This is a genomic window from Mesobacillus maritimus, assembly GCF_023715205.1.
GTDB lineage: Bacteria > Bacillota > Bacilli > Bacillales > Cytobacillaceae > Mesobacillus_B > Mesobacillus_B maritimus_C.
Genome location: NZ_JAMBNR010000012.1, coordinates 1 through 175668, shown reverse-complemented (window position 1 = coordinate 175668; position 175668 = coordinate 1). Strand labels below are relative to the sequence as shown.

160 protein-coding genes, 3 rRNA genes, 2 pseudogenes and 2 riboswitches are annotated in these 175668 nt (G+C 39.1%); of the genes and pseudogenes, 56 read left to right on the top strand and 109 right to left on the bottom strand.

Going from position 1 to position 175668, the window contains the following annotated elements:
• The 4 genes from M3182_RS17785 to M3182_RS17770 all read right to left on the bottom strand — a co-directional run.
• Nucleotides 1-300, bottom strand: a 16S ribosomal RNA gene (locus M3182_RS17785); the annotation flags it as partial.
• 647 nt (nucleotides 301-947) lie between these two features.
• Nucleotides 948-1370 carry a DUF1801 domain-containing protein gene (locus tag M3182_RS17780; RefSeq protein ID WP_251437187.1) on the bottom strand — a complete coding sequence of 141 codons (423 nt, stop codon included), beginning with the start codon at nucleotides 1368-1370 and terminating at the stop codon, nucleotides 948-950.
• 309 nt (nucleotides 1371-1679) lie between these two features.
• A complete protein-coding gene (locus M3182_RS17775; RefSeq protein ID WP_251437185.1) occupies nucleotides 1680-2198 on the bottom strand; it encodes an ankyrin repeat domain-containing protein in 519 nt (172 codons plus the stop codon).
• Nucleotides 2199-2325: 127 nt separating this feature from the next.
• Nucleotides 2326-3564, bottom strand: coding sequence for a cytochrome P450 (locus tag M3182_RS17770; protein ID WP_251437183.1), 1239 nt, complete (start codon nucleotides 3562-3564; stop codon nucleotides 2326-2328).
• Between the two features lie 251 nt (nucleotides 3565-3815).
• On the opposite strand from M3182_RS17770, the gene M3182_RS17765 reads away from it, so the two are divergent.
• Both M3182_RS17765 and M3182_RS17760 read left to right on the top strand, forming a co-directional pair.
• The gene (locus M3182_RS17765; protein ID WP_251437175.1) at nucleotides 3816-4367 is read left to right on the top strand and encodes a PadR family transcriptional regulator; all 552 of its coding nucleotides are present in this window, start codon (nucleotides 3816-3818) and stop codon (nucleotides 4365-4367) included.
• A gap of 238 nt (nucleotides 4368-4605) precedes the next feature.
• On the top strand, nucleotides 4606-5004 hold the full coding sequence (locus M3182_RS17760; RefSeq protein ID WP_251437173.1) for a cytidine deaminase: 399 nt from the start codon (nucleotides 4606-4608) through the stop codon (nucleotides 5002-5004).
• A gap of 391 nt (nucleotides 5005-5395) precedes the next feature.
• Here the strand turns inward: M3182_RS17760 and queE are convergent, their stop codons facing one another.
• From queE to queC, 3 genes and pseudogenes are all read right to left on the bottom strand, one after another.
• Nucleotides 5396-6127 carry a 7-carboxy-7-deazaguanine synthase QueE gene (gene queE, locus M3182_RS17755; protein WP_251437171.1) on the bottom strand — a complete coding sequence of 244 codons (732 nt, stop codon included), beginning with the start codon at nucleotides 6125-6127 and terminating at the stop codon, nucleotides 5396-5398.
• Entirely contained in the window at nucleotides 6120-6596 is a 477-nt protein-coding gene (queD, locus tag M3182_RS17750) for a 6-carboxytetrahydropterin synthase QueD (RefSeq protein WP_251437169.1), read from the bottom strand. The genes queE and queD overlap by 8 nt, the downstream gene beginning before the upstream one ends.
• Before the next feature lie 2 nt (nucleotides 6597-6598).
• Nucleotides 6599-7270, bottom strand: a pseudogene (gene queC, locus M3182_RS17745) (7-cyano-7-deazaguanine synthase QueC); the annotation flags it as partial.
• Nucleotides 7271-7312: 42 nt separating this feature from the next.
• Nucleotides 7313-7356, bottom strand: a riboswitch (PreQ1 riboswitch).
• Between the two features lie 285 nt (nucleotides 7357-7641).
• Here queC and M3182_RS17740 point away from each other — a divergent pair.
• The gene (locus M3182_RS17740; RefSeq protein WP_251437192.1) at nucleotides 7642-8211 is read left to right on the top strand and encodes a peroxiredoxin; all 570 of its coding nucleotides are present in this window, start codon (nucleotides 7642-7644) and stop codon (nucleotides 8209-8211) included.
• A gap of 174 nt (nucleotides 8212-8385) precedes the next feature.
• Here M3182_RS17740 and fdhD (M3182_RS17735) read toward each other — a convergent pair whose 3' ends face one another.
• From fdhD (M3182_RS17735) to M3182_RS17710, 6 genes are all read right to left on the bottom strand, one after another.
• Entirely contained in the window at nucleotides 8386-9189 is an 804-nt protein-coding gene (gene fdhD / locus M3182_RS17735; RefSeq protein ID WP_251559301.1) for a formate dehydrogenase accessory sulfurtransferase FdhD, read from the bottom strand.
• Nucleotides 9190-9276: 87 nt separating this feature from the next.
• The gene (locus M3182_RS17730) at nucleotides 9277-9423 is read right to left on the bottom strand and encodes a hypothetical protein (RefSeq protein ID WP_251559299.1); all 147 of its coding nucleotides are present in this window, start codon (nucleotides 9421-9423) and stop codon (nucleotides 9277-9279) included.
• 20 nt (nucleotides 9424-9443) lie between these two features.
• Entirely contained in the window at nucleotides 9444-9656 is a 213-nt protein-coding gene (locus M3182_RS17725) for a heavy-metal-associated domain-containing protein (protein WP_251437156.1), read from the bottom strand.
• Nucleotides 9657-9671: 15 nt separating this feature from the next.
• Nucleotides 9672-10172, bottom strand: a complete 501-nt coding sequence (locus M3182_RS17720) for a helical membrane plugin domain-containing protein (protein WP_251437154.1) — start codon at nucleotides 10170-10172, stop codon at nucleotides 9672-9674.
• Nucleotides 10147-13128: a formate dehydrogenase subunit alpha gene (fdhF, locus tag M3182_RS17715; RefSeq protein ID WP_251559297.1), complete on the bottom strand. Its 2982-nt coding sequence runs from the start codon at nucleotides 13126-13128 to the stop codon at nucleotides 10147-10149. Before fdhF (M3182_RS17715) ends, M3182_RS17720 begins: the two co-directional genes overlap by 26 nt.
• Nucleotides 13129-13131: 3 nt before the next feature.
• A complete protein-coding gene (locus M3182_RS17710; protein WP_251559295.1) occupies nucleotides 13132-13965 on the bottom strand; it encodes a formate/nitrite transporter family protein in 834 nt (277 codons plus the stop codon).
• Nucleotides 13966-14115: 150 nt separating this feature from the next.
• Here M3182_RS17710 and M3182_RS17705 point away from each other — a divergent pair, with 150 nt between their 5' ends.
• Both M3182_RS17705 and M3182_RS17700 read left to right on the top strand, forming a co-directional pair.
• Nucleotides 14116-14334, top strand: coding sequence for a hypothetical protein (locus tag M3182_RS17705; RefSeq protein ID WP_251437148.1), 219 nt, complete (start codon nucleotides 14116-14118; stop codon nucleotides 14332-14334).
• A 284-nt stretch (nucleotides 14335-14618) separates the two neighbouring features.
• The gene (locus M3182_RS17700) at nucleotides 14619-14963 is read left to right on the top strand and encodes a hypothetical protein (RefSeq protein ID WP_251559294.1); all 345 of its coding nucleotides are present in this window, start codon (nucleotides 14619-14621) and stop codon (nucleotides 14961-14963) included.
• A 527-nt stretch (nucleotides 14964-15490) separates the two neighbouring features.
• Here the strand turns inward: M3182_RS17700 and M3182_RS17695 are convergent.
• Nucleotides 15491-15583: a YjcZ family sporulation protein gene (locus M3182_RS17695; RefSeq protein WP_251559292.1), complete on the bottom strand. Its 93-nt coding sequence runs from the start codon at nucleotides 15581-15583 to the stop codon at nucleotides 15491-15493.
• Between the two features lie 358 nt (nucleotides 15584-15941).
• Between M3182_RS17695 and M3182_RS17690 the strand changes: the two genes are divergently transcribed.
• Entirely contained in the window at nucleotides 15942-16157 is a 216-nt protein-coding gene (locus tag M3182_RS17690; protein ID WP_251559290.1) for a hypothetical protein, read from the top strand.
• A 279-nt stretch (nucleotides 16158-16436) separates the two neighbouring features.
• Here M3182_RS17690 and M3182_RS17685 read toward each other — a convergent pair whose 3' ends face one another.
• The 5 genes from M3182_RS17685 to M3182_RS17665 form a co-directional block, all read right to left on the bottom strand.
• Entirely contained in the window at nucleotides 16437-16805 is a 369-nt protein-coding gene (locus tag M3182_RS17685; protein ID WP_251559288.1) for a hypothetical protein, read from the bottom strand.
• A 405-nt stretch (nucleotides 16806-17210) separates the two neighbouring features.
• The gene (locus M3182_RS17680) at nucleotides 17211-17414 is read right to left on the bottom strand and encodes a hypothetical protein (protein ID WP_251437130.1); all 204 of its coding nucleotides are present in this window, start codon (nucleotides 17412-17414) and stop codon (nucleotides 17211-17213) included.
• 165 nt (nucleotides 17415-17579) lie between these two features.
• Nucleotides 17580-18380: a formate channel gene (locus M3182_RS17675; protein ID WP_251559287.1), complete on the bottom strand. Its 801-nt coding sequence runs from the start codon at nucleotides 18378-18380 to the stop codon at nucleotides 17580-17582.
• 314 nt (nucleotides 18381-18694) lie between these two features.
• Nucleotides 18695-19453, bottom strand: coding sequence for a formate dehydrogenase accessory sulfurtransferase FdhD (gene fdhD / locus M3182_RS17670; protein ID WP_432806719.1), 759 nt, complete (start codon nucleotides 19451-19453; stop codon nucleotides 18695-18697).
• Nucleotides 19454-19527: 74 nt separating this feature from the next.
• Nucleotides 19528-19875 (bottom strand): Na-translocating system protein MpsC family protein, encoded by a 348-nt coding sequence (locus tag M3182_RS17665; RefSeq protein ID WP_251559283.1) that lies wholly within the window; start codon nucleotides 19873-19875, stop codon nucleotides 19528-19530.
• Nucleotides 19876-20422: 547 nt separating this feature from the next.
• Here M3182_RS17665 and fdhF (M3182_RS17660) point away from each other — a divergent pair.
• Nucleotides 20423-23374, top strand: coding sequence for a formate dehydrogenase subunit alpha (gene fdhF / locus M3182_RS17660; RefSeq protein ID WP_432806718.1), 2952 nt, complete (start codon nucleotides 20423-20425; stop codon nucleotides 23372-23374).
• Between the two features lie 14 nt (nucleotides 23375-23388).
• Entirely contained in the window at nucleotides 23389-23871 is a 483-nt protein-coding gene (locus M3182_RS17655) for a helical membrane plugin domain-containing protein (protein ID WP_251559281.1), read from the top strand.
• 77 nt (nucleotides 23872-23948) lie between these two features.
• On the opposite strand, the gene M3182_RS17650 is transcribed toward M3182_RS17655, so the two are convergent.
• Both M3182_RS17650 and M3182_RS17645 read right to left on the bottom strand, forming a co-directional pair.
• Nucleotides 23949-25688, bottom strand: coding sequence for a sensor histidine kinase (locus M3182_RS17650; RefSeq protein WP_251559280.1), 1740 nt, complete (start codon nucleotides 25686-25688; stop codon nucleotides 23949-23951).
• Nucleotides 25685-26398 carry a response regulator transcription factor gene (locus M3182_RS17645; protein ID WP_251559278.1) on the bottom strand — a complete coding sequence of 238 codons (714 nt, stop codon included), beginning with the start codon at nucleotides 26396-26398 and terminating at the stop codon, nucleotides 25685-25687. The genes M3182_RS17650 and M3182_RS17645 overlap by 4 nt, the downstream gene beginning before the upstream one ends.
• A gap of 153 nt (nucleotides 26399-26551) precedes the next feature.
• Here M3182_RS17645 and M3182_RS17640 point away from each other — a divergent pair, with 153 nt between their 5' ends.
• A complete protein-coding gene (locus M3182_RS17640; protein ID WP_251559276.1) occupies nucleotides 26552-27751 on the top strand; it encodes a DUF418 domain-containing protein in 1200 nt (399 codons plus the stop codon).
• Between the two features lie 48 nt (nucleotides 27752-27799).
• Here M3182_RS17640 and M3182_RS17635 read toward each other — a convergent pair whose 3' ends face one another.
• Both M3182_RS17635 and M3182_RS17630 read right to left on the bottom strand, forming a co-directional pair.
• Entirely contained in the window at nucleotides 27800-28552 is a 753-nt protein-coding gene (locus M3182_RS17635) for an AAA family ATPase (RefSeq protein ID WP_251437116.1), read from the bottom strand.
• A 554-nt stretch (nucleotides 28553-29106) separates the two neighbouring features.
• The gene (locus tag M3182_RS17630; protein WP_251437107.1) at nucleotides 29107-29256 is read right to left on the bottom strand and encodes a hypothetical protein; all 150 of its coding nucleotides are present in this window, start codon (nucleotides 29254-29256) and stop codon (nucleotides 29107-29109) included.
• Nucleotides 29257-29714: 458 nt separating this feature from the next.
• Between M3182_RS17630 and M3182_RS17625 the strand changes: the two genes are divergently transcribed.
• From M3182_RS17625 to M3182_RS17615, 3 genes are all read left to right on the top strand, one after another.
• Nucleotides 29715-30947 (top strand): Zn-dependent hydrolase, encoded by a 1233-nt coding sequence (locus tag M3182_RS17625; protein ID WP_251559274.1) that lies wholly within the window; start codon nucleotides 29715-29717, stop codon nucleotides 30945-30947.
• A 508-nt stretch (nucleotides 30948-31455) separates the two neighbouring features.
• Nucleotides 31456-32583: an alanine dehydrogenase gene (gene ald, locus M3182_RS17620; protein ID WP_251559272.1), complete on the top strand. Its 1128-nt coding sequence runs from the start codon at nucleotides 31456-31458 to the stop codon at nucleotides 32581-32583.
• 487 nt (nucleotides 32584-33070) lie between these two features.
• Nucleotides 33071-33610, top strand: a complete 540-nt coding sequence (locus tag M3182_RS17615) for a hypothetical protein (protein WP_251559270.1) — start codon at nucleotides 33071-33073, stop codon at nucleotides 33608-33610.
• 62 nt (nucleotides 33611-33672) lie between these two features.
• On the opposite strand, the gene M3182_RS17610 is transcribed toward M3182_RS17615, so the two are convergent.
• The 8 genes from M3182_RS17610 to M3182_RS17575 form a co-directional block, all read right to left on the bottom strand.
• Nucleotides 33673-35022, bottom strand: coding sequence for an aminotransferase (locus M3182_RS17610; protein ID WP_251434930.1), 1350 nt, complete (start codon nucleotides 35020-35022; stop codon nucleotides 33673-33675).
• A 64-nt stretch (nucleotides 35023-35086) separates the two neighbouring features.
• Nucleotides 35087-36292 carry an NAD(P)-dependent malic enzyme gene (locus tag M3182_RS17605; RefSeq protein WP_251559269.1) on the bottom strand — a complete coding sequence of 402 codons (1206 nt, stop codon included), beginning with the start codon at nucleotides 36290-36292 and terminating at the stop codon, nucleotides 35087-35089.
• Between the two features lie 39 nt (nucleotides 36293-36331).
• A complete protein-coding gene (locus M3182_RS17600) occupies nucleotides 36332-36559 on the bottom strand; it encodes a hypothetical protein (protein WP_251434907.1) in 228 nt (75 codons plus the stop codon).
• Between the two features lie 34 nt (nucleotides 36560-36593).
• A complete protein-coding gene (locus M3182_RS17595; protein WP_251434904.1) occupies nucleotides 36594-38075 on the bottom strand; it encodes an NCS1 family transporter in 1482 nt (493 codons plus the stop codon).
• Nucleotides 38076-38255: 180 nt separating this feature from the next.
• The gene (gene hydA, locus M3182_RS17590) at nucleotides 38256-39671 is read right to left on the bottom strand and encodes a dihydropyrimidinase (protein WP_251434901.1); all 1416 of its coding nucleotides are present in this window, start codon (nucleotides 39669-39671) and stop codon (nucleotides 38256-38258) included.
• Nucleotides 39672-39702: 31 nt separating this feature from the next.
• The gene (preA, locus tag M3182_RS17585; RefSeq protein WP_251559267.1) at nucleotides 39703-40971 is read right to left on the bottom strand and encodes an NAD-dependent dihydropyrimidine dehydrogenase subunit PreA; all 1269 of its coding nucleotides are present in this window, start codon (nucleotides 40969-40971) and stop codon (nucleotides 39703-39705) included.
• A gap of 31 nt (nucleotides 40972-41002) precedes the next feature.
• A complete protein-coding gene (locus M3182_RS17580) occupies nucleotides 41003-42391 on the bottom strand; it encodes an NAD(P)-dependent oxidoreductase (RefSeq protein WP_251559265.1) in 1389 nt (462 codons plus the stop codon).
• 12 nt (nucleotides 42392-42403) lie between these two features.
• Nucleotides 42404-43885 carry an aldehyde dehydrogenase family protein gene (locus M3182_RS17575; protein ID WP_251434895.1) on the bottom strand — a complete coding sequence of 494 codons (1482 nt, stop codon included), beginning with the start codon at nucleotides 43883-43885 and terminating at the stop codon, nucleotides 42404-42406.
• Between the two features lie 322 nt (nucleotides 43886-44207).
• On the opposite strand from M3182_RS17575, the gene M3182_RS17570 reads away from it, so the two are divergent.
• Together M3182_RS17570 and M3182_RS17565 are read left to right on the top strand one after the other, a co-directional pair.
• A complete protein-coding gene (locus tag M3182_RS17570) occupies nucleotides 44208-44750 on the top strand; it encodes a hypothetical protein (protein WP_251559263.1) in 543 nt (180 codons plus the stop codon).
• Complete coding sequence (locus M3182_RS17565) at nucleotides 44747-45136, top strand: hypothetical protein (protein ID WP_251559261.1); 390 nt, start codon at nucleotides 44747-44749, stop codon at nucleotides 45134-45136. The genes M3182_RS17570 and M3182_RS17565 overlap by 4 nt, the downstream gene beginning before the upstream one ends.
• A gap of 39 nt (nucleotides 45137-45175) precedes the next feature.
• Here the strand turns inward: M3182_RS17565 and M3182_RS17560 are convergent, their stop codons facing one another.
• Nucleotides 45176-46366, bottom strand: coding sequence for a MalY/PatB family protein (locus M3182_RS17560; RefSeq protein WP_251434889.1), 1191 nt, complete (start codon nucleotides 46364-46366; stop codon nucleotides 45176-45178).
• Nucleotides 46367-47681: 1315 nt separating this feature from the next.
• On the opposite strand from M3182_RS17560, the gene M3182_RS17555 reads away from it, so the two are divergent.
• From M3182_RS17555 to M3182_RS17545, 3 genes are read left to right on the top strand one after another with little or no spacing between them, the layout of a single operon-like run.
• Nucleotides 47682-48965, top strand: a complete 1284-nt coding sequence (locus tag M3182_RS17555; protein WP_251559259.1) for a S1C family serine protease — start codon at nucleotides 47682-47684, stop codon at nucleotides 48963-48965.
• A 39-nt stretch (nucleotides 48966-49004) separates the two neighbouring features.
• Entirely contained in the window at nucleotides 49005-49529 is a 525-nt protein-coding gene (locus M3182_RS17550) for a hypothetical protein (RefSeq protein ID WP_251434884.1), read from the top strand.
• Nucleotides 49529-50197, top strand: a complete 669-nt coding sequence (locus tag M3182_RS17545; protein WP_251559257.1) for a PspA/IM30 family protein — start codon at nucleotides 49529-49531, stop codon at nucleotides 50195-50197. The genes M3182_RS17550 and M3182_RS17545 overlap by 1 nt, the downstream gene beginning before the upstream one ends.
• 253 nt (nucleotides 50198-50450) lie before the next feature.
• On the opposite strand, the gene M3182_RS17540 is transcribed toward M3182_RS17545, so the two are convergent.
• The 7 genes from M3182_RS17540 to M3182_RS17510 all read right to left on the bottom strand — a co-directional run bounded on the left by M3182_RS17540 (nucleotide 50451) and on the right by M3182_RS17510 (nucleotide 57836).
• Nucleotides 50451-51458 carry a MupG family TIM beta-alpha barrel fold protein gene (locus M3182_RS17540; RefSeq protein ID WP_251559255.1) on the bottom strand — a complete coding sequence of 336 codons (1008 nt, stop codon included), beginning with the start codon at nucleotides 51456-51458 and terminating at the stop codon, nucleotides 50451-50453.
• Nucleotides 51455-52816: a PTS transporter subunit EIIC gene (locus M3182_RS17535; protein WP_251434873.1), complete on the bottom strand. Its 1362-nt coding sequence runs from the start codon at nucleotides 52814-52816 to the stop codon at nucleotides 51455-51457. The genes M3182_RS17540 and M3182_RS17535 overlap by 4 nt, the downstream gene beginning before the upstream one ends.
• Before the next feature lie 41 nt (nucleotides 52817-52857).
• On the bottom strand, nucleotides 52858-53709 hold the full coding sequence (locus tag M3182_RS17530; protein WP_251434870.1) for a MurR/RpiR family transcriptional regulator: 852 nt from the start codon (nucleotides 53707-53709) through the stop codon (nucleotides 52858-52860).
• A 36-nt stretch (nucleotides 53710-53745) separates the two neighbouring features.
• Nucleotides 53746-54645 (bottom strand): N-acetylmuramic acid 6-phosphate etherase, encoded by a 900-nt coding sequence (murQ, locus tag M3182_RS17525; RefSeq protein ID WP_251434867.1) that lies wholly within the window; start codon nucleotides 54643-54645, stop codon nucleotides 53746-53748.
• A gap of 388 nt (nucleotides 54646-55033) precedes the next feature.
• Nucleotides 55034-55897 carry an HAD family hydrolase gene (locus M3182_RS17520; RefSeq protein WP_251559254.1) on the bottom strand — a complete coding sequence of 288 codons (864 nt, stop codon included), beginning with the start codon at nucleotides 55895-55897 and terminating at the stop codon, nucleotides 55034-55036.
• Between the two features lie 264 nt (nucleotides 55898-56161).
• Nucleotides 56162-57055 (bottom strand): sulfurtransferase, encoded by an 894-nt coding sequence (locus M3182_RS17515; RefSeq protein WP_251559252.1) that lies wholly within the window; start codon nucleotides 57053-57055, stop codon nucleotides 56162-56164.
• 394 nt (nucleotides 57056-57449) lie between these two features.
• Nucleotides 57450-57836 (bottom strand): C40 family peptidase, encoded by a 387-nt coding sequence (locus tag M3182_RS17510; protein WP_251434863.1) that lies wholly within the window; start codon nucleotides 57834-57836, stop codon nucleotides 57450-57452.
• Between the two features lie 397 nt (nucleotides 57837-58233).
• Between M3182_RS17510 and M3182_RS17505 the strand changes: the two genes are divergently transcribed.
• Nucleotides 58234-59052 carry an alpha/beta fold hydrolase gene (locus tag M3182_RS17505; protein ID WP_251559250.1) on the top strand — a complete coding sequence of 273 codons (819 nt, stop codon included), beginning with the start codon at nucleotides 58234-58236 and terminating at the stop codon, nucleotides 59050-59052.
• A gap of 5 nt (nucleotides 59053-59057) precedes the next feature.
• Nucleotides 59058-60248, top strand: coding sequence for a SpoIIE family protein phosphatase (locus tag M3182_RS17500; RefSeq protein WP_251434928.1), 1191 nt, complete (start codon nucleotides 59058-59060; stop codon nucleotides 60246-60248).
• Nucleotides 60249-60412: 164 nt separating this feature from the next.
• On the opposite strand, the gene M3182_RS17495 is transcribed toward M3182_RS17500, so the two are convergent.
• The 6 genes from M3182_RS17495 to proC all read right to left on the bottom strand — a co-directional run bounded on the left by M3182_RS17495 (nucleotide 60413) and on the right by proC (nucleotide 67801).
• The gene (locus tag M3182_RS17495; protein ID WP_251559248.1) at nucleotides 60413-62785 is read right to left on the bottom strand and encodes a YhgE/Pip domain-containing protein; all 2373 of its coding nucleotides are present in this window, start codon (nucleotides 62783-62785) and stop codon (nucleotides 60413-60415) included.
• A 135-nt stretch (nucleotides 62786-62920) separates the two neighbouring features.
• Nucleotides 62921-63493 (bottom strand): TetR/AcrR family transcriptional regulator, encoded by a 573-nt coding sequence (locus M3182_RS17490; protein WP_251434858.1) that lies wholly within the window; start codon nucleotides 63491-63493, stop codon nucleotides 62921-62923.
• A gap of 93 nt (nucleotides 63494-63586) precedes the next feature.
• Nucleotides 63587-64363 carry an NUDIX hydrolase gene (locus M3182_RS17485; protein ID WP_251559246.1) on the bottom strand — a complete coding sequence of 259 codons (777 nt, stop codon included), beginning with the start codon at nucleotides 64361-64363 and terminating at the stop codon, nucleotides 63587-63589.
• A gap of 146 nt (nucleotides 64364-64509) precedes the next feature.
• Entirely contained in the window at nucleotides 64510-65775 is a 1266-nt protein-coding gene (locus M3182_RS17480) for a glutamate-5-semialdehyde dehydrogenase (RefSeq protein ID WP_251559244.1), read from the bottom strand.
• A 19-nt stretch (nucleotides 65776-65794) separates the two neighbouring features.
• Nucleotides 65795-66913 (bottom strand): glutamate 5-kinase, encoded by a 1119-nt coding sequence (proB, locus tag M3182_RS17475; RefSeq protein ID WP_251434851.1) that lies wholly within the window; start codon nucleotides 66911-66913, stop codon nucleotides 65795-65797.
• A gap of 45 nt (nucleotides 66914-66958) precedes the next feature.
• Nucleotides 66959-67801 carry a pyrroline-5-carboxylate reductase gene (proC, locus tag M3182_RS17470; protein ID WP_251559242.1) on the bottom strand — a complete coding sequence of 281 codons (843 nt, stop codon included), beginning with the start codon at nucleotides 67799-67801 and terminating at the stop codon, nucleotides 66959-66961.
• 702 nt (nucleotides 67802-68503) lie between these two features.
• Here proC and M3182_RS17465 point away from each other — a divergent pair.
• From M3182_RS17465 to M3182_RS17455, 3 genes are all read left to right on the top strand, one after another.
• A complete protein-coding gene (locus M3182_RS17465; RefSeq protein WP_251434844.1) occupies nucleotides 68504-68698 on the top strand; it encodes an IDEAL domain-containing protein in 195 nt (64 codons plus the stop codon).
• A 131-nt stretch (nucleotides 68699-68829) separates the two neighbouring features.
• Complete coding sequence (locus M3182_RS17460) at nucleotides 68830-69837, top strand: DUF3231 family protein (protein WP_251434841.1); 1008 nt, start codon at nucleotides 68830-68832, stop codon at nucleotides 69835-69837.
• A gap of 130 nt (nucleotides 69838-69967) precedes the next feature.
• Entirely contained in the window at nucleotides 69968-70111 is a 144-nt protein-coding gene (locus M3182_RS17455) for a hypothetical protein (RefSeq protein WP_251434837.1), read from the top strand.
• A gap of 150 nt (nucleotides 70112-70261) precedes the next feature.
• Here the strand turns inward: M3182_RS17455 and M3182_RS17450 are convergent, their stop codons facing one another.
• Nucleotides 70262-71041, bottom strand: coding sequence for an alpha/beta fold hydrolase (locus tag M3182_RS17450; RefSeq protein ID WP_349775462.1), 780 nt, complete (start codon nucleotides 71039-71041; stop codon nucleotides 70262-70264).
• Between the two features lie 230 nt (nucleotides 71042-71271).
• Between M3182_RS17450 and M3182_RS17445 the strand changes: the two genes are divergently transcribed.
• Nucleotides 71272-72507: a benzoate/H(+) symporter BenE family transporter gene (locus M3182_RS17445; protein ID WP_251434834.1), complete on the top strand. Its 1236-nt coding sequence runs from the start codon at nucleotides 71272-71274 to the stop codon at nucleotides 72505-72507.
• Between the two features lie 93 nt (nucleotides 72508-72600).
• Here M3182_RS17445 and pdxR read toward each other — a convergent pair whose 3' ends face one another.
• The 6 genes from pdxR to M3182_RS17415 form a co-directional block, all read right to left on the bottom strand.
• Complete coding sequence (gene pdxR / locus M3182_RS17440; protein ID WP_251559240.1) at nucleotides 72601-74040, bottom strand: MocR-like pyridoxine biosynthesis transcription factor PdxR; 1440 nt, start codon at nucleotides 74038-74040, stop codon at nucleotides 72601-72603.
• A gap of 233 nt (nucleotides 74041-74273) precedes the next feature.
• The gene (locus M3182_RS17435) at nucleotides 74274-74468 is read right to left on the bottom strand and encodes a hypothetical protein (RefSeq protein ID WP_251434829.1); all 195 of its coding nucleotides are present in this window, start codon (nucleotides 74466-74468) and stop codon (nucleotides 74274-74276) included.
• A gap of 359 nt (nucleotides 74469-74827) precedes the next feature.
• Entirely contained in the window at nucleotides 74828-77194 is a 2367-nt protein-coding gene (locus M3182_RS17430) for a polyprenyl synthetase family protein (RefSeq protein WP_251559239.1), read from the bottom strand.
• 95 nt (nucleotides 77195-77289) lie between these two features.
• Nucleotides 77290-77490 (bottom strand): cold-shock protein, encoded by a 201-nt coding sequence (locus M3182_RS17425; protein WP_251434825.1) that lies wholly within the window; start codon nucleotides 77488-77490, stop codon nucleotides 77290-77292.
• A gap of 392 nt (nucleotides 77491-77882) precedes the next feature.
• Nucleotides 77883-78305 carry a hypothetical protein gene (locus M3182_RS17420; RefSeq protein WP_251559237.1) on the bottom strand — a complete coding sequence of 141 codons (423 nt, stop codon included), beginning with the start codon at nucleotides 78303-78305 and terminating at the stop codon, nucleotides 77883-77885.
• A 204-nt stretch (nucleotides 78306-78509) separates the two neighbouring features.
• The gene (locus tag M3182_RS17415; RefSeq protein ID WP_251434821.1) at nucleotides 78510-78833 is read right to left on the bottom strand and encodes a thioredoxin family protein; all 324 of its coding nucleotides are present in this window, start codon (nucleotides 78831-78833) and stop codon (nucleotides 78510-78512) included.
• Between the two features lie 325 nt (nucleotides 78834-79158).
• On the opposite strand from M3182_RS17415, the gene M3182_RS17410 reads away from it, so the two are divergent.
• The 3 genes from M3182_RS17410 to M3182_RS17400 all read left to right on the top strand — a co-directional run bounded on the left by M3182_RS17410 (nucleotide 79159) and on the right by M3182_RS17400 (nucleotide 82765).
• Nucleotides 79159-80199, top strand: coding sequence for a DUF5105 domain-containing protein (locus tag M3182_RS17410; RefSeq protein WP_251434819.1), 1041 nt, complete (start codon nucleotides 79159-79161; stop codon nucleotides 80197-80199).
• Between the two features lie 12 nt (nucleotides 80200-80211).
• Nucleotides 80212-81342 carry a TcaA second domain-containing protein gene (locus M3182_RS17405; RefSeq protein WP_251559235.1) on the top strand — a complete coding sequence of 377 codons (1131 nt, stop codon included), beginning with the start codon at nucleotides 80212-80214 and terminating at the stop codon, nucleotides 81340-81342.
• A 598-nt stretch (nucleotides 81343-81940) separates the two neighbouring features.
• Nucleotides 81941-82765, top strand: a complete 825-nt coding sequence (locus M3182_RS17400; RefSeq protein WP_432806628.1) for a DUF368 domain-containing protein — start codon at nucleotides 81941-81943, stop codon at nucleotides 82763-82765.
• Between the two features lie 191 nt (nucleotides 82766-82956).
• On the opposite strand, the pseudogene M3182_RS17395 reads toward M3182_RS17400, so the two are convergent.
• Nucleotides 82957-83718, bottom strand: a pseudogene (locus tag M3182_RS17395) (SDR family oxidoreductase).
• A gap of 200 nt (nucleotides 83719-83918) precedes the next feature.
• Between M3182_RS17395 and M3182_RS17390 the strand changes: the two are divergent.
• A complete protein-coding gene (locus M3182_RS17390) occupies nucleotides 83919-84269 on the top strand; it encodes a TetR-like C-terminal domain-containing protein (RefSeq protein WP_251434812.1) in 351 nt (116 codons plus the stop codon).
• 61 nt (nucleotides 84270-84330) lie between these two features.
• On the opposite strand, the gene M3182_RS17385 is transcribed toward M3182_RS17390, so the two are convergent.
• Together M3182_RS17385 and M3182_RS17380 are read right to left on the bottom strand one after the other, a co-directional pair.
• Nucleotides 84331-84855: a hypothetical protein gene (locus M3182_RS17385; RefSeq protein WP_251434809.1), complete on the bottom strand. Its 525-nt coding sequence runs from the start codon at nucleotides 84853-84855 to the stop codon at nucleotides 84331-84333.
• Between the two features lie 187 nt (nucleotides 84856-85042).
• Entirely contained in the window at nucleotides 85043-85870 is an 828-nt protein-coding gene (locus M3182_RS17380; protein ID WP_251434807.1) for a GNAT family N-acetyltransferase, read from the bottom strand.
• A 386-nt stretch (nucleotides 85871-86256) separates the two neighbouring features.
• On the opposite strand from M3182_RS17380, the gene M3182_RS17375 reads away from it, so the two are divergent.
• The 4 genes from M3182_RS17375 to M3182_RS17360 all read left to right on the top strand — a co-directional run bounded on the left by M3182_RS17375 (nucleotide 86257) and on the right by M3182_RS17360 (nucleotide 90761).
• Nucleotides 86257-87300 carry an acyltransferase gene (locus tag M3182_RS17375; RefSeq protein WP_251559233.1) on the top strand — a complete coding sequence of 348 codons (1044 nt, stop codon included), beginning with the start codon at nucleotides 86257-86259 and terminating at the stop codon, nucleotides 87298-87300.
• A gap of 707 nt (nucleotides 87301-88007) precedes the next feature.
• Nucleotides 88008-89246, top strand: coding sequence for a saccharopine dehydrogenase family protein (locus M3182_RS17370; RefSeq protein WP_251434803.1), 1239 nt, complete (start codon nucleotides 88008-88010; stop codon nucleotides 89244-89246).
• A 1-nt stretch (nucleotide 89247) separates the two neighbouring features.
• Nucleotides 89248-90375, top strand: a complete 1128-nt coding sequence (gene nspC / locus M3182_RS17365; protein WP_251434801.1) for a carboxynorspermidine decarboxylase — start codon at nucleotides 89248-89250, stop codon at nucleotides 90373-90375.
• 194 nt (nucleotides 90376-90569) lie between these two features.
• A complete protein-coding gene (locus tag M3182_RS17360) occupies nucleotides 90570-90761 on the top strand; it encodes a DUF2535 family protein (RefSeq protein WP_251559307.1) in 192 nt (63 codons plus the stop codon).
• Between the two features lie 54 nt (nucleotides 90762-90815).
• Here the strand turns inward: M3182_RS17360 and M3182_RS26225 are convergent, their stop codons facing one another.
• The gene (locus tag M3182_RS26225) at nucleotides 90816-90950 is read right to left on the bottom strand and encodes a hypothetical protein (RefSeq protein WP_285868615.1); all 135 of its coding nucleotides are present in this window, start codon (nucleotides 90948-90950) and stop codon (nucleotides 90816-90818) included.
• A 334-nt stretch (nucleotides 90951-91284) separates the two neighbouring features.
• Here M3182_RS26225 and M3182_RS17355 point away from each other — a divergent pair, with 334 nt between their 5' ends.
• Both M3182_RS17355 and M3182_RS17350 read left to right on the top strand, forming a co-directional pair.
• Complete coding sequence (locus M3182_RS17355; protein WP_251559231.1) at nucleotides 91285-92547, top strand: glycoside hydrolase family 18 protein; 1263 nt, start codon at nucleotides 91285-91287, stop codon at nucleotides 92545-92547.
• A gap of 277 nt (nucleotides 92548-92824) precedes the next feature.
• On the top strand, nucleotides 92825-94186 hold the full coding sequence (locus tag M3182_RS17350; RefSeq protein WP_251434798.1) for an MATE family efflux transporter: 1362 nt from the start codon (nucleotides 92825-92827) through the stop codon (nucleotides 94184-94186).
• 208 nt (nucleotides 94187-94394) lie between these two features.
• Here the strand turns inward: M3182_RS17350 and M3182_RS17345 are convergent, their stop codons facing one another.
• Nucleotides 94395-96218: a YhgE/Pip domain-containing protein gene (locus M3182_RS17345; RefSeq protein WP_251559229.1), complete on the bottom strand. Its 1824-nt coding sequence runs from the start codon at nucleotides 96216-96218 to the stop codon at nucleotides 94395-94397.
• 262 nt (nucleotides 96219-96480) lie between these two features.
• Nucleotides 96481-98448, bottom strand: coding sequence for an efflux RND transporter permease subunit (locus tag M3182_RS17340; protein ID WP_251559305.1), 1968 nt, complete (start codon nucleotides 98446-98448; stop codon nucleotides 96481-96483).
• Between the two features lie 257 nt (nucleotides 98449-98705).
• Here M3182_RS17340 and M3182_RS17335 point away from each other — a divergent pair, with 257 nt between their 5' ends.
• Nucleotides 98706-99281: a TetR/AcrR family transcriptional regulator gene (locus tag M3182_RS17335; RefSeq protein ID WP_251559227.1), complete on the top strand. Its 576-nt coding sequence runs from the start codon at nucleotides 98706-98708 to the stop codon at nucleotides 99279-99281.
• A 289-nt stretch (nucleotides 99282-99570) separates the two neighbouring features.
• Here the strand turns inward: M3182_RS17335 and M3182_RS17330 are convergent, their stop codons facing one another.
• The 7 genes from M3182_RS17330 to M3182_RS17300 all read right to left on the bottom strand — a co-directional run bounded on the left by M3182_RS17330 (nucleotide 99571) and on the right by M3182_RS17300 (nucleotide 107954).
• A complete protein-coding gene (locus M3182_RS17330; protein WP_251559225.1) occupies nucleotides 99571-100290 on the bottom strand; it encodes a 3-ketoacyl-ACP reductase in 720 nt (239 codons plus the stop codon).
• Between the two features lie 314 nt (nucleotides 100291-100604).
• The gene (locus M3182_RS17325; protein ID WP_251559224.1) at nucleotides 100605-101726 is read right to left on the bottom strand and encodes a Ger(x)C family spore germination protein; all 1122 of its coding nucleotides are present in this window, start codon (nucleotides 101724-101726) and stop codon (nucleotides 100605-100607) included.
• Complete coding sequence (locus tag M3182_RS17320) at nucleotides 101723-102820, bottom strand: GerAB/ArcD/ProY family transporter (RefSeq protein WP_251559222.1); 1098 nt, start codon at nucleotides 102818-102820, stop codon at nucleotides 101723-101725. Before M3182_RS17320 ends, M3182_RS17325 begins: the two co-directional genes overlap by 4 nt.
• Nucleotides 102817-104184 (bottom strand): spore germination protein, encoded by a 1368-nt coding sequence (locus tag M3182_RS17315; protein ID WP_251434779.1) that lies wholly within the window; start codon nucleotides 104182-104184, stop codon nucleotides 102817-102819. Before M3182_RS17315 ends, M3182_RS17320 begins: the two co-directional genes overlap by 4 nt.
• Nucleotides 104185-104986: 802 nt before the next feature.
• Entirely contained in the window at nucleotides 104987-105181 is a 195-nt protein-coding gene (locus M3182_RS17310; RefSeq protein WP_251434777.1) for a hypothetical protein, read from the bottom strand.
• A gap of 75 nt (nucleotides 105182-105256) precedes the next feature.
• Nucleotides 105257-106312: a threonine aldolase family protein gene (locus M3182_RS17305; protein WP_251559220.1), complete on the bottom strand. Its 1056-nt coding sequence runs from the start codon at nucleotides 106310-106312 to the stop codon at nucleotides 105257-105259.
• Between the two features lie 217 nt (nucleotides 106313-106529).
• Entirely contained in the window at nucleotides 106530-107954 is a 1425-nt protein-coding gene (locus M3182_RS17300; protein ID WP_251434770.1) for an amidase, read from the bottom strand.
• A gap of 218 nt (nucleotides 107955-108172) precedes the next feature.
• On the opposite strand from M3182_RS17300, the gene M3182_RS17295 reads away from it, so the two are divergent.
• The 3 genes from M3182_RS17295 to M3182_RS17285 are packed head-to-tail and all read left to right on the top strand — an operon-like array spanning nucleotide 108173 to nucleotide 111502.
• On the top strand, nucleotides 108173-109249 hold the full coding sequence (locus M3182_RS17295) for a glycosyltransferase (protein ID WP_251434766.1): 1077 nt from the start codon (nucleotides 108173-108175) through the stop codon (nucleotides 109247-109249).
• A complete protein-coding gene (locus tag M3182_RS17290) occupies nucleotides 109236-110498 on the top strand; it encodes a hypothetical protein (protein WP_251559218.1) in 1263 nt (420 codons plus the stop codon). Before M3182_RS17295 ends, M3182_RS17290 begins: the two co-directional genes overlap by 14 nt.
• Nucleotides 110495-111502: an NAD-dependent epimerase gene (locus M3182_RS17285; protein ID WP_251434761.1), complete on the top strand. Its 1008-nt coding sequence runs from the start codon at nucleotides 110495-110497 to the stop codon at nucleotides 111500-111502. The genes M3182_RS17290 and M3182_RS17285 overlap by 4 nt, the downstream gene beginning before the upstream one ends.
• 62 nt (nucleotides 111503-111564) lie before the next feature.
• Here M3182_RS17285 and M3182_RS17280 read toward each other — a convergent pair whose 3' ends face one another.
• Nucleotides 111565-112497, bottom strand: coding sequence for a 3-hydroxyacyl-CoA dehydrogenase family protein (locus M3182_RS17280; protein ID WP_251559216.1), 933 nt, complete (start codon nucleotides 112495-112497; stop codon nucleotides 111565-111567).
• Nucleotides 112498-112775: 278 nt separating this feature from the next.
• On the opposite strand from M3182_RS17280, the gene M3182_RS17275 reads away from it, so the two are divergent.
• The 3 genes from M3182_RS17275 (at nucleotide 112776) to ahpF (ending at nucleotide 115752) form a co-directional block, all read left to right on the top strand.
• On the top strand, nucleotides 112776-113333 hold the full coding sequence (locus M3182_RS17275; RefSeq protein WP_251559214.1) for a GNAT family N-acetyltransferase: 558 nt from the start codon (nucleotides 112776-112778) through the stop codon (nucleotides 113331-113333).
• Between the two features lie 311 nt (nucleotides 113334-113644).
• On the top strand, nucleotides 113645-114208 hold the full coding sequence (gene ahpC / locus M3182_RS17270) for an alkyl hydroperoxide reductase subunit C (RefSeq protein WP_251434753.1): 564 nt from the start codon (nucleotides 113645-113647) through the stop codon (nucleotides 114206-114208).
• A gap of 14 nt (nucleotides 114209-114222) precedes the next feature.
• Nucleotides 114223-115752 (top strand): alkyl hydroperoxide reductase subunit F, encoded by a 1530-nt coding sequence (gene ahpF, locus M3182_RS17265; protein WP_251434750.1) that lies wholly within the window; start codon nucleotides 114223-114225, stop codon nucleotides 115750-115752.
• A gap of 251 nt (nucleotides 115753-116003) precedes the next feature.
• Here the strand turns inward: ahpF and mqo are convergent, their stop codons facing one another.
• Entirely contained in the window at nucleotides 116004-117536 is a 1533-nt protein-coding gene (gene mqo / locus M3182_RS17260; protein ID WP_251434747.1) for a malate dehydrogenase (quinone), read from the bottom strand.
• A gap of 826 nt (nucleotides 117537-118362) precedes the next feature.
• Here mqo and M3182_RS17255 point away from each other — a divergent pair.
• On the top strand, nucleotides 118363-118803 hold the full coding sequence (locus tag M3182_RS17255; protein WP_251434744.1) for a YtoQ family protein: 441 nt from the start codon (nucleotides 118363-118365) through the stop codon (nucleotides 118801-118803).
• Nucleotides 118804-118931: 128 nt separating this feature from the next.
• On the opposite strand, the gene M3182_RS17250 is transcribed toward M3182_RS17255, so the two are convergent.
• Complete coding sequence (locus M3182_RS17250) at nucleotides 118932-120080, bottom strand: endo-1,4-beta-xylanase (protein ID WP_251559212.1); 1149 nt, start codon at nucleotides 120078-120080, stop codon at nucleotides 118932-118934.
• A 365-nt stretch (nucleotides 120081-120445) separates the two neighbouring features.
• Here M3182_RS17250 and M3182_RS17245 point away from each other — a divergent pair, with 365 nt between their 5' ends.
• The 5 genes from M3182_RS17245 (at nucleotide 120446) to M3182_RS17225 (ending at nucleotide 126243) form a co-directional block, all read left to right on the top strand.
• A complete protein-coding gene (locus tag M3182_RS17245; protein WP_251559210.1) occupies nucleotides 120446-122182 on the top strand; it encodes a sensor histidine kinase in 1737 nt (578 codons plus the stop codon).
• Nucleotides 122182-122967 (top strand): response regulator transcription factor, encoded by a 786-nt coding sequence (locus tag M3182_RS17240; protein ID WP_251559208.1) that lies wholly within the window; start codon nucleotides 122182-122184, stop codon nucleotides 122965-122967. Before M3182_RS17245 ends, M3182_RS17240 begins: the two co-directional genes overlap by 1 nt.
• 107 nt (nucleotides 122968-123074) lie before the next feature.
• A complete protein-coding gene (locus M3182_RS17235) occupies nucleotides 123075-124382 on the top strand; it encodes an extracellular solute-binding protein (protein ID WP_251559206.1) in 1308 nt (435 codons plus the stop codon).
• A gap of 72 nt (nucleotides 124383-124454) precedes the next feature.
• Nucleotides 124455-125333, top strand: a complete 879-nt coding sequence (locus M3182_RS17230; protein WP_251434730.1) for a carbohydrate ABC transporter permease — start codon at nucleotides 124455-124457, stop codon at nucleotides 125331-125333.
• A gap of 16 nt (nucleotides 125334-125349) precedes the next feature.
• A complete protein-coding gene (locus M3182_RS17225; protein ID WP_251434727.1) occupies nucleotides 125350-126243 on the top strand; it encodes a carbohydrate ABC transporter permease in 894 nt (297 codons plus the stop codon).
• An 848-nt stretch (nucleotides 126244-127091) separates the two neighbouring features.
• On the opposite strand, the gene M3182_RS17220 is transcribed toward M3182_RS17225, so the two are convergent.
• The 7 genes from M3182_RS17220 to xylA all read right to left on the bottom strand — a co-directional run bounded on the left by M3182_RS17220 (nucleotide 127092) and on the right by xylA (nucleotide 134718).
• Complete coding sequence (locus M3182_RS17220) at nucleotides 127092-127721, bottom strand: YesL family protein (RefSeq protein WP_251434725.1); 630 nt, start codon at nucleotides 127719-127721, stop codon at nucleotides 127092-127094.
• 155 nt (nucleotides 127722-127876) lie between these two features.
• On the bottom strand, nucleotides 127877-128485 hold the full coding sequence (locus M3182_RS17215; protein ID WP_251559204.1) for a polysaccharide deacetylase family protein: 609 nt from the start codon (nucleotides 128483-128485) through the stop codon (nucleotides 127877-127879).
• A gap of 100 nt (nucleotides 128486-128585) precedes the next feature.
• Nucleotides 128586-129569, bottom strand: coding sequence for an aldo/keto reductase (locus M3182_RS17210; protein WP_251559202.1), 984 nt, complete (start codon nucleotides 129567-129569; stop codon nucleotides 128586-128588).
• A gap of 21 nt (nucleotides 129570-129590) precedes the next feature.
• Entirely contained in the window at nucleotides 129591-130442 is an 852-nt protein-coding gene (locus M3182_RS17205; protein ID WP_251434717.1) for an MBL fold metallo-hydrolase, read from the bottom strand.
• Nucleotide 130443: 1 nt separating this feature from the next.
• On the bottom strand, nucleotides 130444-131484 hold the full coding sequence (locus M3182_RS17200) for an aldose epimerase family protein (protein ID WP_251559200.1): 1041 nt from the start codon (nucleotides 131482-131484) through the stop codon (nucleotides 130444-130446).
• A gap of 330 nt (nucleotides 131485-131814) precedes the next feature.
• A complete protein-coding gene (gene xylB, locus M3182_RS17195) occupies nucleotides 131815-133314 on the bottom strand; it encodes a xylulokinase (protein WP_251434713.1) in 1500 nt (499 codons plus the stop codon).
• Between the two features lie 87 nt (nucleotides 133315-133401).
• The gene (xylA, locus tag M3182_RS17190) at nucleotides 133402-134718 is read right to left on the bottom strand and encodes a xylose isomerase (protein WP_251434710.1); all 1317 of its coding nucleotides are present in this window, start codon (nucleotides 134716-134718) and stop codon (nucleotides 133402-133404) included.
• A 610-nt stretch (nucleotides 134719-135328) separates the two neighbouring features.
• On the opposite strand from xylA, the gene M3182_RS17185 reads away from it, so the two are divergent.
• Nucleotides 135329-136480 (top strand): ROK family transcriptional regulator, encoded by a 1152-nt coding sequence (locus M3182_RS17185; RefSeq protein ID WP_251434916.1) that lies wholly within the window; start codon nucleotides 135329-135331, stop codon nucleotides 136478-136480.
• A 232-nt stretch (nucleotides 136481-136712) separates the two neighbouring features.
• On the opposite strand, the gene M3182_RS17180 is transcribed toward M3182_RS17185, so the two are convergent.
• The 10 genes from M3182_RS17180 to M3182_RS17135 all read right to left on the bottom strand — a co-directional run bounded on the left by M3182_RS17180 (nucleotide 136713) and on the right by M3182_RS17135 (nucleotide 144489).
• The gene (locus M3182_RS17180) at nucleotides 136713-137726 is read right to left on the bottom strand and encodes a ThiF family adenylyltransferase (RefSeq protein ID WP_251559198.1); all 1014 of its coding nucleotides are present in this window, start codon (nucleotides 137724-137726) and stop codon (nucleotides 136713-136715) included.
• Nucleotides 137723-138490, bottom strand: a complete 768-nt coding sequence (locus M3182_RS17175) for a thiazole synthase (protein WP_251434704.1) — start codon at nucleotides 138488-138490, stop codon at nucleotides 137723-137725. Before M3182_RS17175 ends, M3182_RS17180 begins: the two co-directional genes overlap by 4 nt.
• Before the next feature lie 2 nt (nucleotides 138491-138492).
• Nucleotides 138493-138696, bottom strand: coding sequence for a sulfur carrier protein ThiS (gene thiS, locus M3182_RS17170; RefSeq protein ID WP_251434701.1), 204 nt, complete (start codon nucleotides 138694-138696; stop codon nucleotides 138493-138495).
• Nucleotides 138638-139297, bottom strand: coding sequence for a thiamine phosphate synthase (locus M3182_RS17165; protein ID WP_251434699.1), 660 nt, complete (start codon nucleotides 139295-139297; stop codon nucleotides 138638-138640). Before M3182_RS17165 ends, thiS begins: the two co-directional genes overlap by 59 nt.
• 131 nt (nucleotides 139298-139428) lie before the next feature.
• A riboswitch (TPP riboswitch) is annotated at nucleotides 139429-139538 on the bottom strand.
• A gap of 72 nt (nucleotides 139539-139610) precedes the next feature.
• On the bottom strand, nucleotides 139611-139883 hold the full coding sequence (locus M3182_RS17160; RefSeq protein WP_251559196.1) for a hypothetical protein: 273 nt from the start codon (nucleotides 139881-139883) through the stop codon (nucleotides 139611-139613).
• Between the two features lie 357 nt (nucleotides 139884-140240).
• On the bottom strand, nucleotides 140241-141194 hold the full coding sequence (locus tag M3182_RS17155; RefSeq protein ID WP_251559194.1) for a M20/M25/M40 family metallo-hydrolase: 954 nt from the start codon (nucleotides 141192-141194) through the stop codon (nucleotides 140241-140243).
• A 294-nt stretch (nucleotides 141195-141488) separates the two neighbouring features.
• Entirely contained in the window at nucleotides 141489-141965 is a 477-nt protein-coding gene (locus M3182_RS17150; protein ID WP_251559192.1) for a thioesterase family protein, read from the bottom strand.
• Nucleotides 141966-141992: 27 nt separating this feature from the next.
• Complete coding sequence (locus M3182_RS17145; RefSeq protein ID WP_251559190.1) at nucleotides 141993-142955, bottom strand: L-carnitine dehydrogenase; 963 nt, start codon at nucleotides 142953-142955, stop codon at nucleotides 141993-141995.
• Between the two features lie 2 nt (nucleotides 142956-142957).
• Complete coding sequence (locus M3182_RS17140; protein WP_251434689.1) at nucleotides 142958-143851, bottom strand: beta-keto acid cleavage family enzyme; 894 nt, start codon at nucleotides 143849-143851, stop codon at nucleotides 142958-142960.
• 101 nt (nucleotides 143852-143952) lie between these two features.
• Nucleotides 143953-144489 (bottom strand): GbsR/MarR family transcriptional regulator, encoded by a 537-nt coding sequence (locus tag M3182_RS17135; RefSeq protein WP_251434686.1) that lies wholly within the window; start codon nucleotides 144487-144489, stop codon nucleotides 143953-143955.
• A 292-nt stretch (nucleotides 144490-144781) separates the two neighbouring features.
• Between M3182_RS17135 and M3182_RS17130 the strand changes: the two genes are divergently transcribed.
• From M3182_RS17130 to M3182_RS17110, 5 genes are all read left to right on the top strand, one after another.
• On the top strand, nucleotides 144782-145912 hold the full coding sequence (locus M3182_RS17130; protein WP_251434684.1) for a betaine/proline/choline family ABC transporter ATP-binding protein: 1131 nt from the start codon (nucleotides 144782-144784) through the stop codon (nucleotides 145910-145912).
• A 16-nt stretch (nucleotides 145913-145928) separates the two neighbouring features.
• The gene (locus tag M3182_RS17125; protein WP_251434682.1) at nucleotides 145929-146582 is read left to right on the top strand and encodes an ABC transporter permease; all 654 of its coding nucleotides are present in this window, start codon (nucleotides 145929-145931) and stop codon (nucleotides 146580-146582) included.
• Between the two features lie 15 nt (nucleotides 146583-146597).
• Nucleotides 146598-147518, top strand: coding sequence for an osmoprotectant ABC transporter substrate-binding protein (locus M3182_RS17120; protein WP_251434679.1), 921 nt, complete (start codon nucleotides 146598-146600; stop codon nucleotides 147516-147518).
• Nucleotides 147519-147530: 12 nt separating this feature from the next.
• A complete protein-coding gene (locus M3182_RS17115) occupies nucleotides 147531-148211 on the top strand; it encodes an ABC transporter permease (protein ID WP_251434676.1) in 681 nt (226 codons plus the stop codon).
• A gap of 73 nt (nucleotides 148212-148284) precedes the next feature.
• Nucleotides 148285-150015 (top strand): CocE/NonD family hydrolase, encoded by a 1731-nt coding sequence (locus M3182_RS17110; RefSeq protein WP_251559188.1) that lies wholly within the window; start codon nucleotides 148285-148287, stop codon nucleotides 150013-150015.
• A gap of 186 nt (nucleotides 150016-150201) precedes the next feature.
• On the opposite strand, the gene M3182_RS17105 is transcribed toward M3182_RS17110, so the two are convergent.
• Nucleotides 150202-151188: a glycoside hydrolase family 43 protein gene (locus M3182_RS17105; RefSeq protein WP_251434671.1), complete on the bottom strand. Its 987-nt coding sequence runs from the start codon at nucleotides 151186-151188 to the stop codon at nucleotides 150202-150204.
• A 214-nt stretch (nucleotides 151189-151402) separates the two neighbouring features.
• Between M3182_RS17105 and M3182_RS17100 the strand changes: the two genes are divergently transcribed.
• Together M3182_RS17100 and M3182_RS17095 are read left to right on the top strand one after the other, a co-directional pair.
• Nucleotides 151403-152602 (top strand): CynX/NimT family MFS transporter, encoded by a 1200-nt coding sequence (locus tag M3182_RS17100; protein WP_251434668.1) that lies wholly within the window; start codon nucleotides 151403-151405, stop codon nucleotides 152600-152602.
• A gap of 261 nt (nucleotides 152603-152863) precedes the next feature.
• Nucleotides 152864-153733: a DUF6612 family protein gene (locus M3182_RS17095; protein ID WP_251434665.1), complete on the top strand. Its 870-nt coding sequence runs from the start codon at nucleotides 152864-152866 to the stop codon at nucleotides 153731-153733.
• Between the two features lie 231 nt (nucleotides 153734-153964).
• On the opposite strand, the gene M3182_RS17090 is transcribed toward M3182_RS17095, so the two are convergent.
• Nucleotides 153965-155398 (bottom strand): alkaline phosphatase, encoded by a 1434-nt coding sequence (locus M3182_RS17090; protein WP_251434663.1) that lies wholly within the window; start codon nucleotides 155396-155398, stop codon nucleotides 153965-153967.
• Between the two features lie 266 nt (nucleotides 155399-155664).
• On the opposite strand from M3182_RS17090, the gene M3182_RS17085 reads away from it, so the two are divergent.
• Nucleotides 155665-156561, top strand: coding sequence for a 3-hydroxyacyl-CoA dehydrogenase (locus tag M3182_RS17085; RefSeq protein WP_251559186.1), 897 nt, complete (start codon nucleotides 155665-155667; stop codon nucleotides 156559-156561).
• A 246-nt stretch (nucleotides 156562-156807) separates the two neighbouring features.
• On the opposite strand, the gene M3182_RS17080 is transcribed toward M3182_RS17085, so the two are convergent.
• From M3182_RS17080 to M3182_RS17040, 9 genes are all read right to left on the bottom strand, one after another.
• Complete coding sequence (locus M3182_RS17080) at nucleotides 156808-157305, bottom strand: GNAT family N-acetyltransferase (protein WP_251434656.1); 498 nt, start codon at nucleotides 157303-157305, stop codon at nucleotides 156808-156810.
• Between the two features lie 100 nt (nucleotides 157306-157405).
• Nucleotides 157406-157720 carry an MGMT family protein gene (locus M3182_RS17075; RefSeq protein WP_251559184.1) on the bottom strand — a complete coding sequence of 105 codons (315 nt, stop codon included), beginning with the start codon at nucleotides 157718-157720 and terminating at the stop codon, nucleotides 157406-157408.
• Between the two features lie 180 nt (nucleotides 157721-157900).
• On the bottom strand, nucleotides 157901-158155 hold the full coding sequence (locus M3182_RS17070) for a GlsB/YeaQ/YmgE family stress response membrane protein (protein WP_251434650.1): 255 nt from the start codon (nucleotides 158153-158155) through the stop codon (nucleotides 157901-157903).
• A gap of 95 nt (nucleotides 158156-158250) precedes the next feature.
• Nucleotides 158251-159138, bottom strand: a complete 888-nt coding sequence (locus tag M3182_RS17065; protein ID WP_251559182.1) for a mechanosensitive ion channel family protein — start codon at nucleotides 159136-159138, stop codon at nucleotides 158251-158253.
• A 331-nt stretch (nucleotides 159139-159469) separates the two neighbouring features.
• Nucleotides 159470-159904, bottom strand: a complete 435-nt coding sequence (locus M3182_RS17060) for a hypothetical protein (protein ID WP_251559179.1) — start codon at nucleotides 159902-159904, stop codon at nucleotides 159470-159472.
• A complete protein-coding gene (locus M3182_RS17055; RefSeq protein ID WP_251434641.1) occupies nucleotides 159901-160107 on the bottom strand; it encodes a helix-turn-helix transcriptional regulator in 207 nt (68 codons plus the stop codon). The genes M3182_RS17060 and M3182_RS17055 overlap by 4 nt, the downstream gene beginning before the upstream one ends.
• A gap of 164 nt (nucleotides 160108-160271) precedes the next feature.
• Nucleotides 160272-161456 carry a YecA family protein gene (locus M3182_RS17050; RefSeq protein WP_251434638.1) on the bottom strand — a complete coding sequence of 395 codons (1185 nt, stop codon included), beginning with the start codon at nucleotides 161454-161456 and terminating at the stop codon, nucleotides 160272-160274.
• 453 nt (nucleotides 161457-161909) lie between these two features.
• Nucleotides 161910-162095, bottom strand: a complete 186-nt coding sequence (locus M3182_RS17045) for a hypothetical protein (RefSeq protein WP_251437630.1) — start codon at nucleotides 162093-162095, stop codon at nucleotides 161910-161912.
• A 106-nt stretch (nucleotides 162096-162201) separates the two neighbouring features.
• Nucleotides 162202-162696 carry a GNAT family N-acetyltransferase gene (locus M3182_RS17040; protein ID WP_251437632.1) on the bottom strand — a complete coding sequence of 165 codons (495 nt, stop codon included), beginning with the start codon at nucleotides 162694-162696 and terminating at the stop codon, nucleotides 162202-162204.
• 110 nt (nucleotides 162697-162806) lie between these two features.
• Here M3182_RS17040 and M3182_RS17035 point away from each other — a divergent pair, with 110 nt between their 5' ends.
• Nucleotides 162807-163556: an NERD domain-containing protein gene (locus tag M3182_RS17035; RefSeq protein ID WP_251437634.1), complete on the top strand. Its 750-nt coding sequence runs from the start codon at nucleotides 162807-162809 to the stop codon at nucleotides 163554-163556.
• A 58-nt stretch (nucleotides 163557-163614) separates the two neighbouring features.
• Here M3182_RS17035 and M3182_RS17030 read toward each other — a convergent pair whose 3' ends face one another.
• The 13 genes from M3182_RS17030 to M3182_RS16970 all read right to left on the bottom strand — a co-directional run.
• Nucleotides 163615-164862, bottom strand: a complete 1248-nt coding sequence (locus M3182_RS17030) for a glutathionylspermidine synthase family protein (RefSeq protein ID WP_251437642.1) — start codon at nucleotides 164860-164862, stop codon at nucleotides 163615-163617.
• Nucleotides 164859-165320, bottom strand: coding sequence for an RNA helicase (locus M3182_RS17025; RefSeq protein ID WP_251437643.1), 462 nt, complete (start codon nucleotides 165318-165320; stop codon nucleotides 164859-164861). The genes M3182_RS17030 and M3182_RS17025 overlap by 4 nt, the downstream gene beginning before the upstream one ends.
• A 19-nt stretch (nucleotides 165321-165339) precedes the next feature.
• Nucleotides 165340-165726 (bottom strand): DUF350 domain-containing protein, encoded by a 387-nt coding sequence (locus tag M3182_RS17020; protein ID WP_251437669.1) that lies wholly within the window; start codon nucleotides 165724-165726, stop codon nucleotides 165340-165342.
• A gap of 37 nt (nucleotides 165727-165763) precedes the next feature.
• Nucleotides 165764-166117, bottom strand: coding sequence for an aminotransferase yhxA (locus tag M3182_RS17015; protein ID WP_251437645.1), 354 nt, complete (start codon nucleotides 166115-166117; stop codon nucleotides 165764-165766).
• A gap of 29 nt (nucleotides 166118-166146) precedes the next feature.
• Complete coding sequence (locus tag M3182_RS17010) at nucleotides 166147-166581, bottom strand: hypothetical protein (protein ID WP_251437647.1); 435 nt, start codon at nucleotides 166579-166581, stop codon at nucleotides 166147-166149.
• Nucleotides 166582-166965: 384 nt separating this feature from the next.
• Nucleotides 166966-168756 (bottom strand): ABC transporter ATP-binding protein, encoded by a 1791-nt coding sequence (locus M3182_RS17005; RefSeq protein WP_251559177.1) that lies wholly within the window; start codon nucleotides 168754-168756, stop codon nucleotides 166966-166968.
• Nucleotides 168753-170492 (bottom strand): ABC transporter ATP-binding protein, encoded by a 1740-nt coding sequence (locus tag M3182_RS17000; RefSeq protein ID WP_251559175.1) that lies wholly within the window; start codon nucleotides 170490-170492, stop codon nucleotides 168753-168755. The genes M3182_RS17005 and M3182_RS17000 overlap by 4 nt, the downstream gene beginning before the upstream one ends.
• 133 nt (nucleotides 170493-170625) lie before the next feature.
• Complete coding sequence (locus M3182_RS16995) at nucleotides 170626-172170, bottom strand: alpha/beta hydrolase (RefSeq protein ID WP_432806717.1); 1545 nt, start codon at nucleotides 172168-172170, stop codon at nucleotides 170626-170628.
• 156 nt (nucleotides 172171-172326) lie between these two features.
• The gene (locus M3182_RS16990; protein WP_251437653.1) at nucleotides 172327-172644 is read right to left on the bottom strand and encodes a hypothetical protein; all 318 of its coding nucleotides are present in this window, start codon (nucleotides 172642-172644) and stop codon (nucleotides 172327-172329) included.
• A gap of 386 nt (nucleotides 172645-173030) precedes the next feature.
• Entirely contained in the window at nucleotides 173031-173753 is a 723-nt protein-coding gene (locus M3182_RS16985) for an SIMPL domain-containing protein (RefSeq protein WP_251437660.1), read from the bottom strand.
• Between the two features lie 793 nt (nucleotides 173754-174546).
• On the bottom strand, nucleotides 174547-174888 hold the full coding sequence (locus tag M3182_RS16980) for a zinc ribbon domain-containing protein YjdM (RefSeq protein ID WP_251559173.1): 342 nt from the start codon (nucleotides 174886-174888) through the stop codon (nucleotides 174547-174549).
• A gap of 198 nt (nucleotides 174889-175086) precedes the next feature.
• A 5S ribosomal RNA gene (gene rrf / locus M3182_RS16975) occupies nucleotides 175087-175202 on the bottom strand.
• Between the two features lie 340 nt (nucleotides 175203-175542).
• Nucleotides 175543-175668, bottom strand: a 23S ribosomal RNA gene (locus M3182_RS16970); the annotation flags it as partial.

The window sequence follows — 175668 nt, the reverse complement described above, 5'->3', positions numbered from 1 at the left end:
GTCGGCTACGCATCGTGGCCTTGGTGAGCCGTTACCTCACCAACTAGCTAATGCGCCGCGGGCCCATCTGTAAGTGACAGCCGAAACCGTCTTTCAGCATTTCCTCATGAGAGGAAATGAATTATCCGGTATTAGCCCCGGTTTCCCGGAGTTATCCCAGTCTTACAGGCAGGTTGCCCACGTGTTACTCACCCGTCCGCCGCTAACCTCAGGGAGCAAGCTCCCATTGGTTCGCTCGACTTGCATGTATTAGGCACGCCGCCAGCGTTCGTCCTGAGCCAGGATCAAACTCTCCAATAAAGTAAGAGTGATTAGCTCATAATAAAAAACGTTGGCTCATGTTTTTCCATATTATAATAGAAGAAACACGATAAATATTGTTTGTTGACGCTTGTTTGTTTAGTTTTCAAAGAGCAATTATTTTCATTGTCGTTTTCAGCGACAAGAAATATCTTATAACATCTCAACCAATTCGTCAATACTTTTTTGAAAAAGTTTTTTTGTAACGTTGGCATGAATGTCATTACCTTCAACCGCTTCCAAAGCAGCCAAATTAGAATAACATCTATCACTCTTTGATTGCAAGAGTTTTTTTAAATTAAAGTAGAATTTCTTTCTCCATATATGAAAACCGATACTTTGCCAGATTATTTTTCTTATGTCGCATACAACACCCCTTGTTAAGTTGATTGATAGAAAACATCCTTTTTGTCAAAAAAATAACGAGAACAAATCAAATGTTTATATAAAAATCATTTTTGCTTATAGGTGAAGATTTTAGATGTTTAGTTCTCAAGTGTACATCCATTTTTATTCAATACAAAGACTGCAAGTAAAGATGTCGAGGGAAAAATAGATGATAATATAGGAACAATAATAAACCGCTAAACGCATAACCTTAGCGGTTTGTTTCTTATTCCTACCCTTTTTAGTCTATCACTTTCTTTTTATGATTCAGGATATGTTCTTTTTAAGAATGCAACCGATTGAATAATTAATTCCTTCAACACCTCGATGTCGATATCCGCAATTTTGTTAACATAAACGCAAGCCTTCCCTGAAGTGTGCTTACCAAATCTTTTTAACCACTGTTCGCGATTAGGGTCCCCGGTAGCAAAATACAAACTGATTTTCGCTTTTCTTGGCGAAAAGCCGACTAAAGGGGCATCGCCTTCATGTCCGGAAGCATACTTATAATGATAAGAACCGAATCCGATAATACTTGGGCCCCACATCTTCGCTTCAAATCCTGTTGTTTCTGTAAAAATGTCCAATAACTGATAAGCATCTGCTCTTTTTTTGGGACTGTCCACACTTTCAATAAATTCAATTACACTATTATCAGTTTCTTTCGTTTTTAATTCGTACAATTTTTAACCCTCCTAGTGTTTTTTTCACTATTCGTTTAATCCAGCATCTCCCTTCCCGGTAGATTCCAATCTAATATGAATCTTTTTTTCTATAAAGGGATAGAACCTTGCAAGGAATCTTGTGAGGGAATTACATAGAATTTTTACATAAAAATAAATACATCTTCACTGCCTGGCACAAGCCCACATACGTTTAAAAGCTAGATAAGAGGAGGTTTAAAATTTGACTTAATTCGAACATCTGCCCAGCTCACAAATAGAAGCCCATTTGTACGATCCATGAAAACGAACATGTAAATCTAGACCTATTTATGATTGAACACTTTGACGTAATGTCTTCTCCACTTGCTTATGCCCTTGCTCGATTGTGAGATCCAATGCCGTTTTTCCATCTGGTCCTTTTTGTTCAACTTGAGCTCCATACTGAAGTAACCTATGGATAATTTCCGTATTATCATCGTGGTACGCAGCCGTATGTAAACAAGAATGTCCGTTGCTATCCATAATTGTAGTCTTTGCTCCGTGTTCAAGTAAAAGTTCAATCACCTCTAAATTTCGCTCACCAGCAATCGCCGCATGCAGTGCTGTATTTGACGGGATAAAACTTAATTTCGAATGCGACAAAGCGTTCACATCCGCCCCAAATTTTAATAATATTTTCACTGACTCGGTCTGGCCAAAATGCGCTGCATATCCTAAAAGCGTAAGTCCAACATCATTTTCTTGATTGGCTAGATCAGCATTTTCTGTTAGTAACTTACTTAGATAAGCTTGATCATTTATTTGAGCTGCTAAAAATACTTCTTTGACCACTTCATTTTCATTCATCACATTTCTCCTTCTTCCTGGAACAACATTTCTATCTTTATTCCACACAGAAATTAAAATATCCTCTTAAACACCAGACAACAAAAAAGAACACCAGTATAATCTGATGTTCCCTCTTCCTCACCTTTTACTTATATACTTTCATTGACAATGAGGTTAGCGACTGCCCCGTGGCAGAAGCAGTTAAATTTTGTTCTAATTCATATCCTTTAATCGGTTCAATGCGAGAAAACCTTTTTATAAACGTTTCCAGCGCAATGTTCATTTCCAATCGAGCAAGAGGAGCACCCAAACAGAAATGCGGACCACTTCCAAATGTCAAATGCTTTTTATTATTCTTCCGATGAATATCTATGGTGTAAGGATTCTCAAACATGTTTCCATCCAGATTACATGCACTCATCCAAGCAATTACTACATCGCCCTTTTTCAACGGAACACCTAGCAAATCATTGTCTTGTTTTACTGTTCGATCCCGTCTAGAAGAATGGAAACGATAACGTAGCATTTCTTCGACAGCGTTGGGCACCAATTCAAGATTATTTCTAAGTTCACCATAGACAGAAGGATCATCATAAAGCAATCCATAAAATGAATTGGCAAGCGCGTGGCTTGTTGTTTCAACACCCGCCCCTAAAAGCAACATCGTAACCTGTACAATTTCTTCATCGGTAAATCGGTCCCCATCCACTTCAGCGCGGATTAAATCGGAGATGATATCATCGGAAAGATTGGTCCGTTTTTGAACAACAATTGGGTATAGATATTGAAAATACTCTCTCGCCGCTTTTTCTTTTTCCATCTCAATCTCTGCTAATCTGCTTTTATCGTAAGGTTGGAAAAGAATATCTACCCATTTTTTAAACTGATAGCGGTCTTGAAGTGGCACGCCAAATAAATCAGCAATGACAAAACATGGTAGCGGTCCAGCTAATGCTTCCACAATATTAACAGGTTCATCCACCTGAATTTCTTCTACTAAATCGAATGCAATCTGTTGAATCCGAGGTTCCCAAGTCTTCAAACTACGCGGCGTAAAAGCAGCCGACAACAATGATCGACTTTTTCGATGACGAGGCGGATCCAAATTGGTCAGGTTCAATGGAGATTCTTCTTTATCCATACTATTTTTGTGATTATCGCCAACAAAAATCGCTGTTCTCGTACCTTCACTCGAAAAGTACTCATAATTGCTCAACACTTGTTTCACATGTTCGTATTTAAACACATTCCATGTATCTGTTGCTTCATGATAATACACCGGATGATTCTCTAACATATGTTTGTACCATTCAATCGGGAAAAATTCTTCTGCACGTGACTGGAAGTTGGTGATTTCATTAATTGGGATGATTTCTTTCGTCATAAACGATTTAGCCTCCTCCACCATTTTAAAACTACAGCGTTTACTTACTCTTTCACTTTACTCTAATCAGAGTAGTTTTTATAGAGTAATTAGTAATAGGTAGACTCCCGTACCAACTAGTGAAAGAAAAGTTTTGTAGGTATTTATTCACCCATATTCAACCGCTGTTTTTTTAAAGGGAAGGAAGACGCAAAGGGATTATGGTAAAATTTAAACATTTAAAGGATTGATGTTAGAAAGGAGAGCTTCACTTGTCTCTATCATTATTTATACTTGGGAGTTTAGCAGAAGAAACGAGTCATCCATATAAATTAAAGAAAACTTTACTCGATGCGCTACCCATTCAAAATATGAGCGAGGGAAAATTTTACTATAATTTCGAATCCCTTCAGAAAAAAGGACTGATTAAACCCGTCGAAACGGTTCATAAAGAAAATCGGCCCAACAAAACGTTGTACATAATCACTGAGGCAGGACGAAAATTTCTTGAGGAAGAAATCTACAGAAGTTTTAAAAAGGGGGCTAAAGTTGAAGATTTGTATATCTCCATTTATATGGTGAAATATATCAACCCAGAAAAAGCAGCTATTTTCCTCGAAGATGCAATCAAAAAAGAAAAACAGAATTGGACCCACTATCGAGAAGTGAAGCATAACGAAGAAATGCAAAAACAATTCGCAACCCTTGATGAAAAACAGCAAAGAGCCGTTGAATTTATTAGTGACCACGCCTTTAACCGAGCCGATGATAATATCCGTTGGTTGGAAAAACTATTAACATTTTTAAAAGAAATCGATAAGTAGTAAAAAGTTCACGTAATCGGAACTAGACGGTAAGTAGCTAAACTTTGTCTCAGTCCGTACTTTTTTAATAAGGCCGCATTTTCGCTGATTCAGGGTCCTTTTTCCTATCAATTGGAAGAATTAACAATTTCGTTGTTGACAAACAATTTGTAAAATTATACATTAGAAGTCCTGCCAACTATGTTGGCGTATAGGGGACTGTGAAAGGTTCATTCTTATTTTGAAAGGGATGGATACGATGAATAAAGAGCACTTAATGGAAAGTGCACGTCAGATGAAAGCAAATGCTTACGTGCCTTATTCAAAATTCCCAGTGGGAGTGGCATTATTATTAAAAGATGGTACTGTTATTAATGGCGTAAACGTAGAAAATGTTTCCCTAGGTGCAACCAACTGTGCCGAAAGAACCGCTATTTTTACCGCCGTTGCAAACGGTTACCGTAAAGGTGATTTCCAAGCAATTGCGGTTGCAGGTGACACGGTCGATTACCTTCCACCATGCAGCATTTGCAGACAAGTTTTAGCTGAATTCTGCTTACCTGACATGCCTGTTTATTTAACAAACGAAAAGCAAGAGATCTTAGAATTGTCCCTAAAAGAGTTATTGCCATATGCATTTACAGATTTAGATATGTAAATAGAAGTCTAATCCAACTACGTATTCGTACATAGTTGATTATCGAGTTAGTAATAAGAGTCTGATTTAAAGGAACTTCTTTAAATCAGACTCTTTTCTTGAACATTTACTTCCCCTTATTCACGGTTTTTCACTTTTTTCCTTTCCTCACGGGCACGTAGACTTCCTCTATTTTACCGTCCCTATATTTTACCTTTAACACGCGGGTACATAGATTTCAATCTTATCATTCCGTCCTGCCCCCCCCTCCATCGGGCACCAAGATCTCTCAGTGAAAACTCTACCTCAAAAAATTGCCTTCCAATTCTCGCCCCAATTGGATGCACCCAACAAACAAAAAAGCAATGACACCCAAACCAAGGACATCACTGCTCTTTTTTTCACCAATCTTTTAAACTCCCCGCTTATTTCCCCATACATACGTATGCAATTGCGGCAATACTTTCACATCATTCAACTCAGCATCCATTGTAACTTGGTCGATCAACCACTCGTATTTACCAATCAAGTCGGACACTAATTTCGCATTATCTAAATTTCCCATATCCTCATTTCCAACCTGAAGATAAAACGGTACACCAGGATATCGCCGATAGACATCTTTCGCATATTCTAAATCGCGGTCATCAAACACCACAATTTTCAAACTGAACTGATGGTGAGGGTTCTCAGCTTGTTTCAAACGTTGAACGATCCCATCTAAAACCTCAAAATCCGTCGTCATCTTTGAACTCGGTGGTTTCGGCGACAAGGTGAGTTCATCAATTTCATAAAACCAATCTTGCCACTTGCTCCCTTGCGTCTCAAGGCCAATTTTCATTCCGTTCTCTTTTAGCAATTTAATCAGCTCATCTAAATTTTTCAACAGCGCCGGGTTCCCACCAGAAATCGTTACAAACGAGAACCGGTCTCCACCAACGTTTTTCAACTCTTGCCAAATCTCTTCCGCTTTCATCTGTTTCACCAAATGCTTGCCGCTGCCATCCCAAGTAAATGCAGAATCGCACCATGCACAAGAATAGTCACAGCCAGCAGTTCGGACAAACATCGTCTTCTGACCAATGACCATTCCTTCTCCTTGAATCGTTGGACCAAAGATTTCAATAACCGGGAGTTTACTCATGAACCATCCACTCCCTTCTCGCTTCCGCAAAACTTGTTGGTGTTTCATATAAGCGCACAAATTCCACTCGCGCTCCTTGAGTTTTTCTTGCTTCGGACTGCAACGCTGCTTCCATTTTTTCAAAGATCCAAACAACCATGTTTTCAGCAGTCGTGTTCATTGCTGGTAGCGTTTCATTTAAATATTTATGATCAAGGAAAATTTCAATCTCATTTTTCCAAATGGACTTAATATCACCAAAGTCAATCATTAAGCCACGCTCATCCACATAGCCACTAATCCCAAAAATAACTTTATAGGTGTGTCCGTGTAGATTTTTGCATTTTCCTTCATAGTCATGCAAATGATGAGCCGCATCAAACGTAAATTCCTTGCTGACCATCACGCGTTTATGATGGTATTTTAGTTGGTCACGCTGAATGTCCTCACCGATTTTCTGAAGCTTTTCCACAATCCGGAATCCGTACATGGTTACAGCCCCTTTCGCTCGTTCAAGTATTCATCAAGACCATTTTTACGTAACTTGCATGCCGGGCATTCGCCGCAACCGTCAGCAATTACACCATTATAGCAAGTGAGTGTTTTTTCACGAACAAACTCAAACGCTCCGAGTTCATCAGCTAGTTTCCAAGTTTCCGCTTTATTCAACCACATCAGCGGTGTATGAATGACAAATGGCTGATTCATTGATAGATTTAACGTGACATTCAGCGATTTAATAAACACATCGCGACAATCCGGATAGCCGCTAAAATCAGTTTCACACACCCCGGTGACAATATGCTTTGCCCCAATTTGGCTGGCTAACACACCCGCAAACGATAAAAATAAAAGATTGCGACCCGGAACAAACGTTGAAGGCAGTTCTCCATTCTCTCCGTCTTTCACTTCGATATCCTGACGAGTTAAAGCATTCGGAGCTAACTGATTTAATAGACTCATATCAAGGATATGATGCGGAATCCCTAGTTCTGCTATAATGTTTTTCGCACACTCAATCTCCGTTTTATGCCGTTGATTATAATCAAACGTCACCGCAGTAACTTCTGCAAATTGTTCCATCGCCCAAAAAAGACAAGTTGTGCTATCCTGTCCTCCGCTAAATACAACGATCGCTTTTTCATTTTTCATGTTGTCATTTCTCTCCTTTAAAAAGAAAACAGGACCACTAAGAAAGCAGTCCTGTTTTCCTTAGTTTTTTTAAGAGGGTAGCTAAGAACCTCTCCCGTTTCCCAAAAACGGATTATTTAATTGCAAACAAATCATATCATATTTTCAGCTTATCAGGGGAGATTTTTTCCACACCATCCAAATCCCTCTCCAATCATCCTTTATTTTAGGCTCTTTCCCAAATCCCAATCAACACTTTTAGGCATATAGTAACAGGGAGGAACGCATTTCCAGCAGCCCCAACTCCCCCATAAGAGCGGGACATCAATAATAGGCAATAATCGATTGTGAGGAGGATTGAATTGAACCAGAAACCAACAGCGGCACAAATTGCTGCTCATTCTATGCCCTTCATGGCAACAAGAGGGGACATTGCCCCAACCTTTTCAGCGGAAGCTTATGTTAATAATCAAATAAAAACGCTCAAATTAGAAGATTTTCTAGGAAAATGGACGGTTCTCTTTTTCTATTCCAGCGATTTTACTTTTGTTTGACCGACAGAATTGGCAGCAGTTGCTGCTCTTTACCCTCAGTTCAAACAACTAAATGCAGAAGTTTTAGCAATCAGTACAGATAGCGTCTACGCGCATAAAGTTTTTAAGGATATTTCCCCTTCTGTCCGGAACGTGCAATATCCATTAGTAAGTGACCGAAATCAACAAATTAGCCGTGCTTACCGTGTTTTTGACGAAACCGCTGGTGTAGCTTTGCGAGGAACTGTCATCATAGATCCTGAAGGAATCATTATTGCAAAACTCATTTATCCACGTGAAGTCGGCAGAAACACACATGAAATTTTGCGACTCCTCCAAGCCATCCAATATGGAAGGCAAACCGGATTAGGTGTACCAGCCAATTGGGTTCCAGGAATGACAGGAATCCAAAGGCGAACAGAAGACATTGGCAGAATTTAATTGCGAACAGTTACCTTTACACGTGCTGGTCATTTTTATAACCAGCACTTCCTTTTATGGACACCACTTCTGCAAAAAAAATCCAGGTGCCAGGCACCATCCATTTTTTTGGATGGTGCCTGGCACCTGGAAGATACTTGGAAAATACTTAGGAAAGGGATTGCATCTCCACTTTTAGAGGTTGGAGGCGTTTAAGATTCGATCTGGACAGGTGTAGACATTTAATGATTCATTGCGAATGAACCCAATGGTGGTAATTCCTAGTTCTTCGGCTAGTTCGAGTGCGAGTTCGGTTGGCGCTGATTTTGACAAAACAATTTCGCAGCCGATTTTAGCAACTTTCAAGAGAATCTCAGAAGAAATTCGGCCGCTAAACACAATGATTTTATCGCGAATCGAAAGCTGATTTTTCAAGCAATAACCATAAATTTTATCTAAAGCATTATGGCGGCCAATGTCCATTCTTGACAAAATCATTCCGTTGACATCACAGAGCGCGGCATTATGTACGCCGCCGGTCTGATGAAAAACCGTTGCTGCTTGTTGCATATCATTCATCAACCGAAACGAATCGTCTACAGAAAGCTTTACCTGAATGCCATCAATTTTCTTAGCAGTAAGCGCATCGCTGGCAAACACAAACCCCTGTCGATTCATTCCGCAGCAGGACGTTATATAGCGTTTACTTTGGATGTTTTGGTACAACGGATTCATTTTATTTGTTTTCACATGAACAAAGCCTTCTTTTTCCTGTACCCATATCTCTTGGATATCTTCAAACTTGCGAATAACACCTTCAGATGCTAGAAAACCAACCACCAAATCTTCAATGTATTCCGGTGTACATACCATTGTCACCAGTTCTTTTTCATTTAATTTTACAGTAACAGGATATTCAGTTACGATGTGATCCTCGGTCTCTTCGGCGCTCCCATTGCAAAATCGCAAGGTCCTCCGTTTTACCTCAATTGGTTTCACACCCATCTCTCCTTCAAACTAAAGAAGTGGCAGGAAGAAGAGCATAGCATTTTCAAAACAAAGCTTGATGCTCCTTCTCCCTTCCGTTTATTCAACAGAATTAAACGGATGAAAATGTCGGTCTTGTTGACAATTGTCACATACGTGAAGCAACCCCGTTTCCATCCTTATCTCGTCTTTTTCACTTTCATTCCATTCTTCTTGTAATCCACATACTTCACAAACCTTCATCATCCCACCTCTTTCAAACAATCTTATTGTTTAATCACGTTATAACCACAATCCCGGACTGCTTGTTCAAAATCCTGAAGTGAGGCAGCTTTTTCATCAAAGCTGAACAGAGCTTCCTGCGAGTGAACATTAACCTCCGCCTCGCGAACTCCCCACACTTCATTTAAGGCATGTAGCACCTTGTCTGCATCCTCTTGACTTCGCATGCCATCCAGCTTCATCATTCCTTTTTCCATTCTGCCACCTCCTTTCTAATGAACACCCTGTTGCGGGTCTTGGTTAAACGCTTCGCCCATTCCATGTAAAAATTCCATCATCGTCGACAATGACGCTTTAACATCTGGATCACGAAGACTTGTTCCGAGCTTCCACAAACTTTGATTTTCGCCATTTTTGACCACTTCCGCTGAACGTTCAAATCCTTGAGTAACTCCATTTAAAATCGATTGCAACTGTTCCGGATTAATGGAACCAATAAACTTTAGTGCGTTCATCCCATTCTTAATCGTATTATGCATGTTCGGTTGATTCAGCTGTTGAATCGCAATCGCTCCAATGTCCGTACGCTGCTCAAGCATTGCTTTTGCTGCATCTAAAACACCCATTTCATTAAGCCCTTTAATGATGTCTATTGTGGTAATCAGCGCATCTTTGTTTGCGGTTACTGCATTCATCAATTCGGTCACCGCTTGCATTTGTTCCTCAACAGGATTTGGAGTAGACTTGTTAATTTGCCTGATTGCCTTCGCCATATTCATCACCTTCCACATCAAACAATTCTGGTATTGGAGTAAAATCAGGTCGAGCCCATTTTTCCTCGACTTTTACGCTAAGCTGAGGAATCCGGTTTCCAAATCGGTAATTTACCTTTGGTAGTGGAGACTCACCTTTTTCTTCAAGAATCTCCATTTTGACACCCATTTCTTTGTAATTTGGCGTATGAGTGATTTTGTCGTGATAACTACTTGTCAAACGGTTTACAGCTTCATATTGATCACTGCTGTTCATCGTTAAGTAAATTTCATTCCCCTTTACACGATCCGTGACAATGACGCGCACTTTCACTTGACCATACGGAGAGGTTAAGCGTACCAACGAACCGTCTTCAAGTCCACGTTCTTTTGCCAACTCTTCTGAGACATCCAACCATGGATGTGGTACCTTATGCGTCAATCCTTCTGAACGATATGTCATATTTCCTTCATGGAAATGCTCAAGCAATCGACCATTGTTTAAATGCAAGTCGTACTCTTCTCCAGCCTCAAATGGTGGGGTCCAATCAACAGGATACAGACGAGCTTTGCCATCTGGGAAAAAGAAGCGATTGGTATATAAAAGCGGTGTATCTGTACCATCTTTATCCACAGGCCAGAGCAAGCTTTCCCAGTTTTCTAAGCGCTCGTAACTGACCCCTGCAAACACTGGAGCTAATGAGGCCGCTTCATCCATGATTTCACTTGGATGCTTGTAGTTCCAGTTCGCCCCTAAGTGATTCGCAAGCTCTTGGAAAATCATCCAATCTGGTTTTGAGTCCCCTAGTGGCTCAAGCACTTTGTAAAAGCGTTGAATCCGTCTCTCTGTATTGACAAACGTTCCGTCTTTTTCAAGGCTTGGTGCCGCAGGTAAAACAACATCCGCATATTGAGCCGTTCGTGAGAAAAAGACATCCTGAACGACAAAGAATTCAAGCTTTTCAAAGGCCGCTTCAACGTGGTTGGAGTTAGAATCAACAATTGCCATATCTTCTCCGAATAGATATAAAGCTTTTAATTTGCCATTATCGATTCCCTCAACCATTTGATGGTTATTCAAACCTGGCTTCTCTGGCAATGAAACGCCCCAGGCTTGTTCGTAACGTTCGCGAACTTGCTTATTTTGTACAGGCTCGTATCCCGGATACCAAGCAGGCATCGTTCCAAAATCACAAGCTCCTTGGACATTGTTGTGCCCACGTAATGGATAAGCTCCTGTACCAGGGCGTCCATAGTTTCCTGTGACAAGTAAAAGGTTTGAGATTGCGGTACTTCCATCGGTTCCACCTAAATGCTGGGTAATTCCCATAGCCCATAAAATACAAACCGATTTGGCTTCATGAATCATTTCTGCTAGTTGAATCAGCTCCGCACGGGTTAAACCTGTAATCTCTTCCGCGTACTCAAGTGTATATTTTTCAAGTGATTCTCTATATTTTCCGACATCATTTACACGTTTTTGTAAAAACTCCGTATCTTCCCAGCCTTGATCGAATATGTACTTGGTTACAGCATTTAACCATACTAAATCAGTACTTGGCTTAGGATGAACATGGAGGTTTGCTCGCTCAGCTAATTCATGTTTACGAATATCCGAAACAATTAATTTTTGACCATGAAGTTTATGCGCTCGCTTAATACGTGTTGCTAACACAGGATGTGATTCTGCTGGATTCGCGCCAATCACAATCACTAACTCCGACTGTTCAATATCACGCATTGATCCTGAGTCTGCTCCAATCCCGACCGTGCGCATTAAGCCAGATGAAGCGGGAGACTGACAATAGCGGGAACAGTTATCAATGTTGTTCGTCCCCATGATGGCTCGAGCAAACTTTTGGAAGATAAAGTTTTCTTCATTGGAACATTTTGAAGACGCAATATAGCCGATTGAATCAGGGCCATGTTCTTCTTTTATCCCACCGAGCTTCTCAGCAATCAAACCAAGCGCTTCATCCCAGGTTGCCTCAACAAATTCATCGTTACGGCGAATCAACGGTTTTGTTAACCGTTCTTCACTGTTAACAAAATCCCAGCCCCATTTTCCTTTCACACAAGTAGAAATTCCGTTAACTGGGGCATCCTCTGTTGGTTCAATTTTCAAGATTTCGCGGTCCTTCGTCCACACTTCAAAGCTACATCCAACGCCACAATACGTACAAACCGTTTTGGTGCGCTTGATACGCGATTTTCTCATCGCGGCTTCCACTTCTGAAATCGCAAATATTTCTTTGTAGCCCGGCTCCACTTCTTTCGTTAAATCAATCATCGGCTCAAGAACTTTTGGTGGAATCGATGTTAAGAATCCTGCTTCACCAAGCATGGATTTCTCCATTAACGCATTACATGGACAAACCGTTACACAATGACCGCATGAAACACAGGAAGACTGATCAATTGGTACATCATTGTCCCAAATGACACGAGGCGCTTCGCGTTTCCAATCAATCGTTAATGTTTCATTTACTTGCAAGTCCTGACATGCTTCCACACACCGACCGCATAAAATACACTGATCCGGTTCATAGCGGTAAAAAGGATGTGAGTTATCCGGTGGATAAGGCTTTGCCACAAATTCATATTTTTGATGTTCGATCTCTAAATGCTCGGCCGTATTATGAACCACACAGTTGCCGTTATTGTTATCGCACACGGTACAATACAGTTCATGATTTTTTAAAATCCGCGACATTGCTTCATATTGCGCATCTTTCACCGGTCGAGAAAGTGTATCCACTTTCATATCAGGTTCAGCTTTAGTTGTACAAGCTCTTACCATTTTACCGCCCACATTTACAAAGCACGTATCACATGTTTGGATTGAACCTAGATTCGGATGATAACAAATACTCGGAATAAAGTAATCTTGTGACTGAGCAACATCGAGAATCGTTTGCCCTGATTTTGCATCGTATTCTTTATCATTGATTTTAATCGAAAAAGTAGATTTCTCCATTTTCTACCTCCTCATTTTTTGTCTATTTTTTATTTCTAGCAGATTGCTGCCTTCTGCCGCCACAGGTTCGGCGTTGCCGATATACGCCACATAATAAGCAAAGGCGACAAATAAACCGCCACCGATCACATTCCCAAGAAAGACGGCAATGAAGTTTCCTAAATAATCAATCCAACTAAAATACCCAGCAAATATCGCAGCAGGAATCAAAAACATATTCGCTACAACGTGTTGAAAACCAATGGCCACAAAACCCATAATGGGAAACCAAATCGCAAGGATTTTCCCACCGATATCATCCGCGCCATAAGATAACCACACTGCAAGACCAACCATCCAGTTGCAACCAATTCCAGAGATGAGACTCGCCCAAAAGCCTTGTGCCAACTTTCCTTCAGCCATTGTCACCGTGCTGGCTAAATAAGGATATGTTTCTGTTAAGCCGATCACATGTCCAAAAAGAAAAGCAACAAAAATGCTTCCTAAAAAATTGCTAATCGTAATCCAAAACCAGTTTTTCAACAGCTTTTGTACGGTTATTTTCCTTGAAACCCAAGCGATAGTAACCGCCATCATATTTCCAGTTAGGAGTTCGCCTCCAGCGATTATCAATAAAATAAGACCCACAGGGAACACGGCCGCCCCTAAAAAAGTGTTAAACGTGCCCCATTCAGGAGGCAATCCTGCGACAATTCGGATATCCAGCAAAAATCCCATTGCAATAAAAGCACCACCTAAGAAACCGAGGACAAGCATCGTCACTAGTGGCAACGAAGCCTTACGTGCCCCTGCGTCAACCGCTAATTCGGCAATTCGTTGTGGTTGATGAAACCCCATTTTTTCTCCCTCCTTTGCTCTTGATGTTTTTAGAATTGCTTAAACCTATAAGAATCATGCATAAGACAATATTTTAAGAGAAGAAAGGTGTGTAACTGGAAGAGATGGGAAATGATAAGTAAGAGGAAAAACGAAGGAGGATACGTTTTTATGGACAAGGAAAAAATCTATCAACATGTTGAATCCATGATAACTTCATCTACAAAAAACCCAAAATATATGTCGGTCTCACCTGTCAAAATGGCTGATCTCTATGGAGCCGATCCAGCAGAAATCGAAAAAAACATCAACGAACTCGTCCAAGAAGGCCGCCTAGTCAAAACCAACCTACCCGAAATACCAAACTATGAAGTTTACATGCTCCCATAAAAAAGAGAAAAAGGAATAAGGTACCAATTTCTGGATGGTGCCTGGCACCTTACAAAATATGGATGGTGCCTGGCACCTGGAAATTTCACCCTGAAGACAAATATTTGACTATATACAAGGAAAGATCTAAAGACATCTCTACTCTTTTAATTCTATGTTCCTCCCCATTTTTTCCCTTTCTAAACAGTTTGTCTATACACTCGTAAGACAAGACTCATACGCTATTGTTGTATATGGTTTACAAACTGCTATCTTCTTGGCAGCAGAAAGGGGGAAAACAAGAGATGTCTAGTAAAGAAAAAGTGAATTCATTGGTAAAAACTCTGTCTGAGCAGGTACAAGCACAGGAGGACTATCTTAGAATGATGCAAAAACAATTGCAGCAACAACAAGAGAGCTTTAATCAGCTCCTCCAAAAAAGCACAGCGCAAGAATCACTATTAAGGAAGCTACTTGAACAAGTTGGAAACTTTAATCCAGCAGTAGTTGATTCGTTACCAGCAAATATGCCAGCCGCTCAAGCTCGAGATCCATTTTCAGATATCGTAAAAAGACTAGAACTTCAAAAGCTATTGAAAATCGCGATGTATGTTTCCGATCTATATACCGATGATGATGAAAGCAAATAAAGCTAGACCAATGATCTACCACAAACCCATCATTTATCCATCTATCTAAACCACCTTGTTTTTCCCATTAACATAAGGGAAAACACCAAAAAACACTGTTGATGATAACCCACAACAGTGTTTTTCCTTTCTAGCGCTTTTTCCAACTCCCCGATATTTAAAGGCAGAAGAACGGTTATCCATTTATTTTATTTCTCCCGATTATTGTTATTCTGTCCCCTTCTCCCCGCTCGTTATCAACGTTGCTCCCCCACTTTTCAATATCCTAAAACATAAGGATTATCACTCATGTATAATATCCCCATATAAATACTACTCTTCCTAATTACCGTCTTAAGGAGACCCAATCTAAAATTCCGCTAGAAAACAGTTTTTTTAAGTTTAGATAAGATTCACTGAAAAAAATTAGGTTTTAAAAAAAATAGCGTGAATTCTAATCTAAATAGAACCCACGCTTAAATCTGAAATACTTTTTAAGATTTCTTCATCCTGCGCGCCTCGTTGACAAAAAGCACTCTGCTGGATCCTTAAGCAGCATAGCTAGATCCAACAATAATTAGGAGAATAAACAAAACAACAATTAATACAAAACCGTTGCTGCCTCCACCATATCCTGACATATGCTTTCCCTCCTTTACTTTAGCTTCTCTATACTCTATTCAACCGAGAGCTCCCTGACTGGACAAGCAACTTAGATAAATGCGGATTTTGCTGGAAGATGATAAATCAATAAAAGTTACACAAACGTACAAGGTACCATCCAAATGAAACCATTCCACCACTCGAACGTATTTAAAGGTAAGTGAATTAGGGGGAAGTTTTATATGAACTAATGTGAATCCTACAACTCCTGCAAAACAGGGGTGTTATAGCGGTTATAAATTTTTTCTTAAAAGTAGTAATTTGGGGAGGAAATAAGCGGATATACCCTCTTGGTTCTGAATTATCGATTTACTATTTTATGGGGGGCATATGGAGATGAAAGAGAAATTTTATATATCGCTGGCAATCCTATCTATCATTGTTTTGTTCTTACATAAATTCGGGCCATTAGAAGGTCAAGCAAGCTTCATAGGGTGGCTCTTATTCACTACCCTTTGTATCGCAATACCGTTTGAGAAAAGACATTCAAAACTACAGTTGTTATTCGTTGGAAGTTTTTACCTTGTGTATGGCATTGGCATTTACTTGTAAGCTTTTTCGTAAAATTGTTGTTAAAATCCTAAACCCGATTTTAACGCAATAATAGCCAATTATAAGTTTAAATTAAGTTTGCACCCTTTTCTCATAAATGGAGCTTATAACCTAGCTCATTAAGTAGTATTTTTTTGCTTAAAAGCCAGAGAGTTTGAGAATAGAGCGATTTATAAAAGTTCATAGCGCGCTAGTGTCAACGCTAAAAAAGCGACGATTCAATAGATCAGTCGCTTTTCTCAATTCTATAAATAATGACCAAGCTATGGCAAGGTACCGTTACCTTTTCCGCAGATACTTTTCATTGATAATGAGAACCTTCCCGTTCTCGGAAATATCGTATTTCCGATTATTGAACCGGTACTTTTTATATAAAATATGCCCGATGATGTAGATCGGCAAAATCATAAACAGCAGAACAAAGATTTGCAGAAGCCAGTTAAATTCATTTCCAAAAATATAGATTGTTGTTACCCTGTGAACAATAAAAGCGGTCATCAGGACGATGATGACATTACAAATATGAAAAGCAACAACCTCTTTATCTTCCCGAAACATTCGTTCTAGTTCATATTTGAAATGTAACGTAACAAGAACGGATATCACAATGACAATAAGGGAAAACAAATATGTAAAAACCGTATACATTTTTCCTATCCCCCGCTCAAATCTAATCGACTATTCCATACCAAATGGTACCAAAACAAAGGATATGATAACCCTATCCAAAAATAGACCCTTGAACAACACCATCACTAGACAGCAGTCAACAAACCTACTCATTCATTAGCCAGAACAACTGTAAACGGCCAATCAATTGATCCACCACCGAATTCGTCCTCCAACACCACCTTGCATCCTATTCAACACACTTACCCTTACTATAAGAGTCCCTTCCGTTATTTGCAAACTTTCTGACAAAAACTATTTTGGACTGTTTTTTCAACACTGTCGCTAAAATTTTCCATCCCTTACCAGCGGAGCCTTTGAATTATAAAGTAAAACTTAAAGGGACGATGTATTTTCTCTATTCTATCAGTCGGCAGCATCCCCCTAGTTAAACGGACTTTCACCTTTATTTGTTACTAAAGTAAAATGCTGCTCTAGCTCACCTTCACTAACGGACACTCTGAGCGATAAATCTTTCGTTCTTAACACAAAATCCTTGATACCGATATATTCTGATTCAGCGATTAAATAAAAATGGGTTCCTTTATTGATCCCTCTAAAATGGTTTCTTAGCTTATATATCTTCATCGTTATCCTTTGCACTTTCCTAATCTTATAGAATAAGGATAAAGGTATGGTAAGAAAAGTTCAAAGTTTTTATAAGTCATTATTCAACAAAACCATTCATCTTTTCTCCATTCAAAACCATAAAAAAACAGCCCAATTTTAAAAATTGGACTGTCATAATACAATTTATGAAGCCTTACGTAGAACTTGAGCGTGGCTCGCTTTCTTCTGATAAACAATAAAATAGATTAAACCTACAAATCCGGCTCCTCCAACGACATTTCCTAAAAAGGTCGGAACCACATTTGCCAAGAACTCCATCCAAGTGACTTCTCCAGCAAAGATTGCCGCCGGAATAACGAACATATTGGCAACAACGTGCTGGAAGCCAATTGCAACGAATGCCATGATAGGGAACCAAATCCCCGCAATTTTCCCTGCAAAATCATCGGCACCAAATGCCAGCCAAATCGCTAGACACACGAGCCAGTTACAGCCGATTGCAGAGATAAATGTTTGCAAGAAACTTTCATCCACTTTCGAATGTGCAATGGCCACTGTCTTATCTAGGAATGGACCTGTTTCTGTTAATCCCACAACATGACCGAAGAAATACGCCACAAACAAAGCGCCAACCAGGTTAGCCAACGTGATCCAAACCCAGTTATGTAGTAAATCGCTGAGTTTAATTTTCTTTGCGTAAAACGCCATCGACACAGACATCATGTTTCCAGTTATCAATTCAGCACCAGCAAGTACGACTAAAATTAATCCTACTGGGAACACCGCCGCACCGAGAAAACTAGCTAAACTTCCCCATTCTGCTGGTAAATTCCCAATCACACGGATATCCAATAAAAACCCGAATGAAATAAACGCTCCCCCTAGAAACCCTAGCAACAAAAGTTGTGGAAACGGAAGTTTTGTCTTGGTTACCCCTGCTTCAATTGTTAATTCTGCAATTTTATTTGGCTTATGAAATGCCATATCCATCCCTCCATTTTTGACAAATGATCTTTATGGCTGGATTCAATCCACCCAATCAACTTGCGCCAACAAAAAAGGCAGCATCCATAAACCTTTTCCAAATCAAAAGGTTTGCTGGAATGCTGCCTAATCACTTTGCACTCGATACAAAGAAATCAACCATCATTGTATTAAAAACTTAAGAGCATCATAAAAAAGTAAATCAGCAGAGCTTGCTAGTTTGCCATTTTATGTTTTCACTATAGTTGTGTTGGAAACGGTTTTCATTTTAACGAAAAACGACTCATAGTGCAATACTTTTTTTAATACTAGCTTCATAGAGTTTGGAATGCCTCTTCAGCTGGAATCTCAATCCGTTCCGGACAGGTATAAACATTTAGCGAACCGTTGCGAATAAAACCGACAGTCGTGATTTTCAATTCTTCAGCCAGTTTCAAAGCAAGTTCCGTTGGCGCTGATTTTGTTAGCACTACTTCACAGCCAATTTTTGCCACTTTCAACAAAATTTCTGAAGATAACCGCCCACTGAATACAAGAACTTTATCGCGAATTGAAATATCATGTTTTAGACAATATCCGTAAATTTTATCCAAGGCATTATGGCGGCCAATATCCATTCGGCTTAACACGATTGACTGTCGATCGCAAAGTGCTGCATTATGTACCCCACCTGTTTGTTGGAAGGTTTCAGCAGAATCCTGCATTTCGCTCATTAACCGGAAGCAATCGTCAACTGAGATCCGAACTTTCATTGAAGTCATTTTCTTGGCGGTTAGCTTATCGTTGACAAACACGAACCCTTGACGACTCGCTCCGCAACAAGATGTGATGTATCGCTTATTTTGGAACTCTTGATAATACGGGTTCACTTTTTTAGTTTTCACGTGGACATAGCCATCTTTTTCTTGAACCCAGATTTCTTCAATATCTTCGTACTTGCGAATGACGCCTTCCGAAGCCAAATAGCCAATAACCATTTCTTCTATATGTTCCGGGGTACAAACCATTGTCACGAACTCTTCCCCGTTAATTTTAACGGTTACAGGATATTCAGTGACAATTACATCCTCCATTTGCTCTGTTTGACCGTTGCAAAAACGGAGGATTTCCCGGCTTACCTCTGTTGGTGCCATGATGATTCCTCCCTTTATTTTGTGATATCTCGGTCAAAAACAAATACCGAAACTGCGATATCTTCTTCTACCTTAATGTCATTAAATAAATGAATTAATTTTGCGCCAATTAATTCCTCCATCCCCTCTGGAGGACTTTGAGAGTAGATTTCTTGAATCATTCTAGTTCTGGCTGTATGAACCATTTCTTTGCCATCAACTGTGGCCGCAATAAACTTTTCCGTTGGCGTTAGGTTTCCATAGAGAGTGGCAATCGCCATATTCTCAACAAAAACGGTATGAATGCGTTCCGGCCCTTTTCCAAATGAATTTTTCCGTAGTTTTCGAATCATATCATTGAATTCGTGAACCAATTTTGACATGTTCCATCCCCCTGTTATCGTCAAACTATTGTTTGAAAATAAGGAATTTCCCTTACAAGTTTTAAATCATATCCTAAATTCGCAAGAAAAAAAAGCAAAAAAACTCACCCCAGATATTGGATTCCAAATTCGAGGTTGTTTATTTTTCAAGTAAACACTATAATAACAGTGTTAACCGTTGGAGTTAGAACAATGCCTGTTGTAGTTCCATCGATTGAGAACTTTTAAAAATTGGATTGGTCTTTTAGCAAGATGTGCTAATGAACTATTCCACCATGAACTCATTTCTTCCCCAGGGAGGATATGTCTTCATGGTGGTTTTTTTTATTTTTCGGCTTGGTTATAACTTAGTTGTTGATTTACGCTCCAGGCGCTTAACATTTGCGTGAGCAGTCCGGGAGCCTCCTTGGTGCTTTACTGGCCCGCGGAGTTTCCGATAACATGCATTCCCGCAATAGTCTTTGCGCCTTCCACTCTAATCAACAAGGTACAGATCGTACCAAGTCTATCTTCAAAGGGGGAAGCAAGACCCATGAGTTTAGTGGAAATGTTAGAGGCAATTGACAAGAAAACGATTCAAGTCATGATTGATGGGATTCCGTATTCAGCGGAAGAAGGCTCCACAATCATTCAAATTATTAACAAAAACAACATCGAGCATCCGCAAATTTGTTACATTCCTGATGTTGTGGATCCAATTCAAACCTGTGACACTTGTATCGTTGAAGCAGATGGAAAATTGGTTCGTTCCTGTTCAACGGTTGCAACTGATGGAATGAATATCCAGCTTAAATCAACAGATGCAAAAGCCGCACAAACTGAAGCAATGGATCGAATTCTAGAAAACCACCTACTTTACTGTACAGTTTGTGACAACAACAACGGAAACTGTAAAGTACATAACACAGCGGAAATGTTGGAAATTGAACATCAAAAATATCCTTACACACCAAAAGTCGATAAATCAGAAGTCGATATGTCTCACCCATTCTATCGTTATGATCCAAACCAGTGTATTGCATGTGGACAATGTGTTGAAGTATGTCAAAACCTTCAAGTAAACGAAACATTAACCATTGATTGGGAAGCACAGCGACCACGTGTGCTTTGGGATAAAGGCTCTTCGATTAACGATTCATCCTGTGTTGGCTGTGGACAGTGTGTGACCGTTTGTCCATGTAACGCTTTGCAGGAAAAGTCAATGCTTGGTCAAGCTGGTTTCATGACAGGATTAGATGATGGAATCATGACACCAATGATTGATTTAGTAAAAGAAGTAGAACCAGGTTACAGCGGCATTTTTGCTGTTTCTGAAGTGGAAGCAGCGATGCGCGAGACACGAATTGAAAAAACCAAGACTGTTTGTACGTTCTGTGGTGTTGGTTGTTCATTTGAAGTTTGGACAAAAGACCGCAAAATCTTGAAAGTTCAACCTTCTGAAGGACCAGTAAATGCTGTGTCCACTTGTGTAAAGGGAAAATTCGGTTGGGATTTTGTGAACTCTGAAGAACGCATCACGAAGCCATTGATTCGTAAAAATGGTATGTTCGTTGAATCTTCATGGGATGAAGCCCTTGATTTAGTTGCTAGCAAATTAGGTGGCATTAAAGAACAGCATGGCAAAGGTTCCGTTGGTTTTATTTCGTCTTCTAAAATTACAAACGAAGAAAACTACTTGATTCAAAAACTAGCACGTCAAGTCTTTGAAACAAATAACGTTGACAACTGTTCTCGTTATTGCCAATCACCTGCAACTGACGGATTGTTCCGTACAGTTGGAATGGGTGGCGATGCTGGTACAATTAAGGATATTGCGAAAGCAGGTCTTGTCATCATTGTTGGAGCAAACCCGGCTGAAGGTCATCCAGTTCTTGCGACTCGTGTAAAACGCGCTCACAAACTTCATGGTCAAAAACTAATCGTTGCCGACTTACGTAAAAATGAAATGGCTGAACGCTCTGATATCTTTATGAGTCCAAAACAAGGAACAGACCAAGTTTGGCTAATGGCTGTAACCAAATACATGATCGACCAAGGCTGGCATGATGAAAAATTCATCGAAGAGAATGTAAACTTCTTTGATGAATACAAAGAAGTGCTTGATAAATACACACTCGAATATGCTGAAAAAACAACTGGTATTTCCAAAGAAACACTCATCGAAGTCGCGGAAATGGTTCGTGATGCTGACGGTACATGTATCCTTTGGGGCATGGGTGTAACTCAAAACACAGGTGGTTCAGATACATCTGCAGCAATTTCAAACCTATTGCTAGCAACTGGAAACTATCGTCGTCCTGGCGCTGGTGCTTACCCACTTCGCGGACACAACAACGTGCAAGGTGCTTGTGATATGGCTACACTACCTGGCTGGCTCCCTGGTTATCAGCACATCACCGATGATGTGGCACGTGCAAAGTTTGAGAAAGCATACGGCGTAAAAATCGATAACAAACCAGGTCTAGATAACATCGAGATGTTAAAAGCAATTGAAGACGGCAAGATGAAAGCAATGTATCTAGTTGGAGAAGATATGGCGCTTGTCGACGCCAATGCAAACCATGTGGATGAAGTCCTTTCAAGCCTTGAATTCTTCGTGGTTCAAGATATCTTTATGTCTAGAACTGCTCAATACGCAGATGTCATTTTACCTGCGGCACCTTCACTTGAAAAAGAAGGAACATTTACAAACACTGAACGTCGAATCCAAAGATTATACCAAGCATTGCCTACACTTGGAGATTCAAAACCAGACTGGTGGATCACGCAAGAAATCGCAAAACGTCTTGGCGCGGACTGGAACTACAGCCACCCAAGTGAAATCTTTGCTGAAGTAGCAAGTCTTTCGCCAATGTTTAGCGGTGCAAACTATGATGTACTAGAAGGCTGGGGCAGCTTCTTATGGGGTAGCCTTGAAGGGGAAAGCACTCCACTTCTTTATGTGGATGGGTTCAACTTCCCTGATAAGAAAGCTCGCTTCGCGTTATCTGATTGGGTAGAACCTGCGGTGTTTCCTGATGAGTTCGATCTTCACATCAATAACGGCCGGATGCTTGAGCATTTCCATGAAGGAAACTTAACAAACAAATCACAAGGAATTCAGTCCAAAGTTCCTGAAATCTTTGTTGAAGTATCACCTGAACTTGCGAAAGAACGTGGCATCAACGACGGTTCGCTTGTCCGTCTAGTATCTCCATTTGGGGCGGTCAAACTCAACGCACTAATCACAGATCGCGTGAAAAAGAACGAACTTTATCTGCCAATGAACTCGACAGATAAAAATTCAGCGATCAACTTCTTAACAGGGCCTGCGATGGATACTCGTACCCATACGCCAGCCTATAAACAAACCAAAGTTCGAATGGAAGTTTTACGAGTGGATGGAGAAAACCCACTACCGAAAACAAACCATCGAAATAAAAAACGTCATCCTCAAAACGGGGTCGAGGTTCACCGCAAGTGGAACCGCCCTGGTTATGTACACTTAACAACAAACTGAGAGGAAGAAGAATAATGGCTGCACCAATTACAATGATTAAAAAACATGAGCCAACAAAGGAAGAACTGCAACAACAGAAGCTTGAAGATTTACAGTCACTTTTAGCTGAAAATGATGAAGCGGTAAATCAAATTCTAAAGATCGTTGGTGAATTGAACGATATGGGCGTGCTTGAGGCAGCAAACTCGATGCTACAAGCAAAAGAGCAAATCGCCAAAATTGCGCTTGGTCAAGTGACTCGCGAACCTGTTACCAATATGATCAACAACCTCATGGGTGCTGCAGGGGCGTTAACTAGTCTTGACCCTGAGACCACTACAAAATTAGTAAACAGTATAACTAGCGGTCTCGATGAAGGCAACAAACACTTAGAAAATCCGAAAAAAGTAGGGATTTTCGATTTAATGAAAGTATTGCAAGACCCAGACATTAACCGTGCCATTGGCTTTGGGATCCATTTCTTAAAAGGAATGGGCCAAGGACTAAAAGAAGATTAAAATATAACGCAGCGAAACATGTTTTCCATATGTTTCGCTGCGTTTCTTCTATTATTATATATACCAATCCCCTTCTTTTAAGACAGAGGAAAAATAATACCCACGATTGTCCCTTGATGATTTTCAGTTTCTACGAACATATCTCCGCGATGTAATTGAGCAATCCGCATCGCAATATTCATTCCTAGACCCGTTCCCTCAATTCTTTCATCTGTATTCGTTCCACGATAATACCTGGTAAATAAATGTTTTCTCGTTTCTTCATCCATCCCGACTCCATTGTCTGTTATCATAATTTTAAATTCGTTTCTACTATCTATTTTAGTCAAAATTACATCAATTGATGTCCCGGGAGGATTGTGTTTAATCGCATTATAAATCAAGTTATCAATCATTCTTTCAAACCATTTTTCATCAACAGAAAGATAATGAGAGTCCTCCAAGGGATGAAAGCTTATGAGATAATTGTTTTTCAAGGTTAAGTCTCCCGTGAATTTACTTAATGTTTTCCTTATCAAGTTATTGACGTCCATCCGCTTAAAGCTTGTAGGTGTTTCTTGATTTTTCAACTGAAAACTTAATGAAAAGTCCTCAATCAGACTTAACATATAATCACTTTTTTCACCTAATGTTTTCCCGATATCCACCAATTCCTCTTTCGTCCACTCATATTGTCCACTTTCAAGCAGCTTTCCATATCCTTGCATCGTTGATAACGGTGTTCGAAGATCATGGGAAATCCCTGTCATCCACTCTTCTCGATTTTCCTCTAACTCCTCACGCTCTTTTTTTGAGGCAGCAAGCTTGGCAGCCATTTCATAAAAAGCATGAAACACTTCATCATACAAGCGATACCTCAATTTTGTTTTTCCATTTTTCCGAAAGACTTGCTTGCGCTCGCGCTCTGTGAGTACCTCTTCATATTGTTCATTGCCCATCCGACTCAACCAATTGGTGAAAATAAACAGCGGATTTCCGTAACGAAAACCATTCCACACGGAAATGATGATTGTAATTAAAAGAACAATTAGTCCTGTGATTCCAAAGGCAATCGCTAGATCACGATAGCTATCAAAGGATCGATCTTTTTTATTTTCATTTGGTGTAGTAAGCACCCAAATCAAACCAGAATCTGAATCTTTATAGGTTGTTTTTTTAGTTGAATAGACATCCGGTTGTTCTTTTCTCCTAAATAAATCCAATGGCTTTTCTTGTTCAGGCGCCTCCCCTAGAGTTTGCTTTACGTTTTCATTCTGGTCATATAACGTTAATGAACCTTCTATCCTCTCAAGTTTTCTTTCCACCTCTGCTAGATGTTGGGCACCAATCCCCGTTTTTTTGCCATAATCTTGTACCAACTTTTGCAAAAAGGGCCTTTCATGATCGTAATGGCCAAGTACAAATAAAAAAGGAGACTCATAAAATGTCTCTAAATAAAAGGTTAAGGAGTAACCTTGTAGTTCATTTGTTTCCTGCATTTGCAGTAATTGAAATTGGCTATATTGCATGGGAATCTCTGTAGGCACATTTCCCGCCTCGACCACTTTCCCTTCTTCATTGATAATTTGAACCCATAAGTTATCTTCTGCTAATCCTTCATCCCAACCATCATTCATTTCTAAATGTTTAAAAGAATTCCCCGTTTCAATCGTAATACTCTCAAGTTTCGCCTCGTAGTAGTTATTTTCCGCTACATCATTTGTGTAATAAGCTATTACGATAAAAAGAGTCATTAAAATAACAATGACCATTAAAACTGCGATCGAGATAAATTGTAAAGAAAAGTGTAGAAATAATCTCCATCTTAACTTTTTCATCGTACATTTCCTTTAACTAATTTATATCCTAACCCTCGTACGGTTACTAAATATTTAGGTTGACTAGGATCTTCTTCAATTCTTTCTCGAATTCTTCGAATATGTACAGGAACGGTATTATCATCTACATAATGGTCAAATCCCCATACCGCTTCTAGTAGGGTTGATTTTGAAAGCACTTGATTAGGATGTTTACATAAATAAAGTAACAACAAATAAACCTGTGTTGGACAAGGTACGGACTCCCCTTTGACAAGTAATTCCCCCGCATGTTCGTCAACAATGAATCTTCCAAAGTCATACTTTTTACTCTTTAGTTGGCCCTCCGTACTTTTTTGATTCGTTGTCCGTCGCAAATGGGCTTTAATCCTTGCTGCAATTTCCAATGGATTAAAGGGTTTTGTTACATAATCGTCTCCACCCGTTGCAAACCCCGTTAAAACGTCCAAATCAGATACCCTTGCTGTTAAAAATAAAATATACGCATTGGAGATCTGGCGAATCTTTGGACATAAATCAAAGCCATTTGCATCGGGAAGCATCACATCAAGAATGATAATATCAATCTCGTTTTTTTCTAAGGTTTCTAGCCCTTCTCTTCCAGTGTAAGCTTTATGTATCGTTTGAAAGCCCTCTTTCTTTAACATCATTTCAAGCATTGTCACAATAGCTTTTTCATCGTCCACAATAAGAATGCTTGTTTCCCCCATCTTTCCCCACCTCATTGCTAATCGTAACATAGGAACTTTACGAACAGATAAACAAACTGGAAAAACTTTTATAGATTGGTAATGTTTTGTTTATTCTCCAGAAAGCTAAAAAACTTATATTTACATTATGCGAATTTCTAGGGGGAGAAGAAAATGAACCAACGAGTTGGGACGATTGATGGGTTACGAGGATTTAGTTTACTAGGAATCTTATTGGCTAACATGCTCATTTTTCAGTACGGAATGTTTGGAAAAGATAAGTTAACAGATTTAATGCCTGGTGACCATATCGCCTACACTTGGCTAAAGATTTTCATAGAAAGCAGCTTTATGCCGATCTTTATGTTCTTATTTGGGTATTCCATGATCATGATGAAAGAAAAACTTGAAAGAAACGGTCACAAAGTGAAACGACACTTTGTTCGACGATTTATGTTGTTACTCATATTCGGGCTACTTCATTCGGTTTATATATGGGAAGGAGATATTCTATTTAGTTATGGATTAATGGGGTTGTTTATGATTGCGTTTTTAAACCGCAAGAAAAAGACGCTTCTCATTTGGGCAATTGGATTGCTGGTTGTAACATCTGTCCTCGGATACGGGGATCCAAATCAAGTGATTGAGGATGAAGAAAAAGCAGAATCTTATATAGAAAAAGAAAATCATATTTACTCCACTGGAAGTTATTCTGAGGTTTATAGCTTTCGAAATAGTGGAGAAGATCCTTTTGGTTGGCCGGAATATATGTATTTAATCGTTCTTTTAATAGCTCCTTTTGTCGCCGCTCCAATGTTTTTAATAGGAATGTATGCTGCAAAAGCGGGTTGGTTTACTCGACCAATACTGGAGAAACAGAAGTACATTCGAGGTGCTTCCATCTTTATTACAACCGGCTTGATATTGAAAAGCGTTCGCTATCTATTCCCTGAATCTCAATGGGGAGAGGTCGCATATACCCTTGGCTCCTCAATACTTGCAATCGGCTATATCTTTGGTTTTGCTCTTCTTTATACAGCTGCAAACGTTCGTTATCGTTTATGGTTTGAAAAAATGGGACGTCTTTCGTTGACCAATTATTTAATGCAAAGCGTCGTTTGCACCGCAGTTTTCTACGGTTATGGATTCGGGTGGTTTGGCAAGCTAGGAGTTTTAAGTGGAATCGGAATTGGTTTAGTCCTCTATTCCCTACAAATCTTCACTAGCCATTTTTATCTCAAAGTTTTTAAAATGGGCCCTTTTGAAAAAGTGATGAGAGTAGGAACTTACTTAAGCTTAAAAGGAAATCCAAAATTTAAGAAGGTACAAGCAGGGGTATTGATCGAAGAGGATAAAATCGTTTCGAACGGATAAAGCTCGTCATTTTGACGAGCTTTTTTCACTATTTGCATCGAATGTTCGTCATTCATTTAATAAATGATGAACCATTCTTGATGGATCGTCAAAAAACTGTTTCATAATGCGGTAATGATTTGTGTCTTCAAGTTTCCGTTCGCAAATCCCGTCTTCAGTAAATTCATAAATTGTCGCTTCCGGATACGCCATGATAATCGGCGAATGCGTTGCTATGATCAATTGTGATTGTTCCTGGACTAAATCATGAATTCTCGTAATCATCGACATTTGCCGGAGTGGCGAGAGAGCGGCTTCTGGTTCATCTAAAATATAAAGACCATTGCCACGGAAACGATGCAAAAACGTCGCAAAAAACGCCTCCCCATGAGATTGCTCGTGAAGCGAAGTTCCTCCAAACGAATTAATCACTGGGGGCCCCAACACTTCGCGATCCATTTCTTCAATATTACTTGCCACATTATAAAAACTTTCCGCGCGCAGGAAAAATCCATCCTTAGGTCTCTCTACCCCTTTGATGATTTTTAAATAATCCCCAAGTGGAGAGTGCGAATCGTATGTTGAAAACTGAAAATTAAACGAGCCACCTTCTGGATTAAATCCTAACGCTACAGCAATCCCTTCAAGCAAAGTCGACTTCCCCATCCCGTTTTCCCCAATGAAGAAAGTAACTTTAGGATGGAGAATTAACTCATCTAATGTTTTTAAACTTGGAAGGTTGAAAGGATAATGATGAAATGACGGAACCTCTTCCCGTTTAAGGTTTATTCTTCGTATAAATTGAGAACTATACAGATCCATACCACATTTTACCTCTGAAATGTTTTGTTCCATTGTACCATGGCTCGATAGGAGTTGATACCGACGAGATTGTTACTTGGCTCTCGAATAAAACGCTGACTTGCCTTCTTTCCTGAATTTTACGATTCCCCTATTTTTGAAGTGTACATAAAATAATGTGATGCTGTCGTAACAATCTTGCCAATCTTATTGGCAGAATCAAAACACATCAGTTCCAGGAGAAATGTTATTCAAATAGTGTTTTGAATAATAACGGATTATTGAACAAAAACAATAACAAAAGCTGTTATTAAAAACGAATTTCCTCTTTCTAATAGGCTGTTTTCGTATAGATTGTTGTTAAAATCCTAAATCCGATATAGTATACCGCATGTTTAAAATTAGAATTGCAAGCTTTTTACTCATACAATGTAGCTTTTTTTGAATAACCTTGCTTATACAGACATATTTTTTGGTCAAAAACAACAAAGTTTAAGAATAGAACCTTTTCATAAGAAAAAACACACGAAATAATCTTCGTGTGCTCAGTCAGTCATTAGAGTATGACTACTCCTTTATTCGTCATCTATTTCGCCATCGCCAATCTCATCCTCTTCTTCTATATCCTCAATCTCTTCTCCAGGTGCAGGTGGTTCATCATTCCCACAACCACTTAAAGCAAATATTGAAATCGATAAGAATAAAAGCATTAGTAACCTTTTCATAACAACCAACCTCCTTATTTTGAATTAGTTTTTCCAAACCGCTAACTTATATGTTCATGCCAACTAAATTTAACTATTGAACCATAGATCTATTCTATAGAAGAAAACATCACAAACTGTTTCCCATTGTTTTCTCTACGTAATTCCTCGTTTTCCCCACGTAATAAAGGTTTCCTCCACGAAATAGACACTATGCTCTACATTTTTAATATTTGCTCTACAAAAATCCTCTTTCACTCTACCCAAAAGGATATTGTATGAAGAAATCCATCACCTCTTAACCATCCCTTCCATACCTATACCTAAACATGGCAACCCGCACCACTCACTAACGAATTTAAAAAGTATTCTGAAAAAGAAGGGATATAAAATATTTTGTAGAATTATTGAATTAATAATTCTTTTATATGTTTTTAATACATATAAAGAAAATAAATATAAAAAAAGGAGTGTGCAATATGCAAAAACAAAAAGTCTTGATTAATGGCGAGAGACTTAAACGGACGCTTGAAGAATTTGCGGATTTTGGACGGACCCCAAACAATGGCGTGACCCGATTGGCTTTATCAGAGGAAGACCGCTTAGCACGCAACTACTTCCGTTCATGTTGTGAAGACTTGGGGCTAGAGGTCAAGGTCGATGATATGGGGATTATGTATGCAACATTGGCGGGAACAGAAGATAAACCACCAATTGTGATCGGCTCCCACCTTGATTCAGTAAAAAAAGGCGGACGTTTTGATGGCGTGCTCGGTGTAATTGCTGGTCTTGAAGTGGTTCGGACGCTTATTGACCACAACATCAAACCGAAAGTGCCAATCACTATTGCCAATATCACAAATGAAGAAGGTGCCCGCTTTGAACCTTCAATGATGGCTTCCGGCGTGCTGTCTGGTAAATTTGATAAAGCAAAAATGCTGCAAAGCACAGATGTCGAGGGCGTTACCTTTGGCGAAGCTCTTAGAAGTATTGGGTACGAGGGCAATGAAACAAATCGTTTAAAAGAAGCAAGCGCGTTTGTGGAAATCCATATTGAACAAGGACCAATTCTTGAACATGAAAAGTTAACAATTGGCGTCGTAGAATGTGTTCTTGGCATGTGCTGTTATGAAATAGAAGTTTCAGGTGAATCTGACCATGCAGGTACAACGCCAATGGCAATGAGAAAAGACGCTCTTTTTGCCACAAATAATTTGATTAGCGAAGCACGCGAAAAGTTAAATCAACTTGATAGCGACTTGGTTTATACCCTGGGAAGACTCAATGTGTATCCAAATATCCATACAGTCATCCCAAACAAAACCGTCTTCACATTAGAAGCACGCCATAAGAATCCTGCCACTATTCAAAAAGTGGAAGATATCATTCGAAGCTTAACAAACTCGCCAAATCATGAAGGCTGTGAAATTAAAGCAACGAAACTTTGGGGTCGCGACACCGTTTGGTTTGATGAGGATGTAGTGAATGCGGTGGAACAAGCGACAAAAACTTTGGCATATCCTTATAAACGCATGGTAAGCGGTGCTGGTCATGATGCTCAATTCCTGCAAAGCTATATCCCTTCTGCCATGGTATTTGTGCCAAGCATCAACGGAAAAAGTCATGATGAAGATGAATTGACCACTTGGGAAGATTGTGAAAAAGGAGTCAATGTCGTCTTAGAAACAGTCCTAAATCTTCAATCCAAATAACATAAATAACAAGCAATCATTCCGGAAATCCTCCTCCAGGATCTCCGGTTTTTTCAGTTTCCTAATCATTTACTCTATAAATTTAATGTATAGGGCAAAAGGAGTATAGAGTGTTCTTTATCAACCCAGTAGTAACAATCATATCCATTTCAGAAAACTAAATCATTTAAAAAGAATGATACTAATGATTGCATTACAAAATATTTTTATTATTCATATTAACTAAAATATTTTTCCAAAGATTGCAAATACTCTGCTTTTATATTAAAATAAAACTAATTAGATTGGATACTACGACAAAGTCGATTTCTTCCACCCTTGTTAATAATGACCGCTGATTTGTTAAAACAAAGCTCATTTTAATAGGAAAAGCGATTCTCTGTATTAAAAGAACTTACAAGTCTTTTATCTGTTTTAAAGTAAAAAGACGATCCAAATACTTCGTATCCTCTCTTTAAAACGAACAAAAGCTGACAAAAGAACTTTTATGAACAAGGAGGCTATTTACATGATTATTGGTGTACCAAAGGAAATAAAAAATAACGAAAATCGCGTAGCTCTTACCCCAGCAGGCGTGGCGACATTCCTCCAAGCTGGGCATCGAGTGTTGATTGAACAGAATGCTGGCCTAGAAAGTGGATTTACGGATGAGAATTACCTTGAAGCGGGAGCAGAAGTGATTCAACAAGCAGCAGATGTCTGGGCAAAGGCAGACATGATTATGAAAGTGAAGGAACCAATTCAACCGGAATACCAATATTTCCGTCCTGATGCGATTCTATTTACCTACTTGCATTTAGCGGCTGAGCCCGAACTTGCAAAAGCCCTTACTAGCAGTAGGATGACAGCAATTGCTTATGAAACAGTTGCCGAAGGGCGTACTCTTCCACTTCTAACACCTATGAGTGAAGTCGCTGGACGGATGGCCGCTCAAATTGGGGCCCAATTCCTTGAAAAGCCTAAAGGGGGCAAAGGCGTACTCTTAGGTGGCGTACCAGGCGTTTCGCGCAGTAAAGTCACAATCGTTGGTGGTGGCGTTGTCGGTACCAATGCGGCGAAAATTGCGACCGGGCTTGGTGCAGATGTGACAATTGTAGATTTAAACGCTGACCGACTTCGCCAATTGGATGATATTTTTGGCTCTAGCATCCAGACGTTAATGTCAAATCCATTAAATATTGCTGAAGCGGTACGCCAGTCTGATCTAGTCATTGGCGCCGTCCTCATACCTGGATCAAAAGCGCCAAAGCTGGTGACAGAAGAAATGGTGAAAACCATGTCTGCTGGATCTGTGATTGTCGATGTAGCCGTTGATCAAGGGGGGATTTTTGAAACGGTTGATCGGATTACAACCCACGACTCTCCAACCTACGAAAAGCATGGTGTTGTCCACTATGCTGTTGCAAATATGCCTGGAGCAGTCCCTAGAACGTCCACGATTGCGTTAACGAATGTCACCGTTCCTTACGCCCTCCAAATTGCCAACAAAGGATTTAGAAGGGCCATTACAGAAAATAAAGCATTAGAGCTTGGAGTGAATACAGTTAGTGGGGCCATTACCTATAAAGCTGTAGCGGATGATTTAGGTTACAATTATGTATCGGTTGAACAAGCTCTTGCCCAAGTATCTCCTTAATTCAAGTAGATTCAAGTAGCCTGAAAAACCGAACCCCTCAGGCATCGCCTGAGGGGTTCTTCCGTGACTACTAGGATACAATCTCCTAAGCACCTCTTCCCTCAAACGTCGTGAATTCTCGTTTCTCTAGAACCCGCTTAACGACTCATGGTCACCATGTTTTTTTACGTTTGCAAAGAAATTTCCTTCAAATACTGGAAATTCTGAATTTTTAGTTTAATATAGAAGGAGAAGAAGTTTTTTCCTCTCAAAAACATTGTCATAAAATCTAACATAAAGATAGTGTACTACAGCAAAGCTTGGTACCATGAATTCAACGAAGCTTCCACCTAAAGCATTAAGACATAAGAGAATTGCTGATACCATTCCCTGCCATTTCATACCTCTCTGAATTTGTATACGCTTACATATTCAACTCAAATGGTCCGATTTACGCATGATTTTATTTCCTACTGACGTAGTTTTAAGATTAAGGAGGAAGTTGTGAATGAAAAGAACCGCCTATCGAGGAGTTAGCTTTCAGGAAGCACAGGAAGTAGTGAAAAATCAACGTTATGATCGCACTGAATCTAGGGAATTTCAGAACGGTGTTACCGCACGTTCATCCTTCGGGCAAGGGCTCTACCTCGTCAATGACCAAGAGCTTGCGGCAAAGTATGCATTTTGCCATGCAGAAGTGGAAAACGAAGAGCAAGCAGTCATATTGAAACAAAAGATTCATTTGGAGCATCCATTTATTCTAAACTATAAGTACAGTGAAACACGCCTCCGAAAAGAAGCATTAAATTGGAAGCTTGATCAGCTACCTGCTTTATATCAAACAGCAACTGGTGAAACGCCGTTAGAAACATCGAGAAAAGTAGGTGAAGTGATTAAAGAATATCTCCTTACCCATTCTTACGATAGTATCATCTATCACTTAAATGATGAGCTGATTTACTACGTTCTCTATCACCAAGAAAAACAAGTAGAAGCGATTGAATTTGATTTTGTGTTCAACATCAATGTCCTTAAAAACGAAATGTAATCAAAGGTACTGAACGAAACAAGAACAGGCTTAGCACCTGTCCTTGCTAGATTCATTACCTTTTACTTTTTATCAAATTCTTCGATGACAGATGTAACTGTATCGACAAGGAAGCGTAAATCGCCTACCGTTGAAGATAAAGGCGGGGCAATAATCAACACATTTTGATAACCTGGAATCGTGTCGCCGTTGCGACCGATAATCAGCCCTTTTTCCTTACACGCCGCGATGATTTGGCCAGATAAAGCCTCTGCTGCCGGTTCTTTCGTTTCCTTGTCTGCTACAAGTTCAATTCCAAACAAGAAGCCAATTCCTCGAACTTCACCGACGCAACTTAAACCTTCAAGTTTCTTTAATTCCGTTAAAACTGAACGCCCTAGTTCCGCTACACGCTCAACAATTTTTTCCTCTTCAATGATTTCAATGTTTTTCAATGCCACTGCACAAGCAGCCGGATGGCCCCCAAATGTGGAAACATGACGGAAATGCTGTTTATCGCCTGGCTCCTTGAACTTTTCATAAATAGATGAACGAACCGATGTGGCTCCTAGTGGCATATAGCCTGAAGTTAATCCTTTTGCCATCGTGACAATATCAGGCTGAACCCCTGCTGAATGCATAAACCCAAACATTTCCCCTGTTCTTCCAAAACCAGAGACCACTTCATCAGTAATTAGTAGCACATCATATTCTTTACATATTTCAGCCACTCTTTGTAAGTATTCTGTGGATGGAATTAACACCCCACCACCAGAGATAAATGGTTCCAATATTACGCCTGCAACTGTTTCTGGCCCTTCCCAGGTGATGACTTCGCGAAGGTATTCAGCCGCCGCAAGATCGTCAGCAAACGTTTGACGATAAGGATATGGAGGTGGAACATGGAGGAATCCTGACGCATTTGGACCGTATTTTTCTTTACGGTTCGCTTGCGCAGTCGCACTCAAAGCCCCCAAAGTCGATCCATGATAAGCGCGATATCTGGAAATGAATTTATATTTGCCAGGGTTTCCATTTTGTACATGATACTGTCTCGCAATCTTGAACGCTACTTCGTTTGCTTCAGAACCACTATTTGAAAAATAAGTTGTATACGAACCCCCGAGCAAATCACTTAATTTTGCCGACAAGTCTATCGCTGGAACATGGCTTAAGGTGAGTGGGAAATACGATAAGTTTAACATTTGATCATACGCTGCTTGCGCGATTTCTTTACGCCCATGACCAAGGTTTAAGCACCACAAACCCGATACACCGTCTAAATAGCGATTGCCGTCTACATCACTAAACCATGACCCTTCACCTTGCGTAGCAATGGTTGGATTGCCATTTGGGTTAAACCGGCTCATCGAATGCCACAAATGTTCCTTATCTTTTTCAATTAATCTTTGATTTTCTGTTTGAACTTGCATCATATTCCCTCCAATCATTCTCTAAGACTTCCATTTCGAGTTGTGCAAACTATCTTATAAAAGCTTAAACCGACAACTGCTCATTGCTAGATCGATACAGTTTCGCCGCTCCACTGGCAATGGCTGCCTTAGCAACCGCGTGGGCAACCCGCATGACAACACGTTCATCAAACGCCGAAGGAATAACATATTCCTCATGTAGGTCATGTGTACCTACAATTTCCGCAATCGCATAAACAGCAGCAATTTTCATTTCATCATTGATTTCAGTCGCTCTTACATCTAGTGCACCTCTAAAAATCCCTGGAAATGCTAGTACATTATTGATTTGGTTAGGATAGTCTGAACGACCTGTTCCAACCACGCGCGCCCCTGCTTCTTTTGCTTCCTCAGGAAGTATTTCGGGATCAGGGTTTGCCATCGCAAAAATGATTGCATCGTCCGCCATCGCTCTCACCATCTCAGGAGATAAAGCGCCTGCTGCTGAAACCCCAATAAATACATCAGCACCTTGTATGACTTCTCCTAAAGTCCCTGTTACTTTTTCATAGTTGGTCACATTTGATAGTTCGCTTTTCATTGCATTCATTCGGTTTGGTCGCCCTTTGTAAATGGCCCCTTGCGAATCACATAGGATGAGATTTTTGACTCCCATTGCAAGTAAAAGTTTAACGGTGGCGACACCAGCAGCTCCTGCACCGTTGACAACAACTTTAATAGCTTCCAACCGCTTTTTCACCAATGCGAGCGCATTTAATAGCCCTGCCGCAGTGACAATTGCAGTTCCGTGTTGATCATCATGAAATACCGGGATGTTCATTTCCTTTTTAAGTCGTTCTTCGATGATAAAACAGTTCGGGGCAGCAATATCCTCGAGGTTAATTGCGCCAAAAGTTGGTTCAAGCCTTTTAGCAGTCTCAATAAATTCCTCGACATTTTGCGTGTTTAAGCAGAGAGGCACAGCGTCAATTCCAGCAAACAATTTGAATAACGCTGCTTTCCCTTCCATCACTGGCATTGCTGCACTAGGACCGATATTGCCTAGTCCCAGTACCGCAGAGCCTTCAGTAATTACGCCGACAAAGTTTCCTTTAATGGTATACTCATAGATTTTCTCCTCATTCGCTGCAATTTCTTTACAAGGTTCAGCAACACCTGGTGAATACACCAAACTCAAATCCTCTGCGCCCTGTACGGGCATTTTCACGCCAATATCCAATTTACCGGTATAACTCCGGTGCAGCTCCAAAGCTTTTTCTCTAAGATTCAAACTGTGTTGCCTCCCTTGAATTTTGGTTAAAAGCTAGACTTACTGAACCACGCCTTTTCGTTGTTTATGAATAATGATATTTGAGAAATGCTTGCGTGCATCTGCTGTTAAAATATGCAGTTCCACTTTGTCTTCTAAGTTTTGGGTGTTTGTAAATTCAACAAAAGCTCCGCTAAGATTTTCTCGCACACAGGTAATCTCGTAGCCATTGTCAATCAATTCGTCAATTTTCTGTTTTTCCTCTAAAAATTCTTTATATGCTGACATACTTCTCCCTCCACCTTTTTAAAATGAAAGCCATTTAAACTCTTACACTTTCAGTTTCAACTGGTTGATCGATGGTTTCAGACACTTCTTCTGTCTCTATTACCCAATCACGACCAACGGTTATCCCTAAATACTTATCGTCACTTGGCTCAATTAACTCCGCTTGTGGGAATTTCTTGAACCACCAAAATTTTGTTAAAACATAATAACAAAACGCGCCAACAAAGAAACCGACAAAAAAAGAATAGGTTTGAAAAACAACTGCCAAGCTTCCACTCATTACCCAGGAAATCATTCCAGCCCAATTGATGCCTTTAAGATACTCAAATTGGCCATCATATTCATACAGTTCTGGTACATTCACGCGGCGCTTGCGAACGAGATAATAATCAGCAAAAATGATCCCGACAATTCCCGACAAAAGTCCCCCACTTATATTTAAAAACGGCAGCAAATAGTCGAATAATTGCCAAGGCTGTGTCACAATCCCAATCACGCCGGCTAAGATAACACCAACATAAAATGGCACTTTCGGTCCACCAATATTGGAGAAAATTGTCCCGGCTGGTACGAGATTTGCTGTCGTGTTTGTTGACCATTGGGCAAACACAATCATTAAGAGCAAAATCGCTAACACAATGCCACCAGCAGTTGATTGCATCGCGGCAATCGGGTCATAATTACCGAGTGCAATATAACCTAAGCCGCCGATCAAAACCATGGCCGTTTGCGTGAGTGGCATCGCAACCAAGGTTCCTACTAACGCACTTTTGTTTCGTTTTAGCCAATTTCGTTCATATTTGGGAGCTTTGATAAATCGGGAGAGTGTGGAAAAGTCTGCTGCTAATGTTGACCAATACCCCATATTCCCAACCATGACCGTCATAAAAGCCGTAAACAGTGCAGCTCCTGAAACTGGATTTTCTACCCATGCCCAGACATTTCGGTCAGAAGCATTTGCTTGGTCAACAAGTGCAAAATACATCCAGATTGAAATGAGTATGAGAATCGGAGCCGCCAAATCAGCAAATTTTTCTAACGCTTTAATCCCAATCGAAGTATTAAACACCTGCACTGCAACAAATATCAAAAAGCAGATAAACCAGTTATCAAACCCAGTTAAAACATTTAAAATTCCGTTGATGGCTGCTGCTCCAAAATAGGAGTTAATCCCAAACCAAATCGAAGCAGCCAATCCTCTTAAAAGTGAGGGAATATGAGTACCAATAAGCCCAAAAGGAGCACGAAGGTAAATAGGAAAGGAAATCCCATGTTCAACTCCGATATCGCCAATTAGCACCATAAACACACCAATGATAAAGCAGCCAACTAACGAAGCTACCAACACCCAAGTTAACGGAATTGACTGCACCCCAGTACCCCCAAGTGCGAATGCAGCTAATACGACAGCCATTCCAATCCACATCATTGAGAACCCAAAAGTTCCAATACTTCTTTCTTTATGAGCGATTGGAAGCAAATCAGGAGACTTTAAATATTGATTGTTTTTTTTCATCCCATCTCTCCTTTTGAAACATAAAGTTCGCTCGTGGTTCGTGGTGGATCGAATAGCGGAAGCACCCTTTCGCTCGGCGCTAGAGCTAAACAATGAACTAATAATATTCAAAGAAAAGGAGGGAGAGCTCCTTCCTTTTCTATTCCCTAGGCTTCTCTCTTAAGCTTGCAGCCTTCTATTCTATTGCAATACTTTTTGCGTGTTAGCTACACTTGCTGCTTCAAAACGCTTGCGCTTTAAGTATTGACCGTTCCCTGGTTTGCCGACAAATGCTTTGTCACGGATAACGAACTCTCCACGTGATAACACGGAAATCGGTTCTCCAGTTACTTTCATTCCCTCAAACGCATTGTAATCGACGTTCATATGATGCGTTTCGGCAGAAATAATTCTTTCTGCGTTTGGATCAAAAATCACGATATCAGCATCGCTTCCAACTGCAATCGTCCCTTTTTGTGGGAACAAGCCAAATAATTTTGCAATTCGAGTAGACACAATATCAACAAACTGGTTGATGCTAATCCGACCTTGTTTGACACCTTCAGAGAAGAATAAGCTAAACCGGTCTTCAATAATCGGACCTCCGTTAGGAATTTTCGAAAAGTCGCCTTTTCCAAGGTCTTTTTGTCCTTTGAAATTAAATGAACACTGATCTGAACCCAAAGTTTGAAGTTGGCCACTCTTCAGCGCATTCCAAAGGACATCTTGGTTCCACTTTTCACGAAGCGGCGGTGACCAAACATATTTTGCTCCTTCAAAATTTGGTCTTTCTAAGTAAGTCTGATCAAGCACTAAATATTGCGGGCATGTTTCCCCGTAAACACGTAGTCCCTTTTTACGAGCTGCTTCAATTTTTTCAACAGCTTCGGCGCAAGAAACATGCACCACATACAATTGGGAATCTGCTAGCCCTGTTAGCGCAGCTGCTCTTCCAGTCGCTTCCCCTTCTGCTTCAGGCGGTCTTGTTAACGCATGATAAATTGGATCCGTATTTCCTTCTGCAAGAGCCTTTTTCACAAGGAAATCAACCACATCGCCATTTTCCGCGTGAACCATTACCAGTGCACCATGTTCTTTCGCTGTTAACAACGTACGGAACAACGTTTCATCATCAGCCATAAATTGATTTTTATAAGCCATAAACACCTTAAAAGAAGTGATACCATCTTCTTCAATTATCGTTGGTAGTTCGTTGAGGACAGCATCATTGACTTCACTAACCATCAAGTGGAAGCCGTAGTCGATTACCGCTCTGCCTTTTGATTTGTCATGCCATTTTTGAATTGAGTTTTTCAACGGAACCCCTTTATCTGTTAAACAGAAATCAATCACTGTTGTCGTTCCACCATGAGCCGCAGCAATTGTCCCTGTTTCAAAATCATCGGCTGTCACCGTTCCACCGAAAGGCATCTCTAAATGGGTATGAGGATCAATACCGCCAGGGAATAAATACGCTCCTTTTGCGTCAATGACTTCATCAACATTTTCGCCAAGATTTTTCCCAATTGCGGTAATTTTTCCATCCTCAATTAATACATCTGCTTCATATTGGTCGACTGCTGTGACCACAACACCGTTTTTGATTAATTTCTTCATATATGAATTCCTCCTTCTAGTTTAGTAGCTTTTAAGAATTGCAGACTGGAGCTTTTATTGCTGCTTGACGTTCATTCCAAGTCATTGGTTCGCCGTTTGGAATTTCGACCATATCAATTGCGCCATCTACCGGACAAACAATTGAACATAAGTTACAGCCCACGCAATCTTCTTCACGAACGCGAAGGATTGGCTCACCGGAGGTATCCTTTAACATGTCAATACACTGGTGGGAAGCGTCCTCACAGGCAATATGACACTTGTTACAGTTAATACATGTATCGTTGTTGATTCGTGCAACTACTTTATAATTCAAGTCAAGATTGCCCCAATCGGAATACTTTTCAACCGATTTGCCAACGATGCCATCAAGGTTTGCAATTCCTTTTTCATCAAGATAGTTGTTTAAGCCATCGACCATGTCTTCAACAATGCTAAAACCGTGATGCATCGCTGCAGTACAAACTTGAATGCTGCCTGCACCCATCAGCATAAATTCAACTGCATCCTGCCAAGTGGAAACGCCACCCATGCCAGAAATTGGTACATTGATTTCTGGATTACGGGCACATTCCGCAACCATATTCAAAGCAATTGGCTTAACCGCAGGACCACAATAGCCACCATGTGCTCCCTTCCCTGCGACGTTTGGAATCGTGTTCCAACTATCAAGATCAACACCTGCTAAACTATTAATTGTATTGATCATACTAATCGCATCGGCGCCACCTTGAACCGCTGCATAAGCGGTTGCGGTAATATCTGTGATATTTGGTGTAAGCTTAACAATAACTGGGACCTCCGCAACCTCTTTCGCCCAATATGTTTGTTTTTCAACCAGCTCTGGAACTTGGCCAGAAGCCGCTCCCATTCCACGCTCTGCCATCCCATGCGGACAACCGAAGTTTAATTCAAAACCATCAACTCCGACATCCTGTACACGTTTGACAATATCATGCCAAGCTGCTTGGTTTGGTTCCACCATAAGCGATGCAATCACCGCGTGATGTGGATACTTCTTTTTCGTTTCATAAATTTCTTTTAAATTGACTTCAAGTGGACGGTCGGTAATCAACTCGATATTGTTAAATCCCGCAACTCTTTGTCCGTTATAACTTGTGCCTGCAAAACGAGAAGATACGTTTAAGATTGGATCGCCTAGTGTTTTCCAAACCGCTCCGCCCCAGCCTGCTTCAAACGCTCTTTGCACTTGGTAACCAGAGTTAGTTGGTGGAGCAGAAGCCAACCAAAATGGATTCGGCGCCTTAATGCCGGCAAAGTTTACTCGTAAATCTGCCATTCAAATTCCTCCTGCCTAAAATAAGATTCAATTACCTGCTTTCAATTGCCACCTGATTCTCTGCAATGAACTTTTGATGAATCGCATGTGCTGTCAGCTTTCCTTGTTGTGCCGCAGTTACAACCATTGCATCTCCTTGACCATCACCAAAAATGACATCGCCTGCAGCATATACCTTTGGATTCGAGGTTTGATGTGTTTCTGTATCAATCTTAACTACACCCCAGTTATGCTCTAAGCCAAATTCTTCAATTAAGGAAGTATAGCGTGTTTGCCCAATGGCCTTGATGACCGCATCCACTTCCATCGTAAACGTGGAATTTGGTACTTGGACAGGACGGCGCCGACCTGATTCATCTGGCTCACCAAGTTCCATGTTGACACACTCTAATGCTTTGACCTTACCAGATTCATCTTTAATAATTTTTGTTGGTTGTGTTAACCATCTAAATTCCACACCATCTTGTTTCGCAAATTCATATTCAAACTCATAAGCCGTCATTTCTGCTTCGGTACGGCGATACACCATTTTCACATCAGCAGCTCCTAAGCGAACGGAACATGTCGCAGCGTCAATCGCAGTATTTCCGGCACCGATGACAGCAATTCTTTTTCCGACAAATTGATGATCAAGGGGCGGAGTCTTTGTGTTTTCAACAAATTCAATTGCGTCGTATACGCCTTCCGCATCTTCTCCTTCAATTCCTAACATCGGTACTTTTGACATTCCGATTGCGAGTATAACTGCATCATAGTTGTTGATAATTTCCTCTACTTGAATATCCCGACCAACTTTTGTGTTGGTATGAATCGTGACACCAAGATTTTCAACTTGTTGAACTTCCCATAATGAAATTTCCTGTGGCAACCGGAAACTAACAATTCCAAATGTATCCAAACCACCTGCTTTTTCTTTTGCTTCAAAAATCGTGACCTCATATCCTAGACGAGCGAGTTCACGTGCTGATGATAATCCAGCAGGGCCTCCTCCAATGATCGCCACTTTTTTTCCATTAACTTGCCCCGCTTCAAAGAGCTGTGCGTTATTTTCAATTGCCCAGTTTGTTGCATGACGTTGAAGGTTTCCAATCATAATTGGTAAAGAAGCATCATTTAGGACACATGCTCCCTCACAAAGCTCTTCGGTCGGACAAACACGCGCACAGCTTGCGCCAACTGGATTTGCTTCCATGATGACCTTTGCGGATCCTTTTAGGTTGCCAGAAGCAATTTTTTTAATAAAGGATGGGATGTTAATCCCCGTTGGACAAGCCTGAATACAGGGAGCGTCATAACAATATAGGCAACGGTTGGCTTCATCCATTGCTTCCTTTTGGGTTAACGCTGGTTCGATTTCACTAAAATTGACTCGTAAATCATCTAAAGAAATCTTCTTGTTCTTCACGCGATTTAAATGCATAAAATCCCCTCCCTACTTTTTTCCATGCGGTTTAATATAAACCGTTTTGTATTCTGTATAAAAATCAATCGCTGTGCTTCCCACTTCACGATAGCCACCAATACCCGTTCCTTTTATGCCCCCAAATGGGAACTGTGGCTCACTATACGTAGACGGCATATTGACATGGGTAAAACCAGCTTCGATGTTATTAATAAACTGCATCGACTTTTCCAGGTCGTTTGTATAGATTGTTGAAGACAGACCATACTCGACGTTATTTGCCCATTCCATTGCTTGGTCGAAACTGTCAACCTCCATAACACTGATAACCGGTCCAAAAATCTCTTCTTGAGCAATTGTCATATCCGGAGTAATGTTGCGAAAAATCGTTGGGGCGACAAAATATCCGTGAGCATAATCGCCTTCTGTTAGACGATCCCCACCGGTGACCAACACACCGTTTTCTTTTTTCGCAATCTCGATATAATTTAGGATGCTTTCCATAGAACCTTGATCAATTACAGGACCCATTTGCGTTCCTTCTTCTATCGGATTGCCGACATTCAAGTTCTCAACTTTTTGTTTTAACAAAGCGACAAATTCGTCCGCAATCGATTTAACGACGATAATCCGACTTGTCGCCGTACATCGTTGCCCACTTTCACCCAAGCCGCCAGCAATCGCATGGTCTGTAGCTAGCTCCAAATCCGCATCTTCTAACACAACAAATGGATTCTTCCCACCCATTTCCGCTTGGAAGCGCGCCCCTCGTTTTGCAATCAATTGATTAATCGTTAGCCCAACGCCATTCGAACCGGTAAACGATACTGCTTTAATATCAGAATGGTTCGCAATCGCATTTCCAACTTTTGATCCTGGTCCAGTTACAAAGTTCACTACACCTGCTGGCAATCCTGTTTTTTGATACGCTTCGACTAGCCACTGACTGACCAATGGCGTTTGGCTGGAAGGTTTAAAGACAACTGTACAGCCACAAGCTAGTGCCGTGGCAATTTTCCAAGCAGCAATTGCTAACGGGACATTCCATGGGGTAATAATGCCCACTACGCCGATTGCTTCACGCTTTGTGTAGCCAATTACTTCTTTGTCCCAAGATGGAATTGTTTCACCTGTTAATCGCTCCGCTTCACCAGCTAAATATCTCATCGCCCGTACGGTCCGCGTCACTTCTGCTTTCGCATCGGCATAAGACTTCCCAACTTCTAAGATTAATTGTTTAATAAACTCGTCTGAACGCTCTTCAATATAAGCTGCAGCGCGGAGAATGAATTGTCCCCTTTCTGGCGCCGCTTCTTTCTTCCATGATTTCAACGCTTCTTTTGCAGCCTCCACCGCTTCTAGAACATCCTGTTCACTCGACTGCTGGCAAATACCCAACTCCATTCTTGTATCTGCAGGGTTGGTCACTAAAAAGGTTTCCCCAGTAGACGCTTCCGTCCACTTGTCACCAATTAAGTTTTTGTAAATCTTTGTTTTTTCTGAAATTTTCATTTGCGTATTCCCTCCATTGCAATCAATTTAAAAATCGAGGCGCAACTATTGTCTTAATATTCTTAAAACTAGAATATGATATCAAAAGGATGTTGTCAACAACATTGATTGCATTTAATTTATACTTTTGTCGTAAGTAAAATATTAATATTTTGTTATGATATCTTTTTAAGGTATATATATTAGGTTGAAATTTCTCGGTCATTACATCAATTTTAGTTCCATAAATGATTCAAAAAATTTATTTTTATTACGTTTTTATTGTAGAATAAGGATAGATTTAATTTTCTGACAGAAATACAGGGGGAAGAAGTGAAAAAAATTGAAACGAGATGCGTTAGAAGCAAACATAAAATCGCTTGAGGAAAAAATAAAAGCTCAGCAACTGGAATTGGAACAATTGCGAAAGCAACTTGACGCATTGGAAGTCCAAGACAAAGAACGAAAAAAATACGTCTCTTCGAAAGAAATCGTCGATTTAATTTATAAAAATGTTGGTAAAAAGGTCAATATGAGCACAATTAAACGCTGGGCAGATGAAGGTTATTTAGGAGAGGTTATTGACGAGAAAGAAAAATTTTGGGCACTGCAATCAAAACAAGGAAAAAAACGGTTTGTTTACCCAAAGGTTCAAGCATTTACATTTTTATATGAAAAAGGCTTTTTAATGCCTGAATACGAAGTACTTGATCGCGTTTTGATCACAAACCAAGAACATCACCAAGTAATTGGCATCGTCATTGATTGTCGCCTTCACAAAGGTGAATTTCTATACAGTATTCAAAAAGAAGGAAAGTTTGAAATCGCTAAAGACATTAAAGAAAGCGAGTTAACACTAGCCAGCGGGGAAGTGAACAAAGAGTGAAAGCGAAAATAAAACTTGAAAACAATGTGCCGAATCAAGAAAATGCGCGAAAAATTCGTGAAGCCAATCGCAAGGCGAATAACATGATTGATATCTCCTTTAAAGAGGATTTGACCGAAATTTACTTTGAAGGCGAACGCATCTTGATCCCTGAAAAATCGATGTTCACGGAAGACATCCTAGTTTCAGGTCAAGTCAAAGAAAAAGACGAAGTAATTGAAATCTTTCCAAAAGATAAAGGGAAAACCGTTAACCTTCATCTTGATGCTGATTTAGTCGCTGAATTAAATGAAATTAAAAATCATGTTGCGAGCAAAACGCAACATGACATCATTTTAGAACTGTTTAAAAAGGGATTGGATCAATATAATAAAGAAAACAAATAGCAAAAGGACCTCATGTTGAAGGTCCTTCTCTATGTTCTGTTATTTTAAATCAGCAAACTCACGTGCAATTCGTTCAAATGCTTCTTTGATAACCGGTCTTGGGGATGGAAGACAAATCCGCTGATACGGCAACCCTTCGTCTCCGAACATTTTCCCATCTTCAAGGAGTACGTTCGCTTTGCTATAGATTCGCTCATGCACCTCATCTGGAGAAATCCCGTAACCGCTAAAATCCATCCACATCACATAGGTACCTTCAGGAATCCTAACTTTCACCTTCGGCATATGCTCTGCTAAGAAATTGACCACCCATTCCATGGTCCCATCAATATAGTCAATCAATTGGTCTAGCCATTCTTCCCCTTCATGATACACCGCAATAAGTGCAGAAATTGTAAATGGCGATGGCAAATGCATGCCCATCTCTTTACTAAACGTTCCGCGTAGCTCGGAATCTTTAATGACCACATTTGTACAATGCAAACCAGCGACATTAAACGTTTTATTGATTGCCGTACATGTTACAATATGACTTTGGTCATCCGTTACTTTGGCAATTGGAACAAATTTTTCCCCACGACGAATCAAGTCCCCATGAATTTCATCCGCAACGATCACAACGCCATTTTCTTTACAAATAGCGGACAAACGTTTGAGTTCATCTTCTTTCAAAACTCTCCCTGTCGGATTGTGAGGATTACAGAGAATAAACATTGTCGTATTCTCTTCTTTTGCTTTTGCCTCAAAGTCAGCGAAATCAATGGTATAATAACCCTCTTCGTCCACTTTCAAGGCGTTGTTGCGAACCACTCGATCATTGCCTTCTATCGCAGACGTGAACGGTGGGTAAACCGGCCGCTGAATAATTACCCCATCCCCTGGTTGTGTTAACGCTCTTACCGCAACGTTTACCGCATGTACTGTTCCCGGACTATAGACAATTTCCTCTTTTTTGATATCCCAGTCGTGTCTCTTTTTAAACCAATGCTGAATTGCTTCAAAATATTCTGGCGGGAAAACCGAATATCCAAAAATCCGGTGATCCACTGTTTTATGTAGTGCATCAATCAACGGTTGTGGCACTGGTAAATCCATATCCGCTGTAAACAATGGAATGGTTTCTTCATCATATCGATCCGCGAGACCAATTTGTTTTAACAAGTCGCCTCCATCCCACTTCATTGAATAAGTATTCCGGCGATTGACGATTTCATCAAAATTATACTTCATCAAGACTCACTCCTTTTCATTTAGCACTCTTTCTTAAACAACGGTTGGTTAAACACGGCTGTTTGAGAAGAGTTTTGTAAAATTACATTGAAGGATTAAGTAACATTTAATACGACTTTTACAGAAAATATTAGCCTAATTTAAGATAGAGTAGGTTAGAACTTGTTATGATTTCACTTTAACTCTTCCTCATTCTAGTTTCAAATAATCTCCTGCCTTTTGTCCATAAAAGTGCTTAATTTGGTTAAGTTGTTTTTTCATTTAATTCATTGCTGCACGGCTCTATTATCATTGGACTACTTCTATTAAGGAAACTCTATAGCTTAAAAGAAATCTATGTGACCACCCACTGTTTTATTTACCTAAATCTGGAACGTAGAGCCCTTAGGTTACCGGGGATCCTTGCTTCCTCCCTTATTCGGGCACGTAGAAACCCTTTAGGTTACCGGGGATTCTTGCTTTCACCCTTATGCAGGCACGTAGACCTACTCTATCTTACCGTTATAGTGTTTTATCCTACTCATCAGGCATATAGACATTTCTCGGTTACCGTCCACCTTCTTTTTTTAACTCATCGGGCACTGACACTCCTCCTCGATTACCGCTCACTCCCTTTTTTCACCTCAACCGGCACTGACTCTCCTCCTCGATTACCGCTCACTCCCTTTTTTCACTTCACCGGGCACCGACACGACTCCTCGATTACAGTTCACTCTCTTTTTTCAACTCAACCGGCACTGACTCTCCTCCTCGCTTACCGTCCATTTTCTTTTTTCACCTCATCGGGCACCGACACTCCTCCTCGGTTACCGTCACCTCTCTTTTTTCACCTCATCGGGCACCGACACTCCTCCTCGATTACCGTTCACTCTCTTTTTTCACCTCATCGGGCACCGACACTCCTCCTCGGTTACCGTCACCTCTCTTTTTCACCTCATCGGGCACCGACACTCCTCCTCGATTACCGTTCACTCCCTTTTTTCACTTCATCGGGCACCGACTCGACTCCTCGATTACCGGTCACTCCTTTTTTTACCCCAACAGGCATTGACACCTACTTTCTATCCCCCTTCACTCCTTCCTCACCTATGTATATATAACCATTATTTACCAAAGCCATTCCATTACTCATCGCCGTTATCGTCACCTATCGACCTGAATGCTAATCACGCTAAACTTCCCCAAAAAAATGACCAAAACATTTGTTAACAAAAATTCCCTCATTGATAAAAAACAGGTCGTAAATTGTTAAAAGTTTGTTCATATTTGCGGGCTAAGATATAAGCATCGGTAGGAATTCAAGGAGGAATTAGCCATGAGCGATTTATATAAACCATTTGATGAGCAAACCACTCACTCGCAAAATGAAGAACCTATTAAACCAAATCCTTTTGAACAAACAGAAAATCCGAAACAAAAACCTAGGAAATCAGCTGGCTTTAAAAGCTTTCTTTCAATGATTACCGCTGGTGTGATGGGATCTGCTTTAACACTAGGAGCAGTAACCTATACAGATTCATTTGATTTTCTAAAAGGAAAACCAAATGCAGATACGAACGAATACCTTAATGCTGACGAATTAGCTGCAAGCATTGTCCCTACATCCAACGCTGGAAACACAACCGTCTCATTAGCCGACATTGCTGAAGATGCATCTAAAGCCATCGTGGGCATCGTGAATTATCAAAACCAAAGCAATCCATTTTCCGGTGCTCAAGGAACTGTCCAAAGTGGTTCTGGTTCAGGCGTTATTTTTAAAGTTGATGGCAATAACGCATTTATCGTAACCAATAATCATGTCATAGAAGGCGCAACAGAAGTGGAAATTTCCCTATACAACGGAGAAAAAGTGAAGGCTGAAGTGGTTGGTGCGGATGCTTTAACGGACTTGGCTGTTTTAAAAATAGACGAAAAATATGCAACCCATACCCTAGAATTTGGCGACTCTTCCGGCCTAAGACCAGGTGACCAAGTCATGGCCATTGGAAATCCACTCGGATTAGATTTGTCCCGGACTGTGACACAAGGAATTGTCAGTGCTATTGACCGAGAAATCGCAGTTGAAACGTCCGCCGGTGAATGGGAGCTTTCCGTTATTCAAACCGATGCTGCGATTAATCCAGGAAATAGTGGTGGAGCACTCATTAACACAAGCGGACATGTGATTGGGATTAACAGCTTAAAAATATCCGATAACGGTGTCGAAGGTCTTGGGTTCGCGATTCCAAGTAATGATGTTGTACCAATTATTAATGAACTAATCGAAAACGGAAAGGTTGAGCGCCCATATCTTGGAGTTAGTTTAACAGACTTGCAAGAAATACCGAGTGTATATCTTCAATCCCTTCCTGAAAATGTAACCGATGGAACAATGGTCAGCTATGTGGAACCCAATTCAGCTGCTGCCAAAGCCGGCCTAAAACAAATGGATGTGATTGTTGCCATTGATCATGATGTAGTGGACAACTCAAGTGATTTACGCAAATACATGTATTCTCATTTATCGGAAGGAGATACAGCCACTTTAAAAGTCTACCGCGAAGGTAAAGAAATCGAAGTGGATGTGAACTTAGATCAATCCAACTCCAATACAAATTAAGACCAAACAGAATTTGGTCTTGAAAGGAGGTGAATGATTGTGAAAAAAGTGATCCAGTGGGGATTCGTAATCTTCCCCATCTTTCTTTTATGCTTAATCCTAGTTAAGCTAACAGGTTTCTATGTTAATAGTGTTCATTCACCTTTGTTCTTTCAGGGAAGCTATATCGGCCACGTTAGCGGTCATCACTTCGGGCACCATGCTGCAGGGCGATTCCATGAATCAATGCACACATCTTATCTCTCCCCTCCTTCCATGCTAATGAATGTCTTTAAAATTGCACTAGCATTGGCCGGACTAGCAATCTGGAAGCTTTCAAAAGAAAAACTAGGAAAGTTAGTAGGAGGTATGATATTTAGCTTTGCATCTTTTATCCTACTACCTGCAATCCTAGGAATCCCATTCCTTTTAGTGATGGGTTACCTTGGATACAAAGCTTTCTACCAGGAGGAGGAGCAACCTATACAACCGCTAAGAATATCTGATTCTGCGATTGTTAGCCAATTTAAAAAGAGAGATTTTTTAGATGAATGGGAACAATCCGTTCGTAAGGAGGAACAATAATGGGCATTTTTACTCGTATAAAAAATATTATTAGCGCGGATTTTAATGATGCATTGGATCGGGTTGAGGACCCCGTCGCTATGCTCAAACAGCATTTACGGGAAATGGAGGAAGAAATTCAAAGAGCCCACGCTTCACTAGCGAACCAATTGTATATTGAAAAGAAATACGAGGCCATCTTGAAAGAAACTTCTGATGTCGTTCAAAAGCGCAAACGGCAGGCAGAACTCGCCGTTGAAAGAAAAGAAGATGACATTGCTCGACTTGCCATTCAGGACAAGCTTGAAAACGAGAAAAAGCTGAATGCTTATCAAGAACAATATCAAGCAATTAAAAATCAAACAGATTTGCTTTGCGGCCATATTGATTCTTTACGTGAAAAATATAAAGAATTCGAAACTCAGAAACTCGCACTTATATCTAGAATGAATGTCGCTCAAGCGACCTCTGATATAAGTAATATCTCAGCTTCCACGAACCCAGAAATTGCGACAAAAGGCTTTCAAAGAGTAGAAGACCATATGTTCAAATTAGAAGCGAAAACAGCCGCAAACCAATACGGGATGAAACAATCTACTTTTTTCGAGGGAAGCATCCTTGATGCTGATGTTGAAAAAGAACTCGCTAATTTAAAGGCATCCAAAACTACAGTAGAACAACAAGCTTAATAAAGCAAAAGCTGTTGACGCCCCCCAACAGCTTTTCATATTTGAACTATTTATTGATTCAAGACAATGATAAAAAATGGACTGGCCAATACTATATGGTTGCCGAGTGAAATGTCATGTTTTATTTAAGCTTTATTTCCTCTTAGCGCCCTTCCAGCGATCTCCTTTGATTTCAAATAGATTAATATAAAAATAATCCTCAAACCCATTAAAAAAATCCAACCCGTAAAAATACGGACTGGATTTCACACGTCTAATTTAATTCAATTATCATCCCTGGTTTTAAAAGTTTTAATTTCGGAAGATCATTTGCCTTTACTCTTCCAATTACATTCACCCGTTCGTCGGCAGGTAAATCCCTCAACGTAATTTGGATTTCTCCTCGGTATCGTCCATAGCGGTCATTGTCCATTGTAATTGTCCCAACTGGCCGCAATGCTGGTTCGTTTGGCTCAACCTTTTCCTTTGTTCGAGTATCCATGAACCGAAGAACATCACGCGATAAATCTGGTCTTAGTTGATACTTCCCTTGGTGAATAAACCCACATTCGGTCTCTAGAACAACCTTCTTCTCTGTGGATAACGTCATTAATTCTTCCAATAATCCATTCCCATGATCAGGGTCCCCAATATAGACTTCATCTACACCGGCATGGAACAGCTCTAAAGCCGCTAAAAACGGTTGAACTTCGCGATGCTTTTCTAGCGTTGGCAATCCTTCATAAAGTGGTCCGCGCTTTTCACCAGCACCTGGGATATAAGCGAAAATCGGGATATGATATTTTTTATACAATAAATTCTGCTGGTAAAAAAACTCTTCACTTAATCCCGTTTCTACTCTTGGATAAAAATTATGCCAGCCAATTAACTGTTCTGCTTTTAATCCACTTTCAAAAAGTCTTCGTAAATCTTCTTCAAACAAGATACTCGCATTAATCGCAAGCTTGAATTCTTTTGCTAATGAAAGAATCAGTTCATCGCCAAAAAAATCATCCAAGCGCAAACCAGTTATGCCAAGTTCTTTTAATGAGAACAAACTCTCTAGTCCTAAGTGAGTAGGCGTATGATACGAAACATCCGCAAAAACTTCAATTCCATTATCCTTTGCCAGCTGCAACAAACTTTTAGCACGTGCAGCGAGATCCCCAGATTCTTCAGGAATGTGAAGCGAGGTAAACGCTCGCTTCACACCCATTTTTCCTGCTTTAACAATTCTTTCTTCTGCTAAAGAATCATTTAAATAGAAAGATATTCCGATCAATCAAATTCACCTGCCATTTCATCTTTAAACCCAAATAGGTACGTAAAGATGAAACCAGCTACATACGCGATGAATAAACCGACTAAATAAAGAAGAATTTCTCCATGATTGACAATGAATGCTAGAGGCAAACCTGAAACACCGACAGCTACGGTAGCGATATCATAATACGCTTGAAATGCTCCACCAACACCAGCACCAAGACAAGCGGTAATAAACGGACGACCAAGGGGCAAGGTTACACCAAAGATTAGTGGTTCACCAATTCCGAGCATCCCTGATGGCAAACCGCCTCCGATTGCTCGCTTTAAGCGTGGTTTTTTTGTTTTAAAATAAATCGCAAATGCGGCACCAACTTGACCAGCGCCACCCATTGCTAGGATAGGTAGTAATGGGTCATCCCCAATGGTGTTAATTAATTCTAAGTGCACCGGCGTTAACCCTTGGTGTAAACCGGTTACAACTAACGGCAAGAACGTAGATCCTAGTACAAATCCAGCGACAATTCCACCCATATCTAAAACAGTAAGCAAGCCTTTTGTAATAACATCAGAAATGAATCCACCTACCGGCATAAAGACAATATATGTGACAATACCAGTAATCAAAAGAGCAATGGTAGGGGTTACAATAATATCTAATGACTGTGGCACAAATTTACGTACTCTTTGTTCAACAATCGCAATGAAAATGGCAGCTAGCATGACGCCAATTAGTCCACCTCGACCAGGTACTAATTCTTCGCCAAATAATGTAATCGTCGCTGCAGCTGGGTTGATAATCAAGATGCCCGCTAACCCACCAAGTGCAGGCGAACCACCAAATTCTTTCGCAGCATTGATCCCTACTAAAATACCAAGATAGGCAAATAACCCGCCGCCAATCACGGTTAAAATCGTTGCTAGCTGAGACTCAGCTGCCAACCACCCAGCCTGAATGACTGCTTTCGAAATCCCAGTAATTAATCCTGATGCAACAAGCGCAGGAATTAACGGAATGAAAATGCTTGCAATTTTGCGTAGAAACAGTTTAAAAGGTGTTGCATTTTTCTTGTTAATTTCCCCTTTCACCGCAGATGCTCGATCCTTTAAGTTAATTTCTCCTGATGACTCTATGAGTCTTCCAAACTCTTCAGTTACTTTATTTACTTTCCCTGGACCAAGGATAATTTGCAGAGTTTCTTCTTCCACAACACCGATGACGCCGTCAATCTTTTTAATTTCATCTTTTTTAACGATTGACTCATCATGAGGTGTCACCCGCAGTCGCGTCATACAATGTGTATACGACGCGATATTTCCGGCTCCACCTAATTGATTTAATATTTTTTCTGCAAGAATTTTATTTTCTCCAGCCATTTCCGGCTCCCCCCATCATTATGAAAATAGGAACGATTTGATCAATGATCTTTTAAAAATTGAATGGCTTCTCTTGTTTTATCGATATACTGAACGGTTTCATCAAACTGTTCAGTGGCCATACTTAAAAACAAAATATCGATGATCAATAATTGTGCTAACCGCGACGAAGTGGCCGCGCTACGGAACGGTGCCTCAGCGGAGTACGAAGTATACAAGTTAATATCCGCTAATGAACTCAGAGAGCTTTGCCCATATTTCGTTAAACTTATGGTTTTGACACCCTGTTCTTTCGCCAGTGCGGTCACATTAATCACCTCTTGCGTTTCACCTGAGAACGAAATCGCAAATAAAACATCATCCTTCTCTGCGTTTGCAAGTAATGTGGCCAACAAATGCGTATCCGCTAAAGCCGTTGCTCTTTTATTGATCCGAAGCAGTTTTTGCTGCGCATCAATCGCAATGACATGTGAAGCTCCAATCCCGTAAAAGTGAATATTTTTTGCGTTTAACAGCGCTTGAACAGCTTTTTCCAGTTCTTCGTGATTGATAATTTCCGCTGAGTCACGTAAACTCTGAATACTATTATTCAGTGTCTTATGAACGATATCTTCAGGTCTTTCGCCACGTTCGATATCCCGGTAGCCTTGTTCTTTTGGCTTACCAAGATCACCGATAATCCGAACCTTTAAGTCCTGAAAACCTTTAACACCAAGCGATTTGCAAAGCCGAATGACCGCAGCCCCGCTTGATTGTGTTTTTGTCGCTAAATCACTTACTGTGCAATTAACCGCTTCATAAGGATATTCAAGAATAAACTGAGCGATTTTTCGTTCCGAGGCAGGCAATTGATTCAGCATATTTTCAATCATTTTTAAACCGCCTGTTACCACAGAGTATCACCACCTTTTATACAGCCATCAGCTGCATTAAGACTCAATTGCAATGCGCACATATCCGTTTGATTCGTCAAGAAGCTTAATAGCCTCATCTTTCCCTAGATTCTTTTTAATCATCACGATGGCTACTTTAACTTGAAGATTGGCTGCCTCAAGCGCCTTTAATGCTTCTTCATAGCTAACTTCTGTCACCTTTATGATGATATTGATGGCCCGTTCTTTTAATTTTTCATTGCTCACATGAACGTCTACCATTAAGTTTTCGTATGCCTTCCCTAATAAAATCATCGATGATGTGGAAATCATATTGAGAATCATTTTGTGTGCAGTTGCTGCTTTTAGCCTTGTTGAGCCTGTCAAAACCTCTGGACCGACAATCACTTCAATCACCGTATCCGCTTCTTTGCTAATGAGAGCATTCTGGTTACAAGACAACGCCACCGTTTTTGCGTTTATGCTACGAGCATAGCGAAGAGCTCCAATAACATATGGCGTTCTCCCACTTGCAGCAATTCCGACCACCGTATCTTTGTCCGTTAGGTCTAGGTTCTTCAAGTCGTACTCGCCAGCTTCTGGTTTGTCTTCTGCTCCCTCAACTGCTTTAACAAACGCATTTTCTCCACCAGCAATAATTCCTTGCACCATACTTGGATCCGTACTGAATGTTGGCGGACACTCAACCGCATCGAGAACACCTAAACGTCCACTTGTTCCAGCACCAATGTATATTAACCTGCCACCTTGTTTAAATGATTCAAAGGCAGCTGTTACAGCTTTTTCAACCTCTGGTAGAACACTTTCTACAGCTGTCGCGACTCTTTGATCTTCCTCATTCATAATGCGCAATATATCCATCGGTTGTGCTGTATCAATTTGCATCGAAGCTTCATTGCGGGACTCCGTTGTTAACGCTTTCAAATTGTGTTGCATTCCCCATCCTCCTTGCTCGTCATAATTAAGAATTACTTTAAATTTCACTTTTATTATATCTCCAATGAAATAATAGTTCAATATTATTTACGCCATTTTAAAATTTTATTTCAAAAACAGTTTCGAATTTGTCACAAATAGTTTAATCCTTTTTCCCGTAAAAAAAGATGGAGCAACTACATCGCTCCACCTGGAATATTAGATTATTTATATACTATTTCTTTTAGGCTCTTTCTCAAGGATTGTTACTTTCTTTTTAAAGGAAATATAGAATGTGCTTTAGCTATAATTCCTTTAAAAAGTTCGTTTACAAAATGAGAATCAAGTAGTAACGCAGAGAAAGGCTTATTTCGCTTTAAAATCGGCTTTAGGATTTTAACAACAAACTTTACGACAACATCCTTTCTTTGATGGCTTTCGCAACTCCTAACTCATCATTCGCCGTTGTCACTGTATTCGCTTTTGCCTTTACCTCTTCTGGGGCGTTCCCCATCGCAATTCCTAAACCTGCTGATTGTAGCATATCAACATCGTTAAAATTATCCCCAATCGCTGCCACCTCTGACCATTCAAATGATAAAGACTGAATTAACTCACTCAAGGCGGTGCCCTTTGTGGTGTTAACAGGAGAAATCTCTAGGTTTAAAAAATCAAGACTGCTGCTTACGACGAATTCGTTGTTTAGCCCATTCAAATATTGTCTAAACTCATGGAATTGCTTTTCATCCTTCCGAAACGCTGCAAATTTTAAGATTTGAGGAGTATTGGCTGAGACATAATCTTGGAGGTCATCAATCTGTTTAACACTACATTGACGGCGAAAATATTCGCAAGTTTCTTTTTTTCCACCCGAAAAATGTAACGCGGGGATATTGTTTTCAATCCAGTTGTTATTCCACCGATTCCGCTCTGGTACTAGCAGATGGTCTCCTTCGTATAAATGCCCATAAACATCGTACCTTTCACAAGCCTCAAGAAACGTTAATATCCCCTGTTGTGAAAAAGCAGCCTGTGCTAAAATTTGTCCGTTTGCTTCTTGAAAGACAGCACCATTATAAGCCACGATCGGATCATCGAGACCAAGTGTTTCTGATACCCATTTCGTTGAAAGTGGTGAGCGCCCACTACAGATGACAACTGTTCCCCCGCGGTCTTTATACTCATGAATAGCTTGAATTGTCTCTTTATCGATTTCTTTCTTGCTGTTAAACACCGTTCCATCTAAGTCTAGAGCTAGTACCTTATATTCCATTTTCTCTCCTCCCGCCCTGCATCGTTGATACGAAAATATAAAGCTACTATCTCAAAAGTCTACCTTGATTTCAATCCTTCTTCCATACCATTTAAATCTCTCTTCCACAGCATCTATCTTAAATTACTAGCTTTAAACAGGTACAAACCACACTCTCTAAGAGAGGCCCTACAAAATGAAATGAACATAAAATACCTGCTCATAAAAGATAAAAGATCAAACCTACAAGAAGAGTTTGATCTTTTATCTTTTTCCCATTTACATTTATTCACCTGTAACCAATGGACAATCCGGATCGCTTGCCCATTCATTCATGGAGCCATCATATACGGCAACATTTTTCTGTCCAAGTTTATTTAAGATCAGCGCATTCCAAGTGGCTGCAATGCCACCACCACAATAGGTAATCACTTTTTTATTTGGATCAAGTGCCCCCACTTTTTCAAATGTTTGTCGCAACGTTTCCTCATCGTGGACTTTCCTAGTTGTTTCATCAGCATGCTGGCCAAAAAACACATTTACACTGCTTGGGATATGTCCTTTACGCGGATATGTATCCGTTTCGCCACGGAAATCAGCAGGCGACAAGCTGTTAATTAAAACGACTTTATCATCCTTCATCGCCTTTTTCACATCTTCTTTCGTAGCCAAAAGGTCAGGGCGACGCTGTCCTGTAAACTCAGCAGGTGGATAATGTCCGGATTCGGTTGATACTGGTCTTCCTTCATCCTTCCATTTCTGAAATCCACCTTCTAACACGGAAATCTCATCAAACCCCTCATACCTTAATTGCCAAGCAAGGCGAGAAGCCCATTGAGCAGCAACTACTGGACTACCCACCATTGCACCCTGGTCATAAATCACCACATAGGTACCATCCCCTACACCTAGTTCTTCCATTTTCTTAACAAATTGGTCACGAGGAGGCACAGTCATCGGAAGCTTTGCCTCAGGATCTGATAAATCAGTTAGTAAATCTGCAAAAACCGCCCCAGGAATATGCCCTTTTTCATACGCATCTCGCCCAGACCATATCCCTGTTTCCCCTCCGTTTTCTGGTATCTTCAAAAAGGTTGTTGCATCTATGATTCTAAGTTTTGGGTCGTCCAATCTTTCAGCCAACCAGTTTGTATCCACGATTAATGGATGCTTTTCCATGTAAAGTCACTCCTTTTCCTAAATGACCCATAGTTACTGCTATTTTACTTATTCTAACCAATACTTTTATAAAAAAACGCTCTGAAATTCCTACATATTGAAAAACCATAAATAAAGAAACTCTAACGGAATACAGCTTTAAGATTGATATGTAAAGAAGAAGGTTCACTAGCTAGTTAAAATAGTTTATAGCACAATCGAGCTGGTTTAATTAAATATGTTCAACAAAAATTATTACGAAAACAACCTTGCAGAAAATAACAATGTATTAGTAAAGCGCTCAAAATAAAAAAACGATTTACAGTGTAAATCATTCCCGAAATTACAAACCTTTATATAGTTATGCTTCTATTAATTAGTTAAAATTGAATAGCTACAGGTCCTATAATCAACTCTATAGGACTCTTTTTGCAGCAATAAACCTCTTTTTCCACTCTGAATCAATTTCCGTAATAACTACTTTGTTCATCGGACGATACGTATGAATCATTTTATTGGAACCAATGTATGTGGCTACATGTCCAATTTTCGCAATCCCTTTTCGATTTTTCCGTGCACCGGTAGTAAAAAACAACAAGTCCCCTTTTTTTAGTCGTTGGTTCAAAATTAGTGTTCCCATTTTATATTGTTGCCGAGCATTACGAGGTAAAAATACACCATTCACTCCATATATATACTGTATAAAAGAGCTACAATCGTAAAAACGAGGATGATAGGCCGGGGCATTGTATACATAAGGTGAGCCCAACTTTTTCATTCCGGTAGAAATGATTCGATCCACAAGTATTCCAACCACCCATTTCCATTTTTTACTATATTTATGTTCTTTTCGATTAATTGCTTGGACAAGTATCTTTATGAATGGCTCTTTTTTAAAATTTGTTGTTTTCCAGATAATAACAAGGTTATTAGGTGAGTTTTAGAGCATACAGCATATACAGATGAGAAAAGAGCTACGCAATTTAAATTGTACCTACAAGATAGCTTCTACCACGTTAAAATCGTTTTTTAGATTTTAACAACTGTTTGCGAAAACACCCTTATGAATAAAAGATTAACTGGTTATGTAATTAAGCTGCTTTATCCAAATCCATTTAATGACAGCAAACTTAATGTTATGATGTCTTAAACAACATCTTTACAGTGTTAAACAATACTTTTCTAGTTAGGAGTTAAACATGAATAAAGATATCCTCTTTCGTAAGAATGTAAAGGTTATAGGCAATGGACCACAAACCATTTTGTTTGCACCTGGTTTTGGTTGCGATCAAACCGTTTGGGAGGTTGTAGCAAAAGCTTTTGCAAACGACTACAAACTGGTTTTATTCGATTATGTCGGAACAGGTCAGTCAGATGTGAAAGCGTATGATATCAAAAAATATAGTACCCTTAATGGCTATGCACAGGATGTATTAGATGTTTGTGCAGCATTAAATTTGGAGAATACGATTTTCATAGGCCATTCTGTAGCCAGTATGATTGGCATGCTTGCTTCACTCCGTCAGCCTGAGTATTTTTCACACCTTATTATGCTTGGACCATCTCCTTGTTATCTGAATGATCCCCCAGAGTATTATGGTGGATTTGAAAAAGATCAACTAATTGGGCTGCTCGATATGATGGAGAAAAATTATCTTGGTTGGGCGACGATGTTTGCGCAAACTTTATTAAACAACTCAAACTATCCTGAGGTTAGAGACGATTTAGAGGACAGATTTTGTTCCACTGATCCCGTCATTGCGCGACAATTTGCCGAAGCAACCTTTTTCTCTGACAACCGGAAAGATTTAACCAAGGTGCAAGTTCCTTCTTTCATTGTTCAATGTTCCGAAGATGTGATTGCACCTGAATCAGTTGGCCAATATCTTCATCAACACCTTCCGAACAGCAAGTATCAAAAATTGCAAGCCATCGGGCATTGCCCCCATATGACAGACCCTGAAGAAACGATCCAAGTTATTCGTCAATATTTGCAGAGTGGTGCTGTTGGTTGCTAAAATTAATGGATGGCCAATTGAATCATGCACCTTGTGGCTTTCTCACTTTATCTGAAAAAGGCAAAATAGTCTCCATCAATCAAACCTTACTCAGTATTCTCGATTATCATATGGACCAGTTGAACGGAAAATCAATTAATAGCATTCTTTCTGTTCCTTCACAAATGTTTTATCAATTCTACTTTGTCCCACTTTTAAAAGTGAAAGGAAAGATTGAGGAACTATATATATCACTAGAATCTTCAAGTAAAAGGGAGATTCCGGTCATTGTAAATGCGGTACAGCAAACGCTAAATGGAGAAACCGTTACGAACTGTATTCTTTTCCCAATTCGCCAGCGAAGTGAATATGAAAATGAATTGCTGATTGCAAAAAAGAATGCAGAAGCTGCACTTGTCGAGAAGCACCAAGCAAATGAAGCATTAGAAAGGGCCTTAACCAAGTTAAAGCATAAACAAGAAAAACTACTAGAATTATACGAACAAACAAGTAGAGAACTTGAACTTGCTCGGACGATTCAAAAGACATCTTTAACCAAACCAATCCTAACCAACGATATTCAAATTGAGGCTTTTCATCAAGCTTCATCTGAACTATCTGGGGATATTTATGGTTTTTATCAAATTGACAAACACCGATATGGGGTTATTTTATTAGATGTTATGGGTCACGGGATTTCTTCCGCGCTTATTACAATGTCTCTTCATTCTCTCTTTCAACGGTTAATTTCATTTGGTATGAATACAAAAACAGTCATGAAGGAGCTTGACGATCACTTACATAATTTATTCCAAGATTATGAGGAAGTAAGACATTATTGTACGGCTATTTATCTATTAATTGATACAAAAAAACAAGAGATTGAATATTGTAACGCAGGGCATCCTCCCGCCTTTTGGCAAGACCTACAAAGGAACCAGCAAGAACTAGGAGCAACGAATGTACCAATTGGAATGTTTGAAGAAGTCGATTATAACAATAAAACCATTTCTTATTCCCCTGGTGACCGATTGCTTTTGTATACCGATGGAGTAGGCGAACCACTAGGAACAGGACATTTGGCAACGCTCCTATCGGAATCCACAACAAGCCCACTCGTTCAATTAAAAGAAAACATAACCGATTCCATAGCCACCCAAGGAAATTCCCATCAACAAGACGATGACCAGTGTTTCATCCTAATCGAACTAAAATAATTCCCAGTTTTCTGGATGGTGCCTGGCACCTCCCAGAAAACTGGGAGGTGCCAGACTCATCATTCCAAATTAGAATGGCAAAAGGAAAGCCATATGTTAGTTGGCTTTCCTTTTTAAATACTAAACTTAGTCGTAATACTATATTTGCATTACGATTTAACCTATTATGCTGCTTCTTGTTCCGGAAGCAAGTCTCGTTTACTCTTAAATTGAATGACAAAGAAAATCATTGTAAGAATTGCGAAACCAATCAAATAAGCTAATAGAATTATAATATTGCTCCACATATACGCGAAATCTCCACTTGAGACGACAGCTTTTAGCGCTTGTACTGTATACGTCATCGGCAAAAATGCGCTGATTGGCTGCAACGCCTTTGGAATTAATTCTAGCGGGAACGTTCCTGCACTTGTCGTTAACTGAAGAATCAAGATAATAATCGCCATAAATCGGCCTGGATCGCCAAGTGTTGTTACAAAGAACTGAATCAATGCCATAAATGTTAAACTAATGATGATGGAAGTAACCAAGAACAAAGGTACACTTTGTACTTCAATTCCCAAGCCTAACAATAAAATCGCATCCGCTAATAGTGCTTGAATGACCCCAACGATTGTGATCACGCCAAATTTCCCAAAGAACCACGCCACTCCATTTCGCGGACGGACGGCTGGCATTTTCAATTGATATACAATCGAGATCAACAATGCCCCAACAAACAACCCTAACGATAAGAAATAAGGTGCAAAACCAGTCCCATAATTTGGCACATGATTGATCCCTTTTGTTTGAACTTTAACAGGTTCTCCCATCATATCGTAGGTCCCATTGTCAGCCTCAACAGACCCTGCCTGTTCTGCTGCATCTTCAAGTGCCTCTTTCATTTCAGTAGTACCATCTTCCACAACCACTGTTCCATCGGCTAATTCTTTGGAACCATCTGCCAATTGGCGAGTCCCGTCGCCTATTTTCACTGAACCATTTGACAGCTCAGACATACCATTTGTTAACAAGTTCGCTCCAGATGCAAGTTGACTAGCCCCAGACTTCGCGTCACTTAGTTTTTCATTTAAAGCCACAAAATTTGAAACATACTCTTTTTGTCCTGATGAAAGATTCATAGCCCCATCATAAAGCTGATTCGAACCTGCGGCCAATTGCTGAACTCCATCCTGTAATTGCACTTGAGCGTCATGTAAGGTTTGAACTCCGTTAATGAGTTGACTAAAAGTAGGCTCTGTTGCCGCTTTAACTTCCGCTTCCAATTGCCCTGTACTACCTGTTAGCTGTTCATTTACAACCGTTTTGTATTGTGTAAACCCTTGACCCATTCCTTCATGAATAGCCGAATGTAATTGTTTCTCAAGCTCTGCTCTTGTTGGTGACTGTTCCTCCAACTGCTGCTTCACCGCATTCAACACAGTTGGATTGACATCTGCTTGTTGTAGAGCAGCAAACAGTTGTGTCATTTGCGCTTCTTGTTGACTAGAGATTTGCGAAGCAAGTTCCGCAGCCATTTGTGAACTCAACTGACTTTGTAGTTGATCCAGCCCCGTATTCATTTCTTCCATACTCGACTGAAGTTGTTCCCCAATAGAATCAGCCAATTGAGTTGGTAATTCATTCTGAAATTGTTGTAGTCCAGCTTTTACTTGATTCGACCCGGCAACTAATTGGGGAAGTTTCTCGTCCATTTCGGTGAGACCAGCATTTACCTCAGAAGCCCCTGAAGCTATTTGTTCTGATCCAGATTGAACATCTTTTGATGCAGCTAACAGTTGATTACTTCCGTCTGCCAATTGGCCAACTCCTTTTGCTAGTTCACTACTACCGGTTGCTAATTCAGCAGAACCAGTTTGAGCACGGTTAACGCCCTCGGTAAATTCAAGAGATTTAGATGCCAGTACAGCAAGGTTGTCATAAAGCGTGTTCGCGCCTTCATTCAATTGCTTTGCACCATCTTGCAATTCTCCAGCCCCATCACTGGCTTGATCAAAACCGTTTGCCATTTCAGTGACTTTGTCAAATATAGTCTCTGCATATGTCGCGGTCACTTCTTTAGAAATGGCACTCTTGATTTCTTTTACAGCCGTTTCACCAATTTGACCGGATAAAAAGTTATGACTTTCATTCGGCACATATTTTAATTCAAGCTTTTTCGGTTCATCTTCTAAAATAGTTGTTGCATTCTCCGAAAAATTCTCGGGAATTTCAATCAACATATAATAGTTTTGATTTTTTAAGTCCTGATAACCTTCCTCTTTTGAAACAAAATGAAATTGAAAACTTTCATTGTCTTTTAGATTGTCGACAAGCTGTTTTCCTAACTCCAATTCAGTGCCTTCATAAACAGCTCCTTTGTCCTGATTCACTACCGCAACGGGCAAATCTTCAAGCTGTGCATACGGATCCCAAAACGCCCATAGAAACATACCGGCATATAAAATTGGAACACAAATTACCGCTAGAACGGGAATAAGCACTTTTTTATTGCTGAAGATTTGTTTCCATTCAGCGAAAAACAAAGATTTTCTCATATAATGCATCCCCTTTACATTTTGACTGATTTTCTCATATGGTCAATAAAAGATATAAAAAAAGCAGATTCACGGATATGAAAATTTGACCACTTTAGACAATTGGTCATTTCGCTGTAAAAAATAGGATTGTACTCAATATGACAATCCCTGCATTAAATGTAGTTTCAGCACCTCAAAGATTTCCTCTTTCTCTAAAGGCTTATGACTTTGTTCCCAATCAAAAATCAGCGAAACGTACAATTTCAACATAATAAATGCGGTCAACTCAGGATTACATGGTTTGATTTCTCCTTTATCGACAGCCTTTTGTACAATCGCTTTGATGTATTGAATAATCATATCTTCAAGTCTTTTCAATACCTCTAATACTTCACGGGTTCCCATTTCCCGTTCTTCTTGAATCAATTTAATCATTAAGTGATGTTCTTTCCGATATTCAAGTAACTCAAACAGCGCTAAGTTCGCATTTTCATAAAAAGAAAGCTTGTCATCCATCACAGCCTCGGCTGCTGCTTTCATTTCCTGAATGAGAGAATGAATGATCTCATCAAACAGCTCTTCCTTATTTTTAAAGAACGTGTAAATGGTTCCCTTTCCAACATTGGCTAGTTTTGCTACCTGATCCATTGTTGTCGCTTTATAGCCAAATAATGAAAACGACTTATTTGCCGCATCGATAATCAATTGCCTGCGATCAACCGCCAAATCCGCCACCTCTATTCCGTAATGACCAAATGATAAAATCAGTCATCTAGTACATAGAGTATCCTATCACACCAGTTGAACAAAAGCAATATTCTAGCTATCTCCTTGGTACCGCTCCTCTCCATCCAGCCTTCTTAACCGTGCATATGGTCGAACACTAAACGCTTCGTACGGACTGCAGCTGTCCTTCATAGCATCTAATACTCTCGGAATGAATTTACCTCTCGTAATATAATCCTTTACATTTGTCGCATCAATTTTAACAAACTGAACTTCTTTTGTTTCTGTAGATGTTTTTAATTTACCGCCAACGCACTCTCCACGAAACACAATAGAAACCGTGTTGCCATTGGAGTACACACCAGAAACACCAAACAAACGAACTTCCATTCCTGTTTCTTCTCTTATTTCTCGGCACAATGCTAAATCTAAATGTTCACCGTTGTCCACTCCCCCTCCAGGAAGTTCCCATGTATCAGACCGCCAATAAGTTTTAACCAATAAAAGCTCTCCAGCCTGATTCGTGATATAACCACTAACATTCACAATCTGTTTTGGGATCTCATAATCACCTGTTGATGTTAAAATATCTTCCACTTTTTGCGTATAAAGTCTTCCTAATTTTCGCTGTTGTTCCTGCATTTGAAGGTACATTTTATCTCTCTTAATGCGTTCCTCTATTTTTACAAACTCCTCATAATTAGGATATTCCCATATGGTCAGAAACTCATCTTCAGATTCATTTATCCATCTTCCAACCAGTTTTGCACCGTTTTTCACTTGAACCGGCAATAAATACTCATCAAAAAACTGATTAAACGTACCCACGTCCTTGCTTTGGAACAAATATCGCTCTCTTCGATAAAACATAAGTAATCCCTTCTTCACCAGTTTATTTTCTAATATTGTATGTCCACTTGAAATAGGTTCGTGTGTGTACGCCTTCATGTAAAAACATTAAAAAAGCTGTTGAGCAAAAATGCTCAACAGCCTAAAAATTATTCAATTTATTCATCCTATCTTACTTGACCGTCACCAGACATAATATATTTTCGCGTTGTTAAAGCAGGCAAACCCATTGGTCCTCTTGCATGAAGCTTCTGAGTAGAAATACCAATTTCAGCTCCAAAACCGAGCGCGCCTCCATCTGTAAATCGAGTCGATGCATTATGGTAAAGGGCAGCCGCATCTACCAACTGCATAAATTTCTTAGCAGTTGCGCTATTTTCAGTAATGATTGCTTCTGAATGTTTTGTACCATATTGATCAATATGATTAATCGCTTCTTCTAAGTTGCTCACTGTTTTCACTGCTATATCCAAGCTCAGATATTCATTTGCCCAATCCCTTTCGGTTGCTGGTTGAACATCAGGTAACAAAGCAGCCGCCGTTTCATCGCCATGAATAGTAATGCCATTCTTCTTAAAAGCCACTGCCAGCGTTTCTTTATTTTCGTTCAACCATGCTTCATGAACAATCAAAGTCTCAGCTGCATTACATACGGCCGGACGGTCTGTTTTCGCATTAATTAATACATTGATTGCTTTTTCTACATTTGCTTCATGATCAATATAGATATGACAGTTTCCTACACCTGTTTCAAGCACCGGAACAGTTGCATTCTGCACCACCGCATTGATTAACGAAGCACCACCTCTAGGAATTAACACATCAATATGCTCTTTCATCGTAAACAACTGTTGCGTTGCTTCGCGGTCGGTACTGGCAATGAACTGAACCGAATCCTTTGGTATCGCCGTTTTTTCAAGTGCATTATGAATAATTTTCACAATTGCGTGATTCGAATTTAACGCCGAAGATCCACCTTTCAACACAATCGCGTTCCCAGATTTTAATGCCAGACCTGCCGCGTCCGCCGTTACATTCGGGCGTGCCTCATAAATCATCCCAATCACACCAAGTGGCACACGGACTTCTTCGACTTTCAAACCGTTCTCAAGCGTCCAAGCTGACAACACATCGCCAATCGGATCTGGTAGTTCCGCAACTTCGCGTAACCCTTCTGCAAAGCTGTAAATACGTTCTTTGTTCAAAGCTAGCCGATCCATAAACGCTGGTTCAAACCCTTTTTCTTTCCCATTTTCCAGGTCAATTTTATTCGCATCAATAATGGCTTCAAACTCCGCTTCTAACGCATCTGCGACCATTAACAACGCTTGATTTTTCTCTTCTGTTGATAAAATCCCAAGCGTTTTCGCTGCTTTTTTTGCCTTTATTGCTTGTTCTTCTACTGTGCTTGTTTGAACAACTGCCGTCTTCATTCAATCCCTCCTAGATTTATTAACCAAATGCCGGTAATTTGAAATCAAGTGAGCAAACAAAGGTTTCTTGTTCGATTGCTGCTTTTGCTTCCGTCTCTAAAACATCTTCCCGAAGTTGTTCATTCGAATAATTGATTCGCCCAAGACCTAGTTCGACCCCAGTTTCATCAAATATCCTTACAACGGCATCTGGACAAAATTCTCCGCTTACCTCAATAATATCAGAACGGTACAGGTTTTGATTTTCATCAATAATCGCTGCTTTACCCTGAGCTGAAATGATGACATTCCCTTCTGGCCCAGAGTGAAATGCGATCCATTGTTTTTTATTATCTAAATTTTCTACATCCGGATCTTGTTCGAAGTAAGTCCCTCTTGCATTGCCCGCTACAGCATCCATTAAAATATTTTCACAGCCAGCTTTTCCTAAAAAGGAATCAATTCCAGCCGCCATGGCGATTTCCACCGCTTCAATTTTTGATTTCATTCCACCCGTCCCTACCGCACTGCCAGAACCACCAGCTGCGGCTTCGATTTCTGGGGTAATACAAGTCACACGTTCAAGGAGCTTTGCATCCGGGTTATCATTCGGATTGCTGTCATAAAGACCATCAATATCTGATAAAATAATGAGCAAGTCCGCATCAATCAAACCAGCCACTTTTGCTGCTAACGTGTCGTTATCCCCAAACCGTAAACGGTCAACAGTAACCGTGTCATTTTCATTGATAATCGGAATAATTCCGCGTTCAAGTAGCACGTTCATCGTATTTTGCATATTCTCAAAACGTTTTTCATCTGAGAAGTCACTTCTCGTAATTAAAATTTGCGAAGCAACATATCCGTGAGATAAAAAGAGTTCAGAGTAAGATTCCATTAAAAGTCCTTGACCGATGGAAGCGGCCGCTTGTTTTTCCGGCAGGGAAGTTGGACGTTCAATACAACCTAGTTTTCGATATCCAGCCGCGACAGCTCCGGATGAAACGACCGCCGTTTCATAACCTGCGTCTTTTAACGCAACAATTTGGTCCGCTAAATTCTCTAATTTCCGGCGGCTTATTTCGCCGTGCATACTTGTTAATGAACTACTTCCAATCTTAATAACAACTCTTTTTATCTGCTTTTCTTGTTTAAACATCAAATACCTCCTGTGTACGCTCGCAGCCCTTTTGTTCCAATGCAGTCAGGGAGTCACCTTTGCCCCTTCAAGTTCCTTGCTGATTTCTTTGGATCGTTTTGCTGCATGTTTCACAGCTTCAGAAATGGCTCCACCGCCATTGAATTTGCTAAGTGCATCTAATCCAGCAGCCGTTGTACCGTTTGGAGATGTTACTTTTTCGCGTAATGACGATGGCGCTTCATCGCGATCAAGGACCATTTTCGCGGCACCGTACATTGTTTGTGCGACTATTTGTCGTACTGTATCTTCTGTCATTCCATGTTCGACCCCTACGCGTTCCATGTTTTCCATTAAGTAATAAAAGTAAGCTGGACCACTTCCGGCTAAACCGGTGAACACATCCATTTGCTCTTCATCGATTAAATAAACCTTCCCCATCGACTCAAGCAATTTTTTCGCGACCTCTATATTTTCAAGTGTCGTCGTTTTCCCAGCTGAAACAGCTGTGGCCGATTCTTGGATCATACTAGATGTATTCGGCATAACCCGAATCACTTGCTGACCTTCAGGAAGATGTTCTTCCATAAATCCAGTAGTAATCCCAGCTAACACCGATAAAATGACCTGATTTGGCCTTACTTTATCTTTTATAAAAGTAAGAGCTTCTTCTGCCCCTTTCGGTTTCATCGCTAAAATAATCACATCAATCTTTTCATATGGCAACGTACTTTTCGGAAGAGTTTGCACTCCATATGTCTCCCGAAGTTCAATCAGTCGATCAACATTTGATTGGTTCGTCACATAGATTTGTTCTGCAGGAATTTTTTTCGAAGTAATGAGCCCTGAAATCATCGATTCTGCCATCGAGCCGGCTCCAATAAAAGCAATCGTTTTATTTTCTAACATGCATATCCTCCAATTCTATTCGCATAACCGTTCGTTTTAAGCTCACGTATTCTATCGTAACACGCTGAAATTCATTAACAAGGGGATATGGGAAAGTCAGCAGAATATAGGCGAGATAGTCAAGAAATTGACAGAATAGGTATCTAACCTGCTCTTATCCCCGCTCAGGATGAATAATCCATCCTAAAGGCGTTTTTTGCCGATAAAAGATTTCCTCCTTTTTTCCACCTGCTTTTCTAGACAATATGTGACACACAGCTTTGTTTTGCCCGCCAAATATAGGAAAAAAATTCACGTTTAAACAGATTGTTTTTAGGGAATAACCAGTTATCAACCAGCTGCTAAAAACCATGTTAAATTATCTTACAGATTTGTAGGAATGATTTCTCCCTAAGGTTATGATGGGAGTAATCTCTTATTAGAAATAACCGAAGAGACCGCATTGGGCGAAGACTAGAATAAAGGATTAAAAAAAAGCGAAAGGAGGACTAAAAAACAATTACTCTATATAGTCTTAAAAAGATGCATTAACCAACCTATAACCTTTCAAAAGCCCACAGTACTTTATTTGCAACAAAATGCCCTTCCAAAACACTGCCCCATCAGCCTTTGTTTACAAATGGTCCAAATTGCCAATATAAATTGTTTGAATATTATAAAAATTATTAGTATAATAGAAAAAAGGGTCAAGGAGTGATTAGAATGGATAAAAAGTTGCTTAATTCACCACAAACAAAAATCAATGTGATGGATTCATTATTAGCTGAAATGGTGTTAGATCAAGTGATCCTCAATTTCAAAAAGGAACAAATCCAGAAGAAAATCGATCAGTCCTTACTTGAACGGAACAAAAGTGAGTTTTTAAGGTTAACAGAAGAACTAAAGAAAATTTCGTAACGTTTTTAAACTTCATCCTTTCCAGCATAAAAGCCCCGTCGGAAACCGACAGGGCTTTTTGATGTTTCCCAATTCTCAATGTTATAAATTTCCGTTTCAAAAGTCACAATATATAGGAAGGAGTTGGTAACATGCGCTCTACCCAAACAGATGAGCCCTTAATGAGATTAACAGCAACCGAAGTCTCAAATATTTGGTCTTCTTACTTAAAAAGTAGTATGGAACTACGACTTTTTCAATATTTTGTTGAGAGCATTGAAGACCAAGAAATGAAGAGAATCATTGAGAAAATGACCAAACAAGCAGAAGAGAGCTTAGAAAAGCTTAAAGAAATTTTCGTAAAAGAACAGCTTTCCGTTCCAATTGGTTTTACAGAAAAAGATGTTAGGCCTAAAGCCCATAAGGCGTTTTCAGACCCATTTATTATTTCCTTTTGCTATGACTTAACATTGCTCTCAATGAGTACCTACCCTAGTGCGTTATCAGATTGTTCAAGGAAAGATGTCCGAGCTTATTTTAGTGAGGCCATTAAGTTCTCAATGACCATCCAAGATGAGATTATTTCCCTATTAATAAAGAAAGGACTTTATAACAGCCCTCCTAAAATCACCATTGAAGATCAAGTCGAAATGGTCGATAGCAAGAAATATCTAAACGGCTTCTTCGGTGCCTCACGACCTGTCAATACGGCTGAAATTGCAAATCTAACCCGTATCATCCATCGAGCACAGTTTTCGAAGATGGTCTTTGTTGCATTTAACAAAATGGCAACTACTAAAGAACTAGCCCACCATTTTAAAAAGGGCCGCGATGGAATTGACAAAGTGATGGAATCCGTTCAAGAGGTGCTCGAGAAAGAAAATATCCCAGTCTCGGCCTTTGCAGACTACCAAATTTACGACGTCGCGCTTCCACCATTTTCAAACAAATTAATGTTGTTTTTTGTAAATACCTGTCTAGGAATATTTTGTTTTACAATGATTAACCAAGCAATGACGTCCAGTTTACGATCTGATATTGTTTACAAATTAACGAAAATCTCAAACGACATGAAAAAATTCTATGGTCTAGGAATTGTATTTGCCATTAATGAAAATTGGATGGAACAACCACCACAAGGAGTCGACCACCGGATGTAATAGAAAGGCTGTCCTGATTTAAATGAAAAGTACAACCTTTCTTGCATTTTAAATTCATTATAATTACCCTAACGAAATTAATGTATAAGCCATTGTTCGTCGCATATATATCCTCTAAGGGGGGGATTATGTGTTAGGATTATGGCTAACATTAATCGGTTCAATGACGATTTTTTTCGTAGGGCTTTACTTCTTCTTTATCATGATTAAGAGTGCGATGAATGCAGAGGATTCACGAAAGGTTGATAAACTCCCAGAGAATGATACGCATTAAAAACTCAAATAACTTGTCAGGTAAACTTGGGCCTTTCAGAACTCTTCTACACCATGAGTCTTAGTGGTAAGAAGAGTTTTATTTATTCTTGAATAAGTGACCCAAGCGAAGTATTACTCTAAAAAAGTCCCCCATAGTGAAACGAAGAAATTATTCAACTTGTTTAAAACGATTGGAAATAAATTCTTGTTTCACCCACATTTCAACCATTTTATTAAACTCCTTTGGATTGGCAAGTGAAAAACCATGTCCTACACCTGGAATGATAACGCCAGTACAATTCGAATGACATGTAGCAATCTCCTTCGCTGAATCCTTCATGATCTTTCTCTCATTTTCACCAACGGTAACTAGCAATTTAGCCCTCACATTTTTAAATCCTCGAGGAATTGCAAAAGACATATTTTCAGTCATAACTTGATAAAATGTCTCCTTATTTATTTGGCAACTTTCCGTATAATAACGATTAAAATAATCGTTTGTTATATACATTGACTTTGCTTGGAATCTAGAAAATGATTTATTTTTGACAAGCGGGAAAAACAACATCATTGATTGAACAAGGGTCTTTGCAAATGGAACTGGTTTTACTAAGGCGCTGTTGATCACAGCATAATCAATGAGGTTTGGCTTCATGCTTAGCATGGCAATTAACACCTGAGCACCTAACGAAAAACCAATCACGTGAATTTCCTTACCTTCCTCCTTTTCCTCAATCAACTTATTCACTTTTTTAGCAGCAAGTTCTATGCTAAAGTCTAACCCATCATTATTATTTCCGTGTCCCAGCAGTTCTGGAACTATACAATGAAAATTCCTAGAAAAATACACAACTTGTTTGTCCCACATCCAGCCACCCACACCACCACCATGAATAAATACCATAAGTGGAAGGGTATGATCGCCTACTTCCTTATAAGACAGCTGCACCAATTTCACCCCATTCTTCTAATTAAGAAAAGTCACCCTTCAATAGTCAAACCTTTTCCTTATTCACTTTACTATTACCGACAACAACTTATCGAGAAGTTATTAAATTTATATAAAGTGGATGGTTAAAAAATAGACTAATTGGGTGGTTGAAAATTCTGTAAAATGTGTATGATAGGTTTATAACTTTATTCAAATGTTACAAAGTTGATTTTAATAAGGGGATAATCATGAGTGTACATAAACCTAGGCTACAACCAAATACCTTTCCGTTAAAAGATTTAAATCAAAAAAATATCGCAGCGGGTTTAGTTGCCGGAATCTTCATTATTACCGGACCTTCCGCACTGATATTAGAGGCATCTTCTAGTGGGAATTTTACGATTGATCAGACCATCCTATGGGTTCTATCTGTCTATGTGATGGGGGGGTTGTTTGGCATCATTCTCCCTCTCTATTATCGAATTCCGATTGTTGGCGGTCACACATTAACGGGGATTGCATTCCTCGCCACGATGACAACCCAGTTCACCTTTCACGAATTAATCGGTGCCTACATATTTTCTGGCATGATTATGCTCCTCGTCGGCCTATCCGGTTTCTTCTCAAAACTAATCAACTTAGTCCCAAAAGAAATCATTTCAGCAATGCTGGCCGGTATGATCACGAAATATATGGTCACCTTTATTCAATCCGTTAATCAACTTTTCATCGTCGGGATCTCTGCATTAGTCACGTTCTTTCTGTTTAGTGTATGGAAAACCAAAATTCCACCGCTAATTGCTGCGATTGTGACAGGGAGTATCGTCTTAATTTTGACGTATCCGTTGAACACTGAGAGCAGTTGGTCTTCTGGATTTTTGTTACCGCAACTGCAGGCACCAGATTTTAATCTTGTCAGCTTTTTGTCTATTTCCATTCCACTTTCTTTGTTAATCCTAAGCAATGATGCAGCAGTTGCAATTGGCGCCTTGCAGCAAAACCAATACAAAACACCCGTCAACCGAATCGTTTCATTTGGGGGAGGCTTCTCCATCTTTACTAGCTTCCTCGGAGGCCATTCGGCCAATATTGCGGGGATGGCTACGGCGATTTGTGCCGATGAAGCGGCAGGGCCAAAAGAAAAAAGATATATGGGTGCCGTTGTTTCAGGGCTTCTTCTCTTTGGATTTGGGTCGTTTGCGTGGAAACTAGTCCCACTAATCCACACACTTCCCTCTGAGTTTATTAGCATCATTGTTGGCTTTTCCCTGCTTGGTGTGTTTGGCAACAGCTTACAACAAGGCTTTGCCAATCCATCCCTGAAGCTAAGTGCAGCATTTGCTTTTATGATTGCGATGTCTGACATTACCCTTCTAAATATCAGCGCTCCAGTTTGGTCTTTATTAGTCGGAGCAATCATCGCTCGTTATGTTGAAAACAACTCAGCTAAAAAGTCGGAGAAGATTGGAAAGAAGACAGCTTAGTTCATTCCTTTTAAAAGTTTTTTTATCATCACTAGGACAACTTTTAGGACAGACGCAACCATTAAACAAAACGCAAAGCATTGTGCTTTGCGTTTATCGTTTTTGAATCTGGTCGAATGCCAAAGCAAATCTTCTAATTCCTTCATGAATGTTTTCTTCTTTCTCTCTCGAAAACGTAAAACGGGCATATCCTTTTTGCGAACCTAATGTCAATCCAGGTGTATAAATAACGCCTTGTGTGATTGACTCTTCTAACAATTGCGTTTCATCGTAGTCTCTGTTTAGTTTGCACCATAAATGGATGCCCCCTTGTGGAACATGAAACTTTACCCGGTCTTGAAAATAATATCTTAAACTAGAAACGATTTGATTACGTCGCTTTTCCAATTGGTTGGTTAAATCCGCCATATGAGAATCAAACGAAGCAGACTCTAAAAAATCATTGGCAATCCATTGCGTAAAACTGGCGTGGCCAAAATCTACCTGCTGTTTCGCATCCGCCAATCGTTCAATCACCGGTTTTGGACCAATAATCCAGCCGATGCGAAGTCCTGAAGCGACAATTTTTGATAATGAACTAATATATAGGACATTCCCATGTTGATCCATTGACTTTAGCGTTGATACATCTTCACCAGTGAACGATGTGAGGCTATAAGGGTCATCTTCCACAACGGGGATTCCGTATTCTGATGAAATTTCTAAAATTCGTTTCCGCCGTTGTTTGGATAGAAGCGCCCCTGTAGGGTTTTGAAACGCTGGATTTAAAAAAATCATTCTTATTCGATGTTTTTTATGTAGGGATATCAATTTTTCAGGGTCAATCCCATCCTTATCAACTGGTAAGAAAAACGTTTTAATTCCTGCAGATTTAAACACTGGTAATCCATAATGATACGATGGCTCTTCTATAGCGATTGCATCTCCTGGTTTCAGCAAACATTGAACCACTAGATGTAAGGCTTGTTGAGCACCAGAGGTAATTAAGATCGATGAAGAAGTCGTTTCAATTTTTCGATACTTTTGAACATGCCTCGAAATCGATTCCCGTAAGTTTTGATTCCCTTGAGGATGATCGTAGCCTAAGCTACCGATAAAGGACCGATTGGAAATCATCTCACGCAACGCCGTGATTGGAAATAAGTCTTCTGATAACTCACCACTTGCTAAGTTGATCAACTTTTGATCCGTCATTTCCTTGCGTATCCTTTGCATCACTGGCATATTAGGTAGGAAAGTGCCCGCTTCAATATAACGGTTCCAGCTTGGGACACGCTTTTTCGTCAAACCCCAGATATCTTTGCTAATTCTCGTTCCACTCCCCCTTTTACGCTCAATTAGCCCATTTGCTTCTAACTCATCATAAGCCGCAACCACTGTACTCCGATTGACTCCTAGTTCATTTGCTAATGACCGTTCAGAAGGCAGCGGCTGATCAGGTGGAAACGTCCCATCTGCAATCCCTTGTTCAATGTACTCTGCAAGTTGTTTGTAAATCGCTTTTTTTAAGATCCGATTTGGTTTCCACTCCATACTCGTTCATCCTTTAACACATGTAGTCTCCTTATTTTATCAAAAGAACCGATCATCTGATAAGATGATCGGCCTGAAATAAGGTTCTTTTCTCTAACTTTGTTGCTTTTAAACAAAAAACAGCCTCATTTCTTGAAAATCGAGCTTACAAACTTATTTTAACAATACAAAATCCTTACTACTGTGTTAAAATCGGCTTATGATTTTAACCATAACCTATACTAAAAACAGTCTTAAATAAAGAATTGCAAATAGGCTCCAACTGCTACTAAGGATAAAAGGATCACAATCACATAGATTGTTGTTAAATTCCTTGTGTTCCGCTTTGTTGCTTGTGAATAACCCTCGTCCCCTCTTCCTGCTAATAGTAAAGTTGATATGAACGAAACAAAAACAATAAGAATGACTAGTAATATTGATAAGTTCATGTTACACCTCTAATTTATGTTCTTCTAATTTCAGGCATTAACCAATACATCATACTTTCATTTTAGGAAAAACAGTGGACATTTTCCCCATCCAATTCACTTTAAAATTAACCATCCATTTAAGAGTATCTACCCAAAAAACAAAGGTTTAGCTTATTTTTGTAAAACCCTTTGCAAAAATCTTGGTAATGTCGAAATTGTATTAAACAAGAATGGGAATTTTTCTAGTTTTGGAAATGCAAATAGCAAGTATGTTCACACATAGTATTATTTCTAGACACAAAAAGGCTTCCGAAAACCATATATTTTGGAAGCCTTCACCGTCTGATTCATCTCTGATAAATAAGGTTGATTCATACTCAATAATCCCGATGCACGATATAATCCATTACATGTTTCAGAAAAGCCGGGTTACGCTGACCATGCTGCAATGCTTCAATTGCGGAACAATAATGATCCCACATCCCTTTTTTCGCCTCTTCTATTCCTAGTATTGAAACAAAGGTCGAGCGGTTATTTTCAGCATCCTGACCAACCGGTTTCCCAAGGAGATGTTCTTCTCCCTCTATGTCTAGTAAGTCGTCTTGAATTTGAAAAGCTATTCCTGCATGCCATGCGAATTTCTTCAATGCTGCAATTTCATCTGCCTTCGCTTGAGCCAATATCGCTGGCATTACTAGCGCTGCTTCAAATGCCATTCCGGTTTTATAAAAACAGAGCAAATTTAATTCTTTGTGGGTCATGGTTTTACCTTTTGAAGCCAAATCCATTGCCTGGCCCTTGCACATTTCAGACGTCATTTGCGCCGAATAGCGAATTAGTTCAAGCACTGTTTTCGAATCAAATTGATTAAGAGATGCTTGTTCAGCCGTTGCTTTTTGAGTCAAAAAAATACCTGTTAATTCCGCAATCGCCACATTGTAAACTTGATGCAGTGCCGGACGCCCACGACGAGTCAACGAATTATCTTGCGAAGGTAAATCATCGAAAATTAGGGATGCAGTGTGCAAGTATTCAATTGATTTTATTAGCGGTTCAACTGAAGCCTGATTTAATCCATACTCCTTTACGCTCATCATACATGCCATCACAGACCGTAACCGTTTCCCATCTCCTTCAAGGCTATAATTGGCTGCCTCAACAACCGTTTCATCCAGCAACGGAATTTCATTTGTTTTGGTGATTGGCAACAGACTGTTGATTTGTTCGCGGACTTGTTTGATATTTTCGAAAAAGTCTTCACGCTCATTTCGTTCCTGTTTTAGTGACGTAATCATTTGGTCTCTTAATAATTTATCAAAGAAATCAACGTCCTCAGCTTTTTTTACCATTTGCTGTATGAGGCCATTAAAAGGCTGCATATTTGCAGTAAAAACATCCATTACTTTCTTGTACTTCTTGTTTCCCATTTTAGCTTTATATCGCTTCAAGCCATTGATCGCTCGGTCTAATATCACTTCTCTGGTCATTGTGTCGGACCGATAGACATGATGAATCAAATGCGCAATAACGCTCCAATATAATTCGAAAGGATTGATTAAATCTGGACGTTTATCATGATACAACCAATAATATGTATAAGGAGTAACTGCACCATCTTCTAAATCGTCAAACAGGTCCGCAAAATCGTCCGCTAGCTGATTATAAATCCCATAATAAAACGTGCGGTCATCAAACCCTTTATCTTCAGGTGCACTGATTACTGACCGGACGATTAATCTTGATGAAGCCGATTTTAAAATGACTGGCAGATAAAGATCCTCATTTGTAAACGATGTATTTTTAACATTCTTTTTTCGATCCACTTCCTGAGAATGAAAAAACACATATGACTGCTCAAAAAACGAATCCAAAAATTCGGAACGCTGATGAGCTTTTATATATTCAAATGCCTCTTTCAATTCCTTGTGAACTTTCTCAACAAGATTTTTATTTGGTCCAGTCCATTTGCCAAGGCTTGGAACAGACCTTGTCGTTAGTGTTGTTCGAATCAAATCAGAATATCGATGTTTCTCTTGTGGAGTAAGGACATTGGAGTCCAGAAGGTCATCAATGAATGGATAGGTTAGCCCATAACAATAGCCTATCCTAATGGCTATATCCAGTCTCTTTTTGCGTTCGCAAGCAGTCACTTCATCCCCAATTTCATTAACTACATGCATCAGGACACCAGCAATAATTTTTATCAATTTCCGTTGGGCTTGTACGCCATCCATTTCTTCTGGAATGATGGTTGTCACGTTTTTTAATTTATGGATTAACCAAATCATCGTGGATTCAATGCCCTCTTCTTGCGACTTCCGATACAATCCAACTAGATTAAACGGTTCTTGGTTTCCAGATTTCTCTGTCGTTAGTTGAGTTTTCAAACTAGATGCCACGCGGCGAACTTGGTTCTGGGTTTCGGGTTCGCCCAAATCCTTTCCCAAATCCCGTAGAAATAAATAGGCAATGCTTCGTTCTAAGTAAGGTTCCAGTTTACCAGTATAGTTCAACCATTGAATATATGGATGATAGTCTCGAGGAGCAGTTTTTTTCTTTTGTGACGAAAAAAACGACAAAAAAGGAGAGTGATGTACATGATGATGTTTCCAGGAGTTAAAATCGTTGATTAAGAGGGGGACATACGTCTGTTCACGAACTTGCTTAAAAAGCATTTGAAAATAATCCCTAGCCTTCTGTTCTGCTTTCTGATAGCCGGGATTGCTCTGATTGTTTTTATTCATTGGCCATTCCCCTAATCTAAGTGATCTCGTTCTAGTTCTATTATAAACCAAATAAAAAAAGACTCTACAAGAGAGTCTTTTAATTGAAATGGTTATTATGCTTTAACAACGTTAGAAGCTTGAGGTCCACGTTGACCTTGCTCTACGTCGAAAGTAACTTTTTGACCTTCTTCTAAAGACTTGAAGCCTTCGCCTTGGATAGCTGAGAAGTGAACGAATACATCGTCTCCGCCTTCGCGCTCGATGAATCCGAATCCTTTTTCTGCATTAAACCATTTTACTGTACCTTGTTCCATTATAAAATTCCTCCTCGTGTGCTTTGCACACATTTTGTTACTATCCTTGCTTACCTCTTCAAGTCAAAAAGTTTATATACTTTCACGAACCTTGCCGAACAAACAAAAATAATTCTTCTATAGAATAACAGATAACTTCTAGAAAAGCAAACTGGCATTTTATGGACTAATTAACATGGCCAAAACTAGCTAGCGAAAAAAGTAACGAAAGGTCTAAAAAGGTTTGTTAAAAATGGCCATTTCGCGTAGGCTTTAGGGGCTTACGTTGAAAAATTCCGATTAACATCCTAAGGAGTAACAATTTATTTCAAATGCTTGGTTTACAAAGATTGTACATAAGAAGACGAACGCATGGCCACCAATGAACCATGCATTTCGTCGCCAAGTTGGTCTTAATCCATTTGTTTAAATCCTTCTGTTAGGATCGCCAGCATCCCTCTACTTGCATCTGCAATCAATTGTTCTTTAGACACAGAACGTTTTTCTTCCTTACGTGGCTCCGTATTATTTCGATAAACATATTTTCTTCGTAAAATGCCTTTTTGCTGATTATAATAAAGAACAAAGCGCTTTAGATTGGATTTCAAATCCGTATTCTTCCAAATTATATAAAAAGATTTTTCGTCCTGCCATTCCTCGACTGTCACCATCGAATAAAGGAGACTTAATTGTAAAATGTTAAAGTCACTATTAAAAACCTTTACTTCCTTTTCTAAAACCACTTTCGGTTGATCGATCGACGGCAAATGATCCTCGGCAACACCAAATTGCTTTAGTTTTTCAACCAGTTCTTGATAAGTATTGATTAAAATCATCTCCTCCGTATTCGATACACTCTTTTTTCCCTTATGATTATGTAATAAACCTAAAGTATTTTGGTTTCATCCCCTCATAGGTTTCCCGTTTTCGTCCACACAATAAGGGAAATTTTCAAACATGATCTTTAAAAGATATTCCATTAAGTATGAAGCAGAACAGACACCCTAAAATAATAGTGATGTCCGCCACCTGATTCTAAATTAACCTTCTTTTACTTCACTTAGAAACGCTTTTACTTGCTCAGGAGTTTTCGCATTTGCACTATGTAAATGAGCAAGTTTTTCACCGTTTTTAAACACAAGTAAAGAAGGAATCCCCATCACATTTTGTTCCTCTGACACTTCTGGGAATTCATCACGGTCAATGGTAAACCAATTCTTATCAGAATGTTCTGCAACAATGTCATCAATAAACATTGCAAGACGTTTACAATCTGGACACCAAGTTGTTGTAAACACCCCTACAGATAATTCATCTTTTGTAATTTGCTCACGATATTCCTGCTCAATTTTAATTTCTTTCATTTTTTATTCCCCCTTTTTTTGCCTTCCTATTATACTCAATTCATCATTTAAAGCACAACTTCATGCTCAAACATATTTTCCAACAATCGTCTTCCTATAGCCGTGAATAAAAACCTCCAACTCCTGTTACCCCTTCAAAAGTCATTATAGATCCATAATCTTTTCCTGTGCAGATTATTGATTACAAATACCTATCATATCGAAGTTGTCTGTAAACATATACTCTTTATCGGTGACCAATGAATCATTGGTACTACCTATTACTAACACGAAGTGGACAAAAGCAAGACCATTGTCCCTGTTAAGAAAAAAAGGAGGAATGGCGTTGCGAAAAAAATGGGGTTTTTTCATTTTATTCGTTTTATTGATGTTTGTGTTTAGTGGCTGCAGTAAAGATTCTAGTGGAGAAAGCGATTTGGTTAGTATAGCGATTGCAGATGCCTCCTTCATATTGTCTGATGCCGATGATGGTGTTTCTGTTGAGGACACGACAGGTTTGTTAGCAGTAGAGTTAGAAGTGAAAAACAACTCAAAATCTTCAATTGATGTCTCACCTTTTGACGGAATCAAGCTCTATGACGGGGATGAACAATTAAGCGCTGAGACAGATCTTTTCAATTCAGAGCTCGGATTATCTAGTCTAGAAACTGGAGAAATTGGACCGGAAAAGCTGAAAAAAGTCACGGCGATTTTTTATGTAGACACAGAAAAACAATATGAAATTGGAGTGAAGCCATTCGTCCTTGATCCTGACACCAAACCAAAAGAAGTGACCATCCCACTCAATCCCGCGGATTATGCTGAAAGTTTCGAGCAACTTAATGTACCTTCCTTAGCGCTTAGTGCGTATATTGATACCATTTATCTTGAAAAAGAAAATGTAGATTATGAAAAATACGTTTCTGTTGATAAAAATGCGCACCAATCTGAAGCCAAGAACCTCTTTGCCGATGCAATTGAAACGGCTTTTTCAAATGGAGTACCCGATGAAGAAATTGATAAAGCTTATTCGACCTATAAATCCTTGTTAGCAGAAAAAGCTGAATTTCACTCCCTCACCACGGATCATGCCAATGGAAAAGCAATTGTCTCGCTCGAATATACAACCATACCACTAGGAGATTTATACCAAGAAGTATCTGACCATACGAGAGAATACCTAGATAATACAGACGATTATGACCGTAAAAAGGCAGAGGAATACGCCATTTCAAAACTCGATCAAATTCTAAATTCAATTGATGCAAAGCAAGCACGTGAAAAACTCGACATCGTTATGGTCGAAAAAGATGGAAAATGGTCTGTTGATACTTCCGATTGGAACAGTGAAAGGTTGGTTAAAGCTTTTGCAGCTGGCTCTCTATAAGGAGGGAAAGATTTGAACAACAAGAGAATGGCTTTCATCGTAACTGCCATTGTGGTTGTCTTGTTAGTCGGCACACACGTTTTTCTTTTACAAATGACAAGTCCTGATAAAATAGTCAATGTTTTCGTTAAAGCAGTCGAAAAAAATCAGCCGGAGTTATTAAATGAAATTGTTATCGCAGACTCAAAAGAAGCAGAGGTTAGCAAAGAATCACTTACAGCCTTAACTGGTTATTTACAAAAAAACCATAACAGCTATCAAGTAGCCAAAGAAAGCTTAACAACCCAAATAGAGCGAAAAGACTTTGGAACAACGAATTCCCAAATTAGTTTAACGACCGACGGCAAAAAATGGGGCATATATCCAGTTTATAAATTAAAAGTCAAAACTGGAAACGTTAAAGTAAGTGGCCAAAATGAAGATGACGAAATCCAAATTCAATTTAAAACATTGGATCACCCTGTAAATAGACAAGAAGAAGGAACATTTGGACCAGTGGTTCCTGGAATCCATGACGTTGTAGTGACGATCAAAAACGCTCTTGGCACCGTTCTAGAAGAGCGTCAAATTGAGGTTTGGGGTACCAACGATATAAGTGTTATTGTTGACCCTAATAAACTCATTATGGAGGATGAAAAGACTCAAAAGGAAATCCTGGTCGCGCTTGATACTTTCAACCATGATTATTCAAAATTTACTACCTCAGAGTTTACGTTATCGAGTTTCAGCAATATTTCTGAAGAAATTGATGCAGAACAGTTGTTTGTTGAAAATGAATTTGCCTTAATTAAGGAGTATATTGATGAGATCCAATCGCAATATTTAGGGGCAATTGTAAACTTAGATGAATTAGAGATCAATTACTTTAACGGTAATTGGTCTGCCGAGATTGCGGCGCTTGTTTCCTATAAGGAAAAAATCAAATTTAGAGATTATGAAAAGTTTGACGATGCTTCTTTTAAGGCCATTCGCAACTATACGTTAACCTATGATGCTGCTAAAAAAACGTGGCTTATCACTGGCTTTAAAGAAACGACAGCTCAAGGTTCTGAAGCGGATAACTGGAAGAACAAACAAGATATGAGTATTCAAGATCCGCCTCTTTTAAAATGGAACCGGACTTCAGAGGAAACGAATCTATAATTAGGCGCATATCGAAAAATTGCCTTACTTAACAACAAAAAGCAGTGGCTTCCTTGTAACGAAGGAACCCACTGCTCTTTATTATGTTTTTTCACTTCAGCAAGCAGCTGAATCAATTGTCGCATGCTCTTTTGGTGAAGAATTAACATGGTTCTATAGAATATGATTAGTCCATCAAATAACCATGTTCCTCCTTATATATAGGTCGTGCGTTTACAACGTTTTTTGAACCAACCGCTTCTGTTCAGGGTTTTCAGGTAAAAAGGTATTCGAACCTCCCGATAAAAAGGCCCTCTTACCTTTAACAGTAACTTCCATTTATAGAATGTCTTAATGCATTCCTCTCTTTGTAAAAATGTTTTCGTAAGAATTTTTGTTGTTAAAATCCTACAGCCGATTTTATTGCAATTGTAGCCTTTTCTTATGTTTGAATTAAGTTTTCAGGTTCTCTTCTCATAAGTGAAGCGATTTTATTAAAAACCTAGCTCATTCAGCAGTATTTTTTGTTCAAGAATTTGAGAAAAGAGACTTGTAAAAAAAAAGCGACGAAATAAATCTAGCTATGGTAAACTAGGATGTACTTCACGAATTAGAAAGGATGTTTAGCTTGTTTCAATGGAAAAACCTTTTTAAAGGAATGATGATCGGCGCAAGTGATGTCGTTCCTGGCGTAAGTGGGGGCACGATTGCCTTATTGGTCGGCATTTACGAACGCTTAATTGGTGCGATTAACGGACTAACCACTAAAGATTGGAAAAGACATGTGATTTTCTTGATACCAGTTGGTCTCGGTATGGGCATTTCCATCCTTACTTTAAGCCACTTGTTTAGTTATCTCCTTGAATCTTTCCCAAAACCGACGTTTTTCTTTTTCCTTGGTCTTGTAATGGCTATTGTTCCACTTTTATTAAGAGAAGCAGAATACAAACAAAACTTTCAAGCTAGTCATTACGTGCTTTTAGTTATCGCAGCCATATTTGTTGCTTGGACAGGTTTTATGGGTGAACCAACATCAGCTGTGATGACCTCTTTATCGGGAAAAGACTATGTATTTTTATTCTTTGCCGGGTGGCTTGCTAGTTCGGCGATGATCCTGCCTGGAATTAGCGGCTCCCTTGTCCTCTTATTATTAGGAGTATATGAAACAATCATTAACGCCGTCAAAACCCTACACTTCCCTATTATCCTTGCGGTAGGTTTCGGTGTGGTGATCGGCCTTTTACTAACTAGTAAATTTATTTCTTATTTATTCAAAAACTTCCGTACTGCAACGTACGCAGTTGTAACGGGTTTTGTTGTTGGAAGTATTTTTGTTATCTTTCCAGGATTACCTGAGACATTCTTATACACCATCATTTGTTTGATTACGTTCGTATTCGGATTTTACTTGGCTTATCTGCTCGGACAAGCTGGAGAACGTTAAAAAAGCGACTCCTCTCGTACATCGATGAGGAATCGCTTTTTTTCTTAGAATGAATTGTTTTAACCTAAAGCATTCTTATCTAAATCATACGGCGCTTTATAGGGCGTTTCCGCTTTTCTATTGTCTAGCTACAGCGGCTAACTCCTCGGGTCATAAGCCAGTCGGAGTTGGGCGAGCCGCTTTCGCTTTTTTTAAAACGCTGCAGTCCATCCTCCATCAGCAACTACTACGGTTCCGTTTACAAAGCTAGCGTCATCAGAAGCCAAGAATAATGCTACTTTTGCTACTTCTTCTGATTCACCTAGACGTGGCATAACACCTTGAACTGCTTTTGTGCGATCCATCCCGAATTGACTTACATTGCTCATTGATTGTGCAATGTTTGTTTTAACGCCTCCTGGAGCTATTGCATTACAGCGGATGCCTTCATTTGCGTACATATAGCCTGTATTTTTGGTAAGACCAATAACCGCATGTTTGGAAGCTCCATATGCTGCACCCGCATGTGCACCGTTTAAGCCGCCAGTAGAGGCGATATTAATAATTGTCCCTTTTCCTTTTTCTTAGAAAATCGGAATCGCTTTGCGCATCGCTCGCATAACGCCTTTTGTATTAACATCACAAATTAAATCCCAGCGATCATCATTGATTTCCCCAACAGGTTCAAATCCATCCATGATACCAGCATTGTTTACAAGAATATCTAAGGTTCCATATTCTTTTACTGCCTTGTCAATCATATTTTCGATTTCTGTTAAACTAGCTACGTTCACTTGAACCGCTTTCGCAGCTCCACCATTGTTTTCGATGCCTTCCACAACCGCTTCAGCACCTTCTATATTAAGGTCAGCAACAATCACTTTGGCGCCTTCTGTCGCATATAACTCTGCAATTGCTTTGCCCATTCCTGATGCTACACCTGTTACAATCTCTACTTTGTCTTGAAGTTTCATGATTATTCCTCCTAAGTTTGTAGATGTCTTGTTCAGTTATTGAACAGTTGTTGATTTTCTTATTTTTATCACATAGGTTTTATAAGCATTTTTGATATAAAGAGGATATCTTAGACGAAATCATTGATGATGTCATTTCCAGTTTAATCTCCTCATATCGTGAGCCTTATAAAAATAGTGAGGCCATCGACATTGAAACATTGCCTTCCTCTGCTGTTAAGATTTTTGATCATGTAACACAATATAAAGACTTTTATACGTTAATCGTAAAGTCCAATAGGTTAATCGAGTTCCAATCAAAATTATGTACCGTCTTAAAAGAGCTCGCATTGAAAGACCTGATTGCCCACCAACCCCACCCAACTATTGATCGAGAATTGCAAGCTAGTTATCATGCTTATGCCATTTTCGGAATGATTATTGAATGGGTTCAGCATGGCTTCTTATATAACTCAACCTATATGGCTGAACAACTACTAGCCATAATAAAAAATCGCCCATTACACGGTGTCTATACTACTGCTAAAGTTACAAATACAAAGGATAGCTGAACTTCAACAAAAAAAACAAGATGGTCAAGGTCCTGCTCTCCATCTTGTCTGTTTTGAATGCTTATTTCTTTTTAGCCACTCGATAATCGACTTCTGAAAAATTCGTTACCTTTCCTTTATACGGATTATCATCCTCAAACTGAATAAAAGAAATGGTATGTGTACCCGGGCGAATCAGTTTATCTTGTAAATCAATGGAGGTTTTCGTGCGCGTAACAAATTGTTCCGGTTTTAAGTAAAGCTGATCCACGTACACAAAAGTCTGCTTACTCCCATCAAAATGGTCCGCATTAATCGCTATTTGAACATGGCGGTCATCGTTGTCAACATAAAACACCGGTGTTGTATCGTTGGCAGATGACCCCGCAGGTGTAATGACTGTTAGTTTTCCAGTTCCTTTCGATTTTTGTTGACTCGGGAAAGGATATTTCCCGACCACCAACTCCTGATCTTCCACATTTGTTGTTTCAAGTATGGAAATTCTTTGATCCGTGTCATTGCTACCGGCTGTGTTGCTGCACCCCGCCATATTTCCTACAATCATAATCAAACAAAAGGCCATGATTCCTTGTTTAACTAGATGCATGTATTTCCTCCTTTATGCCTTAACACCCTACTCTTAAAACATTCAACAGTAGGATTCCCTGTTGTTCAGCATGTATGCTGATTTTTCCCTAACTCCAGGATGTAAAAAATAACCTTAAATGAGCCATCCAGTGAAAAAAAAAAAAACAGCTTGCCGCTTCTTATACAATGCGACTAGCTGTTTTTTTCTATTTCGTATACTCATAATAGTTTTGTGAATGATAAGTTTTAAACCCACATGATTCATACAATGTAAGCGCACGGGCATTTTTCGCTTCCACTTCCAGAAATACAGGAAATCCTTTTGCTAGCTCCATTTTCACTACGTGCGATAATGCGCGGCGTCCAATGCCTTTTCCTCGCAATTCCGGAAAAACGGCAAATCCGTAAATCCACGCTTCCCCATTCAGTTCTGAAACCCGCATTTTCCCAGCTATTTTCCCTTCGACTTCGATAATTAGCTTTTGTTCACTACTCTGTTCACTAATCATTTTTTGCATTTCTCTTGCTTCTATTTCACTCATACCAAATCCAGATATTTCAAGTAGAACTTCTGCTTCCTCATCCTCACTGGAAACGGAAGGTCTAACTGTAATCCTATCATCTTCTATTAAATCGGTTTGATGCCATTTCATTTGATGCTCTGCACAGTAAAAAGTACATGGGACATTTTGCAAAAACGTTTTAGCTGTATTCGATTTCGCAGGAGCATTTAGTAAAATCTTACTGAATCCTCTTTGCTTTGCTTCATCCAACCCACTCGTAATTAGGCTGGAGAATATCCCTTGTTGGCGATAATTCGGGTGAACCATCCCACACAATTCTATTTTATTTCCAAAACCATAGCTCCCAAGAAACCCAATAAGCCTACCATCTTTATAATAGAAAAAGTCTTCCTTCAGATTTCCTGATCGATTCTCAAGCATATCAAAATTTAATTTCAGCTGAAATCCTCCATCTTTTTCGCAAATTTCCTGAAGTGTTTTTATCTCCGTTATTTGTTGATTCGTTAGCATTTTTTTACTCCTCATCGTTTCAATGATTAAATCTGTCTTGATTGGTCAAGGTGGGTTTTCAAGGCTATGTGAGTAACATTAAACTTCTTCCCTACCAATGTATGACCGAATAACTCCTCCCAGATTTATTACTTTATATTTATTCTCCATTTTGAAATTCACTCCTTCCTACCGGATAAAATAAAATTTCAAGAGTTCAAGTGAATCTAGTCAATGAGCAGGATGTAAACAAGATATACGATGATTCCAAAAGTATTTATCATTCCTAATGAAAAAAACGGACTTTATTAGCACCCTTAAGTCCAATCATTACACTAGGTACATAGAGAAAACCAGTAAGGATAAACTATAAAAGTAAAACAATTGGCATACAGGGGGGACAGATATTGGAAAGAAATTACGCAATTGATTTTATAAAGTTTTTTGCTATTCTTGCTGTAGTCATCATTCACACCTTTCCAAGAGATCACCAACTCGGGTATTTTGCACTGGATAACCTTTCGAGGTTTGCTGTCCCTTATTTTTTTGCCGCTTCAGGATACTTGTTCGGAATAAAGATACGAAAAAATCCTGAATCCCTAAATTACTTCAAAAAATATTCAATAAAAATACTCAAAATTTATGTAAGCTGGCTTTTATTTTATATTTGCTATGATGTTTTACGTATCTCTGCTAGTGATGGAAACCTCACTCAAGGTCTTTTTAGATATTTTGATGACCTTACCGCTTTAAATCTCCTATACTACGGACAAGGAACAAGCGGCTATCAACTTTGGTTCGTCATTTCTTTAGCTTGGAGTATAAGTACTTTATATCTCTTTTATAAAATGAAACAGTTAAACCTTTTGGTCATCATAGGCCTTTTTCTAAATGTTGCGGGGCTTTTCGGCCAGTCCTACTCATTTTTTATTGAATTACCAGTCACTTCCCGAGATGCGCTGTTTATTGGTCTATTTTATACGACACTGGGTTTCTGCTTTTCCCACCCTAAATCTGTCAGTTATTCCCGAAGTTTCAGTATGGAAACTTCTGCCTTATTGATTGTTTTCTTTTTAATCCTCCAAGTGATTGAAGGGTATTGGTTGGAGAAGATATTATCTGCAAAACACGGCGAATATTTTATTTCAACGATTCCACTCACTGTGTTTTTGTTTATTTTTACCATTCAAAATCCACAACTTGGAAAGGGATTATGGGTCAGTAAAATAGGGGCCCATTCTTTAGGAATTTACGCTGTCCATGTTTTTGTTATTGACCTAGTAGACATGTTGTTAAGTAATTTAGGGTTGGGACATGTCTCTCAGCATTTAATTTGGAACATCATAGATGCATTTCTTGTTTTTAGCATTTCATACATTGCCTATCACCTAATCCAAAAGGCTAAAACACGGGTTTCCAAATGGTGGCATGGAGGGAAAGTGGTTACCTAATTTAACTGGATGTTCACCCCATTATATAAACCTAAAAAACCTGCTTTCCCTTTACAATGCCAACTCCAATAAAGACCCAAGAATAGAGTGGTTATAAAGTTGGTTGCTAACAACAAATTTTTTCTTTTATTTCTATTGATATTTTGAGAATTTGTGATAATCTTAAGAAGCATTATTTTTGGAAAGCTGTTATGTTCAAAAACTTGAGTCTTTCCAAGCAGATAATTTTGACCACTTCGTACGAAGTTAAGGCCATACGGACAGCCGGGTCAAATGCCGATTGGCAACTTAGTTTGCCTTATTGATTGAGTTAAAAGCTCAAATTTTATAAGTTGGTTACTTTACAACCAGTGCATATGCACATCAACTTGTGAAACGGTCAATAAGAGTACTAAAAGTAATTATTTGCTATATAGACTCTGAGTCCTATAATGATTTTTGTTTGAATATTAAAGAGCTTTCTATCATGCTGTCTTTTTAACTTGATAGTTACATATATACGGGATTTTTATCGTATTTTTTAGCTTTTTAATAGGAACCTTAATCTTTAAGCAAGTGCTGTGCGCGAAAATGCGTGTTTTGCACTTGCTTTTTTAATTGTCAAAAAAGCATTGGGGGTTTGTAAAAACACCTAAAGTTGATGTCAGCTAGTTCGATGTTATGCACTTCTGTTTGTCTAAAAATCTATTTAGTTAGGAGTTTGCACAATGGGAAAAGCACTTATTATCGGTTGCGGTGGAGTCGCTTCTGTCGCCATCCACAAATGCGTACAAAATAGCGAGGTATTTGAAGAAATCTGTATCGCGAGTCGGACTAAATCAAAATGTGATGATCTAAAAGCGAAATTAGATGGTGGCAAAACGAAAATCACAACTGCACAAGTAGATGCAAACAATGTAGATGAGCTTATTGCGTTGATTGAAGAAGTTAAGCCAGATATCGTGATGAATTTGGCATTACCATATCAAGACTTAACAATCATGGATGCTTGCCTAGCAACAAAAACTCACTACATGGACACAGCGAACTACGAACCTGAAGATACAGCAAAATTTGAATACAAATGGCAGTGGGATTACCGCGAGCGCTTTGAAAAGGCTGGCATTACAGCCCTTTTAGGTAGCGGTTTTGATCCAGGTGTTACAGGTGTATTTTCTGCTTATGCCCTAAAACATCATTTTGATGAAATTGAATACATTGACATCCTTGACTGTAATGCTGGAGATCATGGCTATCCATTCGCAACCAACTTCAACCCTGAAATCAATATTCGTGAAGTCTCCGCAAACGGAAGATATTGGGAAAATGGTGAGTGGGTTGAAACAAAGCCAATGGAAATCAAGCGCGTGTATGACTTCCCAGAAGTCGGTGAAAAAGACATGTACTTGCTTTATCATGAAGAGCTTGAGTCTCTTGCAGTCAACATTCCTGGAATCAAGCGCATTCGTTTCTTCATGACATTCGGCGAAAGTTACCTTACTCACTTAAGAGCGCTTGAGAATGTCGGGATGACTTCTATTGAACCAATTGAATTCGAAGGTCAACAAATCATTCCGCTTCAGTTCTTGAAAGCCGTACTTCCAGATCCTGCTTCACTTGGACCACGTACAAAAGGGAAAACAAACATCGGCTGTATTTTCAAAGGAAAGAAAGACGGCAAAGACAAAACTTATTATGTATACAATATTTGTGACCATGAAGCATGCTATCGTGAAGTTGGTTCTCAAGCGGTTTCCTACACAACTGGTGTACCAGCGATGATTGGTGCTGCCATGATTATGACTGGTAAATGGAATAAGCCTGGGGTATACAATATCGAAGAATTCGATCCAGATCCATTCATGGAAGAATTAAATAAATGGGGCCTTCCATGGCAAGAAGATCATAATCCAGAACTAGTCGACAACGAACCAATTAAAGTGAAAGAGCCGGAGCTCGTTAAGTAAAATGCGGTTTGAAGAACTACCAACCCCTAGTTTTGTTGTTGATGAAAGCCTCATTGAAAGAAATTTAAAAATATTAAAGGGTGTTATTGATCGCACTGGCTGCAAGATTGTATTAGCACAAAAAGCCTTTTCAATGACCACCATGTATCCACTTATTGGGGAATATTTAAGCGGTACGACTGCAAGCGGTTTGTATGAGGCACGTCTAGGTTACGAGGAAATGGGCAAAGAAAACCATGTCTTTGCCCCCGCCTATCGCGAAGACGAGATTGATGAAATTGTTTCCATTTGTGATCATATTATCTTTAATTCTTTTTCACAGTTGGAAAAATTCAAGGAAAAAGCCATTCAAGCTGGCAGCAGCGTGGGCTTGCGCATCAACCCTGAGTGTTCTACCCAAGAAGGTCATGAAATATATGATCCATGTACGCCAGGATCTCGTTTTGGTGTCACAGCGGACCAGTTTCATCCTGACATGCTTGATGGTGTGGACGGGTTACATTTCCATACTCTTTGTCAGCAGAACTCGGATGATTTAGAAACAACTTTGAATGCCGTTGAAGAAAAGTTTGGCAAATGGCTACCGCAAATGAAGTGGATCAATTTCGGCGGTGGTCATCATATCACAAGAGAAGATTATGATATTGCCAGACTTGAAGCCTGCATTAAAAGAATGCAAGACAAATATGGTCTCGAAGTTTATCTAGAGCCTGGTGAAGCCGTTGCACTAAACGCAGGATATTTGGTTACATCCGTGCTTGATACTGTGCAAAATGGAATGGAGATTGCGATCCTTGATACATCGGCTACTTGTCATATGCCAGATGTATTGGAAATGCCTTATCGCCCTCCCCTTTTTGGCTCAGGTGAAGCAGGTGAAAAACCTTATACGTACCGTCTAGGCGGCCAAACTTGTTTAACAGGTGACGTCATCGGCGATTACTCTTTTGATCAACCATTAAAAAGTGGCGATCGTCTCGTATTTGGCGACATGGCCATCTACACAATGGTCAAAACTACTACATTTAATGGGATGGCATTGCCTGCGATTGCTGTGAAAAAGCAAGATGGAGATTGTCAGGTGATTCGTGAATTTGGCTATCAAGATTTTAAAATGAGGTTAGCTTAATTATCCACTATGAAAAACCCAGGTTCTCCTATGAATCTGGGTTTTTCATAGTGTTAAAATAAAATAAAAAAATTTTCATATGATTCATAATTAATAAGAATGTTATTGTTATAATAAAAAGAAATGAAAAAAGAGTTGATCGCTTGTTATATAAAAGTATTGAATTTCGCAATGTAGTCGGGCAGAAAATAAAAGTGACCGAAATTCCTGTATTAGAAACCAATAGTATCTATTACTTTATGACAAAAGTTCGTTTAGAATCCTTTATCACTAACCTCTACCATACTCCTCAAGATTCCACTTGCCACTCGTTTCGTACGTATAAAAACAAAAATCAACGGACGAGTTTTTATCGATCTGTATGGTTTTCACAATTTCAAAGGTAATGCTTGATTAATAATGTAGATCAGAGCCTACTATTTGCCAAACCAGTTGTAAGTTTATTTTACCTTCACCGGTGTACATACGGCATATAATCGGTCACTAGAATTTGAGACATTAACTTCAATGACCTTAAATCCTGTTTCCACTTCTTTCTTTTCATTTGCAATCGAAATAATTCTAATATCCTTCATTTTGCATCTTCCTTCCATCCAATTCTCTCACCAGAAGCTACTATATGATGAGAGTAAGAGAATGTGCATGGAATTTGTTTTTTTATAGGCCCTTTTCTTTCCCCCTACATAGATTTTCAAGTTACGTTCCCCCACCCAAAATAGTCTTCCAAGTATTATTAAAACAGTCATGTCATTATTAATGAGTTTGTTTAGCTTCATTTAAATAACCGGTTAAGCAGATTGAGTAAGATGATTGTTTTATAACCAATCTCTAAAACACTGCATATAACGATTTTGCTGGTAATATGGTGATAAAAGAACAAAGTTACTAAAAGTGACTGGGGGTTCAACCATGTTTATTCACACAGTTCAACCTGGTGACACCTTATATACAATTGGTAAAAAGTATGGGATTAGTGTTGATCAAATCCGAGCAGTTAATGGGGTAAAAACGGCGAATATAGTACCTGGCCTTGCCTTGCTCCTCCCACTGTACGAGTATACCGTTCAGCCTGGCGATACATTAAGCAGTATCGCTAGAAGATCGTTTATTTCCTTGGCACAATTACGAACAGCAAACCCTTCAGCTCGCCCCAATTCATTACAGCCTGGTATGAAACTGACGATACCAGATATCTCCAATTACCTTGCTGGGACATTGAGCTATTATGTAGTACGTAGTCCTGATCTAGACCGGAAAATTATTAATGACTTTGCACCTTATGCCTCATCCATTTCCTTATTTCGATACAGGGTTGGCCCAAATGGCGATATTGTCAATCAATTAAATGACTTAGAGGCGATTGAAACAACTTGGGAAAACAGAGTAACACCTCTTGCAACTATTACGAATTTGACACCGGAAGGATTTAGTACTGAGGTAACTAGCGTAATTTTAAATAACCCTACAGCAAGAACCAATCTTGTGAATAATATTTTTCAACTAGTGGATCAAAGAGGATATGGTGGGGTTAATATTGATTTTGAAAGAGTAGCTGAAGCCGATCGAGATCTATACACTGGATTTTTACGCCAATTAAGGGACAGGTTAGTACCCGCTGGATATGCAATAACCGTTGCAGTCCCAGCCAAAACAAGTGAAGATATTCCCTGGTTAAAAGGGTATGATTTTGGAGGAATTGGATCTGTTGTTAATTATATGTTCATCATGGCCTATGATTGGCATCATGCCGGAAGCGAACCAGGTCCTGTTGCTCCGATAACAGAGGTTCGAAATACAATAGAATTTGCAATCAATAATGTTCCACGAAAAAAAATCATCATTGGCGTTCCTTTGTACGGATATAATTGGTCAATCCCACACCAACCAGGAAACATTGCCACAGCCATCTCAAACCAAGACGCAATGGATAGAGCTATAAGTTATCAAGTGGCGATTCAATATTCCGAAGAAGAAGAGTCCCCATTTTTTCGCTTTCGAGATGAGCAAGATCAATTACATGAAGTTTGGTTTGAAGATGTTCGAAGTATAGCTGCAAAAATGAAACTTGTTCGTGAATATAACCTCCAAGCGATAGGAGCATGGCAATTAACACTTGGATTCGCTGCCGGACCTTGGCTGTTAACAAAGTTTTTTACTATTGCGAAGGTATAAAGAAATATGCATATATATTGGTTCTTTCTCAAACTTGTTGCTATAAGAGATAAACTGAAAGGAATTCACTTTTTATTCACTGGAAGTAACTTTAGTTTAGGGAAAGCCCTACAAACTTAGGATGAACGCACAAAAAGTATGCTCTTGTGGTCACCTTTTTCTACTCTATATAGCAGGAGTAATCCTAAGTAGGAAAGCACAAATATAGTCTTTACTTTTCCTAAAATAGGATTACAATAGATTGGTATCATAATTGGAAGGAAAAGGAGAAATCAGCTTGCGCGAAGAAACAACAAACTATAAAACACCCACTCTTTTTCAAATTTCTTGGCCGCTTTTTATAGAATTTGCCTTACATATGAGCATGGGGATTATCGCGACCTTTATGCTAGGTCATTATTCTGATCATGCTGCCGCTGGGGTCGGTGTAGCGAATCAGCTATTGAATATTTTTATCATTGTTTTTAACGTAACTTCGATCGGTGCAACGATCTTAATCGGACAGAAATTAGGAGCAAACGAGTTAGGAAACGCAAGAAAAATGGCTCATTCTGCTTTTGGCATGAATTTCTGGTTTGGGATTATTGTCGCAATAATCATCTTCTTTTTTGGAGAATATTTTCTTAGACTATTTAATATTGAAGGAAAGATTTTTGAATACGGGTTAATTTTCCTTAAAATTTGTGGACTTTCTCTTTTCTTTGAATCTCTGTCCTTAGCACTTAGCGCGATTCTAAGAAGCTACGGATATACAAAAGAATCAATGATTGTTACAGTGATTATGAATGTCATTAGTGTTTGCGGAAATATTCTGGCGCTTTCAGGAATCTTTGGTCTTCCAATCACAGGAGTTTCTGGTGTCGCTTGGGCCATTGTATTTGCACGCGGAATTGCCGTATTGCTATTGCTCTATTTATTGTTTCGAAGATTGTCACTTTCATTTAAACTGCATGATATTATTAAAGTGAATAAAGACGATTACAGGGAACTTCTTTCGATTGGCATTCCGTCAGCAGGCGAAAGTCTTTCCTATCAATTTTCACAATTGATCATTACCGGAATGGTTGTCTCATTCGGTGCGGCTTCACTTGCAGCGCGCGTATACATCATGAACATCTCCATGCTTTGCTTTTTATTTACTTTAACAATTGCCATGGGGACGCAGCTTTTAGTTGCACGGTATATAGGGGCGAAAGAGTATGATAAAGCATTATACCGTGGGCTACGTACATTGAAGATTGCGTTTGTCACCTCACTACTCATCTCGCTAGCAATCGCAATCATAGGTTCACCTTTATTAAGTATCTTTACTGAAGATCCAGCCATTTTGGCGGTTGGAATTCCAGTTTTATGGGCAATTGTTTTTATTGAACCAGGAAGAGCGATGAACATTGTCTTGATGAACTCATTAAAATCTGCTGGTGATGTTCGCTTTCCAATGATTGTTGGTGTCATTTTTATGTGGGGAGTTGCCGTTGTCTTTAGTTATATCCTTGGCGTTCACTTTGGGTTAGGTTTACTTGGTGTTTGGCTAGCTCAAGGAATGGATGAATGGTTACGAGGACTACTTGCATTAAGGCGCTGGAAAAGTCGACCATGGGAAAAACCACTAAGTACACTTCAATTGAAAAAAGCTTAAACATACTTTTCATCTTATAGCTTTTCATCTTATATAAGCAATTAATGCTGATAAAAATCGATTTAACTTATTTGAAAACGTATCATAATGCGGATTGTTATCTATGACTTAACAACCCATCGTTGCCCCTCCTTTTAAGGATTTTCACAAAAAAGGACCTTCCGAATACAAGGAAGGTCCTTTAACTATGCTTTAACCATTTAGTACTCTAAAAAAACAAATCTTTCAAACGAGCCCAGAAGCCTTTCTTTTCTTCTTTAGGTGCTTCATCTTTGTCTTGCTCATCTTTTTGAATACTTTCCGTTTTGATGACAAATTGAACAGAGTTTATTTTGTCATTTTCAGGTGAAACAAAAGAAACCGCCTCAAAATCAGATTTATCGTATTCTGAAATCAATTTATCGATTTCTTCTTGCATTTCAACCGGAATATTGCTTGTTGCGTCATATAGCGTAAAGGTACCATTGTGAAGCTGACTCGCGCCATTTTCTAATTCACTTGTACCTCCAGACAATTCTTCAATCCCTGAATGCAGCTCATTGTACGAACTAGATAATTGACCGACTCCGTTCGTGTAGCTCACTAATCCGGAGTGAAATTGCCCGTAGTTGTCCGCAAACTCACTCATTCCAGATTGTAATTGTGAGATTGACTCAACTACATCAATATCTTCAAATGAAGCAATCGCATTCGAGATACTAGTCAATGTTTCCTCAGTTTCTGCAATCGCTCCATCCAATTCTTTTAACCTTGCATCCACTGCAGCAAAACTCGCTTTAACGGAGTTATACGTTTCTTTTGCTTTTGCAGCATTAGCATAGGTTTCCATTAATTGACCCAGCACAGCACGATCCTCTTCACTCAGATTTTTAGACAACTCTTCAATTTGTGCTTGAGAAATCTCATAGTCGGGAATTGCTTTAATGGCAGCATCTAAGTTGTTAAAAGCAGATGAATAGTTTTCACGCAACAATGCAAGTCCATCCAACGTTGCATTAAGTCCCTCTGCTAAGTCCGCAAGACTTATAGGAAGATCTTCAAAGTCCCCTAAATCAAGTTGATTCATATTGTCATGAAGTCCGTTGTTGATCGTTGCGATTCCATCATTGATCTGTCCAGACGCAGCGACAAGCTCAGAGGAAGCTTTATTGATTTCAGACATTCCATTTTGATATTGGGCAGAACCATCTCGTAGAGCGGCTACACCTTGGTTCAGTTGTGAAATTCCTTGCTTTAACTGGCCAACACCGTTATGAATGTCTCCGATCGCATCTGATAATGATTCCATTTCCCCTGTCATTTCACCGATATCTGGTGCATCGATGGACATAGAGGAAGGAACAGCGCTAATTTCCATTCCTGCTAGTTCGAAATCTTTTACATCTGCTTCCACACTGAGGTCTCCCTCTTTTTCAGGCATGACCGTAAAGGTAATTTGCTTATTTTTACCCGCATTTGCCACCATCGCATCGGGGGCCCCAATATTTTCGAACTTTTCAGGGTCGAGCGTAATCGCAACTTGTAATAGATAATTTTCAAAGAAAGTAGGATCTATTTCTTCATTGGCAGACGTAGCAATGCTTAATTCGACATGCCCGTTTTGCCCTAATAACTCATCTGGGGTTACTCTCTTTCCATTGAGTTTATATGAAATGGAGATATCCCATGGCAGGGGTTCGTTTTTCATGTTCCCTTGATAATAAAACTTCCCTTTTGGTGCCGTGAATTGAACTTTCTCATCCTTTTGTACGATCTCAGATAAGTCTGTCAGGTTCTTTAAACTAGTATACGGTCCGTAATCATCAACCTTACCTGCTTTTACAACATCGAAAATGTTGACAACATAGATTTCTTGTTGATCTCCCGTCGGACTTAACGTGGCATACACCACTTCATCCTTTGAGGAAAATTCCCCCGGTTGTTGGGGGACTTCCTCTCTATTCGAGCTTTCAGCTGAAGTAGATTGTACTAGAAATGACGGTAAGACTAAAATTAGAGCCATTAGTAAAAGAAACGTTCGTTTTGTTCTCATCATCATTTCTCCTTTATTCATTAGGCTATTTTCGTAAAGATTGTTGTTAAAATCCTAAACTTAATTGTAGCCATTTCTTAGTTTTAAGCTCTTTTCTCATAAGGTGAAGCTTTTTTAAAAAACTAGCTCTCATACAGCCGTATTTTTTGTTCAAGAGCAACAAAGTTTGAGAAAAAAGCCCTTATTAAAATGTACCATCAGTAGTTTTTCTTTTGCTGAATGTCTCCCTTTATTTGGAAACCAGCTGACCAATATCATGGCTTTATTCCTTACTAGCTTTGGTCTCTTTACGATCATGGAAAAAGCCGGCCTTCCAAGTTGTCTTCTCTACCACTTTATCAAACACTAATAAAACCGCAGGAAGGAAACAAACAACCATGATAAAGGCTAGGAGTGCTCCTCTTCCAAGTAGCAAACCAATTGATGAAACAATTGGATTTGATGAGGTGATCCATAGAATAAAACCAACACTTGATAAAATTGAAGCTGAAACAGCAATAGAAAATAGTTTTTCATCTACTGTTTTCTTTATCGCCTCTAAAGCTGACATCTCTCTTCGGTTCTCTTTATATGCTTCAGAAAACAGGATTGCATAATCGACCGTCGCCGCAAGCTGGACAGTACTAATGATTAAATACCCCACATATACGAGCGATGAATTTGTAAAATACGGAACAGATAAATTAATCCAAACAGACGACTGAATGGTTAATAAAAGCACAACAGGTATCGAAATTGATTTAAAGCTGACTAAAAGAACAATTGCAATTGTGATAACCGTTAAGAGGTTGACCATCACATTATCTTTTTCAACCGTTGTTTTAATATCATATAGTGTGACGCTTTCCCCAAGTGTATAAGTATCTTCTTCATAATAAGCAGACGCCTTATTTTGCACCTTTTCTACTAACGCAAAGGCCTCGTCTCCCTCGGTACCAAGATTGCTATTAATAATAATCCGACTGTAATGTTCAGAATAAAACTGATCGACCACGGATTCATCTAGATATTCTGGAGGAATGACTGGACTTACAGTATTTACATAAGCAAGCACACTAGTCACATGGTCAAGATTTTCTAACTCTTGTACCAGTTTTTGTTCTTTTGCTACATCCCCTTTCGGAACTAAAACGACCATAGGGGTATATTTTCCAAACGTTTCTTCAATTTTAATTAAATCCGTACCTGCACGTGTCGTTTCTGGTATTTCCCCAACTCCATAAGTAAAGTTGGTTTGACCTTGTCCCAAATAGGCTGGAATGATCAGGACGAGGACAATCAATAAACTAGGAATTCTTATTTTTACAACCTTACTCCCAATGTTCTTAAAATCTGGGATTAATTGTTTATGTTGTGTTTTATCAATCCACTTGTAGAACATGAGCGTAAGTGCTGGTAAAAAGACAATGACGCTGATAAAACTTAGCACAATCCCTTTGACAAGGTTTAAGCCTAAATCTGAACCAATCTCAAATTTCATAAACGAGAGGGCAATAAATCCAAAGAATGTTGTCGCAGCACTTGCTGCAATCGCTGGAAATGATTTTTTAATTGCCAAGCTCATGGCTTCCTCAGGATTGTTCGTTACCTTTCGATAATCTGAAAAACTATGAAGGAGGAAGATCGCATAATCCAATGAAACTGCAAGTTGTAAAATTGGAGCAACAGACTGCGTGACAAAGGAAATCTCACCAACAAAGATATTTGTCCCTAAGTTAATCAGTACAGATACACCGATAGCGGTAAGGAAAAACACCGGCTCCATCCAGGAATTGGTCGAAATGACTAAGATTAGAATGATAATCGGCACTAATAACGCTGCGGCATACATCGATTCTGTCCCTGCCATTTTTTGCGAGTTGGCAGTGTTTAGTGCTTCACCAGACAACGCGTTTTCCTCGCCAATCAGTTCGTAAATATCATCTGTAATCGCAACCTCGTCTCCTTCGCGAATACTGAAAGAGAACGACGCTTTGTTATCCTTATAATAGGATTCGACTGTATCTTGGTCGGCTACTTCAAGCGGCGTTTTTATGTCCATTGCATCATCTAGCCATGTCACATCCGAAACACCATCGATCGCCGCAAGTTTTTCTTTAAAAATAAGTGCTTCTTGTATCGAGATATCTTCAATCATGACCCGGGAATTTGGAACGGCGCCTTTAAATTCCTCACCCATGATGTCCATTGCAACCGTAGATTGTGCATCCTCAGGTAAGTAATCTACCATATTGTAGTTTACTGAAACAAAGAATTGAACAATAGCACTGACAATGGCTACTGTAAGAAAAGCAATCACCACTGCTTTTTTATGTTTAATGATCCGTGCTGCTATGTCGATTGAAACCAACTCCTTCTTGCATCCAATTCCCTGTACAATTATAATGGACACGATGTTGTTTTATCAACAAACAGTTTGTTATCTTTTGTCCATTACACTACAAATATCTTAATAATGTTGATTAAATGAAAACAGAGGTGTGTTTTTTGGTAAATTCAAAGGTCGACCGACGTGTAAAATATACCCGCATGGTTTTAAAAGAAAGTTTAATGAAATTGTTAAATGAAAAACCAATTAACACTATAACTGTAAAAGAATTATGTGCGCTAGCTGATGTCAATCGCTCGACATTTTACTCTCACTATTCTGATCAATATGACCTGCTCTCAAAAATAGAAGAGGAAATCATTCATGATATGAACGACACGCTAATGAGCTATAATGTTACCCAAAACGAAGACGCCTTAGTAATGATTGAGAAGATTGTCGAGTATATCGCTGCTAATAGCGATAGTTGCAGAATTCTCCTAAGTGAAAATGGCGATCCGAGTTTCCGCAACCGCCTGATGATGATTGCCCATGATTACACAATGAAAACCAGTATGAATCAAAATATGATGATCGATGAAGAAATGACGGAGTACGCTAGTTGGTTCGCCGTCAGCGGAAGCATTCATGTACTCGAAAGCTGGTTAAAAAACGGAATGAACAAATCTCCTAAACAAATGGCAGAAATGATCAATCATCTAATCAATAAAGGACTTGCCTCCTTTAAAGCGTAGAGAACCTAATCGAGGTATTAGCTAGTAAAAATAACTCACTTCTAGAATAGTGGTTTATTCGCGTTTGCTAGGATATTTACGTTCTTTTGTCTTTAGACAAAGTATCCCCCCCATAGTTTCCTCTTAGCCTTCAATTCTATTCCAGCCTAATCAACAGAATGTCGAAGTAAACTACCTCCTTGATGACTATCTCGGGTTGAGGAATCTTCTCACAACAAAAAAACAACCGCTATTGGAAAGTATAGCAGTTGTTTTTATTGGCTTTGACGCTTATTTTTGTTCATAATTTTTAAAACGGATTTGTTGCCCACTGTGCTGAAGTCTTTATAAAGATCCGTTGTTCTAATTTCAGCTGACTGACGATATATTCAGCAATATCCTCTGCTTGCATGAATTTATTCGGATCACGTGGTTCAGAGACGCGATTGCGTGTAAAATCGGTATCTACAAGACTAGGCGTTAAGACACTCACCCGGATATTATGACGGCGAACTTCCTGCATCAATGACTCACTTAACCCAATAACAGCAAACTTAGAAGCACTGTATGCACTTGAGCCTTCGGTCCCTTTTAATCCAGACATAGACGAGATGTTAACAATATCGCCTTTATTCTTCTTCATCATCCCTGGCAGTGCGGCTTTCGTAACATAAACCATTCCCAATACATTTGTGTTCAGAACGTTTGTCCACTGCTCCGTGGTTAGCTCTAAAAAGTTACCTTTAACACCAACGCCAGCGTTGTTAATCAAAATATCAATGCCACCAAGCTTGGTTTCTAGTTCTGCCACGGCTTTTTGAATCTCAGCTTCTATGGCGACATCGGCCGCTGCCGTATAAAAAGTCGCCCCCAGTTTCGTTAACTCACTACGAACTTCTTCAAAACTTTCTTCTGAACGAGCAATCAAGCCAAGTTCGACGCCTTCTTTCGCAAGTGCAATCGCCGTTGCTCGACCGATTCCCCGACTACCTCCCGTAATCAAAGCCTTCTTCCCATTTAATGATTGCATATGGATAAACCTCCTATAGCTGTTTCCTGTTTCCACCATTCTACCCATAAATCTACATAGAAGACAAAACATATGCGTGGAACAACTTATCTGTGAAACAAGAAAATTCGGGGTATCCATGTGGCTTTATTCAAGGCTCTTCTCAAACCTTGTTGCTTTTTTTTACAAAAGAACGTCTGAAAAAGCTAGGTTATTTAAAAATAGATACATTCTATGGGAAAAGAGCTTGCCAACTAATTCTAAACATAAAAAATATTTACTATTTCGTTAAAATCGACTTTAGGATTTTAACAACAATCTTTACGAACACAACCTTATTCAATTACCCCGGTACTCTTAAGAGTGGCATTAACGTTGATTTTGAATTCTACTTCTGGATAGAGACTTTGCCATTCTTGGTTTCGTTTGTTGTTTGGGAGTCTTGTTGCTTTGTATCGAACTCCAAACCCTATCGGATCCATTTCATTTTTCTGAAATTGTGTTAATGTTTCTAAAACATCCTTCTTAACTGTTTTACTGGTTGCGTTACTGTATGCTCTAAGTTTTTCAGGATTGGTTATCATATCAGCCTCCTGAATAATGCCAATCATTTCAACATCCATTTCAATAATTGGCTTTTTCTTTTGTTCGGTAATAAGTTGATAGCCGACATTTGCTGTGTCGATAGCAACCGTAAAATTTACATCCTCATTATGTACGCGAATATCCAACCTTTCTATATTATTCGTTAATAAATTGTAAATAGCTGTTTGTTTTTCATTCAATGTAAGTACTTCATTTTTATCATTCACTACTATTGATTTGTTAAGGTCAATACGTTTATTGTTTTCTTTTGCAATAAGGATCGGTAAGATGGGATCAATGCCTTTTTCCAACACCCGCCTCCTAAAGTCAAAAAGGTAAGTAGTGACAATTAACTGACTCTCTACACCATTTTGGTCAAAATAATTAAATAACGCGTGGGAACCGGCCATTTCTGAATTAGGCTCAGCAGTTAATACATCTTCAGCTGAAGGTTTCCCAACTCCTACCCATGAAACTGTTTGAATATCCCTTCTCCTTAAGAAGAAATCCATGATTTCCCTATAATCATGATGAAGTATTTCTTCCCCAAAAAGGATGACCTTCGCATGACCAAAGTCAAGTTCTTTGTCCGTCTCTGTTTTTAATAAGCGGATCGCTGTACTTATGGATTCACTTTCTTTTATTAGATAGGTGTACTCTGCTCCAGATTCTTTTAACGAACCTGAAGGTACGGAAAGTTTTAAAATAACGCGATATGGTTTTTCTTCATTGTCAGTGTGGTCTACTCCAATAGACAATACAAAAATTCGTTTATCAATATCCTTAAACCCACATCCTGACTGAATTAGCAGGGTTCCGACTATGAATAGAATAACAAATGCTCTCCACGTTCCCTTGAGACGTTTTTTCAAGCTTTCGCCCTCCTTAGAATGAACCAAAAAAGGCCAACCATTGCAATGAATGAGATAAGCAGCCCATCAAAGAAATAACTCGTATAGATGGTCAATTGATGCTCCGTCAAATACTTTGTTAATTGTAGACTTATGATCCAAAATACACCGATAATGATATAAGGCACCAAATTTTTTTCCTTCCACTTCAACCGCTTTATTTGAATCACACTTCGAAACAGTTCCAATGACACATGCCAATGGATCAGCAAACTCAGAAACGAGACAGCTAAATATAAGATTAGAAACACAAACAAAACTCGTTCGATAATCCCTAGCTCCAACCTCAGCGCATCACTCGTTGTAATCCAAGGATATGAAATAGTTTCAACACCTTCGAAACCATTCAAGCCAATCGGCACAAAATAGGTTGTAAATAATGAGCCAAATGCAACAATTCCAAGAAAAAGAATTTGGAGCAACGTTATTTTCTGCTTCCTTTTAGTAAAAAAGCGATTAAAGATAATCAGATTAAAGCCACCTAATAGTAAATACGTGGAAGCCGCAAGAGCAGAGAAAGTAGGTAATCGGTAAACATACATCATGGATTCCTTGACAAAATCCCATTCCATCTCTGCGGTTGTGTAGGCTTTAATTATTATGATGAAAATAACCGGTAGGCAACAGACTAATACAAATTCAACTGTATATAAAACACTGCTCGTTTTCATCAGAATTCCATATGAAATGAACAATAGAAATATGGCTGTAATCCAAACCAATGGCATATCGGGGGTTAAAAATCGCTTTAATAAAAAGGAATACGTAATCAACGTAATCATCCCCGCCATAAACCACCCAAATGCAATTAAAATGATGATAGGAAAGGTAAACCATCGTGGCAAATATTTTTTCATAATCTCTGGTAAACCTTTACCAGGAAACCTATTGAAAAACTTTGCAACGATATAGCATAAAACCAAACCCAATGGCAGTGCTAAAACCATCGATAAAATGGCACCTTCAGTTTTTTCGAGTAACAAAATCTTTGGAACAGATGCCACAACATTTGCAATCATGTTGACAAATACGAGGTAATAAAAGTAGCGACTCATGAAGGATTATCACCAGTTTCTGCACGCTTTTGATTAAAATAAATCTTAAAGTACGGTTCCCCAAAGCTATCCTTGTTCGTCATGTACATCAAAATGCCAATTAAGGCCAAAGCTAATCCTGCTAAACCTGCAATACTAGCGAACAACAACAAAATGTACCTGATGACTCTAATCGCATAACTCATTTCATTAATTGGGATAACAAAAGTTGAGATCGCAACAGCCGCGACAATAATGATCATAATGTTTGAAGCAAGCGCAGCTTCTGTTGCTGCCGTACCAAGAATCAGCCCTCCTACTGTAGTAGCTGTACCTGTTACTGCTTTAGGAAGACGAATACTGGCTTCCGTTAAGAGCTCCATAATGATTAACATAAACAAAACCTCAACGAACGACGGATATGGAACCCCGATTCTGCTACCGGCTATCGATAGCGCTAATTCAACACGGAAAACCTCTGGGTTGAAAGAAGTTGCTGCAACATAAAGGCCTGGTAGAATGAGACAAGCAAACAATCCAAGATATCGTAAAAATTTAGAGAACTTCGTCACCCAGTACAACCCATAATTGTCTTCCATCGAAGTCATGAAATCAAAGAAAACTGCTGGAGCAATGACTGTTGAGGGCGAACCATCCACTAATAGAATCACTTTTCCACCCGCTAGATTATAAACAATCCGATCCGTTCGTTCAGTTGCCATCATTGTTGGAAGTAAACTACGGGTGCGATTATTCATAAACCGTTGTAATTGTGTAGTACTTTGAACAATGTCTTGATCCAATTCACTGATCCTCGAGTTAACCTCTTTGAGCACACCCTCTTTAACTACATTTTGGTCATAGATAACCGCTAATGATTGGTTCGTTTTACTACCAACTTCATGCATTTCGACTGTTAATGATGGTTTATGATACCTTTGCCGAATCAAATTAATATTCGTTGCAAGATCCTCACTTAATGCATACTGTGGTCCTAGAATCGTTGGCTCTACAGAGGTTTCTCTAACTGTGTTCGTATTAACCTTTTTTACATCAAATAACAAAAGATCCTTATTTAATTTTACAAGTACACTGCCCTTAGTTAAATCTAAAAGAATTTGTTCCTGTGATTGAACCTCTTGTTGGTTCGGCAAGGAGTTTAAATAAGATGCCACATGGTGTAAATGACCTAGTTCAAAAAACGGTTTAATGATAAGTTGATGAAGTTGATCTCCATCGACAACTGTCTTAATATACAGAAGCTCTATTTCCTTATCATCCATTCGTAATGGTTTATGAACGACATCTCCTGTCAGCTTTAATTCCTCAAGGATCCCTACAATCGCCTCATCAACATTAACTTGCTTTTTACCTTTAAGCGGCATGTACAATTCTCCTAACTTTCGGATCTCTTTTTGGTAATTTACTTAGTATCGTAACCGAAAATAAAATTGTCATTCATATCCATATTCTGAAAAGATAGGGAAATCATATTGACTTAATATTTTTGCGAAAGGTAAAAGGCATGTTCCTAATTGTACTGCCTTTTGTATTTGATTTTGTAATAAAAAAAGACTCAGTTCACTATCCTGAGCCATTTTTATATATCCACTTTTGGTTGCCTGTTGAATAAACGCCCCTTAATATTCTGCTCCTACCTAACCAGATGAGGAAACCAGCATGGTTGAAAATAATCGGAGAAGTTTCTCTTAATAAGAGAATAGCACTGAGAATAGCATAAATAGACGGAAAAATTTCGGCTATTTGTTGAAAAAAGCGTAAAGATGGGTAATTTTGCTTTGCTTAATCGGAAAATATCCACTGAACCTAGCACCATACAGCAGTCTAACCGGAAAATCTCCGTTTAGTTAAATTGCACATCAGATTGGGGTATAACAGCCATCGTCCTCTTACAATGTTGGGTGCATTTCTCTATTCATATTTACAGCCAAATGGCTTTCACCAATAAAAAATGAGTGTCAATTCCTATACAAATTGGCACTCATTTTGATTAGTATTTTTTTATGTTAGAAAACGGAATCCCTGTTAACTTTTTAGTAGCTCTTCTTCATCTTCTTATAGGAGTCTGTTTTAAAATACATGATTACAAATGTCCCAAATATCAGAATTCGAGTATTAGTCTATAATCAGCTCCTGTGTCTGTATGAAAAGCGGCAAATTCCCACACTAAACATACCAACGAATATAGATTGCAACCGCGATTAATGATAATAAAATCACAATCGTATAAATAGCGGTTAAATTCGTGGCGTTTCGTTTTGTATCTTGTCTGTATGTTTCATCGCCTTTTCCTGCTAATAGTACCGTGAAAATGAGGGCCAACACCACAATGATAATAACCAAGATGATGGCAAAATTCATGATACCCCCCCTTTACATAAACAGTTGACCACTTTTCTCTATTATTATAATAGTAACATAAAAGCTATCGTTCCATTAAGAAAATGAATAAGAACCCGGGAAACATTGCCTTAAAGCATATAATACATAATCAATGTCCTCATCGGTAATTTGGTAATGAACAATCATACGAAACTCACGCTTTCCAATTTTTTTGACTTTCACTCCTTTCTTAGCCAAATCAGCAAGCAAACCATCTGTGTTTAAATGCTCTACATTAATGACAGGGGAAATAATATTAGTATGAACTTCTTGTAAATTAATCACTAGCCCCTCAATATCTGCAATCCCTTTTGCTAGTCTCTTCGCTCGTTGGTGATCCACACTCAGGCGATCAATCATATGATCAAGCGCATATATGCCTGGTGCCGCAATGACTCCAGCTTGCCTCATCCCCCCACCGAGTCGCTGACGGTTCAATCGAGCTTTCGTAATAAACTCTTTATTTCCTACTAAAACGGACCCAAGGGGACATCCTAATCCTTTTGTTAAACAAAACTGGACCCCATCAACATACTGGCCAAGATCGGCTGGCCTCATGTCTAACTCAATGAGTGCATTGAAAATACGTGCACCATCCATATAAACAGGCAAATGATACTGCTCCGCAAGCTGTTTAATTTCCTTCATGTTCTCAACAGAAACTACTTGCCCTTTATTCAAGTTATATGTATTCTCGAGGCAAATTAAGCTTGTTTCCGCTTTTTGAATATCTCCTGTATGGATTTGTTCCTCCATGAGTTCCGGATCATAATAACCTTGGTGGACTTCAATTGGTCGTGGCTGGACTTGAGCAACTGCCGCCATCGCCGCTCCTTCAAGATTGAAGAGGTGTGAGTCTTTTCCTAAGAGAATTTCTTGTCCTCTATCGCAATAGGTCATGAGCGCGACTTGATTTGCCATTGTACCAGACAAAACGAGTAAACCTTCTTCCATTCCCAACAGATTGGCCGCCTTTCTTTCCAACTCCCTCACCGTCGGGTCTTCCCCAAGAAGATCATCACCAAGCCTCGCTTGAGCGATAAATTCCATCATTTCTGGTTTCGGCAATGTCACCGTATCGCTTCGTAAATCAATGACTTTTTTATTCATGGTTAACTAACACCTTTCAATTCTTAAAACTCTTGATCAAACCTTGCATTGGTTATAATAAAATGCGTTGTCATTACAGCAACTATTCTCGCAGACATTTTTAGGATTTTCGCAAAAACCCTATCAAATCAAACTTCTAAAACTAACGAACACGAGGATACCTAATTTTGTTGATAATACAAGACCAGAATGCACATTAGCACACTCTGGTCTGTTCCTACTTATTCAATAAGGCTAGTGGGTCTTGATAGGTTTGAAACGCTTTTTCATAGGCATGGCATGCTTGGAGAACAAGTTGGTCTTGATATCGATTGGCAGCTACCTGTAAGCCCACCGGTAGTCCATTGCTGGCTAAGCCCACTGGCAAGGAAGCTGCAGGATGTCCTGTAAAATTATAAATTTGGGTCATCATCCAATCTGTAGCTGGTTGAACCTCTTTGCCATTAATGATAGATGGACCAGCAAGATGATGTTCAAAAGCAGTTGTCGCTAACACCGGGGAAAGGACTAAGTCATAGTTGTTTAGTAGATTTTGAATTTCTCGCCAAATTTGCGTTCGTTTCCTTTCTATCGCCTTGTAATCTACTGCACTGTATTTTCGGCCAATGTGAATCATTTTCGCCATTCCTTCTGAAAAGCTACTTGGCTCTTGGTCATAGAACTTTCCATAGTTTGCAGCATAGCTGACACACCACATTCCTGAAAATGCTCTTGTTAGTTCTTTTAAACTCATTTGGAAATCGACGTCAACCTCTTCCACCTGGCAACCGAGCTCGGTAAAATGTTCAACCGCTTTGTCTACAATTTGAGCCACATCGTGAGATACCTCATATAACCCAAAATTGCGAGTATATCCCACTTTTAAGCCTTTCAAATCAAGATTCAAATCAGTAAAATTTTTACCTAAATCAGGAACGGCATTCGGTACATTCGCATCATATCCTTGCATCACAGAAAATAACAAGGCTGCATCTTCAACACTTCTAGCCATTGGTCCATTATGTAAATATGGATGTTCCGACCCAAATAAATTTTCCTCCCCCTCATGTGGAATAACACCAAAAGTTGGTTTAAATCCAAAAATCCCCGTTAGTGCAGCAGGAATCCGAATCGAACCTCCGCCATCACTTCCTTCAGCAATTGGTGCTAGTTTCGCTGCCACCGCTGCCGCCGAACCACCACTAGAACCACCAGGAGTTAGCTTTTCATTCCACGGATTTTTCGTCACCCCAAACAAAGGGTTATCTGTCACGCCTTTATGTCCAAATTCAGGTGTATTCGTTTTCCCTAACACAATCCCGCCAGCTGCTTTAATTCGTTTCAAAAAGATGGGGTCTTCATCGGGAATATGATCCTTAAAGAGCGGAGAACCAAAGGTTGTTTTTATTCCCTTCGTCGGAGTTAAATCTTTAATTGCTACAGGAACACCGTGTAGAATTCCAATTTCTTCTCCTTTCATCAGCTTGTCTTCGGCTTTTTTCGCTTCTTCAACCGCATGCTCATTAACGGTGACATATGCATTCCATTGACTGTTATGTGTTTCAATTCGTTTTAAGTAAGTACGAACAACTTCCACTGGTGACAACTCTTTTCGTTGAATGAGCTTCTTTAGTCCCGTTGCTGTTAAATCGGTAATTTTCAAATCCTTCACTCCCCCAGTAGTTTGGTGCTTTGTCCTTCTCAGCCAATATTATTATATCAAATATTATTGAAAATTTCCTATTTTCTAAAAACTAATTTTGTGTTTAACCTTAGCCTTTCACCTAAATTGCATTTAATTTCCACATCGTCCATTTCTCCTTGTCCTTTGACTGCATAGTCTAAAATATCCTATATTTTCTATGAAAGGAGAAGTTTATTTTGTCGAAAGTCATGCACTTAAATTTACGAGTTGATCCCACCCAATATATTCCACAAATTCGCCAAGTCCCCGGTTACGATTATATCCACCTTGTCCGCCAACCGAAATATATGACCGACCTTTCCTTGCTAAATGAAAAGGTTCATTATCTTGATGAAATATTCTCCCCAAAAGAATTCGTCAATAAAAACAAAATCTCGCTTTTGCATGCCCACCACGGTCAATTAGGCGTACTTTTGCTCCCATTCAAAGAAAAAACAAACCTTCCTTTGGTGACCAGCATTCGCGGCAGAGATGCGACCTTAGCCAATCAACCGGTTGGATATTTAGACAATATGAAAATGTTATTTGCCAATGGCGAAGAATTTTACCCTGTTTGTCAGCATTTAGCCGACAGGATGATATCATGGGGCTGCCCACCTGAAAAAATAAAAGTACTCTATGGGGGTGTGGACCTAACTCAATATACGTACACTCCACCCAACCTAAACGGGACTCAAAATATTCTTTCGGTCGGTAGATTAGTAGAAAAGAAAGGGCATCACGTCTTAATGAAGGCATTCAAAAAGCTTCAATCAAAATATCCTCATGCTACTTTGACGATTATTGGCAGAGGTGAGCTTCATGATGAGCTCTCTTCGCTAGCAACTCAATTAAATTTAGGCGACTCTTTCCGTTTATTGCAACATCTTCCGAAAGAACAAGTACGAGAACAGATGCGGAATGCAGACTTATTTTGTGCTGCTAGTTTGGAAGCAAGTAATGGCGATGTCGAAGGAATACCAAATACCCTTAAAGAAGCAATGGCCTTAGGAGTTCCAGTTATCTCGACCAATCATGCCGGAATCCCTGAATTAATCACACATCAGAAGAATGGATTCTTAGTAGCAGAAAATAATGTAGACGAACTTGCCTTAGGACTTGAATTTATGCTAAGTCACACCACTCTTTGGGAGGCGTTTACTAAAAACGCTCGAAAAAAAGTTGAGCAATTATTTGATGCGAAAAAACAGCTTCTTCTCCAAGCAAGCTATTATAACGAATTGTTAGGAGGGAAACGTCATGGAAAATTTTAAAAATATTACTGTCACCAAAGGCAATAAAACGCTCGTCATCGACAACCCGACTTCCTTCCCCTTAATTGGGATGGGGTCTCAAGGAGCCGTTTTTAAACTTTCAGATGAAAAATGTGTCAAAATCTATACGGATCCTGTTCAAGCCAAGATGGAGGCAGAAGCTCTTGAATCTGGCCAACACCTAAGTTTTTTTCCTATCTTGTATGAATCAGGACCTAATTATGTGGTGATGGAATACTTTAACGCTCCAACATTAAAAGAATATCTTAGGAATTGCACCTATATTCCCGAATCCATTACAAAAAAACTGCTTACAATGTTACGTGAAATGACAGAAGCGAACTTTACTATGATTGATGCCCCACTACGTCATATTTTTGTTCTTGAGAATGAAGAATTAAAGGTTGTCGACCATGTTAACGCTTTTAAACGAATGCATCCTGTGCCATTAAAATTGTTAAGGGATTTAAAGATCATTCTCCTAAAAGACTCTTTTTTATCACAAGTCAAACAGTTAGAGCCGGAAACATTTCAAGCTTGGGATGATTATTTTAACCAAAATACAATTGATTATCGAAACATCCCCGTTAGCTCTGGGGATTCTGGAAAAGGTGTGAAAGTAGAAAGTTCGATTTCTACACCGCTGATCGGCAAAGGACATCAAGGTGCCGTCTATCGCATCGCCGAAAATCGCTGTGTAAAAATTTATGGCAAACAAAACCACTGCCAACAAGAAAAAGACGTTCTTTTGTCCAATCAAAAATTGCCCTTTATTCCAAAAGTGTATGAAACAGGCTCCAATTATATAGTCATGGAATATTTATTAGGTCCAAACTTAAATCAATTTTTAAAGAAACAGTCCCACCTTTCTGAGGATATCACCCGGCGCTTACTAGATATTTTAGTCTCAATGAAAAAGGTCGGTTTTAAGCAAGTAGATGCCCCGCTACGGCATATTTTTATTACCCACGACGGCTTTAAAATGGTCGATCATGTCTATTCTTATTCTCGTGAACAACCTGATCCTATTGAGCTCATTCAAAACCTTCACGAGAGAGGATTTCTCGAATCGTTCTTTGAGCAGGTAAAAAAACTTGAGCCAAACCTTCACGCTGAATGGACCGAAACACCGATTCCTTTATTGAATGAAATGATTGAAGAAGGATCTTATGCAGCGAGACTTAAAGCAGAAATTGAAAATCGAAATACCAAGAAAAATAAAAATACAGCGAGAGCTCGTAGAAAATGACCATTTTAGTCACCGGAGCAGGAGGGTTTATTGGTTTTCATCTTGCAAAAGAACTATTAACCCAAGGGTTTCAAGTTATTGGGATCGATCATTTAAATTCCTACTATGATGTTCAATTAAAGAATGATCGATTAAACATTTTATATAAAGATGCGAACTTTCATTTCTATAAGATTGATTTGGCCAATCAAACAGCTTTAAAATCTATTTTTAAAAATCATTCGATTGAGATTGTTATTAATCTAGCTGCGCAGGCTGGGGTCCGTTATAGCATCAAGAACCCAGAGTCCTATATTAATTCCAATTTAGTTGGATTTTCAAATATTTTAGAAGCTTGCCGACAATACTCGGTACAACACTTGATTTATGCGTCATCAAGCTCCGTATATGGGGCGAATACGAAAATCCCTTTTTCAACAAAAGATTCGGTTGATCACCCAATTAGCCTGTATGCTGCGACCAAAAAAGCGAATGAACTAATGGCACATTCTTATAGCCATTTGTTTCAAATCCCAACGACAGGTTTACGATTCTTCACAGTTTATGGACCTTGGGGTAGACCTGATATGGCCTATTTTTCCTTTACAAAAGATATTTTTGAAGGCAAAAAAATCAAGGTCTTTAACCATGGCGATATGAGCAGAGATTTCACCTATATCGATGATGTCGTAAAAGGAATAATTGCCTTGCTTCATTCACCGCCAAAGCCAAACCATGCATGGGACTCCGCACAACCAGAACCTAACCTAAGCACTGCGCCATATAAAATCTATAACATTGGAAACCACCAGCCTGTAAAGTTAATTGACTTAATACGGATTTTAGAGCAACTCATTGGGAAAAAGGCAAAAATTGAGTTTTTTCCAATGCAGCCTGGGGATGTAAAAGAGACTTATGCCGATATCGCAGATTTCCAAAAAGATGTTGGATTTTCACCTAGCACATCAATTGAGGACGGTTTAGGCCAATTCATCAATTGGTACAAACAATACTATTCAAGTTGAATTTCACCCAAAAAAGGGCTCGTACAAGTTATCCTCACTTCTACAAGCCCTTAAAAATATCGTTACTGTCTGATTTTTGCTAACCGGATAAAGTTGGTATCCCGCTGTAGAATTCTATCAGCAACAGTTTCTTCCTCATACTGATAAATTCCTTCTCCCGTTTTCGTTCCCAACTTTCCTTGTTCTACCTTCTGTGTGATTAAGGTGGGTGCGGTTTTCCGTTGATCTAATTCTGGTGCGAGATTATCGATGACTCGTTGCCAAGTGTCCAATCCCCCAAAATCCGCCGTTTCAATCGGCCCACAAAAAGCCCAGCGAAAACCGGGACCAGCTGAAACTGCTTTGTCAATGTCTTCAGCATCAGCAACTCCCGCTTCCAATAAATGAAACGCCTCTCGAACAACCGCGGCCTGCAATCTGTTGGCAATAAAACCAGGCACATCTTTCCTTAAAACAATAGGAGTTTTTCCAATCTTTACTAATAGCCTTTTAGTAGTGTCTAGTACTTCATCTGTAACGTATTCATGTTTAACGATTTCAACAAGTGGAACCAACTGAGCCGGATTAAAAAAGTGCGTAATTAACATCCTTTCAGCCGTCGATGATTTTTCAATTAACTTGGAAATTGGAAACGTAGAGGTGTTCGAAGCGATAATCGCCTCACGCTTGCAAAACCTTTCCAACTTAGCATATAACTCCCACTTAAGCTCAATGATTTCTGGTATCGCTTCAGTGACAAAGTCTGCATCTTTGACTGACTGTTCTAAGTCTGTTGAAGTCCTAATTCGCTTTAGTGTGTCTTGTTTCTGAACATCGGTAATGACGTTCTCCTTCACAAGTAAAGTTAGATTAGATTGCACCAAACCCAGTGCTTGTTTTAAAAACTCTTCTTTTATGTCATACAAATTTACTGGTATTCCTGCAAGTGCATAAGATTGGGCAATTCCATGTCCCATCACACCAGAACCAATGACAGCAATCTTTTTAATTTCCATAAATGCTCCCCCACCTTTTGAGTCAATCAAAATAACCTTCTATCCTTCCATATATAATTAAATTTAAACAACTAAAACTCCTCCTTAAACAGTTCCTTGCCACAAAGGCTATTTTCTTAACTTACATATAGAAGCAAAGATTATTTCTTCAACAATTTAATTTAGGGCATGTCCAATAACATGTTAGAGAAACGTGAGCGTCGTGGATGAAAAATAGGAACCTAATCAGGTAAACTAAGGGAGTGGAGTTCTTTAATTTTAGAAACGAGGAGAAAAGCTTGATTAGACCTGCAAAAAAAGATGATAAGCAATTTGCTAGTTGTCTCATTTATGATGCCATTGATGATATTGCGCTTAGCTTAACAGGGGAAACGGAGAAGAACAAAGTCTTGTCACAGTTAGGACAGTTCTTTTGTGAAGATCAAAACCGCTTAAGCTACCGCAACACTTTGGTGAAGACAGTAGATGGTCTCCCCATTGGCATTGCGATAACTTATCACGGGAAAGATGCCTACTCTCTAGATGAGCCGATTCGCCAGCATCTCTTAAAAACAAATGGAGTAAAGCCAAACATAGATCAGGAAGCAGATGAATCGGATTTTTATCTTGATACATTGAGTGTGAATCCACAGTTTGGAGGGCGTGGCTACGGAACGGAGCTATTAAACGCGAGCATTCAATCAGGAAAAGAGCTTGGTTATCACACCCTTTCCTTAAATGTTGAAAAATCCAATACAAAGGCGCGGAAACTTTATGAACGCATTGGTTTTACCTATAAAAAAACCATAACCATTCATCAACATTTGTATGATTATATGGTTCTATCTCTTACATAAGTTCATTCAATTTATTTAAAAGCATACTTTTTAATCTTTTCATTCTTAGCGGTAAAATAATAGAAGAATAACACTTCATTTCGCAAATCTATTTTCAATAACACATTAACAATTGAGAAATAGTAAAATCTATTAATTCAAAAGAGATCCTGCATTATGAACCAAAACGGAAAAACAATGATGGTTTTCTCTTGACATTGGGAGTAACTATAATATAATAATTTATATTGAATTAGAATTATTATAGAATAATGAAGAATGAACTTGTCTATAATAATTCTGAAATAATTATTTTTTAGGAGGACTCAATTATGTCTCTAATTGGAAAAGAAGTACAACCTTTCAAAGCACAAGCATTTAAAAATGGTGATTTCGTTGAAGTAACTGAACAAAACTTAAAAGGTCAATGGAGCGTTGTTTGCTTCTATCCTGCAGACTTCACTTTCGTTTGCCCAACTGAACTTGAAGACCTTCAAAACCAATATGAAGAATTAAAGAGCCTTGGATGTGAAGTTTACTCTGTTTCTACAGACTCTCATTTCACACATAAAGCATGGCATGATCATTCCGAAGCAATCGGAAAAATTACTTACACAATGATTGGAGATCCTTCTCACGTGATTTCTCGTAACTTCGATGTTCTAATCGAAGAAGAAGGTGTTGCTGACCGCGGTACTTTCATCATCGATCCAGACGGAGTTGTACAAGCTCTTGAAATCAACGCTGGTGGAATCGGTCGTGACGCAAGCACACTAGTAAACAAGATCAAAGCAGCTCAATACGTTCGCAACAACCCAGGCGAAGTTTGCCCTGCTAAATGGCAAGAAGGTGGAGAAACACTTAAGCCAAGCCTTGATCTAGTAGGAAAGATTTAAGGGAGAGATTATAAATGGCACTTGATGCAGAAATTAAGTCACAATTAAATCAATATCTTCAGCTTCTAGAAAATGACATTCTGCTTAAAGTCAGTGCTGGTTCAGATGACACATCAAAGGAAATGCTAGCTCTTGTTGAAGAGCTAGCTTCCATGTCTTCTAAAATCACTGTCGAAAAAGTAGAATTAAATCGTACACCAAGCTTCAGTATCAACCGTGTTGGCGAAGACACTGGTGTTACTTTTGCAGGTGTTCCTCTAGGACATGAATTCACTTCTTTAGTATTAGCGCTTCTTCAAGTAAGTGGCCGCGCTCCAAAAATTGATCAAAGTGTGATTGATCAAATTAAAGCAATCGAAGGCGAATACAACTTCGAAACATATGTCAGCTTAACTTGCCACAACTGCCCTGACGTTGTTCAAGCATTAAACATCATGAGTGTGCTTAACCCAAACATTAAGCATACAATGATTGATGGAGCTGCATTTAAAGAGGAAGTTGAAGCGAAAAACGTAATGGCCGTACCAGCTGTTTACCTAGATGGCGAATTCTGGAATGGCGGACGCATTTCTTTACAAGAAATCCTTGCTAAACTTGGCTCAGGTCCAAGTGCAGAACAGTTTGCTGATAAAGGACCATTTGATGTCCTTGTTGTTGGTGGTGGTCCTGCTGGAGCAAGTTCAGCAATCTATGCTGCACGTAAAGGAATTAAAACGGGAATTGTTGCAGAACGCTTTGGTGGACAAATACTTGATACTTTAAGCATAGAAAACTTCATCAGTGTGAAAGCAACAGAAGGTCCGAAACTTGCACAAGCGCTTGAAGAGCATGTAAAAGAATATGACATTGATGTTATGGACTTACAACGTGCGAAGCGTTTGGAAAAGAAAGACCTATTTGAATTAGAACTTGAAAACGGTGCTGTTCTTAAGAGTAAATCTATTATTATTTCAACAGGTGCTCGTTGGCGCAATGTGAACGTTCCTGGTGAACAAGAGTTCAAGAACAAAGGTGTCGCTTACTGTCCACACTGTGATGGTCCGTTATTTGCTGGTAAAGATGTTGCTGTTATCGGTGGCGGGAACTCCGGAATTGAAGCGGCTATTGACTTGGCAGGAATTGTGAAACATGTCACAGTTTTAGAATTTGCTCCTGAGTTAAAAGCAGATCAAGTTCTTCAAGAACGTCTTCATAGCCTTCCAAATGTTACGGTTGTAACGAATGCAGCAACTCAAGAAATCACAGGTACAGACAGTGTTAACGGCATTACTTACCAAGATCGTGAAACAGGCGAAGAACATCATGTTGAATTACAAGGTGTATTCGTTCAAATCGGACTTGTGCCAAACACTGAATGGTTAGAGGGTACACTTGAGCGTAATCGCATTGGTGAAATCATTGTTGATAAACGCGGTACAACAAGCATCCCTGGCGTGTTTGCTGCCGGCGATTGTACGGACAGTGCCTATAACCAAATCATTATTTCAATGGGATCTGGTGCAACTGCAGCTCTAGGTGCATTTGACTACCTTATCCGTAACTAATAAAAAAAAGTCGCTCTCAATTTGAGCGACTTTTTTTATTATATCGTTGTATCTCTGTCTCCCCTTCTCCACTTTAGTAATTATTCTTTGTATCGTGAATAACATCCATGTTTTTTTGGACATTCAGTCTATTAATTTATGAATAACTCTTTTTCCTTTTTTAGAAGACACTCAAAAAAACGGTTATTTAATCTGTTTTCTTCGAAACAATTAAATAACCGCTCAGCTTCTTACATTCTTTTATAAGGAAATTAGGCTTGCTTTAACAATGGAGCCTTTGTTTTCGGTGTTAATTTGTTTTTTCCCGCCAAACCCAATGTACGTGCTGTTTGGACATGGATATCACGCAGAAGCTGTGGATTTTCCATTAAGGATACTCCATAAGATGGAATCATTTCTCTAATTTTAGGCTCCCATTCGAGCATAAGCTCTGGGAAGCACTTTTTGATGACTTCAAGCATAACATGAACCGCTGTAGAAGCACCTGGTGACGCCCCTAGCAACGCTGCAATCGACCCATCAGAAGCTGTGATCACTTCGGTTCCAAATTGAAGAGTTCCTTTTCCACCTTGAATTGTATCTTTTATCACCTGTACACGCTGTCCTGCTACAATTAAATCCCAATCTTCACTCTTAGCGTCCGGAATAAATTCGCGAAGTTCTTCCATCCGCTGTTCCTTAGATAAAGAGACTTGTTGAATCAAGTATTTTGTTAAAGGCATCTCTTTCGCACCCGCAGCTAACATTGTCATAACATTATGGGGCTTGACGGAATTCAATAAATCAAACAATGAACCCGTTTTTAAGAATCTCGGTGAGAAACCAGCAAATGGACCAAAGAGTAACGACTTTTCATTGTCAATAAAACGTGTGTCAAGATGAGGTACAGACATTGGTGGAGCTCCAACTTTCGCTTTTCCGTATACTTTTGCATGATGCTGAGCAACCACATCTGGATTATTACATACCATGAAAATGCCGCTTACTGGGAAGCCACCAATTCGTTTTCCTTCTGGAATTCCAGACTTTTGAAGCAAATGGATGCTGCCGCCTCCGCCCCCAATAAAGACAAATTTTGCTTTATGGTGTTCTACTTGGCCGCTTACTACATTTAGCACTTTAACTTCCCATGAGCCATCTGATGTACGTTTAATGTCTTCAACACTATGATTGTAATGAACATTGACATCTTGACTTTCTAATTGGTCAAAAAGCATACGTGTTAAAGCACCAAAATTGACATCCGTACCTGCGTCACTTTTGGTTGCAGCAATTGGCTCATTGGATTTACGTTCTTGCATAATAAGTGGGATCCAATCCATAAGCGTTCTTGGATCATCAGAGTATTCCATTCCTTCGAACAAAGGATTTTTTGATAGCGCTTTAAAACGCTTTTTTAAAAATTCCACATTTTCTTCTCCCTGCACCATACTCATATGTGGCAAAGGCATAATAAATTCTTGTGGATTACGTATAAGGTTTCGATTTACTAGATAAGACCAAAATTGCAACGACACTTGGAACTGTTCATTTACTTTAATCGCTTTGCTAATATCAATTGAACCATCCGGCTTTTCACTGGTGTAGTTCAGTTCGCATAGAGCAGCATGCCCTGTGCCTGCATTATTTAATTCGTGAGAGCTCTCTTTACCAGGCCCCTCAAGTTTTTCAAACACTTTAATGTTCCATTCGGGAGCTAGCTCTTTCAGAAGTGTCCCCAAAGTCGCACTCATAATTCCGGCACCAATTAAGATTACGTTATTTTCAGTTTGTATATTGCCCATAATAACCTTCCTTATATCCTAAGATTTACAGAAAGAATGTAGGCGCTCCTTTTCAGTCACCATAGCAAGCCATGGAACGACCTAGTCACACATCTTTTCTGAAACAATAATCGTCTATATATAGTTTATCAGAACTTTTAATATATTAAAATATTTAATTATGATTAATTAAATGTGACAATCTAGTGAAAATTAGATGAAACATAAAAAACCAGTCCAAAAGGCGTCAAAAAACAGACAAATAAGCATTGACGTTTTTCGATAAAAAATTTTGATTCTTGACAACTTATTTTTGAATGAGTACATGAAAAGAACCCACTCAAGAGAATGGTTTCTGCGTTTTGTTATAACAAATTCTCAAATATCTAAGGAGTTTAACCATACCATTTAGGTGAATACTACCTTGAACATAAAACATGATTCTAGTTCTAACAGAGCTCCCTTAACACTCATATGAATAAACTCTTTTGCTTATCACCTTTCAAGCTTTTTTTTGTAACAATTCGTTCACTTTTTCTATCCTTACTATAAAGATGGGTACAAATTGTTTTAAGAGGCTCATTCTCACTTACTCGGTCGCGTAAACTATTACGACCACGCTCCGTCCCCCCTTTTTCTTCTCCATCTACTTTCCCTTTATCCAAAATACCGAAAATTCAAACCTCATCCCATTCAAAATAGGCATTCCAGTTTCTCCGTATTCCCAATTTTACTTCTGTTTTTCTCTAATAAAATTGATTGTTGGTCGGAAAGTAGGCAAAGCTTTGAAAATTGCTTCAAATTCGTTAGTATAGAAGTATACAAACATTTATTGGAGGAGATAGGGATGGAATTAACTGTTTATTTGGCTGGTCAAATTCATGACAATTGGCGCGATGAAGTAAAATCAAAGGCAGAGGAAAAAGGGCTACCTTTAAAATTTGTTGCACCACAAACAGACCATGATCGCTCTGATCAAATTGGAGAAGAAATTCTGGGCAAGCAACCAAGCAAATTACATAAAGATGATGTCGCATCAGATATCAACAACCTTAGAACTCAGGTGTTAATGCAAAAATCGGATCTTGTGATTGCGTTATTTGGTGAAAAGTATAAACAATGGAATACCGCGATGGATGCTAGTACGGCTATCGCCTTGAACAAACCAACGATCATCATTCGCCCTGAATCATTAATTCATCCATTAAAAGAGCTGTCCAATAAAGCAAACGTGACGGTTGAAACGGTTGATCAGGCCATAGAGGTAATCAGTTATATTTTTGAATAAATATGGATAGGAGCCAGTCGAATGAACCGACTGGCTTTTCTTTTATTAATATTCGCTTTTAAAAGACCAGGCCATAACTGGACCTGGTCTCTTCGAAATTCATTTTCAAATTCATTTTCTATAATCTCTTAATCAATGATCTTCCAATAAGCTTGTTTTACGTTATAATCCACATCAAAGACAAATGGTGCATCTTTTCCAACACCGTCATTGTATTGTTCCGCACGATCGTCTAACCATGTATGATTGTCGGCTACACCCCAGAATGTTACGCTACTGATTTTATCCCCTAAACTCTCATACAACTGGAATAATTGATCATAATGCTCTGCTTGACGATCAAATTCACTTGCTGGAATTGCATCATAAGTTGGGAATGCAGGACGTGGCGGCCAGCCGTAAAGGCTCATATCTAATTCGGTAATTTGGTTATCTAAACCAAGGTCAGCAAACATGTTGATGGAATCCTCGATTTCTTTAAGAGAAGGCCAACCGATTTGGATATGTGCTTGATGGCCTACTCCATCGATTGGTACACCTTCTTCAACCATTTGTTTCACAAGGTTATAAAGAGTCGTTCTTTTTGGTTCTACTTCTGTATTGTAATCATTAATATATAGCTTGGCATCTTTTCCAGCAAAACGGTCGGCTGTTTCAAATGCCACTTTAATATAATCCGTTCCTGTGATTTGATACCAAGGCGAATTGCGAAGTTCACCGCTATCATCCACAACTTCATTCACAACATCCCAAGAAGTAACATCATTCTTATAGCGTTTTACAACCGTTTTAACATGTGTTTCAAGACGCTTTAATAATAATTTCTTGTTCTTTTCACGTTGTTTTGGATCGGTTTCTTCAACCATTGGGTTCCCTTCTTTATCAAGGAAAAACCAGTCTGGTACTTGGCTATGCCAAATAAGAGTGTGGAAACGTAGTTCCATATTATTTTCTTTAGCAAATTTTACGATTTTATCTGCTTCCTCGAAGTTGAACTTTCCTTCTTCTGGCTGGATATTAATCGGCTTCATCACATTTTCAGCGACAATGCTGTTATAATGCTTTTTTAATACCTCTCCATTTACTCCTTCTAACATGCTTGGTTCTACAGCTGCACCAATATTAAAATACTTTTCATAACGCTGATCGAGCTCAACCTTGACGTCTAATGCAGATACTGGTTGCTGTTCAGCTGCTGAAACACTGGATAACCCAGTTGGTAATAATAATGCCAAAGCGATTCCAGATACAAGTGGTTTACGTAATACTTTTAGCATAACGATATTCTCCCCTACTTTTAGTATTTTTGAAGCAAATCTAAAAAAGCTCGAACTTACCCCCTTTTAAGAAGTTTGCTAGTCAGGCATCAAAAGAAAGGGCTTACATAATAGTGTTAGAAAATTTCGCAGCTGTTGCCCTGACATAAGGTGATTATATCTTAGTTTATCTAATGAATAAACTAAGATTTTCAAGTTTTCCGAAAAATGATAAAATAGTACTAGACACCTTTACTTATTTTGCAAATTTCCAAAGTGAATTCTCTAACCCTAAAATATGACATAACTTAACAAAATACGAGAAAGGCTAGATAAAACAAGGTATAATGAAGCTAAACGATTTCACAAAAGAAAGGCGCCTAGTCATGTTTAATCAACTAAAAAAGTGGAATACCTTGCGGAACCAAATCTTGTTTATCTTCTTACTTGTTATGGTAATTGTTCTTTTTATTGTAAGCCTTCTCACATTAAGACAAGTTTCTTCATTGTTGAAGAATAATGCTGAAAAACAAATCCAACAAGTCGCAATTGAAGCAAATGGGCGGATGGAATCGCTCTACGAACAAATTAATACGAATTCAAAGCTTGTCATCACTGATGAAGAGGTTCAACGTATTTTAACTGATGTCTATGACGGCAAAGAAGTCACCTTTCGCGACCGTCAACAGCTAATGGGACATATTAACCGCATTATGGGAAACACAGACGGAATCTTTTCTTTTCAACTCTTTTCCGGTAAGCAACAGCGAGTGATTCCTCTAGATGAAGATCAGTTGATCAACCGTGTCGGAAAAAAGTGGATCAACGAAGCAAATAAAGCTAGAGGCGGAATGGTTTGGATTGGTGAAGATCCACATGATAAAAATTATTTTCTAGCAATCCGAACAGTTAGTCTAATGGAACGACAATATCGTAACGGTGGATATTTATTGATTAGCATCAACCGAGAACATTTTCACTTTGCTAACGAAGAATATAGCAGTGATCAATATTCGATTTTATTAGATGAGCATCAAAAACCTATTATCCAAAACTATCAGGGAGACGTCACGAACCTAATCGATAGCAATAAAACAAATATACAACTTGATCATCGCGATTATATGGTAACGAAACAAACATCCAATCTTACGGGTTGGACTGTGCTTATTTTAACGCCTGTAAGTGAACTAACAGAAGGGTTATCAGGAATACGGACAGGCATCATTTTATCAGGAGTGGTCGGTTTCATTATTTTTGCGGTAAGCTCTATTTTCTTATCAACGATCATCACAAATCCCATCGTCCGCTTAACGAAAACAATGCGACATGCAGGTGAAGGCGCCTTATCATTGAACCCTAGTGTACCTTCTGTAAATGAAATTAATGAACTAAACAGTACCTATAATCAACTAGTGAAGGAAACCAACCATTTAATTCAGATGGTTTATCAAAAAGAGATTTTACGAAGCCAGAGTGAATTGAAGGCCCTTCAAGCACAAATTAACCCACATTTTCTTTTCAATACTCTTGATGCACTGCACTGGTCTCTTGAGGAAAAAGATGAAGAAGAGTTGGCCGAACTTGTCATTGCGATGTCCAATTTATTTAGATATACGATTACCAAAGAAACGGACGATGACTGGGTATTTTTAAAAGACGAAATTAAGCATATCGGCGACTATATGGAAATTATGAAGATGCGTTTTGGAGACAAATTACAATGGCGTGTCCAGGTTCCAGCAAATTATGAGCATGTCAGAATACCAAAACTAATCATTCAGCCATTAGTGGAAAATGCCATCTTACACGGGGCGGGAAATAAAGTCGGAACCTGCCAGATTTCTGTAACTGTTGAACCCGTTCCAAACACAAACCGTATTCGTATTTCTGTTGAAGATGACGGGACTGGAATGGATCAAGAACGCATTAACTGGGTCATTCAAGCCATGAATTCAGGCGGTACATCCTCAAGCAAAGGAAAGGGAATGGCCATTTCAAATGTGTATAAACGATTGAAATTGTACTATCAAAACCTTTCACATACAGACTTAATGATTGAAAGCAACGTAAACGAAGGGACTCGTATTTCCTTTGAACTACCAATTAATGGAGGAGAATAATGGTTACAAAAAATATCGTAATTGTTGATGATGAGCCTAGAACTCGACAAGGACTTCAAAGAACATTAGAAAGTTGGAATAACGGGGAATATACCATCCTTACTGCCGAAAGCGGTGAGGATGTCCTTCGAATTGCGGATGAACGAAAAATTCACATTTTGCTTTCTGATATCCGAATGCCCGAGATGACCGGATTACAATTATTAAAAACGATGAAAGAAAAAGGAATGTCCCCTGTTGTGATTGTGATTTCAGCCTACTCGGAGTTCGAATATGCTCAAGAAGCATTAAGGCTAGGTGTTGTGAACTATCTATTAAAACCAATTGGTAAAAAGAAACTTATTGAAGCAGTTGAGGAAGCTGTAAAGGTATTAGAAAAACAAGTGCGAGTTGGAATGATTGAACGAGTAGTTGATGAGAAGATTGTTGATGCCAACACCAAAATGACGTCGACTAAAGATACAATCAAGAAAGCGATCCACTATATTGATCAACATCTAAAAGACGAATTGAGTCTTAAAGAAGTTGCCTCACATGTTCACTTAAATCCAAGTTATTTTAGCGCGTTATTCAAGGAACAAGTGGAATTAAATTTTAGTGAATATGTCACAAGACGAAGAATTCAGCGAGCAAAGGAGTTAGTGGTTTCAACAAACCTGCCAATCGGCGAAATTGCAGAAGAAGTCGGCTATAAAACTTCTAAATATTTTATAAAACTGTTTAAGGAATATGAGGGCATAACCCCCAGCGCTTACCGAAAAACCAGTGATGAAAGGGCTTTCTAAAAATAGTAGTATTTTTCCTAAACGTAGTTCCCTTTTTTGAATTTTTCTACAGTGGTATTCTTATCTTGTAAGACATAGAGAAACATACTTTAAGGGGGTTTTGATTGATGAAAAAGAAAGCGTTTTCCACTGTGATGTCAATGGCATTAGCAGGCAGCCTAGTTTTAGCTGGTTGTTCCTCCTCTGATACTTCCGGAGATTCTGGTGAATCAAGTAGCGGTGATAAAACGGTTGTAAAGATGATGCATTTATGGCCTGAAGGTAGTTCAAATGCTCAGTATACAATTGTAGATGACATTATCAATGCTTATGAAAAAGAAAATCCTGATGTCGACATCCAAACAGAAATCTTAGGAAACGAACAGTACAAAGAAAAAATTAAAGTTCTATCTGCTTCAAACGAACTACCAGACGTTGGTATCACTTGGGCAGCCGGTTATATGAAGCCTTTCGTTGAAGGCAACATGTTCGCTTCTTTAGATGATATTGTTCAAGAAGATAAATTTGTTGCTGGTACACTTGATGCTTTCTCAGTGGAAGAATCTACTTACGCTCTTCCGCTTGAATTAAACATTACTCCAGTGTATTACAATAAAGAAATTTTCGAGAAATATAACTTAGAAGCTCCTGAAACTTATGATGAATTCCTAAATGTTGTTAAAACACTTTCTGATAATGGGGTTACTCCAATCACATTAGGAAACAAAGACCGTTGGACAGGTTCTATGTGGTATATGTACCTAGCAGACCGTATCGGTGGTCCTGAAGTATTAAACAAAGCAATCAATCGTACTGGAAGCTTTGAAGATCCTGCTCTAGTTCAAGCTGCCGAAGAAATCGAAAAGCTTGTTGATATGGGTGCATTCGTGAAAGGATTTAACGGCCTTTCAAACGATGAAGCAAAAGGTTACTTCATGAACGAACAAGCTGCTATGTACTTAATGGCAACTTGGGAATTACCAAACTATACAACTACCCCAGATGTTGCTCAAGAATTCAAAGACAAAGTTGGCTACTTCAAGTTCCCTACTTATGAAGGTGGCAAAGGTGACATCGACAGCTACGTAGGTGGCCCTGGTGTTGCTTTATTCGTATCTGAGCAATCAAAAGTGCAAGACGAAGCAAAAGACTTTGTTTCTTATTTAGTAGAAGAATGGGGCAAGCGATCTGTCGTTGATGCTGGTGTAATCCCTGCAACAGTTGTAGATACATCCAATGGCGAACTTGATCAAATGTACGTGGACATTCTAAACGATTTAGGAAAAGCTACAAACCTAACTCTATATGCAGACGTTCAAATGTCAGCTGGTGTTGCTGATGTTCACTTGAACCAAATTCAGTCTTTATTCGGTGGACAGTCTACTCCGAAAGAATTTGCAAAGACTCAAGAAGAGGCTCTTGCTGCTGAGGAATAAAACCTGCTTAGAAAGAGGGCATATGTTTTCAATATGTCCTCTTCTTTATAGAAAGGAAGGGGACTAATCAACATGAAAAATGTGATGTCAAATAAATTCGTAATCGCTCTTTATACACTCCCTGCTTTACTTCTCATCCTACTTCTAATCTATGTTCCAATTACCCTATCAGGTTATTACGGTCTCATGGATTGGGACGGAATCGGTGAGATGAAGTTTATTGGTTTAGAAAACTATGTCACCTTGATACAGGATAAAATGTTCTGGACAAGTACTTGGCATTCATTTTTATTAGCAATTTTCTCTACAGCTAGCTTACTTCTGTATCTAGCGATTTCATTAGTTTTAGCTAGCAAAATTAAGGGTTCGGATTTATTACGTAAAATCTACTTAATCCCAATGTTGTTATCTTCTGTTGCAATCGCCCAGCTTTGGATGAAAATCTTTGATCCAACAAACGGGATGGCCAACAAATTACTTGAAATGTTCGGGGTCGAAAATACACCAATTTGGTTAGCGGATCCAGCAATTGCGCTTTACGCAATTTTCATCCCAGTTATTTGGCAGTACGCAGGATTTTATATCCTAATTTACTATGCAGCATTAAAGAATGTACCAGATGAAGTAATCGAAGCAGCGAAAATTGATGGTGCTTCCCCGCTACAAATTGCATTTAAAATTAAATTACCTCTAATTTCTGGCGTGTTTAAAGTAACAATTATGCTTGCTGTCGTAGGATCATTGAAATACTTTGATTTGATTTATGTTATGACAGGTGGCGGACCGAACGGCGCTAGTGAAGTTATGGCTTCCTATATGTACAAAGAAGCGTTTAAATTAAATAACTTCGGTTATGGTAGTGCAATCGGATTCGGTTTATTAGTAATCTGTCTTGTTATGACTTGGATAACTTCGAAACTAACGAAATCTAAAGATGATGTTCAATACTAAGGGGGAGTGAAACAAGATGAGTGAGATTAGTACACAACCAACAACAACGACCCTTCCTGCATCGGAAAAACCAAAGAAATCTTACTTGAACAAAATCGGATTTGGATTTCTTTATCTCATACTAGGGTTATTTGCCATTATTCAGATTTACCCACTAGTTTGGCTAGTGTTCTTTTCCTTAAAAACCAACCAAGAAGTGTTTGGGATGTCCCCTTTCTCCTTGCCACAAGATCCACAATGGGGAAACTATACAAAAGCTTGGACATCCGGAAATATCGGACTTTACTTTTTCAACAGCGTTTGGATTACAGTATTATCGGTAACACTTACGATTATTCTTGCTAGTTTCGTTACATTTGCTGTTACTCGGATGCACTGGAAATTAAGCGGCCTGGTTCTAGGATTATTCTTAGTTGCTTATATGATTCCACTTCATTCAACTTTGATTCCTTTATTTAACATGTACAACAATGTAAATCTAATCGATAATCCAGTTTCCATCGTATTATCCTATACCGCGTTTAACTTACCATTAACGATTATGATTTTACTAGGATTTTATAAAACGTTCCCACGGGAAATTGAAGAAGCAGCCGTTATGGATGGATGCTCCGTTCACCGCATCTTTTTCCAAATTACGCTTCCAATGACTGTGCCTGTCCTTTCAACGACAGCCATCATTAACATGATCTACAACTGGAACGAATTCGTTTTCGTTAACACTTTCATCAGTTCAGATCAGTGGAAAACATTAACTGTTGGTATTAACAACTTCGTTGGTCAATACCTAACAGACTGGGGCGCAATCGGTGCAACACTCGTTATCTCGATCGTTCCAATCCTTATCGCTTTCTTATTCTTAAGCGATAAGATTGTGGAAGGTATGGCAGCCGGTTCTGTAAAAGGTTGATTGGTTTCATGAATGAGACAAAAGACAGATCGACTAAGTATTCACACTTCGCTGTGGTACTGGACGGTCTGTTTTTTTGTTTGGATAAGTGGGTGATTCCCCTTTCATGTTACCTAGCTCATAACCGTAAATCTACTTTCTGTTCTCATTTTTCTTTGTCCTATTAACGAATTTGCTGATTCTATTTTCATATAATCATTGGCTGTTTTCACTTTTGCTCGTTCTATTTTCACAACGTATTTCTATTTTCATTTTTCCTTGCTCTATTTACGAATTACCAGGTCCTATTAACAAATAATCATAGGCTTTTTTCACTTTTGCTCATTCTATTTTCACAACGTATTTCTATTTTCATTTTTCCTTGCTCTATTTACGAATTACCAGGTCCTATTAACAAATAATCATAGGCTTTTTTCACTTTTGCTCATTCTATTTTCACGTCGCATTTCTATTTGCATTTTTCCTTGTTCTATTTACAGATTACCAGGTCCTATTAACAAATAATCATAGGCTTTTTTCACTTTTGCTCATTCTATTTTCACGTCGCATTTCTATTTTCATTTTTCCTTGTTCTATTTACAAATATCAGGTTCTATTTTCAAATAAACAAGCCTATTTTCACTTTTACTCTTTCTATTTTCACGTTGCATTTCTATTTGCATTTTTCCTTGTTCTATTTACAAATATCAGGTTCTATTTTCAAATAAACATAGTCTTTTTTCACTTTCCCCTTCTCTATTATCACGAACTTTTTTCCTTTTCAAAAAACAATATATTATTCAACTCCTCTCCTACAGCAATTTTCATTTACAAAATAAAAAAGGACCCATTCGGTCCTTTTCACTAGTCTAATTCTGTTTCTGTGACTGCTGTTTTTTCTCCATTTTATTAAATACAAGGAAACAGGCTGCCATAATAATTGCTGCTGAAAGACTGCCACCAAAGAAGAAAGCCAAACCTGGAAGGAACTTACCGACTAATACTACTGCCGCTAGTCCTGTAATAATGACCAAATTTTCAAGTGGGCTAATCAGCATCATGAGAAACGAGTTTTTGATCATTTGCGTTAGTTTTAACTCATAGTGAACATACACTGGGAACAAGTAGAACATCGTCATTACGGCTGCAAACATGAACATATACAAAGGAATTTGAACCATACTCATCATATTACTTCCCGAATTTCTCATAAAAACTAAATCCAGAACGATTAGTCCTCCGACAACCACCATGATGTACCCTAGCCCATTACTTCGCAAGAACTCAGCTTTATAGGTCGTCCAGAACGTAGAAAAAATCGGGGTGTCCATTTCACCCATCAACCATTTGCGAATAATCGTAAACATCGCAATCGTAGCTGGAAAGAATCCTAGTACCACTAAACCTAACAAGGAAAATCCAATCCATAATAAATTAAGATACGCAAACTTCGTGATATATTCTGTCGCAACATAAACCCGACCTGCTGTCTTATTCATAGAATCCCTCCGTATATTTCAGAAACAAAATACTATTCTAAAATATAATATTACCTACCTCTATTATATAGTAGTTACGCCTTTATGAGCAGGTTTCTCACGAATATTTTTTATGGTTAATCATGGTGCAAATGTGCATCAATAGTACAGTAGAATCAAGACTCAGCTAGCTTCAACAACTCACTGACCGTTACCATTTGATAGCCTTCGGATCTCAATTCAACAACAAGCAATCGAACCGCTTCAATTGTTTGTGAACGATCACCAAATCCGTCATGAAAGATTAATATACTACCAGGCTTCACACGATCTATAGACGCTTTTACAATGTGCTCTACCCCCGGTTGTTCCCAATCTTGCGCCTCTAGATTTTGAGCTCCAACCATCACATATCCCTTTTCATTTAAAATAGTAACTACCCTATCATTGTAATCCAAGTAAGGCGGCCGAAAAACGATTGGATTACGTCCAATTAACCTGGAAACGATCGCCTCAGTTGCCTCGATTTCGACCAAAATCTGCTCTGGCGTTAGTCCTGACAACTTGGCATGTGTAAATGTATGGTTGCCGATTTCATGACCTTGTTCATTAGCTATTTTTACAATTTCAGGACATTTGTCGATATGCTCCCCAATCATGAAAAAGGTTGCTTTCGCATCTTCATCAGCGAGGATCTCTAAAACCTGTGGCGTAAAAGTCGAATTAGGACCATCGTCAAATGTTAGCGCCACTACCTTCTTGGATGTTACTACTTCATTTATCATCCTATCGCCTCTTTCAAAAAAAGAACGAGACAATCATTTGAAAGTCTCGTTCTTAACTCATTGTTTTAACAAACGCTGTTGCCTAAATCAAGAACCTCTATTAATAAGGTCCACTAATAAAATCTTTTACTTGAGCTTCATAAAAGTGTTGAATCTTTTGTTGCTCTTCTGCTGAGAACGGTTTTGTTTCTAGTGCTGATAAATTATCTTCCACTTGCTTCCTATTCTTGAATCCTGGAATGATACAAGAAATCTCTTTTTGATCGAGAATCCAACGTAAGGATGCACTTGCCATTGATTGGCGACCTTCAGCAATCCATTTCAATTGATCAGCTAGTTCTACACCCTTTTTAAAACCAAGTCCTGCAAATGTTTCCCCTACATTAAACGCTTCACCATTTTCATTAAAACGACGGTGGTCATCTTCTTCAAAAACATGGTCAGTTGTAAATTTACCTGTTAAAAGTCCACTTGCTAGCGGCAATCTTACTAGTAAGCCCACACCTTTGTTGTATGCCTCAGGAATTAATTTTTCCAGCGGTTTCTGACGGAACATATTAAAAATGATTTGCAAGCTCTTAACATTAGGATTTTCTAAGCATATGAGACCTTCTTCTACCGTTTCCACACTTACTCCGTAGTGTCGGATTTTCCCTTCTTCCTGTAAACGATCTAGCACTTCAAATACACGGCCATCTCGTAAAATTTCAGTTGCCGGGCAATGAATTTGATACAAATCGATTGCCTCACGGTTTAACCTGCGTAGGCTATCTTCACAGTAAGCACGTACTTTATCGTAGCTATAATTTTCCGGGTCAAAAATATCCCCTTGGCGACAAAATTTTGTTGCTATGTAAATCTCATCTTCTTTCCCTTTTGTTGCTTTAGCTAGAAGCTCTTCCGCATGGCCATCACCATAAACATCTGCTGTATCAAAGAAGTTAACACCTTTATCCATTGCATATTCTAATGATTTTATTGCTTCAGCATCGCTCGTCTTACCCCAAGCACCGCCGATCGCCCAAGTACCAAAACTCACTTCACTTATCTTAATACCGGTATTTCCTAATTCACGATAATTCATTTGGAACTCCCCTTTTATATTTTATTTGTAATAAATAAATCTTTCCCCAGGAGCCATCATGTGGAACTTTTGAAATGGATATTGCTGAAAAAGATAATCCACCATATACGCTGGGTTTTCCCGATTATTCGGAAATAGATCATAATGGATTGGAACAAACATGTCCGCTCCAACGGAAACCGCAAAATCAACTGCTTCTCTAAAGTTCATATTGCCAACAATCCCTCTAGATGTTCGAAAAGGGTCTCTCCCATTGATTGGTAAAAATGCAATATGAGGCTGAAACGCTCGCACTTGCTCTAGTAACATTGGCGTAACTACTGTATCACCGCTATGATAGATTCGAATTCCATTCACATCGAGAAAATATCCAAAGTAGAAATGACTCCCATTAGCATCGACTTCATACTCGGTATGCGCAGCAGGAACCGGTGTTACCTTAAAGTTTTTTAGATAAAAGCGCTCTTGTCCTCTTACAGAGACTAGTTTCTCTGGTGATACAATTCCTCCTAGTAACCCTTCATCCGGGGCTGGAACTGCAAATTGGGTTTGCTGAGAAGCCTTTGCGATTCCCGAAATTGTTTCAATATCTAGATGGTCTCCATGTGCATGCGTAAGCAAGATTCCATCTGCACATGCTAGCATTTCCGGTTCCATAATCGGAGGAAATGCTCGTTTAAATTCTGAGTTTGGGTCAGTATCTTCTATGCTTGCGGTTAAATAAGGGTCCACACAAACGAGACCATCATCCGACCTTCCCTTAATAAGAATACCAGCCTGACCTAAATTCCAAAAAGCAACACTGTCTCGCTGAATCTCAGTACCAACAACTTCGTTAAGAAGTTGTTTCCCACTTTTATGAATCAACCTCATTCTATTCCTCGATTACCCCAAATTTATATTTCGTCACAGATAAATATTGCTTGTCTTTATCCAATACCACCGATGGAAAATGCGGATGATGAATGGCATCTGGGAATCCTTGTGTCTCCAAGCAAATGCCTAAATATTTTCTAGAAGCCACCCCACGATACTCTCCTTCAGAACTTAACGAGTTTCCGGAATAAACGACAACTGCCGGTTCATCGGTCTCCACCGTTAATGACCGTCCACTTTCAGCATCTGCTAAAACAATTTCGTTATCATGGTTTGCTTTTAGGATAAATGGATGGTCGTATCCGTTCCCTACTAACACATTTTGGGGATGGTTAGATTCAACTCCATTTTGAATAAGTCCACCTTTTGTAAAATCAAAAGCTGTATTTTCCACCGATAGGAATTCCCCGGTTGGAATGAATTCATGATCAAGTTCAAGGAACTGGTCGCTCTTTAACGTTAATGTATGATTTAAAACATCATGTTTGAGGTTTCCACTCAAGTTAAAATAAGAATGATTCGTCACCGTTAACAACGTTTTCTGATCTGTCTGCGCTTGATATTGAATAGAAATTTCATTGTTGTTATTTATCGAGTAAATTACTTCAATAGATAAATTTCCTGGATACCCTTCTTCCCCATCAGGACTTACATAAGAGAATTTAACTCCGTCGTCAAGTACTTCCGCATCCCAAACAACTTTATCGAATCCCTTTATTCCACCATGAAGATGATTGGAGTGATCGTTCTGTGCTAATGTATACGTTTGACCATCAAGTTCAAACTCCCCACCTTTAATGCGACCACCGACACGACCAACAACTGCACCCTGAAACGAAGAGTCCTGAAGATAATCATTTAATGTGTCATGTCCAAGGACAACGTTTTCAAAATTCCCATGCTTATCTGGAACTGTGATTTTCGTGATAATACAGCCATAATTAATTGCTGTCATTTCCATTCCTTGATCATTCTTCAAGGTATACGAAAAGACAGGCTTGTTCTCAACCTGACCAAATTCTTCTATTACAACCTTCATTTCGATCAACTTCCCTTCTTAACTGCCCTTCTTAGTTCACTAAAGAATAAACGAACTTTTGCTTAAGCGTCAATGAAAAGAAAGCCCCACGGAAAGTGGGGTTTTTTGTTTTCATTCATCGTTGTTTAAGGCTCTTTTCTTAACCTTGTTGCTTTTAGGGATAAAATGTAAAGTTTAGCTATCTTTTCACAGGAAAGTACCTTTATATTAAGAGAAAAGAGCATGCAAACTTAGCATTAATGCACAAAATGGTTTATTCTGCGTTAAAATCGGCATTTGGATTTTAACAACACTCTCTACAAAACTGCCTTGTTAAAGCTAAGGGAGAATCTATTTTCTAAATTCTTTTAGCTGGTCATTCAATGTTTTCGTTTGTGTATAAACTTGCTGATAAATCGCAAAAACTTTTTGATAAGTTTCCACATTTTCAGGAATTGGCTCATATGTTTTCGCCGTTTGTAGGAAAGCATCTGCACAATCTTTTAAAGAAGTAAACCAACCACAACCATAAGCAGCTAGCATCGCAGCACCCATACCAGGACCTTGCTCACTTGTTAGTTTTTCAATTCTGGCATTAAAAATGTCGGCCTGCATTTGTAGCCACGTTTCGTTTTTAGCACCACCACCGATGGAGATAATGGTATCAATTTTCTTGCCACTATTTCTAAAGAGTTCAATTGATTCATGCAACGAGAACGTAATTCCTTCAAGAACAGCACGGGCAAAATGCTTACGTTCATGTGATGCATCTACGCCAATAAAGCTTGCACGAATATTAGAATCAGCATGCGGTGTGCGCTCTCCTACAACATAAGGTGTAAATAACAAACCGTTGCTGCCGGCAGGAACTTCATCTACTCCAGCTAAAAATTGGTCAAACGCTTCTTCTTTGGCAAAGGTATCTTTGAACCAACTTAAACTATAACCTGCAGCTAAGGTTACCCCCATTGTATAGAAGGTATTCTCTTCGCCGTGGTTGAAATAATGAACTTTCCCTTCAAAATCAAGGTCGCTTCTGTCTTCATAAGATAGCACAACACCAGATGTTCCAATGCTGCATAATGTTTTACCTTCTGATAATATTCCGGAACCGATCGCACCACATGCATTGTCGGCACCACCAGCAAACACTTTAGTTGCTTCTGACAAACCAGTTTCGGCAGCGAATTCAGCTGTCACGGTGCCAACTAAATCATGAGATTCTACTAATTCTGGGCAAAATTCAGGCGCAAGTTCAAAATGACTTAATATTTCCGGACTCCATTCACGCTTTGCTACATTTAATAGAAGCGTTCCCGCAGCATCGGAGTATTCCATATGAATTTGACCTGTGAGGCGATAACGCAAATAATCCTTTGGAAGCATAAATACACTTGAACGTTCGAAAATCTCAGGTTCATTTTCTTTTACCCAAAGAATTTTCGGCAATGTAAAACCTTCCAAAGCTGGGTTCTTTGTAATCTCTAAAAGTTGTTGTTGGCCCACTACTTCATAGATTTCTTCACATTGTTTCGTTGTTCTCGTATCATTCCAGAGGATTGCATTTCGAAGTACTTGGTTATTTTCATCTACTAAAACAAGTCCATGCATTTGTCCGGAAAAGCTGATGCCTTCGATATCGTTCACATCACCATCGAATTGCTCAATCAATTCAGCTAAACCAGCAGTTGTTTTTTCAACCCACTCTTCTGGGTTTTGTTCACTATAACCGGATTTTTCAATAATAAGAGGATATGATTTTGAAACTTCATTGCATACTTCCCCATTTTGATTTACAAGCAAGATTTTAACCGCACTTGTACCGAGGTCAACACCGATTACGTATTTCATCCGTATCATCCTTTTCCTTTTCTATGAAAATGTGCTGGAGTAAAATACTTCCAGCACATTTTTATGTTTAGTATTAGAAAGCTAGTCTTATAGTGTTTCTAATAGATATTGGTTGATTAGAGCTTTTAAGCGCTCAGTTCTACCAGATGTGTTCTTGATTTCAGTTAATTGAAGAGCATATGCTTCAAGTTCACGGAAGTTTGTTTTTCCTTCTACAATGTCAAGGCCGATTCCTTTTGTAAAGCTGCTGTAACGCTCTTCGATAAAGTTATCAAGGACCTTATCTTCAATTAATTTGTTTGCTACTTTTAGTCCGATAGCAAATGCATCCATTCCGGCAATATGTGCATGGAAAAGATCTTCTGTATCAAATGATCCTCTTCTTACCTTCGCATCAAAGTTTAAACCACCTTGACCTAATCCACCATTTTTCAAGATTTCATACATTGCTAATGTGTTTGTGTATAAATCTGTTGGGAATTCATCTGTATCCCATCCAAGTAGTGTATCCCCTTGGTTTGCATCAACAGAACCAAGCATTCCGTTAATACGAGCTGTTCTTAATTCATGTTCGAAAGAATGACCAGCAAGTGTTGCATGGTTTGCTTCGATATTAAACTTGAAGTAGTCAGTTAGGTCATACTTTTGTAAGAATGCTAGTCCAGTCGCTACATCGAAGTCATACTGATGTTTTGTAGGCTCTTTTGGTTTTGGCTCGATTAAGAATGGAACATTTAAGCCGATTTCTTTCGCATAATCAACAGCCATATGGAAGAAACGTGCTAAGTTGTCCTGCTCAAGCTTCATATCAGTGTTTAGAAGTGTTTCATATCCTTCACGGCCACCCCAGAATACATAGTTTTCTGCGCCAAGTTCTTTTGCTACTTCTAGACCCTTCTTCACTTTTGCTGCAGAGTAAGCGAATACATCTGCATTTGGAGAAGTTGCTGCACCATGAGTGTAGCGTGGGTTTGTGAACATGTTAGCTGTATTCCAAAGCAACTTTGTTTTGCTTGTCTTCATATAATCTTGGATCATTGAAACGATTACATCTAGGTTTTCGTTTGTTTCTTTTAAAGTGCTTCCTTCTGGAGCGATATCCACATCATGGAAAGCAAAGAATGGAACATCTAGCTTTTCAAAGAATTCAAATGCTGCTTCCACACGTGCTTTTGCTAAATCTAAACCTTTTAAGTGATCCCAAGGACGAATTGCTGTTCCTACACCAAATGGATCTGAACCGTCTGCATTGAATGTATGCCAATATGCTACTGAGAAACGTAGAATTTCTTCCATTGTTTTGCCATTGATTACTTCTTCAGGATTGTAATATTTATACGCAAACGGATTAGTTGATTTTGCACCTTCATACTTGATTTTGTTAATGGATTCGAAATAAGCCATGGGGTTATTCCTCCTAGTAGTAGTTTTATAGTTTCATAACATCAATTTGATTTGTAAATGCTTACAAAGATTCGAATCAGTGTCTGTAACCTTTGTATGATTGAATTATAGCACCGCTAACTTAGTTTGTCTAGCGAATAAACTAAGGTTTTTTAAATTTTTTTCAAACTCTCATTTTTGAGTTTCACAAATTGCTAGAAAGCCGTCCCTCATATTAAGATTATGTCTGCAATATTTTAAAAACGAAAGGGTGATGTGACTCGATCAGTAGTTGTACTGATTATGTTGTTTGTTCCCATTTAAAAACCAGTAGTTGCAAGCTTTCTTACTAACTTCATACAACTAATAATATTTCTTTAGTAAGGGAAATCAACTAGTTTTTCACTGGGTCAAGCATATTTAATACCATCGAAGCCTCTTCTAATGTATCCGTTTTCAAATGTTTTTTCAATACTTAAAGTGAATTTTAATGGACAGAAGTTTTTACCTTTTATTGTAAACGGATTCATCCTATCATATCAACCTTTTGAAAGGTTTGTATATCTAGCAAACAAAGTTTATGTTAAAATAGAGTTACTACCGAACAAGGGAGTTTTTATATGTGAGAACAATGACATGGAATCAACAGGTTGTAAAGAAAAATAATAAAGCACTTGTTTTACAACTCATCATGGAGAAAGAGCCCCTTTCCAGAGCCGATATTGCTCAAGTTTCCGGCTTAAATAAAACAACAGTTTCTTCATTAGTAAGTGAATTATTAGATGAAGAACTCATTTATGAATCTGGACCTGGGGAATCTAGCGGTGGCCGCCGGCCTGTTCTGCTTCATTTTAACAAAGACGCTGGCTATGCGGTAGGAATTGATATCGGGGTAAATTATGTTTTATGTGTCTTAACCGATTTAAAAGGAAATATTGTCATAGAAAAAAATCAGATGGTGCACCGTACCCCATATTCAGCCATCATGAGTATTGTCCAAAATATGATCACTTCTCTAATAAAAGAGATGCCTAGTAGCCGCTATGGGATTATCGGAATTGGCGTTGGCGTGCCAGGTATGGTTAACAAAGAAGGTTCGATTTTATTGGCCCCTAACCTTGGTTGGACGAATATTCAATTAAAAGAGGACCTTGAGAACTTATTCCATGTACCAGTCATTATTGAAAATGAGGCAAACGCAGGAGCGGTTGGTGAACAGCAGTTTGGGGCTGGACTTGACAACCAAAACCTCCTTTATGTGAGCGCAGGGATTGGAATTGGTGTTGGGATTATATTAAACAATGACTTGTATCAAGGGAAAAATGGCTTTTCCGGTGAAATGGGTCATATGATCATCGAATTAAACGGAAAGAGTTGCAACTGTGGCAGCAGAGGGTGTTGGGAAGCCTACGCTTCCGAAAATGCCTTGCTCGCTATGGCCGACCCTAACATCGATTCACTAGAATCGTTGATGGAATTAGCGGAAAAAGGCGACCAACAGGCACTAGATTTATTTAAACAAATCGGCCAATACCTCGGGTATGGGATTAATAACATTATAAATACCTTTAACCCAGAACAAGTCATCATCGGTAACCGTTTGGCGATGGCACAAAAGTGGATCGAGGAACCAATCCGCACAACCATCGCTCAGCATACATTAGCTTACCACCAAAAAGAAATGCAATTAAAGTTTTCCAAGCTAAAAAAATATTCAACTGCTTTAGGAGTATCTGCTTTTGTGGTGGATTATTTTATTAAAGAAGAGGCAAAAACACCCTAAGGCTTTTGGAATTGATCCAATTATCGCCTAATCTATAAAGAACACCATCCAAAGTACAGGATGGTGTTCTTTATTATTCTTATTATTAAGGCCCTGAACCATGTATGTGCAAATGTTACCATGACTAACTGGACTGGTTGAAGGAAGACGGCTACTCCTGATTGAACACCCAACCTACCATTTTATAAAATTCTATGGGGAGTAACCTTTTTCCAAAAAATAGTTATGTTTGTTAACCGATAATTTTATTATATAGACTTCTAGCAACTTGCGCTTCACTTGTTCCATGGACAAGTGCACGGCCATCCTTAAAGAAGACGATACGATGATTTTCAAATGAACAAGATAACAAGTAGGGATTTAAGACCATCTCCCTCGCTTGGTCCTTTATACTCTCGGCTAATTGTTCTAATGAGAGGGAACGGGTGATGCCTGGCCGAAGTTGAACGGTATTCCGTCCACACAACACCTCGGTTTTTGTCTGGTTTTCAAATGACAAATAAGGGTAAGTAGGCTGGCTGCCACAGGTTGGACAGTTGTCATTTTTTAATGTATCCACACTGATTTCGGCTTTTTCCTCCTGCCAAATATCGAATGATTTTAAAACATTTGAAACAGGATGTCCCGTCAAGAGTTTTAAAGCAGACGTGACTTGATAAGCAGCAACTAACTGGACAATAGGCCCAATCACACCAACCGTATCACACGTGACATTCTGACTTGGAAGTGTGTCGATGATACAATGGAAACAAGGGGTCGAACCAGGAATAATCGGAAAGGTCAGTCCGTAGCTTGCCACTATTGCACCGATGAGATACGGGATTTGATGTTTAACAGCGGCATCATTCACGATTAGCCTTGTTTCAAAATTATCGACTGCATCAATAATAAGCGAGCAGCCAGTAACTAGTTCTTCAATATTGAGGCCATTCACATCCGCTATTAAACTAGTAACCTCAATTTCACTGTTAACGGTCTGAATCCGGTTTTGTGCTGCGACTGCTTTCGGCAATTTATTTCGAGCATCCTCTTCAGTAAACATTTGCTGACGCTGAAGATTGCTCACTTCCACATAATCCCGATCAACAATGGTTATCTTCCCCACTCCTGCCCTGGCCAACATTTCCGCGCTCGCCGTGCCAAGAGCGCCGGCTCCAACAATTAACACCTTAGCGGTTGCCAATTTTTCTTGACCTTGTTTGCCAATTGGAGAAAATAGGGTTTGTCTTGAATAACGATCTGTCAAGATGTAACCATTCCAGTCGTTGGACTGCTGGCAACGGCATATTCTTTTTCTTCGATTCTCCCTGCCTCAAAGCCTAAGCGTCCTGCCTCCACAGCCAATTTCATCGCTAGCGCCATCTTTACCGGATCTTTTGCACCTGAAACGGCGGTATTTAACAAGACACCTTCGGCACCAAGTTCCATCGCAAAGGCAGCATCCTTTGGTGAACCAATGCCAGCATCAACGATAACAGGAATAGAAGTTTGTTCAATGATAAATTTTAAGTTTAATGGGTTTATGATGCCTTTTCCCGATCCAATTGGAGAAGCGCCAGGCATAATGGCATGAACCCCTAAGTTTTCAAGTCTTTTCGCTAAAACCACATCATCAGAGGTGTAAGGCAGGACAATAAAACCTTCTGCCAAAAGCATTTCCGATGCCTTTAACGTTTCCACAGGGTCTGGCAATAACGTTTTATCATCGCCAATGACTTCTACTTTAATCATATCGCACAAACCTGAAGCCTTCGCAAGCTTGGCAATCCTCACCGCTTCTTCCGCTGTTTTCGCCCCTGCTGTATTTGGTAGTAGCGTATATTTACTCAAATCCAATTGTTCAAGAAAATTCGGCTGAGAGTCCTCAAAGATATTCATTCTTCTGACGGCAAATGTTAAAATTTCTGCTTCTGACACACTAACCGCTTCTTTTTGAATTTCGAATGAAGGATATTTCCCAGTACCTAATAGCAATCTAGATTGAAAACTATAATCCCCAAGTTTTAACATGCTCATCCTCCTCCTACAAAATGAATCATTTCGACTACATCTCCATCTGAAAGCTTAAAAGTGGAATGTTGTTCTTTTTTCATAATTTCTTTGTTCACTTCCACAATCACAAGGCGATTTTCTAAATGATAGTGGCTAAGCAAATCTTTAATCGAACGAACTTGCTCTGGTAGAATAACACTTTTGCCATTCAGTTGAATCGTCATTTCTACTCACCTCCCTACAGGCTTTGTAATAAGCTGCGGCTTCTTCTTGCGGATTGATTTCATCAAAAATGCCGGACATCACGGCCACTCCATCAAGATTTGTATTTTTTATTTCTTTTAGATTGTTAGCTGTAATACCACCTATCCCATAAACCGGAATATGAAGCATTCTCTTAATTTTTGTTAATTCTGCTACCCCTCTCGGTGGTTGACCGAATTTGCTATTGGTTTTAAAAAGATGCCCATATAAGACATAATTCGCCCCATCCTTTTCTGCCTGAATGGCCTCATCTAATGAGTGGACAGATCGGCCAATTCTTAAACTTGGATACTGCTTCCGTACCCTTTTTACTGGCAGACCATATGAAGGAAGGTGAATCGTAGGAATGTTGTAAAGCAAAGCAAGATCTAACCGATCATGGATGACGAGTTTCTTTTTATCGATTTCCTGTTCCAAAAGCTTTATCAGCAAGATAATGTCACTAATCGATTTGGACTTTTCCCGAATATGTATATAATCAACCATTTCGTTCATTTGGCAGATACCTTGTGCCAACTGTCGAACCGGAAGACGATCATTCGTAACAGCAAGCAATTTCACTTTGTCTTCACCTCCCTTTAATCATGACCTCGCATATGGCCGTTTCTTTTTAGTAAACGGCCCGTTAGTTGTGAAAATAAAAAAACCACTTTCCTCAATAGGAAAGTGGTTTTAAGCATCGAATAGACAGCATAAATACCGTGACACTTTCCTACGCAGGTACGAACCTGTTCAGGTTATGAGGGTTTCAGAGTATCTACTCTGCTCTCAGCCCTTATCAAGGGATCCCCTAGTGAGTTTTTTAATTCATAGACAAGTCAACAATAACAGAATATTAAGTTATTGTCACCACAAAAGATTTAAAATGTTTGATTTAACTTTCCTTTATATCATACGCCTCTCGCTCCATACCATTGAACTTTCCTATTAATCCATAGACAATACGGAATACAACAGGGAAAAAGATCGCTCCCATTAGTAGTCCGATTAGAGCAGTAGGGTCTAGAAACGACAGAATGATAAACATTGTCATACTTAAAAAGTAAAACCCGATAATAAATTTATACATAAATCGGAAATATTTGGAACGAAAATTATCTTCTTTTTTAAACGGACTTCCAAATAATAGTCGTACAAGTTTCCTCATCTAATTACACCTCTTATTATAGCTTAACCTTTTTCGTATCCACATTTACTCCAGTAAAAGGGACTGTCTTGAATAGCGATTAAATCATATAAAGGTCCTCCCTTTGATGTCAAGCGTCTAAGGGGAAATTGTGCCCCTCCACTCACAAAAAGATTTTTTCATTTACGGCGAACAAATTGAACTGAAATCGATGAGTGACCGTCTGTGTAACTCTCTTTAGCTAACAAAATATATGTATCATTTCCAGCTTATTTACTATAACATATCCTGTTTTCTCTTCATTTGTAATCTCACAATTTACTAAATGAAAACAAGCACCATCCAAAAACTGGATGGTGCTTGGCACCTTGAAAATTTTTACAGTTCCTTTTTGATGTCTGTTAATACCCATGTCAGCATATTGGTGAAATGATTGAGATGTTCTTGCACTCGTCCTGGGAATTCTCTTTCTAAAAATTCTAGTGTGTCATTTTTGGTATGCCATACGCCACCGTGTTCTTCTGTTTGTGTATAACCGTCTTGATCACCCAATTGCCAATTGGTTGCTTCAAAATAAGCAATGGTGATTCCTTTCGCTTTGAATGGGGCATGGTCACTCCAATCTCCGGTTGTGCCTTCAGGGTATTCTGGGTTGATTCCTGGGTTGGTTTGCAAAGGAATTTTCTTTTTATCCGCTATATCGAGAGCTAAATCACGAATCCAGCCATCTTCTCCTGCACCACCGTAAACATAGATATGATCTCCGGCTAGTAAACTATCAAGATTGATCATGCCAATCGTATTCTCTATTTCTTCATCGGACATATTATTAGCATAGTATTTCGATCCTTGTAACCCTACTTCTTCTGCCCCAAAGAAGACAAATTTCACATCATAATTTAAGTTACGCTTTTCAAGTGCTTTGGCAGTTTCTAGAATCACGCCAACACTCGATGCATTATCATCTGCCCCTTTGCCCATACTTACGGAGTCATAATGTGCGCCAACAATCACTTGCTTATCTGTATGCTTGTTATCTTTTAGTGCAACAACATTGGCAGATTCAGTTGTATTCTTCCCTCTTGTATAAGAAAACTCTTGCTCTTCAACCTTCAAATCCAACTTTTCTAGTTCATTTACTATGTACTCGCGAGCTTTTGTTTCATTTGCAGATCCAGCCACCCTGGGCCCGATTTCTTCCGTTAAATACTGAACATGCTCATATGCAAGGTCCCCAGCAAATTTCTTCGGTGCCGCTGATACGCTTCCTGCAGCAAACAAAGCTGAAAAAGCAACTACTCCGGCAATCATTGATTTTTTAAAAGTCTTCATAAACTGTTCCTCCTATTCTCTTTTAAATAAAATGTATATTTATACTATAAAACTTATATATATTCTATCACAAAACACTTTCATTAAATATAAAAATATTTAGCTTCTACTCTAGTTTTTGACTCCTGGGAAAAATCTTAGTTGCATTTTCACCAAACTCTTTTGTAAACAGCTGAATTTAAAAGCGAACAATAATGACAAGTTTAGTTAGAACTTGACGTGGTAAAATAAAAAGAAAAAACGGCAGAATCATCTGCCGTTTAAAAAATTTCTTATAATGTAAGTCTTCTTCTGCTATTTTTTCCGAATACCAATCTTCCGACCAGCTTCTTTTGGTCTTTCTAAGTTTGCTTGTGAATCATAAAGCTCACGGATGTTTGTCATGATCACATCTGGGAAAGGTGCCGAGCGACCGTCTTCCATATTCATTCCCATTAGCATCTGTTCACTTGTCGCAAGAGAGTCGCCTGCATCATTTTTCATTGTGAAAAAGACATGCATTCTTTTAAAATCATAGTCTAACAGCTGAATGTTGACATATAAATTCTGACCTTTATGAGCTTCTTTTAAGTAACATAAGTGGGTTTCTAATGTGAAAATGGAGTATTTCTCCTTTTCACGAAAATCTTCGTCAATTCCAATCTCATTCATCAATTTATCAACAGCTATGCTAAACACAACAGCATAAGCAGAGTCGGTCATATGACCGTTATAATCAATCCAATTAGGTCGAACGGAATCTTGTAACAGTGGATTTTTCACTTTCGTCATTAGACTTCCTCGCTTTCTTCTACGAGATTAGATTTTTCCATTTAAGTTGGCGCCTGGCCAGTACTTTTCAAGCAATTGCTGGAGTTCAATTAAGAACTCATCACGACGTTGTTCGAGTTCCGCAATGCTATGTCCTGTAGTTTGTTGTTCGCATCCATTGATGACTGACTCACTTAGTTCTTCTGTTAATTCAGGAGCCACTAGCTTTGTCCAAGGCAATTTCAATGCTGGTCCGAATTGAGCGAGCATATGACGCATTCCTTGTTCTCCACCAGCAAGATGCAGAGTTAAAAATGGACCCATTAACGCCCAGCGTAACCCCGGTCCATACACAATCGCTGCGTCTACTTCTTCAGTTGTGGCAACCCCGTCATTGACAAGGTGGAGCGCTTCCCGCCAAACCGCTTCCATTAAACGGTCAGCAATATGACCTTCTATCTCGGTTCTGACAACAAGAGGTTTCATTTTAATAGAATGGTAGAATTGTTCCGCTCTTTCGATTACTTCAGCTGAAGTTGCTTGGCCTCCGACAAGTTCAACCAATGGTACTAAATAAACTGGGTTGAATGGATGGGCAACAATCACACGTTCAGGATTTGCACAATCACTTTGCAAAGTACTTGGCATTAACCCAGAAGTACTAGATGCAATAATGGCATTTGGTTTTGCGTATTTGTCAATTTCAGCTAATAACTTTCGTTTTATGTCTTCACGCTCAGGAGCATTTTCTTGAATAAGGTCAGCGTTCGCCACTGCCTTTGCTAAATCTGGCTCAAACGTTAACTTCTCTTTGGAAGCTCCTGGAGCAACTCCATGTTTTTCAATCGCTGGCCATGCTTTGTCAATGGCCGCACGCATACGTTCCTCAGCATTTTCTGCGATATCCGTAGCAATGACATCGTATCCTTGTGCAAGAAAGCGACCAATCCAACCTACACCAATTACGCCTGTTCCTACCACTGTTACTTGTTTAATAGATTGATTTTCCATAATCACTCTGCCTTTCTATGAGGGTTTTTCAATCCGAGATGCACTCGTGCCTCTGCTGGAGTCATAGGTGCCACATCAAGGGCATTCATCATGGTCACGGCTTTTTCAACTAGTTGAGCGTTTGTTGCCTTTACTCCCTTACCAAGATAAAGATTATCTTCAAGTCCAACGCGAACATTTCCCCCAAGTAGAAGCGACTGCGCTGCCACAGGCATTTGCATGCGTCCAATCCCAAATGCGGACCAGTGCGCATTTTTCGGAAGGCGATCACGCAAGTAAATCATTGTTTCGGCGTCAGCGTCTGCTCCCCACGGAATCCCAAGACAGAATTGGAACATCGGATCCCCGTCAATTAATCCTTCTTCAATTAATTGATTTGCAAACCGTAAGTGTCCTGTATCAAAACATTCTAACTCAGGCTTGACACCACTCTGCTGAATCATTTGCGCTTGTTTGCGTAGCCAATCGGTTGTGCTGATATAAACTTGGTCACCAAAGTTAAGGCTGCCACAATCTAGTGTGCAAATTTCTGGTAGCAATTCGCCAATTGGTTCATGGCGTTCTTCTGGCGTTTGCATATCGGTACCTGGTCCGCCAATAGCTGGATTCTCCTCACTCGGAATCCAATCACCGCCACCACCTGATGTTAAATTAATGATCACATCTGTGTCAGATTCACGGATTCGTTCAACCACTTCACGGAAGAGCGCTACGTCATGACTAAGCTCCCCTGTTTTCGGATCACGTACATGAATATGAGCAATGGTCGCTCCAGCCTTTGCTGCATCAATCGCTGATTTTGCAATTTCCTCAGGAGTTACTGGTACATGTGGACTTTTCTTCGCTGTGTCACCAGCACCTGTAACCGCACAGGTTAAAATGGCTTTCTTATTCATTTAAATTCCTCCCCCTCTTCGACTCGCTATTTAAAGTCGGCTTTATGGCTCTAACGAAAACAGCCTATAAACTAGAAAAAAGGTTTAACTAGGCATTTTCCTCATGGCTTTGGCACATGCTTGAAAATTTCTCCACTTTCAAAAAACTCAACCAAGTTTGCCAACCATTGATAATAATCTAGCCATTCTTTTGTTTCTTTTAATAACAGATTGATTTTCGCTTCTAATTCTTCATCAATTGGTTCATTACTCGTTATTTCCTTTAACTCTGCAGATAATTTTTTCTCAAACATCTTATTTTTATTAATGGCTTTCCGCCAGTTCGAAGTAAATAAAGAAATAAAGGTTTGATAATAATCTTGTTCAACATTATAGAGATCCTTACGAACCCCTTTTTGAAGGACTTTTTCAGCGATATTTAAATCGACCATTTCTCTAACCACTTGACTCATTCGTGTCTTACTCATTCCTGTTGCCTCTGATAATTCATCAAGTGTCATTGGCTTTCTATTCATATAGATAATTCCTAACACACGACCAACTGTTGTCGAAACACCATACGTATGCATATTGTCGGCAATTTTTTCAGCAAACTGGTCTTCCATTACTTTGATTCTTCCTAATGGTTGTTCATCCATTCATGAATCACCCTTCCAATTACCATGTCTGTGTCAATGTATCACATTTAGGTGAAGATTGGAAAATGAGGATTTTGGAGGAAAAGTGGGAAATAAGGGAGCATTTTTAAGAACGGACAGTCATAAACTTCGTACAATAAATATTTTACGTAAATACTGTGTAATTTATGCAATTTGTAAACTTTTTATTTTACAAAGTTTACTTTATACTGAAGAAGTGTTGGAAATTGTCTGATTATATGAATCTTACAATGATAATTTAGTAGAATGAAAAAATTTGGAGGTGCCATACATGCTCAAATTCGACCATGTTTCAAAGGTATATAAAGGAGGCAAAAAGGCAGTTAACGATTTAACATTAGAATTCGAAAAAGGAGAATTCATTTGTTTTATCGGGCCGAGTGGTTGTGGAAAAACAACAACCATGAAAATGATTAACCGTTTAATCGAACCAACTGAAGGCAGCATCTATATTAATGGAGAAAACATCATGGATAAAGATCCTGTCCAATTAAGAAGAGAGATTGGATATGTTATCCAACAAATTGGGTTATTGCCACATATGAACATTCAAGAAAATATCTCACTTGTTTTGAAACTATTAAAATGGCCGGAAGAGAAACGTCGTGCACGTGCTCTAGAGTTATTGGACCTTGTTGATTTAACTCCGGATTATCTTGAAAAATTCCCTCATGAATTAAGTGGTGGGCAACAGCAGCGGATTGGTGTTTTACGAGCGTTAGCAGCCGATCAACCACTCATTTTAATGGATGAACCGTTTGGAGCACTTGATCCAATTACGAGAGATTCATTACAAGAAGAATTTAAAAAGCTGCAAAAGAAATTAAACAAAACAATCGTGTTTGTTACCCATGACATGGATGAAGCGTTAAAGTTAGCAGATCGAATCGTCATTATGAGAGATGGACAATTGGTTCAGTGTGATACACCAGATGAAATTCTCCGCAATCCTGCAGATGAATTCGTTGAAGAATTTATTGGGAAAGACCGGTTAGTTCAAGCTCGACCAAATATCCAAACCGTTGAACAGATTATGAATCCAAAGCCAATTACTGTTACTGGAGAACGCTTTTTAACAGAAGCAATTCAAATTATGAAGGAAAAACGTGTCGATTCGCTTCTAGTTGTCAATGAATTTAACGTTCTTCAAGGTTATATAGATGTTGAACTAATTGACCAAAAACGGAAGAAAGCCACGAAAGTATCCGATATCGTTGAGCCTGTTACGACCGTCGAAGCAGGCACACTTGTCCGCGATACGATTCGCAGCATTTTGAAAAAAGGAATGAAATATGTACCTGTAGTGGACCATCAGCAGCGCCTAATTGGAATTGTCACGAGAGCAAACCTCGTCGATATCGTTTACGATTCGATTTGGGGCGAAGATGAAATTACAGCGTAAGAAGGAGGCGATTTAGATGGAGAGTCTTATACAATTTTTCAGTCAATATGGTAGTGAAATGCTGGTCAAAACATGGGAACACTTATACATCTCCCTCATTGCTGTGGGGCTAGGAATTCTTATCGCGGTTCCATTAGGAGTTGCCTTAACCCGTGTTCCAAAAGTAGCGGATTTTGTTATGGGGCTTCTTGGGATTATACAGACCGTTCCAAGTTTCGCCATTCTCGCGTTTTTTATTCCGCTTTTAGGCGTTGGGAAAGTTCCTGCAATCGTTGCTTTATTTTTCTATGCAGTCCTACCCATCTTAAGAAATACGTATACGGGCGTAAATGGTGTAAAGAAAAGTCTGCTTGAAGCAGGACGTGGGATGGGTATGACTGGATGGGAACAAGTCCGCTATGTGGAAATTCCACTTGCCATCCCGGTTATCATGGCTGGTATTCGTTTAACGACAGTATACCTAATCGGTTGGGCAACGTTAGCTTCTTATATTGGTGCAGGAGGTTTGGGAGATTATATTTTTAGTGGGATGAGTCTTTATCAAACGGAATTTATTCTAGCTGGTGCCATTCCTGTCACCCTGTTAGCTTTGCTAACGGATCTTCTGTTAGGAAAAGTTGAAAATTGGGTCACACCAACTGGTTTAAAGAAACTGAAAGAAGCTGCTTAGGAAGGAGAAACAGAAATGTTGAAAATTAAACGTTCGCTCATCATTGTAGTCATTTCCTTTGCCGTCTTTTTAAGTGGCTGTAGTCTTCCCGGGCTAAGTGGTCCTGCTAAAAACACGATTGCGGTTGGGACATTGGCCACTTCTGAGTCACAAATTATGGGGAATATTGTGAAACTAATGATCGAGCATTATACAGATGCACAAGTTGAAATGGTCAATAATTTAGGATCCTCCATCGTTCAGCATCAAGCGATGGTGAGTGGTGATGTTGATATTACCGCAACGCGCTACACAGGTACGGACCTTGCCGGTGCGCTAGGAATGGAACCGATTAATGATCCAGATAAAGCATTAGAAATTGTTCAAAGGGAATTCCAGGAACAATTTGATCAAACCTGGTTTGATTCATACGGTTTTGATAATTCTTACGCATTTACAGTAACAAGAGAATTAGCAGAACGTGAGAACTTAGAGAAAGTATCTGATTTAGAGCCGCTCGTTTCCAATTTGAAATTTGGTGTCGACAATTCTTGGTTAACTCGTGAAGGAGACGGATATGAAGGATTTGTCGAAGAGTATGGATTCCGCTTTAGCAAGGAATATCCAATGCAGATTGGTCTCGTCTATCAAGCTGCAGCGAACGGAAAAATGGATGTTGTCCTAGCATACACAACAGATGGACGTATTAAGGCCTTTGATTTAAAAGTATTAGAAGACGATCGTCGTTTCTTCCCACCTTATGATACTTCCCTTGTGGCAAGAAATGATGTCCTCGAACAACACGACGGCTTGGCAGAAATTTTAGATAAGTTATCAGGTAAAATTCCGACAGAAAAAATGCAGGAATTGAATTACGAAGCTGATGGAAAAATGATTGAGCCATCGATTGTCGCAAAAGAATTCCTTGAAGAACACAATTATTTTGAAGAAGAATAGGGGGGAAATTTCATGGAGACGATCAATGAATTAATCTACTATTATAGTCAAAATGGTGGCTATGTTTGGGAACAATTTTATCGTCATTTCCTTATGGCGGCCTATGGTGTGTTGTTCGCAGCCATTATTGGAATTCCACTAGGAATCTTGATTGCACGTTATAAAAAATTAAGTCCATGGGTGCTATCTTTAGCGAATATTATCCAAACCATTCCAGCGTTAGCCATGCTTGCGGTTCTAATGCTTGTGATGGGTTTAGGAACAAACACCGTTGTCTTTGCTTTATTTCTTTATTCCCTTTTACCGATTATCAAAAATACGTATACAGGGATCAACAATGTCGACCAAGCATTGCTTGAGTCTGGAAAAGCAATGGGGATGACAAAATTTCAAGTTTTACGAATGGTGGAATTGCCACTGGCGATGGCAGTCATAATGGCAGGTCTTCGCACTGCTTTAGTAATAACCATTGGGATTGCGACGATTGGAACCTTTATGGGATCAGGTGGATTAGGCGACATCATCATTCGCGGTACGAACGCAACCGATGGAACAGCAATTATTCTTGCTGGTGCGATCCCAACTGCATTAATGGCGGTAATCGCAGACCTAGTGATGGGTTGGTTTGAACGAAAACTTTCGCCTTATAAAAAAAGAAAAACTCAGATCCATACTGAAAATGCAGCAGCATAACAAATTCATTTCCACCCTGGCCACAGGGTGGTTCATTTTAGGTTTTACATCGTATTCGTAAGGAGGAGTATTAGTGGACATTCAACAAATCATTGTAGAAAAAAACGTACCATGTCAAATGCGTGATGGTGTCACTCTTTATGCAGACATTTATCGTCCAGATGCGGAAGGTCCATTTCCTGTTCTGTTAACACGCTTACCTTATAATAAGGACTTACCTTTTTATTCTCATCGCTATCTTGATACCCATCGTCTTGTTCAAAATGGATATATTGTCATTATTCAAGATGTAAGAGGACGATACAACTCAGAAGGTGATTTCTATCCGTTTATATATGAAGCTGAAGATGGCTACGATACGGTCGAATGGGCGGCAACTCTCCCCTATTCGAATGGGAAAGTCGGTATGTTTGGATTATCGTATTATGGTTTTACACAGTTACTAGCCGCAACAAAACGCCCTCCACATTTAAAAGCAATCGTCCCTGCCATGACATTAACAGACTGGCAAAAAGATTCGGTTGAAAATGAAGGAAAAATAAATATCGGAGGTTCTGAAACTTGGGCGTTGGAATCAGTTGCCCCTGATGAGTTGAAGCGAAAACATCTAGACCCCGAGGAATATAACCAAAGTATTAAAAAAATGGCAGAGTATTATAACGACATTGAAAAATGGTTTCATTATATGCCTATTGAAGAATGGCCACCGCTTAAAGATTTAGGCGTTGCCGATTTTTTCTATGATTTTATTCAAAATCGACTTTCAGATGAACAACTGAGTCGCGTAAGTATTGCAGATAAGTTTGAGCTGATTGATGTTCCCGCCTATCATATCGCTGGTTGGTATGATAATTTCTTAAAAGCAACCATCCGGAATTTCTCTGAATTAAAGAAAAACGACGACTCGAAAACGCAAAAGTTAATCATTGGACCGTGGGCACATGGCATTTTCCAGTCTCGCTTAGGTGAGCGTAACTTCGGACTGCATGCATCTCAAGATTGGATTGATGAACAAGAAGACTTAACAAACTTACATATCCGCTGGTTTAATCATTGGTTAAAAGAGGAAAAATCTGATTTCGAAACATCTGCACCTATTAAACTATTTGTAATGGGAATAAATGAGTGGCGTGATGAGTACGAATGGCCACTAGCTCGAACCAGCTATAAGCCGTTTTACTTGGATAGTGCTAACAGTGCCAATTCGAGATTTGGGGATGGAAAATTACTTCATGACATTCCGAAAAATGAATGGACCGATTCATATGTTTATGATCCCGCAAACCCTGTCCCAACCCATGGCGGTGGAACACTTTTTGCAGGCACAGCACCCGGTCCACTTGACCAACGTGAAATTGAAGAACGTAACGATGTGCTCGTTTATACATCAGAACCGCTAACAGAACCACTAGAAGTCACTGGTCCTGTAAAAGTAAAACTCTGGGTGAAAACCGATGCAGTCGATACAGACTTTACTGCCAAACTGGTAGATGTCACGCCAGAAGGCAAAGCCATTCATTTAACTGATGGGATTCGAAGAGTGAAGTCAGAGGCTGGTGAAGGCCAAAAGGATATTCAAAATCAACTGCTAGAAATAGAAATTGATTTATGGGCGACAAGCAATGTATTCTTACCTGGACATTCGATTCGAGTGGAAATTTCATCAAGCAACTTCCCTCGGTTCGATAAAAATTTAAACACAGGCAAAACGATGGTTGATAGTACCGAATATAAACAAGCCACTCAAGAGATTTTTCATCAAAAAGAATATCCTTCTCATATTCTTTTGCCTGTGATTAGGTAAACAGAATGGCATTATATCTAAGTCTCTTAGAATAGTAGGAAGACTGCAGTCAAACTCGGTGGAATTCGGGCTGCTGCAGTCTTTTCTTTTGGATTTATAATAGGAAGTGATTTCCTTCCAGCTTTTTGTGAGGCGGGCGGTAATCAAAAAAACTGACCTCAAAATTGAGTTCAGTCTTCACGTTTCTTATTTATCACCATAGGGGTCGATTATTTGAATCGTGCCATCTTCGTTATACTGAATTTCTGTGAATTTTACAGAACGTTTATGATTAACTCCATCTGAAAATTCACAGTCATGGTAGAATAAATACCATTTATCTTGATATTGTACGATCGAATGATGAGTTGTCCAACCAATAACTGGCTTTAAAATCGTTCCTTTGAAAACAAACGGACCTTGTGGGTTTTCACTGACAGCATAAACAATTTTATGAGTAGTTCCTGTTGAGTAAGATAAATAATATAAACCATTGTATTTATGAACCCAAGGGCCTTCGAAGAATCGACGGTCTTCGTCGCCTGCAAGAATTGGATTCCCATCTTCATCCACAATTGAGATTTCCTGCGGCTCCCCTTTAAAATTCAACATATCATCCGTTAACTCTGCGACAATCGGTCCTAAAGCTGGCTCTGTAGCTGCTGGGCCATCAGCATCCGGGTTGAACGTACGTGTCTGCCACTTTTCCAACTGACCGCCCCAAAGGCCGCCAAAATAAACATACGCTCTGTCGTCATCATCGACTAGGACAGCTGGATCGATACTGAAGCTACCAGGGATATAGTTTTCCTCTGCTTTAAAAGGTCCTGCTGGATTCGAACTTGTTGCGACTCCAATTCGGAAAATCCCATCATGATCTCTTGCTGGAAAGAATAAATAGTACGTATTATTTTTAAAAGCAGCATCCGGTGCCCACAGCTGTTTGCTTGCCCAAGGAATATCTTTTACATGAAGAACTTCGCCGTGGTCGACAACAGGTCCGCCGATTTCATCCATAGATAAAACATGATAGTCTTCCATTTTATATTGGTCGCCATTATCATTTGATGGTTCATCATGATCAAGGTCATGTGATGGATAAATATAAAGCTTTCCTTCAAAAACATGTGCAGAAGGATCAGCAGTAAAGATATGCGTAACTAAAGGTTCATTCGGTTTTGTATTTTTCACCATCGTAGCCTAGCCTCCAAAACTTTGTAATCACTTACATTCCTATTATACCGATACCTTAACAACTTTGTACAGCCAAACAACAAACTTTCTGAAAATAAATTTTTCAAAGATAAACCTTCCCTTATTTTCACCAGCTTCTATTTCAACATAACATCCTTTTCTCATTGTTATGCTATAATTTAGAAAGTTTGTCATTGTGAAAGGAGTTCCCACCTTGGAGTTATCAAAGTCACAGGATTATGTAAAATCAACTTATCTTTATCTGTTTATTGCAGGGATTATCCTTGTCGCCTTCAATCTACGCCCAGCCATTACCTCACTTGGTCCGTTGGTCGGGATGATTCAAACAGATATTGGTCTCGCTCACTGGAGCGCTGGTTTATTAATGAGTTTACCGTTAGTCGTTTTTGCTTTTATGAGCCCGCTCGTTCCTAAACTTGCAATACGTTTAACGAACGAAAAGACATTATTGTTCGGCTTAATCATTCTATTCATAGGAATCTCTATTCGGTCGATTCCGACTGCGTTTTTACTCTTTCTTGGGACTTTATTAGTTGGCCTTGGGATTGCGATTGGAAATGTATTATTACCAGCAGTGGTGAAAGATAAATTCCCAAAAAAGTTTGGTTTAATGACCAGTGTCTATTCAACCTCAATGGGCTTAATTGCATCGTTAGCTTCGGGTGTTAGTATCCCATTAGCTGTCGGGTTTAACCTTGGTTGGCAAGGAGCTCAAATGGTCTGGGGTATCCCCGCGATCATTGCGATCATCCTTTGGACTTTCCTTTTTAAAATGAATCAAAAAAATCGGAATGTCGTCAAAGTAATAGCCCCTACTTCTACGCGGATTTGGCGATCGCCGCTTGCGTGGCAAATCGCCACTTTTATGGGATTTCAGTCTTTCTTATTTTATGTCACGATCTCTTGGTTACCTGAGATTTTACACAGTCAAGGGATGAGTTTGCAAACAGCCGGCTGGATGCTTTCTTTTACCCAATTAATCGGATTGCCTGCGAGTTTCTTTATTCCAGTACTTGCCGGGAAGTTTCAATCACAAGTTTGGATTTCCTTTGCATTAAGTTTATGTTCGGTCATTGGCTATACTGGATTATGGCTTGGTTCATCCTATCCAGTTTTAATCATTAGCATTATGTTAATTGGCCTTGCCTTAGGTGGAAGCTTTCCATTAGCTTTAAGTTATATTGGCCTGCGTGCTCGCGATGGCCGTCAAGCAGCTGAGTTATCCGGAATGGCTCAATCAACTGGTTACATTCTTGCCGCTGTGGGTCCCCTGTTTATTGGATATTTATTCGATCTAACACATCTTTGGAACGTCCCATTGATGGCCTTGATACTAGTCTCTTTTATCGTAATGGTTTTTGGGATGTTGTCTGGACGAAATCGATATGTGTAATAAAACGGCAGATGGAACTGCCGTTTTTTTCTTTCCTAATACCTCCACGCTTCAGTTTCATTAAAATTCTCACCTTAAGAATGACTTTTTAAAAGCATTTCTATCAATCCTTAAAAATTTTCCTAGCCACCATTTTGACTTCTTATACAATGTAAATATAATTCTATCATTCCATCTTTTTCTAAAATTATCCTTAAAAAAGGAAACTTTCTCCTGTTGAAGGCGTATTACTTACTGAACATAAAAAAGGGAGTGTTGGGGTTGAAAAAATTATCGTCATTATTGTTCGGGTTCCTACTGATTTTACTGCTAGCAGCATGTAACGGAACCACCGAATCAGTGGATCAAACAGAAACAAAAGAGTCCGCAGAAACAACTGAAGAAACGAAGAAAGAACCATTAACATTAGAAGAAGTGTTTGCAAAAACAACTGAAGCATCTGCAGATTTGAAAAGCTTTGCGATGGACATGAATCTTGTTCAAGATATCACTTCCGATGTGGAAGAAGCAAACCTAACCCTTGAGTCATCCACCTTCATGGAAGTCGTTGCCGATCCGATTGCTTTTTATCAAAAGATGGAAATGACCATCCCGGATGCTTCCGAAACAATTAAGACGGAAAGTTATTTCTCTAAAGATGGTTTCTATATGCATGATCCGACAAGTGCTACATGGATGAAGTTTCCTGCTGAAATGACAGACCAATTGGTGCAATTGTCTGGTCAACAAACAAATCCAGCTGATGAAATCAAGAAATTAGAAGAGTTTAGCGAGGACGTCTCTTTTGAGGAAAAGGAAAATGGATATGCTCTTGCCTTAACTGCCTCGGGTGAAGAGTTTACTGAACTGATTCAGGAAACGATCGAACAGACACTCCCTCAAGAAATGGCCGGAAATGAAGATGTGATGCAAAACCTAAAAATCCATTCCGTTGTATACGATATTTTAATAGATAAGGAAACATTTTATCCGAAAACAATGAATGTAAATATGGAGATGGAAATCACAATCGAGGACCAAACGGTTAAACTTTCTCAGCAAATGGAAGGAGAATATTCAAAACACAACTCCATTGATGAAATTGTGATTCCTGCAGAAGTGCTTGAGACTGCCGAAGAAATGCCAATGTAAAGATCATTATTCAAATAAACGGAAGACGGACCCCTGTGGGTCCGTCTTTCGTTTTGTATGAGATAAGTAGATTACCGTTCGAAGACCCTTCGCTATTCGCGGAGCGGTTGGTGAGCACACTTGAGTCTGCGCGATCGCCCTACTACAATCTACAGTGCTTTCAAAGCTAATGCACCCGATTTATCTAGCCTATCTTAAATATATGCATTTCCCTAGCTTTCTCTCTTTCTCTTATTCACCAGGAATGGTCTTCAATTTCGCTGCTTCAGCAATAAGCTTTGAAACGTCTGTATTATCAAGCACACCTTCAAATCTTTCACTACCTACACCCGTCGCGAATACTGGGACCATGTTTCCAGTATGACCACCTGTTGAACTCTCAGCACGAACTTCACGATCTATTACTCCGACTTTGTAGCGCTTCGCGATGACACTACCGATTTCCCAACCGACCTTATGTTGCGGATAAACGGTGCCTTCGTTGTCTTTGATATTTTGAAGGAATTGAGCTACATCTTCATCTGAAAGGTCAATATTGGCATACTCTTTGAAAACAGACTTCACGCTGTCCGTTGTAAATTCACCATTGTCGTCTTTCTTAAGCCGACCTGCCATGTACTCTGGCGAAACTTCGATTTCTTTTAATGCTTCAATCTCCATTGTTTCTGCAGCAGACATGCCCATTGTTTCATGGTCCGCTAGTACAACGACAAGCGTATCTTTACGACCTTTTGCCCACTCAACAACATCCTTGACCGTATTGTCAAACTCAATCGTTTCTTTCCATACTCCAGGCACATCAGCCGCATGTGCCGCATGATCAATTCGTGCACCTTCAACCATTAAGAAGAAACCGTTTTTTCCTTTTGATAAGACATCGAGGGCTTTCGCTGTCATTTCATTTAAAGTAGGCTCATTGGATTTGTTTTCTTCTACATCAAGTTTATAATTCATATAAGATGGATGGAACAAGCCTAAAAGTTTATCTGGAGTACCTACGTTTTCAAGTTCGTCTTTATCGCTTGCAAAGGCATAACCTTCTTCACGGAACTTTTCTACAAGATCGGTACCACTTTGCTTCTCAGGCGAAAAATAACTAGCTCCTCCGCCAAGGATTACATCGATATCGCTATTATAGAGTTGCCTTGCAATTTCATCACTACCAGACCAACGATTTGGTGCACTTGAGCCAAAGGCTGCTGGTGTCGCATCGACAACCGTATTGGTTGAAATTAACCCAACCTTTTTACCGCTTGCTTGGAACAAATCTAGAATACTATCAACTTCGTTTCCGTTTGCATCCACGCCAATAGATTCGTTATTTGTTTTCACACTAGTTGCAATCGCTGTTCCAGCCGCACCAGAGTCAGTAACATAATTATCAGCAGAATATGTTCTCATTAAAGCCACATTATCAAGCTGCTCCATCTGGAGTTTGCCTTCTTTGCCATACTCCATTAAGCGGGCAATTTCTAATTGTCCCAATCCCATACCGTCTCCAACCATGACAATTACGTTTTTAGGAGCCTTTTGCATTTGCGAGACAGTATCTTTTTTTACTGAGGAATCAGCGAAAGTATGGGTTAAACCAGGAATGCCAGTTAGACCTCCGATTACTAACCCTGTTGATAGTGCGACCGCGAGCGTTTTTGTTTTTACGGACATGTTGTTCCACCTCTTGTCGTTTTTTATCAAATAATGGTAACTCATTACAAATCTAGTAAAAAAAGGACAGAGATTCAATAGGTATATGGAAGCGTTCATGGAAATATAAGACTAGTATTTTCGCCTCATTAACAATATAACAATCCGCCTTTTATACAGTTTTTATGATAGATTAGAAAATTCTAACAAATCTCTTCTTTTTTAATGAAAAAAATGCCATAATATTTTTGAAAGATAACGTTTTCACTTAAAGGGGAGAAATAGGAATGGATTATCAAAAAGTTACCGTAGCAGGTAGTGGCGTGCTTGGAAGTCAGATTGCTTTTCAAACAGCTTTTAAAGGGTTTCAAGTCTCTGTATATGACATTACCGATGAAGCCGTTTCACAAGCAAAGGAAAGAATTGCAAAGTTAAAACCACGTTATCAAAAACACTTAGGAGCTACTGAAGAAGAGGTCAATCTTGCTTTTGATCGAATTACATTCTATAGCGACTTATCACAAGCTGTTGCAGATGCCGACTTAGTGATTGAAGCTGTACCTGAAGTGGTCGAAATTAAACTAGATTTTTATAAAAAGTTAGGTGCAGTTGCTCCTGAAAAAACCGTTTTTGCCACGAATTCTTCTACTCTATTACCAAGCCAATTTGCAGAGGCTACAGGGCGACCTGAAAAGTTCTTAGCGTTACATTTTGCCAACCAAATTTGTGTGAGCAATACGGCTGAAGTGATGAAACACCCAGGAACGGACGAAAAAGTATTTACTGATCTAATTGAATTTGCGAAAGCAATTGGCATGGTTGCCTTACCAATACATAAAGAACAACCAGGTTATATCTTGAATTCCTTATTGGTTCCACTATTAGAAGCGGCCGAGATGCTTTTAGTAAATGAAATTGCTGATGTAGAAACGATTGATAAAACATGGCAAATTGCCACTGGAGCTCCTAAAGGGCCGTTTGCGATTCTGGATATCATTGGTGTAACAACTGCTTATAATATTGCCAATGCAAAAGCACAATCAGGAAATCCGGAGTTCGTGAAAATAGCAAACTATTTAAAAACAGAGTATATTGACAAGGGGAAATTAGGAATTGCCACTGGAGAAGGCTTTTATACTTATAAAAAACAAAAGACGAAAGAAGCTGACTTATTAAACGTCTAAAAGCTATTATTGAGGCCATTTCATTAATCAATGAAATGGCCTTTTTCAAAAACTCTTCTCTCAAACTTTATTGCTTTTTAACAATAAATACTTTGAAGTGCTAGGTTATTCAAAAAAATAGATACGTTTTATGGGAAAGAGCTTGCAGACTAATTATAAACATACAAAATGGCTACTATCTCGTTAAAATCGTATTAGGGATTTTAACAACAATTTTTACGAAAACAGCCTTTTCCAAAAATGTACTCATATGAGGGATCTTGAATATCTCAAAGACACTTGTTGCTCACCTGTATCGGTATCAGTGATTTGGTTTGTTTGATACACAAACCCTCTTGCCTCGTAAAAAGGAATTCCACGTTGGTTTCCTTCCTGAACAGAAACCCATTGTTCTTCTGCACCTTGCTCAATTTGCTCTTGTGTGAGTGCTTCAAGCAACAGCCTTCCGACTCCTTGATATCGGTAGGTTTCGTCAACGTATAGAACAAACACCTCACTGGCTGCTGGACCAGTCATCCCGCCGCCAATGACCCCGACAATCTCTGAATCTATGACCCCAATATGAGAGTAACTTCCCTGGAGAATGTCACTACGAACTCGATCAAGATTGTACCAAAATTCTACATTTTGCTTTTGATAGTCTTCACTTAACACACCTTCAACGGTTTGTTTCCAACCCGTTGTGCAAATGGCTGCAATCGACGCAGCATGCTCAACAGCTGGTTTCATGATTGAGATTTTCATCCGTTACCACCTCGTGATTCAAGCATAATATATTTCGCATTCACAATTTATCATTCCACGACGGGCACTAAATCACCTGCTAAATCGGTAGTTAAAAGCTTTAAACTTCTTTCGGTTGAAACAGATATTTCTCCAAGTCAATTCTCCCTTGAATCCCGACTTCAACTCCTTCACTTTCTAGCGAAAGAAGTTGCTCTTGAAAAGATGCATCTTCTTGGATCGCAATTTTCCCTTTACTGTTTACCACTCGGTGCCATGGTAGATGATACTTCCGACTCATTGAATGTAGAACACGTACGACTTGACGTGCAGCCCTTGGACTTCCCGCACACCTCGCAATTTGCCCGTACGTCATGACTTTTCCAGGTGGAATCTCCTGAATGATTTTTATCACTTTTTCAGTAAATGGTTGCATGACGTATCCTTCCTTATCATTTTACTTCTAATATGTACTTTAACTGATTTAAAAAAATGGTTCCAGTTCGGAACCATCCTTTGTGTTTTCCTATCATAATTGTTCCCCACTAGTAATCTAAAACCTTTATAGTCATAGCTTCAAACGTCAGTCATACTATTACAGCGGCAACAGCATTCGCTAACGAAAAATACTTGCTATAACCCCAACAACAACAACGACGACGAAAGCACCAATGAGCGCTGGAATTAACGAAAAACCGGCAACGACTGGCCCGAAAGTTCCTAATAGAATTGGCCCAATCCAAGCGCCAATAAACCCAGCAATCATCGCGCCCGCCCATCCTCCAGGCATTCCAACAGGGGAGATTTTATCGGCTACAGTTCCAATAACCATTGCAATCAGTGCTGAGATGATAAAAGTAAGTAGATCCATAAAGACAACTCCTTTTTTACCACCGTATGAGAGCTTGATCATATACGTTCCAAAAATGATTCAAATGCACGATATTTTGGAAACTACTTGTACGCCTATGCCTCCCCATTACGCTCGGGCTGCGCTTGAAGAACTACCTGCTGCGTAGGCATTTGAATCTGGTGATCATAGATCTTCTGCGCAAGTAATTTTTTCGTTTCTTGTGCGGCGGTTAAATAATCGTTATCTTTGACAGTTGCTTTGATTGAAAACTTGAACCCTAATGGGCTCACATCTAATGACGACAAGCCGTGGACTTGATACTTCTCTACATATTCACTAGTCATGGGGTCTACTTTTAAATAGTCTTTATGCAGTTCATTTAAATCCTCACATAACTCGTGTAACAACTGCTCAATCCGCGCAGGATTTTCTTTAAAACTGACGATCACGCTCTCAAAAATCCTCCGCTTTTCTACGTTTCCGTTTTCAACTTTGCGAATTTCTCCATTTGGTACGGTCATCAACTTACCGTTTAATAATCGGACTTTAACTACGCGAAAGCCTAAGTCTTCAATGGTTCCACCATCGATTTCCCCATTGATATGAACAAAATCACCTCGTTGAAACTGTTCTTCAAAAATCATGAAAAATCCGGCCAAAATGTCCGTCATAATCTTTTGAGCACCTAAACCGACCACAATCCCAATAACCCCACCGGCTACCAATATGTCTTTTATATCTACAAATGGTTTAATTGCAGCTAAAATAATAATGAAAAACGCCAAATAGTGGGACGTATTTTTAACGACCGATTCAATGGTTTGTTCTTTCTTTTCACTAAAAAAATTGGTCCGTTTAAAAAACTGAGAAATTAAATAACGAATCAGAAAAAGAATGGCATACGTAATAACAACTGTAACCAATATGGACATTCCATAATCGAAGACTCGCTCCCAATTGATTTCGAAAAAGTCTCCTAACTTTGTCACGATTCCTTCCATGTTCGAAACCTCCACAATGCTTTAAGAATAGCTATTCTCGTAAAGATTGTTGTTAAAATCCTAAAGCCGATTTTAACGTGAAATAAGCTTTATTCTGCGCTATTACTAGTTTATAAGCTCTTTTCTCCGCTTCTAAACTTACTTTGGAATGAAATCATAGCTAAATCTTTTTATATTTACTCTAAAAAGCAACAAAGTTTGTGAAAAGAGCCTTAAAAATAATACTATTATAAATGTTTTAGCTGGTTTCGACTATAAAATATTTTCTGGGAATAGAGTGACAGCGCTTCTGTTTTTAAACAGAAACTCCTCCGTTTCCAGATGCATCGTTTCATTCATCTTCATCAAGTTCTGCTCTCTGTTTCTTTCGTAAATGATAGACATAATAACATGGAATAAACCCACAAACATATAACACCCCGCCAATGAATGCTCCATTGCCCCATCCAAATCCTGGTGTCATAGCAGTCAATATCGCTGCAACCACCACAATCAAACTTAAAACGATGAGGCTGATCAAAAATGATTTCCTTGGATTTGTCTCACCCTTTTCATGTACTACACTAACACTCATTGATAAATAAGCATAAACGACCGTCGTTAACATAAAGACGAGCCAGAGTGGATTTTCTCTCATCTGTTCTAGACCGCCTTGAAAAAACTCGTAGCCAAGGATACATAAGATTCCAATGGTTTGGACGATGTATGTAATTCGAATATGCTGCAAATTCTGAAGGATTAATCGCTCATCAGTTATTTTTTTCATTCAAATTCCTCCTGTTCGATCCAAAAAATTTCATCCAATTTGGCGTGAACGGCATAGCAGATCTGCAAACATAATTTTAAGCTTGGATTATATTTTCCTTTTTCAATTAAACTAACAGTTTGCCTGGTAATCCCTACTTTGTCAGCAAGTTGCTGTTGCGTTAAATTTGCTTTAATACGCGCAAGTTTTACGGTATTTTTCATTCGTTTAACCTCCACTTAAAACGTAACATATATATTACTTAATGTAAAATATAAATTACATGTACAAATAAAAAAAGGACTAACCACATAAAAAGCGTGATTAATCCTTTTCCTATCGTATGATGTATGAACAAAAATGTTCCTTGTTTCACCAAACACGTTTATTATTTACCGCAACATTTTTTGTATTTCTTGCCACTACCGCAGGGGCACGGTTCATTTCGACCAATCTTTTTCTTTGATTGAATACTGATGACATTATCCTTAGCTGATGACTTTTCTTGTACGCTTAGCTCAGATGAGGTATAGCCTTTTAAGAACCATGCTCTTGTATTGTTCATTAAATCAACGATTCGTTCCATTGCCATTCTTAATGTGTCAATACGATCAAATTCCACTCGCTGCTGCAAGAATTGAAGCAAGTCTTTTGGTTCTTCGCCGATACGAGTCGCGTAAACACATTCCTCGACAATATTATCCGCTTCCTCTTGCGACATATCAAACGTGCTATGTAAAAATTTCACAAAGCGCTGATAACTTTCATTCCGTTCGACAAAGTCAGTTTCGCCTGCAGCTAATAATTGTTCTTTTGTAAAAGGATAATACCCTAATTCAGAACGATTTTGATGTTCCTGGAAAACTCTTGCTGAGTCAAACACTCTACCATTTGAAAAACATTGTTCTTCAATTCGAAGCTCCGAATCAGCAAAAGCAACTTGTTCGATCATCGCAATGAACTCATTTATTTCCACAGGTTCATTCATAAAGCGCTCAATGACTGCTAACAACTGATTTAAGTTTAATGAACCGTAGTAATACAATGCACCTTTTGTAAGCTTGACCCATTCTGTATTGCGTTTAATCAAATTTTTCAATTCATCGTCATTTTGTTTTGAAACAAGTTCAACGATCTCTGTTGGCATGACAAACATTTTTTCATCTTCGACAGTTCCAGTAAAGATCATGCCGTTTTCAAGTAAAGGAGCAAGGACTTTAAGATCGATGTTCGACGCATTCAAGTGTCCACCGTTCTCAACCATTTCTGTGATTAAATTGTAACGCTTGTCATCCAGAAGCTTACAAACATCTCCTACATTTGCAAGAATCTCATCCTTTAGGACCACAATTAACTCTGCTTTTTTCAAACTGCTCGCATTCTTAATTTCCAATTTTCTTCGGAATGAGTCTAAATCAGACTTTGCTAGACGATTAAGTCCTTCCTCTAAGGTTAACGATTGGTTGATCGACTTCCAACTTTTCGCATCCTGTTTCTTTTCCGTTTCTTTTTTGAGTTTTTCTGATGCCTCAATTAATCTAGTAAATACTTCTGCTTCCATACTCATCGTCATTCAAATCCCTCTATTACATTTTGTTATCAATAAATATATACATTCATAGTCGACAAATAAAAAAGGACAACTTTCCAACGGAATGTGGATGAGTTGACCATTTACCCATCTATGAAAATCAACATTTCTCCCTATATTATTATGCACAAGAAAATTTCTCTTGTAAACACTGTTGATTCCATCTCTTTGTTGTTTTCTTAGCGTTTTTAGCTGGTTTTTATAAAAAGCTCTTTTCTCATAGATTGTGCTTTTAGGAAAAATAGAATAATTTATCTATGATTCCATTCCAAAGATCGTTTATAAGAAAGAGAAAAGAGCTTACAAACTAAGTAGTACACAAAGAAAAACTTATTTTGCGTTAAAATCGGCTTTAGGATTTTAACAACAAACTTTACGAAAACACCTTATAAAAAAATAAACCTAAAAAGCAAAAACTTCCTCACGAGGTACTATTTACCACCTTCCATAAGGAAAATAAGGAAATGGTGGATAAATAGAATGTTGCACATGCAAAGGATGAACATTCAATGAGTACCAGGAACTAGGAATCTGTACCTGCTGAAGTTGACTTGGAAAATAGTGGGCGTGCAGATACCCAGAATGGCCAGGAAACGGTCCAGTTATGATGGTATATGTCATGATCACACCTCCTCCATCCTTACTATCCTATGAAGAAAGCGTGGTTTAGTAACTCATTCCGTTCTCTAACTGCCTAATAGTCTGAGCTTTTTGCTCGTTCTCTAAATCAATACTCCCAATAAATACTTTCCTCAGTCTGTTTCGTTACATGGAAACCGATTTTTTCTAACACCCGAATTGAGGCTAGGTTTTCTGGATGACAGGTGGCAATAACCTTTTGAACAGCAGAATTTGACCGTCCCCATTCGACCATCGCTTTTCCCATTTCAGTTGCATATCCTTTCCCTTGATAACTAGGAACAATGCTATAGCCTAGGTCAATAACTCCGTCCTCATTCGGCCCTCCTTTAAACCCCATGTCCCCGATAATTCGTTGATCCTGTTTGTGTACGATGATGCCTTCCCACTCATTTTCAGCTGGATACTTACGGAAACGCTCAATTTTATAAGCAAAAAATTGCTTATAAACGGGCATCGGCCATCCCAGTGCGAGCTGATAAGGTATTTTCCCTTCCTGCTCCGCCGTTCCATTCAAGATTGCTTCCATCATGTCTGCTGTAAAAGTAATCATCTCTAATCTTTCCGTTTCAATATGCGGCATAGGAATCTCTCCAATCAAAAATTTGGATATTTCTAGGAATTATTCTATTTGTAGGTCGAAAGTATGATATTCTATTATTATCGTAAAAAAGGAATCCGGGGGATCATTTCATGGGCAAACTTCTCATTCTTGCCATTTTAATTGGTGTAATTTGGTACAACCTAAACAAAGCTACGATTAAAGGAAAACTAGGCGAAAAGCAAGTAGCTCTCCTATTAAATACATTAAATCCCACGGTATACATTGTGTTAAATGATCTGTACCTTCCAAGAAAAGGCGGGAAAACAACGCAAATTGATCATATTTTGATTGCTGAAAATGGGATTTACATTATTGAGACAAAAAATTTTAAAGGGTGGATCACAGGCTCGGAACATCAACAATTTTGGACACAAACAAATTTTAAACGAAAAGATAAATTTTATAATCCTATTTGGCAAAATGCCGGTCATATTAAAGCGGTCCAATCTGTTCTAGGACATGTCCTAGAGGATGTTCCGATTTATTCGGTAATCGCCTTTGGTAACCAAGCGGAGTTGAAATTTAAGCATCCTTTTAAAAATGCCACTGTACTGAAAACCAATAACCTTCTTTCTTTTATTAAGTCTGGTGCAGGAGTCAAACACTTATCTGATTTTAAGAAACATAAAATCAAACATCTATTAATGCAATATGTCCTTAAAGACCGAAAAGCTCAAAAACAACAAAGCAAAAAGCATGTGGAAGAGATTAAAAACGATTTCAACACAGTGAACAGTATTTGCCCACATTGTGGCAGTCCTCTTGTTAAAAGGTATGGGAAACAAGGTACGTTTAAAGGCTGTAGTAGCTATCCAAATTGTAAATTCACCACTGAATAAAAAGCTTGAGCACAGGCTTAAGCTTTTTATATGATGTTTGAGGATACGTCACTATGCCTTATGAATCCTGCAATCCAACAGGTAAATAATAAGAAAGATTATTTGTAATCCTCTCTCCCACGCGAAAGCCCATCGCTGCAGCACGTCCATTTAATAGGAAGCTGCCAATGAGGAGATTCCCAGTTTGCATCCCTTTTCGACTATTAAATTGGTGGGAAGGTAGCTCGATATATTGCTGATAGATTGGGAGGTAGTTGGTGTAACTTTGATGTGAATCTTGTAAAGCTACATTTCCATCACCTGCAAAAATTTCAACGGTGTCTCCTTCACGTCCAAAGGATGGTTTTTTTACAAAAGCAAGCTGGTTTTCCAAAAAATAATCAGGTTCAAAAAAAGTTGGCAAGAAATATTCTTCGATCCAGTCATGTTCCTCACCTGTAAAAAAAGGACTGTTCTCAAGATGTAAGCCCCAAATAACGGCTTGCACAGCTTTGTTTTGCAATAAAAAAGCAGAAGGCGGATTTAAGAGCTGTAACTGTCCAGATTCAACCAATTCTAATAACCATAAACCAATTGAATTTCCATCCTGATCTTCGTCCAGCACCAAATTTTCAATCGGAAAAGTTTGCCTGTATAAGATATCAATCTTTAGTCCATTTTCATCATAAAGCCCTTTTCCTCGTTCTATTTTTAGTTGATGAAGAGGCACAAACCTTGATGGAACCTCGGCTAATTTTTGAAGATAAATGACGGTTTCCCGGTCTTCTATATTCTCTTCATGTGCGGTAAAAACGATATAGGGCTTTGGTTTTTCTAATTGCTTAGCACACTCGTTTAAAGCTAATTTTATCGCATCCGCCATCAATAATTCCATTCCTGCATTTGGATCTTCAACCTGAAATTCCTTACAAACGAGACCATTCACTGCAAACAACTCCTTGATAAAGGTAGGAGTGTCCGAATTAATTTCAAGGCATTTATAACCCTCTGTGGTTTTGACTAAATCAAGGCGAGCGATCACACTCTCAAACGGCAATGTTTGAAGTTTGATAAAGGAAAGAGACTCTGTTGGATACCCCATTTCCACTAGAGTCTCTTTCGGAATTTCTCTTAAAAGTTGACTAACCTTAAAAAAGACCTTTCCTATCCGGTTTGTCGCCAAACGAATTTGCTCCGCCTCGTCTTTACCAATGGTAGCAATATCATAAAGAGCGTACTCTTCTCCGTATAAATCTGGCCAGAAATCACTGATTCCTTGATAAAATTTCTTTCTTTTTTCTGTATATCTATTTGATAAACCACTCAATTGTCAATCTCTCCAATGTTTTTCACGTAAATCACATAGACGCTCCGATCCTCATCAATTTCCGTAGAGGTCATCATCATTTGGCCAATATCCGGAACATCAACAACATCCTTCAACAAGTAACGAATCACATCAAAGTGAGTTTCACAAGGAATCAGTGCCAAAAGCTTGTAGTTCTCTTCCTCTCGAAATCGACGGATTTCAATGTGAAGGCCCTTGCCGGCGAAGCTCTCTTCATCAAGAACAGAGTTGTTTTTCCCTTTCTCCTCTAGAACAAGAATTTCTTCATCATCAAGCATCTCATTTGAGATGAGTTGGTATTGTCTGCCACGCATAATAAAATACGTACAAAGCTGGCGGGCGTAAAATTCATCAATCCCAACTTCTGGTGTTTTGTATTCATAAAAAGGCTCATAGCCTCCATGGCCATCATGTATGAAATAGGTCAGTTTCTTCATCTTTCACCTCAGAAAGTCATTAGTAAGACAAACATTTTGCAACAATCCACCCAATTGAAAGAGATAACGAGAATAGCATAACCCCAACAGCTCGATTATCCTCTTCAATCGCTTTTGAGATGCTAAAACGAATCGTAACTAATTCCGCTAAAAGGAACACAACGATTTGCGAAACAATTCCAACACCGCCCCAAATGGCCATATCAACTAATGAAATGGAATATTCCGCGGCCGAACCCAATACAACAGCTAAACCAACAATTTTTCCACCTAGCGATAAGGCGGCAGTTAAATTCTTGTCGGCAATCAATTTGAATTCTTTTACCTTTGTCGTACTAATTTCAAATAAAAACGTCCCTACTGCTAACAAAACGACAGCTAAACCTAAATAAGTCGCAAAATTCATATATAAGTTCACGTTCTAACCCCTCTTTTCGTATGTATTAACCACCAAAAACACTTGAGCCACTACCAAATCCAGAGCTCAGTTTACTCGTCGAGCTGCTCCCTTTAAACGAAGAACTATTTTTATAGCTAGAATAGGAACTGCTTTTATATAGTGATGGTTTGCTAGAATAATATTTGCCACCATGATAATAATGTCCGTAATAACCCGAATTAGAATCTTCACACTCCCAGACACCGTCGTCCAAATCCCATTCCCATTCTGTACAGTCTTGACTATCCGGAACAGGCGGTATGTCCGCATAGACACCCTGTGAAGATCCACATCCTGTCATTCCAAGCATGATCGCTGTTGATGATATTCCGGCCATGACTTTTTTTGTTTTCGTCATTTCATCCCCTCCAATCTCTTTAGTTTAAATCAGAATATAAGCCTCAAATAAGCAAATGTCTCTAAGATACTAGCCAAAAAGAACATCATTCCTATTCCGAAGAAAAATAGAATAATTAAAACGATAAAAATCGATCGTTCCTTGCTTTTCCGCAGCCAATTGGCCAAATAATACCCAAGCCAAATCAGGCCACAAGCAATCAAAACCTTGATGATGGCAAAAAGCAAATCAATTGTAATGTAGAGATTGGCTAACAATTGAAGATCCCCATCAAAATAAGTGAACAGACTATAGACAATACTTTCGACAGAAAACAAAATCACTAGAACAATAAGAATGATAATTGCGATTAACCACTCTAGCCATTTCGCCTTCCGTTTTTCTTTGATTAATGCCTGTTCCTGTTCCTCCGTTAAACTTGGCCCCCTCCGCTTTTTTCTTTTCTTGTTATTTCTTTTAGACATTCTTCTCCCTCCTTTAAAGGAGCACAAATCCTAGATATAGATATGTAGGATTTAAGAATAAAATTCGAGGTAAAATTAAGTGACGAAATAATTATGTATAAATAAAGAATGACTATATAGTAAGCCTACTTATACCTCGTTCAGTAAGAATCTCTTGACTCCATTTATTTAGTCACAATGAACATAATTATACACTTTGAATTAAATTGGATAAATATAGAATTTCGGTAATTTTATAGGTCAAAAGGAGGAATTCGTTTATTTTATTACAATATGAAACCAATACTTCAAAAAAATGCTGTAGTCCGTAGCTGCTATCGAAGCAAACAAAAAGCTTGAGCATTGCCCAAGCTTTTTCATCTTAAATCGTATGGTCTTTGATTCTCAACCAATTGGTTGAATTGTTTTTCCCCCGATGTCCGCTTCTCTCCCAAATAATCGAGAATAGACACCAGAACTATTTTGGAGCAATTCCTTATGACTTCCCTGTTCAACAATTTTACCGTTTTCAAGGACTATGATTTTATCGGCGGAAAGGACGGTCGAGAGGCGATGTGAAACGATTATGATCGTTTGTTTCTTACCTGTTTTCAAGACCGCTTCATTGATTTTCGTTTCTGTAATAGGATCAAGTGCTGAACTTGCTTCATCCAGAACAAGGATTGGCGCATTTTTTAAAATCGCCCTTGCGAGAGAAAGTCGCTGCTTTTGTCCCCCTGAAAGCAGACTACCGCGTTCGCCTACTTTTGTATCTAACCCATTTGGAAGAGTATAAATCAAGTCATCGAGCCCGCTATCTCTTAATGCTTTTAGTAACTCTTCACCGGTCGCATTTGATTTTCCTATTCTTAAATTCTCCGCTAGCGTCCCACTTCGCAACTGAACATCTTGGGTCACAATCGCCATTTGCGACCGAAGCCAAGAAGTGTCCCACTCCATAATATTTCGACCATCAATTTCCATTACTCCATCCTTGGGATCATAAAGTTTAAAAAGCAAATCAACAATGGTCGATTTTCCTGAACCACTTGGTCCAACCAAGGCTACTTTTTCCCCTGCCTGAATCGTAAACGAGACACCCGATAGTACGGTTTCGTGTTTCCCAGGGTAAGCAAAGGTCACATCTCTCAATCGAACCTCACCCTTGGCACGTTCGCCAACAATTCCTGGTTGGGTCTCAGCATCGGATGGTTGATTCGAAAGCAAGATTTCTGAGCGATCCAAGGCTGGTCCTGTTCTTCGGACAGAAAGCCAGTTGCGCAACAACTTTTGCATTTCATTTGCGGCAATCGTCACCAACCCACCAGCTGTTAGCATTTGTCCGCTCGTCAAACTATCATTCCAGATTAATAATGTGCTAATAAAATAAACAATAGCTAGTGCAAACCCATTGTAGCTTGCAATGACAACGACTGATTGCATTCTTGCTCTTAATTCTTTAATCGAGTGCTTCACAAAAGAGTTCCGTATGCGAACGACACTCTCTACCTCTTGATCAGAAACGCCCATGACCCTTGATAAATGGATGCCCGTAACTGATTCGCGTAATCTCTCAAGATAGCGTGACGCCTCTGTCCGCGCATCTGCAGCAGCAGCTCGCGTTCTTGCTCCAACATAGTTTGAAGCCCAGTAAAAGAGGATCCCCAAAACAACACTCATGATCATTAAATACGGATGAATCCACAAGAGAACCAAACTGTAAATCAACATCCCTTGAACGCTGGCCATGAACGTTGAGCCTTCCCATGCAAGGAAGTTATGTAGTGTATCTGGATCATCAGAGACCCGCGCTAACAGCTCTCCTGAAGAATTGTGATGATAAAACGAGAATGGCAACACCTGTAAATGCCGAAACAACCTCAGCTTCTGCCAGTTGGTTACCGTCTTTGCGGTTTGATGACAAAAGTACTCATCAATTACCATCATCACCAAATCTAAAATTCCGGAGAGAATTAATAGCCACATTAACCCCCATAGCCATTTGGCGTTTTCGTTTGGAATAATACTATCTATCAGCCAACTCAGTGCAAGGGTCGGAATCAAAGCCGAAAACACTTGACTGATTGCAATCACAACCGAGTCGGCAATTACCCATTTTTTATAAGGTTTTAAGAAATTCAGTACCCTCCGCCCATCGCGGTTTTTGGGTGGTTGGGAGACTACATTTGACTTCATCCAATCATCTCCTTTTCCAACTCATGATATTGTGCATGATAAAGCTGATAATATTGGCCTTTTTGTGCAAGTAATTCATCATGAGTCCCTTGTTCAGCGACAACGCCTTGGTCTAAAAGCAAGATTTTATCTGCATTCCGCACGGTCACTAGTCTGTGCGCAATCGTAATGGTCGTTCGACCAGGAATCAATTGTTCTAATGCTTCCTGAACTTTTTCTTCTGTTTCACCATCCAAAGACGATGTGGCTTCATCAAAAATCAAAACCGGTGGTTGCCGCAAAATTGCCCGCGCAAGCGCAACCCGTTGACGCTGTCCACCAGAAAGCTTTAGCCCTCGTTCGCCAACCACTGTTTCATATTTATCTTCTAAAGAATCAATCAAGTCTTTTAACCCTGCCGCTTCAACCGCCTGCTCTAATTCTTCTTGAGTCGCATCACTTTTTCCATATAAAAGATTTTGACGCAATGTACTATTCAATAGAAACGTTTCCTGCGAGACAACCCCGACCTGTTGGCGAAAGCTATTACGATTATAATCAAACAGATTTTTTCCATCTATATGAACAGTTCCTTGTTCCGGCTCATACAATCCTAGCAAAATTTGAATTAACGTACTTTTTCCGCCACCACTTGTTCCAACGATCCCGATATGATTCCCTGGCTCCATCGATAGGGACACGCCTTTTAAAATGGTTTTATCGCTAGCAGGATAAGTAAAGCAAATATGATCTAACTCGATTTTCCCTTTTACTTCCCCAAACTTCGGTAGATTCTCCTCATGTTCTTCTGGTAAATCAAAATATTCATAGATTCGTTGCAAGGCAGGGATTGCCTGTTGGATCGTCAATGCATTCTCAGCTAATGAACGAACAGGCAAAAACATGATTGGTATATAACTTAAACATGCCACAAGCGTCCCAACCGTAATATTTCCTTGCCAAATCGAAAAACCACCAATAAGCATCACTACACCTGGAGTCGCGATATTAAACATGTTTCCAAGGCGCCAATTGACTTTTCCGATTAACGCAGCTCGGATTGAATAATTCTTCCAGTTCACCAATTTCTTTTGTTGTGTCTCGAATTCTTGATCTTGTATTTGAAAGGTCCGTACAAGACGAACACTTTCGATGCTCTCCTGCAAATGATGGTACATATCAGAGCTCATTTCTCTTTGGACGGCACTCATTGTCCGCATTGTTTTACCTAATTTAAATGACGGGAAAATATATATCGCAAACACCACAAACATCACAATCGCTGCAGGCCAATATAAAACAAACACCGCCGAGAAAGCGGCGACCGCACTGATGACTTGTTGTAAAATTCTTGGCACGACGGTATTGTTTAGGTTTTGAATCGACTCTACATCATGTGTTAACCGATACAACATATCTCCTCTCGGTGTCGTGCTAAAAAACGACATCGGCGTATGATGCAATCTTTTAAAAGCCCGAATTTGCATATCGGTAATCACATCTAAACCGATTTTTACTTGAACAAATTCTTGCATCGTTTCAAATAAGGACTTGCCTAAAAAAGCCACAAGGACTCCGCCGACAATCCAAAGTAAGAAAGACATCTCCCCTGTTACAATGACATCATCGACCAGTTTCCCGGCCAGAATCGGAGGCAAAATGGTAAACGCTCCGCCCACTAACGAAAAAAACAAAGCAAGCAACAACTTCCTCCAATAAGGTTTAAAATGCTCCCATGTCGTATTAAATAAATTCATTCTCTTTCCTCCTCGCGAGATTTTATTTTATTACAAAAAGTAAAAATATTCATTATAAATTTTTTCATTAATCACAAACTTTTTTCTAAATAGAAAAAACCTCCGAAACGAGTCGGAGGTTTACTTATTGAATTTAAGCTTCTTTACGAGGATCCCTTTCCGTTCCTGTTTTAATGTCAATCACTTTAGTTGGATCTTTGGGCGTGCCAATCTCCTGACTTTCTGGTGGAGCATTCTTGTTTTCTACCCAGTCAACCATTAAATCAAAAGCTTGATGCGCATATGGCAAGAGCGGTTGAAGCTGCTTATCAGGATCGGACCCGTTATTCCAAACCAAACTGTCTACATGGTTCCCATTTTCAATCGTATAAAGTCGGTGTAAATGTTCTTTCCCTGCTTTTTTCACCAGTTTCTGATATCCTTCCGCATGGATTTCTGGAAATATCAACGCATCCAATGAACCTGTAAAACTTACGAGAGGGACATCAATATCCCCTGTATTAGAAATCGCTTTGATGTTTTCTTTCACTGCTTTTGGTCGCGTTACGTAGTTGTATTTTTCAAAAATAAAATCAAATGAACGATCACGAACTCCAGTTTCGTTGAAGTTCAAATAGTTTGGCCACTCAATTCGTCCAGGTGCATCCGGATCAAAATGATCACGATAAATATTCAGGGAAATAAACCAATATACTTGGTCATGGTAAGCCCATAATTTTTCTGAACCTTTTGGCAACCCCGCTTTGTACATTTCTTTCAACGCCTTTTTTTGCTCTTTCCCGTTGCCATACAATGCTTCCTCAGCATTGTTGACAATCGTCGTTAAGGAACTGATTAAATTCGGCTGTTTCTCTGTCCAAAGCACGCCTTCCCAGTCCACTCCACCGTCAAACAAGCGTGGTTCACCGGTTTGTTTAGGATCATCGTTTTCAAGCGAATAGCGGACCACATATCCACCATTTGAAATTCCCATCGCATATGTAGGAACTGGGTGGTCTTTCCTGACTAAATCACTTGCTGTATTAGAAGAGTCCGAAGATGAAATCAATTGGTCTGTATAGTTTTCTACTAAGTATTGTTGAGCCGCCTTCGTGATCTGACGGAAGCGCATGTTCCACTCAGCGACGCTATCATCCTCACTAGCTAAGGCATTTTTGGCTTTGGCAAATGGATCCGTGTCACTTGCTTCTCCTTGAGTCCCCTTATCAATGGCGGCAAATGCATAGCCTTTTTCTAGCACATAATCACTAAATAACAAATCCGTTGAAGTTTCATTTCTAGTGGCTGGAATCCCGGAAACAACAAGTTTCCCATTCCACTTTTCCGGCACACGAATGACAAACTGGGCATCTTCAAAAGCCCCATTTACTTGGGTCCCTTTAATTGCTGCGGGCTGGTACATTTGATGCCAACCAGTGCCTTCAGCTTCGTTCCCCCAATTGGTCGGTGCCAACCCGATATTTCCGTATAATGTGGCTTGCCTAAACTGCTCAGGGTTAAGGGTTGTGAGCCAGTTATTTTCTGTTCCATCGAAATACGTTTCTGTTACTTTCTCCGCATTAGGAATTATTGTGTTGCTTTCATTCGCATAAACCTGTTTGTTTTCACCCGTGGCAAAGCCAATTAGCAATGAGGACGACAAACTTAACATCAACATTTTAAGCTTCAGAAAAACCACTCTCCTTCATTCAACCGTTATGGAAGCCCTTTCATTTTAATCTAAATTTTCAGATAACTCATGAGCCATTTGGTTTAGGTACAAAGATTTACAGAACGCAATTAATTTCTTTAACATTAATAAAAGTACAGGGAATTTCCTGTACTTTTTAGTTCATTATTTGCTTAAAGAGTTCTGTTTCTTTTTTTGAACAAAATGAGTAATCATAATTATCGCAAGGTTTCCAATGAGGATAACCGGAGAAAACAGCACATACATGACAAATAACCAGCCACTAGCCTCACCGCTACGAGGATTCATTTCGATATTCAGAAAAACAAATGCTATTAACAGGAGAATCTGAATGACAGTCAGCAACAGAAAGTTCCCAAACGATTTTAAAAGAACCTTATTCTGGCTTTTGGTCGCTTTTATTTGTAGAAAAATAGATAGTAAGAATGGTAGAAGTAACAATAAAATACCAAGAATCAACATCAACGCCCCTTTTACTTAGTTAAATTCATCCTAACCTAGCCTCTATCCTAAAGATATTGATAAAAGGCTGTTTTTCGTAAGGCTCTTTTCGCAAAGATTGTTGTTAAAATCCTAAAGCCGATTTTAACGTAGATATAGACATTTTGTACGTTGCAAAATGTGTTTGCAAGCTTTTTTCATATAAATGAAGGCAATTTTTCAGTTTAACATAGCTCAATCATTTGTATTTTTATCTTAAAAAGCAAAAAAGTTGAGAAAAGGGCCTTATAAAAAAATCAACCATTACTTCCTCTTCCCAAAAAAGACCTTCATATTGATGAAGGTCACCAGGTTGCAGGATGAATCAAGAGTAAAAAGGAGCTTTAATTGTGATTGGTTGATAAATCTCAAAAACTTGTAAACTGATAAAGTGCCTGGACAGTTGCCTTTACCTTCACCTTTCCTTCCTGAATAGGGGGAGATGTAGGTACACTGGATGAGGCCATCATGGGCATAGGATAGAATGGCCGTTCCGACTGAATTTCACCTTCAACAACCCAAACGGGTATAAGATTCAATGAAACTCCTATAGCTTTTGCAATCTGCTCTGCATGCTGTTTTGCATTTAATGTTGCTCTTTGCAATGCTTCTCCATAATAAGGGGATACATCAGAAACCTCAAATGAGATGTTATTCACGACATTGACTCCATTTTTTGTGGAAACATCAATGACCTCCCCAACTTTCGTTACATCCTTTACAATGACCCTGAACAGGTGTGTGACCACATATCCGCGTAAAATTTGTTCCCCCTCTATATAATCATACCGTGGCTCAATCGTATAAGATACGGTTTCAATGTCCTTTGTATCAACGCCTAAATTGGTTATGGACATAATAAATTGATTAGCCAAGGTGGCATTTTGTTGTTGTGCTGCTTGTACTTCTTTATCTTCGGTTTTAATTCCTAACGATAAAACAGCTTGATTGGGACGGACCTCTACTTCCCCATTTCCCCTAACCTTTATTGTGTGTTCCCCTTTCATCTGATCCCGCATTCGATTATTATTTCGATTCGGATATTGCGCATACATGTTTGAATAACTGTTGTATATTCGAGGTGGTTGCATCTACATCACATCCTTTGAAAAGTTTCAACTTTCTTATAGGCTATGCACCACTACTTTTCATGCGACAAAAAGGTTGAATCATGCATCCAAGCAATGAAGTAGTTCTTTTAAGAATCTAGTTTTCGTTTTTATTTCATTGCCTATTTTTGAGATTGACAAGTTCACTTAAGTATAAAGAGGAATAGGATATGGTATAAGCTTCTTCTCATTTTGAATGCAAAATATGATAGATTCTTACTTTCGAAAAAAGTACTTCTTGAGGATGTTCAAACACTTAACAAGATAGAAGAACACTAACAACAAGGTAATCCTAATCCCTCAAACCCTTTGAGGGATGATTATAATGTGGAATGACTAAAGGAGTGCAATAAAATGGTGTTATTTCCTAATCGTTCTGGTTTTTACGCAGGGAATCTAGCTTATTTTCGTCAAGGTGGGGAAAATTCAAGCAATCAGTTGCCATCTTCCCAACATCATCTTTATCAACGATGTCTCACAAACTGCTATCAAAAATACCAAAATAATAAGTCAATGTACACGTACTGTATTTGTCAATGCAGGCAAGCTTATGGGTACCGACATGATGATAGCTACTAATAATGATACAAACCGTACCCATTAAAGTATGTAGATGGGCTATTTATTATTGGAAGCGCTTTAGAAAAGGTTGTATCTTTCATTCTTATTACTCTGGGTTTACCATTAAACTAATATAAATAAAAGCAAGAGAGACAACAGAGCAATGCTCTTCCCTCTTGCTTCTTTCAATTAGAAAAACTTATGTAACACTCAGTTAAACCTTTTTAACAAATTCAGATTTCAATTCCATCGCTCCAAAACCATCAATTTTACAGTCGATATCATGATCTCCGTCCTCTACTAAACGGATATTTTTGACCTTGGTACCGATTTTTAACACAGATGAACTACCTTTCACCTTTAAGTCTTTGATAACCGTAACTGTATCCCCATCACTTAAAACATTGCCATTCGCATCCTTGAATACTTTTTGTTCTTCACCTTGCTCTGCTTCCGTTAACGTCCACTCATGAGCACACTCTGGACAGACCAATAAGTTACCATCCTCATATACGTATTCCGAATTACATTTAGGACAATTAGGTAAATTCGACATTTTATTCCTCTTCCTTTCTAAATCAGTTAAACTACCTTATGGAAAGTAGCAATCTTGTCTTCATGGTTTCATCTTAACATGACATTAGAATAAATGACATTTGGCTCATAAGGGTTTATTAACTTTTAAAATTTTTCCTGTGAGGAAGAGAAAGTAATATACAAAAAAAACAACCAAGTTATGGTTGTTTTTTGGTTTGCCTGGCGACGTCCTACTCTCACAGGGGGAATCCCCCAACTACCATCGGCGCTGAGAAGCTTAACTTCCGTGTTCGGCATGGGAACGGGTGTGACCTTCTCGCCATCGTCACCAGACTATTTAATTAAAGAAAATCTTTTGCTATCGCAAATATCTTTGTTCCCTCAAAACTAGATAATGTTTGTAAGAAGTAAGGTAAATTGAGTATCGTTGTCTAGCTATGGCTCCTAACTTCTCGGCCGTTTCGATCCGTCCAAACAAATCCAAAACCAGGATTTGCATGGCCGGCTCTCCAACGTCTGTCGAAGTTGAACAGTCGCCTTCGCTTTTCGCAATCTAGCTCCAGAAGCCAAACCGTACGGCTGTTTCGCTCTCTCCTGCGAAGTCAAAGAACGACTTCTTCTCGAGAGCTCCAACATCCTATCGGTTTAAGCGGGCTTCTTCCGCTTCTTATTTTTGGTTAAGTCCTCGATCGATTAGTATCAGTCAGCTCCACACGTCACCGCGCTTCCACCTCTGACCTATCAACCTGATCATCTTTCAGGGATCTTACTTAGCTAATGCTAAAAGGAAATCTCATCT

What these genes read in the sequence shown, in the direction of transcription:
- M3182_RS17775 (WP_251437185.1), bottom strand. Translation starts at nt 2,198, where the DNA reads ATGAATGAAAATGAAGTGGTCAAAGAAGTATTTTTAGCAGCTCAAATA.
- M3182_RS17770 (WP_251437183.1), bottom strand. Translation starts at nt 3,564, where the DNA reads ATGACGAAAGAAATCATCCCAATTAATGAAATCACCAACTTCCAGTCA.
- M3182_RS17760 (WP_251437173.1), top strand. Translation starts at nt 4,606, where the DNA reads ATGAATAAAGAGCACTTAATGGAAAGTGCACGTCAGATGAAAGCAAAT.
- queE (WP_251437171.1), bottom strand. Translation starts at nt 6,127, where the DNA reads ATGAGTAAACTCCCGGTTATTGAAATCTTTGGTCCAACGATTCAAGGA.
- queD (WP_251437169.1), bottom strand. Translation starts at nt 6,596, where the DNA reads ATGTACGGATTCCGGATTGTGGAAAAGCTTCAGAAAATCGGTGAGGAC.
- M3182_RS17730 (WP_251559299.1), bottom strand. Translation starts at nt 9,423, where the DNA reads ATGATGAAGGTTTGTGAAGTATGTGGATTACAAGAAGAATGGAATGAA.
- M3182_RS17725 (WP_251437156.1), bottom strand. Translation starts at nt 9,656, where the DNA reads ATGGAAAAAGGAATGATGAAGCTGGATGGCATGCGAAGTCAAGAGGAT.
- M3182_RS17720 (WP_251437154.1), bottom strand. Translation starts at nt 10,172, where the DNA reads ATGGCGAAGGCAATCAGGCAAATTAACAAGTCTACTCCAAATCCTGTT.
- fdhF (WP_251559297.1), bottom strand. Translation starts at nt 13,128, where the DNA reads ATGGAGAAATCTACTTTTTCGATTAAAATCAATGATAAAGAATACGAT.
- M3182_RS17710 (WP_251559295.1), bottom strand. Translation starts at nt 13,965, where the DNA reads ATGGGGTTTCATCAACCACAACGAATTGCCGAATTAGCGGTTGACGCA.
- M3182_RS17705 (WP_251437148.1), top strand. Translation starts at nt 14,116, where the DNA reads ATGGACAAGGAAAAAATCTATCAACATGTTGAATCCATGATAACTTCA.
- M3182_RS17700 (WP_251559294.1), top strand. Translation starts at nt 14,619, where the DNA reads ATGTCTAGTAAAGAAAAAGTGAATTCATTGGTAAAAACTCTGTCTGAG.
- M3182_RS17695 (WP_251559292.1), bottom strand. Translation starts at nt 15,583, where the DNA reads ATGTCAGGATATGGTGGAGGCAGCAACGGTTTTGTATTAATTGTTGTT.
- M3182_RS17690 (WP_251559290.1), top strand. Translation starts at nt 15,942, where the DNA reads ATGAAAGAGAAATTTTATATATCGCTGGCAATCCTATCTATCATTGTT.
- M3182_RS17685 (WP_251559288.1), bottom strand. Translation starts at nt 16,805, where the DNA reads ATGTATACGGTTTTTACATATTTGTTTTCCCTTATTGTCATTGTGATA.
- M3182_RS17680 (WP_251437130.1), bottom strand. Translation starts at nt 17,414, where the DNA reads ATGAAGATATATAAGCTAAGAAACCATTTTAGAGGGATCAATAAAGGA.
- M3182_RS17675 (WP_251559287.1), bottom strand. Translation starts at nt 18,380, where the DNA reads ATGGCATTTCATAAGCCAAATAAAATTGCAGAATTAACAATTGAAGCA.
- fdhD (WP_432806719.1), bottom strand. Translation starts at nt 19,453, where the DNA reads ATGGAGGATGTAATTGTCACTGAATATCCTGTAACCGTTAAAATTAAC.
- M3182_RS17665 (WP_251559283.1), bottom strand. Translation starts at nt 19,875, where the DNA reads ATGTCAAAATTGGTTCACGAATTCAATGATATGATTCGAAAACTACGG.
- fdhF (WP_432806718.1), top strand. Translation starts at nt 20,423, where the DNA reads ATGTTAGAGGCAATTGACAAGAAAACGATTCAAGTCATGATTGATGGG.
- M3182_RS17655 (WP_251559281.1), top strand. Translation starts at nt 23,389, where the DNA reads ATGGCTGCACCAATTACAATGATTAAAAAACATGAGCCAACAAAGGAA.
- M3182_RS17650 (WP_251559280.1), bottom strand. Translation starts at nt 25,688, where the DNA reads ATGAAAAAGTTAAGATGGAGATTATTTCTACACTTTTCTTTACAATTT.
- M3182_RS17645 (WP_251559278.1), bottom strand. Translation starts at nt 26,398, where the DNA reads ATGGGGGAAACAAGCATTCTTATTGTGGACGATGAAAAAGCTATTGTG.
- M3182_RS17640 (WP_251559276.1), top strand. Translation starts at nt 26,552, where the DNA reads ATGAACCAACGAGTTGGGACGATTGATGGGTTACGAGGATTTAGTTTA.
- M3182_RS17635 (WP_251437116.1), bottom strand. Translation starts at nt 28,552, where the DNA reads ATGGATCTGTATAGTTCTCAATTTATACGAAGAATAAACCTTAAACGG.
- M3182_RS17630 (WP_251437107.1), bottom strand. Translation starts at nt 29,256, where the DNA reads ATGAAAAGGTTACTAATGCTTTTATTCTTATCGATTTCAATATTTGCT.
- M3182_RS17625 (WP_251559274.1), top strand. Translation starts at nt 29,715, where the DNA reads ATGCAAAAACAAAAAGTCTTGATTAATGGCGAGAGACTTAAACGGACG.
- ald (WP_251559272.1), top strand. Translation starts at nt 31,456, where the DNA reads ATGATTATTGGTGTACCAAAGGAAATAAAAAATAACGAAAATCGCGTA.
- M3182_RS17615 (WP_251559270.1), top strand. Translation starts at nt 33,071, where the DNA reads ATGAAAAGAACCGCCTATCGAGGAGTTAGCTTTCAGGAAGCACAGGAA.
- M3182_RS17610 (WP_251434930.1), bottom strand. Translation starts at nt 35,022, where the DNA reads ATGCAAGTTCAAACAGAAAATCAAAGATTAATTGAAAAAGATAAGGAA.
- M3182_RS17600 (WP_251434907.1), bottom strand. Translation starts at nt 36,559, where the DNA reads ATGTCAGCATATAAAGAATTTTTAGAGGAAAAACAGAAAATTGACGAA.
- M3182_RS17595 (WP_251434904.1), bottom strand. Translation starts at nt 38,075, where the DNA reads ATGAAAAAAAACAATCAATATTTAAAGTCTCCTGATTTGCTTCCAATC.
- hydA (WP_251434901.1), bottom strand. Translation starts at nt 39,671, where the DNA reads ATGAAGAAATTAATCAAAAACGGTGTTGTGGTCACAGCAGTCGACCAA.
- preA (WP_251559267.1), bottom strand. Translation starts at nt 40,971, where the DNA reads ATGGCAGATTTACGAGTAAACTTTGCCGGCATTAAGGCGCCGAATCCA.
- M3182_RS17580 (WP_251559265.1), bottom strand. Translation starts at nt 42,391, where the DNA reads ATGCATTTAAATCGCGTGAAGAACAAGAAGATTTCTTTAGATGATTTA.
- M3182_RS17575 (WP_251434895.1), bottom strand. Translation starts at nt 43,885, where the DNA reads ATGAAAATTTCAGAAAAAACAAAGATTTACAAAAACTTAATTGGTGAC.
- M3182_RS17560 (WP_251434889.1), bottom strand. Translation starts at nt 46,366, where the DNA reads ATGAAGTATAATTTTGATGAAATCGTCAATCGCCGGAATACTTATTCA.
- M3182_RS17555 (WP_251559259.1), top strand. Translation starts at nt 47,682, where the DNA reads ATGAGCGATTTATATAAACCATTTGATGAGCAAACCACTCACTCGCAA.
- M3182_RS17545 (WP_251559257.1), top strand. Translation starts at nt 49,529, where the DNA reads ATGGGCATTTTTACTCGTATAAAAAATATTATTAGCGCGGATTTTAAT.
- M3182_RS17535 (WP_251434873.1), bottom strand. Translation starts at nt 52,816, where the DNA reads ATGGCTGGAGAAAATAAAATTCTTGCAGAAAAAATATTAAATCAATTA.
- murQ (WP_251434867.1), bottom strand. Translation starts at nt 54,645, where the DNA reads ATGCAACACAATTTGAAAGCGTTAACAACGGAGTCCCGCAATGAAGCT.
- M3182_RS17520 (WP_251559254.1), bottom strand. Translation starts at nt 55,897, where the DNA reads ATGGAATATAAGGTACTAGCTCTAGACTTAGATGGAACGGTGTTTAAC.
- M3182_RS17515 (WP_251559252.1), bottom strand. Translation starts at nt 57,055, where the DNA reads ATGGAAAAGCATCCATTAATCGTGGATACAAACTGGTTGGCTGAAAGA.
- M3182_RS17505 (WP_251559250.1), top strand. Translation starts at nt 58,234, where the DNA reads ATGAATAAAGATATCCTCTTTCGTAAGAATGTAAAGGTTATAGGCAAT.
- M3182_RS17500 (WP_251434928.1), top strand. Translation starts at nt 59,058, where the DNA reads ATGGATGGCCAATTGAATCATGCACCTTGTGGCTTTCTCACTTTATCT.
- M3182_RS17495 (WP_251559248.1), bottom strand. Translation starts at nt 62,785, where the DNA reads ATGAGAAAATCTTTGTTTTTCGCTGAATGGAAACAAATCTTCAGCAAT.
- M3182_RS17485 (WP_251559246.1), bottom strand. Translation starts at nt 64,363, where the DNA reads ATGTTTTATCGAAGAGAGCGATATTTGTTCCAAAGCAAGGACGTGGGT.
- M3182_RS17480 (WP_251559244.1), bottom strand. Translation starts at nt 65,775, where the DNA reads ATGAAGACGGCAGTTGTTCAAACAAGCACAGTAGAAGAACAAGCAATA.
- proB (WP_251434851.1), bottom strand. Translation starts at nt 66,913, where the DNA reads ATGTTTAAACAAGAAAAGCAGATAAAAAGAGTTGTTATTAAGATTGGA.
- proC (WP_251559242.1), bottom strand. Translation starts at nt 67,801, where the DNA reads ATGTTAGAAAATAAAACGATTGCTTTTATTGGAGCCGGCTCGATGGCA.
- M3182_RS17465 (WP_251434844.1), top strand. Translation starts at nt 68,504, where the DNA reads ATGGATAAAAAGTTGCTTAATTCACCACAAACAAAAATCAATGTGATG.
- M3182_RS17460 (WP_251434841.1), top strand. Translation starts at nt 68,830, where the DNA reads ATGCGCTCTACCCAAACAGATGAGCCCTTAATGAGATTAACAGCAACC.
- M3182_RS17445 (WP_251434834.1), top strand. Translation starts at nt 71,272, where the DNA reads ATGAGTGTACATAAACCTAGGCTACAACCAAATACCTTTCCGTTAAAA.
- pdxR (WP_251559240.1), bottom strand. Translation starts at nt 74,040, where the DNA reads ATGGAGTGGAAACCAAATCGGATCTTAAAAAAAGCGATTTACAAACAA.
- M3182_RS17435 (WP_251434829.1), bottom strand. Translation starts at nt 74,468, where the DNA reads ATGAACTTATCAATATTACTAGTCATTCTTATTGTTTTTGTTTCGTTC.
- M3182_RS17430 (WP_251559239.1), bottom strand. Translation starts at nt 77,194, where the DNA reads ATGAATAAAAACAATCAGAGCAATCCCGGCTATCAGAAAGCAGAACAG.
- M3182_RS17425 (WP_251434825.1), bottom strand. Translation starts at nt 77,490, where the DNA reads ATGGAACAAGGTACAGTAAAATGGTTTAATGCAGAAAAAGGATTCGGA.
- M3182_RS17420 (WP_251559237.1), bottom strand. Translation starts at nt 78,305, where the DNA reads ATGATTTTAATCAATACTTATCAAGAACTGGTTGAAAAACTAAAGCAA.
- M3182_RS17415 (WP_251434821.1), bottom strand. Translation starts at nt 78,833, where the DNA reads ATGAAAGAAATTAAAATTGAGCAGGAATATCGTGAGCAAATTACAAAA.
- M3182_RS17400 (WP_432806628.1), top strand. Translation starts at nt 81,941, where the DNA reads ATGTTTAGCTTGTTTCAATGGAAAAACCTTTTTAAAGGAATGATGATC.
- M3182_RS17385 (WP_251434809.1), bottom strand. Translation starts at nt 84,855, where the DNA reads ATGCATCTAGTTAAACAAGGAATCATGGCCTTTTGTTTGATTATGATT.
- M3182_RS17380 (WP_251434807.1), bottom strand. Translation starts at nt 85,870, where the DNA reads ATGCTAACGAATCAACAAATAACGGAGATAAAAACACTTCAGGAAATT.
- M3182_RS17370 (WP_251434803.1), top strand. Translation starts at nt 88,008, where the DNA reads ATGGGAAAAGCACTTATTATCGGTTGCGGTGGAGTCGCTTCTGTCGCC.
- nspC (WP_251434801.1), top strand. Translation starts at nt 89,248, where the DNA reads ATGCGGTTTGAAGAACTACCAACCCCTAGTTTTGTTGTTGATGAAAGC.
- M3182_RS26225 (WP_285868615.1), bottom strand. Translation starts at nt 90,950, where the DNA reads ATGAAGGATATTAGAATTATTTCGATTGCAAATGAAAAGAAAGAAGTG.
- M3182_RS17355 (WP_251559231.1), top strand. Translation starts at nt 91,285, where the DNA reads ATGTTTATTCACACAGTTCAACCTGGTGACACCTTATATACAATTGGT.
- M3182_RS17345 (WP_251559229.1), bottom strand. Translation starts at nt 96,218, where the DNA reads ATGAGAACAAAACGAACGTTTCTTTTACTAATGGCTCTAATTTTAGTC.
- M3182_RS17340 (WP_251559305.1), bottom strand. Translation starts at nt 98,448, where the DNA reads ATGGTAGATTACTTACCTGAGGATGCACAATCTACGGTTGCAATGGAC.
- M3182_RS17330 (WP_251559225.1), bottom strand. Translation starts at nt 100,290, where the DNA reads ATGCAATCATTAAATGGGAAGAAGGCTTTGATTACGGGAGGTAGTCGG.
- M3182_RS17320 (WP_251559222.1), bottom strand. Translation starts at nt 102,820, where the DNA reads ATGAGTCGCTACTTTTATTACCTCGTATTTGTCAACATGATTGCAAAT.
- M3182_RS17315 (WP_251434779.1), bottom strand. Translation starts at nt 104,184, where the DNA reads ATGCCGCTTAAAGGTAAAAAGCAAGTTAATGTTGATGAGGCGATTGTA.
- M3182_RS17310 (WP_251434777.1), bottom strand. Translation starts at nt 105,181, where the DNA reads ATGAATTTTGCCATCATCTTGGTTATTATCATTGTGGTGTTGGCCCTC.
- M3182_RS17305 (WP_251559220.1), bottom strand. Translation starts at nt 106,312, where the DNA reads ATGAATAAAAAAGTCATTGATTTACGAAGCGATACGGTGACATTGCCG.
- M3182_RS17290 (WP_251559218.1), top strand. Translation starts at nt 109,236, where the DNA reads ATGGAAAATTTTAAAAATATTACTGTCACCAAAGGCAATAAAACGCTC.
- M3182_RS17285 (WP_251434761.1), top strand. Translation starts at nt 110,495, where the DNA reads ATGACCATTTTAGTCACCGGAGCAGGAGGGTTTATTGGTTTTCATCTT.
- M3182_RS17280 (WP_251559216.1), bottom strand. Translation starts at nt 112,497, where the DNA reads ATGGAAATTAAAAAGATTGCTGTCATTGGTTCTGGTGTGATGGGACAT.
- ahpC (WP_251434753.1), top strand. Translation starts at nt 113,645, where the DNA reads ATGTCTCTAATTGGAAAAGAAGTACAACCTTTCAAAGCACAAGCATTT.
- ahpF (WP_251434750.1), top strand. Translation starts at nt 114,223, where the DNA reads ATGGCACTTGATGCAGAAATTAAGTCACAATTAAATCAATATCTTCAG.
- mqo (WP_251434747.1), bottom strand. Translation starts at nt 117,536, where the DNA reads ATGGGCAATATACAAACTGAAAATAACGTAATCTTAATTGGTGCCGGA.
- M3182_RS17255 (WP_251434744.1), top strand. Translation starts at nt 118,363, where the DNA reads ATGGAATTAACTGTTTATTTGGCTGGTCAAATTCATGACAATTGGCGC.
- M3182_RS17250 (WP_251559212.1), bottom strand. Translation starts at nt 120,080, where the DNA reads ATGCTAAAAGTATTACGTAAACCACTTGTATCTGGAATCGCTTTGGCA.
- M3182_RS17245 (WP_251559210.1), top strand. Translation starts at nt 120,446, where the DNA reads ATGTTTAATCAACTAAAAAAGTGGAATACCTTGCGGAACCAAATCTTG.
- M3182_RS17240 (WP_251559208.1), top strand. Translation starts at nt 122,182, where the DNA reads ATGGTTACAAAAAATATCGTAATTGTTGATGATGAGCCTAGAACTCGA.
- M3182_RS17235 (WP_251559206.1), top strand. Translation starts at nt 123,075, where the DNA reads ATGAAAAAGAAAGCGTTTTCCACTGTGATGTCAATGGCATTAGCAGGC.
- M3182_RS17230 (WP_251434730.1), top strand. Translation starts at nt 124,455, where the DNA reads ATGAAAAATGTGATGTCAAATAAATTCGTAATCGCTCTTTATACACTC.
- M3182_RS17225 (WP_251434727.1), top strand. Translation starts at nt 125,350, where the DNA reads ATGAGTGAGATTAGTACACAACCAACAACAACGACCCTTCCTGCATCG.
- M3182_RS17220 (WP_251434725.1), bottom strand. Translation starts at nt 127,721, where the DNA reads ATGAATAAGACAGCAGGTCGGGTTTATGTTGCGACAGAATATATCACG.
- M3182_RS17215 (WP_251559204.1), bottom strand. Translation starts at nt 128,485, where the DNA reads ATGATAAATGAAGTAGTAACATCCAAGAAGGTAGTGGCGCTAACATTT.
- M3182_RS17210 (WP_251559202.1), bottom strand. Translation starts at nt 129,569, where the DNA reads ATGAATTATCGTGAATTAGGAAATACCGGTATTAAGATAAGTGAAGTG.
- M3182_RS17205 (WP_251434717.1), bottom strand. Translation starts at nt 130,442, where the DNA reads ATGAGGTTGATTCATAAAAGTGGGAAACAACTTCTTAACGAAGTTGTT.
- M3182_RS17200 (WP_251559200.1), bottom strand. Translation starts at nt 131,484, where the DNA reads ATGAAGGTTGTAATAGAAGAATTTGGTCAGGTTGAGAACAAGCCTGTC.
- xylB (WP_251434713.1), bottom strand. Translation starts at nt 133,314, where the DNA reads ATGAAATACGTAATCGGTGTTGACCTCGGTACAAGTGCGGTTAAAATC.
- xylA (WP_251434710.1), bottom strand. Translation starts at nt 134,718, where the DNA reads ATGGCTTATTTCGAATCCATTAACAAAATCAAGTATGAAGGTGCAAAA.
- M3182_RS17185 (WP_251434916.1), top strand. Translation starts at nt 135,329, where the DNA reads ATGACATGGAATCAACAGGTTGTAAAGAAAAATAATAAAGCACTTGTT.
- M3182_RS17175 (WP_251434704.1), bottom strand. Translation starts at nt 138,490, where the DNA reads ATGTTAAAACTTGGGGATTATAGTTTTCAATCTAGATTGCTATTAGGT.
- thiS (WP_251434701.1), bottom strand. Translation starts at nt 138,696, where the DNA reads ATGACGATTCAACTGAATGGCAAAAGTGTTATTCTACCAGAGCAAGTT.
- M3182_RS17160 (WP_251559196.1), bottom strand. Translation starts at nt 139,883, where the DNA reads ATGAGGAAACTTGTACGACTATTATTTGGAAGTCCGTTTAAAAAAGAA.
- M3182_RS17155 (WP_251559194.1), bottom strand. Translation starts at nt 141,194, where the DNA reads ATGAAGACTTTTAAAAAATCAATGATTGCCGGAGTAGTTGCTTTTTCA.
- M3182_RS17150 (WP_251559192.1), bottom strand. Translation starts at nt 141,965, where the DNA reads ATGACGAAAGTGAAAAATCCACTGTTACAAGATTCCGTTCGACCTAAT.
- M3182_RS17145 (WP_251559190.1), bottom strand. Translation starts at nt 142,955, where the DNA reads ATGGAAAATCAATCTATTAAACAAGTAACAGTGGTAGGAACAGGCGTA.
- M3182_RS17140 (WP_251434689.1), bottom strand. Translation starts at nt 143,851, where the DNA reads ATGAATAAGAAAGCCATTTTAACCTGTGCGGTTACAGGTGCTGGTGAC.
- M3182_RS17135 (WP_251434686.1), bottom strand. Translation starts at nt 144,489, where the DNA reads ATGGATGAACAACCATTAGGAAGAATCAAAGTAATGGAAGACCAGTTT.
- M3182_RS17130 (WP_251434684.1), top strand. Translation starts at nt 144,782, where the DNA reads ATGCTCAAATTCGACCATGTTTCAAAGGTATATAAAGGAGGCAAAAAG.
- M3182_RS17125 (WP_251434682.1), top strand. Translation starts at nt 145,929, where the DNA reads ATGGAGAGTCTTATACAATTTTTCAGTCAATATGGTAGTGAAATGCTG.
- M3182_RS17120 (WP_251434679.1), top strand. Translation starts at nt 146,598, where the DNA reads ATGTTGAAAATTAAACGTTCGCTCATCATTGTAGTCATTTCCTTTGCC.
- M3182_RS17115 (WP_251434676.1), top strand. Translation starts at nt 147,531, where the DNA reads ATGGAGACGATCAATGAATTAATCTACTATTATAGTCAAAATGGTGGC.
- M3182_RS17105 (WP_251434671.1), bottom strand. Translation starts at nt 151,188, where the DNA reads ATGGTGAAAAATACAAAACCGAATGAACCTTTAGTTACGCATATCTTT.
- M3182_RS17090 (WP_251434663.1), bottom strand. Translation starts at nt 155,398, where the DNA reads ATGTCCGTAAAAACAAAAACGCTCGCGGTCGCACTATCAACAGGGTTA.
- M3182_RS17085 (WP_251559186.1), top strand. Translation starts at nt 155,665, where the DNA reads ATGGATTATCAAAAAGTTACCGTAGCAGGTAGTGGCGTGCTTGGAAGT.
- M3182_RS17080 (WP_251434656.1), bottom strand. Translation starts at nt 157,305, where the DNA reads ATGAAAATCTCAATCATGAAACCAGCTGTTGAGCATGCTGCGTCGATT.
- M3182_RS17075 (WP_251559184.1), bottom strand. Translation starts at nt 157,720, where the DNA reads ATGCAACCATTTACTGAAAAAGTGATAAAAATCATTCAGGAGATTCCA.
- M3182_RS17070 (WP_251434650.1), bottom strand. Translation starts at nt 158,155, where the DNA reads ATGGATCTACTTACTTTTATCATCTCAGCACTGATTGCAATGGTTATT.
- M3182_RS17065 (WP_251559182.1), bottom strand. Translation starts at nt 159,138, where the DNA reads ATGGAAGGAATCGTGACAAAGTTAGGAGACTTTTTCGAAATCAATTGG.
- M3182_RS17060 (WP_251559179.1), bottom strand. Translation starts at nt 159,904, where the DNA reads ATGAAAAAAATAACTGATGAGCGATTAATCCTTCAGAATTTGCAGCAT.
- M3182_RS17055 (WP_251434641.1), bottom strand. Translation starts at nt 160,107, where the DNA reads ATGAAAAATACCGTAAAACTTGCGCGTATTAAAGCAAATTTAACGCAA.
- M3182_RS17050 (WP_251434638.1), bottom strand. Translation starts at nt 161,456, where the DNA reads ATGACGATGAGTATGGAAGCAGAAGTATTTACTAGATTAATTGAGGCA.
- M3182_RS17045 (WP_251437630.1), bottom strand. Translation starts at nt 162,095, where the DNA reads ATGACATATACCATCATAACTGGACCGTTTCCTGGCCATTCTGGGTAT.
- M3182_RS17040 (WP_251437632.1), bottom strand. Translation starts at nt 162,696, where the DNA reads ATGCCGCATATTGAAACGGAAAGATTAGAGATGATTACTTTTACAGCA.
- M3182_RS17035 (WP_251437634.1), top strand. Translation starts at nt 162,807, where the DNA reads ATGGGCAAACTTCTCATTCTTGCCATTTTAATTGGTGTAATTTGGTAC.
- M3182_RS17025 (WP_251437643.1), bottom strand. Translation starts at nt 165,320, where the DNA reads ATGAAGAAACTGACCTATTTCATACATGATGGCCATGGAGGCTATGAG.
- M3182_RS17020 (WP_251437669.1), bottom strand. Translation starts at nt 165,726, where the DNA reads ATGAATTTTGCGACTTATTTAGGTTTAGCTGTCGTTTTGTTAGCAGTA.
- M3182_RS17015 (WP_251437645.1), bottom strand. Translation starts at nt 166,117, where the DNA reads ATGACGAAAACAAAAAAAGTCATGGCCGGAATATCATCAACAGCGATC.
- M3182_RS17010 (WP_251437647.1), bottom strand. Translation starts at nt 166,581, where the DNA reads ATGTCTAAAAGAAATAACAAGAAAAGAAAAAAGCGGAGGGGGCCAAGT.
- M3182_RS17005 (WP_251559177.1), bottom strand. Translation starts at nt 168,756, where the DNA reads ATGAAGTCAAATGTAGTCTCCCAACCACCCAAAAACCGCGATGGGCGG.
- M3182_RS17000 (WP_251559175.1), bottom strand. Translation starts at nt 170,492, where the DNA reads ATGAATTTATTTAATACGACATGGGAGCATTTTAAACCTTATTGGAGG.
- M3182_RS16990 (WP_251437653.1), bottom strand. Translation starts at nt 172,644, where the DNA reads ATGTTGATTCTTGGTATTTTATTGTTACTTCTACCATTCTTACTATCT.
- M3182_RS16985 (WP_251437660.1), bottom strand. Translation starts at nt 173,753, where the DNA reads ATGCAACCACCTCGAATATACAACAGTTATTCAAACATGTATGCGCAA.
- M3182_RS16980 (WP_251559173.1), bottom strand. Translation starts at nt 174,888, where the DNA reads ATGTCGAATTTACCTAATTGTCCTAAATGTAATTCGGAATACGTATAT.